The sequence below is a fragment of the Tardiphaga sp. 42S5 genome, assembly GCF_034044155.1.
Classification (GTDB): Bacteria; Pseudomonadota; Alphaproteobacteria; order Rhizobiales; family Xanthobacteraceae; genus Tardiphaga; species Tardiphaga robiniae.
The window spans coordinates 5702124-5928377 of the sequence record NZ_CP139027.1 but is presented as its reverse complement, the minus strand read 5'-3'; the positions used below and the strand labels follow the sequence as shown (position 1 = coordinate 5928377).

The window sequence follows — 226254 nt, the reverse complement described above, 5'->3', positions numbered from 1 at the left end:
GGGCGGCGATGACTATCTGACCAAGCCTTTTGCGATAGTCGAACTGGTGGCGAGGATCGAGGCCCTGTTGCGCCGTCCGATCGAAACGCGGGAAACCATGTTGCGGGTGGGACCGCTCGAACTCGACCTGATCGAACGCACAGCGCGGCGTGGCGAGCGGGAGATCGAATTGCTGCCGCGGGAATTCCGCCTTCTCGAATACATGATGCAGCGTAACGAGCAGCTGCTGACGCGGGCGATGTTGCTGGAGGAGGTCTGGAACTATAAATTCGTCCCGGACACCAATCTTGTCGATGTTCATATGGGGCGGCTGCGGCACAAGGTGGACACGCCGGGCGATCCGCCGATGATCCACAATGTCCGCGGCGCAGGATTTATTCTTCGTGCGCCTTCCTGATTTCGTCCGCACAACGACGTTCCGGTGGACGTCCATCGCGATCGCGCTCTGCATTCTTTTGTTCTCGGCCTTCGTGTACTGGGAGGCTGGCAGTTCGATGCGGGCTGACATGGACGCTTCGATCGCGGAGGCAAGCGAGGCGATCGCCTCGGATGTGCCGGAGCGCAGGATCATCGCCATCGAGGACCGCCTGGCGTCCGATCCGCGCCGGACCCGGTTGGCCGGTCTGTTCACAGCTGACGGAAAACGGATCGCCGGCAATCTGCGCGATATCCCGCCGCAATTGGCGATCGACGCCCGGATTCATGCGACGCAGGTGGTCAGGATCGATCCGCGCAAACCGGAGTCGATGTCCGTGCGCGCCATCGGTCGTCGCTTGCCTGACGGCCAAGTGTTGGTCATCGCGCGCCATAGCGGCGAACTCAAGGAACTGGCGGCAGCGATCGGCCGCGCCCTGCTGCTCGGTCTGCCGGTGGCGGGCGCCCTCAGCCTGGCGATCGGTGGCGTGCTCAGCCTGCGGGTGCAGCGTCGTGTCGATGAACTCCATGCGCAGGTCAGGCGTATCATTGATGCCGACCTGCGCGAGCGACTTCCTACGGCCAACCTCGACCACCCCTTCGACAAGCTGGCGATCATCGCCAACGGTATGCTCGACGAGATCGAGCTGCTGGTCACCGAAATGGCGGGGACCGGCAACGAGATCGCGCATGATCTGCGCACGCCGCTGACCCGTGTCCGCGTTGGTCTCGAGCGCGGCCGCGCCAATGCCACGACAGTCGCGGACCTGCAGGCGGTCGCCGACCGTGCGATCGCTGGCGTGGACAAAGTGCTAACCATTATCACCAGCCTGCTGCGTATCCAGGAGATCGAACATTATGGCGACCGCAGGGGGGTCGGCGATGTGGTGCTGGCGGGTTTGCTGCGTGAGGCCTGCGACCTCTACGAACCGATCGCCGAAGACAAGCAGGTCGGCCTACGCGTCGATGTCGACGACGATGCCATTGTTCGATGCGACCGCGATCTGCTGCAGGAGGCCGTCATCAACCTGGTCGATAACGCGGTCAAGTTCACGCCGCCCCACGGATGCGTCCGGCTGGCTCTCGTGCGAGGGCCCAGCGATGTCATTATCAGAATATCGGACACCGGACCGGGCATTGGAGAAGACGAGCGCGAAGCGGTGCTGCGGAGGTTCTATCGCTCCGATAAGAGCCGCAGGACCGTTGGCACTGGTCTTGGCCTCAGCCTGGTTTCCGCGATCGTCAAGCTGCACGGATTCCGGCTGACGTTGTCAACCGGTCCCGGCTGCGTCGCGGAGATCGCCTGTCCATTGCCGAAGAGATGATTTGTCTAAAGCGCATTTTAATCGCCTCGCCGTACCCGCTCACCATGTTTCGTAGATCGCGCTGTTGCTTAGACGCCGGATGGATATTCACGGCAACAGCGGCATCGATGGAAAGGATGAGATCATGAAAGGACGTACATTCAAGGTATTCGCAACGGCTGCGCTGGCATTGAGTCTACTGGCCACCGCCGCTGACGCGCGCGGCGGCGGCGGAGGTGGTGGCCACGGTGGTGGTTTCGGCGGCGGTGGCGGCCATATGGGCAGCTTTGGCGGCGGCTTCGGTGGTGGTCACATGGGCGGCTTCGGACCCGGGGTCGGCGGCGGCCATATGGCAGGCATCGCCGCCGGTCATGTGGGTGGAATCGGCGGCGAGCATCTCGGCGGAATCGGCGGCCAGCGTTTCGCAGGAGGCGGATTCGGATCGCACGCTTTTGCCGGACATCACCTCGTTAGACATACCGGCCGTGGCTTCGGCTTCCCGGGCTACTACGATGATTACGGCTATAGCTGTCCGTATGTTTACGGCCCGCTGCATCCCAACCATTATCCTTGGGTTGCCGGCTGCAGCTGACGAACCGTCCTGTAAGGGATCGCCGGCGTGACGTTGCGGAAGCCACGTCACGCCGGCTTTGTTCGTGCCGCAAGCCGAAGCTGAATTCGAATTTATATCCTTAACCTGTAATTTAATGGTTCCCGCGACCGCCGCCGCTATCTTTTCAGGATCGTCTGCAAAGGCCGTGACGTCGGCCCCGGACATCGATCAGCAACAGATCAATCATAGCGGAGGGGCTGACATGAATACCGATGGAATGTCGACGGAGTACTCCACACCGGCGTCTGGCCTGGCGGCTCCGATCGGGCTTCGGTCGCCCGCGGCAACCGGCACCGCCCTGAATTACCGAACCGACATCCGGCGTTTTGCCATGCTCGAACGCGAGCAGGAATACGTGCTGGCGATACGCTGGCGCGATCACGGCGACCGTGCTGCAGCCGAGCAACTTGTCACCAGCCACTTGCGCCTCGCTGCCAAGATGGCCATGAACTATCGTGGTTACGGCCTGCCGCTGTCGGAGATCACGTCGGAGGCCAATCTCGGCCTGATGCAGGCCCTTGACGGGTTCGACCCGGACAAGGGATTCCGCTTCTCCACCTATGCGGTGTGGTGGATCCGTGCGGCAATCCAGGACTACATCCTGCGCTCATGGTCGTTGGTGAAGATCGGCACCACCGCGAGTCAGAAGAAATTGTTCTTCAAGCTACGTTCGGCCAAGAGCAGGATTTCGGCGTTGGGAGGCGGCGACTTGCGGCCCGACCAGGTGACCCTGATAGCCACCGATCTGGGCGTGCCCGAGAAGGACGTTGTCGACATGAACCGTCGGCTCGGCGGTGATACTTCGCTCAACGCGCTGGTGCACGATGACGAGGGCGCCGCCGAGTGGCAGGACTATCTGATCGACCAAGCGCCTACACCAGAACTGATCACGGTCGAGCAGGACGAAATCGATCATCGACGTCAGGTTCTGGTGCGCGCGATTGACGTACTCAATGCGCGCGAGCGGCACATCTTCGAGGCGCGTTATCTCGCCGACGAGCCCGATACGCTCGAAGACCTCGCGCAGCACTATGGGCTGTCGCGCGAGCGGATTCGCCAGATCGAGCAGCGGGCGTTCGAGAAGGTGCAGTCGGCGGCGCGCAAGCTTGCGCACGATCGACGTCATACCCGCGCCCCGGCGCTGGCAACGCACTGAATTGCGTCATTCCGGCGGACGATGACGAATCGCGCAAGCGCGGGAAATCCGTTATGCTGGCGGCCCAAATGTCCCTCACGGGCCGCTCACGCGATGAATCTGGCCGAGTTTGCGAGTAGTTCAACCTTCCGCGCCGCTACGGTCGCGGCTGTCGCGCTTTCTTTGTTCGTGCTGGTCCTGTTCGGCTTCATCTATTGGAAGACCGACCGTCTGCTGGTGACCCGCTCCGACCATGTCATCGCCTTGCAGCTGCAAACGGTGGCGGCCTTGCCGAATGAACGCAGGCTCGAGGCGCTTCATCTTCAACTCAGCGAGGATTCGCGCGACGTGCATTTCGTCGGCCTGTTCCGGGCGGATGGAAGCCGGGTCGCCGGCAATCTCGAGCGCCCGCCGGCGATGCTGCGGTTGGACGCCACGGTGCAGACCGTCGAGATCATAAGGCCGCGCCCCGCTGGCCCGGAGCAACTAACCGTTCAGGCCATCGGTCAGCAGTTGCCGGACGGCGAGATATTGGTGATCGGCCGCTATGTCGATGAGGCGATTCAGCTGTCGATGGTTGTCAGCCAGGCTCTGGCTCTCGGTCTGATCCCGGCTCTGCTGCTATGCCTCGCGCTGGGCGCACTGCTCAGTCTGCGTGCCGAACGTCGGATCGCCGGCGTTAATGAGCGCATTCAGCGCATCGTGGCGGGCAGTCTGCACGAACGGCTCCCGGTCAATCGCAGCCGCGGCCGCGATCCGTTCACTCAACTCGCCGGCATGGTCAACAGCATGCTGGACGAGATCGAAACGCTGATCCACACGATTGCCGGAGTCGGCAATGACATCGCGCACGACCTGCGGACACCATTGACCCGGGCGCGCCTGGTCTTGGAGCGTGGCCGAGACAACGCTAGGACGCTGCCCGAATTGCGATCTGTGGTCGACAAGGGTATCGCGAGCATGGACCAGTCGCTGGCGATTGCCGCGGCGCTGCTGAGGCTGGCCGAGATCGAGAACAGCCGTCGCTCCACCGGATTCGGTAAGGTCGCACTGGAGGAACTGCTGCACGAAGTCCGCGATCTCTATGCGCCGATCGCCGAAGACAAGGGCATCACGCTGCGCACCGATATCGTTCATGCCCCGGTCGTCGAGGGAGATCGTGACCTGCTGATGGAAGCGATCGCCAATCTGGTCGATAACGCCGTCAAGTTCACGCCGCGGGGTGGACAGGTGCAGATCACCACGGTGTCCGGCGACGGCGAGAGTATTCTGCGCATCACGGACACCGGCGCGGGGATAGGCGAACATGAGCGTAGCGCGGTGCTGCGGCGGTTCTATCGCTCCGATGCGTTTCGCAAGACACCAGGCCTTGGCCTCGGCCTCAATCTCGTTGCGACGATTGCCAAATTGCACGGCTTTCGTCTGACGATCTTTTCGGGGGCGGGGTGCGTGATCGAAATCGGATTCCCTGACGCTTCCGAGATGAAAATCTAGACCGCGATCACATCGCTGCGAGATCGCTGTCCGTTACCCGGTGCGCCGTTTCCTAAATCGTTATTTAGTTGGCCCACCGCATCGCATCATTATGTCTTCCGAAGACCCAACAGTCGCGCGCCGCTGGATTGCCAATCCGGTCGGGCGTCAAGGAAGGAATAATCCAATGCGTTCAAATCTCATGCCAGTAGCGTCAGCAGTCTTTATCGCGTTGATCGCCATCGCAGCAGCTCCGAATGCCGCGATGGCCCGTGAATCCATCGTCGCATCGAAACCCTTGCCGGCTCCGGTGGGGCATGCCCAGCCGACCCCGAATGGCTTTCTGTCAGACGAAGATGCGAATGCGGACGAACAGCAGCGACTTTCGAAGTTCGATGCGCAGCAGCATCTGCTGGACGAACAACTCGACAAATCACTGAACATCTGCCGCTGCTGAGTTTCTGCTTTCATGCGGCGCCCAGGGCGGTCGCAGAATTCTTCCACTGACGGACAATCTGGGAGCGAGCAATGGGCATCGTGCGGTTTGCACTGAGATTTCCGTACACCTATTACGTGGTGGCGGTGCTGATTCTGTTTCTCGGCGGCGTTGCCATCCGCTCGATGCCGACCGACATCTTCCCAGAGATTCGTATTCCCGTCGTAACGGTGATCTGGAGCTATACGGGTCTCTCGACACCTGAGATGGAAGATCGGGTCTCGACCTACAGCCAGTACTCCATCAGCGCCAACGTCAACGGCATCAAGAATATCGAAGCACAGACTCTGAACGGGCTCTCGATTCAGAAGATCTACTTCCAACCCGACGTCAATCTCGACCTCGCAATTTCGCAGATCGTTTCGGCTACAAATGCGATCCGTGCGCTGATGCCGCCCGGCATCCAGCCGCCAATCGTGGTGCAGTTCAATGCCTCCAGCGTTCCGGTGCTGCAGCTCAGCCTCAACTCCGATACGCTCAACGAACAGCAATTGTATGATTTCGGCATCTACAGAGTCCGGCAACAGCTGGCGCCAGTGCATGGCGTGACGCTACCTACCCCGGCTGGCGGCAAGTATCGCCAGATTATGGTTGATCTCGATCCTGACAAGCTGCTGTCGCGCGGACTGACGCCGCTCGATGTCGTCAACGCGGTCAACACTCAGAACCTGACGCTGCCAACCGGAACCGCCAAGATCGGCGACAAGCAGTATACGATGCGTACAAACGCGACGCCCGCCAGCATCGCTGACCTCAACATGATCCCGGTCAAGTTCGTCAACGGCGCGACGATCTTTCTGAAGGACGTTGCCCAGGTTCGCGACGGGTCGGCAGTGCAGCAGAATATCGTGCGCCAGGACGGCCGGCGTTCGGTGCTGTTGAGTATCATCAAGAATGGCAACGCTTCGACGCTGACCGTGGTCAACGCAGTCAAGGACGTGCTTAAACAGGCGCGGGCAGCAGCGCCCGCCGGCTTAAAGATCAACGAGTTGTTCGATCAGTCCGTATTCGTCAAGTCATCGGTGACGGGCGTGCTGCACGAAGGCGCGATCGCCGCCGGCCTGACGGCGCTGATGATCCTGCTCTTCCTGGGATCATGGCGCTCAACGCTTGTGGTGATGATCTCGATCCCGCTGGCGATCCTGTCGTCGCTCGTCGTGTTGTATTTCCTCGGCGAGACGCTCAACACGATGACGCTCGGCGGCCTCGCGCTCGCAGTCGGCATTCTGGTCGATGATTCCACGGTGACGATCGAGAACACGCATCGGCTGCTGACCGAGGAACACATGGCGCTGTCGGACGCGACCCTGCATGGCGCAGCCGGCATCGCGATCCCGACGCTGGTCTCGACGCTGGCTATAAGTTGCGTCTTCACCTCGGTAGTGTTCCTCGATGGCCCCGCGAAATATCTGTTCACGCCGCTTGGCCTGGCGGTCGTATTCGCCATGCTGGCATCCTACGGCCTGTCGCGGACGCTCACCCCGATCACCATCGGGCTGCTGCTGCGGTACGAAAAGCACGGCCCGGACGATGGCCATCCGAAGGGGCTGTTCGCGCGGCTGTCGGGTGCGTTCGAGCGCGGCTTCGAGCGGATGCGTACTGGCTACGTCGAGCTGCTGACCCAGTTGCTCAAGAATCGCGTCGCCGTGCCGGTGGCTGCGGTGCTGATCATCGGTCTCGGCGGCGTCATGCTGGTCTCGGTCGGCCGCGATTTCTTCCCGCTGATCGACGGCGGCGAGATCCAGCTCCACGTCCGTGCCCCTGCCGGCACGCGGATCGACGCCACCGAAAAAATCTTTCAGCAGGTGGAGGACAAGATCCGCCAGATCGTTCCGGAGAGCGAGCGTAGTCTGATCGTCGACAATATCGGCCTGCCTGCTCGACCCTATAATCTTGCCTTTACCGACGGCTCAACCATCGGTGTCAATGACGGCATTATTCAGGTGGAGCTCAAAGAAGGTCACAAGCCTACGGCGGATTATGCCCGCAGGCTGCGTGAAGTGCTGCCGGCCGCATTCCCTGAAGAGGTGTTCTACTTCCAGGCCGCCGATATCGTAACGCAGATTCTGAATTTCGGGCTGCCGGCGCAGATCGACGTCCGGACCGTCGGCTACGATCCTGGTGACCTTGCCATCGCGCAGAAGCTGCGGGAGCGCATCGCGGCGATCCCCGGCATTGTCGATGCGCATCTTCAGCAGGAAACTGACGCGCCGTCATTTTATACCGAGATCGACCGTACCCGCGCGGCGCAGCTGGGACTCAATGCCAGTACGATTGCGACGAATATCAATGTCAGCCTGAGTTCCTCGTCGCAGGTGTCGCCGAACTTCTGGACCGATCCGACATCTGGCATTCCCTATTATCTCGCCGTGCAGACACCCGAATACCGAGTCAATTCGCTCAACGCCTACGGCAATACGCCGGTGTCGAGCACGCTGACCGTCGGCGGCCAGCCGGTGCCGGGAATGCTCAGTAACGTCGCGACCTTCAAGCGCGAGCCGCTGCCCACCAACCTGAACCAGGCCAACGTGCAGCCGGTTTACGACGTCTATGCAAGCGCACAGGGCCGCGATCTCGGCGCGATCTCCGCCGACATCAACAAGGTAACGGCCGATTTGCAGAAGGAGATGAAGCCCGGAAACAGCATTGTCGTACTTGGGCAGATCCAGAGCATGAACGATGCCTTCGTCAATCTCGGCATCGGTTTGCTGTTCGCTGCTGTGTTCGTCTATCTCCTGATGGTGGTGAACTACCAGAACTTCAGCGATCCCTTCGTCGTGATGCTAGCGCTGCCGGCGACGCTGGCCGGCATCGTCAGCATGCTGTTCATCACGGGTACCACCCTGAACGTGCCGTCGATGATGGGCGCGATCATGGCGGTCGGCGTGGCGTCGGCGAATTCGATCCTGTTGGTTACCTTCGCGCGCGAGCAGCAACTCGCAGGCCATTCTGCGTTCGAGGCCGCAATCAGCGCCGGCCACACCCGGATCCGGCCGGTGCTGATGACCGCGGCGGCGATGATCGTCGGCATGATTCCGATGGCGATCGGCAGCGCCGGGGAGGAACAGAATGCAGCGCTCGCCCGCGCGGTGATCGGCGGATTGCTGTTTGCGACGCCGACTACGCTTTTGATCGTGCCGTACTTGTTTTCGCTGTTGCGCAAACGCGTCGACGGCCAGCCGCAACACGGCGTCTTTGAGGAGGCTAGTTCATGACCGGGATTCAAAGGTTGCATGAGGCGCGGACGCAGGAGGGGCCGTCCGTGGTGAATCGGCAGGCGGAGCCGCCGCCGGTGCGGCCTCGCTCCAAGGCCCGGCTGATGCTGGTTCTGGCGGTCCTGCTGTTACTCGGCGGCGGTCTCGGCTTCGGCTTCCGGCGGCATGAGCAGGCGCAGCAGGCCGTTGCGGACACAGCAAAGGAACTCCGCGATCTAGTCCCGGACGTGAAGGTCGCGGTTATCAGCGACAGCACCGGCAGCAACGACATCTCGCTGCCGGCCACCACCACGGCGTTCGAAGCGGCGAATATCTTTGCCCGCACCAGCGGCTATGTTGAAAAACGCTATGCTGACATTGGCGATCGGGTCAAGGCCGGCGACCTTTTGGCTGAAATCACCGCGCCGGAACTCGATCACCAGATCACTCAGGCCCAGGCCACGCTGAAGCAGAACCAGGCCGCGTTGCAGCAGACACAGGCCAGCCGCGATCTGGCGGACGCCACCAACGGCCGGGACAGCAGGCTTGTGAAGCAGGGTTGGCTGACGCTGCAGCAGGGCGACAACGACCGGCTGACACTGGCGGCCCAGCAGGCGGCGGTCGGAGTTGCGCAGTCCAACATCGCCGCGCAAGAGGCGCAGATCCGGATTCTCACGCAGGAGAAGGCTTATCAGCGCGTGGTCGCGCCGTTTGACGGCGTCATCACCCAGCGCAATATCGATAACGGCAGCCTGGTTCAGTCCGGATCCACGTTCATGTATACGCTGATGCACAGCAATGTCGTCCGCGTTCAGCTATTCGTGCCGCAGGACGCGGCGTTCGGTGTGACTCCCGGCGTGAAGGCGAGCGTCCACATTCCGGAAATTCCCAATCGGGTGTTTGACGGCACGGTCACGCGGATCGCCTCTGCGTTGCAGCCCGGTAGCCGGACGTTGTTGACCGAAGTTGACATCCCCAATCCGGATGGGGCGCTCAGCCCGGGCATCTATTGCACCGTGGATCTGCACGTTCCGCGCAAGACGCCCGCCTTTATCGTGCCGGCAGATGCTGTGATCTTCAACGCCGAGGGCACGCAAGTGGCCGTTGCGCAGAATGGCATCGTCCATATGCACAAGATCACCATCGCGCGCGATTTCGGCACCTCCGTCGAAGTGCGCAATGGCATCAAGGCGGGCGACCAGGTGGTGCTGAATCCGATGGTGAATCTGGCCGAAGGTCAGAAGGTGAGGGCCCACAAGCAGGCTGTGTGAGCAGGAAAGGAAACGTAGCCATGGTGCGACTGTTAAGCGTTTTGATGCTATCGCTGTTGGGCTGCGATGCGGTTCTGGCGCAGGTCTCGACCATGGGCACGACGTCGATGGGGCTTCCGACCACTCCTGGTACGATGGTTTCCTCGCCGCTCAACGGCCCGAGTCCGTTCTCCGCGGCGACGCTTCCGGGGGCGGCAGATACCAGCCTGGCTCCGGTGCCGCTGGCGTCGGATCCGACAACGCCGGGCACCGTTATCAATTGCGCGCCAACCACGGCGCCAAGTGCGGCGACGCCCGCCGCCGCACTGGGAACGATCTCGACGACGAATCTCGGTAGCGCGACCGGTACGGCCACCCCGACCACGCCGGTTGGTAGCCCGCTGGACTCCAGCAGCTGTATCCTGAACGGGAATACCAGCCCAAGCGACCCCTCATCGTTGCCGCTCACGACTCCGCTGATTTCCAGCGTCCTGCCCGGCACGCTTGAGGCGCCGACTGCCATCCTCGGCGACACCAGTATCGCCCCGTCGGCGACGATGCCTACACCGAACGCGACGGCCTGCAACGAGACCGTCTCGATGAACCTTGCCGCCCCCGGCATGATGGCGGCTGCCAATGCCACGGGTGCCACAGCGACGCCAGGGGTAACCACGCTTTCGGGCTGCTGACTTAAGGTGCAGAGCTGTGCCTATGATTTCTTCTGGCACAAAGCGGACATTGCCTATCGTTATCTTGGAGTGAGACGATTAATCAGTTTTTCTTCGCGATCATGAAGTCGAAATCGCAGCCTTCGTTGGCTTGGGTCACCGTCTGCTGAAACAGGCGAGCGTAGCCACGTTCAGGCAGATCCGCATGAACCGTTGACTGTGCCGCGCGGCGCCTGTCGAGTTCGGCTTCATCGACCAGGAGTCTGATGGACCGCCCATCGACGTCTAGCTTGATCTGATCACCGTCGCGGACCAGCCCGAGCGGGCCGCCCACCGCGGATTCGGGCGTGATATGTAGCACGATGGTGCCAAATGCAGTGCCGCTCATGCGGGCATCTGAAATGCGCACCATGTCCTTCACACCCTGTCGGCCGAGCTTTTTTGGGATCGGCAGGTAGCCCGCTTCCGGCATGCCCGGTGCGCCTTTGGGTCCGGTGTTCAGCAGCACCAGAACGTCGTCGGCCGTTACGTCGAGATCGGGATCGTCGATCCGCAGTGCCATGTCCTCGACAGAAGTAAACACCACGGCGCGGCCGGTATGCTGCAACAGTCGCGGCGTCGCAGCCGAGCGCTTGATGATCGCGCCGCCGGGCGCGAGGTTGCCATACAGCACGGCCATGGAGCCTTCGGCCTTGATCGGATTGCTGCGCGGCCGGATGACGTCCTGACCAGGGACGATCTCAGCTTCGGCCGCGATCTCGCCGAGCGATTTGCCTGCGATCGTCGGCGCACTGCCATCGATGAGATCGCCGAGCTCAGCGAGCAGTTTCGGTACGCCGCCGGCATGATGGAAATGTTCCATGTAGTGAGCGCCCGAGGGTTTCAGATCGATCAGTACAGGTGCAATGCGACCGATCTCGTCGAGCATGTCGAGATCGTAACCATAGGGCGTTCGGTTGGCGATCGCGGTGAGATGAATGATGCCGTTGGTGGAGCCGCCGATCGCTTGCATGACAACGGTGGCATTACGGAAAGCTGCAGGTGTCAGCAATTCCGAGGGACGTGGTCCGCCGCTTACCGCCATTTCGGCGGCACGCTTGCCGCTTGCTTCGGCGAGACGGAAACGTTCGGCGTGCGGGGCAGGGATGGTCGCGCTCATCGGCAGCGACAGGCCCAGCACTTCCGTAACGCAGGCCATCGTGCTGGCGGTGCCCATCACCATGCAGGTGCCGACGGACGGCGCGAGACGTTCGTTGACTATTTCGATTTCCTCGGCGTCGATCTCGCCGGCGCGGTGCGCGCTCCAGAGGCGGCGACAATCGGTACAGGCGCCGAGCACCTCACCCTTGTGATGACCGACGACCATGGGGCCGACAGGGATCACCACCGTCGGCAGATTGACGGATGCCGCGGCCATGATCTGGGCCGGCAGCGTCTTGTCACAGCCGCCGATGACCACGATGGCGTCCATCGGCTGCGCGCGGATCATCTCCTCGGTGTCCATGGCCATCAGGTTGCGCAGGAACATCGAGGTGGGGTGCGCAAAACTTTCGTGGATCGAGATGGTCGGGAACACCATGGGCATCGCGCCGGCCAGCATCACGCCGCGCTTCACCGCCTCGATGATGGCAGGGACGTTACCGTGGCACGGATTGTAGTCGCTGTAGGTGTTGGTGATTCCGACGATCGGGCGCTCCAGCGCATCGTCGGAATAGCCCATCGCCTTGATGAACGCCTTGCGCAGAAATAGCGCAAATCCCGCGTCGCCATAGTTTGTCAGCCCTTTGCGAAGCCCTTTGGACATGTCGTTTCCCCTGCGGCCACCAAAGCCGATTTTCTTCGTTACATCGCCGGCGTCGTTGGTATTGTCAATAATCTGATTGGATACTGCGGATATAATCGCTAATATCGCTCAATTGGATATTTATTATTGACAATATAGCTGAACCTGTTCCAGGGTCCGGCCCAATAAAAAACAGACATCCGGAGGAGATCACCATGACGGCACGGAGAATTGGACTGGCTGCGGTTGTCGCGGCGGCCACCATCGCGAGCGCTGCTCCCGCTTTTGCGCAGGCCACGCAGATCACGATGTGGAGCAACTGGCCCGACGAGCCCGCCAAGAAGGATTGGGTGACGACGCGGGTGAAGGACTTCGAGGCTGCGAACAAGCAGTGCTCGGTCAAGCTCAGCTTCATCCCGAAAGCGGATCTCTACACCCAGGCCAAATCAGCGGTGCGGACCGGGCAGGCGCCTGACATCTTCTACATGGAGCCGGATCAGCCGGAATTTCTCGCCGGAGGCTTCCTCGAACCGCTGGATAGCTATGTCGATCTGGCGCAATACGAAGACTGGTCGAAACCAGCCTGGACATCGAAGGGCAAAGTCTACGGCCTGCCGGTCGAGGCCTATACGGTCGAGCTCTACTACAACAAGGACGCGGTCAAGAAGGTCGGCGTGGATGTACCGGCGTCGTTCCAGCTAACGCAGGAGCAGTTCACCGATCTGGTGAAGAAGGGCGTTGCCGCCGGCATCACCCCGGTGTCGCAGGGCGTCGGCGATCGTCCGTTCCCGGGTGGCTTGCTTCTGTTCGAGTCGCTGCTGCGCAAGCTCGGTATCGAGGACTATGGCAAGCTGCTCAATGGTGGGCTGTCGTTCAAGGATCCGCGCGTCGTTGAAGTCATGACCTGGATGAAGGGGCTGGTCGATGCCGGTGCCTATCCGAAGAGTTTTTCCACGCTGAAGCTCGGTGAGTCCCACTTCTATTTCTACAACACGCCGGGCGCGCTGACCTTCCCGGATCCGAGCTGGTTCACCGGTCGCGCCTTTGCGCCACCGGAAGGTGGTGGCATGCCGGCCAATTTCCCGCTCGGCATCATGCAATTTCCGGCAATGGACAAGGGCGCTTGTCCGGACTGCAAGACGCTCGCCGTCGCCGGCAGCTTCGTGATGTATTCAAAGAGCAAGAACAAGGATTGCGCCGGTGCGCTGATGAAATCCATGGCCACCGTCGAGAATGGCACCAAGTGGATGGAGCAGGTCTCGCTGCAGACCGGTCTGAAATCCGACCCGGCCAAGATCAACAGCCCGCGCAAGGACTACTTTGCGGAGCTCAACGCACGCAACAAGAACGTCAAATACTTCTTCGGCACGCCTCTGCTGTATTACCGCGCCAAGTGTGCGGAGACCTACACCCAGGTGATGAACAACGCTTTTCCGGCTGGCCTCCTGAGCGTTCAGGAAGCCGCGGAGAAGATGGACAGCGCCTGCTTCAAGAGCTGAGTACTAACAATGACATCGATCAGCATTCCATCCGCTGCCGAGGAGGGGGCTCAGCACGCAGCCCCCTCGCTGGCCGATCCGCGCCGGGCGAGCTGGTGGGTGCTGACCGTCTTTCTGGCGCCGGCTTTGGCGGTGTATATCGGACTGACCGCCTATCCGGCGTTTCGAACCTTCTATGACAGCTTCTTCACCATCGAAGGTCTCGATGCGACCTTCGTTGGCCTGGATAATTATCGCGCGCTGATGTCCGACGAGACGTTCTGGGTGTCGGTGCGGAACACATTCATCTGGTCGTTCATCGCGCCCGTGCTCGATGTTGTGACAGGCCTGCTGCTCGCACTGGCGCTATATGCGGGCGTTCCTGCCGCGCGCTTCCTGCGGGTCGCGTGGTTCACTCCGGTCCTTCTATCCTATGTCGTTGTCGCGATCCTCTGGATGTGGATATTCAACTACGACTGGGGAATCCTCAACGCCATGCTGCGCGCCGTCGGGCTTGGGGTACTGGCGTCGTCCTGGCTCGGTGATCCAAATTTGGCGCTCGGCGCCCTCATCGTGACCCATGCCTGGAAATGGGCAGGCTTCAACATGGTCGTTTGCCTCGCGGCGATTCATTCGTTGCCGCGCGAGGTACTAGAAGCCTCCGAACTCGACAATTGCGGCTGGGGCGCCAAGCTGCGCTACGTCATTGTGCCGATGCTGCGGCCGACCTTGCTGAACCTCTATATTCTTGCCTTCATCGGCAAGATGAAGATCTTCGACCTGGTCTGGATCATGACCCAGGGCGGTCCGCTATGGGCGACCGAAACCGTGTCCACCTACGTCTATAAGCGCGCTTTCAACTGGAACACCTTTGATCTCGGATATCCTTCCGCCATCGCGTCGGTGTGGTTCGTGGTGGTCTGCGCCGCTGTCATTATCCTCAATCGCCTTCTGGCGACCCGCGAACGTCTGGAGTACTGATCGTGGCTGCCATGCTTGCGGAGCGCGCGCCATTGCCGCGCTTCTTCAGCCGCGGAGCGCTTGCTCTCGTGCTGGGCCTCTACACCATCTACACGCTGGGCCCGTTCTTATGGCTGGCAACGATGTCGGTACGGACCACCGCCGAAATCAGCGCCGACCACTATGCGTGGCCCAAAGTGTTCCACTGGGAGCAGTTCCGGATCGCCTGGGTCGATTCCGATTTTGCGACCTATTTCTGGAATTCGACGATCGTCGTGGTGGGCGCCGTCGCCGTTGTGACGCTGCTTGGCGCCGCAGCAGCGCATGCGCTGGCGCGCTATCGTTTCCGTGGCAACCGGCTGGTCTACGGAATCCTGTTCTCGTCGATCATCTTCCCGCCGCAGATCACCTTGATCTCGCTGTACCAGATCCTGGTCGATTACAATCTCTACAACAGCCTGCTCGGGTTGGCGCTGGTCTATGTGTCGCTGCAGCTACCGTTGACGGTCTATCTGCTGGAAGGATTCTTTGCGCGCATTCCACAGGATCTGTTTGACGCCGCCAAGATCGACGGCTACGGCGATCTCGAAATCTTCCGGCGCATCGTGCTGCCCATCGGCATGCCGGCGATTGCCACCACGCTGATCCTGAACTTCATCCAGCTCTGGAACGAGTTTCTGTTTGCCGTCGTGCTGATCACCGATCCTGACAAGCGCACGCTGCCGGTCGGCATCCGTGCCTTCATGGGCGATCACTTCCAGGACATTGGCATGATCGCCACCGGCGTCATGATCTCCGTCATTCCGGTGATCATCGTCTACGTCTTCTTCTCAGAGAAACTCATTCGCGGCATGACTGCCGGCGCAATCAAATAAGAGGCAGCCATGGCCGTTGTCACCCTCGACAAACTCTCCAAACAATATGGGCCGACCGGTCCGGTGGTCGTCGACAAGGTCGATCTTCATATCGGCGACGGCGAATTCATGGTTCTGCTCGGGCCCTCAGGCTGCGGCAAGTCGACGACACTGCGCATGATCGCGGGCCTGGAAGAGATCAGCTCCGGCAAGCTCTCGATTGGCGATCGCGTGGTCAATCAGGTGCCGGCCAAGGATCGCGACATCGCGATGGTGTTTCAGTCCTATGCGCTCTATCCGCATATGAGCGTTGCGGACAATCTCGCCTTCGGCCTGCGCCGGCGCAATTTCGCCGCTGCCGAGATCGAACGCCGGGTGCAGGATGCGGCGAATATTCTTGGTCTGACGCCGCTGCTAACGCGTAAGCCCAGCGCGCTGTCCGGCGGCCAGCGCCAGCGTGTCGCACTTGGGCGCGCCATGGTGCGCGAGCCGATGGTGTTCCTATTCGACGAACCGCTGTCCAACCTCGACGCTGCGCTACGCGTCAACACCCGCAGCGAGATCATCAAGCAGCACAAGCGGCTGGGATCGACGATGATCTATGTGACCCACGACCAGGTCGAGGCCATGACCATGGGAACGCGGATCTGCGTCATGAATGCCGGTCGCGTTGCTCAGATCGGCGCGCCGCTCGACGTCTATTGGGAGCCGGCGGACACGTTCGTCGCCCGATTCCTGGGATCGCCACCGATGAATCTGGCGACGGCGGTTGTCGCTTCGGCCAATGAAAGCTCTGTGGCACGAAGCCAGAGCCTTGTGACAGTGCTGACGCGCTGGTCGCCTCAGTTATTGGGAAAGCTGGTAGACCAGAAGGTGACAATCGGCGTGCGCGCCGAGGATTTGCATATCAACAAGGCGGCGTTGGGCAGCGAGCCTGCGGGCCATGTGCGGGGGCGTACGATCGCGGTGGAGCCGCTGGGCGCGGAAACCTTGCTGTTGGTCGAAATCGAGCCCGGCGTGGAGTGGACGGCGCGATTGCCGCGTCATGTGCCTGTCGCCATCGACGAGACCGTCGATCTGTATTTCCCGGCCAATGCAGTCTTCGTGTTTGACGCAACGACGGGCCGGGCCGTCATCGGCGAGAAGCGTCGGGATATCAGGCAATGAGCAAGCCGTTGCGGATCGGATTGATTGGTGCGGGGTGGGTCACGCAATATCATCTGCTGGCATGGCAGAAGCTCGCAGGGCGTGCCGCGGTGGTCGCGATCGCCGATCCCTCGTCGGAGAATGCTACCGCGCGCGCTCGGCAGTTCGAGATCGGGCAATGCTTTTCGCGCGCGGAAGACATGCTGGCCGAATGTGAACTCGATGCGGTCGATATTGCTGCGCCGCGAGCCTTCCATGCGCCTTTGGTACGCCTCGTCGCCGATCGTGGTCTGCCGGTGCTTTGCCAGAAGCCGCTCGCCCCGACACTCGCAGAAGCCGAGGCGCTGGCTCGTGATGTCGAGGGTCGCATCCGGTTGATGGTGCATGAGAACTGGCGCTTTCGTGCATACTATCGCGATGTCGCATCCTGGATCAGGGACGGTCGTATCGGGGCGGTGACAGCTGCCCGTCTGACGCTGCTGACATCGGGCACGATTCCCGATGCAAACGGCCAATATCCTGCGATCGAGCGCCAGCCGTTCATGCGCGGCGAGTCCCGCATGCTGGTGGCTGAAGTGCTAATTCACCATCTCGATACTTTGCGCATGCTGCTAGGCCCGCTGGATGTGATCGCGGCGGCGCTGACCCAAACATGTCCGGATATTGCGGGTGAAGACGGTGCCGTGATCCAGATGCGATCCCGCGCCGGCGCCGGTGTGTCGTTGTTCGCGAGCTTTGCAGCTCATGGCGCGCCGATATCGCAGGCCGATCAACTCGAAATCCTTGGCACGATTGGCTCAATTCGGCTCGAAGGTACGCAGCTGAAGCTGACGGGCGCGCAAAGCGAGATCCGCGCCTACGATCTCGCTGCGACCTATCAGGGTTCCTACGATGCGACCATCGCGCATTTCATCGATGCGCTGCAAAGCAGCGCGCCTTTCGAGACCTCTCCCGCGGACAATCTGCAAACCCTGCGCCTTGTCGAGGATTGCTACCGGTTGTCAGGGCGCGAAGCATCTGGAGGCAATGCCAGATGACTGTCACCAAAATTGCGTCACGCGCCGATGAACAGGCCGAGATCATCCGGCGGGTCGAAGAGGATATCATCTTCGGCCGATTACCGCCCGGCGCGCGGCTGATCGAAGACAACCTGATGGAACGCTATGGCGCCTCGCGGCACTTCGTGCGTCAGGCACTGGTGCATCTCGAGCATACGGGCATCGTCCAGCGGGAGAAGAATGTAGGCGCGACGGTGCGTTCCTATTCGACGGCCGAGGTGAAGCAGATCTATGAAGTGCGCGAGATGCTCACGCGCCAGGCCGCACTGATGATCCCGTTGCCAGCCAAGGCGTCGCTGATCATGGAGCTCGAAGCCATTCAGGCAGAATATGTGCGGTATGCCGAGCGCGGCGATTTGCGCGGCATTCACGACACCAATGATGCGTTCCACATCGCTCTGTTTGCGGCGTGCGGAAACCCGTACCTGGTGCGATCGCTGCAGGATTACATGGGCCTGACACTGCCCATGCGTGCCAAGAACCTTGCCGATCACAACGGGCTGCAGGTGTCGATCCAGCAACACGATATGATGATTTCACTGCTGCGTGGCAACGACAATTGGGCGCTGTCGCAGCTCTGCGTCGAGCACATGCACTCCAGCAAGGCCGATTACCTGCAACGCGTGGCCGTGCCCGGCCCAAATCTAGGGCCGGACTGACAGGCCAACACGCATATCGATTCCGCATTTCGACAAAGGACAGGACATGGATCTCGGACTTCAGGGCAAGGTCGCGCTGGTGCTTGGCGCCAGTGGCGGCCTTGGAAGCGCTATCGCGAAGACGCTGGCGAGTGAAGGCGCACGTGTCGCGCTTGCCGACATCGACGCGGCCGGGCTCGATCGTGTCGTCGCGGAGATCAAGCAGGGTGGAGGCGACGCAATGGCCGCCGCTTTCGATCTGGCCGATCGTGCCGCGATGGATGCGCGCGTCAGTGCCATCGAGGCAGCGTTCGGCCCCATCGACATCCTTGTCAACAATACCGGTGGGCCGCCGCCGACGCCTGCTGCCGGGCAGGACCCGGCACTGTGGAGCAGGAGCTTCGAGCAGATGGTGCTGTCGGTCATCACGCTGACCGATCGCGTATTGCCCGGCATGCGCGCCCGCAAATGGGGACGTATCGTGACATCGACATCGTCTGGCGTGGTGTCGCCGATTCCCAATCTCGGCATTTCGAATGCACTGCGATTGTCGCTCGTGGGCTGGTCGAAGACGCTGGCCCGCGAAGTTGGGTGTGACGGCATCACAGCCAATATCGTGCTTCCAGGCCGGGTTGCCACCAGTCGCATCCGTTTCCTGGACGAGCAGAAGGCAAAGCGTGAAAGCCGCTCCGTCGAGGATGTGTCTGCGGAGAGCACCGCCAGTATTCCTGCCGGCCGTTATGGCGAGCCACAAGAATATGCTGATGTGGTCGCCTTTCTCGCCAGCACCCGCGCATCTTACGTCAACGGCTCGGTCATCCGCGTCGATGGTGGTCTCATTACTAGCATCTGAAGGATCAAATCATGGCTCTCGACGCAACCGCCTCTGGCGTCTTCCCAATCGCCCCCACCCCGTTTCATCCCGATGGTCGTCTTGATGAGGCCTCGCTCGGCACATTGATCGACGGATACCTCAAGGCTGGCTCAACCGGCGTCACGGTGCTTGGCATCATGGGTGAGGCGCCGAAGCTCGAGCCCGAGGAATCGATTGCGATTGCCAAGCATTTCGTGAAGGGCTTCGGAAAACTGCCGGTGATCGTCGGCGTTTCGGCGCCTGGTTTCGCAGCGATGCGCGCGCTGTCGCGAACCGTGATGGAGAATGGCGCGGCGGGTGTGATGATTGCTCCTGTGCCGAGCCTGCGTACCGACGATCAAATCACCGGCTATTACCGTCAGGCGATCGAAGCGATCGGATCCGACATTCCGTTCGTGATCCAGGACTATCCTTTGACACTGTCGGTACAGATGACGCCGAAAGTCATCCGTCAGATCGTGCAGGAGAATCCTTCCTGCGTTATGCTCAAGCATGAAGACTGGCCCGGTCTTGAAAAGATATCGACGCTGCGTGCGTTCCAGGCCGAAGGGTCGTTGCGACCGATCTCGATTTTGACCGGTAATGGCGGACTGTTCCTCGACTTCGAAATGGAGCGTGGTGCAGACGGCGCAATGACTGGCTACGCCTTTCCGGACATGTTGGTCGAGCTGGTCAGGCTGCAGAAGGCCGGCAAGCGCGACGAGGCGCATGATCTGTTCGATGCGCACTTGCCGCTCTTGCGATACGAACAGCAGCAGGGCGTTGGCCTCGCCGTGCGGAAATATGTGATGATGAAGCGTGGGTTCCTGGCATCGGATGCCCAGCGCAAGCCCGGCTCGGTTCTCTCGGTGAGGGCGCGCGAGGAGGTCGACTACATGCTGTCGCGTTTGGAGCGGGCTGTGAGGTAGTGGCAAGCCTCAAAGGCGGAGTTTTTTAACACGGCGCAAAGCGGACAGAGGCAGTCGTCAGCCTTGCCCCTCCCGAAAATCCGCGATCTGTGCCTTCAGAAATGCCTTTCTGGAGACTGTTCTCCTGCCGGAAATAGTAGAGCAAATGGACGCCACTTTCGGATGGAGTAGCTACGCCCAAGAAACCTGTTGCGCTCATCCGCCGCGCAGTGCGCAGCGGAAAACCCCAAAATCGGTCCATTGCGTTTGGAGACTGGCGAGAAGCCCACTCTGGGGCTGGCCATCCAGCGAAGATCGAACCAAGTCTCCGCGCGCAGTCTCCCGAAAACGGGGATTTCTGCGGTGTTAGCCGGAGATTTTTGGGAATTGGGCGGGTTATGGGGCCGATTTTGCCACCCGGAGACTTTCCCGATCGCCTGAAAAGCCGCCCAATACGGGCCTTTCTCGACAAATTGGGGCAATCGGCCGTTTGGCCGGACTGCTTGGCTGGGGCGGGAGGATTCGAACCTCCGCATGGGGGAATCAAAATCCCCTGCCTTACCACTTGGCGACGCCCCAAAGGCCAAGGCAATAAAGGGTGGGCTGGGCCCGCGGATCGCTTTGGCTCCGTCGGTCTATAGAGAGAGCTCCGCAATTTCAACCACCTACCAGCGGTGTTCCCGCTTCCGGATGCGACTGACTTTTGTGCAATTGGGGTGTCGGCTTCTGCCGGTGCGCGTGAGCCCTTGACGCACTGAATTTTCCGATTTTCGCGGTCGCATATTGGGCGATAGGGCCTGTGAGCTGGCGCGAAGCGAAGTTCCCAAAGCTTGTCCGCGGGCGGGCTCTCGCCCAACACGCCATAGAATGTGTTCGGAACGACCGTTCTAGAGTTGTATATGCGGGATGTGCTTGAGCGAGACCTCGTCGATGGCCTCGCCATACCCCGCATCCGCGTAGCGGATGACGCCGAGGCCCGTGTCGTTGTCGAGGCTCATGGCGAGTCGTTCTGCCGCGGCGGCCGTGCCGTCGGCGATCAGGGTGACCCCGGCGCTGGTCATGTAGCCGGCATAGCCGCCGCCGCCGGAGTGGATGGCGACGAGGTCGGCCTGGGACGAACACAGCGCCATCGCGTCGAGCAGCGGCCAGTCGGCGATGGCGTCGGAGCCGTCGCGCATGTTCTCGGTCATGATGTTTGGATGCGCCATGCCGGCGGCGTCGAGATGATCGCGCGAGAAGGCGACCGGTCCCTTGAGCGTGCCATTGGCGACGAGTTCATTCACGCCCAGCGCCAATTCGCTGCGCTCGCCATGACCGAGCCAGGCGATGCGGGCCGGCAAGCCTTCGAAAGGTACGTACTGGCGAGCGAGCTTGATCCAGTTCGAAACGATCTGGTTATCGCCGAACAGGCTCAGGACGAGATCGTCGATGGCACGGATATCGTCGGGATCGCCCGACAGCGCCATCCAGCGGAACGGACCGATGGCGCGCGCAAAGAGCGGGCGCAGATAGGCTTCCGTGAAAATGGGGATATCAAAGGCATTTGCGACGCCGCCTTCCTTGGCGTGAGTGCGAATGAGATTGCCGTTGTCGAACACTTCCGCGCCGCGCGCCTGAAAGGTCAGCATGGCGCGCACATGGTCGACAATCGACGCGCGGCTCTCCGCCATCAACTGTTCTGGCGCGGTCTTGCGCATGGCACGCGCCTCGTCGAGCGATCGGGTCCGAGGTACATAGCCGAACACAAGATCGTGGGCCGCGGTCTGGTCGGTCACCACATCGGGAACGATGCCGCGCCGGGCGATTTCCGGATAGATATCGGCGGCATTGCCGACGAGGCCGACCGACAACGCGCGACGCTCGGCCTTTGCAGCGCCGATCATATCCAGCGCAGAATCAAGATCCGGGGCGATCTCTTCGAGATAGCCGATCTCCTTGCGTTTGCGCGCGCGTTCCGGATCGATGTCGACGGTGAGGATCGCCGCACCGGCCATGCGCCCGGCGAGCGGCTGCGAGCCGCCCATGCCGCCGAGCCCGGCGGTGAGGACGAAACGCCCGGCGAGGGTGCCGCCGAAGCGCCGCTCGGCAATGCGCATGAAGATCTCGTAGGTGCCCTGGATGACGCCCTGCGAGCCGATATACTGCCAGGCGCCGGCCGTGAGTCCGCCCCAGCAGATCAGGCCCTTGCGTTCGAGTTCGTAGAAGATCTCGGCCTTGGCCCATTGTCCCACGATGTTGCAATTCGCCATGATGACCAGCGGCGCCTTGGCGTGGGTACGCAGCAGGCCGACCGGCTTGCCGGATTGAATGACCAGAGTCTGGTCTTCCTCCATCGTCGTCAGCGCTTGCACGATGGCCTTGTGCGCCGGCCAGTTACGGGCCGCGCGCCCCAGCGCCGCATAGACGACGAGGCTCGACGGATCCTCGCCGACCGCGAGCACGTTTTCCAGAAGGCGCAACAGACCTTCCTGCCGCCAGCCCTTGGCGCGCAGCTTTGGGCCGCCAGGAATCGGAAAATCGGGGTGCCGTGGATTCGCTGATGTCATGACGGACTCCTGTCGTGTCTCAGGCCAGTGCGTAGCGCGCGATCTCGATGCCCATGGCGCGCTCGACGGATGGATAGACCGCCGGGTCCTTGACGCTGGAGGCGAGCGGAATGATCGTCTTCGGCACATGGAACAGATGCACGTTCATGCCGACTTCGAGATGGCCCACGCTCATCGGCTCGGCCTCGTCGGACAGTGTGGCGATGATGTCCGGGAAGGTCGCGAGGCGTTTACCATTTGCGTCGACGATGGCCATGTATTCATTCATCACGTGCAGTGTGATGGCCTTGTCGCCGCTACCGACGGTGAGCGTGCCGATATCGAAGGCCTCCGGTGTATAGACGACATTCTTCGCAGTAATCTTCCCGCTGCCAAGGATGGAGCCGCCGGTGTCTTTGCAGATCGCGTCGATCACGGCAGTTGGTCCTTTTGGCTCGGCGGCGAGGATGGCTTCACCGAGGCGCAGCGCGAGCGAAATGCCGCCCAGAGCGGCGTTGTCGCGCACATAGGAGGCGCGGACCGGATTGCGGCAGGAGGCGATGAACCCACCAGACATGTCGCCTGCCGTACGCAGGATCGGCGACACCTTGGCGGTGGCGCCGCGCACGGTGAGTTCGATGTAGCGGTTCTCGGCGCGGTTGCCGCCGGCGGCGGTCTGGATCATCGGCTCGGGCGAGCCGGCAAGGCCGATCGACCCCATGTCGCCGGTCGGATGCGCGCGCATATCGCCGACGGCATCGACCACCTTGGTGCCGAGCAGCGCCGAAGGCAGCCAGGCATTCATGGTGGAGGACTTGCCGTTCTGACCGATGATGAGGCCTTTCAGCGGTTCACCCAACGCGTCCTGCAGCAGTTGTACCGCACGAACGTAATCCTTGCCCTGCATCTCCCAAGCGGTGGTCGACGCTGGCGCGCCGATCGCAGCGGCTGTGGCCACCCAGTCGTCATCGTCGAGTTCGTCGATCGACACGAGTTCGGGCTTGCCGACGAGAATCGCGGCGCGGCCGAGCATGCGCCCGTGATCTGCCCAGCCGCCGCCACCGGCAGCGTAGACACCGCCGCCGCGCACGGCGGCTTCAATATCGCGTTCGGTCAGAATACGTCCCATCGGAATGTCTCCTCGGCAAATGTTCTTGTGTTCGATACGTGGTCGGTGATCGGAACGGCGGGCGTCACGCCACCGGCAGTCGCTCTGAGAGAAGCAGCGGTGGCCGCACGAATTGTCCGCTGCCAGGTTCGGCGAGAACCTTGCTGCCATCGAAAGCAAGCTGGCCGCGCACGTAGGTCGCAGCCACGGTCCACGGCAGCGTGATGCCGTTATAGGGGGACCAGCCGACCACGTTGTTGCCGCTTGCGGCACCGTCATAGACGATGGGCTTGTCCACCAGCACGGTGATGTCGGCGTCGAGGCCAGGCGCCAGCGCGCCCTTGCGATCGTCGATGCGGAAGTGCCGCGCCGGATTGAACGACATCAGCTTCGCGGCATGGGTCAGCGGCAGCTTGCGTTCGACGAGGCCCTTTACCAGCAGCGGCACCATGGCTTCGAGGCCGGGGACGCCAGACGCATTGGCAAGCATGTCCGGATTGATCTTGCGATCTTCCGACCAACTGACGTGATCGGTCGAGACCAGCGAGACGCGTCCGGCTGCAAGCTCTGCCCACAGCGCTTCGACATCGGCACGCGGGCGCACGGGCGGATTGATCTTGGCCTTGCCGCCGAGGCGGGAGACGTCGTTCTCCTCGTCGAGCACGAGATAGTGGATGCAGCATTCCACCGTGGCGTGATGACCCTCGGAGCGATACCACGCCGCAATGTCATAACCGCGTGCGACAGAACAATGCACCACATGAGCGGGACAACCGGTCTCGGCGCCGGTCTCATAGATCTGCAGCATCGCCAGGATTTCGGCGAGCGGCGGGCGCGACATCACATGCGCGCGCCAGTTGGTGACGCCCTTGGCCTTCACCTTGGCGACGGCATCGCGGATGAATTCGTCGTCCTCGTTGTGGACGCCGGCTGCGAGGCCGGTCGGCGCAATGGCGGCGAAACAATCGGCGAGCAGCGGCGCGGGGATGCGCGGAAAGCGCTTGGGGTCGGTGCCGAAGGTGGAGAACTTGAAGGCGGCGACGCCGGCCTTGGCCTGTTCGGCGATACGTGCCGGACCCTCTTCGGGGTCGATGGTGCCATAGAGCGCGAAATCGACGCGCGCCTGCTTGCTCGCATGGGCGATCTTGCGCTCGACCGCAGCAGCCGAGCAGACCAGATCGCCTTCATCATAGGGCATGTCGACGATGGTGGTCACGCCGCCGGCTGCGGCGGAGCGCGTCGACCAGATGAAGTCTTCCTGATTGCGCTGCGACAGCGAATGCACCTGTGCGTCGATGGCGCCCGGCAGGATCATGCCTGACTTGAAATCCTGCCGTTCGCGTGCGGCAGGCGGCGTACCTTCACCGACGGCGCCGACGCGCCCGTCGCGGACCGCGACCCAGCCGTTCTCGATGATGCTGTCGTGACCGATCACCTTGCCGGTGAGAACCAGATCGAAATCCATGTGCAAAGTCTCCTAGAGCCTGTGCTCCAGCCGCGCGATCAGCCGCACGACTGGCAACAGCAACAGCAGATAGATGATGGCCGCGAGGATCAGCGGCGATGAGTTGTAAGTGAGCGAGCGCGCCAGATTGGCGGAATGCAGCAGCTCCGGCACCGAGATGACGCTGGCCAGCGTCGTGAGCTTCACCAGCTCGACCGTGTTCGAGAGCAAATCGGGTAGCACGTTGCGGATCGCCTGCGGCAGCGTCACGTAAAGCAATGTCTGTGTGGCGGAGAGTCCAGTCGACCGCGCGGCCTCGCGCTGGCCCTTCGGCACGCTAACCATGCCGGCGCGATAGATCTCGCCGTAGTAACTTGCCGAATTGATCAGGAAGGCGACGGCCACAGCCACCAGCGCGGGCACGCGCAGCCCGATAAAGGGCAGGCCCGCATAGACGAAGACCAGCAGCACGAGCGGCGGAAAGGCGCGGAAGAAATCGACGGCGGCGATCGCCGGCCAGCGCAGCAGGCGATAGGGGCTGGTGGTCAGCAACATCACGAGGATACCGCTGACGAGGCCGATCGGGATCAGGAACGAGCATAGCAGAAGCGTCTGCTGCAAGCCCTGCAGCAGGAACGGTGCGACCTTCGCCATGACGTCGAGATTGAAGAATTCCTGCGTGAACTGCTCCATCAGTGCTCACCCCACCGATAGTTGCGTTCGAGCGTACGGGAGGCGATCACCAGTGGAATGAAGACCAGCACGTAAAGTAGCGCGCCCATGGTGAGCGGCGTCGCATTGGCGGACATCGACAGCGCGGAATTGGCGCGGCCCAGAATCTCGTTGACGCCGATGGCGCTGCCGAGCGCGAGGTTCTTGGTGATGGAGATCGCGCGGTTGGTCAGCGGCGGAATGCCAAGGCGAACGGCCTGCGGCAGGATCACGTAATGCAGGGTCTGCGCGAAAGTGAGGCCCGTGGAGCGCGCGGCCAGCCATTGGCCCTTGGGCACCGAGGTGATGCCAGCCCAGAAGATTTCCTCGGCGAAGGCGGCGAGCACGGCACCAAGCGACATCCACAGCACGACCAGACTAGGCAGCACGATGCCGATATTGGGAAAGCCGAAGAACAGGACGAGGATGATCGCCAATGGCGGCAGCGAGCGGAAGATATCGACGAACACGATGATGAGGAAATTGACCGGCTTCCAGCCGATAGCGCGCAGCGCGGCGAGGCCGAAGCCGGCGCCGATACCGGTGATGACCACTGCGAGACCGGCAAGAATGGTAACGCCGGTGCCCTGCAAAATCTCCCAGCCATACTTCATCGCGATATCCGCATTGAAGAAGGTGAAGACGAAGCGGTCCCAGTTGCTCATCGCGTCGGCGGCGGTCATGACCTAGTGCCTGATCTGCGCGAGGAAACGTTTGGTGCGATCTTCCTGCGGCCGGAGGAAAACGTCTTCGGCACTGCCTTGTTCGATGACGAGACCGCCATCGAGGAACACGACCTTGTCGGCGGCTTCGCGGGCGAAATTCATCTCGTGGCTGGCGATCACCATGGTGATGCCGCGCGCACGCAGATCCTTGACGACAGCGAGCACGCTGCCGACGAGTTCAGGGTCGAGTGCCGAGGTCGGCTCATCCATCAGGATGATCTTGGGATTGAGCGCGAGCGAGCGCGCAATGCCGATGCGTTGCTGTTGGCCACCGGAGAGCTGCGCGGGATAGGACGCGGCCTTGTCGGGTAGACCCACCAGCGCCAGCATCTCCGCGGCACGAGTGTTGGCGTCAGCGGTGCTCATGCCGGCGACCTTGCGCAGGGCCAGCGTGATGTTCTGCTGTACAGTGAGGTGCGGATAGAGGTTGAAGCTCTGGAACACCATGCCGATCTGTCGCCGTGCGGCGTTGATATCGGTGCGCGGCGACAGAAGGTCGACATTGTCGATGATGATGGAGCCGCCATCCGGCTCCTCCAGACGATTGCAGCAGCGCAGCAAGGTACTCTTGCCCGAGCCGGATGGGCCGATCAGAAAGACCAGCTTACCCGGCTCGACCAGAAGATCGACGCCCTTCAGGACTTCGGTTGGGCCGAAGCTCTTCCGGACGCCGCGTGCTTCGAGCAGATAACGGGGCACAGGCGCTGCTGCTGCCGAACTCATGAACAGGTCGGCTTCTGCTCGGTCGCGTCATAGCCGGCAACGCCTGGTGCGCCATAGCCGGGATAGATGGTGGTGGTCGCCGAACCGGCCTCCGGCTCGACACCGAACCATTTCACGTAGAGTTTCTTCAGCGTGCCATCCTGCTTCATGCAGACCAGTGCGTCTTCGAGCTTGTTGCGCAGTTCGGTATTACCGTTGCGCAGCGGCATGCTCCAGACGAGACCCGTCTTGTAGAGGTAGGCATTCTTCAGCCGCGGATTGTTCTTCACGATCCAGGCGACGACGGTGGCGGCCGAGATGTTGGCATCGGCACGGCCGGCGAGCACCGCTTGCGCCGCGTCGGTGCTGGTGGCGAAGGATTCCGACTTCCAGCCATATTTGGCGGCATTGTCGTTGACCCATTTCTCGTAGATCGCGCCCTTCTGCACGGCGATGGTCTTGCCAGAGAGATCTTCGAGCTTGGTGATCGGCGGTGCGGAGGCCAAGGTCATGAAGCGATAGTCGGCGTCGACGAAGCCTTCCATGAACAGCAACTGCTGCGCGCGCTCGGGCGTGACAGTGACCACAGCGGCGAGGAAGTCATAGGTGCCGGCCTGAAGCGCTGGAAGGAGACCGGCGAATTGCGCGCCTTCCACCGTGATCGGGCGCTTGATGCGCTTCGACATCTCATCGACGACGTCGATATTGAAGCCTTCGAGGCCGCCCGACAGTTTGGGCATCGCATGCGGCGCGAAGGTCGAGTCGATCGCAGACTTCAGCGGTTCCTGCGACTGCGCGAATGCGGGGCTGGCCAAAGCCAGAAGCCCGGCGGCAACGATCATTGCTTTCATCGAACACCTCCATTGGTGCGGCCAGGCCAAGCCGGCATCTGGCTCCGCAGTCCCTATTATGAAGGCTAACGCAATTGTGTATCGGGGGGATATCCCATTTGATGGACATCCTATACGCTCTCGCTGCAGCGCGAAAAATTCGACTACAGAGCCGGATGATAATGGAATGGACATTGCGACCCTGGTGATGACAGCCGTGGTACTTCGTTGCGGCAATGTGCGCGAAGCAGCGCGCCAGCTCGGCCGGGCGCCAAGTACGATCTCGGCGGCGGTGAAACGGTTCGAACGCTCCATCGCAGCGCCATTGCTGAACCGGGCGGGCGCGGCAAGCTTTCTGACGCTTGAGGCGCGGCGCATGCTGAATGATATCGAGGCTGCATCGGATATTGCGCGGGCAATGATCGCGCCGCGTCTGGGTGTGGATGCGGCGCACGCCTTTTGTGCTTCACGCGACATCAGCCTCACGGCCCTACAACGTGTCGCGCTGGTGGCCGAGACCGGTAGCGTACGCCGTGCCGCACGCATCATTCGTCTCGGTCAGCCGCAGCTCGCGCGGCAGATTGCGCGGGTGGAAGACGAGCTCGGCCGTGTGCTGTTCGATCGTTCGCGGGTCGGCGTCACGCCGACGACTGCATGCCAGCTGCTGATTGCATCGCTCGGCGAGCTCGAAAAAACCATGCAGCGCCTGTCGCGGCGTGCGCGCGAACGTTTCCGTTCGACCAATGCCACGATCAGGCTCGGGGCGGTGATGCCGCTCGGCCATGAAAGCAATGTCGCGCGACTGCTGGCCTTTCTCGTCGCAGCCTGGCACCGGGATCGGCCGACGCAGCCACTATTTGTCACCAATGGTACGGCAGAGGATCTGCTCACCGGCCTGAAGGACAAGCGCTGCGACGTCGCGTTGATCGACAGCGATACGATCCCCGCCGATGTGTCGTCGCGTGCTCTGGTGCGCTCGAAGCTTGTGGTCGTCGGCGCGCGCGAGGTGCTGGGCGACCAACCCGATGTCATGCGGGTACTTCGCCAGCAACCGCTTGCGCTACCCAGCCGACGCACTGGCCTCGGGCAGGCCGCCCACAGACTGCTCGCGCAATTGCTGCCTCAGGCAGATATCGACGCGCTGACAATCACGGAAATCGACTCGATCCCGATCATCGCCAACCTGATGCTGGATTTCGGCTTCGTGTCAGTACTCCCTGAAAGCGCGCTTGTCTCGTTCGATACACGCCTCGTCGCGCTGCCGGTCGATCCCGGGCTTGAACTTATCCTGTCGCTGGTCTGGGTACAGACCGAAGGCGCGCGGCGCGGCGCCCGCTCCATTCTTGCTGCCCTGCACAACTATGCGCCGGCAACGCCAGCAGCCGCCATGATGGTGAACAGCGATTGATTTGAATGAGCGTGGCTACCCACTGCCGCTGACTATGAATTATAATTCTTGATCTTTTCCAATTTCGTGCATTATGCTGCAGAGATGCGAGCGCGGGTGGAGGGCAATGCTCCCACCTGGCGTCAATCTGCATTGGTAGGCCGGATCAACCGGTCATCAATTATTCCGAGGGGAGACGAGCCGATGACCACCAAGGGGTTTCTGCGTCCGTTGACGCGGCGCGCCATGCTGTCCGGGACCGCCGGTGCAGCAACATTCATTGCGACGTCACCGCTTCATAGCCCGGCCATCGCGCAGAACGCGCCGTTGAAGGTGGGGATGATGCTTCCCTACACCGGGACTTATGCGAAGCTTGGCCAGTTCATTGATGACGGCTTCCGCCTCTATGTCGAACAGAAGGGCGGCAAGCTCGGCGGGCGCGACATTGCATTCGTGCAGGTGGACGATGAATCGAAACCGGAAGCAGCCACCGACAACATGAACCGGCTGGTTGGCCGCGAGAAAGCGGACGTCGTTATCGGTACCGTGCATTCCGGCGTGGCCATGGCGATGGTCAAGGTCGCGCGTGACACGAAGACGCTGCTGATCATTCCGAATGCCGGCGCCAATGACGCGACCGGTCCGGCCTGCGCGCCGAACATCTTCCGCACATCGTTCTCGAACTGGCAGAGTACCTACCCAATGGGCAAGGTGATGGCCGATGCCGGTATCAAGAACGTGGTCACGATCACATGGCGTTACACGGCCGGGGCCGAGATGATCGGCGCCTTCGCTGAAAACTTCACCAAGAACGGCGGCAAGATCGTGGCTGACCTGACGGTGCCATTTCCGGAGGTGGAATTCCAGGCACTGATTACGCAGATCGCGCAGTTGAAGCCCGATGCTGTGTTCAGCTTCTTTGCAGGCGGTGGCGCGGTGAAGTTCGTCAAGGACTATGCAGCGGCGGGCCTGAACAAGACCATTCCGCTTTATGGCGCAGGCTTTCTGACCGACGGCACCATCGAAGCGCAGGGCGAAGCCGCCAAGGGCATCAGGACGACGCTGCACTACGCGGACAATCTCGACAATCCCGCCAATCTCGCCTTCCTCAAAGCCTTCAAGGCCAAGACGGGCAAGGACGGCGATATCTATGCTGTACAGGGCTACGATGGTGCGGCGCTGCTGGATATCGGGCTGACCGCCGTCGGCGGCGATTTCAATGCGCGCGACAAGATGATCGCGGCGATGGGGGCTGCGAAGATCGATAGCCCGCGTGGGCCGCTGTCCTTCAACAAGGCGCATAACCCGATCCAGAACATCTATCTGCGCGAGGTCCGCAACGGGCGTAACGAGATGATCTCGGTCGCCCAGGCCGCTGTCGACGATCCCGCGCGCGGCTGCAAGATGACCTGAAGCATCGTTGCGCGGTCCGTTGATGGAGATCGAAGCGCGCCTGCTGCGCGTGACGCCTTCCGTGAGGGAGGTGCCGCAGCACAATCAGGCATGGCCTGCTTGATTGTGCTGGCGATTGAAGGTGGCCCTCCGTGGTTGGATTGATCTGATGGACTTCATCACACTAGGCGTTCAGTTGCTGAATGCGGTTCAGTATGGCGCGGTCCTGTTCCTTGTCGCGAGCGGTCTGACACTGGTGTTCGGTATCCTGGGGGTCATCAATCTCGCCCATGGCGCGTTCTACATGCTCGGCGCCTATCTGGCTTACTGGATCACGTTGGTGACCGGCAGTTTTGTCGTCGCCTTGCTTGGCGGTGTGCTGGTTGCCTTCATCGCCGGCATTCTGCTTGAGACCGTCTTCGTTCGTCTTCTCTATGGCCGGGATCACTTAGCGCAGGTGCTGCTCAGCTTCGGCCTCATCCTGGTCATCGATGAAATCAGGCAGTTGCTGTTCGGCAAGGACGTGCACGCGGTCGCCCCGCCGGCGTGGCTGTCGGGGTCGATCCAGCTGACCGACAACCTGTCCTATCCGGTCTACCGGCTGGCGATCTGCGTGTTCTGCCTGGTGGCGGCACTCGTCATCTTCTTCGTGATCGCGCGTACTAAAATCGGCATGATCGTGCGGGCAGGTTCGGAAAATCGCGAGATGGCGCGCGTACTCGGCATCAAGTTCGACCGGGTCAATCGCTACGTCTTCGCCGCCGGCATCGCGCTGGCGGCGCTCGGCGGCATCCTGATCGCGCCGATCTCGACGGTGTTTCCCGGCATGGGCGACGGCATGCTGATTCTGTCCTTTGTCGTGGTCGTGCTCGGCGGCATCGGTTCGGTCGCTGGTGCTGCCGTGGGCGCACTGCTGATCGGCCTCACGGATACGTTCGGAAAAGTGTTCTTTCCCAGCGTGTCCAGCATTCTGATCTATGTGGTGATGGCAGCCGTGTTGCTGTGGCGGCCCAGTGGAATTCTCGGACGCCAGGATGCTTGATATGAGCATACCCAATCTGCGGGTCCGATTGTTCGGCATCGCCTGTCTGGCTTTGGCGATTGCGCTGCCATTCTATGTATCGACCTATTACACGCAATTCTTTGCCAAGGCGCTCATCATGGGCATGCTGGCCATGTCACTGAATCTCGTGGTCGGTCATGGCGGTTTGGTGAGCCTGTGTCATGCGGCCTTTTTCGGCCTCGCCGGATATGTGCTGGCGCTGTTGTCGCCGCGTTACGATGCGGCGTCGCTGCTAACGACACTTCCGATTGCTATCCTTTGCTCCGGCACCGCGGCCCTGCTGATCGGTGCGCTGGTGCTGCGCACCCGCGGCGTCTATTTCATCATGGTGACGCTCGCCTTTGGCGAGATGCTGTTCTTCTTCTTCCACGATACCAAATTTGCGGGCGGATCGGATGGCATCTCCATCAACATCCGGCCCGAGATCGCCATTGCCGGCCGCCAATTGCTCGATCTCGACAAGCCCACGACTTTCTACTTTGTCGTGCTGGGCTTCCTGGTGGGTGTGATCGCTCTGCTCACGATGGTGGTCCGCTCACCTTTCGGGCGGGCGCTGGCGGCAGCCCGCGACAATGAGCGCCGGGCGCGATCGCTCGGCTTTCCGATCTTTCGCCTCCGCCTGACGGCGTTCACCCTGTCCGGCGCGCTGGCCGGCATTGCCGGTTATCTGTCCGCAGCCCAGTTCGGCTTCGTCGCGCCGCAGATGCTGGGATGGCATCAATCGGCGACGATCCTGGTGATGGTGCTGATCGGTGGCCTGCGCTCGGTCACCGGGCCGCTGGTCGGTGCGCTGGTTCTGATCGGCATGGAAGAAGTGCTGAAGGCGCATCTCGACAACTGGAAGCTTGTCGAAGGCTTGATCATCATCGGCATCGTTATCCTGTTGCCCAATGGTGTCCGGCAGATCTGGTCGATGGTGTTCGGGGCGTCGCCGCAACGCGCAGCCGAGATCAAGCCTGCAGCTGTGGAAGCTCGTCATGCGTAACATTGCGCTGCGTGCCGCTGGATTGCAGAAGCGCTTCGGAGGTCTGCTGGCCGTTTCCGACGTGTCGATCGACATTTGCGCCGGCGAGATCCACGCGGTGATCGGCCCGAACGGTGCCGGAAAATCCACACTGATCAATCTGCTGGCCGGCGAACTTCTGCCAACGTCGGGTGAGGTCCTGCTGAATGGCGCGGATATCACCTTCTTGTCGCCGGATTGCCGCGCGCGTGCCGGTCTCGGCCGGGCCTATCAGAAGACAACGCTGTTCGCGCAATTTAGCGTGCATGAGAATGTGCGTCTTGCAGCGCAGGCCCGTTCAACCACGCCGCTGCGGATGTTTGGCGGCACGCGGTGCGACCGGCCATATCTCCAGTTGGTCACCGATGCGATTGACCGGGTCGGATTATCCGCGCGGTCGCAGATCATTGCCGATAGACTCAGTCACGGCGAACAGCGCCAGCTGGAAATCGCGATGGTGCTGGCGACCAATCCGCAGGTCATTCTGCTCGACGAGCCACTGGCCGGCATGGGGCCATCGGAAGCGCGGGGCATCATTGGATTGATCGCGTCGCTCAAGGCCGACCGTGCGCTGCTGGTAGTGGAGCACGATATGGACGCGGTATTCGAGCTGGCAGACCGATTGACGGTGATGCAGGACGGCCGTGTCATTGCCACAGGTTTGCCGCAGGACGTGCGCGTGGATCCCGGCGTGCGCGCCGCCTATCTCGGTGCTGGTGGAGGCATCGCATGACGGCCTTGCTGGAGGTGGAAAAGTTAGATGCGTTCTACGGCGCCAGCCAGATTCTGCATGGCATCGATCTGACCTTCGCGCCGGGCGAGCAGGTGGCGCTGATCGGCCGCAATGGCATGGGCAAGACCACGCTGTTGCGTTCGCTGATGGGATTGATGCCCCGTTGCCATGGCAGTTTGCGCTTCCGTGGCCGCGATATCCGCAATGCAGCGCCCGAAACGATCGCGCGATGCGGCATGGCACTGGTGCCGGAGGGCCGAGGCATTTTCGGCTCGCTGTCGGTCACCGAAAATCTGGTGATGGCTGCGCGACCAGGCAATCACGGGCGTCAGTCCTGGACCCTGCCGAAAATCTTCGAGCTGTTTCCGCGTCTGCATGAACGCCGCAACAATGGCGGGCACCAATTGTCGGGCGGCGAGCAGCAGATGCTGACCGTCGGTCGCGCGCTGATGACCAATCCCGATATGATCATGATCGATGAGGCCACGGAAGGTCTGGCGCCGCTGGTGGCGCAATCTATCTGGCAGACGCTGGCGATCGTCCGGGGCGAGGGCATCGCGACCATCGTCGTCGACAAGGATTTCCGGAGTCTGGCGAAAGTCGCCGACCGAATGGTGATCCTGTCAAAGGGCTGCGTGGTGTTTGATGGCACGCCCGCGGCATTGGCTGCGCAGCCAGACGTGCTGGAACGCCATCTCGGGGTTTGAGCGATCAGGCCACGACGACGGTCAACGCATCGTCATTGGCCGCAAGAATATTGTCGGAAAGCGGCTCCGGCCATTGCACCACCAGGCGGCCGAACAGCTCGTTGAGCTCTTCCCGTTCAATGGCGTCGTAAAAACAGGGCGTCGCGGCGCGCGCGATGAAGCTGTGCAGCAGGTGCGCGGCATCGTAGTCATAGACGATATCGCCGGGAACGCTTCCCGGCTTGCGCAGCAGGAAGGTTCGCAGGCTTGTCAGGCGTGCCTGCCCGCCGTCTGTTGCGGCAAAGGAGAGCACGGCTGTCCGATGCGCAATGCGCGGGCCGTCCTGCATGCGGTCATACATCGGCAGCGCATTGGCGCTGATGACATCGGCGAGATCGCGGAAATCGTTTGAGGCGTCTTCGGCATGCAGGGTATTACGGATCGCCATGACACCGGTGGGATCGAAGCCGCGTGCTTGCAGAAGCTCGCCCAGTGTCATGACGCAGCGCTTCTCAGCCCGAAAGCCTGGGCATTGGTGTTCAACACGCGCGACACCGCGCCGACCAGTTGCGCGGCAGCCTTGTCCTTGCTGAGGCCGGCCGTATCGACAATGGCGGATGCGCGGGAGTAAAGCGGTTCGCGGCTCAGCAGGATTGTGCGCAATTCCTGCATGGCGGAGCGGTCGTCGGCCATCGGGCGCAAGTCACCTTGGCGGCGGACGCGCGCCATATGTTCTTCGGGCTTGGCCTTGAGCCAGATTGTGTAGAACGACGACAATACCCGATCGAAGGTCACGGGTTCCGAGACGATGCCGCCGCCGGTCGCAAGGACGATGGGCTCCTTGCGTCCCAGCAGGCCGTTCAGCGCCGCCTGTTCCATGCGGCGAAAGCCCTCCTGTCCATAGAGGGCGATGATCTCGGCGACCGATAGTCCGTTGTGCTGCTCGATCTCCTTGTTGAGTTCGACGAAGCTCCAGCCGATCTTGTCCGCCAGCAATTTGCCGAGGGTCGATTTTCCGGCGCCGCGCAGCCCGATCAGGGCGATGCCGCTGAATGACATATAATTCTGGAACTGACCGTTCCCCCGTCCGGCGAGAACGTCCTTGGCCTGGGCGATCTGGTTCGGTGTCGCGTTACGAACGAGGTCGCGAATGATCGGCCATTCCGTTGTCGGTTCGTCCGCTGGAATCAGATCTTCGAGATGGGCGCCCATGGCGCCGGACACCCGGCGCAGCAGCACGATAGACACGTTGCCCTTGCCGCTTTCCAGTTGCGCGATGTAGCGCTCCGAAATCCCTGACACTTTTGCCAGCACCTTTCGCGACATGCCGCGCAGGCCGCGCATGGTGCGGACACGCTGACCGAGCTGTTCAAGAAAGGCGGTTTCGGGATCGGCCTGGTCGGTCATTTGACGTGCGTACTCGCAGAGGATTTCAGGAAAGATAATTCCGGATGCGATTGACAGCAACCGGAGTTGGTGACTTTATATGAATTATAATTCAAAAAAGACGATAGGGAGAGCACCGTGAGCAACGGTTGTGGAATCGCCCAAGGTGCAAACGCATCATGAGTGGGCCGTCCAGTTCTTACAATGCGGTGACCTGGCTTCTCGACCGGAACATCGATGAGGGGCGCGGCAGCAAGCTCGCCTTCACCGATACCGTGACCGAACTGACCTATGGCGACCTGCAGACAAAAAGCTGCCAACTGGCCAATTTGCTGAGGCGGCTCGGCGTCCGGCGTGAAGAACGCGTCGCGATGATCATGCTCGACACCGTCGACTTTCCGGTGGTGTTCCTTGGCGCGATCCGGGCCGGCATCGTCCCGGTGCCGCTCAATACCCTGTTGACCTCGGAGCAATACGCCTATGTGCTGGCCGATTGCCGGGCACGCGTGTTGTTCGTTTCCGCGGCGCTTTTGCCGGCAGTCGACGACATGCTTGGTCGTTTGCCGGATCTTGAGCATGTGATTGTGGTCGGTGGCGCTGGCAATGGCCGCAAGTGTCTGGCCGATGAAGTCAGGGATGAGAGCTCAAGCTTCACCACGGTCGCGACCCATGCGGACGAGCCTGCCTTCTGGTTGTACTCGTCCGGATCCACGGGCATGCCGAAAGGCGTTCGCCATCTGCACGCCAGTCTGGAAGCAACGGCGACCACCTATGGCAAGCAGGTTCTCGGCATTCGCGAGGACGATGTCGGACTGTCTGCGGCCAAATTGTTCTTCGCCTACGGCCTCGGCAACGCCCTGACATTTCCCATGTCGGTTGGCGCCACGACGGTGCTCAATCCGGAGCGACCCACGCCGGCCACCATGTTCGGCCTGATGCGCCGATATCAGCCGAGCATCTTTTTCGGGGTGCCGACATTGTTCGCGGCAATGTTGAACGATGAGGGATTCAAAACGGAAGTTCGCCTTCCGCGCCTGCGCATCTGCACCTCAGCAGGCGAGGCACTTCCGGAGTCGGTGGGGAACGGCTGGAAGAGCCGCTTCGGCGTCGATATTCTCGATGGTGTCGGCTCAACCGAGCTGCTGCATATCTTTCTCTCGAATGCTCCCGGCGACATCAAATACGGCACGTCCGGCCGGCCGGTGCCAGGCTATCGTGTGCGGCTCGTCGATGATGCGGGCCTCGATATCGCCGATGGAGAAATCGGCGAATTGCTCGTCGATGCGCCTTCTGCCGGCGAGGGATACTGGAACCAGCGCAGCAAGAGTCGTCGCACCTTCGAAGGTCATTGGACGCGCACCGGTGACAAATATGTCCGCGACGCCGACGGCCGCTATACGTTCTGCGGACGTGCCGATGACATGTTCAAGGTGTCCGGCATCTGGGTGTCCCCATTCGAGGTCGAGAGCGCGCTAATCGCACATCCCGCCGTATCCGAAGCGGCGGTCGTGCCGGAGGCCGACGCCGAGGGACTGTTGAAGCCGAAAGCCTTCGTGGTCCTCAAGCCGGATGCCGTGCTGGAGGGTCTGCGCGACTCCCTCAAGGATCACGTCAAGCAACGGATCGGTCCATGGAAATATCCACGCTGGATCGAGGTTGTCGATTCCCTTCCCAAAACAGCCACCGGAAAAATCCAGCGCTTCAAGTTGCGCGATGGAGCCGCGGCCTGAAACCGAGCGATGGATGACAAGATGAGTGCATTGCAATCCGCGGGACGGCTGACCATCGGTGCGTCCGAACTCGAATACCGCATGATCGGTCCGCAACCGGATGTGGCGCCGACCATCGTGCTGCTGCATGAAGGGCTGGGCTCGGTCGCGCTGTGGGGCGACTTCCCGGACAGGCTTCAGGCGGCGACCGGGGCCGGCGTCTTCGTCTATTCGCGCGCCGGCTACGGTGCATCGACGCCGGTCGCGCTGCCGCGGCCGCTGGACTACATGCATGTCGAAGCACTTGAGGTGCTGCCGCAGCTGCTCGATGCCATCGGCTTTCGCCGCGGCTTGCTGGTCGGTCATTCCGATGGCGGATCCATCGCCGCAATCTATGCCGGCGGCATTCAGGATCATCGCATCCGCGGCGTCTCGATGATCGCGCCGCATTTCGTCGTTGAGGATATTTCCGTAGCGTCCATCGCCGACATCAAGAGGGCGTATGAAGAGGACGACCTGAAAGCCAAGCTCGCGCGCTGGCATGATGACGTCGACAACGCGTTTTATGGCTGGAACGGCGCATGGCTCGACCCGCAGTTCCGCGACTGGGATATTTCCGACTATCTCGCTTATGTGCGCGTGCCCGTGCAGATTTTGCAGGGAGCCGACGATCAGTACGGCACCATGAAGCAGATCGAGATCGCCGAGACCGAATGCTATTGCCCGGTGGATGTCGAGATCATTCCGGGCGCTGCGCATTCGCCCCATCGCGAAGCCCCCGAGGCAACCTTGCGGGCCGTGGCGGATTTTGCCAATCGTCTGCTGCATTTTCACGGCGAGGGCGAATTACGCGCTGCGTAAGCGGGCACGATCGTGACTGTCACTCCTTCTCTCGCGATGCCGCGCTGGCCCTATCGGCTCGGCAAGCAGACGAAGGCTGATCACGACGCGCTGGCGCAGGCCAAGGAGCTGGTCCCGCTGCGCTATGCCCGGTTTGTCCCGGCGGATGATCCGGCGTTGCGCTACGGGCTCGCGCTCAACGATGCCAGCTTCTTCTGGGAGGCTCACGAAATTCTCGAGGCTGTTTGGAAGGTAGCGCCGCAAAGAGGGCGCGACCGGATTCTGCTTCGCGCCTGTATTCAGGTTGCCAATGCCAATCTGAAACTCAGTCTGCAGCGGCCGCGCGCGGCACATCGATTGCTACAGGACGCACTATCCGAACTCGATGAACTCGCCATGCGCCCGCCAGCGGGTATTGCCGGAAGCTTTTCCGAGCACTTTCCGGTCGCGATGCTGGCGTCTGCGCTCGCGCATCAACTGGCGATCGACGAGGCCGAGCGGGGTCCGGTCAAGATCACTGGAGCATGAAAGAAAATGCATAATTCTATCGAATTTTCCTAGACGCCCTCAATATCATGAATTATTGTGCATATAACCAAGGCGCACGGCGCATAAATCAAGACTGTCAAAGGGTGAAGCATGGCCGCAGAGCAACGCGTTCTCTCGAACGGCGCCAAATTTATCGACTTCCAAACCGATCCGTCGCGCTACCGCCACTGGAAGCTCAGTGTTGATAACGACGTGGCGACGCTCACCATGGATGTCGATGAGAATGGCGGTCTGTTCGAGGGCTATCAGCTCAAACTGAACTCCTACGATCTTGGCGTCGATATCGAACTGGCGGATGCCGTGCAGCGGCTTCGTTTTGAATATCCCGAGGTCAAGGTCGTGCTGCTGCGCTCCGGGAAGAACCGCGTGTTCTGCGCTGGCGCCAATATCCGCATGCTGGCCGGCGCTACCCATGCTCACAAGGTCAATTTTTGCAAATTCACCAATGAGACTCGCAACGGCTTTGAAGACTCGAGCGAAAATTCCGGCCAGCGCTTCATTTCGGTAATCAACGGCACCGCTGCGGGTGGTGGCTATGAACTGGCGCTGGCCACCGATCACATTATCATGGCGGACGATGGTTCGGCGGCGGTGGCGCTGCCGGAAGTGCCGTTGCTGGCGGTGCTGCCGGGCACTGGCGGTCTGACGCGCGTGGTCGACAAGCGCAAGGTGCGCCGCGATCACGCAGATTACTTCTGCACGATCGAGGAAGGCATCAAAGGCAAGCGCGCAGTGGCGTGGCGGCTGGTCGATGACATCATTCCGAACAGCAAGCTTGAAGCCAAGGTCGCGGAGCGGGCCAAAGAGTTTCTGGCGACGTCGAAACGTAGTGGCGCGGGCGAGGGTCTCAAGCTGGCACCGCTGAATCGCCGCTTCGATGACAGCGGTATTCGTTACGGTCTGGTCAATGTCGATATCAATCGCGCAGAGCGAATTGCTACTATCTCGATTAAAGCGCCTGACGCTGCGGCGCCGTCGGATGTCGAGGGCATGATGGCGCAGGGCGCTTCCTTCTGGCCGCTGCAGGTGGCGCGCGAGCTGGACGACGCCATTCTGCATCTGCGGATCAATGAACTTGAGACCGCCATGCTGGTGTTCAAGTCGCATGGCGAAGGCGCCAATGTGCTGGCTCATGACGCCTTCCTCGAAACGCACAAGGCGCATTGGCTGGTCAATGAGATACGGCAATACTGGAAGCGGGTGCTGAAGCGCATCGATGTGACCTCGCGCACGCTGGTGACGCTGGTCGAGCCGGGCTCGTGCTTTGTCGGAACGCTGGCCGAACTCGTCTTCGCTGCGGACCGCTCCTACATGCTGGTCGGCCAAAAGCAGGGCGACAACCGCGCGCCGCCAGCTATCGTGCTGAGCGCGATGAATTTCGGACCTTACCCGATGAGCCACGGGCTGACGCGGCTGCAGTCGCGCTTCCAGGCCGATGCGGAGGATGTCACCCGCGCGGAAGCGAGGATTGGTGAGCCGCTGGATGCGGAAACCGCCGAGCAGCTCGGGCTCGTCACCTTCGCGCTCGATGACATCGACTGGGATGACGAGGTGCGTGTGTTCTTCGAAGAACGCTGCAGCTTCTCACCCGATAGCCTCACGGGCATGGAAGCCAATCTGCGATTTGTCGGGCCGGAGACGATGGAATCGAAAATCTTCTCGCGGCTGACCGCCTGGCAGAACTGGATCTTCCAGCGGCCCAATGCGGTCGGTGAGAACGGCGCGCTTGGACGTTACGGCACCGGCCAGAAGGCGCAGTTCGACATGACGCGCGTGTAAGCCTCCGCAACTGGAACAGCGCGGCCATGTGTCACTCTTTGGGTAAATGCAAGTCGGTGGCTTGCCCAATTCGAACGATCAGAAATACAGCGGGAGATCCCAGTCATGAACATCATGAATGTCGACTACAGCACCAAGATTCCGAACAACGTGAATCTGGCCGAGGATCGCCAGGTGCTCAAGGCGCTGGAGGGATGGCATCCCGGCTATCTCGATTGGTGGAACGACATGGGGCCTGAAGGTTTTCAGGAATCCCTCGTCTATTTGCGCACCGCTATATCGGTCGATCCCAAAGGCTGGGCCAAGTTCGACTATGTGAAGATGCCTGAATATCGCTGGGGCGTGTTGCTGGCGCCGCAGGACACCGAGCGCAAGGTGAATTTCGGACGACACATGGGCGAACCCGCCTGGCAGGAAGTGCCCGGCGAATATCGCGCGATGCTCCGCCGTCTCGTGGTGATCCAGGGCGACACCGAGCCGGCCTCGGTCGAGCAGCAGCGTCATCTTGGCCAGACCGCGCCGTCGCTCTACGACTTGCGCAACCTGTTCCAGGTCAATGTGGAGGAGGGCCGCCATCTCTGGGCGATGGTCTATCTGCTGCAGAAATATTTCGGCCGCGATGGCCGCGAGGAGGCCGACGATCTTCTTCGTCGTCGCTCGGGCGACGCCGATGCGCCGCGCATGCTCGGTGCGTTCAATGAGGCCACGCCGGACTGGTTGTCCTTTTTCATGTTCACCTTCTTCACCGACCGCGACGGCAAGATGCAGTTGGAGAGTCTGGCGCAATCCGGCTTCGACCCGCTGTCGCGGACCTGCCGCTTCATGCTGACGGAGGAGGCGCATCATATGTTCGTCGGCGAGACCGGCGTCGGCCGCGTGCTGCAGCGAACCTGCGAAGCGATGAAGGCGGCGGGGATCGAGGATCCCAACGCTATCGAAAAAATTCGTGCGCTCGGCGTGATCGACTTGCCGACCATGCAGAAGAAGATCAACCTGCACTATTCGCTGTCGCTCGATCTGTTCGGCTCGGAAGTCTCGACCAATGCCGCGAATTTCTACAATTCCGGACTGAAGGGAAGATTCCAGGAGACCAAGATCGAGGACGATCACCAGCTCACCAACGACATCTATCAGGTCCTGAAATTCGTCGATGGCGAAATCAAGCTGGTCGACGAGCCGGCGCTGACCGCGCTCAATATGCGCCTGCGCGACGACTACACCGCAGATTGTGCCAAGGGCGTCGAGCGCTGGAACAAGATCATCGAGAAGGCCGGCGTCAATTTCCGCTTCGATCTGCCTCACACCGCGTTCCATCGCCAGATCGGTGAATTCCGCGATGTGAACGCTTCGCCGAAGGGCATCATCATGAGCGATGCTGCGTGGGCGAAAGCCAGGAACGACTATCTGCCGTCCGTTGACGACGGTGATTTCATCGCGTCGTTGATGACGGCGGTCAGCGAGCCCGGCAAGTTCGCCAGCTGGATATCGGCACCCAAGGTCGGGATCGACAACAAGCCCGGCGATTTCGAATATGTGAAGATTGCGGCCTGAAACGAGCGCACACGGCGGAAGGACTTCCAGCTTCCTTCCGCCGCTGTCAGTCCTCGATGGCACGCGCGGGATTTGCCATGAACGCTCCTTTCAAACAGCATTTGATCGATCCGGAAATCTGCATCAGGTGTAACACCTGCGAGGAGAGCTGCCCGGTCGATGCGGTGACGCATGACGACAACAACTATGTCGTCAACGCAGAGATCTGCAATTACTGCATGGATTGCATTTCGCCATGCCCGACCGGCGCGATCGACAACTGGCGCGTCGTCGCGGCGCCGTATTCGCTCGACGAGCAGTTCTCCTGGAGCGACCTGCCGGCGCAGGAGGAGATCGCGGACAATAGTGCCGGCGCGGGCGCCATCGAGGCACTCGAGGATGAGATCGGCGCGTTGCTCGAAGAAGCACGCAAGGGGCTGGGCGGAAAGCCCGTCGCGCCGCTGTCATCGAGCAAGGCGTCGGTCAATCTTTATAACCGCGGCAAGCCCGCACTGGCCACAGTGACCGGCAATTTCCGGCTAACCCACGCGACGGCCGACTCCGACGTGCGCCATATCATCCTGGATTTCGGCGAGCAGCCGTTTCCCATCCTCGAAGGCCAGAGCATCGGCATCGTCGTACCGGGCCTGGGCGCGGACGGCAAGCCGCATCAGGTGCGGCTCTATTCGATCGCTAGTTCGCGCGATGGCGAGAAGCCGAATACCAACAATCTGGCGCTGACCGTGAAGCGTGAAGTCGGTGGGCTTTGCTCGAACTATCTCTGTGATCTGCCGCGTGGCGCAAAGGTCGAAGTCACCGGGCCATTCGGTGCCACCTTCCTGCTGCCGAACGATCCGTCGGCGAATGTTCTCATGGTCTGTACCGGCACAGGCTCTGCGCCATTCCGTGGCTTCACGGAGCGCCGCCGGCGCGCGATGCCCGGCGCGCCCGGGCGGCTGCTCCTGTTCTTCGGTGCGCGCCGTCCTGAGGAACTGCCCTATTTCGGTCCGCTGCAAAAGGTTCCGGAGGAGTTGCTGGGCAAGCACTTCTGCTACTCGCGCGTGCCTGGCGAACCACGGATCTATGTGCAGGATCGCATCCGCAGCGAAGCTGCTGCGATCACGTCGCTGCTGCGCGACGTGCAGACCCACGTCTATATCTGCGGGTTGAAAGGCATGGAAAGCGGCGTCGAAGAGGCTTTCGCCGATATTTGCCGCGCCGCGTCGATGGATTGGTCGGATCTGAAAGCGGCGATGCGCGGCGGTGGAAGATATCACGTCGAGACTTACTGATCGATGTTGCATCCGAACTGGCAACGACCGGTTCGACTGAAAAGCCCGAATAAGAACAGAGACGGCTACGTTATGGGGGAGAGAAGCGATGGTTCTGGACCGCGACAATGCGGCTGGCTCGGGCAGTCCATTTTTTCTGACGCCGTCGGTTGACGCAGAACAGCGATCCGACGGTACGATCCTTCTTCGATCCGACACAGGGCTGCGTCCCTATGCGCGTTGTGTCGGGGACTGGCTCGAACATTGGGCACAACGGGCGCCGGAGCAGATCTTTTTGGCGGAGCGGTCCAGTCCGGATTTGCCTTGGGTGACGCTGAGCTATGCTGAGACGCTTCGGCGGGTGCGCGGCGCGGCTAGCTGGATTCTTGCACAAGAGATGAGTGCGCAGCGGCCCCTCGCGGTGCTATCGGACAACGGCATCGAGCATGCGGTTCTCGCCCTGGCAGCGATGCATGTCGGTGTGCCCGTTGCTGCGATTTCGCCGGCCTATTCGCTGATGTCGCAGGACTTCGAAAAGCTGCGTGGCGCAATTCAGCTTCTCGATCCCGGTGCCATCTACGTCTCGGACTTGTATCGGTTCGGTCAGGCCCTCGCTGCGATCGCCCCGTTTCACACTGCTGCCATCATCGGTGGTGGCGCGACCGCCGGAAAGGCGTGGTCATATGCTGATGTGGTCACGACGCCGGTGAGCGCAGCCATCTATCGTGCCTTCGCGGCGATCGATGCCGACACGATCGCCAAATTCCTGTTCACGTCGGGATCGACCGGCGCGCCGAAGGCGGTCATCAATACCCAGCGCATGCTGACCTCGAGCCAGCAGGCCAAGGCACAGACCTGGCCGTTTCTCGAAGCGCCGCAGAGCGAACTCGTCCTTCTCGACTGGCTGCCCTGGAGCCATACGTTCGGGGGAAATCACAACTTCAATATGGTGCTTCGCAACGGCGGAACGCTTTATATCGATAGTGGCAAGCCCGCGCCCGGATTGTTCGCGAGGTCGATCGCCAATCTGCGCAGCATCATGCCGACGGTCTATTTCAACGTGCCGCGTGGCTTCGACATGCTTATTGCATCCCTGCGGAAGGACGATGGGTTGCGAGAGCGATTCTTCAGCGAGGTGAAGTTCGTCTTCTATGCCGGTGCGGCCCTGCCGCAGAGCACGTGGTCGGCGCTGGAGACACTTTCCATCGAGACAATCGGGCGTCCGTTGCCGATGGTTTCCGCCTGGGGATCGACGGAAACATCGCCACTCGCGACCGATTGTCATTTTCAGGCGCCGAGATCAGGCAATATAGGCGTGCCGATTCCCGGTACGGAGCTAAAGCTCGTGCCATCGGACGGCAAGTTCGAGGTGCGGGTGCGTGGGCCCAATGTGACGCCGGGCTACTGGAAGGCGCCGGACCTCACCGCGAAAGCTTTTGATGCAGACGGCTTCTATCTGATCGGCGATGCCGTTGCATTTGCAGATCCGGCTGATCCGGCGCAAGGCTTGCTGTTCGACGGGCGCATCGCCGAGGATTTCAAGCTGACATCAGGCACATGGGTCAACGTCGGAACGTTGCGCGTGGCGGGAATCTCCGCGTTGGCGCCGCTGGTTCAAGATATTGTCGTGGCCGGCCATGGCGGCGAGGATGTGCGATTCCTTCTCGTTCCCAATCTGGCTGCCTGTCGCGCGGTGTCCGGCCTGCCGGAATCAGCGAGCATCAATGCCGTGCTTGACTGTGAAAATGTGCGTTCGTCCATAGGGGAAGGGCTCGCAAGACTGAAGGCGGCAGGCGGGGGGTCTTCCACCCATGCAACTTGCGCGCTGTTGCTGGCAGAGCCGCTATCTGTCGATGGCGGCGAGATTACTGACAAGGGCTACGTCAACCAGCGCGCCGTTCTGGCGCGCCGTGCAGTCGACGTCGAAGATCTGAACAGAGGGGTCTCAGGTCGTCTGATAATCTGCGCGAGTGTCGAGCAATACACCCGTCATGCCTAGGACGTTCAGAATCCGAACGATGCTTCGGGATTAAAAATATTGCGTTGATGGAAGGCATCAGGTCGAGCGGCCACACGCAAGAATCTGCCGATGCGATCAACTGTCACAGGCGGTGTCATGCTGTCGTCACACCCCAGCGCGGCCGCCGTGGTCAAATATGGCGCTCTTCCCCAGAGCACATGGACCGGCGCGAGGGCATTCGCGCGCTCCACGAGGTCGCCTTTCCCTCCAGGAGGCGACCTCGTTTGTTTTCGATGAACGGCTCATGCGGAGTGTTCGCGGAACGTGTCTGATCCGCATGCGTGTTAAGTTGCACTGAGTTCTACTCCCGGTGCAGACCGAACTCCGGCATTCTTCTCACACAGTGAGATTTCACGCGACACACACGGCAACTCCCGGCGCTGCACGTCGTTGCATCATTCTGGTCTGTCAGGGCCGAGCGAAGAAACGTTGATGCGACGGATCGGAAAATTTGAAATCCTATTCCGCCGATCGCTCGAACTATGAAGTTTCTTCTCAGGCAAACTGAGTATGATGACCGCGATCCGCAATCGGATTGCGCGGTGCCGATGCTATCGTTCCGTCAAGCACATCGACTGGACAGAGCGAGCAATAGTAATGCGGACGATTGGTTTGATTGGTGGAATGAGCTGGGAAAGTACTGCTGTTTACTATCGCCGGCTGAATGAGCAAGTCCGCGCCGAACTCGGTGGGCTCCACTCCGCGGATATTCTGATGCGCTCGATCAACTTCGACGCGATTGTCAGCTTGCAGAAACAAGGGCGTTGGGACGAGGCCTGTCAGGTTCTCGCTGACATCGCGCGCGATCTGGAAGGAGGCGGTGCTGGTTGCATTCTGATCTGCACGAATACAATGCACAAGCTTGCCGACGAAGTGCAGCAAGCAGTGTCGATCCCGCTTCTTCACATTGCCGACGTTACCGGCGCTGCCGTGAAGGCTGCAGGGCTGCAGCGGCCGCTACTTCTGGCAACGCGCTACACGATGGAACAGGACTTCTATGTGACGCGATTGCGCGAGGGGTTCGGGCTAGATCCCGTTATTCCCGCTGAGGCCGATCGTGTGTTCATTCACGACATCATCTTCGATGAACTATGCCAGGGCGTTGTTCGCGAGGATTCGCGCCGTCTCTATCTCGATGCGATTGCACGGGGAAAAGAGCGTGGCGCTGACGGCGTAATTCTTGGTTGTACCGAGATCTGTCTCCTGGTCGGCCCCGAGCACATCGATCTTCCAGTCTTCGATTCAACGATTCTTCATGCGGATGCGGCGCTCGCCTTTTCCATGGCGAAGGAAGAACCGCGACCACGTGCTGCATGACATCGGCGTGATTGTTCTTTGGATTGGCATCGATCTTGCTGGTCTCCCTAACCTGGAAGGCAATGAGGCTTTCGTATGAGTGATATGCGTACTGCGCAACGTAAGATCTCGCCGGTCCTCGATCACGTGGTCATCAACGTGATGGGCCAGCTTGATGAGGCTGCTGCGCAATATATGCGCCTCGGCTTTCAGTTGACGGAGCGCGGTCACCATACGCTCGGCTCCAGTAATAACTTGGCAATCTTCGGCACGAACTATCTCGAATTGCTTGGCTACCTGCCGGGGCGCGAAACGATGCGTGCTGATCTCTGGGCGCATCCGCCGGGATTAAGCGGGCTTGTTTTCAAATCCGTCGATGCCGATCTGGTCTATGCGACGTTGAAGGACAATGCGGTTCCCGTCATGGAGCCAATGAGCTTTGCGCGGCCGGTCGAATTGCCGGGCGGCGCCCAAGACGCGCGTTTCAAGGTCATCCGCGTGGCGGGCGACGAAGTGCAAAACGGCCGCACGTTCTTCTGCCATCATGATACGCCGGAACTGGTGTGGCGCCCCGAATGGCAGACGCATGCCAATGGCGCCACTGAAATCGTCGAATTTGTCATCGCCTCGCAGCAGCCGGCACGAACTGCAGCGCTCTATGAACGCATGTTCGGCGCACCGCTCCTGACGCCGATGGGTGGCGGCTTTTCGTTCAGCGCCGGTGCGGCGACGATCTTCGTGCTCGATCCGGCAGCGGTCGCGGATCGCTATGCCGGTGCGGCGCTTGCCAGCGAGGATGGCACTGATCGCATGGTCGCGCTGGTGTTCAAGGTCGCGTTGCTCGACACGCCGCGCGCCGTATTCGATGCGGCCGGCGTTTCCTTCAAGCCCTATGCGGACGGCATCATCGTGTCGCATACCGACGCAGCCAACGTCGCTCTGGGGTTCACGGCGTGATGGTAGCGCTCCCTAATGATTTCACTCGGAGTTTTGCGCTCGACTATGACGGCGCGCGCGTGAAGTTTCGCAACGCTGCGAATGACGTCGGCGCCGCGTTGACCACCTACACCCATCCGGCGCTCAAGGGCCCGAATGGCCAGGATCTGTGCATCGATGTGGCGCGGCTCGGCGATCCGCGCGCAGCGTCGCAACTGGTGATCCTTAGCGGTACTCACGGCCTCGAAGGCCTCAGTGGTTCGGCGGCGCAGATCGGCTGGATGCAGAGCAATTTTGCACGCGCCCTTCCGCGTGGCGTGTCGATTCTCTTTGTTCACGCGATCAATCCCTACGGCTTTGCCTGGGGCACGCGGACCACCGAGAACAATGTCGATCTCAATCGCAATTTCATCGATTTTTCCACGCCCCGTCCGGGCAATCCGGGTTATGCGAAGCTTTATCCGCATCTCCTTCCGGAGGACTGGACGCCGGCAGCCCTGCAGATCTACGCCGACGCCGTGGAAGCCTTCAAGGACGCGCATGGCGATGACGGTCTGTTCGACACGCTGGCGCGCGGGCAGTACGACTTCCCGGATGGTTCCAACTATGGCGGCTCCGGGCGCGAGTGGTCCAATCTGACTCTGGAGACCATCATCGCCGATCATCTCGGCGCGGCCGAGCGTATCGGCTTCATCGATTGGCATACCGGCATCGGTGATTTCGGCGAGTCCTTCTTCCTGTGCTTCAACCCCGAAGGCGGCGCGCTTCATGCGGAAGCCGTGCGCTGGTGGGGGCGTGACCGCATCTTCGGCCAGAAGCCGAACAATTTTGCGCGGCCCAATTATCAGGGACTGGTGTTTCACGGCATGACCAGGTTCCTCGGCGTGCGACCGATGGTCGGCGCAGTGATCGAATTCGGTACGCGCGGTACCAAGGTTCGTCGCGCCTTGCAGCTCGATCTCTGGCTGAAGTTCAAGGCCGAGAAAGACAGCGAGCGCGTTCGCATGCTGCGCGCAGACCTGCACGATTGCTTCGTGCCCGTGTCGTCGCACTGGCGTGAAGAGACCACAGAACAAGCCATTTCCATCACTCAACAGGCGGTGGAGGGGCTGGCAAGCTGGTCCCTCTCTGCCGCAGCCTGAACCAACGGAGCGAGATAGATCATGCGAGCAGTTGTCCTTTACGAACACGGCGATAACGATAAGCTGCAATTCACGGCGGATTATCCGACGCCGAAGGCCGGCGAGGGCGACGTTGTTATCCGCGTGCGGGCATCGTCGATCAACTATCACGACGTTTTCACCCGCCGCGGTATGCCCGGCATCAAGGTGCCGCTGCCTGTCATCATTGGCCTCGACGTGGTCGGTGAGATCACCGAGCTTGGCGCGGGCGTTACTGGCTGGAACGTCGGTGATCGCGTGCTGATCGATCCGGTCAACCGCGTCGAAGGTGGCCTGATGGGCGAGACCCAGGACGGCGGACTCGCCGAATTCTGTCGCGCCAAGGCGCATCAGCTCGTCAAGATTCCGGAAGGTGTCAGCTTTGAGCAGGCGGCCGCGCTGCCGGTCGCCTATGGCACCGCAATCCGCATGATGAACACCATCGGCCAGATCAAGGCCGGCGAGAAGGTTCTGATTCTTGGCGCCAGTGGTGGCGTCGGCGTATGTTGCGTTCAGCTCGCCAAGCTAGCAGGTGCTTATGTGATCGCCTGCGCCGGCAGCGAGGAGAAGGGCAAGAGGCTCACGGAGCTCGGCGCGGACGAGATCATCCTCTACACCCAGTCCGATTTCATGAAGACGATCTATGAGCGCCACGGCAAGCCGCATCGTCGTCGCTTCGTCGAAGGTGGCGGTGTCGATGTGGTCGTCAATTTCACCGGCGGTGATACCTGGGTCAAATCGCTGCGCTGTCTGAAGCTCGGAGGCCGCATTCTGACTTGCGGTGCGACTGCCGGCTACTCGCCTACTGAAGATCTTCGCTTCATCTGGACCTTCGAACTGGAGATCAAGGGCTCCAACGGCTGGGAACGTGACGATATCACAAAACTGTTCGATCTCGTCACCGCCAAGAAGCTGCAGGTACTGATCGACAAGACCTATCCGCTGGAGGAAGCGAAGGAGGCTGTGCGCATCATTGAGGATCGTGCGGTATTCGGCAAAGTCGTGGTGACGCCGTGAGCAAGCCCGACGTCAAGACGCTGACGGCCCCTGAGATTCAGCAAATGCTGGATGTGTCGCCGTTCAACCTGTTCCTCGGCCTTGAGGTGATCAAGGCCGATCCGGTAACGCAGGAAGTGACGATGCGGTCGCCGATGCGGCCGGAATTCGAACGCCGCCCGGGCTCCAAGCAATGGCATGGCGGTGTCATTGCCTCGGTCATCGACACCGTCGGCGATTTCGCCGTCGGCATGATGGTCGGGCGCGGCCTTCCGACCGTGAACTTCCGGGTCGATTACCTGAAGCCGGCTGTCGATACCGCCTTGGTAGCCGTGTCGCGGGTGCGCCGTGCCGGCAAGAGCGTCGGCGTCGCCGACGTCGATGTGTTTGACGAGAAGGGGGCGCTGCTCGCCATCGGTCGCGGCACCTATTCGACGCTTTAAGCAAATAATAGCAGGAACGCGCGACGGGGCCGTCTCCTGTTTGCAACAAAGGAAGAACAATGAGCGGTTTTAGCAGACGTGATTTTCTGATGACGACAGCCGGCGCCGTTCTGGCGTCCGGCTTCGCCGGCTCTTCCAGTGCTGCAACGGCCACGCCGAAGCGCGGCGGCACGCTGGTCGGCACGTGGGGCGGATTTGAGCCGCAATCGCTGTTCGTTCCAGCGGGTGGCGGCTCCAGCCCGTATTTCACGTCGACCAAGGTGTTCGAGCGGCTGATCCGCCTGACCGCCGATCTCAAATTCGAACCGGTGCTGGCTCTCGGGATCGAACCGGCAGAGGATTTTCGCAGCTACACGATCAAGCTACGTCCGAACGTCATCTGGCATGATGGCAAGCCGCTGACCTCGGACGATCTGGTCTTCAATGCGATCCAGTATTGGAAGCCGATCTCCGCTGGCGTCACGCTCGATGCTCTGCTGACCGCGGAGGCCGTGGATCCGCTGACCGTGGTGCTGAAATTCAAAGTGCCGGTGCCAGAATTCTTCCTAAAGTCCGTGCTGGCCGGCAAGGCCGGCCTCGTCATTCCCAAGCATATCTATGACGGGTCGAACATCATTACCAATCCGATCAACAACACGCCGATCGGCACCGGTCCTTTCAAGGTCAAGGAGTGGGTGCGCGGCAGCCATGTCGAATATGCCCGCAATGACACCTATTGGAATGCTGGCAAGCCTTATCTCGACAAGCTGGTGATCCGCTGGTGGCGAGATCCGGCGTCGCGGTCGGCTGCGTTCGAGGCTGGCCAGCTTGATATAGGCACATTCAATCCGATTCCTGCGCCGGACATCGCGCGCCTGACGGCCACCAAGAAGTTCGTTGCCGAGACCAAGGGCTATTCGAATTCGGCGTGGATCACGAGTGTCGAGTTCAACCAGCGTCGCGAGATCTTCAAGAAGCGCGAGGTGCGTCAGGCCCTGCTTCATGCGATCGACCGCAGCTTCATCGCGGATACGGTTTTCTTCGGTCGCGCGCGTCCCTCGCTTGGTGCTCTCCACTTCTCGAATTCGATCTTCTTCACCAAGGACGTTCAGGATTATCCGTTCGACGTTAAAAAGGCGGCCGCGTTGCTCGATGCTGCCGGCTATCCGGTGAAGGCCGGTTCGCGCTTCAAGATGAGCCTGGTATCGGCCGGGTGGTTCGAGGAAAACGTCAAGATCGGTCAGTATCTGAAGCAGGCCTTCGAGGACGTCGACATCACCGTCGATCTGGCGATCCCCGATCGCGCGACCTCGCTGAAACGCATCTATACCGACTATGACTATGACGTCGCGGTGTCGAACAATTCAGCCAGCATCGAGCCGATCCCGCAGACAACGCAATACTACACCACCGACGGTATCGTGAGGGGGGCGGCCTTCCGCAACGCCACGGGCTATTCCAATCCGAAGATGGACGAAACCGTCAGCAAGATGGCGATCGAGACCGATGAGAAGAAGCGCGTATCGCTGGTGCACGAGTTCGACAAGCTCGCAGCGAGCGACGCGCCGGTCCTTCCGATGGTCGACCTTGAACCCGTGACGATCGCTCGTTCTGATGTCCGCGATCATTCGCTGACAGCGGACTTCATGGGCGAAAGCTGGGCCGAGGTCTGGCTGGACCGCTGAGAGCGGAGGCAAACGTGCGTCGCATCATCATCCGCAGGCTCGTGCAAATCATTCCGCTGATCTTCGCGGTCATTGTGATGAATTTTGTTCTGATCCATCTGGCGCCGGGGACTCTGTTCGACGTAATGACGTCCGAACAGCAGATCACCGACCCGAAGATGCTGGATCAGCTGCGTCACACCTACGGCGTCGATCAGCCGGTGTCGGTGCAGCTCGCCAAATATATCTGGTCGGTAATGCGGCTCGACCTCGGCTATTCGTACCGGCAGAACGCCCCGGTGTTTGATGTGATCATGCAGCAGCTTCCGGCGACGTTGATCCTGATGCTGGCGGCAATCGGAATTGCTTTGCTCGTTGGCGTCACGGCCGGCGTGCTGGCGTCGATCAAGGTCAACACAATCTGGGATAATCTGATCTCGCTCGGTGCGGTATTCTTCTTCGCTGCACCGAGCTTCTGGCTTGGCATTATGATGACGGTGATGTTTGCGGTGAAGCTCGGCTGGTTTCCGGTGGGCGGCATGCGCACCATCGGCGTCGACGAAAGTGCCTTCGGTGCCGTTCTGGATGTGATGCATCATCTCGTCCTTCCCGCAACGGCACTAGGACTGTTCTACGCTGCGACCTTCGCCCGCGTGATGCGAGCCTCAATGTTGGAGGTGGCCCGGCTGGATTTCGTGCGGACGGCGCGTGCCAAAGGCCTGTCGGGCGGTCGTGTGGTCCTGGCACATGTGATGCGCAACGCGATGTTGCCGATCGTCACGCTGCTCGGATTGCAGCTTGGCACCATGCTTGGCGGCAGCGTCGTTATCGAAGCGGTATTTAGCTGGCCCGGCATCGGCAGCCTGCTGTTCGACAGCGTGATGAGTCGCAATTTTCCCATGGTGCTCGGTGTGCTCGTCCTCGGTTCGCTGCTGGTCGCGGTCTGCAACGCGACCGTCGATCTATTGTATCTGCGGCTCGATCCCCGGATCAAGGCGAGGTAGATCATGCTGACATTGTTCATCGACTTCGCCCGGCGCTTCGCCCGCAACCGCGCGGCGCTGGTTGGTCTGTTTCTCGTCCTGGTCGTCGTCGGTGTTGCTATTGCCGCGCCATGGTGGTTCCCACGCAACCCGCTTCGTATTGTCGGGCGGCCGGAGATCTGGCCCTTCATGTCGTCGCGTTATCCGCTTGGCACGGATTCTCTGGGTCGTGACATTGCAGCGATGATTGCCCACGGCGCCCGCACCACGCTTCTGATCGGCCTCTGCGCCAGCCTGACCGCCACCATCATCGGCATCACTGTTGGCGCCACCGCGGCCTATGTCGGCGGTTGGGTCGACGAGCTGTTGATGCGTCTGACCGAATTGTTCCAGACCATCCCCAACCTGATCTTCGTGCTGACCATCGTATCGATCCTCGGGCAGAAGATCGAATATGTCACCATCGCCGTGGGTGTGGTGACCTGGACGCCGATCGCGCGGCTGACGCGTGCAGAGTTCATGTCGCTGCGCGACCGCGAATTTGTGCAGGCCTGCCGGGCCATGGGGATGGGCAGTCTGCGGATCATGTTCGGCGAGATACTGCCGAATGCACTGCCGCCGGTAATCGTGCTGTCATCACTGGTCGTTGCCGGAGCCGTTCTGTTCGAGTCCGCTGTGGCATTCCTCGGGCTCGGCGATCCCAATGTCACCAGTTGGGGACAGCTGATCGGGGACGGCCGGACGCTCATTCGCTCGTCCTGGTACATCTGTGCGGTGCCAGGTCTTGCGATCATGCTCACCGTGCTGGCGCTCAATCTCGTGGGCGATGGCCTCAACGATGCGCTTAACCCCAAGCTGCGAGATCGCTGACATGATCATGGGCATGGGCAACAAGGCCGGTCCAACGCCAATCCTCTCCATTGAGAACCTGCAGGTGTCGTTGTTCACGCGCCGTGGCGTGTTGCCTGCGGTCGATGGTCTGTCGCTGACAGTCTCGGCCGGCGAGACTCTGGCCATCGTCGGTGAATCCGGCTGTGGCAAGTCGTTGACGGCGCTGGCGATCATGCGGTTGTTGCCGAACCCGCCGGCAAAGATCGTCGGTGGCGCCGTCCGCTTCATGGGGCGTGATCTCGCTGCCTTGTCCGAGCGCGAGATGCAGCGGGTCCGCGGCAAGGACATCTCGATGATCTTCCAGGATCCGATGACGTCGCTGAACCCCGTGGTCGCGGTCGGGGATCAGCTGATCGAGGCAATCAGGCGCCACAATGAAGTGTCGCGTCACGAGGCAAGAGACCGCGCGGTCGAGTTGTTACGGCGGGTGCGTATCCCGGATGCGGAACGCCGCTTCAATGATTATCCGCACCAGATGTCTGGTGGCATGAGCCAGCGTGTCATGATCGCCATGGCGATTGCTTGTGGGCCAAAGCTCCTGATCGCCGACGAGCCGACCACTGCGCTCGACGTTACTATCCAGGCGCAGATCATCGAACTGATGAAGGAGTTGCAGTCCTCATCCGATATGGGTCTCATCATCATCACCCACGATCTCGGCGTGGTTGCCGAAGTCGCCGACCGGGTGGCCGTGATGTATGCCGGCCGCAAGGTCGAGGAAGCGCCTGTGGAGGCATTGTTCGAGCGGCCGCTGCATCGCTACACGCGGGGTTTGCTGGGGGCGACGCCGTCGGCACAGCGCCGACGTGGCAGTCGTCTCGTCGAAATTACGGGCAACGTGCCGGCGCTGTCCGATTTGCCGCAGGGCTGCGCCTTCCAGAACCGTTGTCCCGATGTATTCGATCGCTGCCGTGCCGAGCGACCACAGCTGGCGCCGTTGCTACCGCACCGTTCCGCCGCCTGTTTTGCTGCCGAGAAGGAGTTATCGCGCGATGCCGCTGCTATCGGTGCTTAGTCTCTGTGTCCAATACCAGAGCGCGCAGGGTGTCGTGCGGGCGGTCGACGATGTGAGTTTCGACCTCGAACCCGGAGAGACCGTAGGTCTGGTCGGGGAATCCGGCTGCGGCAAGTCCACGCTCGGCAAGGCGATCATGCGTCTGGTGCCGACGTCCGACGGACGCGTCTTCCTCGATGGTCACGATGTCACGCGGATGCAGGCCGGCGCGTTGAAGGCCTCGCGGAAGTCGATGCAGATGATCTTCCAGGATCCCTATGGCTCTCTCAATCCACGTCACGACGTCGGCACCATCGTCGGGCAACCGCTCAGCGTCGCCGGCTGGTCGCGCCGTGATATCAAGGATCGTGTCATTGAGCTGATGGGACAGGTGGGCCTGCCGGCCGATGCGATGCGGCGCTATCCGCATGAGTTCTCCGGCGGCCAGCGCCAGCGTCTCGGCATTGCGCGTGCACTTGCGCTCAAGCCCAAGGTCATTATCTGCGACGAGCCGGTATCTGCGCTGGACGTTTCGGTGCGCGCGCAGGTCATCAATCTGCTCGAGGACCTGCAGCAGGCAACGGGCGTGTCGTATCTGTTCATCTCGCACGATCTTTCGGTTGTCGAGCATATTTCGGACCGGCTGATCGTGATGTATCTCGGTCGGATCGTCGAAACAGGCCAAAGCGAGGACGTCTGGGATAGACCGGCGCATCCTTATACGGAGGCATTGCTTGCCGCCGCGCCGGTCGCCGATCCGCGCATTGCACGCAGCCGCACCCGCAGCGTGCTGCAGGGTGAGTTGCCCAGCCCGCTCAATCCGCCGCCAGGCTGCAGCTTCAATACGCGCTGCCCCTACGCTCAGGCGCTTTGCCGCGAGGAGCGACCGATGCTGCGCGATGTCTCCGATGGCCGCAAGGTGGCCTGTCACTACGATCTGCTTGAACAACCCGCGGCGCTGCCGCGTGTCGCGCGAGTGGCCAATTGAGTTCTCAGAAGTGGAGCATTGCCAATGCGGTGGAATAATCTCGGTGACCTGATCGATCGCAGCGGTGACCTTGATCGGGAGGCGGTCATCGATCTGATCGATCCCGCGCATCCCAGGCGCTACACGCACCGTCAGATCGACGAGATGGCAAACGGGGTCGCCCAGTATCTTGTCGATAGTGGTTACAAGCGCGGCACGCATGTCGCGATCCTGTCGTTTAACCGCGCCGAGTACATCATCTGCTATTTCGGCATCATGCGCGCCGGATGCATCGCTGTTCCGGTCAATATCAAGGCTGCGCGCGACACGGTCGATTTTGTGATGGACGATGCGAAGATCGCGCTGGCATTCGTCGACAATGCCAATCGGTCGATGGTGCGCGACGGCATTCCCATCATCAATTTCGACGACAGCGGCCCAAGCGGCTTTACTGCGACCATCCAGCCCACAGCGTTCACCGCCGTCGAGACGACGCGGGAAGAGATCGGGCAAATGCTCTACACCTCCGGCTCCACCGGCCGGCCCAAAGGCGTGCCGCTATCGCATTACGGACAACTCTGGGCGATCTCGACACGGACCAGCGGTGCGCTCAATCAGGATGATCGCTACATCATCGCGCAGCCGCTGTTTCACATGAATGGCCTGTTCGCCATCAAGACGATTTTCGCTCAGAATGCGTCTGTGGTGGTGCTGCCGTCGTTCGAGACCCGCAGTTATATTGAGGCCATCGCCAAGTACAAGGTGACCGCTGCCACGGCCGTTCCCACCATGTGGGCCCGTGTCATCAAGGAAACGGAACTGCTGGCGAAGAATGATATCACCTCGGTTCGTCGCCTGATGCTTGGATCGGCACCGATGACCATGGGTCTGTGGGACAGGATCAAGCAGGCCCTGCCCAACGTGGTGATGACGATGGGCTATGGTACCACGGAAGCCGGACCGGCTGTGTTTGGCCCGCATCCCGACAAGATACCGACGCCGCCGTTGGGCTTGGGCTATCCGATCCGTCTGGAGGATGTTCGGCTCGTCAACGGCACCGAGAATGAAGGCGTGTTGTTGATGCGAAATCCAGCAGTGCTGGATCACTATCACAATCTGCCGCAGCAGACCGCCAAGGTGCTGACCGACGGCTGGTACTACAGTGGCGACGTGATGCGCCGCGATGCCAACGGCTTCTATTTCTTCGTAGGCCGTGCCGATGACATGTTCGTCTGCTCCGGCGAAAACATCTATCCGGGCGAAGTCGAAAAGCTTCTGGAACGTCACCCGCAGGTCCAGCAGGCGGCGGTGGTGCCGTTGCCCGACGAGGAACGGAGCCAGGTGCCGGTCGCCTTTATCGTCACGCGCGCCCAGCCGATTCCGAGCTTCGATGATATCCGTCAGTTCGCCATCGCCAATGGTCCGGCATATCAGCACCCGCGCCGCGTTGAATTCGTCCACGAATTGCCGTGGGCGGGCACCAACAAGATCGATCGCAAGGCGCTGATCGACAGGGCGCGGAGCCTGGAAGCCAGTCACGGCTGGTCCGCATGAGCGGGCTGGCAGGAAAAATCGCGCTGGTCACTGGCGCGAGTCGGGGGATCGGTCAGGCTATCGCGCTTCGCCTGGCGAAGGACGGCGCAACCGTTGCGGTTCATTACAACGCCTCGGTCGATGCCGCGAACGCGACTGTGGCGGCCATCGCCGCTGCTGGGGGCGATGCCTTTGCCATCAAGGCCGATCTCTCGGAACGCGGTGGCGCAGCCGCCTTGGCCGCGGATTTTGATGCCGAACTGACCGAGCGCCATGGCAACCCTGCATTCGACATTCTCGTTAACAACGCCGGCGTCGGAAAACGCGCGGTCATCGAGGACATTTCCGAGGACGACTTCGATCTTCTGCTGCAGACCAATCTGAAATCGCCGTTCTTTCTGATCAAGGCACTGATGCCGCATCTGCGCGATGGTGGCCGTATCATCAATATCTCGTCGATGGGGACGCGTTCGGCCTATCCGACCATGGCCGCCTATGCGCCGGCCAAAGCGGGTCTGGAAGCGCTGGGCCGATTGCTGGCCGTTCAACTCGGTGGTCGACAGATCACGGTGAATTCCGTGATGCCCGGTGCGACCGCGACCGACATGAACATCGTCGCGCGCGATCCGGTAGCCAGTCGCGCAGTGGCTGAGACAGTCGCGCTCGGCCGGGTCGGGCAACCCGACGATATCGCAAGGGTCGTCGTTTTTCTCGCGTCGGACGAAGCGGGCTGGGTCACTGGCCAGCAGATCGATGCCAGCGGTGGCCAGCGACTGTAAGAGGCCACGCGTTCAATCAACGAGCCAATATCGCGACACACGGTGGCGAATTCATATTAGCGCTGCGTCAGCGGGGGCGTCGCTTTTGACGCCAGGCTGCTGCTCGAATGCGCAGCGATGATAATTGTTTATGCTCGCGAACTTCCAAATCTCGCAATAGCATTGCGTCACGATGGCAATGAACGGCAGAAATATTCTGCGTACACCTTTCATCGGAGGCAACTATGCTCGACGAGCTCGACCGCAAAATTCTCGCGGCACTCCAGGTAGACAGCAGCCTTTCAATGCAGGACCTGGCTGATCGCGTAGGTCTGAGTTCCACGCCGTGTTGGCGTCGCATTCAGAAGCTCGAAAGCTCTGGCTACATCAAGCGACGCGTCGCACTTCTCGATGCAGACAAGCTGAATTTGGGCGTCAGCGTTTTCATCGCCGTGCGAACGAACCAGCATAACGCGGAGTGGGTTCAGCGTTTCCGGAAGATCGTCGTCAGCTTCCCCGAGGTGGTTGATTTCTATCGCCTGAGCGGTGACGTGGACTATCTGATCCGGGCTGTGGTCTCGGATATCCGGGCCTACGATGATCTTTATCAGCGGCTGATCGCGAAGATTGATCTGCATGATGTGTCGTCGATGTTCACCATGGAGCAGATCAAGTCGACGACCGAATTGCCACTCATGAATGCTTTGGTGAAGCAGGGGCGGGGCGATACATCTTCGGCGGCGCATTCCCTGTCACATTGAGATGCCGCGGCTCCGAAGCTGCCGCATTGAGTGTAATCGTTCGTGTGCTGCGGGCAGCACCGTTCCACGATTTCCGGCTAGAGCGGTACGTGCCGGCCGATAGCATCTGCGTCTTCTACGGTTCGACGGGGGTCGGCAGAGGCATTATGTGCGCCAAACGAAAAAACCGCCGGTTAGGGCGGGGTTGCGGCGGTCGTCTCGATTTGGTCCATCATTCAAAGCCACAAGCGTACCGCCCCCGCAAAGGGGGCTGTTTCAAGTTCGTTTGAGTCCGGTGATACGTCTGCTTATGCCGGGCGATTGGAACAGGCAGGGAACAGAGCTCCGGATATTCCCGTATTGAACCGCGATTTCGCGTTCTGTTCTGCCGCGAGCTGCCTGATTGTCAGGTGCCTCGGTCGGGAGAACTTATTGATTTAACTGGGGAAAATGGTGCTGCCAGACAGGATTGAACTGTCGACCTCTCCATTACCAATGGAGTGCTCTACCACTGAGCTACGGCAGCATGCTGGGTGCAGGAATCAGCCTCGAGGGCGCCTACCAAGCGGGGCGATCCTTGCCACAAGGTCACGGGCGGCGCAAGCGCGGGTGGCACTTAGAATGCATCATTATAACAGGGGTGTGGTGGCCTGTTGCGGTTGCAGCCGCCTTGCGCTTCGCCATTGGCGAGTCGATCGGGTTCCCCATGGCCTCGATAACCGCCGGCAGAGCCTTCATTGGCCGGATCATCACCTCGAAGTCGATCATCTCGCCTGACGCGTTGAAGGCGGTTATGTATGGGTTACAGGATCCAATCGGGCGCATCTGTGCACGCCATTCGATCGACCATGACAGCCATGACCGATAAGCCGAGCAAACCCGCCAAGGAAAGTGCAACTGCCCGTCAGGACAGGCTGCGCCAGGCGCTGCGTGAAAATCTCAAGCGCCGGAAGGTGCAAATGCGCGGGCGCGCCAGTCAGGCCAGCGATGCCGTCGCAGTCGAGGCGTCATCGGACGCCGATAAGATACAGGACTTCTGTTCAAGACCCGTCGATCCCGATCGGGATTGATGGCACCCGTCCGCCGCGTGAGCATGCGAGTTTAAATGTCATCAGAATCCCAGGCATCATCCAGCGCCGAGCTGCCGGCCTACGCGCCGCGGGCGGCGCTGCCGCGTCACGATCAGACTTTTCCCGTGCTGACGGCGGCGGAGATCGAGCGGATGCGCCGCTTCGGTGAGATCCGGCACTACAAGGATGGCGATTGCCTGTTCGAGACCGGCAAGCCCGGTCCCGGCATGTTCGTGGTGTTGTCCGGACATGTGACGATCACCCAGCGCGACGGTTTTGGCCGTATCACGCCGGTGGCCGATCAGTGCACCGGACAGTTCGTCGCCGAGATCGCGCAACTGTCGGGCCGCGTCGCGCTGGTTGACGGTCATGCTGAAGGCGATGTCGAGACGCTGCTGATTCCGCCGGAACGGCTGCGCGCGCTGCTGATCGCGGAAGCGGATCTGGGCGAGCGCATCATGCGTGCGCTGATCCTGCGTCGGGTGAACCTCCTGCAGGGCAGCGCTGGCGGTCCGGCTTTCATCGGCGCGGCCAATTCCAGCGATGTCATTCGCCTGCAGGGTTTTCTCAGCCGCAACGGTTATCCGCATCATCTGCTCGACCCCGCAACGGACAAGGACGCCGCCGATCTGATCGCGCGCTATACGCCGTCGCCGGAGGATCTGCCGCTGGTGGTGGTGGCCGACGGCACGGTGCTGCGCAATCCGTCATTCTCCGAACTCGCCCGCGCGATGGGCATGATCAGCCATATCGCCAAGGGCAAGACCTATGACGTCGCCATCGTCGGCAGCGGACCCGCGGGCCTGTCCACTGCGGTGTATGGCGCGTCCGAAGGCTTGTCGATCGCGGTGTGCGATGCCAAGTCATTCGGAGGACAGGCCGGCGCCAGTGCGCGGATCGAGAACTATCTCGGTTTCCCCACCGGCATCTCCGGCATGGCACTGACGGCACGGGCCTTCAATCAGGCACAGAAATTCGGCGCCGATATCATGATCCCGGCCGCCGTGAAGTCGCTGGACTGTTCACGCAAGGACGGATTGTTCGCTCTTGAACTCGACGATGGCGATGTCATGCGTGCCAAGGCCATTGTGGTGGCATCGGGCGCACGCTATCGCCGGCCGGATATCGAGCGGCTCGCCGATTTCGAAGGTCGCGGCGTCTGGTACTGGGCATCTCCGATCGAGGCGCGGCTCTGCAGGGAGCAGGAAATCTACCTGGTCGGCGGTGGCAATTCGGCAGGTCAGGCGGCGGTGTTTCTCGCGAGCCAGGCCAACAAGGTGCATATGGTGATCCGCGGCGGAGGTCTCGGCGCCAGCATGTCGCGCTATCTGATCGAGCGCATCGAGGCGACACCGAATATCGAGCTGGTCTTCAACACCGAAGTCGTGGCGCTGGAGGGGACGCAGGAAGTGGGGCTCGAACGGATCTGTACCCGTAGTCGGCTGTCCGGCGAGGAGTCCTGCGCCGACATCCGCAATCTGTTCCTGTTTGTCGGCGCCGACCCCGCCACCGAATGGCTGGCGGATTGCGGCGTCACCCTTGATCGTCATGGCTTCATCATCACCGGCATTCCCGCCAATGGCCGCAGCGTGCAGGCGCTGGAGACGTCGGTGTCCGGTGTCTTTGCGGTCGGTGATGTGCGCTCGGGTTCGGTGAAGCGTGTCGGTGGCGCGATCGGCGAGGGCGCCCAAGTGGTGGCAGCGCTGCATGGTTTTCTCGGCGATACGGCCACGCCGACCCTTTGAGTTCATAACGGGAGATCATCATGCCCAAAGGTTGCACGCATATTTCCGGCATTCGCGATGTGACACCCAGCGCACTCGGCTGCGAGGAATGCCTGAAAACGGGCAGCATATGGCTACACTTGCGGATCTGCCGGACCTGCGGTCATGTCGGCTGTTGCGACGATTCCCCGAACAAGCACGCGACCAAGCATTTCCACACTACGAAGCATCCGATCATCGAAGGCTACGATCCGCCTGAAGGTTGGGGCTGGTGCTATGTCGATGAAGTGATGTTCGATTTGTCGGATCGAAAGACTCCGCACAACGGGCCGATCCCGCGCTACTACTGAGACAATCGTCCCGACACGGCTCTATTGATCGAACGCGAAAGTCTTGAACGAAACGGCGCCTTGCACGCAAATCTATATGATGACTATCAGCCAAAAACTATTGGCAAGTTCCCGCGCTGCACCCTAAGATTTGAAAAGTTCTAAAGCAGGGGTGCATCATGGTCCTAGGAATGAGCTTGGCAACGTTCACGTTGCTTCATGTGGTGGTCAGCCTGATCGGCATCGTCGCGGGCCTTGTCGCAATGGTCGGGTTGTTGAAGTCAAAGCCGATGCCCGGCTGGACCGGTCTGTTTCTGCTGACGACGATCCTGACCAGCGTGACTGGCTTCTTTTTCCCGGTCGAAAAATTGCTGCCGTCGCATGTCATCGGCATTATTTCGCTGGTGCTGCTGGCGGTCGCCTGTTTGGCGCTGTACGGCCAGAAGCTGGCGGGGCCATGGCGCTGGATTTACGTGCTGACTGCGATGATCTCGCTTTATCTCAATGTGTTCGTGCTGGTGATCCAGAGCTTCCTGAAGGTCCCGCCGCTTCATGCGCTGGCACCGAGTGTGCCGCCGAGTGAGCCGCCTTTTGCGATTGTTCAGGGCATCGTGCTGGTGTTCTTCGTCGTCACGACCTTCCTTGCGATCAGGAAGTTTCGCCCAATGCCCGGCGGCTTCGCCTGATCGCCGGGCGGCGATCTCCCGCCGATAGCCGCTAGGCTTTGCCTTTTCGGGCGGGCGATTCCCGGAGGATCGCCCGTATTTCGCCGAAGGTGCGCTTCACAAGCGCCTCGGGTCTTTCGCCTGCGTCCTGCGCCAGCCAGATCTCGCCGCCGATCCGCATCGCGCCCGTCGTGATCATGGCGACCAGCCGCGCCTGCAATTGCCCGGGTTTGTCTTTGGCGCGGTTGCCGAGCGCGGCGGCAATGGCGCGCTCCATCTTCTCGTATTTCACATGGTCACGCGCGCGCAGAGCGGGATTGCCGTGCTTCAATCGTGCGATGGCGATCGCCTCAGAGCTCTCGAGCTGCTGTGCCATCGAGAGCAAAGCATTTTCCGCGGCCAGCAGCATCGGCTCGTCCGCGGGCCTTGCGGTGATCGCGGCCACAAGGAAATCCGTGCTGGCATCCTGCCACGCCAGCACGAGGTCTTCCTTCGACGCGAAATAATGGAAGAAGCTGCGGCGCGAGATCTCTGCGGCAGCAGCGATGTCGTCCAGCGTCGTTTCCTCGAAACCGCGCTTGAGAAACAGCTCCATCGCGACCTTGGTCAGCCGCTCTCGCGTCTGCTGGCGCTTCCTTTCGCGCAGGCCGGTCGGCGGCGCAGCAGGTGCCGCAACCGATTTCGCGTCTGTTTTCATCGGCTTAGCCGGCATCTTGGCGGTCACAACAATCCTCGATCTGCACTTATTGCAAGTTTGCACTGAGTGCACATTTATGTCCGGCGGCCGCGCCGCAACGATTCTCGATCCTGGGGAGATATAAGCATGACGGACTGGAGCATCGACCATATTCCGCCCATGACCGGCAAACTGGCCGTGGTGACCGGGGCGACAGGCGGCCTCGGCTTCGAGACGGCAATGGCGCTTGCGGGAGCCGGCGCCGAAGTGGTGCTGACCGGCCGTAGCGACGCCAAGGGGAGCGCTGCGATCGAGCGCATCTGCGAGCGACATCCCGACGCGATCATCAGCTATGAGCACCTCAATCTCGCCAGTCTGGACGCCGTCGCTACTTTCGCACGCCGTTTCGATGCGATGTACGCGTCGCTTGATCTGCTGATTAATAATGCCGGCGTGATGGCGCTGCCGACGCGCCAGACCACCGCCGACGGCTTCGAGATGCAGCTCGGTACCAATTATCTCGGCCACTATGCGCTCACGGCGCGTCTGCTCCCGGTGCTTCGCCGCAACAAGGCGCCGCGTGTGGTCAATCTCAGCAGTCTTGCGCATCGTTCGGGCCTCATCGATTTCGACGATCTTCAGGGCGCGACATTCTACAAGCCGTGGAAAGCCTATCAGCAGTCGAAGCTCGCGATGCTGATCTTCGCGATCGAGTTGCAGCGGCGCAGCGATGCCGCGGGCTGGGGTCTGATGAGCAATGCCGCGCATCCCGGTTTCGCGCTCACCGATCTCATTCCGAACGGTCCCGGCAGCGGTGGCTTGATGGGGCTCGGAAGCCGGTTGCTGCGTCCGCTGAGCCATTCAGCCGCCGCCGGTGCCTTGCCGACATTGTTTGCAGCCACCTCACCCGATGCGAAGCCAGCTGGCTATTACGGCCCGAACGGCGTCTACGAAATGAAGGGGCCGCCGGCTCCCGCGAAGATCATGCCGCGAGCTCAGGATGCCGCCGTCGGCGCGCGGCTGTGGGAGGTCTCAGCTGCGCTCACCGGCATGTCGTTTGATCAGGTCGCAATTGCCGCCTGATTGCGTCGCGCGATCGACTGTCAGTCATCCAAAGGAAGTCTCATGAAAGTCATTCTGTTCGGTGCGACCGGCATGGTCGGGCAAGGCGCGCTGCGCGAATGCCTGCTCGATCCCGATGTCGAAGCCGTGCTCGTGGTCGGCCGCAGTCCTACCGGGCAATGCGATGCCAAGTTGCGTGAGATCACGCATACGGATTTTTTCGATCTGTCGGCCATCGCGCCCGACTTGACGGGCTATGGCGCCTGCCTGTTCTGCCTTGGCGTCTCGTCGCTGGGCATGAGCGAGCCGGACTATCGTCGGATCACCTACGACATCACCCTCGCGGTGGCGAACACGCTGGCGCGGCTCAATCCCGCGATGACCTTTATTTACGTCACCGGCCAGAGCACCGACAGCACCGAGCAGGGCAGCGTCATGTGGGCGCGGGTCAAGGGCAAGACCGAGAACGACCTGCTCAAGCTGCCGTTCAAGGCCGCCTATATGTTTCGCCCCGGTGGCATCCAGCCGCTGCATGGTGTGAGGTCCAAGACCGTCTGGGTGCAGGCGATCTATACCGCGACCGCGCCCCTCTGGGCGCTGCTGGTCCGGATCGCGCCAAAATACGTCACCACGACAGAGAAAGTCGGCCGCGCCATGATCCGGGTGGTTCGTAACGGTTATTCCAAGCCAATCCTGGAAACCCCGGATATCAATCAGGTCGGAGCGTAAACGGGCCGATTCGGCCCTTTTCCAGATTTGCTGCCGGCCTCATCGAAAAACCGCAAATTTCGACGCTTTTGCTTTAAAGAGGCCATCCGCCCTATAGTCGGGGCACAGCAATCAGCGGGAATCGGTATGGATCGCATTCGCATCGTCGGCGGCAGCAAACTCAATGGCACGATCCCGATTTCGGGCGCCAAAAACGCGGCGCTGCCATTGATGATCGCCGGTCTGCTGACTGACGAGACGCTGATTCTCGACAACGTGCCGCGTCTGGCCGACGTCGCGCAGTTGCAGCGCATTCTCGGCAATCACGGCGTGGACATCATGTCGGCCGGCAAGCGCCCGGGCGACCATGAATATCAGGGCCAGACCCTACATATCTCCGCCGCCAATATCATCGATACGACAGCGCCCTACGAGCTGGTGTCGAAGATGCGCGCCTCCTTCTGGGTGATCGCGCCGCTGCTGGCGCGCATGCATGAAGCCAAGGTGTCGCTGCCCGGTGGCTGCGCAATCGGCACCCGTCCAGTGGATCTGCTGATCATGGCGCTGGAGAAGCTCGGCGCCGAGCTGACTATCGACGGCGGCTACGTGATCGCCAAAGCCCCCGGCGGCCTGAAAGGCGCCGAGATCGACTTCGCCAAGGTCACCGTGTCCGGCACCCATGTCGCGCTGATGGCCGCGACGCTGGCCAAGGGCACGACCATTATCAACAACGCGGCGTGCGAGCCGGAAATCGTCGACGTCGCCGACTGCCTGAACAAGATGGGCGCGCGCATCTCCGGCGCTGGCACGACGACGATCACGATCGAGGGCGTGGCCAAGCTGAATGGCACGCGCCACACCGTGCTGCCGGATCGCATCGAGACTGGTACCTATGCCATGGCCGTGGCCATGACCGGCGGCGATGTGCAACTTTCAGGCGCACGGCCTGAATTGCTACAGTCGGCGCTCGACGTACTGGTCGAGGCCGGCGCGACGGTGACGCCGAACAACGACGGCATCCGCATCTCGCGCAACGGCGCGGGCATCAAGCCGGTGAACGTGTCGACGGCGCCATTCCCCGGCTTTCCGACCGATCTGCAGGCGCAACTCATGGCGCTGATGACGACAGCCACGGGCTCCTCGCATATCACCGAAACGATCTTCGAAAACCGCTTCATGCATGTGCAGGAGCTGGCACGCTTCGGCGCGCGAATTCATCTCGACGGCGAGACCGCGACCATCGACGGTACGGCCAAGCTGCGCGGCGCGCCCGTGATGGCGACCGATTTACGCGCCTCGGTCTCTTTGGTGATCGCCGGCCTCGTCGCGGAAGGCGAGACCATGGTCAACCGCATCTATCATCTCGACCGCGGCTTCGAACGGCTCGAGGAAAAGCTGTCCGCCTGCGGCGCCACCATCGAGCGCATCAGCGGATAGGTTCTCACATGAGGTCGTCGTGACGGGTCAACGCAAGCTGATTGCACTGGATGCCGACGACCTCGCGGTGATTTCCGCGCATGTTCAGGATGCGGCTGTCAATGTCGGCGACATTATCTGGCGGCAGGGCGAGAAGCGGCTCGTGGTCGGCATGAGCCGGCTCGACTGGGATCAGACGATTTCAGGGGAAGTCACGCCGCGCCGGCTAGTCTCGGCGCTGCGGTTCGACCGCGTGCTGGCCTGCAAGTCCCGCGATATCGATCTCGAAACGCCCGACATCGCGCTGGAACTGTTCGGCATCGAATTCCATGCCGCCGAGCCTCCTGGCGGTAGCGTCGTCCTGATCTTCGCCGGTGGGGGCGCACTCCGGCTGGACGTCGAGTGTCTCGAGGTCGAACTGGCCGATCTCGGCCCGGACGATCTGACCAGCGATGCCGGCACCGAGGCCTCCGGTCTGGACGCCTGATCCGCTATTCATCCTTTCCATGGCAGCACAGGGTTGACGGCCCTTTGCCGCCGCGCCATTGAGCAGGGGGCCTTGGCCGGCAAGGCCCCGCCGGAACACCAGAATGCCAATTCGTATCGATACCGCCAGCGCCGATTTCACCCAGCGCTTCAATGCCTTCCTGACCATGAAGCGTGAAGTCGCGGCCGATATCGAGGCTGCCACGCGCGCCATTGTCGATGACGTCGCCGCTCGCGGCGACGCAGCGCTGCTGGAGGCCACCCGCAAGTTCGACCGACTCGACCTCAAGGCCTCGGCTCTGCGCGTGACCCCTGCCGAGATCGATGCCGCCGTGGCCGCCTGCGACGCCGAGACCGTCGAGGCCCTGACATTCGCCCGCGACCGCATCGAGCTGTTTCACAAGCGCCAGCTCCCCAAGGACGATCGCTTCACCGATGCGCTGGGCGTCGAGCTCGGCTGGCGCTGGAGTGCCATCGAGGCTGTCGGTCTCTATGTGCCCGGCGGGACTGCGGCCTATCCATCGTCGGTGCTGATGAATGCCGTGCCGGCCTGGGTCGCAGGCGTCGAGCGCGTGGTGATGGTGGTGCCGTCGCCGGACGGCAAGCTCAACCCACTGGTGCTGGCCGCGGCGAAGCTCGGCGGCGTGTCCGAGATCTATCGCGTCGGTGGCGCGCAGGCCGTGGCCGCTTTGGCCTATGGCACCGCGACCATCGCGCCGGTGGCCAAGATCGTCGGTCCCGGCAATGCCTATGTGGCCGCTGCCAAGCGCCAAGTGTTCGGCAAGGTCGGCATCGACATGATCGCAGGTCCGTCGGAAGTGCTTGTTGTCGCCGACGACACCGCCAATGCCGACTGGATTGCCGCCGATCTGCTGGCGCAGGCGGAGCACGACGCCAATGCGCAGTCGATCCTGATCACCGACAGCGAGCGCCTTGCGGACGATGTTATCCTTGCCGTCGAGGCCCAGCTCACCACACTGCCGCGCGCCGAGATCGCGCGTGCGTCGTGGGAGAGTTTCGGCGCGGTCATTCTGGTCGATAAGCTCGATGACGCCGTGCCGCTCGCCAACGCCATCGCCGCCGAGCATCTCGAAATCATGACGGCCGATCCTGAGGCGTTCTCGCTCAAGATTCGCAATGCCGGCGCCATCTTCCTCGGCGGCCATACGCCGGAAGCGATCGGCGATTATGTCGGCGGCTCGAACCACGTGCTGCCGACCGCACGCTCGGCGCGGTTCTCGTCGGGTCTCGGCGTACTTGACTTCATGAAGCGAACATCGATCCTGAAGTGCGGGCCGGATCAGCTGCGGGCGCTGGGACCGGCTGCGATGACGCTGGGCAAGGCCGAAGGCCTCGATGCTCACGCACGTTCAGTCGGATTGCGCCTCAATTTGCGATGAGTAATGCCCCTCCACCAGAGGATGACAGCAACAACCGCATCGTCGCGGTGACGCTCGATGAGGAATCGATCGGCCGTTCCGGGCCGGATATCGAGCATGAGCGCGCGATCGCGATCTACGACCTGATCGAGCAGAATCTGTTCGCGCCGGAAGGCGCACACGTCGGCCCGTTTACGCTGCATATCGGCATCACCGGCAGCCGGCTGATGTTCGATATCCGCCGCGAGGACGGCACGCCAGTCGTCGCGCACCTTCTGTCGCTGGGGCCGTTCCGCCGCATTGTGAAGGACTACTTCATGATCTGCGACAGCTACTATCAGGCGATTCGCACCGCTACGCCCGACAAGATCGAGGCCATCGACATGGGCCGCCGCGGCATCCATGACGAAGGCTCGCGGACGCTGCAGGAACGATTGGCCGGCAAGGTGCGCGTCGATTTCGAAACGTCGCGGCGGCTTTTTACGTTGATCTCTGTCCTTCATTGGAAAGGCTAGTCGCTGATGGCCGCGCCGCCACGCGCGCGTACGCCGCAGGCGGTGTTGTTTGCCTGCGGCCAGAATAGCGTGCGCTCGCCGATGGCCGCCAGCCTGTTGCAGCAGATGTTTCCGCAGGCGCTGTATGTGAAATCTGCCGGGGTGAAGAAGGGCGAGCTCGATCCCTTCGCAGTGGCCGTGATGGCCGAACTCGGCCAGGACATCTCCAGACACAAGCCCATGACCTTCGAGGAACTCGAGGACTGGGAAGGGCTCAATTTCGATCTCATCATCACGCTGTCGCCGGAGGCGCATCACAAGGCGCTGGACCTGACGCGCACCGATGCCGCCGAGGTCGAATACTGGCCGACGGTGGATCCCACGGGAACCGAAGGTAACCGCGACCAGAAACTGGCGGCCTATCGCGAGGTCTGCGATGGACTGCTGCTGCGAATCCGCAAGCGTTTCGCCAAAGGCGGCGCGGCGAGCGGTTAAATAACCGCACCGCGGTTGTCGAAGCAGAGCCCTTCCGATAGGTTCCGGCCGCATTTCCAGGATCATCGCCCCGCATGCTCGGCCGTCCCAAATTCGTTCTCGCCTCCGGTTCGCCCCGCCGCCTCAGCCTGCTCAACCAGGCCGGCATTGAGCCCGATGCGCTGCGTCCCGCCGATGTCGACGAGACCCCGAAGCGGGGCGAGCTGCCGCGCGCCTGCGCCAATCGGCTGGCGCGCGCCAAGGCGGAAGCGGCGCTGAAGTCGGTCCAGCTCGACGACGAACTCCGCGGCGCGTTCATTCTTGCTGCCGATACCGTGGTGGCCGTCGGCCGCCGTATCCTGCCCAAGGCGGAATTGGTCGATGAAGCCTCGCAGTGTCTGCGGCTGCTGTCGGGCCGCAACCACCGTGTCTATACGGCGGTCTGCATCGTCACCCCCAAGGAAAGCTTTCGGCAGCGGCTGATCGAGACCAAGGTGCGCTTCAAGCGCCTCAATGAAGAAGACATCTCGACCTATATCGGCTCCGGCGAGTGGCGCGGCAAAGCCGGTGGTTATGCCGTGCAGGGCATTGCCGGCTCCTTCGTGGTCAAGATGGTCGGCTCCTACACCAATATCGTCGGCCTGCCGCTCTATGAGACCGTCTCTCTGCTGGGCGGCGAAGGTTTCCCGATCCGTTTCGGTTGGTTGAATGCAAGCTAAGGTGTCCAAATCCGGCGAAAAACCGTGCCCGATCTGCGGCAAGCCCGTGGTGGAGGCCTCCAAGCCGTTCTGCTCCGAGCGTTGCCGCGACGTCGATCTCAATCGCTGGCTGTCGGGTTCCTATGCGATTCCCGGCAAACCAACGGATGACGAGGACGCCGAATAGGCTTGACGGGCATTCGCGCTGTCCAAGCCGGTCCGAAGCGGTCATTTCCCATTGTTTTGACGGGAAAATCTTCGTTCACAGAAATGCCATCGGGCGGGTGGACAGGGCCGATTTGCCTGACTATAAACCGGCGCTCCCTGGACCTGATCCGGGGCGGCGCCCAGGTAGCTCAGTTGGTAGAGCATGCGACTGAAAATCGCAGTGTCGGTGGTTCGATCCCGCCCCTGGGCACCATTTGTTTGTCCCCCAGCTTCCTCCTCTGTCCGCTGATGTGCTAAAAGTGCTTGAATTCAAGCGCTTTCTAGTTCGCGGACATTCGCGAGCGTCCGCCGGCAGCCGGTGTTTTTGTTGGTATCGCTGTTGGTATTCCGTCGATCGGGTGTTGGTAGATTGACCGCGGGGACCAAATCGATGCCGCTTTCGGATGCCGCCTGCCGTGCCGCCAAATCCGCCACGAAGCCCTACAAAATCAGTGACGGAGGTGGGCTGCATTTGCTTGTTGAAAAGAACGGGTCGCGGCTTTGGCGGCAGGCGTATCGGTTCGACGGAAAGCAGAAGTTGATCGCGCTGGGCGCCTAGCCGGGGAAACGTTCGCCGTGATCCTTGGCCGCATGACAGATGCAGAAATCCGCATCAGCGGAAACAAGCGGAAACCGAAAATCGAGGACGCGGTTGCGCTCTACGAGGGCGGATTCGCGTACGAAGGCGCAATGATCGTCGCTACACTTGCTGACTTGGCAGAAGGTATGCACGATACAATCGTTGACGCTTTTAAGTTCCTTCAACGCCAAATGAAGGCAGGCCTTGCGACAGGGCAGGCGCTCGGCATGTACGAAGTCGGATTTGGCGACCGCGAAATCGCGAAAGATCTTGCGACAACGTTTACGCAGGTGACGAATTTTGCTGATTCCCGGCTTGGGTCCGGGCTAACGGTGAACTGACGCGAAGCCTAATAGCGCCATATCCGGCTTATTTTGGAACTGTACTTGATGAACTGCTGGCGTAAATCGCTAATCTGTGCCCGTTCCGTTGGCTAACGCCGCCGCGGATGTGAACATGTATGCGACAGCTGACGGCGTCGAGGCACAATGGCACCGGCAAGATTAGTCCTGCAAAGTCCATCCTGCCGACCCGATGTTTGAAGTGCTCCCCAAAACTAGGCCAGCGCGTGCCGGAATTTTCCGGGGTTAGGGCTCATATCGGCGGAGGCGCCGATGAGCCATTCAAGTCTCTCCGCCAACCCTCCATTTTCTGCTGTGCGTTGTCGAGGCTCAGGAACCAGTGCGTGTTCAAGCATTCGCTTCTGAACTTGCCGTTGAAAAATTCGAGGGCTGTTGTCGTTGATTGCGTTCGGTCAAGGAGGGATCAGCATAGGACCCGGGTTAAAGCCAGCAATGCAGAAGTGCGCATTTCTTCGCAGAGCAGCTTTTGCCGAGCATCCATTAGGCCACTTGAATCCGTCATCTCACGTTTATGTGTCCCGGCAGATCCACCCGCCAATTGAATTACGATCGTAATTTAATATTATAACCGTAATGGCATGAGGCCTTCTTTAGGGCGATAGCATGCCGCAAACAGCGCTTTGCGAGGATATATGAACGTCACCCCCGCCCCTTCACGCATTCCGCAAGAGACCGTGGATCTATCCTCGCTCGGGGTAGCAGCCGCAGCAGCGGCGATCCGTAACGGCGATATCACGTCGGAAGCCTACACTTCGACGCTTCTGCGGCGCGCCCGCGCGCTTGCCGAGCTCAATGCCTTCATTACCATCGACGAGGCTGCCGTACTGTCGGCCGCAAGGGATGCGGACAAAGCGCGTGCGGCCGGATCGACGGCGTTATTACTGGGCGTGCCTCTGGGGGTGAAGGACAGCTATTTGACGAAAGGGCTGCCTACCAGCTTGGGTCTCGGTAACCTGGCTCACTTCATTCCGCAGGAAGATGCCGACGCGGTCCGTGCAATCAAGGACGCGGGCGCTCTCGTCTTCGGCAAGAACAATCTGGTGGAGATGTCCTATGGGCTGACCGGCCACAATGAGCGCTACGGCCAAGTTAAGAACCCGCACGCCCGCGATCGCGTAACAGGCGGCTCCTCAAGCGGCTCTGCCGCATCCGTCTCCGCCGGGATCGTACCGGCTTCCTTGGGTGGGGATACGGTAGGCTCGATCCGGGTGCCAGCATCGTTTTGTGGCGTGGTGGGATTCAAGCCAACCACCGGGCGTTGGCCGCGCAACGGCGTTGCGCCGATTTCCCATACGCTAGACACGACGGGCACATTTGCCAGGAGCGTCGAGGACTGCATGTTGGTGGATCAGGCCGTGACTGGTGAACAGGCTCCGGAGTTCTCCAACAGTGGGCACGGCCTGAAAGGAACTCGACTGGCCTTCGCGCCTCGGCAGTTTCTGGATCTGGTGGACTCGGAAGTCGAGACCCGCTTCCGCGAGGTGGTTCGGCAGCTACGAGCTGCCGGTGCCGAAGTCGTTGAGGTCGACCTTGGCGAGGATTTCAATGCCCTCATCCAAACCGCGACGTGGGGCATATTCGCTCACGAGACGATGGGCGCAATTTCGGAATTCCTTCGGCGCCACGACATTCCGACCACGTTCGAAGCGATCTACGAGAGTCTCAAGCCCCAGCTTCGGCAGGCGTGGGGGCACATCGTCCTACCGGGCGGCGCGGGTGCCACCTCGGCAGAGGCCTATCAGACGGCACTCAGCGTGGGCCGGCCGGAAATCCAGCGCCGCTTGAACACCGCGTTTGTCTCTCATGGAGCGCTGGCCATTCTGCAGCCGACTACGCCCTGCACTGCGCCTTTGATCGAGGAGCAGGCCACCGTCCATATCGCGGGGCAGGAAGTCAGCTACCTCGCTTTGGCGAACCACACCGTGTCGGCGAGCAGCGTGGGACTGCCGGGTATCAGCCTTCCTGCGGGTCTGTCTCACGTGGGCCTTCCGATCGGCCTCGAGCTGGACGCCCCGTTAGGAAGCGACCGGGCGCTTTTGGACGTTGCGTGCCGGATCGAGGGCGTCTTGGGCGCCACGTCGAGAGCGATCTAACGCTGTGGTCCCCTTCGCATGGCGAAGGGGCCACAAACACGACAACCGATAAAGGATCAACGGATGACCAATGCACTGTACTCCACGCGAGCCATTACGGTCGAACACGTGACCATTAGCTCAAAAAAGCCGTTCGAGGAGGTTCAAGCCAAGCTGGCGACCTTGGCCCCCCGCATCGACGACGGAATCTTCACTCTCCTACGATACGGTGAAAGCTCGCGCGCGCTTCGAGAGTTGGAGGCAAGTCCGCCACTCACCATTTTCGGCCAGCGTGACCACGGGGCGCTGCTGGCGATTGCTGGGCAGACGAGCCGCTCAATCCAGTACGATATCGGAAATCCGCTCACCGCATCCAAGATGACCCGCCACCGGTTGTCGGCTGGGCTCTATGCGCCGATCCGCGTTCTGCTGCGCGAGGACGGCGGTGTTGGGTTTGAGTATGATCGACCAGCATCGATTTTTGGCCAGTTTGGCAACGATGAGGTCAATGCCGTGGCCCAGCAGCTTGATCGCGATCTCCAAGCCTTGTTGGAAGCGGCTGCAGCGTAAAGGCTGCGGACTATTAGAAGGGTCGAAAGAAGATGCGTTTCGAGAAAGGTCATAAGGCAGCGACGCGACGGCACATCGTCGATGTCGCGTCGAAGTGCGTGCGCCGAGACGGCATTTCCGCCGCCGGGATCGCCGGGATCATGGGCGAGGCCGGCTTGACCAAAGGGGCATTCTCTCCGCATTTCGAGTCCAAGGAAGCGCTCGTTCGCGAGGCGATAGCGAGCGCGCTCGGCGACCAGCAACTCCGCCTCGACGAAGATCAGCGGAAAGGGCTAGACCTTGAGGGAGCGATCCGGAGATACCTCAACCGCGCTCACCTCGACGACAAGGCGGCCGGTTGCCCTTCGGCGGCGTTGCTCCCAGAAATCGCCCGCCAGCCGCTATCCACTCGGCAAGACTACGAGAAAGCGCTGCAACGCTACGTGTCCACTCTCGCCGCATTGCTTCCTGACGCCGGATCTGCAGCGAGCCGCCGCCGCGCGACCGCCATCTTCGGCCTCATGGTAGGCACTCTCCAGCTCGCGCGGGCCGTGCCCGACACTCTCCAAGCGGAGCAGATCTTGGAGGGCGGCGTGGAGGCCGCGCTGCGCTTGGCAGGAACTATATCTTCCTCGATTAGTAGGGACGGAAACGGCTACTAGACATCGCTTGGAGTCACCGAGTTCATCTTACGGCCAATTGCATTCAGGTCCTTCTTCCTAAACTTGGGAGCAGGGCGACTATGCCGGACATTCTATCCCCGCTCATATGCGCAAGATCCCTCGAGCTTCGGACGACCCAATTGCCAAAGACAGGCTACATCGATGTGTTTGAGTGTTACGGATAGAAGCCATTCTCTTAAGCGCCACTGCCTGGCCACTTCGCAAATTCCATAACATTCGATCGACGAATGTCGCGTGTTGCAGCAAAGCTAGAATGTCAGCACTGAGCAAGAGGACTGCTCATGGTTTGTGTTGAATTGGTCAACTCGAACGTTCTCCTGCGATAAGCCTTTGAAGCAGTGCGTTTGGTCTTGAGCGATGAGAAGAAGCTCTCCATCGACGCATTGCTCGCCGCCACACCGCCATCAGTCGGACGTCCGCAACCAGTTGCGGTATCATGCTCGCGCTCACCGACCAGCCAACTACCCGGCGCGAGAACAGATCGATGACCGCCGCCACGCAAAGCCAGCCTTCACCCGTTGCCATAGCATCGTCGATACAGGATTTCGCGCAGGGCGATCGGTTCAGCCCAGCATGGAAGCCCGAGCGGGACACTTCCAATGCATCGCATATAGGGCTTCAAGGGGATCGAGGCTCGCTCCGCTGCCCCCCAGCCCCTTTGCGCCGATGCACCCGCCGCGCCAGCCCGATTCAGCGCGAGCGACGCGACGGGAAAGATCATCACCGGCACGGGGAAGTCCGCTGCTGACGCAGCGCGCCTTCCGGAAGGAAAAAGGCGCTCGCTCGGGGAAAGAACTTGGCTCGTGGTCCGCAGTCAAGCGCGCCGGATCGAACCATCTTGGGCTTTCAGCCCGCCCCAACCTTCCCCCGTGAGCGAGAGGAGAGCCGGTCCTAGCCATCGATCGCCGCGGCGAATGACCCTTCCCCCTGCCAATGGCTTTACGTCAGGTTGTGGCCCTATTAATACTCGCATTGAGCGTGGAAGCTTGGGGATCTACGGGGTGCACCTGCCTTATCGGGAAGACATTGACGGGCTTCGCGCTGTAGCGGTCATTCTTGTTGTTATCTTCCACGCATTTCCGGCCGCCTTGACCGGCGGGTACGTGGGCGTTGACGTGTTCTTCGTCATCAGTGGGTACGTGATCACCCGAAAATACTTCCCTCAAATGACGGAAGGCACCTTCAGTTTCGGGAAGTTCTACCAGGCGAGAGCTAGGAGGCTTTTGCCAGCGCTCTCAATAGTAATCGGAGCAACAGTTATCCTTGGCGGCTTCATCCTGCTGCCAATCAGATATGAGAATCTGGGCCTCCAAGGCATCGCCGGATCATTGTTCTTCCCGAATTTCTTGGCGTGGACGGAAGTCGGGTACTTCGATGCCGCGGCCGAAACGAAACCCCTTCTCCACCTATGGTCGTTAGGGATTGAAGAGCAATTCTACCTTCTCTGGCCGCTCCTACTGATCCTCTTTGCGAGAACCCAAAAGAGAGCGATCCCGTTTCTAACTGTGATCATAGTTGCGTCATTCATCTACTGCATCATTGACACACATCTCAACCAAGCGACGGCATATTACAACCCGCTCGCTCGCCTTTGGGAACTCGGAACCGGCGGACTTATCGCGGTCGCAATCCGGAGTCCTAAGCGTGGGAACATCGTTTCTTTTTTCGGCCTTGTACTCATCTTATGCAGCGCCGCCCTTCTCACCAAATCTAGCGAATTCCCCGGCTGGCGTGCTGCAGCCCCTGTCGTCGGATCCGCCCTGATCCTCGCTTACGGCGCGAGTTTCTTGGAGCGCCGGTTACTCGTAGAGATCGGAAAGATCAGCTACCCCGCTTACCTGTGGCACTGGCCCCTGATAACCTTTGCGACGATTTCAGGTCTTACATCTGCGTGGATCATGGGATCCATCGTCATCGCCAGTTTTGTTCTGGCTTGGCTAACTGCTGCACTAATAGAAACCCCAATTCGCTTCGGACGTCTCAGCCAGCGGGCGCCTGCTATCGCATCGTCGATGGCCGCTCTCGTCCTTTTGATGAGCGCCGCGGTATGGTTCAGCAGCGGCCTCCCACAGCGCTACCCTGCGGAGATTCGATCGGTAATCGATACAATGCGATATGACCCAGCCGCAGGCGCTCGCGCGCAGACGTGCTGGATTGCGAACACTGCGACAAGCGAGTTCGGCAGTGAGTGCAGTGCTGGGCAAACATTGATCTGGGGCGATTCGCACGCTGGTCGCCTTTACACCGGCTTTTCCGAAGATCGCGACGGACAGGTCGCTCAATTTACACGAGACGCATGCCTACCCTCATTCGGTACAAACTCGACGGTATGCGAAAGGAGCAACAACGATATTGTTAACAGGATCGCTGAGCTAAAGCCGAATAAGCTGATTATATTCGCCTTCTGGGCATATTTGGTAAACAGCGAAGAATTGAAACGCTCCCAGATGAGCAGTCTCGCGCGCGCTGTGGTCGAACTGCGAAAATCAGTGAAGCAAATCGTGATCCTCGGTCCCGCGCCGCATTGGTCACCCGACTTGCCCACACGGGTTTATGAGAACTGGAAATCCTCGGGCAGAATTCTGGATCGCATCCGACCAAGCAACGTGGACTATAAGAAATTGGACAGCGATCTCGCCGCCGTAGCGAGGAGCTCCGGTGCTCAGTTCATTTCAATATACAACGCCATGTGCAACGAGGCGGGATGCATCACACACGGAAGCTCGCCGAGAGGCGAATTGATCTCATGGGATTATGGCCACCTGACAAAAGCTGGAGCCAATTTTGTGGCTGACCTAATCCGAACCGAAACGCATACTTCACTTGAACGATCGGACCTGAAGTGAGGCACCATGCCGACCGAGATTGATCAAACACGCAGCTGGCAGCGATGCCAGTCTCCCTTCCTTCGTCGCCCGACGATTGATGGAGGAAAAACGTCACACTTCGGCCAGACTTGGCGGCGGCGATCATCGAACGGTTCGTGGGAGTACAACAAGAGGCCGAGTCAGATCAGCAATACGAGGACCGCCAATATTGAGTAGCGGTCACTGCGTCCAAGTCATTCCCTGCTGTTATTCCAGCCGTAGCATTGACCATGGCATAGGGACCTCCTCTCGACTAATCGGAGGATCCGACTCTATCGACTGACCATCCAGTGGGTGGGAATACCCATGTCGGCAGAAGGCGCAGTCAGATGGACAGCCGCTAGGTTGGCCTCCCCCCCTGAGAAGTGGTCCGGTTTGAGAGTTAGAGTTTCGGCTATTTTGGGCTTTGAAAGGAGCACGGAATGGCACGGAAACACTACACGGCAGAGCAGATCATCGGGATGTTGCGCGAAGCTGAGGTTCGGCTTTCACAGGGTGAGAAGACCGGTGCGATCTGCCGCAGCCTCGGGATATCGGAGCAGAGTTACTACCGCTGGCGTCGTGAGTATGGCGGTCTGAAGATGACCCAGGCAGCACGGCTGAAAGCGTTGGAGAAGGAGAACGCGCGGCTCAGGAAAGCGGTCTCCAATCTGACGCTGGACGCGCTGATCCTGAAGGAAGTCGTCGAGGGAAAGTACTGAGCCCTTCCCGACGTCGTGCTGGCGTAGCCCATGTCTGTGCGGCGCTCGGTGTGTCCGAGCGTCGTGCATGTCGTGTGACTGGCCAGCACCGCTCGACCCCGCGCCGGCGTTTGCAGCCACGATCCGATGAGAAGCGCCTGACGGCGGATATCGTCCGGCTGGCTTCGAACTATGGTCGCTATGGCTATCGCCGCATCACAGCCCTGCTTCGTCAGGAAGGCTGGACGGTAAATGCCAAGCGGGTGGAGCGCATCTGGCGTCGAGAGGGGCTGAAAGTGCCGCACCGACAGCCGAAACGTGGCCGTCTATGGCTGAACGATGGATCGTGTGTTCGACTGCGTCCACGCTATCGCGGTCACGTCTGGAGCTATGACTTCGTGGCTGACCGCACCCACGACGGCAAGGCCTTCCGCATGCTGACGGTGATCGATGAGTTCAGCCGTGAGTGCTTGGCGATCCACGTCCAGCGTCAGATCCGAAGCGACGACGTGCTGGCGGTGTTGACCGATCTGTTCGCTCGGCATGGTCCGCCGGCGCATATCCGGTCAGACAATGGCGCCGAATTTACCGCCATTACTGTTCGCGAATGGCTGGGCCGCATCGGCGTCAAGACGCTCTACATCGAGCCAGGATCACCTTGGGAGAATGGATACTGCGAGAGCTTCAACGGCAAGCTTCGCGACGAACTGCTCAACGGGGAAATCTTCTACACACTGAAGGAGGCTCAGATCCTGATCGAGAACTGGCGGCAGCACTACAACACGATCAGGCCGCACAGCTCACTCGGCTATGTACCGCCGACACCGCAAGCCATCTTGCCTCGTGCGGCCAGCATCCTCTACGCTCCACCACGCTCAGCCAATCTCGGCGACTACAACCGCCGGAGCGGACCTCCCTAATGGGGCAGGCCACCACTGCGAACTTAGTTTTGCAGTGTCGTCGATTGGCTTCATCGAGTCTTGGGCATCGACGGCTAGCCTAGCATTTGGGTGTCGCCGCAGATCGAAATAGCCTGGCCCGAGATCGTACGTCCGCGTGGGCTGGCCAGGAACAGGATCTGGTCGGCGATCTGTTCCGGTGTGACGTAGTCCTTGATTGACGTATAGGAGAACGCCGTTTTCTCCATCTCCGCAAAGGAGATGCCGCGCTGCTGCGCCTTGGCTTCCAGCACGCGGCGCTGGCGATCGCCGGCGACGAGGCCGGGCAGGATCGCGTTGACGCGGATGTTGTCGGGGCCGAGCTCGATGGAGAGCGATTTCGTGAAGCCGATGACGCCCCATTTCGCTGCGGCATAGGGCGAGCGCATCGCGAAGCCCACGCGGCCAGCCGCCGAGGACAGGTTGACGATGGAGCCATTGCTGCTCTGGCGTAGCAGCGGCACGGCGAGGCGCGTGCAGTTGAATTGCCCGGTCAGGCAGATGTTCAGGCAACGATCCCAGTCATCGGGGTGCATCTCTTCGACCTTGGCGGTCGGGCCTGCAATGCCGGCATTGTTGATGAGGACATCGAGGCCGCCGAGTTTGGCTGTTGCCTCATCGAACAGCCTTTGAACTGACGCGCGATCAGCAACGTCGCACTGTGTCTGTGTGATTGCGGGGGCACTCGCTGTGAGTGCGGCAAGGGCGGCTTGATCCACATCGCAGACATGAACGCGTGCGCCTTCGCCGGCAAAGGCGCGTGCGATGGCGAGGCCAATTCCGTTGGCGCCGGCAGTAACGATGACGCGCAAACCCTTGATGTTGAGATCCATGGTGGCTCCGGGGACTTTGTGAGAACTAGGCGGAGAGGCCGCCGCGCGACAGGATGAAATTGGCAGCGCTGGTGATATCGGCAGCGATCCCGACTTTGGCAGCTTCGGCATCACCGATCTCGATTGCCTTGCGAACGTCCGCATGAAACCGGATGGCTTCACCCTTGGCCAGGCGATCGGGATTGCCGCGCAGATCGAGATTGATGACGGGGCCAGCCTTGAGCCAGAGCGCTCGGATGATCTCGACCAGGATCGGCGATTGCGCGGCCTCGTAGACGGCAAAGTGAAACGTCTTGTTGAGTTCGACGGCGCGCGGCAGATCGGGTGCCTTCAATTCACTTTCCGCGCGCATCGCGGCTTCGGCGATCGCGATCGATGCAAGATTGCGGTCTCCACGTAGTCGCGCTGCCTCTGCTGCGGCATGACCCTCGATAGCGATACGCACCTTCGTCAGATCGCGAAACTGCGTGGCCGACATCACGGGCACGCGCACGGCACGGTTTGCCGCGACTTCCAATGCCTTGTCGGCGACGAGGCGGGATACCGCTTCGCGCACCGGCATAATCGACACGCCGAGCACCTCGGCGGCGGTGCGCAATGACAGCTTTTCTCCCGGTGCGAGTCTGCCCGAGATGAGCAGATCCGCCAGTTGCGCGTAAGCGCGCTCGCCAAGCGTCTGGCGGTCGAGCGGCTCCACAAGGGTCAGCGCAGTCGGCAGGTTCAACGCGGTCTCCGGGTATCGTCGCGAAATTACAGGGAGGGACTCGACAAAGTCCCTGTCTTTTGCAACTCTAACTGTGATCACAGATCACGGCAAGCGGACAAAGCCCTCTCAACAGAAGAGTGCGGCGCCTGCCGGAGGGGAAACAGCCGCGCCGCGCGGCCGTATCAGGGAGACGAATCTGATGTCGAACACCAATCAATTCACGCGCCGCAGTCTGCTGAAGACCGCGGGTGGTCTCGCACTTGCTTCCGGTCTCTCTGCGCCATCGGTTCTGAGCGCGCAGACCTCCGACGTCATCCGCATCGGCCATCTCACGCCGCGTACCGGCTTTCTCGGCCCGCTCGGCGAATATGGTGTGATGGCCATCGATCTCGCTGTTGAGGAGATCAATGCCGCTGGCGGCCTGATGGGGCGCAAGGTTGAACTGCTCAAGGAGGACTCGATCAATCCTCAGACGGCCTCGACCAAGGCGGAGCGCATGATCGAGCGCGACAAGGTCGCCTGTATCATCGGCGAAATTTCTTCGGCATCGTGTCTGACCATCGCGCAGGTCGCCACGCGCAACAAGACGCTGTTCATCAACACCGGCGGAAATTCCGATGCGCTACGCGGCAAGGACTGCCAGCGCTATATGTTCCACGTCGAGTCGCAGAACTCGATGTATGTAAAGACCGTCGGCCGCTCGTTCCTGCGCGATGGTCTCGTGAAGGGCAAGAAGTGGTACTCGCTCACGGCGGACTACGCTTTCGGCCATGACCTTCTAAGCGTGTCGAAGCGCTTCATGCAGGCCAATGGCGGTAATTTCGCGGGCGACGACCTGGTGCCCACCGACGCCACGGACTTTTCTGCCTATCTCCTCAAGATCCGCGAGGCCAAGCCTGATCTCGTGGTGATCAATCTTGCTGGCAACCAGATCACCAACTTCCTCAAGCAATATGCCGAATTCGGTCTGACTTTCCCGGTCGGCGGTTTCGGCTTCGATACGGCTCTGGCCTGGGCTGCAGGCAAGGGCAATTTCGTCGGCACCTGGCCTGTGGTCTGGCATCATTTGCTGGACACGCCCGGCAGCAAGGCCTTCGTCGCGGCCTTCACCAAGAAGTACAACAAGCCGCCGGAGAACCAGGCCTGGGGCGACTACATCGCCACCAAGATCGTGGCGCAGAGCATCAATGAGCTGAAATCGGCCGATTCGCCGAAGATCATCGAGCATTTCGAGAAGGGCGCGAAGTTCGATCTGCTGAAGACACGTCCCGGCTACTTCCGCGCATCGGATCATCAGCTGATGCACGAAATGTATGCGGTGACGGCGCTGCCTGCGGACAAGATCAAGAACCAGTGGGACATCTTCTCATCGAGCCCGGCCGTCCCGGGGCCGGATGAACCGCTCGAAGTCATTGCGTCCACCGCGGAAGAGAACGTCTGCAAATTCCCGAGTTAGCAACAATGTCGGCGTCTCGCCTTCGGGCGAGACGCCGACATTCTGCTCGCGAAGTTGCTTCGGTCTCGTCCTTCCGACCCCTGTCAGATGCGCATCAGCGCGCGACTGCGGAGCCCATATCATGTCCGCCATGTTGCTCACCCAGCAGATCCTCAACGGACTGCTTGATGGTGTCTATTATCTTCTGATTGCGCTCGGCCTGTCGCTGATCTTTTCGCTCGGCGGCATCGTGAATCTCGCGCATGGCGCGTTCTATGCGATCGGCGCCTATCTTACCCTTGTCATCTCGCCCTATCTCGGCTTCGGTGGTGCATTCGTCGTGGCCCCCGTTGTCGTTGCGCTGCTCGGTGTTGTCATCGAGCGGACGTTGTTCCGGCGCTTCTATCGGTCAGATCCCATTCTCTCGCTGCTGCTGACTTTCGGGCTCGCGATGGTCGCCGAGCAGGCCTTGCGCATGATCTTCGGCGCGCCGCCTTTGTCCTATTCGATCCCGCCAGCGCTGCGAGGTCAGGTCGCGATCGGAAGCTTCATCTATTCGTTCTATCGCGTGGTGCTGCTCGGCATTGCCGTGGCCTGTGTGGTCGGGCTCTGGGTGCTGCTGCAGAAGACCTCATTCGGCCGTGTAGTCCGGGCCGGCGTGCAAAATCCGGACATGGTCGGAGCGCTCGGCATCTCGCTACAACCTTACATGTCGGTGGTGGCTGCGCTGGGTATTGGTCTGGCGGGACTCGCGGGCGTGTTGCTGGCGCCGATCTATTCGATCCATCCGGCGATGGGACAGGAGATCATCACGCCCGCCTTCGTGGTGGTCGTGATCGGTGGCCTCGGCTCGTTCTGGGGCGTGGTGATCGCTGCGCTGCTGGTCGGATTGGTCAAGGGCGTCATGGTCGGCATCGGCTATTCGGCGGCGTCCACGGCGGCGATCTATTTGTTGATGCTTCTGGTGCTGCTGTTCCGGCCGCGCGGCTTGTTCGGCGAACGCATCATGCGGTTCGAGTAAGGCGATGCCAATGTTGAATCGTCTTCCCGTTCCATTGCTAATCGCGGGCGTCGGCTTGCTCATCCTGCCGCCGATCTTGCTGGCGCTCGGATTGACCGTGACGTCGGCGACGGAGATCGTCGTCTTCGCACTGGCCTGCATGGCCCTGAATATCCTGGTGGGGCACACCGGTCTCGTCTCGTTCGGTCATGGCGCCTGGTTCGGCCTTGCGGCCTATGCTGCAGCGCTGATCCAGCGCAACTGGATGCCGAATTCATTCGTCGGGCCGACGCTGCTTGCGCTTGTCGTGGTGGTCATCACGGCGGCTGCCTTTGGCTACCTGATCCTGCGCCGCCGTGGCGTGTATTTCTCGCTGCTGACGCTAGCGCTCGCGGCCATGCTCTACAGCGTCTCGTTCCGCTGGACTGACGTCACCGGTGGCGAGAACGGCCTTGGCGGCATCACCCGGCCGATGCTGCTCGGCTTCGACCTCGATGCGGGTGCGACCTATTATTGGTTCGTGGCGCTGATCGCGTTTCTCGTGCTGATCCTGCTGTGGCGCTTCCACAATTCCACGGTCGGTTCGGTGCTGGTGGCGATCCGCGAGAACGAACAGCGCGCGCGCTTCCTCGGCTATCCCACCAATCGCTACAAGCTCGCCGCCTTCGTGCTGTCGGCTACCATCACCGGGCTGGCCGGCATTCTGCTGCTCTACAAGAACCGTATGACGTCGGCGGATCCCATTTCGGTGGCGTTCTCTGGCGAGCTTCTGGCCATGGTCGTGATCGGCGGCATGCGCAGTTTCCTCGGGCCGGCGCTCGGTGCGCTGTTTTTCATTCTGTTTCGTGAGTTTCTCGGCATCTATTCCGAGAACTGGTTGTTCTGGTTCGGTCTCGTTTTCGTTGGCTTCATCATCTTCTCGCCTACCGGCCTAATCGGTATGGGCGAGCGGCTGATCGCGCCATTCCGCAGGAAAGTGGAAGAAGACGCGGCAATGTCGGCGCGGCGCATCGAAGTGCTACCACTGCCGGAGTTTTTGCGACCGAAGTCGTCAGTCGACGGAGCGGTACTCGCTGCCAGCCATATCGTGAAAAATTTCGGTGGCATCAAGGCCGTGCAGGGCGTCGATATCGCCATCGCCGATCGCACGCTGCATGCGCTGATCGGCCCGAACGGTGCCGGCAAGACCACGGCGTTCAATTTGCTGTCGGGTATGTACAAGCCGGATCAGGGAAGCGTGTCGCTGATGGGCATGCCTATCGCCGGCCATACACCGGAAGATATTGCAAGGGCCGGCATTGGGCGTTCGTTCCAGATTACCAACCTGTTTCCCGCGCTCAGTGTTGGCGAAAATATCCGCCTCGCGGTGCAAGCACGGCATCCGCGGCGCTTCGATCCCGTGACCAACGCGCTATCGATTAGCGCAATCAACGCGGAGACCGATGCGGTGATCCGCTATCTCGGCCTCGCTGGAATCGAGAAGGCAGAGGCAGGCATGCTGTCTTACGGCGGCCAACGCCTGCTCGACATGGGCGTCGCGCTGGCCACGGCGCCGCGGGTGCTGCTGCTCGATGAACCGCTGGCCGGACTTGCTGCTGCCGAACGTGAACGTATCGGCGCGATTATCAAGCGCATCTCGACCGATTTGCCGGTTCTGCTGGTCGAGCATGACATCGATCGGGTGTTCCAGCTGGCCGACCACGTCACCGTTATGAATGAGGGGCGCGTATTGCTGGATGGCTCCGTCGAAGAGGCGCGGTCCAGCCCGAAGGTGCAGGAAGTCTATATCGGGTCGGGTACGACGGCTGTGGCTGCGCGCCCCCGCGAGACCGCGGCGGGGGCGAAGCCGCTGTTGACGGTGAAGAATGTCGATACGTTCTATGGCAAGAGCCATATTCTCAACGACGTCAATTTTACCCTGCACGAGAACGAGATCATCGCACTGCTCGGGCGCAATGGCGCGGGTAAATCGACCCTGCTCAAGTCGTTGATCGGGATCGCGCCGGCATCGAATGGCTCTATTCAACTGGCAGGCAGCGAGTTGATCGGCTTGTCGTCTGCGGAAGCTGCGCGGCTCGGCATCGGTTACGTACCGCAGGGGCGCGCCCTGTTCGCAGGCATGACCGTCGAGCAGAATCTCGAACTTGGTGGTCTCAAGCGACAGACTGGCAATGGCGTGCATTGGACCCGCGAGCGCATCTACGATTATTTCCCGCGTATTCGTGAGCGTCTCGACAGCCCCGCCGATTATCTGTCAGGCGGCGAGCAGCAGATGGTGGCCGTGGCGCGTGCACTGTCGGGCGACGTCCGCGTCTTGTTGCTGGATGAGCCATTCGAAGGATTGGCGCCCGCGGTCGTGGAGCAGTTGTTTGAAACCTTTGACCGACTCCGCAAGGAAATTGCCATCATCATCGTCGACCATAATCTCGATCTGGCTTTGGCTTTGTCCGATTCGACGGTGGCGCTGGAACGGGGCAAGGTCATTCATCAGGGGCCGTCGAAGGCCCTGCGTGACGATCTCGATCTGCGCCGCAAGGTGCTGTGGCTGTGAGAACATCAATGACACTGAACAATCGACATGTAGCGATCGTCGGCGTTGGCTTGATCGGACGCGCCTGGGCCGCGATTTTCGCGCGCGCTGGATGGACCGTGCGGCTGACAGATCCGCATCGCCCGACGCTGGATGCTGCGCCCGGGCTTATTCGCGATGAACTGCATGCGCTCGCCCGCCACGGACTTGCCAATGACCCCGACGGCGCCGCCGCGCGCATCTCGATAGCGGAAAGTCTGGCCCATGCGGTGAAGAACGTTTCCTTCGTACAGGAGAATGGCCCGGAGAACGTCGATCAGAAGATCGCCATCTTTTCCGAGCTGGATCGCTTTGCGCCTCCGGATGCACTGCTCGCATCATCCACCTCGGCAATCGTCGCCTCTCGCTTCACGGAAGCGCTTCCGGGGCGCGCGCGCTGCCTCGTCGGTCATCCCGTCAACCCGCCGCATCTGGTGCCGCTGGTCGAACTATGCGGCGCATCCTGGACCTCGCAGGAGACTATCGACCGCGCGCGTGAGATCTATCGCGAGATTGGGCAGGTCCCCGTGACCGTCAACCGCGAGATCAACGGTTTTATCCTCAATCGGCTGCAGGGCGCGCTGCTGGCGGAAGCGTTCCGTCTGGTCGGCGAAGGCTATGTCTCCGCGGAGGATCTCGATCACACCGTGAAGGACGGCCTCGGTCTGCGCTGGTCGTTTCTGGGCCCGCTGGAGACCATCGAGCTCAATGCGCCCGGCGGCATTCCGGATTACTGCGCGCGCTACACCGGTTTCTACAAAGAGCTGGCCGCTGCATCGGCAGGACCCGAGGTTTATCAAAGCCCGAATGTCGACCGGGTGATAGCGGCCTGGCCGCATCAGCCGTCGCCCGACCGGATTGCGGCGCTCACACAGCAACGAAACGAACGCCTCGCTGCGCTGGCGGCCCACAAGGCCGCGCAGGGCGGAAAATCCTGACTACACTATCTCTTAACAGCAAGACGGAGACTGACATGAGCCGCAAAGTCATCATCACCTGCGCCGTGACGGGCGCTATTCATACGCCCTCGATGTCCAAGGCATTGCCGGTGACGCCGCAGGAAATCGCCGACGCTGCCGTGGATGCGGCGGAAGCCGGCGCTGCCATCGTGCATCTGCATGCGCGCAACCCGAAGACCGGGCAACCCGATCAAAGTCCCGAAGCCTTTGCGCCGTTTCTGAAGATCATCAAGCAGCGCACCAATGCGGTGATCAATCTGACCACCGGCGGTGCGCCCACCATGACGGTGGATGAACGCGTACGGCCTGCCGCGGTCTACAAGCCGGAGGTGGCGTCGCTCAACATGGGCTCAATGAATTTCGGGTTCTTCGGGATGCTGAACCGCTTCAAGAAGTTCGAACATGATTGGGAATTGAAGCACCTGCAGAACAAGGACATCGTGTTCCGCAATACATTCCAGGACATTGAGTATGTGCTGAAGACGCTGGCGGAGACGGGCACGCGCTTCGAGTTCGAATGTTACGACACTGCGCATCTCTATAATCTGGCCTACTTCCTCGAACAGGGGCTGGTGAAGCCGCCGCTGTTCATCCAGACGGTGTTCGGTTTGCAGGGCGGTACAGGTGCACATCCCGAAGATGTGCTGCACATGAAGCGCACGGCGGATCGGTTGTTCGGCGACAAGTATGTCTGGTCGGTGCTCGGCGCCGGTCGCAATCAGCTGCCGATCGCGGCGATGGCCGCGGCCATGGGTGGCAATATCCGCGTCGGTCTGGAAGATTCGCTGTGGGCGGCGCCAGGTCGCATGGCCTCCTCGAATGCCGAGCAGGTCACGCTCGCGCGCAAGATCGTCGAAGGCTTGGGTCTTGAGATCGCGACCCCGGATGAAGCGCGCCAGATGCTTGATCTGAAGGGTGGAGACAAGCTGGAGGTCTAAGCTATCCCTGGAGGAGGCGGACAGTGCAAGAGATGTCCGCCTGCTCTGCTTTGGGGGAACCCTGCTGGCGAATGCCCGCTTCTGACACAAAGTCGACGTGATGCGTTACCGCTCCTGGCGCAAGGCGGACATTTGGCGCGCTGGACGTTGCGGGGATCGCATACTTTATCGTTCATGAATTTGGCATTTCTCAACCAAATCTCTCCGTATGATTCTGTTCACCATCCGCTTTAGGGAAGCGAAGAGCCGCATAAGAGATGCTGTGCCATGTTCGAAGATCAACTTCGACAAGGAGGCGTCAATGGCCCTTATCATTATGCCGTTTTTGGTGACCGCAGCGGCTGTCGGTATGTTTGTCCTGGCGACTGAGCGCACCGATGACAAACAATGCAGTTAGGCGCGCGGCTGGTCAGATTTAGAAACTTCCGGCTGATCGGAGAGCAGCTGAACAGCTTGCGAGATCAACAAGGCTACATCGCTTAGATCCAGGCGTTGGGCCCGGCCTCGCATGATGTGCAGATCGTTTTTCAACAGAATAAGTTGAGCGCGGCGAGAAACATCATGCATCTTGGGTTCCCTAGCGTGGGAACCGCCCAGCTTCATTATATGGAATGTGGAATAGCGCCGAATTACTGCACATGAATGTTCAATGCATCCCACATGACGTCAGATCTGTCATGCAACTCGCTCCGGTCTGATCACTCGCTTGTTATCTTTTGGGCGTAGTCGCTTCTGGATTTGGCCGAATTGATAAGGAACGTCGGGGGCGTTTGCCGGTATGTGAGTCCGCCCTTGTTCAAAGCGAAGGGGCGCAAACCAGAATCACGCTGGCTCAATTAATCAGATCCAACGCTGGCTTATCGCGAGATCCTTGGTGGCTGTGTCGAGCGGCGCACGACGAGCAGGGGCGCTGTGACGACATAAGGCGCATCGCCGCGGACGCCTTCGATCAGGTCGAGCAGGAGTTGGCCGGTCTGTTCACCCATCTCGCGGTGGCTGATGCGGATCGTGGACAGCGGCGGATCCACCAGATCCACCAGCGGCATGTCGTTGTGACCGATCACTGACAGATCTTCCGGACATCGCCGGCCCGTTTCGCGCAACGCTTCATAGATGCCGAGCGCGAGGAGATCGTTGGCTGCGACGATGGCGGTGGCCTCAGGCTGTCGTGCGAGCAGTCTGAGTGCGGCAGCGCGCCCTGCCTCGCGCGTGAATGCTTCAGCCTCTTCGATATCATTGTCGGCTGGCGCGAAACCGGCTTCGTGCATTGCCTCCAAGAAACCGCGGCGGCGAAGCGATCCGGTCGATAGCATTTGCGGGCCGGCGAGGTGGAGGATGTGGCGATGTCCAAGTTCGAGAAGATGCGCAACCGCGAGCCGCATGCCGGCTACATCGTCCGAGACCACCGAAGGCACACGCGCCTCAGCCTCCGCGCGATTGACAAGCACGACAGGGACTTTCCAACTCAGACAACGCTCGATCGAATTATCCTTGAGCGCGACATTCGCCAGCACGAGGCCATCCACGCGGCGCGCCACGAGCCGTTGAACGATGTCGTCGGTGCCCGTCCGTTGCGGTTGCGGGTCGGCGACAATCAGCGCGTAGCCGCGCGCCGATAGCACGTCTTCGAGGCCGCCGATGATCGGCGAGAAGACGGGGTTCGCGATGTCCGGGACGATGATGCCGACCATGTTCGAACGGCCGCTGCGCAGACTCGCGGCCACCGTGTCCGGGCGGTAACCCAGCCGCTCCGCTGCTTCCAGAATCCGGCGCACGACCGGCTCACCGATCCGTCCGCGGCGGGCAGGGTCGAGCGCGCGCGACACGGTGGAGGGGTGCACTCCCACCTCGCGCGCCACGTCTTTGATTGTCGTCATCCCTGCCACGATCTCCAAACTAGCTGGTGCGGTTGACTTGCGCAATCGATTGCACTACATGTGCAATCGATTGCGCAGCGTGGACAGCCAAAAATTCGCAATGTGAGGGAGTGTCGATGATCATCACGCGTCAGGAGGATGTGACCGACGTTGTGCTTGCCGCGATGAGCGGTGCGCCGAACGAGCGGTTGCGCACGGTCATGGCCGCTTTCGTTCGTCATCTGCACGAATTTGCCCGCGAGGTTCGGCTGACCGAGGCGGAATTCGAGTTTGCTATCGATTTCCTGAACCGCATCGGCCAGGCGACAAACGACGCCCATAACGAGGGCGTGTTGTTCAGCGATGCAGTCGGGCTCTCGACATTGGTCTGCCTGTTGAACAACGGCCAGGATGGCGCGAGCGAGACCGCCGCAGCGTTGCTCGGGCCGTTCTGGCGGGCGAACGCTCCGCGCGTGGAGAATGGTGCCTCGATCTTGCGTTCGCCGACGCCCGGTGCACCGCTGTTCGTCGATTGCCGCATCACCGACGCGCTGGGAGCGCCGCTCTCGGGTGTCAGCGTTGATGTCTGGCAGGCCTCGCCATCCGGAATGTACGAAAACCAGGACGCCGGTCAGGCTGACATGAATTTGCGCGGCGTGTTTGAGACCGATGCGAACGGCCGCTTCGCGTTCCGCTCGGTCAAGCCTGCTGGCTATCCGGTGCCGACCCATGGTCCGACCGGGGAGATGCTGGCCGCGCAGCGCCGGCATCCGTTCCGGCCGGCGCATCTGCATGTGCTTGCCTTCAAGCCAGGCTTCAAGACGCTGATCACGCAGATCTTTGTCGATGACGACGAACATCTGGAGAGCGACGTCGTATTCGGCGTGACGCGCGCGCTGATCGGCGATTTCCGCAAGGGCGAAGGCGCGCCGCCAGCGCCAGATGTCGCTGGCGAATGGTTCAGCCTCAACTACACATTCGTCATGGAGCCCGGCGAAGCCGTGCTCCCGCATCCTCCCATCAAGTGAGCTGTCGATGTCGGATATTCTCGCTAACAAGGTAGCCGTGGTGATCGGCGGTTCGGGCAGCATCGGCGCCGCAGCCGCGCAAGCTTTGGCAGCCGAAGGTGCCCGTGTCGTCGTGACCTGGCGCTCTGGCGAAGCAGCCGCCAACGCGTTGCTGGCCGGCCTTCCGGGCGAGGGCCATCTCGCCAGACGCGCGGTAATCGAAGATAGCGCAACGCTGACGGCGCTCGCCGGCGAAGTGGAGCGAGCGTTCGGTCGCTGCGATATTCTCGTCAATACCGCGGGCTACACCAAGCCGATCCCGATCGGCGATCTCGACGCGCTGACCGACGAGTTCATCGACGACATGTTCAAGGTGAACTGGCGCGGCCAGTTCGCGGCCATCCGCGCTTTCGCACCGCTGCTCAAGGCGAGCGGCGATGGGCTTATCGTCAACGTTTCCTCGATTGCGGGGCTGAATGGCGTCGGCTCCAATCTGGCTTACGCTGCGATCAAGGCGGGCATCGACACCATGACCAAGTCGCTCGCGCGGGCGTTGGCGCCGGCAGTGCGCGTGATGGCGGTGTCGCCGGGCGTGGTGGCCACTGACTTTGTGCCGGGCCGCGATGCGGCCGCGCTTGAAAAGGTCGCGGGGACCATTCCGCTCAAGCGTGTTGCGACGGCCGAGGATGTCGGCCGCGCAATCGCGGCCTGCGCCACCCACCTGACCTATTCCACCGGCTCGCTGATCGTCGTTGACGGCGGCCGAGCGTTGTAAGGAGAGATTGATGCGCCCGATGCTCGACAAGATCGTCATCACTTGCGCCGTCACCGGCAATCTGACGCGGCCGGACCAGACCCCGCATCTGCCAATCACGCCGGAAGAAATCGCCGACGCCTGTCTCGGTGCAGCTGAGGCCGGCGCGGCAGTCGCGCATATCCATGTGCGCGAGCCCGGCACCGGCGCGCCGTCAATGAAGCTCGAATATTATCAGGACGTCGTGGCGCGCATTCGCGCGCGCAATCGCAACCTGATCCTGAACATCACCACCGGTCCCGGCGGTCGCTTCGTGCCTTCGCAGGACGATCCCAAGGTCGCCGCCGCCGGTACTACGCTGATGAACCCGGAAGAACGCGTTGCCCATATCACGGCGCTGAAGCCTGACATCTGCACGCTCGATCTCAACACCATGAATTCCGGCGGGCAGGTGGTGATCAACACGCCCGGCAATGTGCGCCGCATGGCCAAGGTCATCCGCGAGGCCGGCGTGAAACCCGAGATCGAACTGTTCGATTCCGGCGATATCGCGCTGCTGCACGATCTCCTCGCCGACGGTACGCTCAGCGGCCCGGCGCTCACCTCCTTCGTGATGGGGGTGAAATACGGCTTCCAGCCGTCGCCGGAAACGGTGCTGTATGCGCGCGGTCTGCTGCCGCGAGATGCGCATTTCACGGCCATTGGCATTGGCCGGTCCACATTTCCCATGGTGGCGCAATCGGTCCTCGCCGGCGGCCATGCCCGCACCGGTCTGGAAGATGCGGTGATGCTCGGCCGCGGCGTCCTGGCGCCGTCGAACGCCGTGATGGTGGACAAGGCACGCCGCATCATCGAAGAACTCGGCGCGCAGATCGCGACGCCTGCTGAAGCACGCGCGCTGTTCGATTTGCCGGGCGCCGCATAACACAGCATTCGAGGACTGAAATGACTGCAGCCGCCAAGACTTCCTCCAGCGTCACCGCAACATGCCTGCGGGTCGCCGCCAAGGCTGATCGCATCGAGAATGTGGCGCTCGGCATCGAGCAACGCACACTCGCCTGCGCCAGGTCAGGCGATGCGCTGGTCGAGATAAGGGCCGCCGCGATCAATCCGTCGGACGCCAAGGCGACGCTCGGTCTGATGCCGCATGCGGTCTTCCCCCGCACGCCCGGCCGTGACTTCGCCGGAGTCGTGATCGATGGGCCGACCGACCTGATCGGCAAGGAAGTATTCGGCTCGTCCGGCCAACTCGGGATCGGCCGCGACGGCACCCATGCCACGCATCTGGTGGTGGAAGCGTCTGCGCTGGTCGAGAAGCCGATCAATATCAGCCTCGCGGAGGCGGCCGGCATCGGCGTGCCCTTTGTCACCGCGCAAGAAGGCTTTCGCCGCAGCGGCATGCCGAAGCCCGGCGAGACGGTGTTGATCCTCGGCCTGAACGGCAAGGTCGGTCAGGCGGCGACGCAGATCGCATCATGGCAGGGCGCTCGCGTGATCGGCGTCGTCCGCAAGGACGAGCTATATGCTGGCCATGCCCATGGCGAGGTGACCGTCATCGATTCCAGTCGCAATGATGTCGCCGCGACGGTGCGCGAAATTACCGGCGGCAAGGGCGCGGACATCGTCTACAATACTGTCGGCGAGCCCTATTACGACGCGGGCACGAAATCGCTCGCGCATCTCGGCCGCCAGATCTTTATTGCCTCCACCAAGGCCACCGTGCCGTTCGATATCTTCGCCTTCTATCGCGGCAAGCACACCTTCTTCGGTGTCGACTCGCTGTCGCTGTCATCGCCGGAAGCCGGCGAGATCCTGCGTGAATTGGTGCCGGGTTTCGCCAGCGGCGCGTTGAAGCCGTTTCCGATCAAGCCGGACGCGATCTACCCGTTGGAGCGCTCTGCAGAGGCCTATGTCGCCGTGCTCGGCTCCTCGCGCGATCGTCTTGTTTTTCAGCCTAACGGGTGAAGCCATGCATGTTGTCCGCCTGAACGATGCCCCGCGCTACGAAGCACCTGGCCACAATGACATGCGGATGTTCCGCCTGCAGGGCCGCGACGCCGGGCCGGGCGATGTGATGTGGCTCGGCATGAGCCAGATCCTGCCGGGCGGCGGCATTACGCCCTCGGCCTCGCCGGAGGAGAAGTTCTATGTCGTCCTCGAAGGCGAAGTAACCTTCGAGACGCCGGATGGCATCGCCACCCTCGGCATCTGGGATTCCTGCCGCATCGCGCCCAACGAGACGCGCGCGCTGCGCAACGAGACGAAACGACCGGCGGTGGTGTTGCTTGCAATGCCGCTGCCCAACACCGCCAGAGGCTGAAAGCCCGGCACTTGGTTCTTTAAGGGAGAAAATGATGGATCGCCGACACTTTATGATCGGCTCTGGCCTCGCCGCGACTGCGGCGCTGATGGGCAGCGGAGCCATTGCACAGACTTATCCGAACCAGCTCGTGCGTATTATCGTGCCGTTTTCGGGTGGCAGCCTCACCGACATCCTTGCCCGTTCGGTGGCCGAGAAGCTTGCTGCGAAGTGGAAGCAGCAGGTCATCGTCGAGAACAGGCCCGGCATCGCCGGTGTCAGCAGCGTCGCCAAAGGCCCGACCGATGGCTCGCAGATCATGCTGACCTCGAACGGCCACAGCGTGATCGGCGTGGTCAACAAGAACCTCAACTTCGATCCGATCAAGGATTTCGCTGCGATCAGCCGCGTCGGATCGACGCCGTCCATTCTGATCGTGCCGCCGGATGCGCCGTTCAAGACGCTGGCCGAACTGATCGCTGCGGCAAAGGCCAAGCCGGATTCGCTGAGCTACAGCTCTGCCGGCGTCGGTAGTTCCACCGGTATCGCCGCCGAACTGTTCAGGCATCTCACGCAGACCAAGATGGTGCTGATTCCGCATCGCGGACTGCCGGAATCCCAGATCAGCATCATGCGCGGCGACACCTCGGTTGCCTTCACTTTCTTCGGCGTCGGTGGCGACCTGATCCAGTCGGGAAAGTTGCGCGCACTGGCAGTCACCGGCAAGAGCCGCATGGCGCAACTGCCTGATGTACCAACCTTCGCCGAGGCAGGGCTCCCCGAATTCACCTACGATAGCTGGTTCGGCATGCTCGCCGCCGCGGCGGTGCCGAAGCCCATCGTCAGCCAGATCGCGCGCGATCTCGCCGAGGCGCTCAGCGATCCGGCCCTGATCAAGCAGTTCGCCGCGCAGGGCGCCGACATCGCCAGCTCGACGCCGGAAGCGTTCGAGGCCGAATTGCGCAGCGATGCGGAGCGTTATGGCAAGCTCATCGCGATGTCGACGGACGGGGCGGCCAAGTAGGAAGGCAGGCCTGCAGCACGCGACGCGTCTGCAGGCCCGTTAGCGCTACTTCGCGATATACGCGTCCGGCGTCGGGCAAGTCCGGTCCTTGTAGGGGATGAGCCAGGGCGCATAATTGGCCTTGGTGATGATCGCACCGGGGATCGTGATCTGCTTCGGCGCACTCTGGCCGCGAATGGCATTCAGGCCGACAGCGGTGGCGACGCAGCCGATCTTGAAGCCGTCGAACTCCGCGATTGCCAGCAGGCTGCCGGCCTTCACGGCTTCGACAGCCTCCGGCACGCCATTGATCGAGACTACCGCGACGTTCTTGCGGCCGGCTGCATTGAGCGCCTCGATCGCGCCGAGCGCGGACGCGTCGGCAGCGGCGATCACGCCGTCGATGGTGCTGAACTGCTGGATCAGGTTCTCCATCGTCTGCATGCCGAGCAGGCGCTGGAAGTTGGCGGGCTGCGAGGCCAGTACTTTGATATTCGGATAGTCCTTGGCCGCAGCGTCGAAGCCGCGCTTGCGCTCGTCGCCCGTGGTCGAGCCCTTGACGCCTTCGAGGATCACCACATTGCCCTTGCCGCCGAGGTGGTCGAACAGCGTCTTGGCAATGTCATAGCCGAGCTTGTAATCGTCCTGGCCGACAAAGGAGAGATAGGGGGCGTCGCCGCCGCGGTCATTGTAGTTGATGATCGGCAGGCCGGATTCGATCAGGCGCTTGATCGTCGGCAATTGCGCCTTGGCGTCGATTGGCATGAACAGCATCAGATTGGGCTTGGTCACGCCGACGTCTTCGAGCTGCGACATGCCTTCGGTGATATTGTTCGGCTTGGTCGGCGTGTAATATTTGACAGTCGCGCGCATTTTCTCCGCCATCTGCGCGACGCCGGCGCGCACACCCTCGAAATGCGGGTCCACCTGGTTCTTCGTGAAAGCTGCAATCACTTCGCCATCGGCGCGCGCCGCCGAATTGAACAGGGTGCCGCAAATGACGGCGGCAAGAACGCATCGGATAGATCTGGTGGTTCGCATGATGGCCCCTCTGGTTGTGAATGACGAGACTGTGGTGAACTGGTGATGCCGGGTCTATCCGCTCCCTGATCGGCGTCGGCTGATGACGAGATCCGCAATGATGGCGACCAGGACGACGGCGCCGTTGACGAAGGGATGCCAGGTCGCTGCAACATTCAGCAGATTGAGGCCGTTGACGATGATGGTGAGCAGGATGGCGCCAAGCACGGTGCCGACGATGTTGCCGTTGCCACCGAACAGGGATGTGCCGCCGACCAGAACTGCGGCGATAGCAGGAAGCAGCAACGGCTCGCCGATTCCGGGCTCGGCGGCATTGAGGCGTGCGAGATAGACGAGAGACGCGATGCCCGCCGTCAAGCCGCTGAGCACATAGAGCAGCAGCCGACGACGCTCGACCGGGACGCCGGACAGCAGCGCGGCGGTCTGGTTGGCGCCCATGAAATACGCCTCGCGGCCGAAGGTCGTGCGGTGCAGGAGGATGCTGCAGGCGAGACAGACCACAAGCGTGATCCAGATCGGCAGCGGAACGCCGAGGAAGAAGCCGGTGCCGAAATAGCGAAACGACATCGGCATGCCGTAGATCGTCTGCCCGGCCATGAACCAGTAGGCGATGCCCTGCGCCACCCACAGCATGCCGAAAGTCGCAAGGAAAGGCGGCAACTGCAGGCGGTTGATCATCAGCCCGTTAGCGTAACCGATCAGTGTGCCGGCGCCGATGGCGACCGCAACGCCGTACCACGGATTGCCGGTGGTCTTGATCGCGGCTGCGGCGAGGCAGGCCGACAGCGTCAGATTGGCGCCCACCGACAGATCGAGCCCACCGCCGATGATGACGAGTGTGAGGCCGGACGCGACGAGAAACAGCAGGCTCGCCTGCCGCAGCATGTTCAGCAGATTGCTCACCGACGCGAATCCCGGATCGACCGCGGTCAATGCGCCGGCGATCAGAACGATCAGCACGAACCGGCCGAGCAGGGCCGCAGCGTCGGGCGACAGGGACGATGGGCGGATATCGAGCGTTGCCGGGATCGTCATGCCGTACGTCTCACGAATTGCTTGCGCGCCTGGTCGATCAGCAACGCGAGGATGAGCAGGATGCCGATGCACACGACCTGCAGCGATGAGTCGATGGACAGAATGTTGAGTCCATTGCGCAGTACGGTGATGGCAAGCGCGCCGAGCACGGCACCGAACAACCAGCCCTGTCCTTTTTCGAAGGAGGTGCCGCCGAGCACGACTGCGGCGATCGCCTCGAACTCCATGCCGATGCCGACGGTCGGATGCGCTGAATTGGTGCGTCCGATCAGCAACACCGCCGAAAGGCCGATGATCGCGCTGCCGAGCACATAGACGGCGAGGTGGACGAGATTGGCGCGAATGCCGGCGAGACGCAGCGCGTCCTTGTTGCCGCCGATGGCGATCACGTAGTTGCCGAGCCGAGTGCGATAGAGCAGTAGCCACAGCGCGGCATAAAGGGCAGCCGCGATCGCGATCGGCGTCGGAATGAACCAAAGCTGGGAGCGATAGAAGGTTTCGATGGCAGGCGTGAAACCGCCGACCGGATCTCCATTGGTGAGCACCAGCGCAATCCCCTGCATCAGCCCCATGGTGCCGAGGGTGACGACAAAAGCAGGGAGCGACAGATAGGCGATCAGGATGCCGTTGAGGGCCCCGAAGGCAATGCTCACCGCCAGCGTCGCCGTACAAGCGGCGAGCACGCCCCATCCGGCAAGAAGCGCCTCGGCGACGATGACGCCGCTCAGCCCGAGCAGAGCTCCGGCTGACAGGTCGAGGCCCTCGGTCATAATGATGAGCGTCATCGGCAGGGCGAGCATCAGCAGTAGCGAGGTCTGCAAGCCGACATTGACGAGGTTGGTCTGGGACACGAATCTCGGATTGATGATCGTGAACAGCACCAGCATCAGGATCAGCAGGAGGCCGGCGCCGGGGATTGCGCTGAGGAACTGGCCCATGCCGGACCTGCGCTGCAGCTGGATCGTCACGCTCATTGATGCACCGCCAGTTCGAGGATGGCCCGCTCGGTTAGCTGGTCGCCGGCGAGATGCCCGACGATGCGATGGTCGCGCATGACATAGGCGCGGTCGCAGAGCTGAACGAGCTCCGGCAGTTCCGAGCTGATGACGACGACACCGGCCCCGCCATCGACCAGTTGATCGATCAGGCGATAGATCTCCGCCTTGGCGCCGACATCGACACCGCGCGTCGGTTCGTCCAGCAGAAACAGTTTGGCTCCCGCGGCCAGCCATTTGGCCAGCACGACCTTCTGCTGATTGCCGCCGCTGAGGGTGTGGACGCTCTGGCGCGTGCCATGGGCGGCAATGCCGAGCTGTGCGATCAGCCCGCGTGTGTCCCGCTCGGCTTTGGCCGGTGAGAACCAGCCGGAGGCGAAGCTGCGCCACAACGAGGCGACCGTCGCATTGTCGCGGACATCGAGTGGCAGCGCCAATCCCTCCCGTTTGCGATCTTCCGGGAGCAGGGCCATGCCCGCACGCACCCGTCTGTCCAGTGTGGCCGGCGTGCGCGATCCGAACAGAGCGATCTCGCCGCTGGCGATTGGATCCGCGCCGAACAAGGCGCGGACCACTTCGGTCCGGCCGGACCCAACGAGGCCGGCAAGCCCCACCACCTCGCCGGCGAGAATTTCGATGGAGATGTCCGACAGTTTGGCCGTGTTCACATCCCTGGCGAGCAGGACAGGCTCGCCGGGCGGGCGCGGCGTCCGTGCGAGTTGCGATCCCGATGGTCGCCCGATCATCGCGCCGACCATCTCGGCCTGGCTTTTCTGATCGCGCAGCACGCTGGTCACGACGGCGCCGTCGCGCAGGATGGTGATGCGATCGCCGAGCATCTGCACCTCCTTCATGCGGTGGGAGATGTAGACGATGGCGACGCGCTTTTCCGTCAATCGCGCGATGGTTTGAAACAGGCGATCTGATTCACGCTCGGAGATCGCCGCCGTCGGCTCGTCCATCACGAGCACCCGCGCGTTCTGCGAAAGCGCCTTGGCGATCTCCACCATCTGCTGCTGGGCTACGCCGAGATCGGCGGCGTATGCGTGGGTGTCGTAGTCGAGGCCGAGATCGTCGAGGATGGTGCGTGCGGCTGCATGCATGGCCGCGGAATCGACGAGGCCGAAGCGACTGAATGCGGCTTCGCGACCGAGAAAGATGTTCTGCGCGATGTCCAGATACGGGATCAGCGAGAATTCCTGGAAGATGACGGCGATACCAAGCGCGCTGGCATCGGCGGGGCGGGCGACGGCGACTCGCCGGCCCTCGATCTCGATATAGCCGCGATCGGCCGCATAGGCGCCATACAGCGTCTTGATCAGCGTCGACTTTCCCGCACCATTCTGGCCGAGGATGACATGGACCTCACCGGCATAGACGTCGAGCGATACGTTCTTGAGCGCATGCACGCCGGGAAAGGATTTGTCGATACCGACCAGACGCAGGAGCGGCGCATCGGCTTCGCTTCCGGTCGCCCGCGGCGCAGACCCCTTTGGGGCGTGCAGCGGGCGGTCCCCTTGCTCATTTTGATTTTCAGTGCCGTGCATCATTGTCGGCCTCGTTCGGCCCGATGACCCGGGGCCGGCGGGAGGTCACATCCGGTCTATTTTTGCACGGGAATGGCGGCGATCATGTCCAGCTCGACACGGGCGCCCTGGGTCGAGAGCTGGTTGATGCAGATGGTGGTGCTGGCCGGCGTCCAGTCGCCGAAATATTCCTTCATCACCTTCACCATACCGTCCTGGTCCCGGATGTCGGTCAGGTACTTCGTCACCTTGACGATGTCGGTCCAGGTCAGCCCTTCGTGATCCAGGATCGACTGGATCGTCTGCATGGCGCGGTGGGTCTGGTCCTCGATCGAATTCGGATGATCGTGCTCCTCCAGAACATGGGGATGTTTGTGATAGAGCGGCGAGGGTGTTGCTCCGGAAATGAAAAGCATGCCGCAGGGCACTTCGACCCGGATCGCTGGCGCATAAGGCATGTCCGGCTTCCGTTCCGGCATCGTCTGGATTTCCTTGACGTGCGGATTGGATGGCGAGGTCGCAAAGGCCGGCTTGGCTGTCATGATCATTTCCTCGATGGCGGGCGTTGATAACCTCGTGACCTTCTCGCGAGGGGCATCCGATCAACCCGTCACGAAGCGTGAGGTCAAACTATCTTTGAGTCAAGATAAAATATCTTTGCAGAAAGATAGATGAATTTGCATATATTCGGTGCCCCGTGCCTATATGCTGATCAGCATGACTACCGATTCGATTGATGAGATCATTGCCGGCTGGAGCCGGCGGCGGCCCGACCTCGACGCCGGTCACCTCGACGTCGTCGGCCGGATTGTCCGGCTGTCCGTGCATATGCGCAGCGCCATCGAGCCCGCACTCGAGGAGCAGGGCTTCAATTGGGAATTGTTCGACCTGCTCCTGACGATCTACCGCCGCGAGGCCGATAGCAGTATCGGTGTTCGACCGACTGACCTCTATGCGGAGTGCCTGCTGTCGTCGGGCGGGCTCACCGCGCGGCTGCGGCGTGCCGAGCAGGACGGCTTCATCGTCAGGCGCCAGGATCCTGAAGATGGCCGCGGCGCGCGGATCACGCTTACGGCCAAGGGGCGCAATTCCGTCGACAAGGCGATTGCCCAGCACTTCAAGCTGTCCCGGTCGGTCGACGAGGTGCTGACAGCCAACGAACGTCAAACGCTCACGCGGCTGCTGCGGAAACTTCTGATTTCGGTCGAGAAGCCAGATCTGTAACGGATCGCTTTGAACGCCCCGCTGTCAGCAAATTCGGATCAGTCGCCGACACTTTTCCATGCCACCGCCGCAGCGTGCGTCAGGTTTGGCTTAGCTTTGTCGGTGCCGTATTCTGACTTCTCTTTTGGTGGTGTCAGAAAGATCTGATGAACGTGTCCTGGTCGGCAGCTTGATCGCGGCGACAGAATCGCGCGCAAGCAAAACCGGCTTCAGTACGATCCGATCGTTTTGAACCGGCGTTCCCTTGATCATCGCAATAAGGATGTGAGACGCCTGCGTTCCCAGTTCCGCAGTCGGTGTACTGATGGTCGTCAGCGCCGGTGCTATCGCATCCATGAACAGCATGTCGTTCATGCCGACCAGCGAGATGTTGCCGGGACATGAAATGCCTTTGTTTCTCAGGTGTCGAAGGCAGCCTACGGCCAGCATGTCGTTGCCAGCCACAATCGCCGTAATATTGGGGTTCTCCGTCAGCAAACGCTCGCAAGCGAACTCGCCTTCCTCGACCGTAAAGGCCTCACCGAAGACGGCAGTGGGCGCAACTCCGTCTTGAGCCAGGGCTTTGCAAGCGCGCCGGAAGCCGCGATAGCGGTGGTAACCCGTCGACACATTTTGCGGGCCGCCGACATGAGCAATTTGCCTGTGCCCACACTCGGCGAGATGATGAACCGCCAGTTCCATTGCCTTCGCGTCGTCGACCCGGACGCTCGGAATGAATTCGCTTTCAGGATCGCGAAACACCGCGACGACCGGAATATTCGCCTCGACGCAGGCTGCGATGCCGGGATCGTTTCGCTCGAAGGTCGCGACGATCAGCCCCTCGACGCCTTGCTGGATGAAACGATCGATCAGCGCGGCCTGCCTGAGCGGATGGTTGTCGGTGTTGCCGACAATGGTGACGTATCCAATCTCGGCGAAACTGTCTTCGATCGCGCGGACAATCGGCGGATGCACGGGGTCACCCAGATTTGAAACGATGACGCCGACGGTGCGAGATCGCTGGGTCCGAAGCGCCGATGCCATGGCGTTGGCCCGATATCCCAGCTTCTTTGCGCAAGCTTCGACGCGCTCGATCATTTCTGGGGAGATCAGGTGGCGCTTCTCGGGATTGAGCCCGCGCGACACCGTTGACCAATGGACGCCAGCACACTTCGCGACATCAATGATTGTCTTACGCGACGACCGCTCCTGAAGCGCGGGTGACGTCTTCTTGGTGTTCTTGGTTTTTTTGGGCATCGCCATCCAGCCTGCTCGCGCGCGTCGTCGTATCCGCTAACGATCACGTGAGAATGCCTCATCTTGCACAAATTGACAAACGTGTGCAGAGTTTCTTGACAAACGTGTGCACGGGAATGATGGTAGCGAAAATCCGCTGCATGCCTTGGTGCAATGCAGCAGAAGCGCCCTAACGGCGTCGACGATCAGGGATGGAATGATGGAGAGCTTCGTCTATCAGGCGGCGCCCATGCGGGTCGTCTTCGGCTCGGGACGGCTGGCAGATCTGGCCGCCGAGCTCGACCGACTCGGCGTTAAGCGCGCACTCGTTCTGACGACAGACCAGCAGAAATCTCACGGCGAGCAGATTGCCGCCCTGATCGGTGACAGAGCGGCGGGCGTCTATGCCGGAGCGGTGATGCATACGCCGGTTGATGTGACCGAACTTGCGATGCAGCAGTTCAAGGCTCTGCAGGCCGACGGCATCGTCGCGGTGGGCGGTGGTTCGACCATCGGGCTAGGCAAGGCGATCGCGCTACGGACCGACCTGCCGCAAATCGTCGTACCGACCAGCTATGCCGGGTCCGAAATGACGCCGATCCTGGGTGAGACCCGCGAGGGACTGAAGACCACGCAATCGAGCCCGAAGATACTCCCCGAAACGGTCATCTACGACGTCGACCTGACACGCACCTTGCCGCCTGCATTTGCCGTGACATCGGGCGTCAATGCAATCGCTCATGCTGTCGAAGCGCTCTATGCGCGCGATGCCAATCCGGTCGTGTCGTTGATGGCGGAAGAGGGCATTCGCCTGTTCGCCGGCGCGCTGCCGAAGCTTGCGGCTGGGGAGGACAACGCGGCGGCACGCGATGATGCCCTGCGCGCTGCCTGGTTGTGCGGCGCCTGTCTCGGCTCCGTCGGCATGGGGCTGCACCACAAGCTCTGCCATACGCTGGGCGGCACGTTCAATTTGCCACATGCCGAAACCCACACGGTGATCCTGCCGCATGCGATGGCCTATAATGCTCCCGCCGTGCCGGTTGCGGCGGCTCGCGTCGCGCGCGCGCTTGGCGCCGGACAGGCCGCGCAGGGACTGTTCGATCTTACGCAGGGACTTGGCGCCAAAGTCGCGCTGCGCGATCTGGGAATGCCGAAGGACGGCATAGAACGTGCCGCCGACCTTGCCGTCAGCAATGCCTACTGGAACCCGCGGCCGCTGGAACGCGATGCCATCCGCGATCTGATCGCGCAGGCCTGGGCGGGCGAACCTCCGGTCGTAGCGGAGGCGTTGCGATGACGGCGACACGCACGCTCATCAAGTCCGCCACGATCCTGACAATGGACGACACGATCGGCGATCTCGCGCAAGCCGACCTGCTGGTTGATGGCGATCGCATCGTCGACATCCGGCCGGGCCTCGATGCCGGTGATGCGGAGATCGTCGATGGTCGTGGCCGCATCGTCATTCCGGGCCTTGTCAACGCGCATATGCATACGTGGCAGACCGCCTTGCGCGGCTTCTCCGCGAACTGGACGCTTCCTGAATATTTCCGCCGGATGCATGCGGGACTGGCCACGGTCTTTCGTCCCGAGGATATCCATATCGGCACGCTGATGGGCGCGCTGAACCAGATCAATTGCGGCACCACCACGCTGGTTGACTGGTGTCACAACAACCCAACGCCTGCGCATAGTGATAGCGCCGTCGCGGCGCTGAAAGAGAGCGGCATCCGTGCCGCCTTCTTTCACGGCTCGCCGAAACCGGAGGCGGCGCCGGGGCAGCCGCACTTCTCCGAGGTTCCGCATCCGCGCCATGAGGTCGAGCGCTTCCTGGCAGGGGCACTGTCTAACCGCAGCGACCGCGTCACCCTCGGGCTTGCGATTCTTGGTCCTCATTATTCGACCATGGATGTTGCCATCCATGATTTCGAATTGGCGCGTGAGTTCGATCTGATTGCCTCGATGCATCAGGGCGGAGGCCCGGCCAAGACGCCGGGTGGCTGGGCGAGGCTGATTGCGGCCGGTCTGGTCGGTCCCGGCATCAACATCGTGCACGGCAACGATCTTCCCGACGATCTGCTGCGTCAGCTTGTCGATCTCGGCGTGTCGTTCTCGGTTACGCCGGAAAATGAAATGAATCAGGGCCACGGCTACCCGATCACCGGGCGGCTGTTGAAACTGGGATCGCGGCCATCGCTTGGGGTCGATCTGGAATCGGTGCTGCCGGGCGACATGTTCAACGTGGGCCGCATCGCACTGTCGATGCAGCGCGCGCTGGACAATGCCGAGAGCCGGCAGGTCATGGGCGCCATTCCGGCTGCCACGACGATCACGACACGTGAGGCCTTGCGCTGGATCACCATCGAGGGCGCCCGCATGCTCGGGCGTGAAGACACCATCGGCTCGCTCACACCGGGCAAGAAGGCGGATCTGGTCGTCATCAATGCCACCGACCTTAACCTCTGGCCGGTCCATGACCCGGTTTCTACGGTTCTGATGCAGTCCAGCATCGCCAATATCGAGGCGGTCATGATCGACGGCATCTGGCGCAAGCGAGGCGGACGCCTGCTGGCCGAGAACCTCGACCACAAAAAGAATGAACTCGAGCGATCAGGCATGCGCATCGTCTCCGAGATCGAACGTCAGGAGAAAGCGGCATGACAACTCCGTCCAAAGATCAAGCACAGACCGTGGCCTGGATCGGTGTTGGCAAGATGGGCTTGCCGATTGCCGGGCGTATGGTAGAGGCCGGTATCCGCGTCACCGGCTACGACCCGGGCCAGCAGCGCATGGTGTTGGCACAGCAGCTTGGGCTTCAGGCGGCCAACTCGGCCGCAGACGCCGCTGCAAACCACTCCATCATCTTCACATCGCTGCCCGACGATGCGGCGTTGCGTGCGGTATTGCTCGGGCCTGACGGCCTGCTGAACAAGCTGGCACATGGTGCGGTTCTGATCGAAACCAGCACGGTCAGCGCCGAAATATCGGCGGAGGTCGGCGTCGCGGCGGACGCAACGGGTGTTGCCTATCTGCGCGCGCCGGTGTCCGGCAATGCAGCGATCGCGCATACCGGCGCGCTGACCTGCTTCGTGTCGGGGCCGCGCGACGCGTTCGATGCGGTTCAGCCGGTGCTGGCGACGTTCACACGCGCGCAAACCTATCTCGGCGTGGCTGAAGAGGCGCGATTTGCCAAGCTCGCGGTCAATCTAATGATCGCGGTGTCCGCGGGAATGATGGCCGAAAGCCTCGCGCTGGCGCGCAAGGGCGGAATCTCCTGGCCGGATATCCTCAAGGTCCTGGATGATAGTGCGGTCGCCTCGCCGATGGTCAAGTACAAGACGCCGCCGCTTGCCACGCGCAACTTCGAGTCCACTTTCTCGTGCCGGCAGATGGCCAAGGATCTCGACCTCATCATCGGGGCTGGCCATCACGTCGGCGTGCCACTGCAACTCGCAGCGCAGGTGCGGGAAATCTATGGATCACTTATCGCACAGGGCGATGGCGAATCCGACTTCATCGCCACCGTGCGTCACGTCGAGCGACTGTCGGGTCTTGGCGAGCCGAAGCTTGGGTGAGGAGAGGCCATGCGGAATTTCAACGAGAACACCATCACCGACGCCGTGCTGGATCGCATCACGGATGCCGGCCAGCCGCGGATCAGGCAGATCAGCGAGGCGCTGGTGCGCCATCTGCACGCCTTCATTCGCGAGGTGCGGCCAACCCAGAGGGAATGGGAGCAGGGCATCGAATTCCTGACGCGTACCGGTCACATGTGCGACGATAAGCGCCAGGAGTTCATCCTGCTTTCGGATACGCTCGGGGTGTCGATGCTGGTCGATGCGATCAATCATGGTGCCGAAAAAGGTGTGACGGACACGACCGTGCTCGGGCCGTTCTTCGTCCAGGCAGCCCCAGAGAAGAAGCTTGGCGAAGACATCTCCGGCGGCATGGAGGGCGATCCGATGATCGTGACGGGATCGGTCTCCACGCCGGACGGCAAGCCGATCGCAAATGCCACAATCGACGTCTGGCACTCTGACGACGACGGGTATTACGATGTTCAGCAGCTCGATAAGATCGGCGATCTGGCGATGCGCGCGCGGTTTCATGCCGATACCGAGGGCCGTTTCCGGTTCTGGTCGATCAAGCCAGCGGCCTATCCGATCCCGCATGACGGACCGGTCGGCGATATGCTTACGGCTCAGGGGCGTCATCCGTGGCGGCCTGCCCATGTTCACTTCATGATCTCGGCGCCTGGCTTCGAGCAACTGGTGACCCATGTATTCGTCGCTGGCGACAAGTATCTCGACTCCGACGTCGTCTTCGGTGTCAAAGATACGCTCATTCGCGAATTCGCCCGGAAAGATGCCGGCGAGGCCCCCGACGGGCGCATGCAGAACACGCCTTACTATCATTTGAATTACGATTTCGGTTTGAAGCCAGACGCCAATAGGGCGCATGCTGTCTAGCTAACAATGCGCATCACGGGCCGCAGAGCCTGAGCGCTGATATGGAAGGGGAGGATGCTATGGGAGCGCCAGTGAGCGCCGAGACGGCCGTGGTCCGTCTGAATGAGATCATTGGGGCGCGCGCGACGATCGCGCGCGGCGTGCTCGATGATCACGGCCGCAGCGAGGCCTATCATGCCAGCCGTCCGCCGGACGTCGTGGTGTTTCCGGAGACCACCCAGGAAGTCGCTGAGATCGTGAAGCTCTGCGGCGAACTCGGCATGCCGGTCGTTCCATTCGGCGCGGGCACCTCGCTCGAAGGCAATGCGGCATCGGTGGCTGGCGGCGTCTGTATCGATTTTGCGCGGATGAACCGCGTGCTCCAGGTGCATGACAAAGACCTCGATGTCGTCGTGCAGCCTGGCATCACGCGCAAGCAACTCAACGCGCATCTGCGCGACACCGGATTGTTCTTTCCGATCGATCCCGGCGCCGATGCATCGATCGGCGGCATGACTTCGACGCGCGCGTCAGGGACCATGGCCGTCCGCTACGGCACCATGAAGGACAATGTGCTGGCGCTCGAAGTCGTGCTGCCGGATGGACGGGTGATCCGCACCAGCCAGCGTGCGCGCAAGTCGTCAGCGGGTTACGATCTCACCCGGCTGTTCGTCGGCTCCGAAGGTACCCTCGGCGTGATCACCGAAATTACCCTGAAATTGCATCCATGGCCGCAGGCGATCTCGTCCGCTGTCTGCAGTTTTGGGCGGCTCGATCAAGCGATCGATGCTGCGATTGAAGTGATCCAGTCGGGCATTCCGGTCGCGCGGATGGAACTGCTGGATGAAGTCATGATGCGCGGCATCAATGGTTATTCCAAACTTGGCTATCGCGAGGCGCCGACGCTGTTCTTTGAATTCCACGGCACCGAGGCGAGTGTCGCGGAGCAGGCCGAACTGGCGGAGGCGATCGCCGCCGAACATGACGGCCAAGGCTTCCAATGGGCGCGTGCGGCGGAAGACCGGACGAAGCTGTGGCATGCCCGCGACAACACGCTCTATGCGGGTCTCGGCCTGAAGCCGGGCGCCAAGGCCATGATCACGGATGTCTGCGTGCCGATCTCGCGGTTGACGGAATGTCTCACCGAAACCCGCCGCGATATCGATGCCAATGGACTGATCGCCCCCGTGGTGGGCCATGTCGGCGACGGGAATTTCCATCTGCTGATCCTGATCGATCAGGACAATGCCGACGAGGTCGCGCGTGCCAAGGCGCTGCACGCGCGGTTGGTGGCGCGGGCGATCGCGATGGAGGGCACCTGCACCGGCGAACACGGCATCGGTACCGGCAAGATTGGATTCCTCCAGGACGAGCTCGGCGACGCCGTTGATATCATGCGTGGCATCAAAGCGTCGATCGATCCGAAAGGCATGATGAACCCCGGCAAGATCTTCTTGCCCAATGCACCGGTGCTGGCATGACGCAACTTGCGCAGTCCAAGGCTGCCGTGTCGATCGTTCAAGCGGCGCCGCCGCTGTTCGAACTGCGCGGCATCTCCAAGGAATTCCCGGGAGTGAAGGCGCTCGACGATGTGTCGTTCTCGGTCTGGCCAGGCGAGGTGCATATGCTGGTCGGTGAGAACGGAGCAGGCAAATCGAGTCTGATGAAAGTGCTGTGCGGGGCCTATCGCGCCGATAGCGGCTCGTTCCACTACAACGGCGAGACAGTCGAGATCGCGTCCCCAGCCGATGCGCAGAAGCTCGGCATCGCCGTCATCTTCCAGGAATTTTCTCTGGTCCCCTATCTCGACATCGCGCAGAACATCTTCCTCGGACGCGAGCCGACGGGACGTGTTCCCGGCACGATAGATCGCAAGAAAATTCTGGCTGATGCCAGGCGTGTGCTGGCTTCGATCGGATTCGACATCGATCCGTCGATCCGGATCGAGAAGCTGGGCGTCGCCCAGCAGCAGATGGTGGAGATTGCGAAGGCCATCAGCCAGAACGCGCGAATTCTCGTGATGGATGAGCCGACGGCGGCGTTGTCCGATCGCGAGACGGAATTGCTGTTTGCGCTGATCGCGCGGCTCAAGGCGGATGGCGTTGCCATCATCTACATCTCGCATCGCATGGCAGAAGTATTCTCGCTCGGTGACCGCATCACGGTGCTGCGCGATGGGCGTCGTATCGATGAAGTGAAACCCGGTGCCGTGTCATCGGACGATCTGGTCCGGATGATGGTCGGTCGCAGCGTCGATATGAGCTATCCACGGACCTTCGCTCAGGCCCCCGGCAAGGTCATGCTTGAGGTGAAGGGTCTCGCCTCTGCCTCGGGCATTGCGGGCATCGACCTGGTGGTGCGGCAAGGTGAGATCGTCGGGTTGTGCGGGCTGGTCGGCTCGGGGCGCACCGAAGTGGTGCGGGCCATTTTCGGGGCCGACCGGGCGACCGCGGGACAGATCCTGTTCGACGGTCAGGAGAAATCCGGTGGTCCGGACGAAGCTGCCAGACTGGGGCTCGCGCTGATTCCGGAAAGCCGCAAGGCCGAAGGTCTGGCTCTGATCCGCTCCGTCGGAGACAACCTGATCGTTTCCGCGCTACGCAAGATCTTTCCGCGTGGCTTCTTCGATCAGGGGAAATCCAGGCAGGTTGCCAATGATCTGATCCGGCAGTTGAGGATCGTGACCCCATCGGACAAGCAGGCCGTCGGTCTTCTGTCCGGCGGCAACCAGCAGAAAGTCGTCATCGGCAAATGGCTGGCCGCCGGTGCCAAGCTGTTCATCTTCGACGAACCGACACGGGGCATCGATGTCGGAGCCAAAGCCGAGATCTTCGCGCTCATCGACCGACTGGTCGCGGAGGGTGCCGCTGCGCTGATGATCTCGTCGGAGCAGGCAGAAATCTGCCACGTCTGTGATCGCGCCTATGTCATGTGCGACGGACGGATTGCGGGTGAACTGGCTCGCCACGAACTGAGTGAGGAAAACATCGTGAAGTTGGGGATGCATCATGCGTGAACAAGCGATGGTATTGAACACCAATCCGCTTCAGCGGATTCCCGGCGTTGCCGTCATGCTGGTGCTGCTGTGTGTTGTCTTCAGCCTGATGACGCCCGGCTTCCTGACGGTGCCGAATATTTCCAACGTGCTCGTCCAATCGACGATCCTGCTGATGCTGGCGCTGCCGATGACGCTGATCATCATGACCGAAGGTCTTGACCTGTCGATGGGCGCCGTCTTGACACTGACCTCGCTGATCGTCGCCATCGTTGCCTTGGCCACTGGCTCGTTGCTGCTCGGCCTGCTGGCGGCTCTGGCCGTCGGAATCGTGTTCGGGACGATCAACGGCTGGCTGGTGGCCGTTGTCGGTATTCCGCCCTTTGTCGCAACGCTGGGAACGCTTGGCATGGCGCAGGGACTCTCGCTGATCGTCAGCGATGGCCAGAGCGTCGTTGGCATGCCGGCCGCCGTTCGCGGCGTGTATTCCGGAACGCTCGGCGGGGTTCCGCTTCCGATCGTGTTGGGACTGGGAAGCTACCTTGCCTTCCATGGATTGCTCTACCACACGCGTTTCGGGACTTACATTTTCGCGCTCGGCGGCAACCGTGAAGCGCTGAAATTCGCCGGTATCTCGGCGCGTCGCTTGCTGATCCTCGTCTACGCGCTCGGCGGCGCCATGGTCGGTCTGGCCGGTCTTCTGATGACGGCGCGGATGAACTCCGGGCATCCGACCGCTGGCCTCGGTCTTGAGTTCGATGCCATTGCCGCGGTTGCCGTCGGCGGCACGTCGTTCGAACGCGGCAATGGTTGGCTGCTCGGCACCTTGCTCGGGGTGGTCACCGTGGGTGTGTTGCGCAACGGATTGAATCTGCTGGCGCTGCCGTCTTCGATCCAGGTGGCAAGCGTCGGCTTGCTGGTGATTGCAGCACTGTTCGTCGATGGATTGCGGAGCCGATCATGACCGATATCTCAAAGCCGATCACGGGCGGGCGAATGTTGCTTTCCGACGAGATGATCCAGGTGTTCTATCGCCTGCTCGCCGCGTTTCTGATCTGTGCGGCGCTGACCATCCTGACCAACTCGTTCTTCAGTCTCGGTAACATCCTCAACGTCTTGCGCCAGGCGAGTCTGCTGTTCTTCATTGCGTCGGGCCTGACGCTGGTGGTGCTGACAGGTGGCCTCGACCTTTCGATTGGTGCCAATGTCGCCATTTCCGCCTGTATTGCCGGAACGGTGATTCATCAGACGGGCTCGCCGACCTTGGGGGTACTGACAGGCATCGGCGTCGGTGGCGCGGTGGGGATGCTGAACGGCGTGATGGTCACGGCGCTTCGAATCCCATCTTTCATTGCGACCTACGGGATGCTGTGGGTGCTGCACGGCATCACTTACTGGTACATGGGCGGAGAGACCATGCACGGCTTCCCGGCTGGCTTTCGCCAGATCGGCAGTGGCTATTTTCTCGGTCTTCCAATCCCGGTCTATCTGTTGCTGGTTTTCCTCGCCATCGGAACCATTTTCGCGCAGCGCACCACGTGGGGACAAGAAATCTATGCCATCGGCGCCAACCCGGTCGCCGCGCGATTGTCGGGCATTCCCGTCGCTCGCCGACTCCTGCTGGTCTACACAGTGTCGGGCGCAATGGCGGGGCTCGCCTCGATCATCTTTCTTGCGCGACTGAACTCTGCCGAAGCCGACATCGGAGAAAGCCTGACACTGCCGGCGATCGCGGCGGTTTTGATCGGCGGCACCTCGCTGTTCGGCGGTCTCGGAACGGTGTTCGGCACGTTCGTCGGCGCACTCATTTTGACCCTGGTCCTCAATGGCATGAACCTGTTGTCGGTCAACGCGAGTTGGCAGCCATTGGTGACCGGCGTCATCGTCATTCTGGCAGTCTGGCTGGATATGAAAACACGGCGCCGTGCGGCGTAAGTGTTCGATCTTAAAAAAAACGGAGGGAACGACTATGAAGAAAGCCTATGGCGCGCTTGCTGCACTGCTTCTGACGACATCACTCTCATCCCACGCGTTCGCCGACGGCGAGACGATCGCGGTGTTTACAAAAAACCAGACCAATCCGTACTTCCAGACAGTACGAGTCGGGTCCGACGCAGCCGCCAAAGCGATGAAGGCAAAGACGCTGCATTACATCCCGACCAAGCCGGACAGCATTCCGGAGCAGCTCAGCCAGATTGAGGACGTGGTGGTGAAGAAGCCGTCGGCGATTGTCTTCATTCCGGTCGACTACAAGGCGATGGTCCCCGGTGTCGAGAAAATCAATGACGCAAAGATCCCGGTGGTCAACGTGACCGATCGTTCCGCCGGTGGCAAGTTTGTCGCCTTTGTCGGCGCCGATGACTACAGTCTGGGTCTGGAGACCGGGCGCTATCTGCTGAAGACGCTGGGCGGCAAGGGCAACTTTGTGATCATTGAGGGCGTCAAAGGATCCTTGACGAGCATCGACCGCGTCCGCGGCTTCAACGATGCCTTGAAGGAAAACCCGGGGGCCAAGCTGCTTGCGTCGCAGCCGGGCAACTATCAGCGGCTGCAGGCGCTTCAGGTCATGGAGAATCTCATGCAGTCGAATACTCAGATCGACGGTGTGTTGGCTGCCAATGATGCGATGGCGATCGGTGCGATCGAGGCGCTCGATGGTGCCAATCGCAAAGCCCAGGTCATCGGCGTCAATGGCACCAAGGAGGCAATCGACGCGATCAAGTCCGGGAAATTGCTGGCGAGCGGCGACTACAATGGCTTCATGCAGGGATGCCTCGGCATGATGATCGCCATTCGTTCGCTGCGTAACGAGCCGGTGATCACCGAGATCGTTCTCAAGCCCACGGTGATCGGCAAGGAGAACTATCAGCCCTACGACGTGCCGCTAGAATCGCGGACCTGCCCGAGTTGGGACGAGGCTGCTAAGCTCGGCACCAAGTAATATCTTCGACACTTCAGGCGGTCGTCGCAGGTCGGCGGCCGTCTTCTGTCTTTCAGGAGCTACGCATGCTGTTTGCCATCCATGCCGTCGATCATGCCGGGGCGCTCGACAAACGCTTGTCTCACTACGAGGCTCACAAGGCCTTTTTGTCCGACACCTCGGCCTATGACGTGACGATCGTCATGTCCGGTCCGCTGACAGCCGATGACGGCCAGACCATGATTGGCAGTCTGTTTCTCGTCGAGGCCGCCGACCGCGCGGCGGTCGAAAGATTTCATCACGCCGATCCGTTCTTTGCCGTCGGCATCTGGCAGACCGTCACGATTACCGGCTTCCTGCGCCGACAGGGATAAGCGCAACGCCCTCCGGGGCTTTCATGGCGGCCCGCATCCGGATAGCCTGTTGGTGAGACAGTCGTTCGGCGTTTGAACGCCGACAACGAAATCAGCCTGGGATCTGACAAGATCCCAGGCTGATTTTATGATGAGCTGAACCGTAACGATTAGCCGAACTGGTTCATCGTGTTGTGCGCGCCGCCCGCCTTCAGGGCCGCCTCACCGGCGAAGTATTCCTTGTGCTCGTCACCGATGTCCGAACCCGCCATGTTCTGATGCTTCGCGCAGGCGATGCCTTGACGGATTTCCGCGCGCTGGACGTTCTTGACGTAGCCCAGCATGCCCTGTTCGCCGAAATATTCCTTGGCGAGGTTGTCGGTGGACAGCGCAGCCGTGTGATAGGTCGGCAGCGTGATCAGGTGATGGAAGATGCCGGCACGCTTGGCCGAATCCGCCTGGAAGGTGCGGATCAGCTCGTCGGCTTCGACCGCCAGCGGCGTGCTGTCGTACTCCACCTTCATCAGCTCGGCCCGGTTGTACTTGCTGACATCCTTGCCGGCTTCCTTCATCGCGTCATAGACCTGCCAACGGAAGTTGAGCGTCCAGTTAAACGACGGCGAGTTGTTGTAGGCCAGCTTCGCATTCGGGATCACCTCACGAACGCGATCGACCATCTTGGCGATCTGCTCGATGTTCGGCTTCTCGGTTTCGATCCACAAAAGGTCGGCACCGTTCTGTAGCGAGGTGATGCAGTCGAGCACGCAGCGGTCCTGACCCGTGCCTTCGCGGAACTGGTACAGGTTGCTGGCCAGACGCTTCGGGCGCATCAGCTTTCCATTACGCGTAATGACGACGTCGCCGTTGCCGATCTTTGAAGCATCGATTTCTTCGCAATCAAGGAAGCTGTTGTACTGGTCGCCGAGGTCGCCCGGCTTGTGGCTGACGGCGATCTGCTGCGTGAGGCCAGCGCCGAGCGAGTCGGTGCGGGTGACGATGATGCCGTCTTCGACGCCCATTTCGAGGAAGGCGTGACGGCAGGCGCGGATCTTCGCGAGGAAGACCTCGTGCGGCACGGTGACCTTGCCGTCCTGATGGCCGCACTGCTTCTCGTCCGAGACCTGGTTCTCGATCTGCAGCGCACAGGCGCCGGCTTCGATCATCTTCTTGGCGAGCAGATAGGTCGCTTCCGCGTTGCCGAAGCCGGCATCGATATCGGCGATGACGGGAACGACGTGGGTCTGGAAGTTGTCGATCTTGTTGATCAGTTCTTCTTCCTTTGCCTTGTCGCCAGCCTTACGAGCGGCGTCGAGGCTGCGGAAGATGTCGTTGAGCTCGCGCGAGTCAGCCTGACGAAGGAAGGTGTAGAGCTCCTCGATCAGAGCCGGGACCGAAGTCTTCTCGTGCATCGACTGATCCGGCAGCGGGCCGAATTCCGAGCGCAGCGCCGCGATCATCCAGCCCGAGAGGTACAGGTAGGTGCGGTCGGTGGTGCCGAAATGCTTCTTGACCGAGATCAGCTTCTGCTGCGCGATAAAGCCGTGCCAGCAGCCGAGCGACTGGGTGTACTTGGTGGTGTCTGCATCATAGGCGGCCATGTCGGCACGCATCAGCGATGCCGTGTAGCGTGCAACGTCGAGACCGGTCTTGAAGCGGTTCTGCAGGCGCATGCGTGCGACCGCTTCGGCGGTCACGCCGTTCCAGGTGTCCTTGGTCTTGAGCAGCGCCGACGCCGCCTCGACTTCGCTCCGATAGGAGCCGGTGCCGAGGATGGTCTGGTTGCTGATCCCGCGTGGCTGGAAGTTCATTGTCTCGATCCCTTTGGCTGACGAAAACCTGTCCTTGGTTGTAATCGCGGGATCGCCAGCCGCTAGACGGAACGCAGATAACTTGTCATGCTTTACAAACTTAACGTGTAAGGCTGTAAAGTAGTTACAAGGTATTGGAGTGTGCGATGGCCGCCTCGGCAGGTCGTTCGGTGTTCATGGGGCCGCGAATCCGGCGGCTTCGGCGCGATCTGGGCCTGACCCAGGCCGATATGGCGGCCGATCTGGAAATTTCGGCCCCTTATGTCGCTTTGCTGGAGCGCAACCAGCGGCCGATGACGGCCGACATGCTGCTTCGGTTGGCGCGCACCTACACGATCGATCTCGCCGATCTGGCTGGCGATGGCGGTGCCGACAATACGGCGCGGATGCAGTCGATCCTGAAAGAGCCGATGTTCTCGGACATCGATATCCCCGCGCTCGAAATCAGCGATCTCGCGGTGAGCTATCCCGGCATGGCCGAGGCGTTCCTGCGCCTCTACACCGCCTATCGCGAGGAGCAGCTTGCGCTGGCGGATCGGCGCGCACCGGCGCTCACCGGTGGCGCGTCGTCTTCGGATAGCGAGGGCTATGATGCCAACGATCCCGTGGCCGAGGTCAGGCGGTTTCTGGCAGCTCGCCGCAACAATTTCGCTGTGATCGACGACGTGGCCGAACGTCTTGTGCAGGCGACGTCGGGGCCGAGCGGTTTCGTCGAGCGCCTCAAGACCCGGCATAAGCTGCAAGTGCGCTATCTACCGCCGGACGTCATGCTCGGCTCGGTCAGGCGACTGGATCTGCATCGCAAGCAATTGCTACTTGAGGATTCGCTCGATACCGCAAGCCTCCATTTCCAGTTGGCGCAGCAACTCGCCTATCTCGAAATGGAAAACGAGATCGGCACCGCGCTCGAAGACGGCCAGTTCACCACCAAGAGCGCTGAACTGCTGGCGCGCCGGGCGCTCGCGGGCTACGCCGCGGCTGCGCTCATCATGCCCTATGCAGCCTTCGCGCGTGCAGCGGAGACGCGGCGCTACGATCTTGAAGCGCTGGCGCGCCAATTCGGTGCCAGCTTCGAACAGACCGCGCATCGCATCACGACCTTGCAGCGGCCGGGCGCCGAAAAAGTCCCGTTCTTTCTCATCCGCGTCGATCCCGCCGGCAATATTTCCAAACTGCTCGACGGCGCAGGCTTTCCGTTCGCGAAGCACGGCGGTGCGTGCCCGCTGTGGTCGGTGCACGACGTTTTCAAAACGCCGCGCCAGATCGTCACGCAGTGGCTGGAATTGCCGGACGGTCAGCGCTTCTTTTCGATTGCCCGCACCGTTACCGCCGGCGGTGGCGCTTACGGCGCACAACGCGTCGAGCGCGCCATCGCGATCGGTTGCGCAGCCGAATATGCGGGCCAGTTGATCTATACGCGCGACGCGGCGGCGCCGCGCGCCGATGCGCCCACGCCGATCGGCGTCGCATGCCGTGTCTGTCACCGTCCGCGCTGCGCCGCGCGTTCGGCGCTTCCGATCGGGCGCGAGTTGTTGCCCGATGATTTCAGGACGCTGAACGTTCCGTTCGGCTTCTCGGCGGACTGAAACGGCTCAGGCCTGCTCGGCCGCAGCTTCCTCGGCATTGGGATCGCCGGGCGCCGTAGCCCACGCCAGTTCGACCAGCGTCACGATGCGCCGACCGGCGCCATCAAGCTGGCACACGATGAGGCCCTGCTCCTCGATATAGTTCAGCAGGCGCTGTGCACGGCGCAGCGAATGCGAGCCGTAGGCGCGGGCGATCGCGGCATTGCTCGGGCAGGGCCAGCCTTCCTTGGCGGCGCGGGCGATCATCATGAAGACACCCTGCATATCCTCCGGCAGAATCGAGGCGCGGACCGAGACGTCTTGCCAGCCGTCATCGTTGGTCATGTCGGAGCCGAGCCCGGCGCGGGCGCGTGTCAGCATGCGGCGGAAGTCGTCAAGGTCCGGCACGGCGGCACCGAGACCCTCGATGCGGCAGCGGACCACGAATTCCTGATAGAGCACGCCGACCACCCGGAAGCCTGCATCGGGCTCCGCCATCAGGGCCTGCAACACGCGGTCGACGCGCATGCGCCGCTCCGCCAGTTCCTCGGCGCTGATCGGCGTCTCCGCCACGTCCGGCCGAATTTCCAGCGCTGCGGATTTCGCCGCCATGAGCTGGCCAAGCAGATCCGGCGATGACGGTGCGCGGCGCTGCGGCCGGACCGGCTCCGGCGGGGGCGCTGCGAGAATCGTCGCGCGCACGTCGTCGAGTGTCGCTTCCGGCAGCGGCATCAGGCGTGGGGTCGCATTGCGCGGACTTGTTTCGGTGACACCGATGCGCAGGCCCAGCGGACGACGGGAGAGGGCGGGACCCAGCGCCATGAACTGGCCGCGCTCGAGGTCGCGGAAGGATTCGGCCTGCCGTCGCTCCATGCCGAGAAGATCGGCGGCGCGTGCCATATCGATATCGAGGAAGGTGCGGCCCATCAGGAAATTCGATGCTTCGGCCGCGACGTTCTTGGCGAGCTTCGCCAGTCGCTGTGTCGCGATGACGCCGGCAAGGCCGCGTTTGCGGCCACGGCACATCAGGTTGGTCATGGCGCCGAGCGAGAGCTTGCGGGCTTCGTCGGACACCTCGCCGGCAACGGCCGGGGCGAACAGCTGTGCCTCGTCCACCACCACGAGCATCGGATACCAATGGTCGCGGGGCGCGTCGAACAGCCCGCCCAGAAAGGCGGCGGCGCGGCGCATTTGATTCTCGGCATCCAGCCCTTCGAGATTGAGCACGGTGGAGACGCGGTGCATGCGCGCGCGCTCGCCGGCGACCTGCAACCCGCGTTCGGTATGCGCCTCGGCATCGATCACCAGATGACCGAATCGCTCCGCCAGCGAGACGAAATCGCCTTCAGGGTCGATGATGGTTTGTTGCACCCATGGGGCGCTCTGTTCGAGCAGCCGGCGCAGCAGATGCGATTTTCCGGAACCCGAATTGCCCTGTACGAGCAGACGCGTCGCCAGCAGTTCCTCAAGGTCCAGAGCCGCCGGGGCGCCTGACGTCGTATGCCCCATCTCGATCGCAACGGTCATGTCTCGACTCAGGTCTCCTTGTAGAGAGGGCTTACCAACCCGGCCACAGCGCGTCGAGCGGCGCACGGCTATCATCCCGTGTTCCGCGCAACTCTCACCAAGTAAATCGCGACAGCGAATCGGCGATGTTCTGCACACGGCGGTGCCCGGTTTTGCCAATGGCAATCTCAGGCGGTTTCCTTGCATGATCGCGTTGTGTTCGACCCGCGGTGATAGAGCGTCAGCAAACAGAAAATCCCGCGTGACGTAACTGTGACGTCAGCAAGGCAGGGACATCGCTGGAATCTTCGGGCGCCGCAGTCACCAAACATTTGATTTGGAATTCTTCCAGTTTCAGGGGAGGTTGCTGCAACGGCGATATGCGCCACGACCCGGGGAAATGCGATGGCAAGCCTCACGATCAATGGACGAACCTACGAGATCGATGCAGAACCGGACACGCCATTGCTATGGGCGATCCGCGAAAATGCCGGGCTGACAGGGACAAAATACGGATGTGGCGTCGCCCAATGCGGCGCCTGCACCGTTCATGTCGATGGCCAGCAGGTCCGTTCCTGCAGCATGGCGCTCAGTGAGGCGATCGGAAAGCAGATCACGACGATCGAGGGCCTTGCGTCCGAGGGGGCCGTGCACAAGGTGCAGCAGGCCTGGATCGATCATGATGTGCCGCAATGTGGTTACTGCCAGAGCGGCATGATCATGGCAGTTGCAGCGCTGCTGGAGACAGTGCCGCAGCCGACCGATGAGGATATCGACCTCGCCATCACCAATATCTGCCGTTGCGGCACGTTCCAGCAGGTCCGTGAAGCGATTCACGCCGCTGCAAGCGCTTGAGGAAGATGGTCATGGGTCATGCTCCGCAACTCAATCGCCGTTCGTTTGTCCTGGGAACTGCTGCTATCGGCAGTGGCCTCGCGCTCGGTATTCCCTTTGGCGGGCCGACCGCAGTCTATGCGGCCGATGGTACGCCTGAGGTCAATGCCTGGGTGGTGATCCGGCCTGATGAGACCGTTGTCGTGCGTATCGCGCGGTCCGAGATGGGGCAGGGAACGCTCACGGGTCTGGCGCAATTGGTCGCTGAAGAACTTGAATGCGACTGGTCCAAGGTGACGACGGAATATCCTACGCCCGGGCAAAGTGTCGCACGCAAGCGCATCTGGGGGGACTTTTCCACCGGCGGCAGCCGCGGAGTTCGCACTTCGCATGAATACGTCCGCAAAGGCGGCGCGGCTGCGCGCCTGATGCTGATTCAGGCTGCTGCCAATGAGTGGGGCGCGCCCGTGTCGGAATGTGCCACCAGCAAGGGCGTCATCACCCATGTCCCGTCGGGGCGCACCATCACTTACGGCAAGGTCGCGGAAGCGGCCGCTAAGCTGCAGCCGCCGGCCGACGTCAAGCTGAAGGATCCCAAGGACTGGACCATCGCCGGCAAACCGCTGAAGCGGCTCGATACGGTCGAGAAAACCAACGGCAAGATGGTCTACGGCGCCGATATCAAGCTGCCGGGAATGCTGAATGCCGCGATCAAGGATTGCCCGGTGTTCGGCGGCACGCTGAAGAGCTTCGACGACAGCAAGATCCTGGGCATGAAAGGCGTCAAGAAGGTCGTGCGCGTCGGCGACAGCGCCGTCGCTGTGGTCGCTGATACGTGGTGGCACGCCAAGTCGGCGCTGGAAGCGATGCCGGTCGTCTGGGACGATGGCAAGAACGCCAGCGTGTCCAGCGAGTCCATCGGCAAGTGGCTGCAGGAAGGCCTGGACGCTGCGCAGCCCGCTTTTGTCGGCAACAAGGCTGGCGATGTCAAAGCAGCGTTTGCGGGTGCTGCGAAGACGGTGGAAGCGGTCTACGCCTATCCCTATCAGAACCACGCCACCATGGAGCCGATGAACGCGACGGTGCTCTATACGGCGGAGAAGTGCGAGGTCTGGACCGGGACGCAGAACGGCGAAGCCGTGTTTGCGGCCGCAGTCGAAGCGTCAGGCCTGCCGAGCGACAAATGCGAGGTCTACAAGATCATGCCGGGCGGCGGCTTCGGTCGACGCGGCATGACCGATTACGTCCGTCAGGCGGTGGCCATCGCCAAGCAGATGCCCGGCACGCCGATCAAGCTGATGTGGTCGCGCGAAGAAGACATGCTGCACGGCCGCTATCATCCGATTACGCAAAGCAAGCTGGTCGGCGCCTTCGATGCCGATAACAATCTGATCGGTTTGCACATGCGGATCTCAGGCCAGTCGATCCTGGCCAGTGTGCGTCCCGAGGGTATGCAGAACGGGATGGATCCCGTCACTTTCCAGGGTCTGAATGCCAGCGGTGAGGCAGCGATCGGTTACACCGTTCCGAATTTGCTGATCGACCATTCCATGCGCAATCCGCATGTGCCGCCGGGCTTCTGGCGCGGCGTCAACGTCAACCAGAATGCGATCTATCTTGAGAGCTTCATGGATGAGCTCGCGCATTCGGTCGGTCAGGATCCGCTCGAATTCCGCCGCAAGCTGATGACCAAGCATCCGAAGCATCTCGCGGTGCTCAATGCCGTCGCAGAGAGGATCGGCTGGACGACGCCGGCGCCGCAAGGCGTGTTCCGCGGCATCTGCCAGCACATGGGCTTCGGCAGCTATGTCGCGGCCGCGACGGAAATTTCGGTGACGGGCGGCAACAAGATCAAGATCCATCGCATCGTTGCCGCCACGGATCCCGGTTACGCGGTGAATCCCTGGCAGATCGATCGACAGATCGCCGGCTCGTTCGTCTATGGCCTCTCGGCACTGTTCTATGGCGAATGCACTGTGAAGGGTGGTCGCATCGAGCAGGAAAACTTCGACACCTATCAGTCGATGACCATGAAGGAGATGCCGAAGGTCGAGTCGATCCTGATGCCATCGGGCGGCTTCTGGGGCGGCGTCGGCGAACCGACGATCTGCGTGGCAGCGCCAGCCGTGCTGAATGCCTATTTTGCTGCGACCGGCAAACGGATCCGTTCCGTGCCGCTGAAGAACCACGACATCATCTTTGCGTAACCGACGCGTCGCCATGCTTGCTGCCCATCACTGGATTTCGCTCATGAAGACGTTGCGTACCTCACTTGCGATCGGGCTGATCGTCGCCTCGGCGGCGCCGGTCCGGGCGGCATCGGCGCCGCCGCCTGGCGCCGCGTCGTGCTCCGGCTGCCATGCGGCGACATCGCAGGCCATCCCGAACATCTATGGGCGCGATGCCGATGCGACGCGCTCTACATTGCTGGCCTTTCGCAATGGGTCGATGCCGGCCACAGTGATGACGCGGATCGCCAAGGGCTTCTCCGAAGACGAAATCGGGTCGATTGCGGCCTGGCTGGCAACGCAGAAATAGCATGACCCACAAAAATCATACCTCACGACGGGAATTTCTTCGCGCTGCCGCTGCCGCGACGGCATCCCTTGCGCTGGCATCGCCAAGCCTCGCGCAATCGCCTGCGCGGGTCGTTGTAATCGGCGGCGGCTTCGGCGGCGCCAGTTGCGCCCGCGCGCTTCGGCAGCTCGATCCGTCGCTGGATGTCACGCTGGTGACGGCCGATCGCCAATATGTCGCGTGCCCGTTCAGCAATGAGGTCATCGCCGGCGATCGCGCCATCGAGGCCCAGCAATTCACCTACGAGAAAATCGCGGCCGGTGGCATCAAGCTCGTTGCGCAAATGGCGCAGACGATCGACCCGCAGGCGCGCACGATCGGTCTCGCCGATGGATCGACGCTGCGCTACGACCGGTTGGTTCTGTCGCCCGGAATCGATCTGCGCTTCGACGCGCTTGCCGGCTATGACGAGGCTGCAGCGTCGCGCATGCCGCATGCCTGGAAGGCCGGTGAGCAGACGCTGCTGCTGCGACGCCAGTTGGAAGCGATGGACGATGGCGGCGTGGTTGCCATCGTCGTTCCCGCCAACCCCTTCAGGTGTCCTCCGGGCCCCTATGAGCGCGCGAGCCTGATCGCGCACTACCTCAAGACCCGAAAGCCGCGGTCGAAGCTCATCATTCTCGACTCGAAAGACGCTTTCTCGAAGCAGCGGCTGTTTCAGGCCGCGTGGCAGGAGCTGTATCCGGGACTGATCGAATGGGTCGCGCTATCGCAGGGCGGCAAGGTCACGTCGGTCGATCCGGCGACCAATACGCTGGTGACCGATTTCGCGACGCATCACGTTCAGGTGGCCAATGTCATTCCACCGCAGCGCGCCGGACGCATCGCGGAGATTGCCGGCGTCACCGATAAATCCGGCTGGTGCCCGATCAATCCCGTCAGCCTTGAATCAACCCAGGTGCCGAACATCCATGTGATCGGCGATGCCTGCATTGCCGGCGCCATGCCCAAATCCGCATTCTCGGCGAATGCGCAGGCGAAGACCTGTGCCGGCGCGATCGTGGCCTTGCTTGCGGGGGCGACGCCGACGTCTCCGAAGCTGATCAATACCTGTTACAGTCTGGTCGCGCCCGACTACGGCATTTCCATCGCGGGTGTCTACCAGCCCCGCAATGGCCTGTTTGCGGATATCGAAGGCGCCGGCGGTACGAGTCCGCTGGATGCGCCGCGTGATGTTCGGGCCCGCGAAGCGATCTATGCACGGTCCTGGTTCGAGACGATCGGAGCAGAGGTCTTTGGTTAGTCGTCGCCGCGCATCGATGCTGTTATCGGCGGGCGTGGCGACGCTGCTGCTGACTGCTCCGGTCCGTGCGAGTGAACTTGTCCCTTATGCGGTGGTTGGCGATGCGATTCCGCTGCCCCTGGCGGGCGCGGTTGGCGACGCGTCGGCGGGCAGGGCGATCGTCGTCAACCGCACATATACGTGTCTGCTCTGCCACAGCGGGCCATTTACCGAACAGAGATTCCAGGGCGATCTTGCGCCAAGCCTTGCCGGCGCCGGCAGCCGCTGGTCGGAAGGCCAGTTGCGGCTGCGGCTGGTGGATGCCTCCCGCCTCAATGCCGCGACCATCATGCCGTCCTATTATCGTGCAGATGGGTTACAGCGTGTCGGGGATGCATGGCTTGGCAAGCCGATCCTGTCGGCGCAACAAATCGAGGACGTCGTCGCTTACCTGACAACGCTGCAGAACCCATCATGACGAAAGCAATCCATGGCTGAGCTTGATCGATCGACACGCCGCCAGTTTCTGGCGACGGCCGGTGGCACTGCGCTCGGCGCGGTGTCACTCGTGCATATCCGCCCGGCCCATGCGACGCCGGAGACCATGAAGGTAGCCATCCGCGATGTCGTCAACGGCGCCGCTGTGCGCCCCGGCAAAGTGAAGCTCGACGTCCCGCCGCTGGTCGAGAATGGCAACACGGTGCCACTCACCGTCACGGTGACGAGCCCGATGAGTGATGCGGATCACGTGGTCAGTATCTACATTTTCAACGAGAAGAATCCGCAGCCCAATGTCGGCAACTTCTATATCTCCCGGCGCGCAGGCCGAGCGCAGATATCGACGCGCATCCGGCTCGCCGATACGCAGACACTGACGGCCATCGCGAAACTCTCCGATGGCTCATTCTGGTCGGCGACCGCCGATGTCGTCGTCACGCTCGCCGCATGTACCGAGGAGGCAACCTGATGGCATCCGCGCTGATCAACGTTCCGTCTACGGCCAGGCGTGGCGATATCATCGAGATCAAGACGCTGATGTCCCACATCATGGAGACGGGCTTTCGCCATACCGTGACCGGCGAAGCCATCCCGCGCAACATCATCACCAATTTCACCTGCCGTTATAATGGCGATGAAGTGTTCCGGGCCGATCTGTTTCCCGCGTTCTCCGCCAATCCCTTCATCTCCTTCTTTACGGTCGCCACCGAGAGCGGAAAATTCGAATTCCAGTGGATCGGCGATAACGGCTTCCAAGAAACCGCGTCGGCCAGCATCACGGTCACATGAATCGACTGCGCAATATCAGCCTGTCGTTGCTGGCAGCCGTCGCCTTCACGTCGCTCATCGAGGCGGCGGAGATCGCGCCGGGCGAGCGACGCTCCGGTGCCAGTTTCATGTCCGTCGAAACCCAGGCCATGCAGAACGACGCCACGGCCAATCCCGGCATGCTGGGGGTGCTGGATGGCGAGGCGCTATGGACCCGAAAGCCCGTTGCCGGCCGTGCTTGCGCGGATTGCCACGGTGATGCCAGCAGCATGCGCGGCGTCGCCGTGCGGTACCCGGCATTCGACGACAAGCTCAATCGCCCGGTCGATCTCGAACAGCGCGTCAATCTCTGCCGTGTCGATCATCAGCAGTTGCCGCCGCTCGCCGATGAAAGCCGCGATCTGCTGGCGCTGACCGCATTGATCGGCCGGCAATCCCGGGGGATGCCGATCGAGACGGGCGCCGATTCACGCCTGCAGGCGTTCATCGACAAAGGCCGCGATGCCTTCATGCGGCGTCAGGGTCAGTTGAATCTCGCATGCACGAACTGCCATGATGACAACTGGGACAAACGTCTCGCCGGCTCCGCGATCACGCAGGCGCATCCGACGGGCTATCCCGTCTATCGGCTGGAATGGCAGGGGCTTGGCTCTCTGAAGCGACGGCTGCGCAACTGCATGATCGGCGTGCGCGCTCAGCCTTATAGCGCCGATGCGCCTGAGATGGTCGAGCTTGAGCTCTATCTGATGTCGCGCGCGCGGGGCATGGCGAGCGAAACTCCCGCCGTCAGGCCGTGACGTATCGAATGTCTGTGCGCGTGCCCGCGGGCTCCAAGTCAGGTCGTTTCCTTCGGTATCTCGAATACATGGTGTGCACGGCGAGGCCCATCGCCGAATCCAGCAGGATCGCCGCGTAGCCGCCATGTACCGAGCCGATCGGATTGTAGTGGCGGAAACCGGGGACGCTGTGAAACACCACAACACCGGGGTCTGCGGTCGAGTCGAACGGCTCGACATTCTCCATGATCGGCGGTTGCGGCAACTCGCCGGAGAAGATCTTGCGTACGAAATCGAGCCCGGGCATCGAGGCCATCAGGCTGGTGGGCACGACGTCGTAACGGGGTGTGGGTGCGTCGGTCATGGATCATTCCCGGCAATTTTGATGATGATCATCATACAAAAGGTGGCGCCGTGTGTTATCTTCTCTGCGTCCAGAACGAAAATGGCCGGGGTGATCCCGGCCATGACGTCTTAATTCCGCAAAGTGAAACGAAGGCTACGACGCCTTCTTCGCGCGCATCAGATCCGCAAACCGCTTGAACAGGTAATGCGAATCCCGCGGGCCGGGTGAGGCTTCCGGGTGATACTGCACCGAGAATACCGGTTTTCCGTCGAGCTGGATGCCGCAATTGGATCCGTCGAACAGCGAGATGTGGGTCTGCGTTGCGCCCTTCGGCAGCGTCGCCTCATCCACCGCGAAGCCGTGGTTCATCGAGGTGATCTCCACCTTGCCGGTGGTCTCGTCCTTGACCGGATGATTGGCGCCGTGATGGCCCTGATGCATCTTCTTGGTCTTGGCGCCCACCGCAAGGCCGAGCATCTGGTGACCGAGGCAGATGCCAAATGTGGGAACGCCGGAATCGATCACCTGCTTGATGACAGGCACAGCATATTTGCCGGTCTCGGCCGGATCGCCGGGGCCATTCGACAGGAACACGCCGTCCGGCTTCAGCGCCATGATCTCTTCTGCCGAGGTCGTGGCCGGAACGACCGTAACCTTGCAGCCTTCGCCGGCGAGCAGGCGCAGGATGTTGCGCTTGATGCCGTAATCGATGGCGACGACGTTGAATTCAGGATTGGTCTGGCGGCCGAAGCCCTTTTCCCATTCCCAGGGAGTCTCGTCCCAAGTGAAGCGCTGGGCAGATGTCACCATCGGCACCAGGTCCATGCCTTCGAGGCCGGGCCATTCGCGTGCTTCTTCCTTCAGGCCATGCAGGTCGAATTGGCCGTCCTTCGCGTGCACAAGCACCGCATTGGGCATGCCCTTGTTGCGGATCAGCGCGGTCAAGGCGCGGGTGTCGATGCCGGAAATGCCGATGATGCCGCGCGCCTTCAGCCAGGCATCGAGATGCCGGGAAGAGCGGTAATTCGACGGGTCGGTGATCGCCGAGCGCAGGATCACGCCGCGGGCGCCTGGCGTCGCCGCCATGTTCACCGTCTCGATATCCTCGTCGTTGGTGCCGACATTGCCGATATGCGGGAAGGTGAAGGTGATCAGCTGCCCGGCATAGGATGGATCGGTGAGGATTTCCTCATAACCGGTCATCGCCGTGTTGAAGCAGACTTCGCCCACGGCCTGGCCTTCCGCGCCGAGGCCGAAGCCCTCCAGCACGGTGCCATCGGCGAGCACGAGGAGCGCGGTCGGTTTGTGGTCCGGCCAGGCTGAAGATGTTTCTGAGGGGGTCATGAGGGGACTACATAGTCCGCGCATCCGCCGCCGTCAAAGCCGGAACGGCCGGATTCACACGTCTGCGACGGTCAGCAGGACCGGCGCCCGGATCGGGAATGCCCAGCAGGGCACCGGATGGCTCTGGCGAAGGAAAAATGTCTCAATCGGGCAAAATTGTGTTATGCTGTTGTCGCATGAAACCGGTACGTCGACAGCGGCGAAACCTGCAGAATGAGACGTAGAATCAACCAATTATAAAACCGGGCGCTTGCCGGAGCTCACTTTCGCCGCTAGCAAGCTACAACTTCGCCGCATTTCCGGATATTTCAGTGAGATTGGATTACTTCGCCGCGATGGCCGCGCGCTCGGCCATTGCGCCAGCGCGATGGCGCAGGCCGCTTCTGACCTGGCTCGATGGGATCGAGAAGGGCTGGGCGATTCCTGCGCTGATTGTCGGTTTCGCTGCCGTCTGGTTGCTGTTTCTCGTCATCGCCTATCAGAGCGGCGATCTCCATGCCGATGCACTGGAAACCTGGACGCTCGGCCGCGAATTCGCCTGGGGGTATCCCAAACATCCGCCCTTGATGGGCTGGGTCGCTCGGCTGTGGACGTTGGTCTTCCCGCCCACCGACTGGTCGTTCCAGCTGCTGTCGATGACCAATGCCGCGGTGGCGCTGTGGGCCGTCGATCTGATTGCGCGCCGCTTTGTGCGTGGTGACTCGCGCGCCGTCGTGCTGCTGCTGCTGATGCTGCTGCCGGCCTATCAATTCCATGCCCAGCGCTTCAACGCGAATACCGTGCTTCTTCCGATCTGGCCGCTGGCGACTTATTGCTTCTTGCGCTCCTATGAGACGCGGGCCATCGGTTGGGCTGCTGCCGCCGGCGTCCTGTCTGCGCTGGCGATGCTCGGAAAATATTACTCGATCTTTCTGATCGGGAGTTTTGCCCTGGCCGCGGTCCTGCATCCGCAGCGGGCGGTCTATTTCAAGTCCTGGGCACCGTGGGTTTCGACACTGGCCGGGCTCATTGCCCTCGGACCACACCTTCATTGGCTTGCCGTCACGGGCGCCGCGCCATTCACCTATGCCATGGAGGCTCACGGCGGAAGCGACTTTGTTCAGTCGCTGCAGGAGGCGGGCATGTTCTTGCTCGGCCTCGCGGCGACGATGGCGCTGCCGGCGATTGTCTGGGTCTCGTCGGCCGAGCTGCGCCTGAAGTACTTTTCGGCCGATTTCCGCGCGATGGGTCCCGGTTTGCTGCTGCTGTTCCTGGTGTTCGTCGGCACCGTGCTGCTGCCGGTCGTGACTACCGTCACGCTTGGCACCGACATGCCTTCGCTATGGGCGCTTCAGGGGCTCTTCCTGCCTGCCGTTTTGATTGTCTGCGGCGCCCGGTTCACGCTCGAGCGCCTGTATGTGGTCAATATGATCGTGTTCGTCGCCGGCATTGCCATCATCGCAACCGTCGTGGTGGCGCCCATCCATGCGATCTATCGCAACAGCATCAATCCCAATGAGCGGACTTACTATCGGTTGGCCGCTCAAGAGCTGACCGACCGTTGGCACCAGATGACGGGCAGGCCGATGCCACGGATAAGCGGCGACGACGGGCTGGCATTCGCGACAGCCTTTTATAGCCCGGACCATCCCGTCTACAGCCGACCGTTCCAGTTCCAGTATACGTGGGGCGTGCCGCGCCCGAGGACGTTGCAGAAAGGCTGGGCCGCAATGTGTTTCGCGACGGACATCGACTGCGTGGCGTGGATGAGCCGCGTCGCGGCGCTCGAGCCGCAGCACGTCAGGTTCGATTTCGAGGTTCAGCCCCGGCTCTGGGGCCAGGCGGGTATCCCGGCCACCGTGTCGGCGCTGATGGTTCTGCCGCGCGCCGCCGGAGCCACCGCGCCCGGGCCGCTGTCCGAAGGCGTCGAGGATTTCAGCTCCAGCCACCGGCAGTAGTTCGGGCAATAGCGCCGGGCGGCACCCCCGAGAATCTGCGGGTGCAGTTGTGCATACCCCTTAAAACGCTTAGATCGGGGCCAACCAAGTTCCGGCGCTGCGATAGGCGGCCGCAAGAGGAGACGCAGATGCTGCGCGATGACATCAACAACGCCGTCAAGGACGCCATGCGGGCCAAGGACGAGCGCAAGCTTTCGACGCTTCGCATGGTCAATTCGACCATCAAGAATGCCGATATCGAGGCGCGGGGCCAGAGCAAGCCGCCGCTGTCGGACAGCGATCTGCTGAGCCTGCTGCAGAAGATGATCAAGCAGCGCCAGGAGTCGGTCGAACTCTACGACAAGGGCGGTCGCGCGGAACTCGCGACCCAGGAGCGCGAGGAGATCGCGATCATCTCCGCCTATCTGCCGCAGCAGATGTCGGAGGACGAGACCAGGTCCGCCATCGCAGCCGAGATTGCAGCGACGGGTGCTGCCGGCATGAAAGACATGGGCAAGGTGATCGCCGCGCTGAAAGCGAAATATGCCGGCCAGATGGACTTCGGCAAGGCCAGCGGTCTGGTCAAGGCCGCACTGAACGGCTGAGGCTTTCGGAGCCCCACAAGTTCAAACCTCTCCTCGCAATGCGAGGAGAGGTTTTTTCTTTGACTACGCCGCCGCCGTCGGCAGGCTATACGTCTTGAACTGATCGCGCAGCGCGGTCTTCAGGATCTTGCCAGTGGCCGTGTGCGGGATAGCATCGACGAACACCACGTCATCCGGCATCCACCACTTGGCGATCTTGCCATCCATGTATTTCAGGATGTCCTCGCGCGTGGCGGTCTGGTCCTGCTTGAGTTGGACGATCAGCAGCGGGCGTTCGTCCCACTTCGGATGATAGACGCCGATGACGGCGGCTTCCGCCACCTGCGGATGACCGACGGCAAGGTTTTCCAGATCGATCGACGAGATCCATTCGCCGCCGGACTTGATGACGTCCTTGGAGCGGTCGGTGATCCGCATATAGCCATGGGCGTCGATGGTCGCGACGTCGCCGGTGTCGAAATAGCCTTCATCGTCGAGGATCTCGTCCTCGACGCGGAAATAAGCGCGCGACACTGACGGGCCGCGCACCTTGAGACGGCCGAAGGTCTTGCCGTCCCAGGGCAGGTTCTTGCCGGCGTCGTTGGTGATCTTCATCTGGACGCCGAACGGCGGATAGCCCTGGGTCTGCAGGATATCCAGCCGCTCGTCGCCTTCGAGCTGGTCGAACGGCGGCTTCAACGCGGCCAGCGTGCCGATCGGGCTCATTTCGGTCATGCCCCAGGCATGACGTGCACCGATGCCCATATCGACGAACGCCTTGATCATCGAGCGCGGCATCGCCGATCCGCCGCATACCACCATGCGCAGGTCGGGCAGTTTCAGATTGTTCTGCGACATGTAGTTGAGCAGCATCAGCCATACCGTTGGCACGCCGGCGGTATGGGTGACCTTTTCGGTCGAGAGCAATTCGTAGATCGAGGCGCCGTCCATCTTGGCGCCAGGCAGTACGAGCTTGGTGCCCATCGAAGGCGCGGAAAACGCGATGCCCCAGCTATTGGCATGGAACAGCGGGACCACCGGCAGCATGGTGTCTGCGGCATTGGCACCGAGCGAGTCACCGGTATTGGCCATCAGCGCATGCATCACGTTGGAGCGGTGAGAATACAGCACGCCCTTCGGATCGCCTGTTGTTCCCGATGTGTAGCACATCGCCGCTGCGGTGTTTTCGTCAAACTCCTTCCATTTGAAGTTGCCGTCGACTTCCGCGATCCAGTCCTCATAGGCGACCGCGTTTTTCAGCGTGGTCTGCGGCATGTGCGCCTTGTCGGTGTAGACGATGTAGCGCTCGACGCTCGGCAACTGGTCGGCGAGTTTCTCGAGGATCGGGATGAAGGTCAGGTCGGTCATCACGATGCGATCTTGCGCATGGTTGATGATCCACGCGATTTGATCGGGGAATAGACGTGGATTGACGGTGTGGCAGATGGCGCCGATGCCCATGATGCCGTACCACGTTTCCAGGTGCCGCCACGTGTTCCACGCGATGGTGGCGACGCGGTCGCCCATCTTGATGCCCTCGCGGTCGAGACGCTGTGCGACCTTCAGGGCACGGGTACGAATTTCGGCGTAATTGGTACGGTGGATGGGACCTTCGACTGATCTGGTCACGACCTCGCGCTCGCCGTGGACCTGGGCCGCATGATCGATGATCCGATGACACAGCAAAGGCCAGTCTTGCATCAAGCCACGCATTTGATCGTTCCTCCGTCTTGTGATTGGCGTGCCGGCTCCCCGATCGTTGCCGGGGAACTTCGACCGTGTTCTTGCTTTAGGTCTTGGCATGAAGTTTAGCGCGGGGAAAGCCGCCCGGAAATGGACTTTTGGCCTATCCGGCTGCGACCAAAGGACAATTGGAGCGGTTCTGGCACTGCTGCTGATTGCCGTGCCGGCGCAGGCCTATCTGACGACATCGCGTGTGCCGCTGCCAAAGCCCCGCCCGGCAGAAGCGCCGGCGATCGAGCCGGCGCAAAAGCCCGGTGAGGAGCCTGCGAGATCGGAGCAACCCGCTGAGCCTGAGAAGCCTGCTGCGGAAGCGCGTCCGCCGGAGCCGCCGCCGCCTTCAGCCTGCCGCTTGGCGCTCACGGATGCCATCGCTGTTGCGCCGAGTATTCCCGACATCAACGGGCCGGGCGCCTGCGGCGGACCCGACATGGTGCGGCTGGAAGCGGTTGTGCTGCCGGACAAGACGCGCGTGCCGCTGAAGCCGGCCGGAACGATGCGCTGCGCCATGGCAACGGCGGTGGCCGAATGGATACGCGCCGACATGGCACCGCTCGCGACCAACCTCGGCACCAAGCTTCTTGAGCTCGATAATTTCGACTCCTTCGATTGCCGTGGTCGCAACCGTGTCGTCGGGGCGAAACTGTCAGAGCATGGCCGCGCCAATGCGCTGGATGTGCGCGGGCTGAAACTCGCCAATGGCCGCTCGATCGCACTGACCGAGCGCAACACGCCGCGCGAGCAGCGCGAGGCCGTGCTGCATTCGGTCTGTACGCGGTTCACCACCGTGCTGGGGCCGGGCTCCGACGGCTATCACGAGGATCATATCCATCTCGATATCGCCGAGCGCCGCGGCAATTACCGCATCTGCCAGTGGGATGTCTGGGATGAGTGGCCGCGCATTGCGCCGCTGATGCCGGCCGTGCGCCCGGACGAAGCACCGCCGCGCGAAGTGGCCGAGGGCAAACCGGGGGAGAAGACGCCGGTGGCGGCGAAGCCCGCAGAGCCTGTTGCGGCTCAGCCAGCCGCTGAGCCCGAAGCGGAAGCTGCTGAAGCGGAGCCTGCGCCGGAACAGCCCAAGCCGAAACCAAAGCCCAAGCCGAAGAAACGCCGCGCAGTGCCGCCATCGCCGTTCAGCTTTTTGCGGTGACGTTCTGATTGCGTATTTGTGGCCACGTCCGGGCGGGTGCGTTCTTTTCCCTCCCCCTTGCGGGGAGGGTAGCCGGCCGTAGGCCGGTCGGGTGGGGGTGCCACAGGTGACGGCGCTTGTAGCACCCCCCACCCCGGCCTCCGCTTCGTCGATGCTGCGCATCGCTTCGCTCGGCCGACTACAGCGGACGACTTCGTCCGCCAGACCCCGCAAGGGGGAGGGAGACCATCAGCCGCAGCGCGAAACATTTGCACTCAACAGAGAATCTATCCACCCGACAAAAAAAGCGCCGGATCACCGGCGCTTTTTCTAATCGGATAAAACCCTGTCAGCTCAGTACGGCGTTCCGCCGCCGCCCTGCAGAGCGAGCTTCGAGTTATACGGCGAGTCGCCGGCCTTCGGCTCAAGCACGACGACCACAGCGCCTGGCTTGACGCGGCTGTAGAGGTCGATGACGTCTTCGTTGGTCATGCGGATGCAGCCCGACGAGATCGATGCGCCGATATATTCCGGCTGGTTGGTGCCGTGGATGCGGAACAACGTGTCCTTGTTGCCTTGATAGAGATAGAGGGCGCGGGCACCGAGCGGATTGTCGACGCCGCCGGGCACCTGGGCCGGCAGGCCTTCGATGCGGGCGTGAATGTCCTTGGTCGGGGTCCACTTCGGCCATTCGGCCATGTTGCCGACGCGCGCGACGCCCGAGAAGGCCAGCGCTTCTTCGCCGACGGTCACGCCATAGCGGATCGCCTTGCCGCCGTCCTGGACGAAATAGAGATAGTGGTTGTCGGAATCGACCACGATCGAGCCCGGCGCTTCCTTGCGGTGGAAGTCGACGATGGCGCGGCGGAACGGCTCGGCGACGGCAACCTTGGCGTAACGTGCCTTGGCGAGCTGTGCCTTGTCATTCGGCTTGAGGCTGGCTTCCGGGGCGGCCTGGAATTGCGTTGCGGTCTGCATGCAGCCCGACAGCATCAGGCCGGCGGCGACAATCAATCCAAGCTTAATCTTGAGCGGCGACATGTCATTGTTCCAATTGCGTGAGGTCCGAATTCAGACAGGCTGGTGCAAGGAAACGCACCCAAAATAGCCTGCGAACGCCACGATTCCGTTAAAGCTACTATCGCTGAAATCCGCTGCAATTCCAGCGGTTAGATGCGCTGCGCATCATGCAGCGCACAACCTGTGTCATATTTGCCGCAGAATTTTCGACCCTCCGGCCAAATCCTTTGCAGAACCGCAACGCCTCGCGAAGCCGTGATGCGCGCGTGACAATTTTGTCAGATCGAGACCATGGAACGCGCGATCTTGCGGGAAAAATTCCCCGGGTTCGGGTGGGGTTGGCGCGCCGCACAAAGGCTGTCATGACGGCTGCATCCGCATCGGTCATGGTCGGTGGCCCCTGCCGATTCTGTCCGGATCGTCCGTATTGCAGTGTCCCGCCTTTTCAATGTCCCGGAGTTGCCATGCTCGCTGTCTTCACCCCTGCCGACCACGCCTTGAGAAAATCCGAGCCAACCGATCTCGAAGCGTTGCCGGACAATGCGGTGTGGATCGACATGGTGAAGCCGTCGCCAGCCGAAGACAAGGCGGTGGAGAAACTGGCGGGGGTGGAAATTCCGACCCGCGAAGACATGCAGGAGATCGAAATCTCCAGCCGTCTCTATATCGAGAACGGCGCCCGCTATATGACCGCGAGCTTGATGTGCGGCTCCGACACGGAGTCGCCGCGGATCACGGCGGTAACTTTCATCCTCACCCGGCAACGGCTGGTGACGGTGCGCTACGACACACCGCGTCCGTTCGCGTCCGTCGAACTGAAGCTTGGCCGCAACGCGCCGCCCGGCGCCAATGGTGAAACCATTCTGCTCGAACTGCTCGACGCGGTGATCGATCGGTGCGCCGACATTCTCGAACGCGTCGGCGCCGACGTCGATCAGGTCAGCCACGACATCTTCGAGCCGGATGAGTCGCTGCGGACCGGCCATGCCAAGCGTTATTCCGAAATTCTGATCACCATCGGTCGCAAGGGCGACCTGACCTCGAAAGTACGTGAAAGCCTCGTCTCGATCGGCCGCGTCGTCACCTTCATCACGGCGGAAGCCGAAGGCGTGAAGTGGTCGAAGGACATGCGCGCGCAGCTCAAGACCATGCAGCGCGACGTGGTGTCCCTGACCGATCACGCCTCCTATCTGTCGAACAAGATCACCTTCACGCTCGATGCGATGCTCGGTGTCGTCAATCTCGAACAGAACAACATCATCAAGCTGTTCTCGGTCATGGCCGTCGTGCTGATGCCGCCGACATTGATCGCCTCGGTCTATGGCATGAATTTCAAGGCGATGCCGGAACTGCAATGGGATGTCGGTTACCCCATGGCGCTGATCATGATGCTGTTCGCCGCGGTGCTGCCTTACATGTTCTTCAAGTGGAAGAAGTGGCTGTAGGGCACGTAGGGCGGCACTAACCTCTCATTTGTCATTCCGGGATGCGTCACGCCGGCGAAGCCGGTGGGGTGCAGGCCCGGAATCCATAAGTTCGATCGTGGTTATGGATTCCGGGTTCGCGCAAGGGCGCGCCCCGGAATGACAAATGAGGGATAGCAGCGCCCAAACATTTTTCCTGCATCTCTTGACAATATGCCTATAAGGATTATCCTCCGCTCATCCGGTTCGCGAGGGGCGCTTCATGAGGCGTCTTGAAGTGGGACAGGGATGCGGCGCCTGCGGGTGTGGGGTGACGTACCCCGCGCACTCGGGAGGCCTTGGGTCACCGTCCGACCCCACTACGGGGGTCTGCCACTCATGCTGGCTGGACGTGGCATTGGTGAACGGCGGGAAATCGTCGGGATCAGCGGAGCGCGGAGCTCTGCGCCTTTGCCCGGAAGAACGGTCCCGGGGACAGAAATCGCCGCGGTGGCGCGCCGGATGGCGTTGCGCGGTTGCAGCTTGCCGGCGCTCCGGCGGAGCGGATCGCGAAAATTACCACCATTTCGCGTCGTCAGGCGCGCTGCCACCCCTCATGTTTCAGGAGGGGACACCGCTTAGACAACCCCGAGCATGCGCTCGCGGGATCATAAAGGCGCGGGTGTCTGAATCTTTTTCCAACTATCAAAACGCATTCATGATGCGTGTTCGAAAAGCCCAATGATCATAGGCTTCGCGCGATTCCCGCCACAATTTATCCGGTAAAATTCGAGCGTTCCGCTGAACGGTTGCGCTAATGGTTGCTGTCATAACGCTGTCAGAAGCGATGAGGACAGCAATGGTTGACAAAACAGAAACATCGGGACGGAACGTCGTCGATCTCAGGTCCTATCAACAGGCGCGCATGGCCAACGGTCGGGCGCAGGCGATGTCTGCGCGTACCTGCCGGCATTGTGGTGCCGGGTTGATGGACGGCGAATCCGAAGACGATTGTTCCAGCGCGGGGATCAGCGCGGCTGCGCCGATGCCGCGGAAATTTTACGCGGACTAGAAAATCCCGCGCTTTTCGAGGAGCGCCAGAATGGCGCGGTCCTCAGCATGACTATTCCCCACCCGTTACCGCTGATCAGACGTGCTGGCCGCCATTGATGTGGATCTCGGCGCCGTTCACGTATGAACTCGTTTCCGTACACAGCACATAGATGATCTTGGCGACTTCGTCGGGCGTGCCGAGCCGATGCAGCGGGATCTGCTGATCGACGATGGTCTGCGTGCCCGGCGAGAGGATCGAGGTGTCGATCTCGCCCGGCGCGATGGCGTTGACGCGGATGCCGAGGCGGCCGAAATCCGACGCCATTTCGCGGGTCAGCGACGCCAGCGCCGCTTTCGATGTGGCATAGGCCGCACCGGCAAACGGATGCACGCGCGAGCCGGCGATCGAGGTGACATTCACCACTGAGCCCTTCGCAGCCTTCAACTGCTCGATCAGTCCGCGGGCCATCATGATCGGTGCGAAGAAGTTGACGTTGAAGACATGGCTCCAGGTCGCGACGTCAGTATCGATCGAGCCCATGCGCGCGCCACCTTCGGCCTTCGGCGAGATGGCGGCATTGTTCACCAGCGCATGCAGCGCGCCGCCGTTCAGCCGTTCCTTGATGTCGTCGATGGCGCGGACGGTGTCGTCATGGTCGGCGAGGTCGACCTGGATGTGATCTTCGGGGCCGGCATCCCATGGGCAGACTTCCGGAAACGGATGCCGCGAACAGGTCAGCACACGCCAGCCGGCGCTTGAAAAGCGCATCACGGTGGCATGACCGATGCCGCGGCTTGCGCCGGTGAGCAGCATGGTGCGCTTGGGCGCGTTCGATCCTGGATGGCTCACGGGTCTGGTTCTCGTCTCGTTGTCGGCGTTCACGGATACAGTCTCACCTTGGTCCAGGACGTATCTGGTGCCGCGGTGTCGCGGCGGAATTCGATGCGGTCGTGCAGGCGATACGGGCGGTCGTGCCAGAATTCGAACCGCTGTGGCGTGATGCGCCATCCGCTCCAGCCTGGCGGACGCGGAACGGCGCCGATCAGGTGCTTTGCGCCTTCCTTGGCGATGGCCTGTTCGAAGGCAAAGCGGCTTTCCAGCGGCTGCGACTGCTTGCTCGCCCAGGCGCCGATCTGGGCCTGTTTCGGGCGGGTCGAGAAATACTCGTCGGCCTCGGCATCGGTCACGCGGGTGACGGGACCGCGAATGCGGACCTGCCGGCGCAGCGACTTCCAGTGAAACAGTAGCGCTGCCTTGGGATTGGCGGCGAGCTCCTGACCCTTCTGGCTGGCGATGTGGCTGTAGAACACGAAGCCGTCGGTGTCGTAGCCCTTCATCAGCACCATGCGGACATCCGGCAGGCCGTCGGCGTCGACGGTGGCCAGCGCCATCGCGTTCGGATCGTTGGGCTCGGACGCCTTCGCCTCGGTAAACCACTCGGAAAACAGCGCAAATGGTTCCGCAGCGGCCGTAAAATCACCTGACGTTAACGGAGTTGAGTCTTTGATGGGGGAGGTCGTGTCGGTCATGTCCGGAGTTCCGCTTGCGTTGGCCTGTTGTAGAGAGCTCGCTGCTGCCCCTGCATAGGCAAGACCTATATAGGATACGGCAACGCATTGGCCTATCGGCCATCTGCCCGCTCGGTGCGGCTTTGACAGCAATTCTTATCGGCAGCACCCTCGGTGGTTGCAGTATGGGCCGAAACGAGTCCGCGCTGGCCAGGATGGAGGGCGGCGATGTCACCGGTTCGATTTCGCCGGCATCCGTCCAGGCCACCAATTACGAGCCCACCGAAGCCGATCTTGTCCTGACGCGCACTGCGGCCTCCGATGTCCTCACCAAGGGCAGCAAGGATTCCAGCCAACCGTGGGAAAACCCGTCGACCGGCGCGCGCGGATCGGTGACGCCTCTGTCCAGTGCCTATGTCGCGGAAGGTCGCACCTGCAGGGATTTTCTGGCCAGCTATGTCAACGGCACTAGCGAAAGCTGGATGCAAGGTGCGGCCTGTAAGGGTGACCGCGGCAGCTGGGACGTGCATACGCTGAAGCCGTGGAAACGGAGCTAGTTTTCACCGGCGGGCCGCTTGCGGCCGAGTTGCAAAAATGACACGAAGTCACCAGATGAAGAAGCAGGCGGGCCCTGGCCCGCAAACCCAACATGCGGGCCGATTGCCCGCCTTTTAGTTACCTGAAGGAGAGACGACGGATGCGCGACCCCTATGAGGTCTTGGGGGTGCAGCGGGGCGCCAGCGCTGCGGCGATCAAGAGTGCCTATCGCAAGCTCGCCAAGAAGCATCATCCCGACAGCAACAAGGACGATCCGAAAGCCGCCGACCGGTTTTCGGAATTGAATGCGGCCAACGAGATCATCGGCGACGAGGACAAGCGCAAGCAGTTCGACCGCGGCGAGATCGATGCCGAGGGTAAAGCACGTTTCCAGGGATTTCCGGGCGGCGGCCGCGCCGGCGCGTCGCAGCGCGGCTTCGAGCATGCTTTCCGCGGCGGTCCCGGTGCGCAGCAGGGCTTTCCCGGCGGTGCCGGTGGCGGTTTCGAGGATATCCTCAACAGCATGTTCGGCGGCGCCAGCCCGCGCGGCGCGCGTCCCGGTGCGCAGGGCTTTGAGTTCGACACCGGCGGCTATGCCGGCGGGATGCCCGATCTGGATCTGAACGTCGCCATGACGGTGACGCTGGAAGAATCTGTGAAGGGCGCCGAGAAGCGCGTACGTCTGCCATCCGGCAAGGAATTGAACGTCAAGATACCGGCCGGCGTCACGTCGGGCCAGCAGATCCGGCTCCGCGGGCAGGGTGAAAGCGCGCCAGGACATCGTCCCGGCGATCTGATGATCACCGTCACCATCGCTCCCCACGCTCACTTCAAGGTGGATGGCAACGACCTGCGCGTCGATCTGCCGATCACGCTGTACGAAGCCGTGCTGGGGGCCAAGGTGCGCGCGCCGACACTCACCGGTGCCGTGGAGCTTTCAATTCCGAAGAACACGTCGAGCGGACGGGTGTTTCGCCTGAAGGGCAAGGGCCTGCCGCTGGCCGGAGGCGCCGCGGGCGATCTCTACTTCACCACCAGGATTATGCTGCCCGACGGCAACGATGCCGAGCTGGAAGCCCTGATGGAAAAGTGGCGAGACGGGCATCCGTATCATCCGCGGAGTGATCTGGGGTGAGGCGAGCAGCGATCAGCTCGCTGTCCTCATCCCCCGATCTTCTCCGTCTGGTCATAGATCTGGCGCGCGACCTGGTTGAGCCGGTCCTTGTCGGTGGGGCCTGACACGACATAGCCGACGCCCTTGTCGGCCCAGAACATGGCGCCGTCCTTGTCCTGCGCGGCATAGCGCATCTGGGTGGCGTCGGCTTTCGCCGCACGCGAAGTGTAGAGCGTGTAGCGCTCGCCCGACGGGCTCTCATACATGAAGAAGGCCGCAGGCGCTTCGGGGCCGGGCAGCAAGCGTCCGCCGACCAGCTTCAATCCGGCCGCATCGAGTTCGGGCGCCTTGATCTCGTAGCCGACGCGCTTCGACAGCCACTGCTGCAGGTGTGCACGTTCATTGGCTGCGACTTCGACCGGATGACGGACTTCGACCACATAGGTCCGGTGCGCACCGAGCGCGTCCACCGTGAAACTCCGGAATATCGACGGCGTGGTCGCTGCGCCGCGTGCGACCCAGCCCGCGCTGCCACCTGCAACGAAGGCGACGAGCGTTGCGGCGACGGCGCCGTAGATCCAGCGCCGCGGCTGCTGAACCAGTCGCTCGATTTCCAGCCGCTGCGGCACGGCTTCGTCGGCAATCGCATCGTAGCGGGCATGCAGCAACTCGGCCATCGCGCGCCATGATGCGACGCGCTCGGCATCGTCAGGATGTGCCGCGAGCCAGGCCTCGACATCGGTGCGGCGCTCGGCCGGCAATTCATTATCGACGAAAGCGTGCAATTCGTCTTCGGTCACGGGAATGTTCGGTCCGGTCATTATCATCTTCCCTTTAAATCATTTGACCGCGCGCAGCGCCGGGCGCTCGCCGTCGAGATAGGCTTTGACATGGGCGCGGGCGCGGGCGAGGCGCGACATCACGGTGCCGATCGGCACGCCCTGAATGTCGGCGACTTCGCGGTAGCTCAGGCCCTCGAGCATCACGAGCAGCAGCACCGAGCGCTGCTCTTCGACGAGGGCGGCAAGGGCGCGCGAGATGTCGCGCCCTTCGGCTTCGGTCCCGCTGGCATCCGGATTGTTGTCGAACAGCTCGGTGAAGACTGGTTTGCGTGCCAGCGACCGGCGGCGGTTGCGGTTCAGATTGGTTAGGATCGTATAGAGCCAGCTTCTGAGATCGCCGCCGATGAACAACTTCTCTGAGCGCAGCGCGCGCACCAGCGTGTCCTGAACCAGGTCGTCTGCGATGTCGGTGTCACGCGCCAGCGCCCGCGCATAACGGCGCAGCGCCGGAATCATGCTCTCAACGCTCTCGCGAAAGGCGCTCATGGGGCTCGTGCCATCCGTTGCAATCCTGACGGTATCTTGGGCGGTCCGCAATTGCGCCGCATCTATCATAACACCTTGGCGGACCGTCTATTCCGGCGTTAAGCCCGGACGGTAAACAGCCACATAACCGGGCTTTTGGGCTGTACCGGACGCAAGTGCTGGTGTACCCCCAAGGCCAGATCGGCATGGACTGCCAAGTTATCAGCCAAGCAAATAGGATGTGATATGAGTGAAGTTTCAGGCCTGATGAAGGGCAAGCGCGGCGTTATTCTCGGCGTCGCCAACAACCGCTCCATCGCCTGGGGCATTGCCAAGGCGTGCCAGGCGCAGGGCGCCGAGATCGCGCTGACCTATCAGGGCGATGCGCTGAAGAAGCGCGTGGAGCCGCTGGCGGCGGAACTGGGCGCGCTCGTGCTTGGTCATTGCGACGTCACGGATGCCGCGACCATCGATGCGGTGTTCGACGAGCTCAAGGCGAAGTGGGGCAAGATCGACTTCGTCGTCCATGCCATTGCGTTTTCCGACAAGAACGAGCTCGAGGGCCGCTATGTCGACACCACGGCGGAGAACTTCAGCAAGAGCATGCTCATCTCCTGCTATTCGCTGACCGCGGTTGCGCAGCGCGCCGAGAAACTAATGACCGACGGTGGTTCGATCATCACGCTGACTTATTACGGCGCCGAGAAGTGGATGCCGAACTACAATGTGATGGGCGTCGCCAAGGCCGCGCTCGAAGCCAGCGTGCGCTATCTGGCGGCTGACCTGGGCGAGAAGGGCATCCGCGTCAATGCGATCTCCGCCGGCCCGATCAAGACGCTGGCCTTCGCAGGGATTGCCGACTCCCGCTACCTGCTGAAATACAACGAGGTCAATGCGCCGCTGCGCAAGAACGTCTCGATCGACGAAGTCGGCCAGAGCTCGATGTATTTCCTGTCTGACCTGTCCTCTGGCGTCACCGGCGAAGTGCATCACGTCGATGCTGGCTATCACGTGCTCGGCACCAAGGTGCCGGATGCGCCGGATATCTCGATGGGCGGCAAGGACTGATCGCTTAGTCCATGCCGAAACCAACCATCTATTATATTCGCCACGGTCAGACCGAATGGAATGCCGCCGGTCGCTTTCAGGGCTCGAAGGACATTCCGCTCAACGATCTCGGTCGTGAGCAGGCGGCGCATGCCGGTGGTGTCCTTAAAGATCTGCTGGCGCGCGACGGGCGCACCAACGGCGATGTCGCATTCGTCTCCAGTCCGCTCGGCCGCGCGCGCAACACCATGGAACTGGTGCGCGGCAGGCTCGATCTGCCGCATGACGACTACGGCCTCGACGATCGTCTGCGTGAGATCGGCTTCGGCCACTGGGAAGGCTTTACGCTGGCCGAGCAGGAAGCCGCACATCCCGAGATCTTTGCGGCGCGCTTGCGCGACAAATGGAGCCTGCCGGCGCCGGGCGGCGAGAGCTACGCTGAGGTGCAACTCCGGATGCGCGAATGGGTTGACGGCCTGACGGGCGATACCGTTGCCGTTGCCCATGGCGGTACGGCGCGGGCGCTAATGGTGGCGCTGGGCTTTGAGACGCCGGACGGAGTCAGTGAGCTGCCGATCCAGCAGGGCGCGGTCTACGTGTTCAACGCCGACGGGATGGACAAGTTTAGTTAAGCATTGCGGCTGACCGGGCGATTTGACCCCTCGGACGGCCCGCGTTACGACATCTGCTCAAGCAGCGAGCGCCCCATGTCCCACAACACCTTCGGCCACATGTTCCGCGTCACGACCTTTGGCGAGAGCCACGGGGTGGCGATCGGCTGCGTGGTCGATGGCTGTCCGCCGCTGATTCCGCTGGATGTTGCCGAGATCCAGGCCGATCTCGATCGCCGCCGTCCCGGCCAGTCGCGCTTTACCACGCAGCGGCAGGAAGCTGACGCGGTCAAAATTCTGTCCGGGGTCATGGCGCATCCGGAAACCGGCGTGCAGGTCACGACGGGGACGCCGATCGCGCTGCTGATCGAGAACACCGACCAGCGCTCGAAGGACTATTCGGACATCAAAGACAAGTTTCGGCCGGGTCACGCCGACTTCACCTATGAGGCCAAATACGGGTTGCGCGATTATCGCGGCGGCGGTCGCTCGTCGGCCCGCGAGACCGCAACGCGCGTCGCCGCTGGCGCCATTGCGCGCAAGATCGTACCGGGCATGACGGTGCGTGCGGCGCTGGTGCAGATGGGACCGCACAAGATCGACCGCGGCAATTGGGATTGGGACGAGGTCGCCCGCAATCCATTCTTCTGTCCGGACAAGGACAAGGCTGCCTTCTTCGAAAGCTATCTCGACGGCATCCGGAAATCCGGCTCGTCGATCGGCGCGGTGATCGAGGTGGTCGCCGACGGCGTGCCCGCAGGTTTGGGCGCGCCCATTTACGCCAAGCTCGATGGCGATCTGGCAGCGGCGCTGATGAGCATCAATGCGGTGAAGGGTGTCGAGATCGGCGACGGTTTCGGTGCTGCGGAATTGTCCGGCGAGGACAATGCCGACGAGATGCGCATGACCAATCACGGCCCGTCCTTCCTGTCGAACCATGCCGGCGGCATCCTCGGCGGCATTTCCACAGGCCAGCCGGTCGTGGCACGTTTTGCCGTGAAGCCGACTTCGTCGATCCTGTCGCCGCGCAAGACCGTCGATCGCAATGGCGCCGATACGGACATCCTGACCAAGGGCCGCCACGATCCCTGCGTCGGCATCCGCGCCGTGCCGGTGGCGGAAGCCATGGCCGCTTGTGTGCTCGCCGATCATTTCATTCGGCATCGCGGACAGGTCGGCTAGAGTAAGTGACTGACCGAAGCCCGCGTTCGCGCGAGTTTGAAAGTGCCAGCCGTGTTGCCCGACAAGCTCAGAGAGATCATCGACTGGCTCAGTGACGGTGCGCGATCCGCGCCGACGCCATCGCGCATGATGGCGGAATGTTGCGAACGGCTTGTCGCTGCGGGGCTGCCGCTATACCGCGTCGGCATCTTCATCCGCACCCTGCACCCGGAAATCTTCGGCCGCAATTTCATCTGGCGTCCGGAGACCGGGGTCGTCCTCAGCTCGGTTGATTTCGACATTCAGGAGGCGCCTGAATTCCTCAGCAGTCCGCTTGCGCTGGTCTTCCGTGAAGGTGTCGAGGTTCGCAGCCGACTTCATGAGCCATCAACCACACCCTTTCCTTTTTTCGACGACATGCGCGCCGAAGGCGTCACCGACTATATCGCGATCCCGCTCACCTTCGTCGACAACATGCTCCACGCATCAAGCTGGACCACGAAGCAGCCTGGCGGTTTTACGGACGAGCAGCTTGCTGCCTTGAAAGCGGTGTTGCCGACATTGGCGCGGTTGATCGAGGTCATCGGCATACGACGAGTGACAGTGACACTGCTCGATACCTATGTGGGCAATCGCGCTGGCGGACGTATTCTCGGTGGTCAGATCCGACGCGGCCACACCGAGACCATGCGCGCAGCGATCTGGTTGTCGGATCTGCGCGGCTTTACGGCGTTGTCGGACCGATTGCCGCCGGAAAGCGTCGTCGAGATTCTCAACCACTACTTCGATTGTCAGGTGCCTGCGATCCTCAAGCATGGCGGCGAAGTGCTTAAATTCATGGGCGATGGCCTGCTGGCCGTGTTTCCCATTGCCGAGGATGATGCGGATCGTTCGACGGTTTGCGGCCATGCGTTGGAGGCCGCGCGTGAAGCCAGCGCTGCCGTTGAAGCGCTGCGCTGGTCGGATGCGGCAGGTGCCGAAGAGCGCTTTCGCTTCGGTCTGGCACTGCATGTCGGCAAGGTACTTTACGGCAATATCGGTGGCGGCAACCGGCTCGACTTCACCTGTATCGGCCCGGCGGTGAACCTCGCCGCACGTCTGGAGAAGATCGCGGGCAGGCTGCATCGTACAGTGGTCGCGTCGACCGCTTTTGCTGGTGCGACAGACGCCGACTGGGCCGATCTCGGTGAATTTCCCATCGCTGGCTTCGCCAAGGCCGAGCAGGTCTATGGATTGGGCGATGAAACCGCGGTCGCCGGCTGAGGTCAGTCGCCGCGCAGATGGGATTGCTTGAGGGCCGCGGTCAGGATCATCAGGGTCACCCAAAGCCGCAGCATCGCGAAGCTGAAGATAAAGACGAAGAAGATCAGGTTTCGGATGAAGGTGTTCGTCGTTGGCGCCTGCCCGTAGATCGCAATCGCGTTGCGAACGAGACCCTGGACAAAACCGAGGCCGAAATAGGCGGCGGTCAGGACCAGAAGGCCCACGCCGAGCCACGCGCTTCGCCTGGCGAATTCACGGCAAGCCGCGAAGAAACGAACCCTGTTGTCATGGCGTTCGACGCCGACGATCATCAGCAAGATCAGCGTGGCGATGGAGGCATTCCAGATCTTTCCGGCCGCCGTCGGCTGATCGAACGCCATGCCATCGATGCCGCCCATGAAGTTCAGGTCCAGCGGCGAGATCCCGAGCGATACAGAGATCATGCTTGCTACAAGCATCAGCGCGCCGATACGCGCCAGAATGCGCAGCGATAGTCGGAATTCATCTTCGAACGTCATCGCTCCGAGATGGGTCTCGCCGTCGGCAAGCTCGATCGACCGCCGTGCGGTCACCAGAAACGCGAGAAGAACGGCAACCGTGGCGACGAAGATGGCCGGCAAGGCGATAACGCCACCGCTGAACGCGATCACGCGCATTCCCGCTGCCAGCGCGAGCCAAGGCAGGCATTCGATGAAGCGCAAAGGCCCGAACGACAATTCCGGCCGGGATACATATTGCTTGCGGAGTGCAATCGACATCTGGCGAGCTTGCCACATGCCGCCCAACCTCGGATTGAGCCGATCGTTAAATTTTTATCGTCTTGGTGACCAAGGCAGAAGCGCCACGTCCTATTCTTCCGGCTCGGTCGTGAACAGAAGCGGATAGCCCTTGGCGCGGCCGGCATCTGTCGCGCGGGCCGCCTTGGTCTCGGCGACGTCTCGGGTGAACACGGCGACGACGCAGACGCCGCGTTGATGCGCCGTCATCATTACCTTGGCGGCTTGATCCTCGGACATGCGAAATTCCGCCTTCAGCACCCGCACGACGAACTCCCGCGGCGTGAAGTCATCATTGACGAGGATAACCTTGTACAATTTCGGCCGCTCGACCTTCGGCTTGGTCTTAGTCTTGGTCTGCGGGGCGGTGACACTCTCGGGCATGCACACTCATCCGGACGATCGCGCTCTGTGGCGGCGACGCGACGATGATCACTCGGCCGGGCAATCCTTGAGGCGTTGCACGGCATCCTGGTCGCCGCGCTGCACGGCCATTGGTTTCAGTTTACAGGCTCCGGGGACGTCGCGAAACTGCGGGTTCTGCGATAGTTTGAGATCGACCAATGCGGCAAGTGCGTCAGGCTCGCCAAGTTCCGCAGCCTGAATTGCCTCATACAGAACGATATTGAGCGAGGAAATCTGAACCTGCGGATGGCTGGCCAGCAACCGCAGGGCCTTCAGTCGGGAGTCGTAATCCCAGACCCCGGCAGTGATCAGCAAGTCGATCCCCTTTGACACGTCGCGTGGCACCAGCTTTCCATCGAGATAAAGCTGGCCGAGCAGGCCACTCGCGCTCGCCTGATGGCGCTGGCTTTGCAAGATCGATAATGCGCGCTTCGGATCGGCCGGGCCGCCTTCGCCATCGAGCAGCATCTGCGCCAGTTCGGTATCCCCTCCCAGACGATCGCGCGCGGCCTCTTCAAATAGTTTGCGGGCGCGCACCGGATCGTTGAGACGGGTGGCTTCAGCCAGCGCCGCCTTGGCGCCAAACGAGCCGCCTTGGGCGAGACGTTCGAGTAAATCCCGGCCGAGGGTCTGCTCGTCCGGCTGCGGGGATCGCGCGAGAAGCCGGGCAAGCCTGATCTGCTGGTCCGTGCGGGTGACGTTCTCCGGCAGCGGCAACCGAAGCGCGCGCTCGGTCCAGTATCGTTCGGCCGAGGGGTCCCGCTTTACGATGCCGCCACGGCCATAGAGGATGGCGAGCCTGTTTACCGCTGACGGGTTGTCCAGTTCGGCTGCCTTGATCAGCGCGTGCTGTGCCTCGTCGCGCGCAATCAGTTGCGGGCGATCAAGATGATAGTCCCATGAATTGTGCGACTCATAGATTGCGTAATTTGCCTCGCTATCGTTCCGGGCTGCGGCCTCGCGCAACAGTGCGATCGCCTCGGTGCGCCGTTCATGCGGCAGCGATTGAGCGAAGGCCACCTTGTTGCGGACATCGTCCGGAGCTGCAGCGAATGCTTCGCTGCAGGCGGCTTGGCGCATCCGGTAACGCAGCTTCTCTTGTTGCTCGGGGAGGTATTCGGTGGCGTTCCGCAAAAGACGGCGGCATTCGTTGGCTGCGTTGGCGCCGAACGGCTGAATAGGTTCGTCCTGTTCGGCGGCCCCTGTCTTGCGCTGTTCGGCAGGTGCTGAAACGAACAAAGCGATCGCTGCGCCGATGCAAGTGAGCAGTACGGCCCACACGATTGTGTGCCGCGCTGCGGGCTGGCGGCCACCGTTCATCGGTGCATTCAAGGCGGCACTCATGTCGGCCATTCCGGTCGGCAATGGTGGATGTGGCGTTGGCGACATCCTGCGCTAGCTTTGTCGCGCGAACGTGCAAACCGTTCAAATCCGGGGGCAGGCGCCCGTTAACTCTGCCGCAGCGGCAGAGCCGCCATGACCGGATTGTGAACATGCCTGCAGGTTCCTGCTTTGCGGCTCGTCATTTGCATGTCACCATTCGATTCTCAACGGGAGGGCCGCTATGCGCTGGTGTGTCTCGATTGGAGCGGTACTCGTCGCGGGAGCGATGGCCGGCGGCGATGTCGCGAGCATGGCTGCGACAGGCCCGAAAGCGCAGTTTGCCCAGAGCAAGCAGGACCCCGTGGTCGATGTCGAACTGGTGCTGGCGGTCGACGTTTCCTATTCGATGGATATGGACGAACTGGCGATCCAGCGCGAAGGCTATGCCCAGGCCATCGTCTCCAAGGAATTCCTTACCGCGCTCAAGAGTGGCCCGACAGGCAAGATTGCAGTCACTTATTTCGAATGGGCGGCATCGTCGGACCAGAAGCTGATTATTCCCTGGCGTGTTATCGACGGTCCTGAATCTGCCGACGCGGTGGCATCCGAAATCATGAAGACGCCGATCCGCCGGGCATCGCGTACCTCGATCTCGGGCGCGATCTATTATGCCATGCCGCTGTTCGATGAAAATGCGCTGCACGGCCTGCGCCGCGTCATCGATATTTCGGGCGATGGGCCGAACAACAATGGGGGACCGGTGACGGTCGCACGCGACGAGGCGGTCGCGAAAGGCATTGTTATCAACGGCCTGCCGATCATGGCCAAGGAACTGTCCTATTCGACCATGGATATCGAAAATCTCGATCTCTATTACGAGGATTGCGTGATCGGCGGCGCGGGCTCCTTCGTGGTGCCGATCAAGGAGCGCGACAAGTTCAAGGAAGCGATCCGCACCAAACTGGTGTTGGAAGTCGCAGGATTGATGCCCGAGCCGCGCGCAATTCCTGTCGCCAACACGACGAAGGAGCCGCGCGTGAATTGCCTGATCGGCGAGAAGATCTGGCAGGATCGCTGGGGGCGTTAGTTCCCGTTAGCCATCGACCCGCGCAATCGCGTGGAAAAACGTGCCGGTGACATGGCCGCGCCGTCCGCCGCGCTCTGCCATGGGTTCGACCTGCGCGTTGCGGAGATCGACCAGCGGGTCGTCGCTGCCCGGATCAATCAGCGAGGCATAGTGGAATTCGTGGCCACGGATGAGCGATCCCTTTGGTCCGATAGGGCTGTCGGATAGCAATTGCGCCTCGCGATAGCCGAGATGCAAGCGCCGCTTGTGGAAACTCGTCGTGTGGCTGAGCAGCCCCGTCATCGCATGCCGGTTGCCGTCGGCATCCTCCAGGCCTTCACCGAGCACCATATAGCCGCCGCACTCGCCATGGACCAAACGTGTCTGTGCGAAGCGCACCAGCCCGTCGTGGAATTTTTGCGCCGAGGCAAGCGTTGCCACGTGAAGTTCGGGATAGCCGCCTGGCAACCAGCATGCATCACAATCATCCGGCGGAGCTTCATTGGCCAGCGGTGAGAAGCGGACGACCTCCGCGCCGGCATTGCGCCAGCCGTCGATCAGGTGCGGATAGATGAAGGTGAAGGCAGCATCAGCGGCCAATGCAATGCGCTGACCCGGCGGCGGTAAGGCCGGCGCGGCATTGCGGGCCGGCTGTCCGTCGATCGGCGCAGCCAGCGCGATGATGGTATCGAGATCGAGGTGCTTCTCCGCCATGTCGGCGAGTACGTCCATCCGCGTGGCAAGGTCGCCGTGTTCGCCAGCCTGGATCAGGCCGAGATGACGCTCTGGCAGCGCCAGTGCGGCATCCCGCGGAATGGCGCCGACGACGGGGATGCCGAGCGGCGCGATGGCGTCCGTGATAAGGCGGCGGTGGCGATCGCTGCCGACGCGGTTCAGGATCACGCCGGCGACGTGCACGTCAGGACGATGACCGGCAAAGCCGCGCACCATAGCGGCGGCGGATTGCGATTGCGCGGTCACGTCGAGCACCAGCAGCACCGGTAGATTGAAGCGCGCAGCGATACTGGCGCTGCTGCCGTCGCGATCAGCGACGCCAGGTACGCCGTCGAACAGGCCCATGACGCCTTCGACCACAAGCATGTCGGCTGCAGTTGTGGCATCGGCCATCAGCGCCTGCAGCAGGGGCGGCGGCATGGTCCAGCTGTCGAGATTGATGCAAGGCGCGCCAGTCGCGACCGCGTGAAAGGCAGGGTCGATATAATCGGGCCCGGCCTTGGCCGCGCGCAGTACCATGCCGCGCCGGGCTAGTGCCGCGAGCAGGCCGAGCGTGACCGTGGTCTTGCCCGCGCCGGATCGCGCTGCGGAGACCAGCAGGCCGGCGGTCATGATGGATGAACTTGCGACATCGCGGCGGATTACCGCGGCGACTGCGATGCCGCAAGGGCGAGGTTTAGGCCGACGCCTTTTCGCTCTTCGGCCAGTACTTGTCGCGCAGATGGCGCTTCACCAGCTTGCCGGTGGGGGTGCGTGGCAGTTCGGCCTCGAAATCGATGCTCTTCGGGCATTTGATCGGCGACAGGTGTTTGCGGCAGAACACGATCAGTTCGGCCTCCAGCGCCTTGCCGGCGCGGCTCATGTCGTGCGGCTGGACCACGGCCTTGACCTCTTCGCCCATCTCCTCGTTCGGCACGCCGAACACCGCGACGTCGGCGATATCCGGATGGGTGATGAGGACGTCTTCGGTCTCCTGCGGGTAGATGTTCACACCGCCGGAAATGATCATGTAGGACTTGCGGTCGGTGAGGTACAGGAAGCCTTCGTCATCGAGATAGCCGACATCGCCGAGGGTGGACCAGCCGCGCGCGTTATAGGCGCGCTTCGTCTTCTCGGGATCGTTGTGATAGCTGAACTGCGGCGTGTCGGCGAAATACACCGTGCCGATTTCGCCGGTCGGCGCTTCTTGGTCTTCTTCATTGACGATCTTGACGCTACCGACCACAGCCTTGCCGACGGTGCCGCGATGCGACAGCCACTGCTGCGAGTTCGAGACGGTGACGCCGTTGCCTTCGGAGCCGGCGTAATATTCGATCAGGATCGGTCCCCACCAGTCGATCATGCGCGCCTTGACGTCGACGGGGCAGGGGGCTGCGGCATGGATCGCGCCGTTCAATGAAGAGACATTGTATTTCAAACGGACTTCATCCGGCAGCTTCAGCATGCGCACGAACATGGTCGGCACCAGCTGCGACTGGGTGATCTTGTACTTTTCGACAAGCTTGAGGAATTCCTCGGCGTCGAAATGCTCCATGATCACCGACGTGCCGCCGAGCGTGATCGCCATCATGTTGAAGCGCAGCGGAGCTGCGTGATACAGCGGCGCCGGCGATAGATAGATCGAGTCCGATGTCATGCCGCACATGTTCGCGCAGAGCAGCTTCAGGAACGGATTCGGCACGTCGATCGGATTGTTCTCCGAGGCGCGCTTGATGCCCTTGGGGCGGCCCGTCGTGCCCGACGAATACAGCATGTCGTAGCCGGCAACCTCGTCGGCAATCGGCGTGGCGGGCTGAGTGGCGAGGGTGGTATTCCAGTCGCGGAAACCGGGGCGCGAACCGTCGACGATATAGAACATTGGCTCCGCGGCGTTGGTAATCAGCGGCGCAACCACATCGGCACATTTCTCGGAAGTGATGACGACCCGTGCACCGCAGTCTTTCACGATATAGGCGATTTCGTCCTGCGTGAGGTAGCGGCTGATCGCCGTGTAATAGAGCCCGGCGCGCTGTGCGGCCCAGCAGATCTCCATGAAGTCGAGGCGATTCTCCATCAAGAGCGCGATGTGATCGCCGGCCTTCAAGCCCAGCGAGCGGAACAACTGCGCGCCGCGGTTCGAGCGTTCGTCGAGTTCGCGATAGGTGAGCGCCTGGCCGGAGCCGGCCATGCGGTAGGCAATCTTGTCGGGATTGGTCTTCGCGTGAATCGACGGATGCGTCATGGGTGTTTCCTCTGGAGGCCGGCGGATTTTTCCGCTCGTGGTGTCTTTTCCCCTCGCCCCCGGACGCGGCGCAGCCGCGGCTGGTGGGAGAGGGTGGATCGAACCGCGGAGTGGTTCGAGACGGGAGAGGGGGCTCTTCGTACGGAAGCACGAGCCCTCTCCCGCCTTCGCTTCGCTCAGGCACCCTCTCCCACGTCGCGCTGCTACGCAGCGCTGGGGGAGAGGGGAAGAAAATTACAACCTCTCCACGATCGTCACATTCGCCATGCCGCCGCCTTCGCACATGGTCTGCAGCCCGTAGCGCTTGTTGCTCTGTTGAAGCGCATGCACCAGCGTGGTCATCAGCTTGGTGCCGGAGCCGCCGAGCGGATGGCCGAGCGCGATGGCGCCGCCATTGACGTTGAGGCGCTTTGGATCGGCGCCGGTGGCCTTCAGCCAGGCGGTCGGAATCGAGGCGAAGGCTTCGTTGACTTCGAACAGGTCGATGTCGTCGATTGTCATGCCGGCCTTTTCCAGCGCACGCTTGGTGGCGGGCAGCGGCGCTTCCAGCATGATCACGGGATCACCGCCCATCATGGTCATGTGGTGGATGCGCGCCAACGGCTTGACGCCGAGCTGCTTCAGGCCCTTCTCGTTGACGACCATCACGCCCGACGCGCCGTCGCAGATCTGGCTGGCGGATGCTGCGGTGAGCTTGCCGTTCTCGGCGATCAGCTTGACGCCCCTGATGCCGTCGAGTGTGGCGTCGAAGCGGATGCCCTCGTCGATGTGATGGGTGTCCGTGGTGCCATCGGCGCGGGTGATCTGCAGCGGGATGATTTCGTCCTTGAACCGGCCGGCTTCGGTTGCTGCGATGGCGCGCCGGTGGCTCTCGAAGGCGTATGTGTCGAGGTCATCCTTCGACAGTCCGTATTTCTCGGCGACCATCTCGGCGCCGGTGAACTGGCTGAACTGGATGTTGGGATAACGCGCTTCCATGCCCGGGCTCTTGTAGTGGCCCATGCCGGCCTTGGACGCGAGAATGCTTGGCGAGCCCATTGGCACGCGGGTCATGCTCTCGACGCCGGCGGCGATCACGATGTCCATAGAGCCAGCCATCACGGCCTGGGCGGCGAAATGCAGCGCCTGCTGCGATGAACCGCACTGGCGGTCGATGGAGGTGCCCGGCACGCTTTCCGGAAGCTTCGAGGCCAGCACCGCGTTGCGCGCGACGTTGACGGCCTGCTCGCCGCCCTGGCCGACGCAGCCCATGATGACATCTTCAACCGACGCGGGATCGGCGCCGGTGCGTTCAACCAGGGTGTTCAAAACCGAGGCTGCGAGGTCGGCCGGGTGCCAGCCGGCTAAACGCCCGCCCTTGCGGCCACCAGCGGTGCGTGCAGCGGCGACGATATAGGCCTCGGCCATGCGTGATCTCCCTTTTTTGCCTTGTTTGGCGGCGTTTTTCGTGGCGTTGAATGCGCGGGATTTAAGTGTCCGCGGAGAGTTTAGTCAATCAGTCAATTAATTCTTGAGTGCGGCCGATTGTTCGTATTATCTGCGCTCCGAATGGCACCGACTTTGAACCCCAGCACCTCTGTGAAAACCGCCGCTGCCCGTAATCCGACGGCCGACAAGCTGTTGCTCGCGGCGAGCGAGCTCATGATCGCCAGCAACTCCATCGAGGTGTCGCTGAGCGAGATTGCGCAGCAGTCCGGGGTCAATGCGGCGCTGGTGAAATATCATTTCGGCAATAAGGACGGCCTGCTGCTGGCGCTGCTTGCGCGCGACGCCGCCACCGAGATGACCAATCTGGAATATCTGCTGGCGCAGCCGATCTCGGCCACCGCAAAATTGCGGCTGCACATCGCCGGCATCATCAAGGCCTATTACCAGTTTCCCTACATGAACCGGCTGATCCACTACTTGCTGCATGAGAGCAGCAACGAGGCAGCCGATGAAGTCTCGAAGTTCTTCGTGGGGCCGCTGCTCGGCTTCCATCGCCGCCTGCTGGCGGAGGGACTTGAATCCGGCGAATTTCGCAAGGTCGATCCGGTGTTGTTCTACACCAGCCTGATCGGCGCCTGCGACAACCTGTTCTTCAGCCGCCATGCCATGTCGCGCGCCATCGGCGTCGGCCCGGTGACCGATGAAGTCTGCCGCGACTACGTCGCCCATATGGAAGCGATGCTGCTCGGCGGAATCCTCACAAACAAGAAGGCCGCCAAGGCCTGACATCACGAACTCAGAAGAAACGGCCCAAGGAAAACTGCCAAGAAAATTCAAAAACGTCGGGAAACGCCCAAGGAACTAAATTCAAGAACCAAAAATAAGAAACGCCCAAGGACCAGTTCCAAGAACAACAACCAAGAAAACGCCCAAGGACCACTTCTTCTTTTTCTTCTTCGTCGCGACCCAAGAATTCAAGAAACGATCAGAAACGCCCAAGGAAAGGCATTATCGATGCAGTTGAAAGACGTAGCCGTATTCATCACCGGCGGTGGCTCGGGACTGGGCGCCGCGACTGCGCGCGCGATGGCCGCCAAGGGCGCCAAGGTCGCCGTGTTCGATCGTGCGGCGGAGAATGCCGAGAAAGTCGCTGCCGAAGTGAAGGGCATCGCTACCGTCGGCGACGTCACCAGCGAAAATGACGTCAAGGCGGCGCTCGCCAAGGCAGCAGCTGCGCATGGCACCGCGCGCGTACTGATGAACTGCGCCGGTATCGGCGGTTCGCAGCGCATCGTCGGCAAGCAGGGCGTCTATCCGCTTGAGAAGTTCACCAATGTCATCATGGTGAACTTGATCGGTACCTTCAACTGCCTGCGCCTGTTCGCCGAGCAGCTCGCCACCGCCGAACCGATCGGCGAGGAGCGCGGCGTCATCATCAACACCGCCAGCGTCGCGGCCTATGAAGGCCAGATCGGCCAGATCGCCTACTCCGCCTCGAAGGGGGGCGTTGTCGGCCTCACGCTGCCGGCTGCCCGCGATCTCGCCTCCAGCAAGATCCGCGTCAATACGATTGCGCCGGGCCTGTTCCTGACGCCCCTTTTGATGGGCCTCAACGAGGAAGCCCGCGCCAGCCTCGGCGCCCAGGTCCCGCATCCAGCTCGCCTCGGCGACGCGTCGGAATACGGCAATCTCGCGGTCCACATCGTCGAGAACCCGATGCTGAACGGCGAAACCATCCGCCTCGACGGCGCCATCCGTATGGCTCCGCGGTAGTAGTTTTCCTTCCCCTCTCCCCCTGCGCGGCGTAGCCGCGCGCCGTGGGAGAGGGTGGATGCGCGCCGCAGGCGCGCAGATGGGAGAGGGGTAGCCACAGACTCCTTAGTCTGCGGCTACCCCTCTCCCGAGCGAGTTTGTTTCTACTGCAGTGCTGCCCTCTCCCACCTAGCGAAGCTTCGCTTCGCACGGGGGAGAGGGCGCAATAACGAGCGCTAAAGGTGCCGTAACGGGAGTAATAAGTGACCTCACCGCTGCTGATCGAACATGACGACGGCGTGGACCGGGTGACACTGAATCGTCCGGACAGTCTCAACGCGCTCGATCCTGCTCTGATCGACGCACTAAACGACTATTTCGAAAGCCTGCAGCGCAATCGCAAGACACGCGTGGTCGTCCTCAAGGGTGCCGGCGCCAATTTCTGCGCCGGGCTCGATCTCAAACACGCAATGGCCGTGCGCTCCGGGCAGAATGCGCCGCGCACCGTCACCGAGTCGCTCGATTCCCAGCGCCGCATCGCGGATATCGTGATGCTGATGCGCCGCTGTCCGCAGCCGATCATCGCGCTGGTGCAGGGTGCTGCCGCCGGCGGCGGTTTCGCGCTGGCGCTCGCCGCAGATATCCGCATCGCCGCCAAGTCGGCGCGCATGAACTGCGCCTTCATCAAGCTCGGCCTCGGCGGCTGCGACATCGGCTCAAGCTATTTCCTGCCGCGTCTCGTCGGTGTCTCCGTCGCCTCTGAACTGATCCTCACCGGCCGCTTCATCCATGCCGATCGCGCGCTGGCTGTTGGGTTGGTGTCGGAAGTTGTCGACGACGGTCAACTCGAAGCCGCCGCTGCGCCCTATGTCGATGCGATGATGACCGCGTCGCCGGTAGGGCTGCGGCTGTCGAAGGAATGCATCAACATGTCCGTCGATGCCGGCTCGATCGAGGCCGTCATCGCCATGGAAGATCGCAATCAGGTGCTGTGCAGCCGCTCGGAAGATTTCGAGGAAGGCATTCGCGCATTCATCGTGAAACGAAAGCCGGTTTACGTCACACGTTGAAGCGTGATCTCACGCACCGAATACAAGGTCCGACAAACGAGACCATGGTTCGACAAGAACGGTTTTGGGAGAAACCACATGAACGCCCAGGCTGCCGCGGTGCTGACAAAGCCCGCCTTCCGCAAGATCCACTGGATGGAGCGCGACATCGATGTCGAGCGCCGGCCGGACGGCGTCATCGTCATGAAGTCGCTGATACCGTTGATGCCCTATGAGACGCATCTGCCGGCGTCTCTGGCGAAGTGGGCCAAGGAGCGTCCCGATCACACCTGGCTGGCCCAGCGCGCCGGCGATGACCGGCAATGGCGTCGGCTCAGCTATGGCGAGGCGAAGCGGACCGCCGATGCGCTGACCCAGGCGCTACTCGACATGAAGCTCGCGGCCGATGGACCGGTTGCGATCCTTTCGGGCAATTCCATCGAGCATGCACTAATGACCATGGCGGCGATGCAGGCGCGGCATCCGGCAGCGCCGGTGTCGCCGGCCTATTCGCTGATGAGCCAGGATCACGCCAAGCTCAAATATCTGTTCGACCTGATCAAGCCTGTCGCGGTCATGGTGCAGGACGGGCCGACCTTCCAGAAGGCGTTGGATGCGCTCGATCTCACCGACATCAAGATCATCCATGTGGCGCGCCCGCCGGCGGGGATCGCCAGCACCGCCTATGCCGACATGGTCGCGACCATGGTTACGCCCACGGTCGACGCATCGCTCGCCCAGATCATGCCCGATACGGTAGGCAAGCTGCTGTTCACCTCGGGCTCCACCGGCATGCCCAAGGCGGTCATCAACACGCAGCGGATGATGACGGCGAATGCCGCGATGATGATGCAGACGCGCCCGCGCGATCCGAACGCGCAGCCGCCGGTCTATCTCGACTGGATGCCGTGGAATCACACCATGGGCGGCAACGCTTTGTTCAACCCGCTGCTGATCGATGGCGGAACGCTCTATATCGACGATGGCCGTCCAATGCCGGGCATGATCGACGAGACATTACGCAATCTGCGCGAAATCTCGCCGACCTATTACGCCAATGTTCCCGCCGGCTATGCTGCCATCGCCAGCGCGATGGAGAAGGACGATGCGCTGGCGCGCTCGTTCTTCAAGAACCTGAATCTGATGGCCTATGGCGGCGCGCGTCTCCCTGACGATCTCTATGATCGTATGCAGGCGCTGGCCGTGCGCGCCACCGGCGAGCGCATCGTGTTCTATACCGGTTGGGGCTGCACCGAGACCTCGCCGACCTCGACCGGCACCTATTGGGACACCGAGCGCGTCGGCCTGATCGGCCTGCCGTTCCCCGGCGTCGAACTCAAGATGGTGCCGGTGGATTCGAAATACGAATTGCGCTTGCGCGGCGTCAACGTGATGCCGGGCTACTATCGCCAGCCGGACCTCACCAAAGCGGCCTTCGACGAGGAAGGCTTCTACAAGATCGGCGACGCTGGCATTTTCGTCGACGACAATGACCCCGTGCAGGGCCTGATCTTCTCCGGCCGCGTGGTGGAGGACTTCAAGCTGACGACCGGCACCTTCGTGCATGTCGGCTCACTGCGCACCGATGTGATCGCTGCGGCGACGCCGGTGGTGCAGGACGCGCTGATCACGGGACAGGATCGCCCCTATATCGGCGTGCTCGCCTGGCCCAACCTGCCGGCCTGCCGCATCATGATCGGCGAGCCCGAGGCGACATTTGCCGATGTGGTGAAACATCCTGCGGTTCTTGCCTGTCTGAAGAAGGGGCTGCAGGCACATAATGCGTCGTGCGAAGGCGCCAGCAGCAGGCGCATTGCGCGCGCGATGTTCATGGTCGAGCCGGCGTCCATCGACGGCAACGAACTCACTGACAAGGGCTACATCAACCAGCGCGCTGGCCTCGAACGCCGCGCGGCACTGGTCGCCCAGCTTTACGCCGAGCACCCCGGCGAAGACGTCATCATCCTCAACTAGACTTTCCATCGATCAGAACAGAGTACACCGCCATGAACTTCGATTTCTCCGACGACCAGAAGCAGCTCCGCGACGAGGCCCGGCGTTTTCTCACCGAGAAGTGCCCGCCGAAAGCTGTGCGCGCCGTGATCGACGGCAAGGCGCCCTATGATCGCGAGCTCTGGAAGGGCTTGGCTGACATGGGCTTCCTCGGCGTCGCCATCCCGGAAGCCTTTGGCGGCTCGGGTGCCGGTCATCTCGAACTCTGCGTGATCGCCGAGGAAATGGGCCGCGCGCTGGCGCCGGTGCCGTTCTCGTCCACCGTGTATCTTGCCGCCGAAGCGCTGCTTCTGGCCGGCTCCGATGCGCAGAAGCAGAAGTGGCTGCCGGCGATTGCGCAGGGCAATGCCATCGGTACGCTGGCCCTGTTCGAAGGCTCTGGTAATCCGTCGCCAAAAGCGATCAAGCTCACCGCGGCCAACGGCGTACTGAACGGCACCAAGAAGCCGGTGGCCGATGGTGCCATCGCCGATTTCGCCATCGTCGCCGCACGTACCGGTTCGACCGGCCGCGACAGCGACATTGCACTGTATCTCGTGGATCTCACCAGCGAAGGTGTCGAGGCCAAGGCGCTGACCTCCATAGATCCGTCGCGCAACCAGGCCGAGATTACCTTCAAGAACGTCAAGGCCGAGCTGCTCGGCGTTGCCAATGAAGGCTGGAGCATTCTCTCGCAGGTGCTCGATCGTGCCGCCGTGCTGATCGGCTTCGAACAGGTCGGCGGTTCCGACCGTGCGCTGGAAATGGGCCGCGACTACGCGCTGGATCGTATCGCCTTCGGTCGCCAGATCGGTTCGTTCCAAGCGGTCAAGCACATGCTCGCTGACATGTATGTCTCGGCGACGCTGGCGCGCTCGAATTGCTATTACGGCGCATGGGCGCTTTCGACCAACGCTTCCGAACTGCCGGAAGCCGCCGCTGCAGCACGCATCAGCGCGACGCAGGCGTTCCAGCACTGCTCCAAGAACAACATCCAGGTTCATGGCGGCATGGGCTTCACCTGGGAGTTCGACTGCCACCTCTACTACCGCCGCTCCAACGCGGTGGCGGTCGGGCTCGGCTCACTGTCTTATTGGGAAGACCAGTTGATCGAGCGCATGCGCCAGAAGAATGCGGCGTAAGGATCAATCGAGATGAATTTCGATGACACCCCGCAGGAGGCCGCGTTTCGCGCCGAGGCGAAAGCCTGGATCGCGGCCAATGCGCCGAAGCAATATGAAGACGAGCTGAAAAAGGCCGCGCTCGGCCGCATTCAGCTCAAGAGTGCGAATATTCTGGAAGTCGCGAAAGCCTGGCAGAAGAAGAAGGCCGATGCCGGCTGGGCCGTACCGCACTGGCCGAAGGACTATGGCGGCCGCGGCGCATCGCCCATCGAGCGGGTGATCTGGCAGCAGGAAGAGGGCGTGTTCGGCAAGCTCGGCGCGCTCTTCATCATCGGCCACGGCATGTGCGGCCCGACCATGATGGCCTATGCCGCCGAGGAGCATAAACGGCAGTATCTGCCGCCGCTGGCGTCCGGCGAGAAGATCTGGTGCCAGTTGTTCTCCGAACCCGCCGGCGGATCCGACGTCGCGGGTCTCCGCACCCGCGCGGAAAAGGACGGTGACGACTGGGTCATCAACGGTCAGAAGATCTGGACCTCCGGCGCGCACTACTCGGATTACGGCATCCTGATCACCCGCACCGACCCGACTGTGCCGAAGCACAAGGGTCTCACCATGTTCTTCCTGGACATGAAGAGCCCGGGCGTGGAGGTAAAGCCGATCAAGCAGGCCAACGGTCAGGCCGAGTTCAACGAGGTGTATTTCACCGACGTCCGGATTCCCGATGCGCAGCGCCTCGGCGCTGTGGGCGACGGCTGGAACGTGTCGCTGACCACGCTGATGAACGAACGCATGGCGATCGGCGCCAATGTCGCCACCGGCTTCCCGGAACTGTTTGAGTTCTGCAACAGCCTGATGCTCGACGCCGGTCCGGCCATCGACGATCCCGCGGTGCGCTCCAGGCTCGCCCACTGGGCGGTGCGCGCCAGCGGCCTCCGTTACACCAGCTTCCGCGCCATCTCGGCGCTGTCGCGCGGCGAACGGCCGGGCCCGGAAAACTCCATCGGCAAACTCGTCGCCGGCGCGATGCTGCAAGATGTCGCGACCTATGCGCTCGATCTGCAGGGGGCGACCGGCGTGCTGAACGGGCCGGAGGATGCGGAGGTCGCCGGCAAGTTCCAGGCGATGCTGCTGCGCTCGCCTGCGACGCGCGTCGAGGGCGGCACCGACGAGATTCTGCGCAACATCATCGCGGAACGTGTGCTCGGCCTGCCGGGCGACATCCGCGTCGACAAGGACGTGCCATTCAACAAGATCCCGACCAAGGGACGATAACTGGCGGCCAGGGTGGCTCGCTGCCCTGGTCGCAGTTTTCTTTTTCGTAGAGGACGACTGCCATGAATTTCGATGACACGCCGCAGGAAGCCGAATTCCGCGCTGTCGCGCGCAAGTGGATCGATGCGAACGCACCGAAGGAGCTGGAAGCTGAGCTGACCAAGCCGTCGGCCAAGCGCGCCTCTGAGAAGCGTGACGCGATGCTCGATGTCGCCAAGGCGTGGCAGAAGAAGAAGGCCGATGCCGGCTGGGCCTGTCTGCATTGGCCGAAGGAATATGGCGGCCGCGGCTCGACGCCGATCGAGCGCGTGATCTGGCAGCAGGAAGAGGGCGTCTATGACAAGCTCGCGCGGCCCTTCGCCATCGGGCAGGGCATGTGCGGCCCAACCGTGATGGCCTATGCCTCCGAAGACCAGAAGCGCAAATATCTGCCGCCGCTGGCGTCCGGCGAGAAGGTCTGGTGTCAGCTGTTCTCCGAACCCGCCGGCGGTTCCGACGTCGCAGGTCTGCGCACCCGCGCGGAGAAGGATGGCGACGACTGGATCGTCAACGGCCAGAAGATCTGGACCTCCGGCGCGCACTATTCTGACTACGGCATTCTCATTACCCGCACCGATCCGAATGTGCCCAAGCACAAGGGTCTCACCATGTTCTTCCTCGACATGAAGAGCGAAGGCGTCGAGGTAAAGCCGATCAAGCAGGCCAATGGTATGCAGGAATTCAACGAGGTGTTCTTCACCAATGTAAGGATCCCGGATAGCCAGCGGCTCGGCGCCGTCGGTGACGGCTGGAACGTGTCGCTGACCACGCTGATGAATGAGCGTATGTCGATCGGCTCCCGCGTCGCCACGGGTTTCCCGGAGCTGTTCGAGTTCTGCAGCAACCTGATGCTGGAAGACGGTCTCGCCATCGACGATCCCAATGTGCGCTCCAAGCTCGCAAGCTGGGCGGTGAAGAATTCCGGCCTGAAATACACCAGCTACCGCTCGATCTCGGCGCTGTCGAAGGGCGAGCGTCCGGGTCCGGAAAACTCCATCGGCAAGCTGGTCTCGGGCATGATGATGCAGGACATCGCGATGTTCGCGGCCGACCTGCAGGGCGCTTCCGGCGCGCTGGTCGGAGCCGATGCGGAAGCAGCCGGCGAATTCCAGGCGACCATTCTGGGCTCGCCGTCCATGCGTATCGCCGGCGGCACCGACGAGATCCTGCGCAACATCATCGCCGAGCGCGTGCTGGGTCTGCCCGGTGATATCCGCGTCGACAAGGACGTGCCGTTCAACAAGGTCCCGACCAAGGGACGGTGATATCTCTGCCCTCATCCTGAGGAGCGTGCCACTTGGCACGCGTCTCGAAGGATGGCAACAAACTCAAGAGCCAAGCCAGCTCATGGTTCGAGACGGCGCCAATTGGCGCCTCCTCACCATGAGGGACCGAGCCAGGATGTTTCCATGACTGACGCCATCTCCACTCTCGAAACCCTTCTGGCGTCACGCTACTCCTGTCGCGCCTACAAGACCGAGCAGGTGCCGCGCGCCATCATCGACCGCATTCTCAATGCCGCGCAGAAGACCGCGTCGTGGTGCAACAGCCAGCCGTGGCAGGTCACGATCACGTCGGGTGAAGCCACCAAGAAGTTTCGCGACGTGCTCTATCCTGTCGCGGCCGCGGGCACGCCGAATTCGGGCGACTTCCCGTTTCCGCGCGAATATCGCGGGGTCTATCTGGACCGCCGTCGCGAAAGCGGCTTCCAGCTTTACAACACACTGGGTATCGCGCGCGGCGACAAGACGGCCTATGCCGAGCAGGCGTTGCAGAACTTCAACTTCTTCGGCGCGCCGCATGTGGCGATCATCACGTCGGATGAAGCGCTCGGGGTCTATGGCGCAGTGGACTGCGGCGGCTATGTAAACAATTTCATGCTGGCTGCGCAGGCGCTCGGCCTCGCGACCGTGCCGCAGGCGGCGCTGGCGTTTCACTCGGCCGTGGTGCGCCAGCATTTCGGCATGAGCGACGACCGCCGCGTCGTTTGCGGCATTTCGTTCGGCTATCCGGACCGCGAGCACAAGGTCAACAGCTACCGAACGAACCGCGCGCAGTTAGGCGATGTGGCGACGTTTGTGGAGTGACTCTGCTCACTTCCCTCTCCCCCAGCGTAGCGAAGCTGCGCGCCGTGGGAGAGGGTGGATCGAACGCGAAGCGGTCGAGACGGGAGAGGGGCTGCCACGAGCTCCGAGCTTGGCTACCCCTCTCCCGCCGTCGCTTCGCTCAGGTACCCTCTCCCGCAAGGGGAGAGGGGAAGAAAAGTGCCACGGGCTTAACGTTTAAAACCGCGGTGCCCGTTTCTCCGCGAACGCCTTCGTGCCTTCCTTGATCTCATCGCCCCGCATGCTGTCCCGCGCGCGCTGATCGGCGGCAGCCTCGTCCAGTTCACCGCGGGCGAATTCGTTGATCGCCTGCTTCATGCCGCGCATGGCGATCGGGGCGTTGCCGGCCAGAATCATGGCGAGCTTGTCGACTTCCTCGTCCAGCGCCTCGGTCGGCACCATGGCGGTGAGGTAGCCGATCCGCAGCAGTTCGCTGGCTTCCAGCTTCTGCGCGGTGAGAAACAATCGCTTGGCGTTGTCGACCCCGAGCCGGCTCACATAGCGTTTGATGCCGCCCTTGTAATAATGCAGCCCGAGCCGGGCGGCCGGCATGAACATCTCGCAGGTGTCGACGCCGATGCGGAAGTCGCAGGCCAGTGCCAGGTCGGTGGAGCCGCCATAGACGCCGCCATTGAGCCGGCAGATCGTCGGGAGCGCCAGGTCCTCCAGCCGGTTTGCCACGGACTCAAAGGCCGATCCGGACGAACCTTCGGCCACGGGCTTGGGCGCGCTGGCAGCCCGTTCGGAGATCGCATTGAGATCGAAGCCGGCGCTGAAAGCGCGGCCGGTGCCGGTGAGCACTAGCACCCGGACGGCGCGATTCGCCTCTACGCGATCGAACAGCTGTACCAAGGTGTCCAGGTCGAGCTGGGACAGCCGGTTCAGCTTCTGGGGGCGGTTCAGGCGGATGGTGGCGCGGGGGCCGTCGATGGTCAGAATGGGGGGCGAGGACTGGTCAGATGCGGTTTCCGTCGTTTCCGACATGTTGTTCTCCTTTGGGATGCGAGCGACGGTGCCCGCACCGGCGGATCGCGTCAATCTGCGCACGACTCCGTGATTTTTGCGGGTCGCAACACGGGCTATTTTAACCAGATGGGCTATATTGCGGCTGCAAAGGCCCGGTCATTCGCGCTTCATAGTCGCGGAGGACGGTGCGGCCGTTCCTGGAAACCCGGTTTGCTCCCATGGATATGTCCTATCTCCATCACTTTGGCAGCGCCGCCGCCACGATCTTCGTGGTCGCGACCGCCACGATGCGGACGATGATTCCGCTGCGGGTGTTTGGCATCATGGCCAATGTCCTGCTAATCGCGATCTCGATCCCGACCCACAACTATCCGACCATGGCATTGCATGCGGTACTGCTGCCGCTCAACATCTACCGCCTGCGCCAGATGCTGCAATTGGTCCAGGATGTGAAAAAGTCGGTGAACTCGGACCTGTCGATGGAATGGCTGAAGCCGTTCATGACCAAGCGTCCCTGTAAGGCCGGTGAGGTGTTGTTTTACAAGGACGAGAAGGCCGAAGACATGTTCTACATCGTCAGTGGCCGTTATCGTCTCGTCGAATCCGGGATCGAATTGCCGGTCGGCGCCATTGTCGGTGAACTCGGCATGCTGTCGCCCTTGAACGAACGCACCCAGACGCTGGAATGTATCGAGCCCGGCATGGTGCTCAGCGTCAGCTACAGCCAGGTCGAAGAGCTCTACGTGCAGAATCCGGAATTCGGTTTCTTCTTCCTGCGTCTCGCCAGCGCGCGATTGTTCGAGAATATCGACAAGCTGGAAGCGCGTCTGATGAAGCAGGACGCGCCCGCATTGCCCATGGCGCCGCAGCACGCATAAGCATCAGGACGTCCCGTGGCAGGTTTCATCAACGTCATCCGCTCCACGCTCGCCGAGCTGGCGAACAGGAGCGAACCTGCAGCGCCGGTTTTGCCGGTGGGGCTGCCGGCTGCGGTGCGTCCTGTGGCGGAAGATGGCGTGGCCCTGTTGATCAACTATCAGAGCGCAGTCTACGCGCAGCTCTACAGCGACCGGCTGCGTCGCTTTGTCGGACGGCGCAACGTCAGCGACGAACTGTTTAGCGAGATTGCGCGGCTGCTCACGATGCGCATGAGCTATCACGATCCGATCCGCATCGCGCAGCTCAAGCTGCAGGAACCCGTGACGCCCGGCCGGCCGCCCGTCGTCGACAGGCGGCGTTTTCGCCTCGACGAGTTGGTGTCGGCATTGCCGGAGATCGTCGGCGATCCCCTGATGTGGGCGCTCGAGCGCATCTATTGTGCGCATCGCACGGTGCCGATCCGTTTCAGCAAGGCGAGCATCTGGGGCATCAAGCGCCTTGAGTTCGAATCCTGGCTGCGACGTTGGCGCCTGTTGTCGACGCGTTATGAAACCGAGCGCGTCTGGGTCGAACGCTGGCTGCACATGATTGATCGGGCACTGACCAAGCAGCCGGACGCGGCAATGGCCATCGTGCAGACGGCAACCATGATCGAAGGTTACGGCACGGGCTATCGGCAGGGCATGGCCGCCTGGCATCAGATCATCGACGGACTAGCCAAGCCGGCTTTCGATGGGACGCTGGTTATCACCGACTTGGCGGACGCGATCACGCGTGCTCGTGCGGTGCCGCGCGATCCGAAAGGTGACCAATTACGCAAGGCGATCGGCGAGCTCCGGGCGCATGCCGTTCTGAACTAGCGAGAAAGTGGAGCGTGCGCAGTGTTTTCCCGTCCAGGCTGGCTCTGCAGGAAGCGGTGGGTTTTCGGTTCCGCGGCGTGCATTCCCGGTTTCGGAGTGTCATAAATAGGGCGAGTGATCGGGCCGGCTAAGCGGGCCAGCCTGTCGTGACCGGTGAGAGGGACGTCAGCTTGTTGTTTCCTGCAATGTCGTCGTCGATTGCTCTGGGCGGGCTCGTCGGGTGGATGCTCGTCCTCACCGTCAAGCACGTGATCGCTGATTTCCTGCTGCAAAACGCCTGGATGGCGATAGGCAAGGATCAACGGACCGGATGGGCGCTGCCGCTGCTGGCGCATTGCGCGATCCATGGCGTGCTGACGACGCTGTTCATTGCCGTTGTACAACCCAAGCTCTGGTTCCTGGGACTGGTCGACTTCGCAATCCACATCACCATCGATCGGCTCAAGGGCATCTGCGTATCGCATTTCGGTGTGACGCAGGGCCATCGCTGGTTCTGGTGGCTGATCGGCATCGATCAGGCGCTGCATCACCTGACCGACTTCTTCCTGGCCATCTTCATCGTCGCCAACAGCTGATGCGCGTTTGAACGCATCGAGTTCCAATGTGGCGGTAGCAGGGCACGGCTGCCACATTTCAAACTGTTACTCAAGAGTCGCACGCGGCCATTAAGGCTGTTGGTTAACCCTGCGTTAGGAAATTCAACCGCATCCTCATTAACGAGGAGAAACCCCATGCGGTCCAGCCGTCAAGCTTTTGAGAACGATTTTTGCCCCGTCGAGGAAGATCTGCTCGGTGCAATGTATCGTGCAAATGAAAATGGCCTGCCCCATCTCGTGGCCAGCGTTTCATCCGATGTCCGCGCGATGCTGGCTCTGTTTTGCTATCGCCGCAGTCATCTCCACGCTTTGGCAATCTCGATCGCATCGAGCTGCAGCGAGCGCGAACTGATCGAATTCGGTGGCCGCGTTGGTTCCACGCTCTACGCGCTGTCGCACGACACCGCTGTGGCGCGTCCTTCGGTGTCGGCCTATCACAACCGCAAGGCCATCACGCTGTCGACCAAGCCGCTCTCGACACTGGCGCCGATGGATGATGATCTCGACGACGAGCTGGATGACAAGGAGCTCGCTTACACCGTCACGGCGTGAGCTGACATCAACTACTCTGCGGCTGCCAAAATTGGCAGCCCGTGCCGGCGTCGCGCCATAGCGCATTCGGGATCGCCGGGCATGCAGGTTCGGCACACGTCCGGCCTCACAGCATAAATCCCGCAGGCCGTTGCCTCTCCAACCTTTCCGGTCAGCGCGCTGCAGCGGTCTCCGTCGCAGCGCATTCCCGATTCGCGGGCGTTGACATATTTGGCCGGGATCAGATCGAGATCGGCATCGTCCTCGATGGTGAAACGCGGCCAGTTGCTGGAATACGAACAGCACGCACCACAGGCCTGGCACGGGCTGGCTTCGCTGATCGTGGTGGCATCGCTTATCATGCCGCGGTTTATCCCGATCGGACCGGTTTCGCCAGCCGTGCAGATGCAGGCTCGGCTGTTTCAGGTATCCTGTGGCCGCTCCCAGCTCAGCGTCTTGCGCCATTTGCTGCGCAGCGTTTCGCGCCGTTCCGGATACTTCTCATCGAGGAAATGTGCCTCGATCGCGCGGTCGGTTCGAAAACTGCGGAAATCCTTGCGAAGCTCGCACCACGCCGCCAGCAGCCGCACGGCTTCCAGATAGCCCACCGCGATCGGCCAGACGATGCGCTCGCTGTCGCGACCGGCTTCGTCCCGGTAAAGCAGCCGGACCTTCTTGCCCGCATGAATATGCGCGCGCATCTGCACCATATCCATACTGTCGGCGGTGCCGCGGAAATGCGGCCGCGCGCGGCTCGCGGGTTCCAGCACGAAGGGGCGCAAGCGCTCGGGCACGGTGTCCGCGATCTTCGCAATGAGATCCTGTGCCGCCTTGGCCAATGCCGGATCGGCGTGCCCCATCACCCATTGCGCGCCGAGCACGGCGGCTTCGATCTCGTCGGGTGTCAGCATCAGCGGCGGCATGTCGAAGCCGCGTTCGAGGATATAGCCCATGCCGGCTTCGCCGCGGATCGGGACGCGTTGCGCCATCAGTGTCGCGATGTCGCGATAGATCGTCCGCTTGGACGTCTCCAGTTCGGCTGCAATGGCATCCGCCGTCAGCGGCTTCCGCGTGCGCCGAAGCACCTGGATGATCTGAAACAGGCGGTCGGCGCGTCTCATGGTCGTCCCTCTATCTTTGTTGGCAGATGTCGATGCTGACAGCATGTTGGCAGCAGGGGGCAGTCATACAGGGTCCAGGTTCAAACGAACGAAGGATTCTGCAATGACCGCTTTCGATAGCCTCGCCGTCTTTTCCCATGATGACCGGCTCTGGCGCATCCGGGCATGGCTGCTGGAACGCGCCATTCTCGCCCTGTCGGGAGACCTCCGCTGGGCCTTGATCGGGCTCGGCTGGCGCATGGTCTCCACCGCGGCGGTCCAGGCGCGCGCTTGGGTCGCCGGCGTCATCCGGCGTGACGGCTGCTGACACCACGGTGGCAGCAGCAACTGCCTAATCTCTTGTCCTTATCACTTGGAGAAACCACATGATCGTCCTTCACGGCGCAGGTGCAGGCTTTGGCCTGCCGGAAATCAGCCCTTTCGTCACCAAGACGGAAGTCCAGCTCAAGATGGCCGGCTTGCCCTATGAGAAGCAACCGGCACGGCCGCAGGATTCGCCGAAGGGGCAGATGCCCTATATCGATGACGGGGCTGAGTGCATTGCCGACTCCACCTTTATCCGCGCCTATATCGAACGCAAATATGACGTCGATTTCGATAGGGGTCTCGATCTCGCCCAGCGCGCTCAGGCCTGGGCGATCGAGCGGATGATCGAGCATCACCTCTATTGGTCGCTGGTCGGCGTGCGCTGGGTCGATGCCGATAATTTCGCCAAGGGACCGTCGCATTTCTTCGACGGCATTCCCGAAGCGCAGCGCGACGAGATTCGTGCATCCGCGCGCAAATCCGTCATTCAGAACCATCTGGCGAATGGCCTCGGCCGGCATCCTGCCGACGAGGCGCTGCAACTCGCGGATCGTTCGCTGATGGCGCTGTCGGTGCTGCTGGCCGGGAAGTCTCACTTGATGAGCAACCGCCCGGCGGGTGTCGATGCGACCGCATTCGGCGTTCTGGCCGGGATCATGTCGCCGTTGTTTCCGTCACCCCTGCAGCATCAGTTGCACCGCTACGGCAACCTCGTCACCTACGTGGATCGGATGATGGCAGAGTATTATCCCGAGCACGTCTGGCAGTGCAGCGTCGCTGCCTGAGGCTGTGTCGCCTTCAATGCGGCGACGCTGCCCCCTTCAGCGTCGCCAGTTCTGCTTCCAACTCCGCAATCCGCGCATCGCGCGCTGCCAGTACTGCTGCAACATCGGCGGCATCGAACTTCTGCGGGATATGCTGCGGGCAATTGGTGTCCCAGGCGGCGATCGTGAACAGGATCACCTGTTCCGGCTTGGCACGATAACCCTGTGGCATCAGCGAGGCCAGCAGCGCCGGATCGTCCTCGACCACCCGCGCGATGCCCCAGAGCTTGACGCGTCGGCGATGTGCATAATCCATCATGAAGATGTTGGCCTTGGGATTCTCGGCGAGATTGCCCTGGGTGATGTATTGCCGATTGCCGCTATAATCCGCGAAGGCCAGCGTCTGTTTGTCGAGGACCTTCACGAACCCCTTCGGTCCGCCGCGATGTTGCATATAAGGCTGGCCGTCAGCGCTGGCGGTAGCCAGAAAGAAGCTGTTCGCCTCGGCGAGAAACGCTGCGAGATTGTCGTCGATCTCGGTGCGCCAGCCGCCATTTTCCTCGACATGCGCATAGCCGGAACGCGACCCCTTGCGGGTCTGGATCGCCTTGACGGTCGGCGTGAAGGCAATGTCGCTGGAATAGGTGTGGATGTCTGACATGACTTACTCCCTGATTGGAGCTCGGAACGGGATACGTCCCCATTAGCCCCAAGGTGGCTCTTTCCTCGCACAAGAACAATCATCGGAATTGACACTTCATTATTGCTGGATATGAAATGGTTCGATGGATCGCATCGAAGCCATGACCGTCTTCGTCGCCGTGGCGGACCTGCAGGGGTTCGCGCCCGCGGCCCGCAAGCTCGGACTCTCTGCGTCGGCGGTCACCCGCATGGTGGCGGCGCTGGAGGAGCGCCTTGGCGCCCGCCTGCTGCAGCGGACCACGCGCTCGGTGATGCTGACCGATGTCGGCGTGCGCTATCTGCAACGAGCGCGCCAGATTCTCGCGGATATCGAGGAAGCCGAGGGCTCCGCGCAGGCCGAACGCGCCAGGCCGACCGGGCGTCTGGTCGTCTCGGCGCCAGTCGGCTTCGGGCGGCTGCATGTGACGCCGCTGATCTCGGCCTATCTGCAGCGCTATCCCGATGTCTCGGGTGAATTGCGGCTGACCGATCGCATGGTCAGTCTGGTCGAGGACGGAATCGATGTTGCCGTCCGGATCGGTCATCTCCCCGATTCGAGTCTGGTGGCGCGCCACGTCGGCAGCATGCCGCGCATCGTCGTTGCGTCGCCGGATTATCTGGTGCGGCGCGGCCAGCCGGAGACGCCGGACGATATCGCGAAGCACGATACGATCCAGTTCGGTGTCATTGCATCAGCGCCGGAATGGCGCTTCGTGCAGGATGGCGATGACATTCGCATCACGCATGCGCCGCGCTTTACCACCGATGTCGCCGATGCTGCCATCTGGCATGCCGAGCATGGTGGCGGCCTGACCCGCGTGCTGGCCTATCAGGCGGCAGACGCGCTGGTGGCCGGCCGCCTCAAACGTGTGCTCACGCAGTTCGAGCCGCCGGCGGTGCCGATCCACATCGTCTATCCGACCTCGCGCTTGCTGTCGGCGAAAGTGCGCGTCTTCATCGATCTCGCCGCCGATACCTGCCAGTGGGATTTCGGCAAGCGATAGTCATCGCTACGACTTTGGCGGTGCCACGCTGAATGTGCCATTGGCCCGGGCGCACGGCTCGCCGTCTGCCGTGATTAGTGCCTGCGCAAAGCAGAGACGCTTGCCGGTCTTGATGACCTCGGTGTCGATCTGCAGCCATTGTCCGACCTGTGCCGAGCCGAGAAAATCGGCGGAGAGATTGACGGTGAGCAGCCGTGTGCCGCCGCCGAGCACATGGCCGCAACTCAGGCCCATAGCATTGTCGGCCAGCGCCGTGATCAGCCCGCCATGCGCCATGCCGCGCGAATTGGTATGCGCTTCGGCGATGCGGAGACCGAGGATGACATTGGTCTCTGTCACCTTTGAATAGATCGGTTCCCACGGTGCGGTGAGGGGGCTCTTGCGATAGTGTGGCGCGAAGCCGTGGGGGATAGCGGTGTCGGTCATGGCGCATCCATCTGGATTGTGTGCGCCATAGAAGCGAAAGCACAAGCAAAGGACAGACCAACAAAGTTTGAAACGGCTTTATCCGGCCGTTTAAAACAAGGTGCGTCCACGATCCTAATACGGCAGCCCGACGTAATTCTCCGCCAGTGATGCCGTCGCTGCGTCCGAATGCACGACGTAATCGAGCTCGGCCTGCTGCAGTTTGGTGCCGAAACCGTCATTGTCGGGGAAGCGATGCATCATCGATGTCATCCACCAAGAAAAGCGCACGGCCTTCCACACGCGCTTCAGCGCGATGGCCGAATAGAAGTCGAGACCGCTCAAGGATTTCTCGTCATAGAATTCGCGCAGCGCAATCGACAGGTAATGGACGTCGGAGGCCGCGAGGTTGAGACCCTTTGCGCCGGTCGGCGGCACGATGTGGGCGGCGTCGCCGGCGAGGAACAGCCTGCCGAAACGCATCGGTTCCGCGACAAAACTACGCAGCGGCGCGATACTCTTCTCCAGCGATGGGCCGGTGATGAGGCTTTCGGCGGCCTCCGTGTCGAGGCGACGGCGCAACTCGTCCCAGAACATGTCGTCGGTCCAGTTCTCGACTTTTTCGTCGAGGGAGCACTGGACGTAATATCGGCTGCGCGTCATCGAGCGCATCGAGCACAGCGCGAAGCCGCGTTGGTGATTGGTGTAGATCAGCTCATGCGACACTGGCGGCGTATCCGAGAGCAGGCCGAGCCAGCCGAACGGATAGACGCGCTCGAAGGTCTGTACGGCGGAGGCCGGAACGCTCTGGCGCGAGACGCCGTGGAACCCATCACAGCCGGCGATGAAATCGCAGGCGATCTCGTGGCTTACGCCGTCCTTGACGTAGCGGACGCGGGGGCTTGTGCCGTCGAAATCATGCAGCGAGACATTGTCGGCGTCATAGACCGTGGTCAGCCCTGCCTTGTCGCGGGCATCCATCAGGTCGCGGGTGACCTCCGTCTGGCCGTAGACGGTAACGACCTTACCGCCGGATGCCTTCTTCAGGTCGAGGCGGTGGCGAATTCCGCCGAACAGAAGTTCGATCCCGTCATGGATCAGGCCTTCGTGATGCAGGCGCTCGGTAATCCCCAGCTTTTCCAGCAGGCCAACGGTGCCCTGTTCGAGCACGCCGGCGCGGATGCGGGCGAGGACATAGTCGCGATCCTTGCGCTCGAGAATGACGTTATCGATCCCATAGGCATGCAATAGTTGCCCTAGCAACATTCCAGCCGGACCAGCTCCAATGATGGCAACTTTCGTTCGCAACGCTTGCTCCCGCGGTTGATATAGGCTCTGTCGTCCGACTGAGTTGACAAGTCAAGCGGGGTCGCGACACTGGCTCCGCAACGCGTGCGATCGCACCGCTTGCAAGGATGATTATAACATATAACAATATTCGCAAAGGGCCATTCAAGGTCCGGTGAACAGGTTCGAGAGAACACGTCCAAACGGGCGTAGAGGGAGAGACGTCGATGAAAAGGGCAATCTTTGCATTGCTGGCGGCTGGCTGTCTGACGACTGCAGTGAGCCCGGCGCAGGCGCAAGACAAAACCGTCAATATGAAAGTATCGCTGTGGGTGCCGCCGGCGCATCCACTGGTGCCGGCCACGCAGGCCTGGGCGGCCGATATCGAGAAAGCCTCGGGCGGCAGCATCAAGATGTCGGTATTCCCTTCGGAACAGCTAGGCAAGGCGTTCGACCATTACGACATGGCGCGCGATGGTATCGCCGATATTACCTATGTGAATCCCGGCTATCAGCCCGGCCGTTTCCCCATCGTGGCCGCGGGTCAGCTGCCCTTCGTGTTCTCGGACGGCAAGAAGGGCACCCTCGCGCTCAACGAGTGGTATCAGAAATACGCCAAGACCGAGATGAAGGATACCAAGCTGTGCTTCGCTTTCATCCACGATCCCGGATCGATCCACGGCAAGAAGAAGATCGTCGTGCCGTCAGACCTCAACGGCGTGAAGGTCCGCCCGGCGCAGAGCACCATCGGCGAAATGGTCAAGCTGTTCGGCGGCACCAATGTGCAGGCCTCGGCGCCGGAATCGCGCGATGCGATCGAACGCGGCGTTGCCGACGAGATCGCGTTCCCGTGGGGCTCGATCTTCCTGTTCGGCATCGACAAGGTGGTGAAGTATCACATCGACGTGCCGCTCTATTCGACGGTGTTCACCTACAACATCAACCTCGCCAAGTATAATTCCATGTCCGCGGCACAGAAGAAGATCATCGACGATCACTGCACGCCGGAATGGGCCTCCAAGGTCACCGATCCCTGGGTCGACTTCGAAGCCAATGGCCGCACCAAGATGAAGGCGCTTCCGGATCACGAAGTCTACAAGCTAACGCCCGAGCAGCTCGCCGAGTGGAAGAAGGGCGTTCAACCGCTCAACGCCGCCTGGGCTGCGGCCGTGAAGAAGGCCGGCGGCGACGCCGATGCCATCGACGCCGACCTCAAGGCGATGCTGAAGAAGCACGACGCGGGGCTGTAGCTTTCCGCCGAGTCCGTTGATGGCACGGACCTCTCACCACGTCATGGCCGGGCTTGACCCGGCCATCCACTTTCCTTCGCACCCAGAAGATGAATGCCCGGGTCATCTAGTGAAGTTCGCTTCGCGCTGCCCGGGCATGACGATCGAGAGGGCGGAGGCTGGCTTCTCCTCTTGAGCATTGTGACATCGACGATGACCGCCACGTCCGAAATCTCCCAATCCAGCGCCCTCGGCATTCCGCCGGATCCGCCCCGCAAGAACGTGATGGATCGCTTCATCGATTCCATCGAGTGGATCGCCGCGTTCTTCGTCGGCATCGTTGCACTGAACACCTTCGTCGCGGTGTTCATGCGAAAATTCTTTGCGGTCACGATCCCCGATTATTACAATATCGGCCAGTTCATGCTTGGCGTGCTGATCTTCTGGGGCATCGCAGCGACGTCCTATCGCGGCTCGCACATCACCGTCGATCTGGTCTGGGCCAATGCCACGCCAAAGTATCAGCGCTGGATCGACGTGTTCGCAACCTTGGTGCTGCTGTTCGTCGTGACCGTGCAGACCTACACGCTGTTCGACAAGGTCGTAGACACTTATTCGAGCCACATCGTCACCATGGATCTGCAACTGCCGGTCTGGCCGTTCTTCCTCCTGTCATGGATCGGCGACGTTTCGGCGGTGCTGTTGATCGCGATCCGCACTTACAGGCTGATCTTCCATCCGGAAGAGATGCATGAACCCGAAATCAAGACGGCAGAGTAAGTCGCATGGACCTCAGTAACGAAGCGGTTGCCGTCATCGGCTTTGTCAGCCTGTTCGTGTTGATGCTGTTGCGCGTGCCGGTGGGTATGGCAATGGGGCTCGTGGGCATCACGGGCTTCGGCTATCTCACTGGTTTTGCGCCAGCGCTGAAACTGGTCGGCCAGACTACCATGCGGACGGTGACGGACTATTCCTTTGGCGTGATCCCGATGTTCCTCCTGATGGGCGCCTTCGTCTCGGTGTCGGGTATCAGCCGTGAACTGTTTCGCGCGGCCAACACCTTTGTTGGCCACTGGAAGGGCGGATTGGGCATCGCAACCATCGCCGCCTGCGGCGGCTTCGCCGCGATCTCCGGCTCGTCGGTGGCGACGGCTGCGACATTCTCCGCCGTTGCCTATCCGGAAATGCGGCGCTTCAATTATCCGCAGAGCTTCGCCACGGGTGTCATCGCCGTGGGCGGCACGCTTGGTGCGATGCTGCCGCCGTCCACGGTGCTGGCGGTTTACGGCATCATTACCCAGCAGGACATCGGCAAGCTGTTCATCGCCGGCATCGTGCCGGGCCTGCTTGCTATCGTTATGCACATGATCACCATTGCGATCATCGGCGTGGTCAAGCCGGGCTTCTTGCCGGCTGGCCCGAAAGCCTCGTGGCGCGAGCGCGCGGCGGCGATCCGCGACGTCTGGTCGCCGTTGCTGCTGTTCATCTTCGTGATCGGCGGCCTCTATGGCGGCTTCTTCATTCCGACCGAAGCCGGTGCAGTCGGCGCGGTCGGTGCCTTTATCATCGGCGTGTTGCGCGGCAAACTGAACAAGGACGGCATCCTGCAGTCACTACTGCAAGCGACGCGGACCGCGGCCGCCGTGTTCACCGTGCTCATCGGTGCGCTGTGCTTTGGCTATTTTCTCACCATTACCCAGACCCCGCAGCACGTCACCGAGTTCCTCACCGGCCTCGGCATCGGCCCCTACGGCGTGCTGGCGCTGATCCTCCTGATGTATCTGGTGCTGGGCTGCCTGATGGATGCCATGGCCATGGTGATCCTCACCGTGCCGATCGTGTTTCCGGTGATTATGGCGCTTGGTTTCGATCCGATCTGGTTCGGCATCGTCATCGTCATGACCGTCGAGCTCGGCCTGATTCATCCGCCGGTCGGCATGAACGTGTTCGTCATCAAGAGTGTGATCAAGGACGTCAGCATGTCGACGATATTCAAAGGCGTGCTGCCATTCGTGGTTACCGACCTGATCCGTCTCGTGCTGCTGATCCTGTTCCCGCTGATTGCCACCTGGCTGCCGATGCGGATGATTGGATGACATCATGACGACACCGCAGCTTGCGACGAAGTATGTCTTCAGCCTGTCGATCAAGGTCGGCACGCCGATCGTGGCCGGCGATCTCGGATATGGCATCCGCCGGGTCATCCCGGTCCTTGGCGGCACTGTGCAGGGCGAGGGCATCAAGGGTACGATCCATTCGGGCGGCGCCGATTTTCAGATTATCCGTCCGGATGGCTTCACCGAGCTGGAAGCGAAATACACGTTCGAACTCGATGACGGCGCTGTTGTCTATATCGAGAATATCGGCGTCCGCTTTGGCCCGAAGGAGGCGCTTGATCGCATCGCTCGGGGCGAGACCGTCGATCCCGCTCTGATCTATTTCCGCTCGGTGCCGAAATTCGAGACAGGGCATCCCAAGTATCGCTGGCTAATGCAGAACCTGTTCATCGGCGTCGGCGCACGACATCCCGACCGTGTCGAGCTTGCGGTGCATCAGGTGCTGTGACAGCGCTGTGGCAATTCCATGAACGCGGGCGGCGGCGTCCTGACGCGTAGTTTCGCATACGCAACATGATCTTTGTGTAGTTAACTTCCGATCGACCGGCAAAAAGCCGGCCAACATAGGGAGGCGACGATGCTGAGAGCGTATCTGCTTGGGACTGCCATTTCGCTTGTCATGGTTGTTTCGTTGATGGCGCAGGACTGGACCAAATCGAAATGGGGGCCGAACGACGAAATCGGTGCCGCCAACTACATGAAGCCCGATCTGGTGAAGTCGGCCGCGCAACTGGTGAAGACCGGGAAGACATATGCGCTCGGCATTCCGGTGGGCGCGGACACGCCGGCCTATCCGCCCCGCGGTTTCAAGATCACCGTGGTGCAGCCCGGTCAGGCTGGCAATCCCGGGCTCGGTCCCAATCACGCGACCTATAATGACGACATGCTCAACGGCTGGGTCGGCGTCGGCAGCCAGATGGACGGGCTCGGCCATCTCGGCGTCAATCACATCTACTATAACGGCAACAAAATTGCAGACTTCGGTGACCCTACTGGCCTGAAGAAACTCGGCATCGACAAGGTGCCGCCGCTGGTCACCCGTGGTGTGCTGCTGGATATGGCGGCTTACTACAAGACTGATGTGGTCAAGGAAGGCACGGCTTTCAACGTCAAGGAAATCGAGGAAGTCGCCAAGGCGCAGGGCGTCGAGATCAGGCAAGGCGATGTCGTGCTGTTCCACACGGGATGGCTCAGCCTGCTCGGCAAGGACGATAAACGCTACAATGCCGGCGAGCCCGGCCTTGGCGCCGAGGGCGCCAAGTATCTGACCAGCAAGGGTGTCGTGGCGGTCGGCGCCGATACCTGGGGCGTCGAGGTGCTGCCGTTCGAAACCGGCAATGTATTTGAAATCCACCAGATACTGCTGGCGATGAACGGGACCTACATCCTCGAAAACATGGACACGTCCGAACTGGCCAGGGACAAAGGCTACGAGTTCCTGTTCGTGCTCGGTCAGCCCCGCTTCAAGGGTGGTGTACAGAGCATGATCAACCCGGTGGCGATCCGCTAGCCGTCGTAGGGGAGGCGATCCGGTCTGCTCTGCCCTGCGGGTCAGGCGAGGCCGGATCGCTGTCGCACCGGAATACCTGACTTTATGCAGGACGAGATCAGCCTATTGCACCGCAAGATTGACTCATGCGCTATTCGTTATAAGATATAATTATTCTAGCTAGGACCTAATCGCGCTCATGAACCAAGCCGTCGCCGCTACCGCTGCCATGCTCCAGATCGAAACCCAAGGCCGCGTGCTGATCGTGGGCCTGAACCGTCCTGCCAAGCGCAACGCGCTGAACGATGGACTGATCCTGGACATCGAGCGTTGCTTCGCGTCGCTGCCCGAGGAAATCGGTGCCGTCGTCGTCCACGGCATCGGCGGGCATTTTTCCGCGGGTCTCGATCTGTCCGAACTCACCGAGCGCGACGCGACAGCCGGCTTGATGCATTCGCGGATGTGGCACCGGGTGTTCGATATCATCCAGCATTGCCGCGTCCCAGTGATCGCCGCACTACAGGGCGCAGTGATCGGCGGCGGCCTTGAACTGGCTTGCTCCGCGCATATTCGCGTTGCCGATCCCTCGGCCTATTACGCACTGCCGGAAGGCAGCCGCGGCATCTTCGTTGGCGGCGGCGGTTCGATGCGCCTGCCGCGTCTGATCGGCGTGCACCGGATGGCCGATATGATGCTCACGGGCCGCGTCTACAAGGCGGAGGAGGGCATGGCGCTCGGCTTCGCGCAGTATCTGACGGAAGCCGGCGGCGCCTTACCCAAGGCCATAGAGCTTGCCGAGCGTGTCGCGCAGAACGCACCGTTGACAAATTTTGCCGTGCTGCAGGCCTTGCCGCTGATCGCCGAAGCCAGTCCGCAGACAGGCCTGATGCTCGAAGCGCTGATGGCCTCGGTGGCGCAGAGCGATCAGGAGGCGAAAAATCGCATCAGGGATTTTCTGGAGCGCAAGGCCGGCAAGGTGAAGCCCGGCTAATCTGGCAAGACGGCAACGAACAAAAATAAAAGCAACAATCGGGACGAATACACAGGGCGGAAACAATGTCTGCAAGTGCCGACAAAATCGATCAGACAAAGCGAGCGATAACCGCGCATCCGCTGCGGCCGATTTCCTATGGCGATCCCGCGGTCACCATCGAGCGCCACGACGACGGCACCATCTATCTGCGTCCGACCAATGCCATCGGCGACTATCCGGACCGTGTCACCGACTATCTGCATCACTGGGCCAGGGAAGCGCCGGATCGCGTCTTCATGGCTGAGCGCGCGGAAGGCGGCGGCTGGCGTGAAGTCACTTACGCGCAGATGCTGGATGCGGTGCGCCACATCGCCTCGGCGCTGCTGTCGCGCGAGCTGTCCGCCGACAAGCCCATTGTCATTCTCTCGGGCAATTCCGTCGATCACGCACTGATCGCTTTCGGCGCGCTCTATGCCGGCATTCCCTACGCTCCGGTGTCGCCGGCCTATTCGCTGGTGTCGAAGGACTACGGCAAGCTCGGCTATCTCATGAAGCTGCTGACGCCGGGGCTGGTCTTCGTCGATGACGCCAATGCGTTTACGAACGCCATTCACTTCAATGTGCCCGAAGGCACTGAAGTCGTCGTAAGTACCGGCTCCCTGCCGGACCGGCCCGTGACCAAGCTCTCCGATCTGCTCGTGACGCCGGACGCCGCTAATCTTGACGCTGCGAACGCAGCCATCGGTCCCGATACCATCGCGAAGTTTTTGCTGACCTCAGGCTCCACCGGCAATCCGAAGGCTGTGATCAACACCCAGCGCATGATGTGCGCCAACCAGATCATGCTGCGCGATACACTGGCCTTCCTGAAGGACGAGCCGCCGGTGATCATCGACTGGCTGCCATGGAATCACACCTTTGGCGGTAATCATAATATCGGGCTGACGCTGTTCAATGGCGGTTCGATGTATCTCGACGACGGCAAGCCGACGCCCGCGGGTATCGAACAGACAATTCGTAATCTCCGCGAGATCTCGCCGACGGTCTATTTCAACGTCCCCAAAGGGTATGAATCGTTGTTGCCGTATTTGCGTGAAGATGCTGCGTTGCGCGAAAAATTCTTCGCGCGGCTGCACGCAATGTTCTTTTCCGGCGCAGCGCTGTCGGCCTATGTCTGGGACAGCCTCGATGAGCTGTCGGTGCAGACAACGGGTGTGCGTGTGCCCATGCTCACCGGCCTCGGCGCTACCGAGACATCCCCTTTCTTCATGTGCGTCAACCCGGTGACCAGTCGCTCAGGCCATGTCGGCCTTCCGGTGCCCGGCAACGACGCCAAGCTGGTGCCGAACAATGGCAAGATGGAAGTCCGCGCCAAGGGGCCGAACATCACACCGGGCTATTGGCGCGAGCCGGAACTGACCGCGAAGGCGTTCGACGAGGAAGGCTATTACATCTTCGGCGATGCGCTGAAGGCCGTCGATCCCGATGATCTCTCCGCCGGTTTTGATTTCGACGGCCGCATCTCCGAGGATTTCAAGCTCGGCAGCGGCACCTGGGTCAGTGTTGGCCCGCTGCGCGCGCGCTTCGTCGGCACCTGCGCGCCGCTGGTGCGCGATGTCGTCATCGCCGGCATCAACCGCGACGAACTCGCAGCTCTCGTTATTCTCGATCTCGATGGCTGCCGTGTGATCAATCCCGATCTTCCTGTGGGCGACCTCGCTGCGGCAGCCAATGATCCGATCGTCCGCGACGCGTTCCGTGAGCGCCTCGCACGTTTCATGGCTGGCGCGACGGGGTCCTCCACGCGGATTGCCAAGGTGGTGCTGCTCGACACACCACTGTCCATCGATCGCGGCGAGGTCACGGACAAGGGCTCGGTCAATCAGCGCGCGGTGCTGGAGCATCGCGCCAGGTTGATCGACGATATCTATGGGAATCCGGAAGTCGCGAAAGTGATCGCGATCTAGTTGAAAGCCGCCAATGAACGGCAGAGAAATCGAACAGGGGAGGACATCATGCAATTGAAGAACCAGGCCGCTATCGTCACGGGTGGCGCTTCCGGTCTCGGCGCTGCGACCGCCCGCAGGCTCGCCGCGCAGGGCGCGAAAGTCGCGCTGCTCGATCTCAACATCGCCCTCGCCGAAGCCGTCGCCAAGGAAATCGGCGGTGTTGCCATTTCCTGCGACGTGTCCGACGCCGCCTCCGCTGAAGCCGCGGTCGCCGCCGCCGCCAATGCGCACGGCCCGGCGCGTGTGCTGGTGAACTGCGCTGGCATCGGCGTCGCCAAGCGCGTGATCGGCCGCGATGGTCCGATGGCGCTCGGCGATTTCGACAAGGTCATTCGCGTCAACCTGATTGGCTCGTTCAATATGATCCGCCTGGCAACGGACCCGATGTCCAAGCTGGAGCCGCTGGAGACCGGCGAGCGCGGCGTGGTGATCTCGACAGCCTCGGTGGCGGCCTATGACGGCCAGATCGGCCAGTCCGCCTATTCGGCGTCCAAGGGCGGCATCGTCGGCATGACGCTGCCCATTGCCCGCGAGATGGCCCAGTTCGGCATCCGCGTGCTGACCATCGCGCCGGGCCTGTTCATGACGCCGCTTTTGGCGGGCCTGCCGCAGGAGGCGCAGGACAGTCTCGCCGCAGCGATCCCGTTCCCACGCCGGCTCGGCCATGCCGACGAATTCGCGTCTCTCGCACTGCACATGATCGATAATCCGTATCTGAACGGCGAGGTGGTCCGGCTCGACGCCTCGCTGCGCATGGCGCCACGTTAAGCCTGCGGCAAAGCATCAGTGCGCCAGCCCTTTACCGGTAAGGGCGCACTGACCTAAAGAAGGGGCTGATAAGCCAGCCGAACTTTGATTTAGCTGACGACATAAAAAATGACCTTAGGGAGAGACCCATGACCAAGCATCACTTGGCGATCGCGGCTGTTGCCGCCTCGCTGGCACTCGCCGCACCGGCTTTTGCGCAGACGTCCGACATCACCATCGGCATCACCACGTCGACCACGGGTCCCGCGGCCGCGCTGGGCATTCCCGAACGCAATGCGCTCGAATTCGTGCCGAAGGAAATCGGCGGCGTGCCGCTCAAGATCATCGTGCTCGACGATGGCGGCGATCCGACCACCGCGACCACCAATGCCCGCCGTTTCATGACCGAATCCAAGGCCGACATCATCATGGGCTCGGCGGTGACGCCAACCAGCATTGCGGTGTCCAATGTGGCCAACGAAGCCGGGATCCCGCATTTCGCCCTGTCGCCGCTGCCGATCACGCCGGAACGCGCCAAGTGGTCGGTGGCCATGCCCCAGCCCGTGCCGATCGTCGGCAAGGTGATGTACGACCACATGAAGTCCAAGGGCATCAAGACCATCGGCTATATCGGCTATTCCGATAGCTATGGCGATCTGTGGTTCAACGATCTCAAGACCCAGGCAGTGCCGATGGGCATCAACATCGCGGCGGAAGAGCGTTTTGCCCGTCCGGATACGTCGGTCACCGGTCAGGTGCTGAAACTGATCGCGGCCAATCCGGACGCGATCCTGGTTGGCGCCTCGGGCACCGCGGCAGCGCTTCCGCAGACCGAACTGCGCGACAAGGGCTACAAGGGCCTGATCTATCAGACCCACGGCGCCGCCTCGATGGACTTTATCCGCATCGCCGGCAAGGCTGCCGAGGGCGTGCTGATGGCCTCCGGCCCGGTGATGTATCCGGAAGGCCAGGCCGACACCGCGCTGACCAAGAAGCCCGGCATGACGCTCAACACCGCCTATGAGGCCAAATATGGCCCGAACAGCCGCAGCCAGTTCGCGGGCCACTCCTATGACGCCTTCGAGGTGCTTAAGCGGGTGATCCCGACGGCGCTGAAGACCGCAAAGCCGGGCACCCCCGAGTTCCGCGAGGCGATCCGGCAGGCGTTGCTCACAGAGCGTGAGATTGCCGCCACCCAGGGCGTCTACAACTTCACGGAAAAGGATCGGTATGGTCTGGATGAGCGTTCGCGCATCTTGCTGACGGTGAAAGACGGCAAATACGTTCTCGCCCAGTAATGCAGATCTGACGGAGGGCAGGGGCGCGAAGCGCCTTTGCTTCGCCGGCATTTTTCGATAACAAGGCCGGCCCTCGCCAGAGGGTCGGCTTTTTGCTGCGCGCGAGGCTTCGCGCGGTCACAACCAGCGCCACGTCTGCCGGTATCGCTGCCGCTTTCGGCGCTCTCCGCTTCCACACGAGAAAGATAAGACATGTCTAAGCTTCATCTGGCGATCGCGGCCGTTGCCGTCTCGCTGGCGATTGCCACCCCTGCCGAACCCCAGACCGCCGACATCACCGTCGGCATCAGCATTTCCACCACGGGCCCTGCGGCGGCGCTGGGCGTGCCCGAGCGCAATGCACTTGAATTCGTGCCCAAGGACATCGGCGGCGTGCCGTTGAAGCTGATTGTGCTCGACGACGGCGGCGATCCGTCCATCGCCACCACCAATGCGCGCCGTTTCGTGTCGGAATCCAAGGCCGACATCATGGTCGGCTCGTCGATCGTACCGTCCTCGGTCGCCATGTCGGCGGTCGCCAATGAAGCCGGTGTGCCGCATTTCAGCCTATCGCCGATGCCGTTTACGCCAGCGCGTGTGAAGTGGTCGGTGGACATGCCGCAGCCAGTCGAGATCGTCGGCAAGGTCATGTACGATCACATGAAGGCACATGGGGTGAAGACCATCGGCTATGTCGGTTACTCAGACAGCTATGGCGACCTGTGGTTCAATGACCTCAAGGCCCAGACATCAGTGATGGGCATGACCATCGTCGATGACGAGCGTTTCGCACGTCCGGATACGTCGATCACCGGTCAGGCGCTGAAGCTGATTGCTGCCAATCCCGATGCGATCCTGATCGGCGCCGCCGGTACTGGCGCCGGCATGCCGCAGTCCGAGCTGCGTGACCGCGGCTACAAGGGACTGATCTATCAGACCCACGGCGCCGCCTCATCAGACTTCATCCGCATCGCCGGCAAGTCCGCCGAAGGCGTGCTGATGGCTGCGGGCCCGGTGATGTATCCGGAAGGCCAGCCGGACTCGGCGCTGACCAAGAAGCCCGGCCTCGAACTCAATGCGGCCTACGAGGCCAAATATGGCGCCAATAGCCGCAGCCAGTTCGCCGGTCATGCCTATGATGTGTTCGAAGTGCTGAAGCGCGTCGTGCCCGTGGCGTTGAAGACCGCCAAGCCCGGCACGCCGGAATTCCGCGAAGCCATCCGCCAGGCGCTGATGAGCGAAAAGGAAATCGCCGCGACGCAGGGCGTCTACAACTACACCGAAAAGGACCGCAACGGCGTCGACGATCGCTCGCGGATCCTGCTGACGGTGAAAGATGGCAAATACGTTCCGGCCAAGTAAACCGGAGCACAGTTCAAACAAAAGCCGGCTGTCGCGAGGCAGCCGGCTTTTGTTGGTGCGTAACGAGCTGTCAGTCCAGCGGACGCCATTTTCGTACATCTGCATCGGATGGCTGGAGTGCTGCACCATCCTTGTAGACCATGTCGGTCATCACGCCCTTGCCGTCCTTGACCCCGGTGTGTCCGACATAGAGGCCGAGCGTCGCCTGATGATCGATGCCGCGGAAGGCGATCGGTCCGGCGGGGGTGTCGAATGTCAGGTCGGCGAATGCCGTGATCAGCTTCTCGGACTCTGTGGACCCGGCTTTCACGATGCCTGCAGCCAGCGCCTTGCCGGTCACATAGCCGACCAGCGACGCCATTCGCGGATAGTCCTTGTACTTGGCCTGGTAGTCTTTCACGAAGGTCTCATGTGCGGGCGTTTTGATCAGGTACCAGGGATAACCTGTGACGATCCAGTTCTTGGGTGCGTCGTCTTTCAGTGGATCGAGATATTCGGGCTCGCCGGTCAGCAGGCTGACCACGTCCCGCTTCTCGAATATGCCGCGCGTATTGCCTTCGCGGACGAACTTGGCGAGATCCGGCCCGAACAGTACGTTGAAGATCGCATCAGGCTTGGCATCGTCGAGCGCTTGCGCAACTGCACCAGCCTCGATCTTGCCGAGCGGCGGCGCCAGATCGGCGACGAATTCAACGTCGGGCTGCTGCTGTTTCAGCAGGGTCTTGAAGGTCGCGACGGCAGACTGGCCGTATTCGTAATTGGGATAGACCATTGCCCAGCGCTTCTTCTTGAGCTTCACCGCGTCCGGAACCAGCGCGGCGGCGTGCGTGTAGGTCGAAGGCCGCAGTCGGTAAGTATAGCGGTTGCCATTTTCCCAGATCAGCTTGTCGGTGAGCGGTGCCGAGGCAAGGAAGAACATCTTGCGCTGCTTGGCGAAGTCGGCGACGGCAAGGCCGACATGGCTGAGGATGGTGCCGGTCAGGATATCGACATTCTCACGCAGGATCAGTTCGTCAGCCGCCCGCACAGCCTCATTGGGATTGGCGCCATCGTCGCGATAAACCATTTCCAGCTTCTTGCCGAGCACGCCGCCGGCGGCATTGGCTTCTGCGATCGCAAGGTCGAGACCGTTGCGATAGGGCTGCGTATTGGCGACCATCGCCTTGTAGCTGTTGAGGTCGCCGATCTTGATCGTATCGCCTGCCTGCGTAGCCGTGGATGCTGATCCCAGCAACAGGAGCGTCAGTAACGTTTTTACCCGAAAGGCCATTTCTGTCTCCTTGTGTTGATCTGGAAGAGTGGGGCGGGTATCCGCCGCGCGGTACGGCGTCGATTCAGGCGATGGCGGCTATCGCAACATCCTTGCGCTCGGCTTCGATCATGCGCTCGACCATTTGACGCACGCGGATCGGTGCGCCATCGATGGCGATCCGTAGCGGGCGCCGCGTACGCGGTTCGCGCTCGTTCTGGTGGATCGCTTCGAGGATGTCCTTGTCCTCCTGGAATGCGATGCGGAATTGGTCCGACAGACGCTTGTTGGCGTCGTCGTCGGCCTTGAAGTTTTTCACGTGTAGCCAGTGGTCGATACAGTTGTTCTCATCGACTGGCGTGATGAAGTGGCATGCGAAGATCTGGATGCAGTCGTCGCGCTTGCCTTCGGGCGCGCCCGTGCCGGTGGCGGCACTGCCGAAGTCGATCACCGCGATGCTTGGCGCGTGATAGTGGTAATAGTGCCAGCGATCGACATGGCCGGTGAAGCTGCCGAATTTCTGGAACAGCGGGATGGCCGGTGCATCGATGATCCAGCGCCAGGTGACGAGATAATCGTCGCCGCGCTTCTCCGTTTCGACCGGCACTTCCTCGCCGGCTGAATTACCCAGCGTTGAGAGGTGCACGAAGCTGACATGGGCAGGGTCGCACAGATTGTCGGCGAGATTGAGATAGTTGCAGCTGATGTGCAGTGCATCGCCTTCCACCGCACTCCATTCAGGGTCGGTAAACTGTGGCAGGTCATAGATTGTTGCGGGATCTGCCAGCGTCGCATCGCCCATCCAGATCCAGATCAGGCCCATTTTCTCGAAGACAGGGAAGCTACGCACCTGAGCGTTAGCGGGGATGTTGTTCTGGCCAGGGATACGCACGCAGCGGCCGGTCGTGCCATCAAAGGTGAGGCCATGATAGCCGCACTCCAGCATGGAGCCCCTGATCCGCCCCATCGACAGCGGTGCCAGTCGATGCGGGCAGGCGTCTTCCAATGCGTGGATATTGCCGTCTTCGCCGCGATATAGCGCGACGAGTTCACCGAGGATACGTCGCTGCACCGGCTTGTCGGTGACGTCGCGCGACCATGTCGCGGGATACCAGGTGTCGCGGACATGGGAGGCTGGCTGCTGCTGGTCTCGTTCGATCATCGCCATTACTCCGGTAAGGGAAGAACGTTGTCCGATTTATTGAAGTAAATACTTAACGAATATAGATCCGATCTAAATCAGACGTCCAGCTTAAGATTTATTCGAAGCTGCGCAGGCTTGTGGCAGCTGTTGCGGCGGCGCATAGAATGTGCCGATGAGAGCAAGGGAATCGCTTTAAATGGCTGAAAAACGTGCCGTGGCCGCGCGAACCGCCACGCGCGGCGCACCAACGACGACGGCCCGGTCAGTCAGTCAGCCGGACGATGGGATGCCAGGGCGCAAGGCAGCCGTGCCCAAACGCGCGCCACGGGGGCGGCCGAAACTCGTTGATGGCGGGATCATTCGCAAGAATATCCTGGACGCCGCGATCCGGATTTTCGCCGAACGCGGACTCAGTGGGGCGCGCATCGCGACGATCTCGAAGCTCGCGAAATCCAACGACCGGATGATCTATTACTACTTCGGCAGCAAGGAGAAGCTGTATATCGCGGTGCTGGAAACACTGTACGTCAACATGACGGATGCGGAGCGCGAACTGGCGCTCGATCTGACTGATCCGATGGATGCGCTACGCCGGCTCGCGGTTTTCACCATGCGACACTATATCGAACATCCCGAGATGATCACGGTACTCAACAACGAGAACCTGCATCGCGGCCGGTACGTCTCGAAAGCCAAGAGCCTTAAGCGGCTTTCATCGCCGGCACTGGAAATGGTCGAGAAGATCGTCAGCCGCGGTATCTCCGAGCGTGTGTTCCGCGCCGATGTCGAGCCGCTGCAGCTCTACATCGCGATCATGTCGCTGAATTATTTCTACGTCTCTAATCGCTGGACGCTGACGGCGTTTCTCGGCCGCGACCTGATGGACGCCGGCGAGCTCTCGCGCTGGCAGGACTGGGTCTGGAAGATGCTAGAGCGGTCCGTCGCACGCTAGAAGGCGCGCGCATCCCGACTAGATCGCGCTCTCGCCTTCGTGCTGGAAACCCAGATAGCTCGCCACCACGCGCTGGTTGCTGGCGATATCGCTGGCGGCGCCATCCAGGATGAACTCGCCGAGCTCCATCACATAAGCGCGGTCGGCGATCTTCAGTGCCGCCTGCGCATTCTGCTCGACCAGCAGCACTGAGACGCCGGCAGCCTTCAGCTCGCTGACGATGCGGAAAATGTCGGCGACGATGATCGGGGCGAGGCCGAGGCTTGGTTCGTCGAGCATCAGCAGCTTCGGTGCGCCCATCAGTGCGCGGCCCATGGCCAGCATCTGCTGTTCGCCGCCCGACAATGTGCCGGCGAGCTGCTTGCGGCGCTCCTTCAGGCGCGGAAACAAATTGTAGACGTGCTCGAACGAGCGGGCGGCGGTGGCCTTGTCGATGCGGAAGGCGCCGAGAAGCAGATTGTCTTCCACATTCATCGTGGCGAACAATTCGCGATGTTCGGGCACGAGGCTGAGGCCGGCAGCGACGCGGTCCTCGATGTCGATCTTGGAGACGTCTTGCCCTGCGAATGTCACACCGCCTTTCAGCGGCAGGATGCCCATCACCGCATTGAGTAGCGTGGTCTTGCCGGCGCCGTTGGCGCCAATGATCGTGACGATCTCGTCGGCGCGAACCTCGAGATTGACCGCACGCACAGCCTCGACCTTGCCATAGGCGACATGCGCATCAGAGACTTGTAGCAACGCGCTCATGCGACCGCTCCCAGATAGGCCTTGATGACGTCGGGATTGGTCTTGATGTCAGCCGGTGTGCCCTCGGCGATCTTGGTGCCGAAATCGAGTACCACGATGCGATTGGCGAGATTCATGACGAAGCCCATGTCGTGTTCGACCAGCAGCACCGACATGCCGCCATCGCGCAGCTGCCGCAGCAGCGATGCCAGTTGCTGCTTCTCCATGTGGCGCAGACCGGCGGCGGGCTCATCCAGCAGCAGCAGCATCGGATCGACGCACAGCGCCCGGGCGATCTCGACGATGCGCTGCTGGCCGAGTGACAGGGATCCTGCGAGCTGGTTCATCTGGTCACCGAGGCCGACGCGTTCGATCTGCTTGGCAGCTTCCGCGAGCAGCTTCGCTTCGTCGGCGCGGTCAAGCCTCAGCATGCTGGCGATGGCGCCCGAACGTCCGCGCAGATGCGCACCGAGGGCGACGTTTTCCAGCACGGTCATGTCGGGCACAAGCTTCACATGCTGGAAGGTACGGGCAATGCCGAGCTTGACGATCTCCTGCGGCGGCGCGCCGGACACACTCTTGCCGAGTACGGCGACCTTGCCGGCGGTCGCGGCCAGTACGCCGGTGATGAGATTGAAGGTCGTACTCTTGCCGGCGCCGTTGGGGCCGATCAAAGCGACGATCTCGCGTGCCTGCACATTGAACGACACGTCGTTGACGGCGACCACACCGCCAAACTGCTTGCGCGCCTTGTCGACCTGCAGCAAGACGCCGGTATCCGGACGGTGGTCGTTGCGGGCGGGCAGTGCATCGGCTGGCGCGGGGCGCTTGCGGCTGTCGCCGGCCGGCAGCCACGCGGTCAGCCACGGCCACATGCCAGTTGGCGCGAGTTGCAGCAGCGCGACGAGCAGGATGCCGAACACGATGGTTTCGAGCTGGCCTCCGCCGCCGCCGAAGATCAGCGGCAGATAGCTCTGCAGGACTTCCTTGAGGATCACGACCACGGCGGCACCGAGCACACCGCCCCAGACATAGCCGGCGCCGCCGACCACCGCGATGAACAGATATTCGATGCCGAGATGCGGTCCGAACGGCGTCGGATTCGCAGCGCGCTGGAAGTGCGCATAGAGCCAGCCGGACAGGCCGGCGAGAACTGCTGCGTAGATGAAGACCAGGAGCTTCGCGCGCGCCGTCTGCACGCCGAAGGCTTCGGCTGCGATATGGCCACGGCGCAGCGCGCGGATGGCACGGCCGGTCCGCGAGTCTAGAAGGTTCATGGACAGCAGCGCGCATATGATGACTGCGATCCAGATCGGGAAATAGATCGAGCCGGGATCCAGCATCTTCCACGTGCCGATCGACAGTGGCGGGATGCCCGAAATGCCATCGTTACGGCCGAGGAATTCCAGCTTGCTGAACAGATAGAACAGGCTGATGCCCCAGGCGATGGTGCCGAGCGGAAGATAGTGGCCCGACAGACGCATGGTGATGATGCCGAGCAGCACCGCGGCGAGGCCCGAGACGATCAGTGACATCGGCAGCGTCAGCCACGGCGACATTCCATAGGCGGTAGTGAGATAGGCCGTTGTATAGGCGCCGAAACCGCAGAACGCCGCCTGGCCGAATGACGTCAGGCCGCCGACGCCGGTGAGCAGCACGAGGCCCATGGCGACGAGCGCGGCGAGGCCGATATTGTCGAGCAGCACGATCCAGAATGGCGGCACGCCCGGCACGAACGGGATCGCAGCCATCACCAGCGCGAAGACGAGAATGGGAAGGAGACGCTGTTGCATGGCGCTTAATCCTTCTCTTCTTCGACTTCGGGTGCGGCGAGCGAGCGCAGCACCAGAACCGGAAGGATCAGCGTGAAGACGATGACTTCTTTGTAGTTGCTCGCATAGAAGGACGAGAACGCCTCGACACAGCCGACCAGGATCGCGGCGGCAGCCGTCAGCGGATAGCTGACGAGGCCGCCGATGATCGCGGCAACGAAGCCCTTCAGGCCGATCAGGAAGCCGGTGTCGTAATAGAGCGTGGTGATCGGCACTATCAGAATGCCTGAGATGGCGCCGATGACCGAGGCCAGCAGGAATGCGATCTGACCCGACAGTGAGGTGCGGATGCCGGCGAGGCGAGCACCGAGGCGGTTTACCGCCGTGGCGCGCAGCGCTTTGCCATAAAGCGTGTAGCCGAAGAACAGCCACAACCCGACGATCAGAGCGATGGTGATGCCATAGACGGCGATGCTCTGGCCGGTGAAGCGCAGCGCGCCGATGGTGATGGCGTCAGACGAGATCGCAGGGCCGCGCTGGCCTTCGGCGCCGAAGAAGACGAGGCCGAAGCCCTGTAGCGCGAGGTGGCAGCCCACCGAGGCGATCAGCAGTACCAGAACCGATGTGTGGGCGATCGGCTGGAACGCGATGCGATAGAGATAAAGGCCGATGGCGGCGACGATCAGCAGCGACAGCGCGATGTTGAGGGCGATATTCCCCGGCCGTCCACCCAGCACCCACATCACGCCCCAGATCGCCAGCGGGAACACGATATTGACCGCAATCGAGCGCAGTACGCGCCTGGCATGGAGCGCCTTGCGGAAGGTGAAGAGATCGAAGGCAAAGGCCACGACGCCCATGGCGACGGCGAGCTTGATGGTGCCCGGCATCTGGCCGGCCGAGAGGCTGGCATAGGTCAGCGCACCAAAAGTGATGAATTCGCCCTGGGGGATCAGGATGATGCGTGTAACCGCAAAGACCAGCACCAGGGCCAGCCCGAGCAGCGCATAAATCGCGCCATTGGTGATGCCGTCCTGCAAAAGGAACAGCAAAATCGTCGTATTCAAAGCCGCGCGCTCCCCCACACTGTCTGGCGCGCCGGATACCACAGGCGCGGGACGATCAACAATGGCGGTTGAAACCCGCCGTCTATTTGATATACTTCATAACGATTATTGAACATAATCTCAAGGCCCGTCGCGCGTCGACCGGGTGTTTCATTCAAGCCGCCGGGTATCGCGGAAAGCGAGCGATGACTGTTTCAAAGATGACGTCCCAGGATCAAGCCAAGCAGGTTGCGCCCGTCGGGTTCGACGAGGAGGGCGGTGCGCTGCAGCTCGGCGAACTGTCCGAACTGCTGGGCTATTCGCTGAAACGTGCGCAGTTGAAGGTGTTTGAAGACTTCCTGCGCTGCATGGCGCCGCTGCAGCTGACGCCGGCGCAGTTCTCGGTGCTGCTGCTGCTGGACAAGAACCCGGGCCGCAACCAGACCGAAATCGCCAATACGCTCGGCATTCTCCGTCCGAATTTCGTTTCGCTGCTTGACGCTCTGGAGAGCCGCGACTTGCTGACGCGGATGCGCTCGCCGAGCGACCGCCGCTCCCATGTGCTGATGCTCACCGATAAGGGGCGTGCCACGCTGGCCCGTGCCAAGAAGCTGGTGGCGACCCGGCATGAAGCGCGGCTGATCGAGGTGCTGGGGCCGGCCGAGCACAAGGCGCTGCTGGGCATGATGGCGAAGATTGCTCGGGAGTTCTAATTGTCATTCCGGGGTGCGATCTCGGCGTAGCCGAGAGTGCGAGCCCGGAATCTCGACATGTTCATCACTCCTGGATTCCCCGCTACTCCAAGTTGAGTGGCTGAGGTTCGCGAGCGCCAAGTGGTGCCCGCGCCCGGAATGACAGTGTGTGGTTAGTCCACTAAAATTACCCTGACATCATTCACGTTGGTCAGCGTCGGCCCGGTCTGCAGCAGATCGCCTGTCGCGGTGAAGAACGTCGTCGCGTCGTTATTCGCCAGCGTTGCTTTCGCATCGAGCTTCTGCGCGCGCATTGCCTCGAACGTACGTGCATCGATGACCGCGCCGGCGGGATCGCTGGCGCTGCCGGCGCCGCCATCGGCGCCGTCGGTGTCACCGGCGAGCGCGACGATGCCGGTGGTATCCTTGAAAGCATCCGCGAGCGCCAGCGCGTATTCCTGGTTCGGGCCGCCGCGGCCGTTGCCCGTGACGGTCACAGTGAGTTCGCCGCCGGAGAGGATCGCGAGCTTTTTGCCGTCTGCCTTGGCCTTAAGCGCCAGCTTCGCATGGTCAGCGGCAATCTCGCGCGCTTCGCCTTCGAGATCGGCACCGAGATCGATGATCTCATAGCCGGCATCACTGGCCACCTTGATTGCGGCATCGAGTGACTCGCGCGGACGTGCGATCAGCTCAAAACGCGCACGTGCGAATGCGACGTCGTTCGGCTTCACGCTTTCATTGGCCTCTTCGCTGAGCGCCGCGCGCACGGCATCGTCGATGGTGAGATTGAACTTCGCGATGATCGCACGGGCATCGGCCAATGTGGTCGTATCCGGCACCGTCGGTCCCGATGCGATCACGGCGGGATCGTCATGCGGCACGTCGGAAATCGCCAGCGACACGATCTCGGCCTTCTGCCCGGCACGGGCGAGGCGGCCGCCCTTGATACGCGACAGATGCTTGCGCACGGTGTTGATCTCGCCGATCACCGCACCGGAGCGAAGTAGCGCGCGGTTGAGCTGCTGCTTCTGCTGGAAGGTGATGCCCGCCACTGGCGCGGTCCAGTTGGCGGAGCCGCCGCCAGATATCAGCACCAGCAGAAGATCGTCAGCGGTGGCTTCGGCGGCCAACTTCAAAGAATCGTCGGCGCCCTTGAGCCCCGCCTCGTCAGGCACGGGATGGCCGGCCTCGACCACGCGGATGCGCCGTGTCGGCACCCCATGGCCATGGCGCGTGGTGGCGATGCCGGTGAGGCGCGCGGGATCGAGCTTTAGCGTGTCGAGATAATGCGCCTCGGCGGCAGCCGCCATGGCGGCAGCGCCCTTGCCGGCGGCGAGGCAGATGATACGGCCCTTCGGCGGCGCCGGCAGGTGGGCGCTGAGGATGACATCGGGATGGGCCGCAGCAACTGCGGCATCGAAAATTGCGCGGAGCAGGGGGCGTTTATCGGTCATGCCTGGGGTTATGCCGCTCATTGGCGGAGGCGGCAAGCGCTTCCCCTCGCCCCCGGACGCGGCGCAGCCGCGACTGGTGGGAGAGGGTGGATCGAACCGCGGAGCGGTTCGAGACGGGAGAGGGGGGCTTCGCTTAAGAAGCAAGGAGCTCTCTCCCGCCTTCGCTTCGCTCAGGCACCCTCTCCCGCGGCGCACAGCTTCGCTGCGCTGGGGGAGAGGGGAAGTAAGAGCTAACCGCCCTTGCCACTTTCGCCGAGTTCACCGGTCAGCACGTCGCCGAATAGCTTCCAGTTCTCGCCCTCGAACCGCATCAGCTGCATCTGCTCAATGGGCGAAAAGTCGGTTGGCGAGGTGTTGACCTTGACGCCCGGCAGCAGCGTCGACTGCTGGACGTCTTTCAGGTTCGCCGCCTGCTTCATCACATTGGCGCGGGTGAGATCGTCGCCACACTGCTTGAGCAGGATCGCCATGGTCTCGGCGATGTTGTAACCGGACATCAGCGAGCTGTCCGACGGATTGCCGTCCGGCACATACTTGGCCAAGAACTCACGGTAGGCCCTGATGCCCGGGTCGTCCTTCCACTGCGGGTCGGTGGCGTCCTTGGAATAATGTGCCGACAACAGGCCCTGCGCGTTCTCGAAGCCAGCCGGACGCAGTACCTGGCCGATGGAGACGCTGACGCCCGGCACGATCATGGTCGGCTTCCAGCCGAGTTCGGCGATCTTCTTGATTGTCTGCGCGGCAAACTTCGGCGTCGCGAAGATGATGACAACGTCGGGATTGACCGACTTCATCTTGACGATGTGGGAATCCACGGTCGGCTCGGTGAGCTCATAGCTCTCCTCGATGACGATGGACGAGGCCTTGTCGCCAAGGCCGTCCTTGACGCCCTTGAGATAATCCTTACCGAAGTCGTCATTCTGAAAGAGCACGCCGATCTTCGCGCCGGCCTTTTCCTTAAGCAGGTACTTGGCGTAGATGCGGCCTTCGCTCTGGTAGCTGGGCAGCCAGCCCATGGTCCAGGGGAAGTTCTTCGGATCGGCCCATTTGGTTGCGCCGGTGGCGAGGAACAGCTGCGGCACTTTCTTGGCGTTGAGATATTTCTGGATCGCCGTATTGGACGGCGTGCCGAGCGCCGAGAACATCAAGAGCACTTCGTCGGACTCGACCAGTTTGCGGGTCTGCTCAACAGCCTTCGGCGGCGAATAGGCATCGTCATAGCTGATGTAGTTGATCTTGCGGCCGTTGATGCCGCCCTGATCGTTGATCATCTTGAAATAGCCTGCCTGCGCCTTGCCCACCGCGCCATAGGCCGAAGCGGGACCGCTATAGGGCACGATATTGCCGAGCTTGATTTCGGTGTCGCTGGCGCCGGTGTCGTATTTCTTCTGGGCCAGGACGTGGGTCGAGGAAATGGCGAGCAACATGGTGGCGGCCGAGAGCGACAATAGCCGCGCGGACGTGGCAGACATTTGAGTTCCTTCCCTTGCTTGCAAGGCGAGATTTTCTTGTTCTGCAGGCTCTTTTGCGCCTGCGAGATAGTCATACCGCGATTGCACAATGGCTCAAATGGAAAGCGACCAAAACGCAATAAGGCCCGCGCTGTTTTTGACGCGGGCCTTACGTATTTTCCGTTATGTGGAATGAGGGCGATCAGCCGCCTACATCAGCGCTAATGACCTCGCCGAACAGCTCCCATTTATCGCCTTTGAAACGCATCAGCTGAAGCTGGCTGATCGGCGCAAAGTCGGTCGAAGATGTGTTGATCTTGATGCCGGGTAGCAGCACCTCGGTTCGGAAGTCCTTCAGGCTGGCCGCCTGCTTCATGACGTTTTCGCGGGTCAGGTTGTCACCGCACTTCTTGAGAACCTCAACCAGCGTCTGGGCGACCCCGTAACCGGTGACGATCAATCCATCGAGCTTGTTGCCTTCCGGAAAATCCTTATCGAGGAAGGCGAGAAATTCCTTCATGCCGGGGTCGTTGTTCCACTGGGTATCCGCGACGTCCTTCAGATACGCAGCGGAAATAATGTCCTGCGAGTTTTCGAAGCCGGCCGGCTTCATCACGCTGCCGATCGAGTTGGACACGTTGTTGAGGAAGTGCATCGGTTTCCAGCCGATCTCGGCGGCCTTCTTGATAGCCTGTGCCGCAAATTTCGGCGTCGTGATGTTGACGAACACGTCGGCGTTCAACGACTTTAGCTTGACGATGTGATTGTCGATGGTCGGCTCGGAGGTCTCGTAGCTCTCCTCCACCACGATCATCGAAGCGGCCTTTGCGCCAAGGCCGTCCTTCAGACCTTTGAGGTAGTCCTTGCCGTAATCATCGTTCTGGTAAAGGACGGCAATCTTCGCGCCGGGCTTTTCCTTCAGAAGATATTTCGCATAGATCTGCGTCTCGCTCTGGTAGTTGGGCTGCCAGCCCATGGTCCAGGGGAAGTCCTTCGGGTCGTTCCACTTCGTGGCGCCGGTGGCCACGAACAGTTGCGGCACCTTCTTGCTGTTCATGTATTTCTGGATCGCCGAGTTCGGCGGTGTGCCGAGCGAGTTGAACACCAGCAGAACTTCGTCCGATTCCACCAGCTTGCGCGCCTGCTCGACGGTTTTTGGCGGCGAATAGGCATCGTCATAACTGATGAAGTTGATCTTGCGGCCGTTGATGCCGCCAGCAGCATTGATCTTCTTGAAGTAGGCTTCCTCGGTTTTTCCGATCACGCCATAGGCGGAGGCGGGTCCGCTATAGGGCATGATGTTGCCGATCTTGATTTCGGTATCTGAGGCGCCGGTGTCATATTTTTTCTGGGCGAGCGCGCCGGTGGCAGATGCGGCGAGCAAAGCCAAGCCAGCCAAAGAAGCAGCCGGAAGTGCGGCCAGGCGCAGACGAATTACGGGCATTTCTGATCTCCCTGATCAATTGTGATGTGTCACGTTTCTTGACAAGGAGCTCTGCGGCTCCTGAGAGCATTCAACACCCGCCTGCATTTCGCAGCAAGAAAAAGCCCCCGCGACGATGTCGCGGGGGCGGTATAATTCGTGTTCGCTGATGCAGCAGAACTGCTGCCGCAACTGAGCTATTGCGTCGCGACGTCGGCGCTGAAGATCTCGCCGAAGCGCTCCCACTTGTCGCCCTTGAAGCGCTGCATCTGCAATTGCGAGATAGGCGCGAAATCGGTGGGCGAGGTATTGATGGTGATGCCCGGCAGCAGCGTGTCGGGGGTAAAGTCCTTCAGGCTGGCGGCTTGTTTCATGACATTCGCCCGAGTCAGGTCGTCGCCGCACATCTGCAGCACCTTGACCAGCGTCTGCGCAGCACCATAGCCATAGACCGTGCTCGAATCCGCCTTGTTGGCGTCCGGCATGTATTTGTCGAGGAACGCGTTCCACTTCTTCATGCCCGGATCGTCCCTCCACTGGGAGTCGGTGCCGTCCTTGGTGTAGGAGGCCGACAGCACGCCTTGCGCATTGTCGAAGCCGGCGGGCTGCATCACCGCTCCCACGGAGACGCTGACATTGGCGAGGATCTGCAACGGCTTCCAGCCAAGCTCGGCGGTCTTCTTGATAGTCTGTGCCGCGAATTTTGGCGTCGTGAAGATCATTAGCACGTCGGGGTTCGCAGCTTTCAGCTTCACTACATGAGTGTCAATGGTCGGCTCGGCGATCTCGTAGCTGTCCTCGATGGTGATCATCGATGCTGCCTTGTCGCCGAGGCCGTCCTTGAAGCCCTTCAGATAGTCCTTGCCGAAATCGTCGTTCTGGTAAAGCACGCCGATTTTCGCGTTCGGCTTCTCCTTCAGAAGATACTTCGCATAGATCTGCGCTTCGCTCTGATAGGAGGGCTGCCAGCCGATCGTCCACGGGAAGTTCTTCGGATCGTTCCACTTGGTGGCGCCGGTGGCAACGAAAAGCTGCGGCACTTTCTTGCCGTTCAGATATTTCTGGATCGCGGTGTTCGAGGGCGTACCCAGTGGATTGAACACCACCAGCACCTCGTCGGATTCGACCAGCCTTCGCACCTGCTCCACGGCTTTCGGCGGCGAATAGGCGTCGTCGTAACTGATGAAATTGATCTTGCGTCCGTTGATGCCGCCCTGTGTGTTGATCATATTGAAATAGGCGGTCTCGGTTTTGCCGATCGTTCCATAGGCAGATGCGGGGCCGCTGTAAGGAATGATGTTGCCGATCTTGATTTCCGTATCGGTGGCGCCGGTGTCGTATTTCTTCTGCGCGAGCGCGCCGGATACACTGGCGGCCAGAAGCGCCATAGCAGCAGGCAGTGCTGCAAGGCGCATGGATCGTGCGAGCATCATGGATCTCCGTGATCATTTCTTCCCAGGTCTTTGGTGGAGTTCTGCGACTCCTGTCCGCATTGAATACCCCTGATGCGCCGGTCACAAGAATAAGCCCCTGCGACCAAATCGCAGGGGCTCCGTTATTCTAGTGGTGCAGTGCAAAGTGCTGCGGTACTAGTCCGGCGAAGTCGTGTCGGCATTGATCACGTCGCCGAACAGCTCCCACTTGTCGCCCTTGAAGCGCATCATCCGCAACTGCGCGATCGGTGCATAGTCGGTGGCCGAGGTGGATATGGTGATGCCCGGCAGCAGCGTGTCTGGCGCGAAGTCTTTCAGGCTTGCCGCCTGCTTCATGACATTCTCGCGGGACAGGTTGTCGCCGCACATCTCCAGCACCTTCACCAGCGTCTGCGCGGCGCCATAACCATAGACGAGGCTGTTGTCGGTGCGGTCGGCACCCGGCATGTATTTGTCGATGAAAGCCGACCATTTCTTCATGCCCGGGTCGTCCTTCCACTGAGAGTCAGCGCCGTCCTTGCGGTAGTCGGCCGACAGCACGCCTTGCGCATTGTCGAAGCCGGCGGGCTGCATCACTGCGCCGACGGAGACGCTGACATTGGTGACGAGCTGTAGCGGCTTCCAGCCGAGTTCACCGATCTTCCTGATGCCCTGGGCTGCGAATTTCGGCGTCACGAAATGGACGACGACATCGGGATTGAGCGACTTCACCTTCACGATGTGGGAATCGATGGTCGGCTCGGAAATCTCATAGCTCTCTTCGGTGACCAGCATCGTGGCAGCCTTGGCACCCAGCGCTTCTTTGAACGCCTTCTGGTAGTCCTTGCCGAAATCGTCGTTCTGATAGATCACCGCCACCTTGGCGTCGGGCTTCTCCTTCATCAGATACTTCGCATAGATCTGTGCTTCCACCGCGTAGCTTGGCTGCCAGCCCATCGTCCACGGGAAGTGTTTCGGATCGTTCCACTTGCTGGCGCCGGTGGCGACGAAGAGTTGTGGCACCTTCTTGGCATTCATGTATTTCTGGAACGCGGTATTCGACGGCGTGCCGAGGGAATTGAAGATGAACAGTGCCTCGTCGCTTTCGACCAGCTTGCGGGCCTGCTCGACCGCCTTGGGCGGCGAATAGGCGTCGTCGTAGCTGATGAAATTGATCTTGCGGCCGTTGATGCCGCCCTGGTCGTTGACCATCTTGAAATAGGCGGTTTCAGTCTTGCCGATCAGTCCGTAGGACGAGGCAGGGCCGCTATACGGCATAATGTTGCCGATCGTGATTTCGGTGTCAGTGGCGCCGGTGTCGTATTTCTTCTGGGCCAGCGCGCTGCCGCTGGCTGCGGCGCTGAAGGCCGCGGCAACCGACAAAGCCAGTGCGCGCGATCGGATCGAAGGCATTTCAGAACTCCCTGATTTTTATTCGTCTTGTTTTGCGGGCCTTTGCGGCTCCGGCCGGATTGAACACCGTTCGCGTGTATGCGGCAACAAAAAGCCCCTCGCGATGACACCGCGAAGGGCTGCTTTATTGGGCAATGGATATGCCGTCCCCCGGTATAATTCAGCGGCTGATCTCGCCCGAGATCACAGGGCCAAATAACTCCCATTTGTCGCCCTTGAAGCGCATCATCTGCAACTGTTCGATCGGGTAGAAATCAGTCGCGGACGTGTTGAGCTTGACGCCCGGCAGCATCGTGTCCGGCGCGAAGTCCTTCAGGCTGGCGGCCTGCTTCATCACATTGGCGCGGGTGAGATCGTCGCCGGCCTGCTTCAGCACCTGAACCATGGTCTGAGCTGCGCCGTAGCCATAGACCACGGAGATGTCGTTGCGGCGGGCGTCCGGCGCGTATTTTGCGAGGAAGGCGTAGAAACGTTGCATGCCGGGGTCATTGTCCCATTGCGGGTCGGAGCCGTCCTTGGCGTAATAGGCCGACAGGATGCCTTGGGCGATGTCCTGTCCGGCCGGCTTCAGCACGGAGCTGATCGAGGCGCTGGCATAGCCCTGGATGTAGAGCGGCTTCCAGCCGAGTTCGGAGACCTTGCGGATACTCTGGACCGCCGACTTCGGTGTCGTGACGCTGATGAAGGTATCGGCGCCGGAGGCTTTCAGATTGATGATGTGGCTATCGATGGTCGGCTCGGTGACCTCATAGCTTTCGGCGGCGATCAGCATGCCCCCAGCTTTGTCGCCGAGATCCTCTTTCAGGCCCTTCAGCACGTCCTTGCCGAGGTCGTCGTTCTGATAGAGCACCGCGATCTTCGCGTCGGGCTTTTCGTTCAGCAGATATTTCGCATAGATGCGGCCCTCGCTCTCATAGGGCGGCTGCCACGCCATCGTCCACGGGAAAGCCTTGTGATTGCCGAAATAGGTTGCGCCGGCGGCGACGAACAGTTGCGGCACTTTCTTGATGTTGAGATATTTTTGGATCGCCGCATTGGACGGTGTGCCTAGTGGGTTAAACACCACGAGCACCTCGTCCGATTCCACCAGCTTGCGGGCCTGCTCGACGGCCTTGGCCGGATTGTAGGCATCGTCATAGCTGATGAAATTGATCTTGCGGCCGTTGATGCCGCCCTGATCGTTGATCATCCGGAAATAAGCGGCCTCGATGATGCCCGCGATGCCATAGGCCGAAGCCGGCCCGCTATAGGGCATGATGTTGCCGATCTTGATCTCGGTGTCGGATGCGCCGGGATCGTATCGCTTCTGCGCGAGGGCATGGCCGGCGCAGGCGATGCTCAGTGCGGCGGCAAGCGAGATTGTTCGTGGTCGAAAGGCAGGCATCCCGGGTTGGTCCTCGTACAGCAGTCGCGAGGCGTTAATGGCATGTGCATCAACAAAAATCCCCGGCGATGTGAGCGCGAGGGGCACTTTCTGTGTGGCGGAAAGATGGTGGCGGTTCCTTCGCCCCGATTGCGGAAGAAGTCGGTGCGCTGCTGATACACTCATACCAACTCGCACAAAAAAAGCGGCCACCGAAGTGACCGCTTGTCTTGCCTCAATTGCGGATCGAACTAACCGCCCGATCCGCCGATCACTGCGCGGACGGTATCGTCCGGGCCGAAGTCTTCCGCGCCATCCACGTAGAGAAGAGCGCTGAGCTTCGAACGCGCGCGGTTGACGCGGCTCTTGATGGTGCCGACGGCGCAGCCGCAGATCGTGGCCGCGTCCTCATAGGAGAAGCCCGATGCGCCGACGAGAATAAGCGCTTCGCGCTGATCCTGCGGAAGCTTCTCAAGCGCCGCGCGAAACTCCTCAAATTCCAGATGGGCGTTTTGTGCCGGCTGGGTCTTCAGAGTCTTGGCATAGCTACCGTCCGCATCCTCAACTTCCCGTCGCCGCTTGCGATAGTCCGACCGGAACAGGTTGCGCAGAATGGTGAACAACCACGCAGGGAGATTCGAGCCGACCTGGAAGGAGTCGATATTGGCGAGAGCGCGCAACAGCGTTTCCTGAACGAGGTCATCGGCCCTGTCACCGTTGCCGGAGAGCGAGATCGCGAAGGCGCGCAGGCTAGGCACCGACGCCAGAATGTCGTCGCGGAGTGAGTCTGTGAGAGGCATTATTCCCCTCCTTCATTTTTGCCGGGATCGCCAGCGATCTGGGCTTGAGCCTCAGCCCCGTCCAGCTTGCGGATCAGCTCCGCAAATCGGTCTGGCACGCCCTGTCGCACGACATCGTCGTACATAGCGCGCAACTGATGCCCGATCCGTGACTGGATTTCGGCGTTTAATCCGCCCTTTGGCTTCACATCTTTCATGACCCGTTCCACATTCCCCAGAAGACATGTCCCTGGAATTTGAGAAATTTTCTTGATTTTTGAAGCCTTTGCGGCGTCTGTCGGCGATCTAATGCGGAGCGTGGCCGAAAGTTCCGACCCGATGGAACTTTTGTCTGGCTGGGGCGTAAACAAGCACAACGAGGGAGCCGGATTGTATCCGAATACCCCTTCGACTTTGACGTAGAGTCGTCTTTGACCAGACAGGATGGAGTGGGGATGTCCCGATCACAGCTCGTAGCTGAACACTTGCCGCTGTTGCGGCGCTATGCCCGCGCCCTCACAGGTAACCAGGCCTCAGGCGATGCCTATGTAGGCGCCATGCTGGAAGCGTTGCTGCAGGACCAGTCGTTGCTCGACGAGCAACACGGAGCCCGTGCCGGCTTGTTTCGCCTGTTCACCCAGATTTGGAACTCTGTCGCCTTGAACGACAATCCGGACGTCGCGCCGCTGCAGGCCGCGTCCGAGAAGCGCATTTCCAACATCACCCCGCTGCCACGACAGGCCTTCCTGTTGCTGTCGCTCGAAGGCTTCTCGGAAGAGGAAGTCGCCTTCGTACTCGATGCTGATGTGGCGGAAGTGCGTACACTGGCCGATACGGCCGGCCGAGAAATGGCCGCCGAAATCGCCACCGACGTTCTCATCATCGAGGACGAGACCTTCATCGCGATGGATCTCGAAAGCCTCGTGAAGAATCTCGGTCATAACGTCATCGGCGTTGCACGCACTCATGCAGATGCGGTTGCGCTCGCAAAGAACAAGAAGCCCGGCCTGATCCTCGCCGATATCCAGCTCGCCGATGGCAGCTCGGGTCTTGATGCGGTGAACGAGTTGCTGCGTATCTTCGAAGTGCCGGTAGTCTTCATCACCGCCTATCCGGAGCGTTTCCTGACTGGCGAACGTCCGGAGCCGGCCTTCCTGATCTCGAAGCCGTTCCAGCCCGCGATGGTCTCGGCCGTCGCCAGCCAGGCGCTGTTCTTCCAGCGCAACTCAAAGAACAAGACAGCCAAGGCATCCTGATTTCAAGGCGCCCTAACTTCGGGCGTCCTGATCTCGCTGGTATTGATTGACATCGAAGCGGCTAGGCCATGTGCCCGGCCGCTTTCGTTTGGCCAGAAGCCATCCAGAGCGCGCCGGATGATACCTGCTCAATAAGTCCTCTTCGCTTGCGCAAACTATCAGCGGGCAGAAGGAGGGGGCTGACAGTATTGTGTTGATGCAGCGATCAATGCCGATATCATCCCTCGATAAGCGGCAAATTGCCACGTCCCGCAGGGCTCATAGGCTTTGACGGGGTGGCGGGGCTGCGTGACCCTTCTGGTCGAACCGGTGCGCATGAACTCAACTGCCGACGCTGAACCTCATATCTATCAATCCACAGTGACACGCCCCGTTGCGGTCGATGTCAGCAAGGTGTCGCTCACTTTCGATACGGCCGACGGCAAGGTCGAAGCGCTATCCAATGTCGATCTGCAAATCAGTGGCGGGGAGTTCGTCTCCTTCATCGGTCCCTCCGGCTGCGGCAAGACCACGCTGCTGCGTGTGATCGCGGATCTGCAGCAGCCAAGCTCTGGGAGCGTCACTGTCAATGGCATGAGCGCGGAGCAGGCGCGGCTCGGGCGCAATTACGGTTATGTATTTCAGGCGCCGGCGCTGTTTCCCTGGCGCAGCATCGAGGCCAATCTCAAGCTGCCGCTGGAGCTGATGGGCTTTTCGCCGACCGAACAAAAGCAGCGCGCCGCGCGCTACCTCGACCTCGTCAATCTCACCGGCTTCGAGCGGAAATTTCCCTGGCAGCTCTCCGGCGGCATGCAGCAGCGGGTTTCCATCGCACGGGCGCTGTCGTTCGATCCCGAATTGCTGCTGATGGACGAGCCGTTCGGAGCACTGGATGAGATCGTGCGCGATCATCTCAACGAACAGCTCCTGCAGCTCTGGGCCAAGACCCGCAAGACCGTGTTGTTCGTGACGCATTCGATTCCCGAAGCGGTGTTTCTTTCCACCAAGATCGTGGTGATGTCGCCGCGGCCGGGCCGTATCACTGATATCATCGACTGCAATTTCCGGCGCGACCGCACGCTGGAAATTCGCGAGACGCCGGAATTCATGGCGATCGCGCAGCGCGTGCGCACCGGGCTGCGCGCCGGACATTCCTATGACGAGTAGCACGGTGGATACGATGCCGGTCGCGCGTGCGGCATGGCGCACGCATCCGCTGGTCAAGGGTAGCGCGCCGGTGGTGACCATTGTCGCGGTGCTGATCGTCGTCTGGTACATCGGCGCCGTGCTGATGAACCTGTCGCTTGTGCGCGGCGGCTTCGAGCGCGAGGAAGCGCCTTACACGACGATGGAATTGCTGGAAGGCACCATGAGCGCGGAACGGCCGCTGCTGCCGGCGCCGCATCAGGTGGTCGGTGCTTTCATCGACGGCGTGTTCGGCTATGCGCCGACGGCGCCGCGTAGCCTCGTCTATCATTCCATGGTGACGCTGTCGGCGACGCTGCTCGGCTTCGCGCTGGGCGCGCTGCTCGGCATCGTGCTGGCGCTCGCCATCGTGCACAGCCGCGTGCTGGAGCGTAGCCTGATGCCGTGGATCATCTGCTCGCAGATGGTGCCCATATTGGCGCTGGCGCCGATCTTCATTGTGGTGCTCGGTGCCGTCGGCCTACAGGGCCTGCTGCCGAAATCGATCATCTCGGCCTATCTGAGCTTCTTTCCCATCACCATCGGCATGGTGAAAGGCTTTACCTCGCCCGATCCGATGCAGATGGACCTGATGCGCACATGGTCGGCGACATCTAGACAGGTGCTGTCGAAACTGCGCTGGCCATCGGCCGTGCCGTATCTCTTTGCCAGCCTCAAGGTCGCCATCACCATCTCGCTGATCGGCGCCATCGTCGCTGAACTGCCGACCGGTGCCGAGGCCGGCATCGGCGCGCGCTTGCTGGCCGGCTCGTACTACGGCCAGACCATCCAGATCTGGTCGGCGCTGGTTGCCGCAGCCGTTTTGGCTTCTGGTTTGATCGCCATCGTCAGCTATGCCGAACGCAAGGTGGCGCAGCGGATGGGGGCGCGTGCATGAATCGTCGCCAGATCCGCCTGGGCTTCATCATGTCGGCGGTGTGCGTGCTGATCACACTGATGCTGCCATTGCCGCTCTCGGGTGTGCCTGTCGCCGCGCTGATGGCGCGCCCGCTGACGTTTCTGCTGACCGGCGTCATTGTGCTTGTGTTCGCTTTCGCTGCCGGCTTCCGTGGCCTGCCTGCCATCGTGATCGGGCTTGTCGGCGCAGGCATCACTGCGGATATGACACTGATGCTGCTCCGCGATCCCTTGATCGTCGGCGATGCGGCATCAGGCTTCTGGATGGTGGTGATCGGCGTCTGGCTGGCGTCGTGGATCTGCGTTGTTGCGCTGGCCGGGCTGAGGCCGCGCAGCAGTGTATTCCGCAAGGCTATCGATCTGGCCATCCCGCTGCTGTTCGGTGCGGCCGTGTTCTATCTCTGGGAAGTTGTGGTGCGCGGGGCGGGCGTGCCGCCGGTGCTGCTGCCGTCGCCGAGCGCTGCCGCTACGAAATTCATGGCGTCGCTGCCGATATTGGGCGCGGATTTCGTGCAGACCTTCATCCGTGGTGTGCTGATCGGCTATGCCATCGGCTGTGGCGCCGGGCTTCTAGTGGCGATCCTCGCGCATCGCTTTGAATTTCTCGGCCGCGGGCTGCTACCCTTGGGTAACTTCTTCTCGGCACTGCCACTGGTTGGCGTCGCGCCGATCATGGTCATGTGGTTCGGCTTCGACTGGCCGTCGAAGGCCGCGGTCGTGGCGCTGGTGACATTCTTCCCGATGCTGGTGAATGCGTTGGCCGGTCTGCAAGCTGCCGGCGATATCGAGCGTGACCTGATGCGCTCTTACGGCGCGAGCTATGCCCAGACTCTCATCAAGTTGTATCTTCCCGCTGCTCTACCTTTCATCTTCAATGCACTGAAGATCAATGCCACACTGGCCCTGATCGGTGCCATCGTCGCGGAATTCTTCGGCACGCCGACGCAAGGCATCGGCTTTCGAATTTCCACCGAAGCCGGGCGCATGGCGCTCGATATGGTGTGGGCGGAGATCGCGCTGGCCGCGATCGCGGGAATGGCATTTTATGGACTTGTTGCGCTCGCCGAGCGCGTGACGACGTTTTGGCATCCATCGATGCGGACCTAGTTCGGCAGGTTCGCCAATTCTGGAGTTGAGCATGAAGAAGATCATGGCATTCGGCGCAGCGATGGCTCTCTCGCTCGGCTCCGCGCAAGCGGCGGACAAGGTCACCATCCAGCTCAAATGGGTCGCACAGGCCCAGTTCGCCGGCTACTTCGTCGCCAAGGAGAAGGGCTTCTACAAGGACGCCGGGCTCGACGTGACGATCAAGCCGGGCGGTCCCGATGTCGCCCCACCGCAAGTGATCGCGGGCGGCGGTGCCGATGTGGTGGTGGACTGGATGCCGTCGGCGCTGGCCTCGCGCGAGAAGGGCGTGCCGCTGGTGAATATTTCGCAGACCTTCAAGAAGTCCGGGCTCGAACTCACCTGCCGCGCCGAGACCGGCATCAAGAAGCCGACCGATCTGAAGGGCAAGGTCACCGGCGTCTGGTATGGCGGCAACGAATATCCGTTCCTGTCCTGGATGTCGAAGCTGGGCTACAAGACCGATGGCTCCCCGACGGGCGTCAAGATCATCAAGCAGGGCTTCAATGTCGATCCGCTGCTGCAGAAGCAGGCCGATTGCGTGTCGACCATGGCCTATAACGAATACTGGCAGGTGATCGACGGCGGCTACAAGCCGAGCCAGCTCACCGTGTTCAAATATGAGGACGAAGGCGTCGCGACGCTGGAAGACGGTCTCTGGGTGCTCGACAAGAACCTCAAGGACCCCGCCTTCGTCGCCAAGATGGCGAAGTTCGTAAAGGCGTCGATGAAGGGCTGGGACTATGCCAAGGCCAATCCCGACGAAGCCGTGAAGATCATCCTGGCTGGCGACTCCACGGGCGCCAAGACTGCCAAAGACCAGAAGCGCATGATGACCGAGGTCAGCAAGTTGCTCGGCGATGCCAATGGCAAGCTCGACGTCAAGGACTATGATCGCACGGTCGCGACGCTGATGTCTGGCGGTTCGGATCCCGTGATAACCAAGAAGCCGGAAGGTGCCTACAGCTTCGCAGTCTATGACGCGATGAAGTAATCGCGGGTATCAGCGGCGCGCAAATAACGGCTGCGCGCCGATTGACTTGGCGAGGTGATCGCCAAAGGCTTCACTGATCGGCGGCAGCGTGCGGCCGGCTTTCTTGATGATGGTGATGGCCCGCGAGAAATCCGCGACGTCGATCTGCCGCGAGCGCAGGTCCGGCTCCGCGCCGATCTCGCGAGCGGAGCCGGGCAGGATGGTGATGCCCAGGCCGGCGCGGACCATGGCGATAGCCGTCATCATATAGGTCGCTTCGCAGGTCGGCTGCGCGATGTGTCCCGCGATCAGGAAGGCGCTGTCGACGACCGCGCGGACGCTGGTCGCGGGATCCATCAGCACCAGCGGATATTTCATCAGATCCTCGATGGTGACCTTGCGGATGCCGCCGATCGGGTGCTTCGCCGGAAACACCACATGCATGCGGTCGCGCACTTCGAGCAGCACGTCCACGTCGTGACCGGTGACGCTGCCGCCCATGATGCCGAGATCGACCTCTTCTGAGCGGACGAGGTCAAGGACGCGGTTGGCGATCACGTCCTTCAGGACGAAAGATGCGCCGGGCTGCAACTCGCGAAACGACTTGATGGCCTCGGGCAGGGCACCTGCGGCGACCGAGGGAAGCGCCGCGATCCGGACGACGCCCCGGCGCTTGGCCGCGATATCGCGAGTATCCACGACGACGGCATCGAGATCGCGGATCATGCGCTGAAACACCGGCAGCAGTTCGCGGCCGACCCGCGTTAGTTCGACGGAGCGGGTGTTGCGATCGAACAGTTTCACCTCGAGGGTTTCTTCGAGGCGCCTGATCTGAACCGTCAGCGTCGGCTGCGCCAGATGCAGCAACTCCGCGGCGCGGGTGAAGCTGCCGGCTTGGGCGACGACGACGAAAGACCGGATCTGCCGGAGATTCACATCCATAGAGAATTTCTATCAATGGGATAGAATTAATTCAATTGAATAGAGGGAAGCTTCTGGCTTCAATGCCCGAAAGCGACATGCGCGTGATCGCCTGCTCGGGCCTGTGGCGTGTCCGTCAAAAAGCGATCGGGAGATGGGCATGCGGCGATCGCGTTATTCGCGATGTGACTGCAGGCAAGTTTGATCCAGGGAGAACTGCTCGTGCGCACCATCAGGATCGGATCTGGTGCGGGCTATTCGGGTGACCGGATCGAACCGGCAATCGAACTCGCCGAAAGCGGCGACCTCGATTATCTCGTCTTCGAGTGCCTTGCCGAACGCACCATCGCGCTGGCCCAACAGGACCGCTTGAAGGATCCGCAGGGCGGCTTCGATCCGCTGCTCGCCGACCGCATGAAGGCGGTGCTCCCGATCTGTCGAAAGAATGGCGTCAAGATCGTCACCAATATGGGCGCGGCGAATCCCGTCGCGGCGGCGCAGGCGACGCGTGACATCGCCAGGGCGCTCGGTCTGCCCGGTCTTAAGGTTGCGGCAGTAACGGGCGACGATGTGCTGGAACAGGCGCGCGCGTCCGATGTCGCGCTGGACGAAGGTGGCTCCGTGAAAGCGCTGGGCAACCGCGTGATCTCGGCCAATGCCTATACCGGCGCAGCGCCTATCGCCGAAGCGCTCGCCGGTGGCGCTGATGTCGTCATCACCGGCCGTGCGGCCGATCCGGCGCTGTTTCTCGGGCCGCTGGTGCATGAATTCGGCTGGGCGATGGATGACTGGGACCTGCTTGGCAAAGGCACCATGGTCGGCCATCTCCTGGAATGTGCTGGCCAGATCACCGGCGGCTATTTCGCCGATCCCGGCGTGAAGGATGTGCAGGGCCTCGCGCGGCTTGGCTTTCCCATCGGCGAGGTGCGTGAGGACGGCGATCTCGTCGTCACCAAGGTCGCGGGCTCGGGCGGCCAGATCACGCGCGCGACGGTGACCGAACAACTGCTCTACGAAATTCATGATCCGACCCGCTATTACCAGCCGGATGTGGTTGCCGATTTTTCGCAGGTGCGTGTCGAGGAGGTCGGACCGGATCGCATCCATGTCACAGGTGGAAGCGGAGCGCCGAAGACGGGCTTGCTGAAAACATCCGTCGGCTATCTCGACAGCTATATCGGCGAGGGCGAGATCTCCTATGCAGGTGCCAATGCCGTGGCGCGCGGGCGTCTGGCGCTTGAGATTGTGCGCGAACGCCTTGCGATCACCGGCGTGAAGATGACGGAGAGCCGGTTCGACCTGATCGGTGTCAATGCGCTGCATGGTGACGCCCTGGCCGAAGGCCGTGACCCCTATGAAGTCCGCATCCGCGTCGCGGGGCGCACAGACTCGCTCGCAGAGGCCGTGAAGATCGGCAATGAGGTCGAGACGCTCTACACCAACGGGCCTGCCGGTGGCGGCGGGGCCTGGAAATCGGCGCGCGAAATCGTCGGCGTCGCTTCGGCTTTACTGCCCGAAACTGTCGTGACGTCATCAGTCACATTCATGGAGGCCTGACCATGAAACTCCGTGAGATCGCGCATTCACGCAGCGGCGACAAGGGCGACAGGTCCAACATTTCTGTCATCGCTTTCGATATGGGGGACTTCGCGTTTCTGGCCGAGCATGTGACCGCCGATTGCGTCGCGGACCATTTCGGCGACACCATCACCGGCACCGTCACGCGCTATGAATTGCCGGCGCTCGGCGCGCTGAACTTCGTGCTGACGGGCGCGCTCGGTGGCGGTGTTGTGCGATCGCTCGCGCTGGATACGCACGGGAAGTCATTCAGCTCTGCGCTGCTTGAATTCGAGCTGCCGGACAAAGGAGCGTCATCCGGCTCACCATGATCTTCGTCACAGCAGGGCGACGATACTTTCATACCAAAAAACCAAAAACGGGAGGACTATTGATGAAGCGACGTACATTCCTGGCTGGCCTCGGTGCAACTGGCGTCAGCGCTGCAGTTTTTTCGCCGGCGATCGTTCGTGCTGCTGCGGATACTCCACTGAAGTTCGGTGTGCTGTCCGACATGACAGGCCTGTTCGCTGACAACGGCGGGCAGGGCTCGGTGGCGGCAGCGCAGCTCGCGATCGACGAATGCGGTGGCAAGGTACTCGGTAAGACGATCGAGCTGATCCAGGCCGACCATCTCAACAAGCCCGATGTCGGCGGCAATATTGCGCGCCAGTGGTATGATCAGGAAGGCGTTGACGTCATTCTCGACGTGCCGGTGTCGTCTGTTTGCATCGCCGTGCAGACCTTCGCCAAGGACCGCAACAAGATGTTCATCACGTCGGCCGGCGGTTCGGCGGATCTCAGCGGCAAGTTCTGCTCGCCGAACTTCATTCAGTGGACCTACAATACTTACGCGCTGGCCAATGTCGCCGGCAAGGCGATGCTTCAGCGCGGTGGCGACACATGGTTCTTCGTTGTTGCGGATTATGCCTTTGGTCAGGCGCTCGAGCGTGACGTAACGGAAGTTGCCGTGAAGGGCGGCGGCAAGGCGCTTGGCCGTGCGCCGCATCCAATCAACACGGCGGATTTCTCCTCGCAGCTTCTGACGGCCAAGTCGTCGGGCGCCAAGGTCATCGCCATCGCCAATGCCGGCAGCGACACGCAGAATGCCATCAAGCAGGCAGAAGAGTTCGGTTTGATGGGCGGCGATCAGAAGATGATTGCGCTCTTGATCGACGTGAATGACATCCGAAGCGTCGGATTGAAGAGCGCGCAAGGCCTGCTGGTGACGTCCGGCTTCTACTGGAATATGGACGACCGCACGCGTGCATTTTCCAAGCGTTACGCTGCCAAGATGGGCAAGCCGCCGAGCATGATGCAGGCCGGTGTCTATTCCTCGACGCTGAACTACATCAAGTCGGTGGAGGCCGCGAATACCAAGGATCCTGCCGCTGTGGTCAAGGATCTGCAGGGGCGCACCTTTGACGATGCCTTTCTGCGCAACGGCAAGCTGCGTCCGGACAATCTGATGGTCCACGACATGTATCTCGCCGAGGTCAAGAAGCCTTCCGAGGTCACCGATAGCTATGACGTGTTCAGAATCCTCGCCACGGTGAAGGGCGAAGACGCGTTCTCGCCGCTCTCGGCGAGTGCATGCCCAATGGTGATGAGCAAGAAGTAAGCCGAACAGATAACTCTATGAACCGAGCGTCGCGGGCAGAGAAATACCTTCACCCGCGATTCTTTCGAAGGGTGAGAGAGCCTTACCTATTCCTCAAAAGAATGCGGGGTGCAGCTGGCATCACCACAGCTCCACCCCGCGTCGCCGGTCAATTGGGGCAGGGGACGACCGGCTTCCGGGAAGACGCGCGAGGGTGAAAAGCGTTCCCGCGGGCGTCAAATTATTTAACACACGGTTAAGTGATCGCCGTTCTTGAACCCTAGAGCCTTGACGCACGTTCCTATTATGAGCGCCACGCAACGACGCGGCGCAGGGCAGGCGAGGCTCACATGTCAAAGGTATCCAGCTTGGTCTTGGGAATGGTCGCCGGAGCGACCATGTTCGGCGCCATCCAGTATGCTTCCGGCAATGATCTGCGGGGCACGCTGACCGATTCAGACAAGGCTGCGTCCAGCGGCGTCAACCGGGCTGCCAAGGGCGACCGGGCATCACTAATTACCACACAGAACGAGCAGAGCCAGACTCTCTCGTTCCGCGTTCAGGGGCTGTCGGATACGTCCGTCCTTCTGCGGATGGGCGTCGCGCCCGTGGTGGCTCCAACCAAGAATGAAGCCGTCAATATCCGGCCCCTCCCCATGAATGCCAAACCGCAGCGTGCGGCGGTGGGCTGCGAACCGCCTGTGAGTGTGCTCAGCGAGATGGCAAAGATGCTGCAGCCGGGTCGCTGTGTGACCTGATCTTCACGCTGACAATTTAAATCAATCGTCGGCGACCTCATCGGGGTCGCCGGTTTCATTCGTACCATCATCTGCCGCAGTGCTGCTGCGATTGGCCATATAGCCAAGTGCGACGCCGACCAGCGCTAGCAGCGGAATAACCTTCTTGAGGCCGAGCGTGCGCGCGATCTGAATGCCGGTCGCCACCAGCATCGGATCGATCAGCGGCGCATTCGCAGCAGCTCTGGCCGCTGCGCGCGCCGCGGCTGCTGCGTGCTCGCGGGCCTGCTTCTGCTTGGTCGCATAGATCTGTGCGAAGATCGCCGCGATGACCAAAAAGATGCCGGCGATGGTGAGGCAGGCCTCAATGACGCCGTAGCGCTGCATCACCGCGATGAAAGCCGCAATACACAGGAAGCAGAGCGCCACGAACCCAGCAAAGCCCGCCAGTGCCATGAGCGATGTCATGCGCAAGCTGTTGCCTGTGCTGTTCTTTAGATCGTCGATGATACCCTTCAGCATGGAAGCCCCCGAACCCGAACTCTAAAATACAAAGAAAACTGACGGCACCCTCGGGCGCCGCCAGTCATCACATTCCAATCCTGCGCATATGAATCAGCGGCGCCAAGCCATCCCGATCAGCACGCCGAGGCCGAGCGCCAGGCCGACTGCAGCCAATGGGCGCTGGGTGATGCTGTCTTCCAGCGTTTCCTCCAGTGAATAGGCTGCGTCATGCGCAGCATCGTAGGCCGCGCTGCCGCGCTCCCGCATGTCGGACATCATGTCTTCGGCGTCCGCACGGGCTTGCTTGACGCCGCGGCGGGCTTGTTTAGTAGCTTGGCCGGTAAAGGCATTAAGCGCGTCGGTGATCTGTTCGGTCAGGGCTGCAACATCGTTTTTCACGGCGGTGAGATCCTTCTGAAGGCGGCTATAGGTTGCTTTGTCGGTCAGTTTCTTGAGTTCATCCAGGCCATCGATATCCGCCATGCGAAGCTCCCCTGATACTGAAAATCCAATGCAGAAACGCCCGGTTAGACCGTAGGTTCCATCAGTAGAGCTGGATTAATCCGGCGGCAACTGCGGCGAATTGATCGGCATCAAATGCTCTTTCAGGATCAGCCCGACGATCAGGATCGGCGCCGCCAGGAAGCCGCCCATCGGGCCCCAAAGCCAGGTCCAGAACGCCAGCCCGATGAACACCGCCAGCGCGTTGAGTTGCAATTTGCGTCCAATGATCGTGGGCGTGATGAAGTGGCCTTCCATGAAGGTGAGGCCGACGAACAGCAGCGGCGCGATCATGCCCGCTGCAATCGTTTCCGACGAAATGATGCCCACCGCGACCAGGATGACGAACATGGCTACGGGGCCGATGATCGGGAAGAAGTTGAGCGTGGCTGCCAGCGCGCCGAGTCCGGCCGGGTTGGGCATGCCGGTGGCCGCGCAGATCACGCCGGTGGCAATGCCGACTCCGAAATTGATCATAGTGACCATCAACAGATATTCGCCAAGGCTGGTCTCTATCGCATTGAGAATGCGCAGGGTCCGCAGCCGCCATTCGTGATCGGCGAAGTTCATCACCAGCGCGCGGCGCAGGTCTTTCCAGCTTGCGATGAACAGCACCAGCGTGGCGAAGAACAGCAGGAATTCGGTGAAGGTTGGCGACAGGAATTCGACGGTTGGCTGCACCCAGTCGATCTTGGGCAATTCGAACTTTGTTGTCGCAAGCGTTTCGGCGCTGCTGAACATGCTCTGTATCTGGTGCCAGAGCGCCAGCGGTCGGTCAAAGACATGCAGCTTGTTCTTGAGCAGCGAACCTAGTTCGGGGAGCCGCGTCGTCCATTCCATCAGCGGGGATGAAATAAGCCCCACGATGAAGGCGAGCCCGGCGCAGACCAAGATAACGATCAGGACTGCCGAGACTGATCGCGGAATGCGACGCTTTTCGAGAAAGCTGGCTGCAGGCGACAACATGGTGCCAATGATGAAGGCTGTCACGATTGGCAGGAAGAATGCCTTGGCGACATAGAGCACTGTAATCACGGTGATCACCAGCAGCGATACCAGCGTGAAAGCAACCACCTCGGCACGGCGGAACACCGGCGGCTGCTCGATCTTGCTCTCGGGCACCGGCGTGCCGGCGGGCTTTTCGGGGAGAGCGCGTACTTCACTCATGAGCTGTCCCGACATGCCGCCACTTGTTCGCGCAGACCGCGTTCGCGCGTCAGATCGCCGACATGCGATCGGGCTCTACAACACGACCATACCGCAAAAGTTCCGTCGCAATTTCGTGATGGTTCCTTGGTTGACAAATCATTCGACGAAAGCCCGCGGGGTGGGAACCGTGAGGCTTCGACGCAGTTGGTTGCGGTCATCACGACGATGACGCGTCGCCAAACGGGGCAGTCACATGTCACAGGCATCATCTGGAAACCGCAAGCTGTCGCTGCGTCTCACAAGTGCGCTCGTTGTTGCAGCCGCTCTGATCGTTGCTCCGCCGTTCATCTCCAGCGCATCGGCGCAGGTGATGAACTATGCACCGGCTGCGCAAAGTGCGTTTCCACCGGACGACGATGTGATGGCTGCACCGCGGGTGCGGGAAAATATGGATGCCGCTCTCCCCGAGCGCCTGCGCCGCGCTGAAGTCAACTATATGACCCGCGAAGCGCCGGGCACAGTGATCATCGATACTGGCAATACCCAGCTTTATTATGTGCTCGGCAACAACCGCGCGATCCGCTACGGCGTCGGTGTTGGCCGCGAAGGATTCACCTGGTCCGGAACGCAGACTGTCACGCGCAAGGCGGAATGGCCGGATTGGCATCCGCCGCAGGAAATGATTGCGCGCCAGCCCTATCTGCCGCGCTTCATGGCTGGCGGCCCCGGCAACCCGCTCGGTGCCCGCGCGATGTATCTCGGCTCCAGCGCCTATCGCATCCATGGCACCAATGATCCGTCAACCATCGGCAAGTTCGTGTCGTCGGGTTGTATCCGCCTGACCAATGAAGATGTGCAGGACCTTTTCAGTCGCGTCAGCGTTGGGACCAGGGTTGTGGTGCTGCCGAAGTCGGTTGCCCCACACTATGAGGCGCGCACGGCTCCGGCGCCGCGCAGCGTCACATCGATCTCGGTTCGCCCTGCCGGCGTGCAGCAGGCTCCGGGCCGTCAGGCGATGAACCTTTCCGCTTCGTCGCTCTACTGAGAGTCGATCATTCTGCTTTGATGCCGCGTTGGAGGCCCCATGACCCGATTTCCAGGACAACGGATGGCCCTTGGCGCGGTCGCGGCGATTGTCATGCTCGGTGCCGCCCCAGCGCAGGCACAGGATTTCTTCTCGGCATTGTTCGGCGGGATAGCACGTGGTCGTGGCCCGGATATCTCGCTGCCGTTCGTCAATGAAGGTCCGCCGGCGCAGGAGCAGCGCCCTCGCGCAGCAAGCGGCGGGCGTCAGGCTTTTTGCGTGCGCACGTGCGATGGGCGTTACTTCCCGATTTCAGCCACCGACAGTCAGAGCCGTGCGGCGTCGTGCAATAATTTCTGTCCGGCGAGCGATACCAAGGTTGTTTACGGCAGCAGTATCGACACGGCTGCGACCGAGAGCGGCAAGCCCTATTCCGAGCTGCCGAATGCATTCAAGTACCGCACCGAACTGGTGGCCGGTTGCACCTGTAACGGTAAGGACCAGATCGGTCTGGCGCCGGTGAAACTCGAGAACGATCCAACACTGCGCAAGGGTGATATCGTCGCCGGTGCCGATGGGCTGATGGTCACTGGCCGCGGCGCTGACAAGCGCGGCGCGTCGCTGCAGATGTCGCCAGTCTCGCCATCGGTGCAGGCGAAGTATGAGCGCATGCCGGTCGTGGCGCGGGAATAATCCGCGCCACGTCATAGATTGCGCTTAAGCCGCGCGGATCTTGCCGAGGAAGTCCGTCACCTGAGTGCCGAGTTGGCGTGTCTGCGTCGCCAGGGTCTCTGATGCCACCTTCACATCCTGAGCGGCTGCACCGGCGGCGTCGGCATCAGCACTGACTCCGCTGATATTGTCGGACACGTTGCGGGTGCCATCGGCCGCCTGTTGGGTGCTGCGGGTAATTTCCTGCGTCGCTGCGCCCTGTTCTTCGACTGCAGCCGCAATCGCGGTGGCAACTTCATTCACTTCGCCGATAATGCCGCCGATCGACTTGATGGCTTCGATGGCCTCATTGGCGACCTTCTGGATATCCGCGATCTGTTCGGAAATATCCTCGGTCGCCTTGGCCGTCTGGCTGGCCAGCGACTTCACTTCGGACGCAACGACCGCAAAGCCCCGTCCGGCTTCGCCGGCGCGCGCAGCTTCGATGGTGGCATTGAGTGCTAGCAGGTTGGTCTGCGAGGCGATGTCGTTGATCAGCCCGACGACTTCGCCGATCCGGTTCGCTGTCTGGGCGAGGCCCTGAACGGTATTGTCGGTCTGCTGTGCCTGGCTGACGGCGCGGCTGGCGATGCCGGCCGCATGCGATGCCTGACGGCTGATGTCGTTGATCGAGGCACTCAGCTCCTCCGCCGCAGCGGCAACGTTCTGCACATTCGCTGAGGCTTCGCCGGAGGCGCGCGCGGCATCTTGCACGCGGGCATTGGTCTGGCTGGACACAGTGGCCATGCCGTCAGATGTCGTATTCATTTGGTCAGAGGCGCTGCCAAGGGCGCCCAGCGTGTCGCGCATCTGGATCTCGAACATGCCGATATACTGCTCGACGGCCTGCTGGCGCTGGCTCGCATTGGCATTGCGATGGCGTTCTTGCGCCTCGATCTCGGCTTTTTCCATCGCCTGCTTTTTGAAGGTCTCCAGCGCACCGGCCAGCCCGCCGATTTCATCCTGGCGATCGGCATAGCCGGCATCGACGGTGAGATCGCCGCCCGCCACTTTCAGCATCGCGTCGCGGATGGTGAGCAGCGGCGTGGTGACACGGCGCGTGATAGTGACTATGGCGCCAACGACGAGCATGATGGCGGCCCCCAGTAGCACCAGTTGCAGGATCAATGAGCCTTGCGCAGCAGACCACTGCACAAGGCTGTGGTTCTTGGCCTCGTCCAGCGCGCGTTCGGCTACGACCACGGCTGTGCTCATCTTGTCGACGGTGAGCGGTGTCCAGGCCGTCGCCGGCATTTCGGGCTTCTCGCCGGTTGCGACAGCTTGAATCAGGCGGTCGCGCAGTGCCAAGTATTGAGGATCGAAATAGGATGCTTTCGCTGCGGCAAGGGCCGTGATGAGACCTTGCGGCAGTTCAGTTCCCGACGATGCGATGTCCAGCGCATTCCATCCAGTTTCGATGCCGCCCGTCAGCTTCACATAGCTTCGCTGCAGCTCCGGCGAGATCTTGTTGACCGCGAGCGCGTTCGACACAATGACGGAGGCGTCGCCCGATGTGTTGCGCATCAGCCAGGCCATCTGCTTGATCGACAGCAACTGATCGATCACCGGATCGTTGTGGGTTACGGCGGCGGTGAGGGCTGACGAGACTTTTTCGAGCATGGCCAGAACGGAATCGACATTGTCCTGGAATTCCTTGGCAAGGCCGGCGCGGCGCGAGGCCTTCGGCTTGCTCATCTGGTCCCAGGATTCTGTCTGCAGCGCGATCAAGGCCTGCATCAGCCGGTTAAACTCGGGCACCAGCGTTGCCTTGCCGGGGAAGTCGGCGGTGACCAGCAATTCTCCTGCTGCTTTCATTGCTGGCATTTCAGCGCCGCGGATACGGCGCAGATAGGCCTCGGTATCGGGCTGGATCACGACATCGACGTTCAACGTGCGGAACGTCGTGGACCGGTCGGTGCGCAGATTGTGCATTGCCTTGAACACATGGCCGGATGCCTCGGCGATCGTCGACATGCGCCCCGCGACGTTGAGGCGCCCATATGATTCCCATGCGCTGAGAACAAGGAATGTGACGACACAGACCGCCATGATGGCAATCACGGACTTGAGCAATGCGGAAACGGTCAATCGATGAAGCACAATGAATCCCCCAAAAAATATTTCGATATTTAAGGCTGCAATTGGTAAATATTCACGTGCGTGCTCGTTTTGATAAATTCGTTTCTAATATCGCCACTTAAGGTAGAAGATTGTCGTGCCCGGCGACGCTTCAAAGAAAAAAGCCCCGACGATGCCGGGGCTTTTGATGCTTGTCAGCGCTCGATGACGTGACTGATCAGGCCCTGCCTAGGCAGCCCGTATCTTGCCGAGGAAGTCCGTCACCTGTGCGCCAAGCTGGCGCGTCTGCGTGGCCAGCGTTTCCGAAGCTACCTTCACATCCTGCGCGGCAGCGCCAGCTGCGTCCGCATCGGCGCTGACGCCGGCGATATTGTCCGACACATTGCGGGTGCCATCGGCAGCCTGCTGCGTGCTCCGGGTGATCTCTTGTGTCGCGGCGCCCTGTTCTTCGACGGCCGCGGCGATGGCAGTTGCTACTTCATTGACTTCGCCGATGATGCCGCCGATCGATTTGATCGCCTCGATCGCCTCATTGGCGACCTTCTGGATATCTGCGATCTGCTCGGAAATATCGTCGGTTGCCTTGGCGGTCTGGCTGGCCAGCGACTTCACTTCCGATGCGACGACCGCAAAGCCACGTCCGGCCTCGCCAGCGCGCGCGGCTTCGATAGTGGCGTTGAGCGCCAGCAGGTTGGTCTGCGAGGCGATATCGTTGATCAACCCGACCACCTCGCCGATCCGGTTGGCGGTCTTGGCGAGGCCTTGGACGGTGCCGTCGGTTTCCTGCGCCTGATTGACGGCGCGACTGGCGATACCCGCGGCATGCGCAGCCTGCCGGCTGATATCGTTGATCGACGAGCTCAGCTGTTCAGCGGCGGAGGCGACATTCTGCACGTTCAGGGAGGCTTCGCCGGAGGCTTTTGCTGCGACCTGCACGCGGGCATTGGTCTGGCTGGACACGACCGCCATGCCATCCGATGTGGCGTTCATCTGATCGGACGCGTTGCCGAGCGCGTTGAGCGCATCGCGCATCTGGACCTCGAAGGTCCCGATGTGCTGTTCAATGGCCTGCTGCCGCTGGGTCGCGTCGGCGTTGCGATTGCGCTCCTGCTGTTCGATCTGTGCTTTCTCCTTGGCCTGTTGCTTGAAGGTCTCCAGAGCGCCGGCGAGCGCGCCGATTTCGTCCTTCCGTTCGGAATAGCCGGCATCGACGACGAGATCGCCTGCGGCGACTTTCATCATCGCATCGCGGATGGTGTGCAGCGGGGTGATGACGCGGCGGGTGACGGCAACCATGCTGCCGAATGCTACGCCGAGCGCGGCAGCGAGCAGCGCCAGTTGCAGGATCAACGCGTGCTGCGCGGCAGTCCACCGCATCAAGGTGTGGCTTTTTGCTTCATTCAGCGCTCGTTCGGCGACTGTAACCGCACTGGCCATGCGATCAACGGTGATTGGAGTCCATTCGCTTGCAGTAATTTCGGGCTTTTCGCCGCTCGCCAATGCATTCATGACACGGTCACGGAGAGCCATATATTGCGGGTCGAAGTAAGCCACCTTCGCCGCAGCTATGGTTGCAGCCAGGTTGGGCGGCAGCTGCATTCCAGACGCAGACAATTCCAGCGCATTCCAGGCGACATCGATGCCGCCAACAAACTTGGTGTAGGCGAGCTTATTCTCAGGTGTAGCGCGCCCGACAGCGAGGCCGTTCGCGACGAGGAGGGATCCTTCGCCGGCGGTGTTGCGCAACAGCCAGGCTGCCTGTTTGATCGACAGTAATTGATCGATCATGGGATCGTTGTGGTTCACCGCAGCGGCGAGCTGGGCCGACACTTTCTCCAGTGTTTCAAGCAGCGCCTGCGTGGTCTCCATATACTCCTTGCCGAGGGCTGCGCGGCGCGACGCCTTCGGCTTGCTCATCGCGTCCCAGGACTCGGTTTGCAGAGCGGTCAGCTTGTCGACCAGCTGGACCAGCGTCGGGTGCAGCATCTTTTGATCGGCGAATTCGATGGTGGCAATGAGGTCAGCCGCTGCTCGCATCGCCGGCATCTCGGAATCGCGAATGGAGCGGAGATATTTTTCTCCGTCCGGCTGAATGACTGTCTCGTTGTTCAGGTTCCGGTTCGTCGATGCACGGTCGGTGCGCAGATTATGCATCGCCTTGAAGGCATTCGCGGAGGCGTCCGCAATTACCGAGATGCGGCTGGCTGAACGTAGCCGCCCGTAGGAGTCCCAAGCTGTTGTTGCCAGAACGGCGACCACGCAGAGCGCCATGGCGACGATGACAGATTGAAGCAATGCGGAAACGGTCAATCGATTGAACATCATGAATCCCCCAAATATTTGATTTAGTAAGGCTTCAAATGGTAAATATTTCCGATTGCACCCGTACCGTGAAACAGGCTTGAATACGGCTACTTTAAGTAGTTGGAGCGTAAGCGTTCTTACGGCACGGCAAAGGATGAGGCCCGGCGATTGACCGGAGCTTTTTCATCTGCCGCTCTCTGCGCGGTTTCGGCCGCTCTGCTCAGGGGGCCGGATTTTACGGGACCATCGGTGACCGGAGAGCCCAGCTTGGGTGCCTGGTTCGGTGAGGTAAATACTTACTTCTGCCTTTGGAGGCACGGATTCTTCCAAAGTACATCTCTTCGTACCGGCTCCGCAGGGTTCTTTTGTTCCGATCCGGGAACCCAATGCTCTCGCCCACGTTGGATCACTGTTGAGCAGCTATGGCGATGGCCGGGGCTGCTATTCATTTATATTGAGTCTGGGGGGATACGCACATGCTCGTCGGCGTCTTGATCACTTTTCTCGTCGTTATTCTCATTCTGTACTTGATCAATCTGTTGCCGATCGACGGCCGCGCGAAGCAGATTTGCCGCGTTGTCGTGATCATTCTCGGTGTGATCTCGCTGCTGAAATACATCGCGGTTTTCTAGCGAGATGAACTAACAAAAAGCCCCGGTGGTTTGCCGGGGCTTTTTTGCTTGCAGCCGATGCGATCGATACTCTCTCATTCGTCATGGCCGGGCTTGTCCCGGCCATAACGACAGAGACAGAGAGTGTATCAAGCCAGCGCCTTCGCTTCGCGGCGGCGCGCGGTGAGGATGTACTCAGTGTAGCCGTTCGGCTGCGTGCGTCCCTCGAAGATCAGATCGCAGGCAGCCTTGAAGGCGACGCCGTCGAACGAGGGCGCCATGTTCTGGTACAGCGCGTCGCCCTTGTTCTGTTCGTCGACCACGACGGCCATGCGTTTCAGCGACTCCATCACCTGATCCTTGGTGATGACGCCCTGATGCAGCCAGTTGGCGAGGTGCTGCGCGGAGATGCGCAAGGTCGCGCGGTCTTCCATAAGGCCGACGCCGTGGATGTCCGGCACCTTTGAGCAGCCGACGCCCTGGTCGATCCAGCGCACAACATAGCCGAGGATTCCCTGGCAGTTGTTGTCGATCTCCTGCTTCACATCATCCGGCGCCCAGTTCGACTGCGACACCGGAATGGTGAGGATGTCGGTGAGCTTGCCGCGGGGACCGCCCTTGGCGAGATCCTTCTGGCGCGTGGCGACATCGATCTGATGATAGTGCAATGCGTGCAGCGTCGCGGCGGTGGGTGAGGGCACCCATGCGGTGGTGGCGCCGGCCTGCGGATGGCCGAGCTTCTGCGTGAGCATGTCCGCCATCTTGTCGGGCGCGGCCCACATGCCCTTGCCGATCTGGGCATGGCCCGGCAGGCCATCGATCAGGCCGACATCCACGTTCCACTCTTCATAAGCCTTGATCCACGGCGTCGCCTTCATGTCGTTCTTGCGGATCATCGGACCCGCTTCCATCGACGTGTGGATCTCGTCGCCGGTGCGGTCGAGGAAGCCTGTGTTGATGAACATGATGCGCTTGGATGCATTCTGGATACAGGCCTTGAGGTTCACCGTGGTGCGGCGTTCCTCATCCATGATGCCGACCTTCATGGTGTTCTCGGGCAGCGACAGCAGTTTCTCAACGTGCGCAAAGATTTCGCAGGTCAGCGCCACTTCATCGGGGCCGTGCATCTTCGGCTTGACGATATAGATCGAGCCGGTGCGGCTGTTGCGGATCGGACCCTTGCTCTTGAGGTCGTGGATTGCGATCAGGCCGGCAACGGCGGCATCGAGCAGGCCTTCCGGAATTTCCTCGCCGGCGCTGTCGAGCACCGCATCCGTAAACATGTGATGGCCGACATTGCGCATCAGCATCAGGCTGCGGCCATGCAGGGTCAGGTTCTTGCCGTCGATCGTCTTGTAGACACGGTCTTCATTGAGTGCGCGCTTCAGCGTCTTGCCGCCCTTTTCGAAATCGGCCGAGAGCGTCCCGTTCATCAGGCCGAGCGTGTTGCGATAGACCAGCACCTTGTCGTCGGCGTCGACGGTGGCGACGCTGTCTTCCATGTCGAGAATGGTCGAGACGGCCGACTCCATGATCATGTCGGCAACACCAGCGGAGTCGTCCTTGCCAATGGTGTTGGTTCGATCGATCTTCACTTCGATATGCAGGCCGTTATTGACCAGCAGGATCGAGGTCGGGGTGGCGAGCTCGCCGAGATAGCCAGCGAGCTGGGACTCGTTCTTCAGTGCGGTCAGGTTGCCGCTCTTGAGCTTGGCCGAGAGCTGGCCCGCAATGATGCTGTAGGCCGTGACATCGGTGTGGCTGCCGGTGGCGAGCGGCGCGGCCTGATCGAGGAAGGCTTTTGCCTTAGCGATGACTTTGTCGCCGCGTGCTTTGTTGTAGCCTTTGCCACCTTCAGACGGATCATGCGGGATTGCGTCGGTGCCGTAGAAGGCATCATAGAGGCTGCCCCAGCGCGCATTCGCGGCATTCAGCGCATAGCGCGCATTGGTGAGCGGCACCACGAGCTGCGGGCCGCAGATCTGGCCGATCTCGATATCGACATTGGCAGTCTCGACCTGCTTGGTCGCGGGCTCCGGGAGGAGGTAGCCGATTTCCTTGAGGAACGCCGTATAGGCGTTCATGTCGAAGGCGCCCTTGTTGGCCAGATGCCAGGCATCGATCTTGGCCTGCAGCGTATCGCGCACCTTGAGCAGTTCGCGGTTCTTCGGGCCTAGGTCCTTGATGAGAGCGGCGACGCCGGCCCAGAACGCATCCGGCTGGATGCCGGTCCCGGGGGCGGCTTCCTTGGCGATGAAGTCGAACAGGACGGGGGCGATCTGCAGTCCGTGGGCGTCGATGCGTTTCATGGTGTCTTTCTCGCGAGAAGCGGCAATTCTGCTCTAATTTCAGGGAGTATAAGCATAAACGGCGCCAAACCGCGGCGCCCATGGGACCTTTTAACGCCAAACGCTACCCGGTGAGAAGTCCCCTAAAGGGATCAGTGGCCGGGCGGCCGGGCCGGGGCCTGCGCGTGATCCGGCGAGATCCGCTCCAGCGCCACCTTGATCACGATGGTGAGCAGTGCCACGGCCGTCAGCACTGTTGCCGCTGCGAAGGCGCCGGCGACATTGTAGTCCTGATACAGAAGTTCGATCTGCAACGGCAACGTCGTGGTCTGGCCGCGGATGTTGCCGGAGACGACGGACACGGCGCCAAATTCGCCCATCACGCGGGCATTGCACAGGATCGCGCCATAGAGCACGGCCCAGCGCACATTCGGCAGCGTGACCCGCATGAAGGTCGCAAAGCCGGAGGCGCCGAGCGTCACTGCTGCTTCCTCTTCATCGGTGCCCTGCACCTGCATGAGCGGGATCAATTCGCGCGCCACGAACGGCGCGGTCACGAACATGCTGGCGAGCACGATCGCCGGCAGTGCGAACATCACCTTGATGCCCATGGCTTCGATCAGGGGGCCGAACAGGCCCTGCGAGCCATAGACGAAGATATAGGCGACTCCGGCGACGATCGGCGAGATAGAATAGGGCAGTTCGATCAGCGAAATGAGGAGCGTGCGGCCTGGGAAGACGAACTTGGTCACCGTCCACGCCGCGGCGAGGCCGAACACGATGTTGATCGGCACAGCAATCAGCGCGGTGGTGACTGTCAACAGAATGGCATGCTGCGTGCCGGGCTCGGCGAGGCTGTTGAAAAACGTGCCGATGCCTTGCGACAGCGCTGAACTGAAGATCAAAGCCAGCGGTGCGATCAGGAACAGCAATGTGAGGATCGCGACGATGCCAAGTACCACGCGGCGCGTCACCGGGCCGGCACCGACGGGCGTCACCATCCATTCGGTATGGGCGCGTTCACTCGTCGGATGCGACATCACACATCTCCCCGGCCGAGATAACGCAGGTTCCAGGCCTGCACCGCGTTGGTGACAATCAGCATGGCGAAAGCCATCGCCAGCATTACCACGGCAATCGCGGCGGCAGCCTGGTAGTTGTATTCCTCAAGCCGAATATAGGTCAGCAGGGCAACGATCTCGGTCTTCATCGGCTGGTTTCCGGCGATGAAAATCACCGCGCCGAATTCGCCGAGGCTGCGTGCGAAGGACAGCGAGCAGCCGGCGAGGAAGGCCGGAAAGATCGCCGGGAAGATTACGCGCCAGAGAATCTGCAGATCATTGGCGCCGAGCGAGCGGCCGGCTTCCTCGACATCGGAGCCGAGATCCTCGATCACCGGCTGCACTGTGCGCACCACAAAGGGAATGCTGGTAAAGGCCATCGCGATGGCGATGCCGAGCGGTGCGTAGGCGACCTGGATGCCAAGTGCATCGAGCGGTGCGCCGAACCAGCCTTTCTTGGAAAACAGCGCCGTCAGCGCGAGGCCGGCCACGGCGGTCGGCAGTGCGAAGGGCACGTCGACCAGCGCGTCGAGAATGCGCTTGCCGGGAAATTGATAGCGCGCCAGCACCCAGGCGAGCAGCAGGCCGTAGATGGCGTTGAATGCGGTGGCCGCCAGCGCCATCGTCACGGTGACGCGGATGGCCGACAGTGTCCGCGGCGACGACAGGATGCCCCACAATTGCGCAAGTCCGACGTCCGAGGCTTTCAGGATCAGCGCGCAGAGCGGCAGCAGCACGATCGCTCCGAGATAGAGGAGCGTAATGCCGAGCGAGAGCCCGAAACCTGGAATGACGCTACGTCGCAAGGGAAGGTCCGTGTGTGAAGCCGTTGGGCCTCTCTTAGACGATTTGCGCGGAAAGGGAATGCGGCGAGGTCGTCTAATGTAGGCGCCCGTCCTCTCCCATGATCATGGCCGGGCAAAGCGCGAAGCGCCGCTTCGCTAGATGTTCCCGGCCATCCACGTCTTTAGTCCATTTGCAGCCAAGACGTGGATGCCCGGGTCAAGCCCGGGCATGACGGAATTTGTGGTTCACTTCCCGCCGAACAGCGTGTCCAGCTTCGCGCCGGGATTGAGGTGTTCGGCATTCAGCTTGTCCCAGCCGCCGAATTCGTCCTCGACGCGGTACAGCTTCACTTCCGGGAATTTGTCTTTGTATTTTGCCATCACGCTCTTGTCGGTGACGCGGTTATAGCCCTTGGCCTCGATGTCCTGCCCTTCCGGCGAATACAGGAATTCAAGATAGGCGGTCGCGAGGGCCTTCGTGCCGTGCTTGTCGGCATATTTGTCGACGATGGTCACCGGGAATTCGGCGAGCACGCTGGTCGGCGGCACCACCACTTCATACTTGTCCTTGCCGCCGGCATCTTTGCCCGCGAGGTCGCGGATCGACGAGGTCTCGGCCTCGAAGGTGATCAGCACATCGCCGGTACCGCGCTCGACGAAGGTCGTGGTGGCGGCGCGGCCGCCTGTGTCGAACACCGGGACATTGGCGAACAGCTTCTTGATGAAGTCATCAGCCTTGTCAGCACCATACTTGTTCTTCGCGAAGGCATATGCGGCCAGATAGGTGTAGCGCGCATTGCCTGAGGTCTTCGGATTCGGGAAAATCACCTGCACGCCCGGCTTCACCAGATCGTCCCAGTCCTTGATGCCTTTCGGATTGCCCGCACGCACGAGGAAGGCCGGCAGTGAGTAATAAGGCGAAGAATTGTTCGGCAGCCGCTTGGCCCAGTCGGCCGGAATGAGCTTGCCGCGATCATACAGTACCTGCACATCGGTGACCTGGTTGAAGGTCACCACATCGGCCTCGAGGCCTTCGAGGATCGAGCGCGCCTGGCGCGACGAGCCGTTATGCGACTGGTTGATGGTAACGTCCTGGCCGGTTTTGGCCTTCCACTGCTTGGCGAAAGCAACGTTGATCTCGGCATAGAGCTCGCGCGAGATGTCATAGGAGACATTGAGCAGCGTGTTCGGCGTCTGCGCCTGGGCGGGTGCAGTCGCGAGAATGCCGAGTCCGGCGGCGAGAGCGATAATGAAGCGGTTCACGTGTAGTCCCCTGTGAGTGAGAGCGATCGGATGGCCGGGAGCGGCGGCTGCGGCGTTTTGCCCGGCAAACGGTCCGGAATTTGCTGCGCAACGGGGGGCGGGCACGGGTGCGATTTCGCGCAACTCCTGCATCGGCCGACCGTTATTGAGAAGAAGCATCTACGACGCTTGGTGTTTGAGGACAAAAATTCTATAGTTAGAACGCCTCGAAGAAGATAAAATCTTCTCTTTGCGCCTCGTTATCGAGAGATATATAGAATATAATTCCAGTCAACCCCCGAATTTCGGGGCAGCGGAGTATGTATGCGGTTTCTGCCTGTCTTCCTCGATTTGCAGACCGGGCCGGTCATTCTTGTCGGCCAGGGCGAACTCGTGCGCGCCAAGCTGAGGCTGCTGCTGGCGGCCGGTGCGCGGATTCGCTGGTACGCAACGGACGGCAATCGTGACACGTCCGGGCTCGATGCCGATGGCGTGGCGCGCATTGAACATGTCGAGGGCGATCCGGTGACCGCCGATTTTTCGGGGATCACCGCGGTGCTCTGCGCCGGCGCCGGTGAACTCGGCCATGCGGTGGCTGCGCGCGCCAAAGCGAGCGGCGTGCCCGTCAATGTGATGGATGAGCTGGCGCACTCCACTTTCATCTTTCCGGCCATCGTCGATCGCGGCGATGTGGTCGTCGCCGTCGGAACCGGCGGTGCGTCGCCGGTGGTGGCGCGGCGTGTACGCGAAAAGATTGAGGCGATGCTGCCTGCGCGGATCGGCGATCTCGCGGGCTTCATCGGGCGCTGGCGCAAACCGATCAACGACAAGATCGCCGAGGCTCCGTTGCGTCGCAGGTTCTGGGAGCGCATCGTCGATGGTCCGATCGGCGCGTTGGTGCTGGCGGGGCGCGGTACCGAGGCCGAGAAGGCGCTGACGGAAATCGCCGATCTCTCGATCTATGCGGGTGCAGCACAGGCCGGCGTTGTCGAAGGTCACGTCACGTTGGTGGGAGCAGGACCGGGCGATCCGGATCTCCTGACCATCAAGGCGTTGCGCGCGCTGCAGGACGCCGACGTTGTATTTTACGACGAACTGGTGTCCCCCGAAGTCCTCGACCGCATCCGCCGGGATGCATCGCGCATTCCCGTGGGTCGCCGGGTTGGCAAGCCCGGTATCGGTCAGGATGCGATCCACAAATTGCTGATCGAAGCCGCGAAAGCCGGGCAACGCGCCGTGCGCTTGAAGGGCGGCGATCCCTTCATTTTCGGGCGCGGTGGCGAGGAGATCGAAGCGCTGCGCGAAGCGGGTGTTGCTTACTCAGTTATTCCCGGCATCACCGCAGGCCTTGGCGCTGCAGCTATGTTCGAGGCGCCGCTGACCTATCGCCGCGAAGCGCTGCGCATCACCTTCCTGACGGCTCACAAGGAAAAGGACGCCGACAAGGTCGACTGGTCGACGCTCACCGACGAGAAGATGACCGTCGTTGTTTATATGGGTATGACCGCTGCCCCCACGATCCGCGCTGGATTGCTCGCTGCCGGGCGCTCGCCACAAACGCCGGTTGGCGTGTTTGCGCGCGTGACGCGTCCGGACGCGCAAGCGGCGGTGGGTATGCTCGACGATCTCCCGGCGCTGGTCGACCAGATCGATGGCGGTCCGGCGGTTCTCATCATTGGCGATGTCGTGGCGCATTCCGCGCCGTGGCGGGCCGCTCAGATCAACAAGCTCGTTTCAGATTTATTGGTGGCTGCCGAATGACCTCTCCGCTGCAACAGAAAATCAAGATCACCGGCCCGTCGGTGGTGACTGCCAACCGTACCTGGGACGGCGTGGTGATTTATCGCGATGCCCATAAAGGCTGGACCACCGACCTCGCAGAGGCTGCCATCGTGCGCACTGCCGATGATGCGCGTGCGCTGCTTGCTGAATCCACAGCCGATGACGTTGGCGCCATCGGTCCCTATATCGCGCCGGTCGCCGTGAACGACAACGGCACCGTCGAGCCCGGCAATCTCCGTGAACAGATTCGCCGCAAGGGCGTCACCATTGACCTTCCGGCTTCGGCTTAAGGCACCTGAATTATGTATGCTTATGATGAAATCGATCGCACGCTGATCAACGAGCGTGTCTCGGAATTCCGCGATCAGGTGAAGCGCCGCCTCGCAGGTGAACTCACCGAAGACGAGTTCAAGATGCTGCGGTTGATGAACGGCGTTTATCTTCAGCTTCACGCCTATATGTTCCGCGTCGCCATTCCCTATGGCACGCTGTCATCGCCGCAACTGCGCAAGATGGCGCATGTGGCGCGACGCTATGACCGCGGCTATGGCCACTTCACCACACGGCAGAACATCCAGTTCAATTGGATCAAGCTCGCCGATCTGCCGGATGCGCTGGAAGATCTCGCTTCGGTCGGCATCCATGCGATGCAGACATCGGGCAATTGCACGCGCAATGTCACCACCGATCAATGGGCAGGTGTCGCGCCGGGCGAGGTCGAGGATCCACGCATCTGGGCGGAATTGCTGCGGCAGTATTCGACCATGCATCCGGAATTCTCGTTCCTGCCACGCAAGTTCAAGATTGCGATCACTGCGTCGGCCCATGATCGCGCGGCGATCAAGGTGCATGACATCGGTCTGCGAATTCACAAGAACGAGGCCGGCGAAACTGGCTTCGAAGTGCTGGTCGGCGGTGGCCTCGGTCGCACGCCATTCATCGGCAAGGTGATCAAGCCGTTCGTGCACGGCCGCGACATTCTGAGCTACGTCGAGTCCATCCTGCGCGTCTACAACCAGTATGGCCGCCGCGACAATATCTACAAGGCGCGCATCAAGATTCTGGTTCATGAGCTGGGCATCGAGAAATTCGCCGCCGAAGTTGAGGATGAGTGGCTGGCGACGCGCGAGAGTGCGCTGACGCTGGACAACGAGGTTGTCGAGGATATCCGCTCGCGCTTCAGCTATCCGCACTATCAGAAGCTCTCCGACACGCCGGACGAGTTGGCGGCCGCGTCGGCCGATCCGCATTTTGCGCGCTGGCTCAAGAACTCGGTCGCGCCGCATCAGCGGACCGGCTACGCCATCGTGACATTGTCGTTGAAGCCGGTGGGCGGCCCGCCCGGCGATGCCACGGCCGACCAGATGGATGCGGTTGCCGATCTTGCCGACAAATACTCGTTCGGCGAAATCCGCGTGGGCCATGAGCAAAATCTAGCGCTGCCGAGCGTGGCCAGGCGTGATCTGCCCGCACTGTGGCGGCAGCTCGACAAGCTCGGCCTCGCCACGCCGAACGTCAATCTGGTCACCGACATCATCGCATGCCCTGGCCTGGACTACTGCTCGCTGGCTAATACGCGTTCGATCCCGATCGCGCAGGAACTAACGCGGCGTTTCGCCAATAACGATCTCGCGGAGCTGATCGGTCGGCTGCATATCAACATCTCCGGCTGCATCAATGCCTGCGGCCATCACCATGTCGGCCATATCGGTATTCTCGGCGTCGAGAAGAACGGCGAGGAATTCTTCCAGATCACAATCGGTGGCCGTGCCGACGAGCATGCCGTGGTCGGCACCCTGATCGGACCGGCGGTGCCTTTTGCCGAGGTAGCCGACGTCATCGAGGATATCGTCGAAGCCTATTTGGCACTGCGTGCCCGGCCGGACGAATTGTTTGTCCAGACTGTCGAACGCCTCGGCGTCGAGCCGTTCAAGGAGCGCGTTTATGCCACTCGTTAAGCAAGGCAAGATCGTTGCCGACGGCTATATTCACGTGGCCGACGATGCGGAGATTCCGGTCGACGGAGCGGCGTTGGTTCCGGCTGCGCGTTTTCTCGCCGATCCGGAGGCGCTGCTGAAGCGCAGCAGCCCGACCGGTGTGATCTGGCCGAATAACCGCGATCCGGAAGAGCTGGTGCCTTATCTCGACAGGCTCGCGGTGGTCGCGCTGGTCTTCCCGTCGTTCCGCGACGGCCGAGCCTACAGCCAGGCGCGCCTGCTGCGTGAACGCTACAAATACAAGGGCGAATTAAGGGCAACCGGCCAAGTGTTACGCGATCAGTTCGTCATCATGCTGCGCGCCGGTTTTGATTCATTCGAAGTGAAGAAGGATGCCGATGCGGAAGCGTTCGCGGCTACGGTGAAA

General features: G+C 61.5%; 212 protein-coding genes, 3 tRNA genes and 4 pseudogenes (2 of these 219 running past the window's edge). 149 read left to right on the top strand and 70 right to left on the bottom strand.

All coding sequences use genetic code 11. The annotated features are described in order from the left end of the window. The 9 genes from SFY93_RS27665 to SFY93_RS27625 all read left to right on the top strand — a co-directional run. Positions 1-397 carry the 3' portion of a response regulator transcription factor gene (locus SFY93_RS27665; protein WP_089267551.1) on the top strand. The gene continues 281 nt to the left of window position 1, outside the view, so 397 of the gene's 678 nt are visible here — the last part of the coding sequence; its start codon lies off the left edge, out of view; the stop codon is at positions 395-397. Next, on the top strand, positions 357-1739 hold the full coding sequence (locus SFY93_RS27660; RefSeq protein ID WP_320445344.1) for a sensor histidine kinase: 1383 nt from the start codon (positions 357-359) through the stop codon (positions 1737-1739). Before SFY93_RS27665 ends, SFY93_RS27660 begins: the two co-directional genes overlap by 41 nt. A 124-nt stretch (positions 1740-1863) precedes the next feature. Further along, complete coding sequence (locus tag SFY93_RS27655) at positions 1864-2310, top strand: hypothetical protein (RefSeq protein ID WP_320445343.1); 447 nt, start codon at positions 1864-1866, stop codon at positions 2308-2310. 64 nt (positions 2311-2374) lie between these two features. Beyond that, positions 2375-3487, top strand: a complete 1113-nt coding sequence (gene rpoH, locus SFY93_RS27650) for an RNA polymerase sigma factor RpoH (protein ID WP_320445342.1) — start codon at positions 2375-2377, stop codon at positions 3485-3487. A gap of 93 nt (positions 3488-3580) precedes the next feature. Continuing rightward, entirely contained in the window at positions 3581-4960 is a 1380-nt protein-coding gene (locus tag SFY93_RS27645; protein WP_320445341.1) for a sensor histidine kinase, read from the top strand. 91 nt (positions 4961-5051) lie between these two features. Further along, positions 5052-5396, top strand: a complete 345-nt coding sequence (locus SFY93_RS27640; RefSeq protein ID WP_320445340.1) for a hypothetical protein — start codon at positions 5052-5054, stop codon at positions 5394-5396. 71 nt (positions 5397-5467) lie between these two features. Continuing rightward, positions 5468-8650 (top strand): efflux RND transporter permease subunit, encoded by a 3183-nt coding sequence (locus SFY93_RS27635; protein WP_320445339.1) that lies wholly within the window; start codon positions 5468-5470, stop codon positions 8648-8650. Next, positions 8647-9900, top strand: coding sequence for an efflux RND transporter periplasmic adaptor subunit (locus SFY93_RS27630; RefSeq protein WP_320445338.1), 1254 nt, complete (start codon positions 8647-8649; stop codon positions 9898-9900). The genes SFY93_RS27635 and SFY93_RS27630 overlap by 4 nt, the downstream gene beginning before the upstream one ends. Positions 9901-9920: 20 nt before the next feature. Further along, positions 9921-10568 carry a hypothetical protein gene (locus SFY93_RS27625; protein WP_320445337.1) on the top strand — a complete coding sequence of 216 codons (648 nt, stop codon included), beginning with the start codon at positions 9921-9923 and terminating at the stop codon, positions 10566-10568. A gap of 82 nt (positions 10569-10650) precedes the next feature. On the opposite strand, the gene SFY93_RS27620 is transcribed toward SFY93_RS27625, so the two are convergent. Continuing rightward, entirely contained in the window at positions 10651-12351 is a 1701-nt protein-coding gene (locus SFY93_RS27620) for an IlvD/Edd family dehydratase (RefSeq protein ID WP_320445336.1), read from the bottom strand. Positions 12352-12545: 194 nt separating this feature from the next. Here SFY93_RS27620 and SFY93_RS27615 point away from each other — a divergent pair, with 194 nt between their 5' ends. From SFY93_RS27615 to SFY93_RS27580, 8 genes are read left to right on the top strand one after another with little or no spacing between them, the layout of a single operon-like run. After that, positions 12546-13829, top strand: coding sequence for an ABC transporter substrate-binding protein (locus SFY93_RS27615; RefSeq protein ID WP_120288873.1), 1284 nt, complete (start codon positions 12546-12548; stop codon positions 13827-13829). A gap of 9 nt (positions 13830-13838) precedes the next feature. Beyond that, a complete protein-coding gene (locus SFY93_RS27610; RefSeq protein ID WP_320445335.1) occupies positions 13839-14789 on the top strand; it encodes a carbohydrate ABC transporter permease in 951 nt (316 codons plus the stop codon). 11 nt (positions 14790-14800) lie between these two features. Further along, positions 14801-15643 carry a carbohydrate ABC transporter permease gene (locus tag SFY93_RS27605; protein WP_320447868.1) on the top strand — a complete coding sequence of 281 codons (843 nt, stop codon included), beginning with the start codon at positions 14801-14803 and terminating at the stop codon, positions 15641-15643. Between the two features lie 9 nt (positions 15644-15652). Then, on the top strand, positions 15653-16789 hold the full coding sequence (locus SFY93_RS27600; RefSeq protein WP_320445334.1) for an ABC transporter ATP-binding protein: 1137 nt from the start codon (positions 15653-15655) through the stop codon (positions 16787-16789). Then, complete coding sequence (locus tag SFY93_RS27595; RefSeq protein ID WP_320445333.1) at positions 16786-17805, top strand: Gfo/Idh/MocA family protein; 1020 nt, start codon at positions 16786-16788, stop codon at positions 17803-17805. Before SFY93_RS27600 ends, SFY93_RS27595 begins: the two co-directional genes overlap by 4 nt. Beyond that, complete coding sequence (locus SFY93_RS27590) at positions 17802-18485, top strand: GntR family transcriptional regulator (protein WP_093760894.1); 684 nt, start codon at positions 17802-17804, stop codon at positions 18483-18485. The genes SFY93_RS27595 and SFY93_RS27590 overlap by 4 nt, the downstream gene beginning before the upstream one ends. Positions 18486-18531: 46 nt before the next feature. Next, positions 18532-19317, top strand: a complete 786-nt coding sequence (locus tag SFY93_RS27585; protein WP_320445332.1) for an SDR family oxidoreductase — start codon at positions 18532-18534, stop codon at positions 19315-19317. An 11-nt stretch (positions 19318-19328) separates the two neighbouring features. After that, positions 19329-20246, top strand: a complete 918-nt coding sequence (locus tag SFY93_RS27580; RefSeq protein WP_320445331.1) for a dihydrodipicolinate synthase family protein — start codon at positions 19329-19331, stop codon at positions 20244-20246. Between the two features lie 483 nt (positions 20247-20729). Here the strand turns inward: SFY93_RS27580 and SFY93_RS27575 are convergent. The 8 genes from SFY93_RS27575 to SFY93_RS27540 form a co-directional block, all read right to left on the bottom strand. Further along, positions 20730-20804 (bottom strand) — tRNA-Gln (locus SFY93_RS27575). Between the two features lie 308 nt (positions 20805-21112). Further along, entirely contained in the window at positions 21113-22771 is a 1659-nt protein-coding gene (locus SFY93_RS27570) for a thiourocanate hydratase (RefSeq protein ID WP_320445330.1), read from the bottom strand. Positions 22772-22790: 19 nt separating this feature from the next. Continuing rightward, positions 22791-23879 carry a thiohydantoin desulfurase gene (locus tag SFY93_RS27565; RefSeq protein ID WP_320445329.1) on the bottom strand — a complete coding sequence of 363 codons (1089 nt, stop codon included), beginning with the start codon at positions 23877-23879 and terminating at the stop codon, positions 22791-22793. 64 nt (positions 23880-23943) lie between these two features. Then, positions 23944-25323, bottom strand: a complete 1380-nt coding sequence (locus SFY93_RS27560) for a hydantoin-5-propionate amidohydrolase (protein WP_320445328.1) — start codon at positions 25321-25323, stop codon at positions 23944-23946. Between the two features lie 12 nt (positions 25324-25335). Beyond that, positions 25336-25995, bottom strand: coding sequence for an amino acid ABC transporter permease (locus SFY93_RS27555; protein WP_320445327.1), 660 nt, complete (start codon positions 25993-25995; stop codon positions 25336-25338). Beyond that, entirely contained in the window at positions 25995-26696 is a 702-nt protein-coding gene (locus SFY93_RS27550; RefSeq protein WP_320445326.1) for an amino acid ABC transporter permease, read from the bottom strand. The genes SFY93_RS27555 and SFY93_RS27550 overlap by 1 nt, the downstream gene beginning before the upstream one ends. Before the next feature lie 3 nt (positions 26697-26699). Then, positions 26700-27461, bottom strand: coding sequence for an amino acid ABC transporter ATP-binding protein (locus tag SFY93_RS27545; protein ID WP_320445325.1), 762 nt, complete (start codon positions 27459-27461; stop codon positions 26700-26702). Beyond that, positions 27458-28291 carry a transporter substrate-binding domain-containing protein gene (locus tag SFY93_RS27540; RefSeq protein ID WP_199488681.1) on the bottom strand — a complete coding sequence of 278 codons (834 nt, stop codon included), beginning with the start codon at positions 28289-28291 and terminating at the stop codon, positions 27458-27460. Before SFY93_RS27540 ends, SFY93_RS27545 begins: the two co-directional genes overlap by 4 nt. Before the next feature lie 166 nt (positions 28292-28457). On the opposite strand from SFY93_RS27540, the gene SFY93_RS27535 reads away from it, so the two are divergent. The 6 genes from SFY93_RS27535 to SFY93_RS27510 all read left to right on the top strand — a co-directional run bounded on the left by SFY93_RS27535 (position 28458) and on the right by SFY93_RS27510 (position 34555). Continuing rightward, positions 28458-29678 (top strand): LysR family transcriptional regulator, encoded by a 1221-nt coding sequence (locus SFY93_RS27535; RefSeq protein WP_320445324.1) that lies wholly within the window; start codon positions 28458-28460, stop codon positions 29676-29678. A gap of 183 nt (positions 29679-29861) precedes the next feature. After that, entirely contained in the window at positions 29862-31070 is a 1209-nt protein-coding gene (locus tag SFY93_RS27530) for an ABC transporter substrate-binding protein (protein ID WP_320445323.1), read from the top strand. Positions 31071-31218: 148 nt separating this feature from the next. Beyond that, positions 31219-32091: a branched-chain amino acid ABC transporter permease gene (locus SFY93_RS27525; protein WP_320445322.1), complete on the top strand. Its 873-nt coding sequence runs from the start codon at positions 31219-31221 to the stop codon at positions 32089-32091. Between the two features lies 1 nt (position 32092). After that, on the top strand, positions 32093-33097 hold the full coding sequence (locus tag SFY93_RS27520) for a branched-chain amino acid ABC transporter permease (protein WP_320445321.1): 1005 nt from the start codon (positions 32093-32095) through the stop codon (positions 33095-33097). Beyond that, positions 33090-33848: an ABC transporter ATP-binding protein gene (locus SFY93_RS27515; RefSeq protein WP_320445320.1), complete on the top strand. Its 759-nt coding sequence runs from the start codon at positions 33090-33092 to the stop codon at positions 33846-33848. Before SFY93_RS27520 ends, SFY93_RS27515 begins: the two co-directional genes overlap by 8 nt. Further along, the gene (locus SFY93_RS27510; RefSeq protein WP_320445319.1) at positions 33845-34555 is read left to right on the top strand and encodes an ABC transporter ATP-binding protein; all 711 of its coding nucleotides are present in this window, start codon (positions 33845-33847) and stop codon (positions 34553-34555) included. The genes SFY93_RS27515 and SFY93_RS27510 overlap by 4 nt, the downstream gene beginning before the upstream one ends. 4 nt (positions 34556-34559) lie before the next feature. On the opposite strand, the gene SFY93_RS27505 is transcribed toward SFY93_RS27510, so the two are convergent. Then, complete coding sequence (locus SFY93_RS27505) at positions 34560-35033, bottom strand: hypothetical protein (RefSeq protein WP_320445318.1); 474 nt, start codon at positions 35031-35033, stop codon at positions 34560-34562. Further along, the gene (locus tag SFY93_RS27500) at positions 35030-35941 is read right to left on the bottom strand and encodes a helix-turn-helix transcriptional regulator (protein ID WP_309943636.1); all 912 of its coding nucleotides are present in this window, start codon (positions 35939-35941) and stop codon (positions 35030-35032) included. The genes SFY93_RS27505 and SFY93_RS27500 overlap by 4 nt, the downstream gene beginning before the upstream one ends. Positions 35942-36099: 158 nt before the next feature. On the opposite strand from SFY93_RS27500, the gene SFY93_RS27495 reads away from it, so the two are divergent. The 20 genes from SFY93_RS27495 to SFY93_RS27400 all read left to right on the top strand — a co-directional run bounded on the left by SFY93_RS27495 (position 36100) and on the right by SFY93_RS27400 (position 58979). Continuing rightward, complete coding sequence (locus SFY93_RS27495) at positions 36100-37650, top strand: benzoate-CoA ligase family protein (RefSeq protein WP_320445317.1); 1551 nt, start codon at positions 36100-36102, stop codon at positions 37648-37650. Between the two features lie 21 nt (positions 37651-37671). Beyond that, a complete protein-coding gene (locus SFY93_RS27490) occupies positions 37672-38490 on the top strand; it encodes an alpha/beta fold hydrolase (RefSeq protein WP_320445316.1) in 819 nt (272 codons plus the stop codon). Between the two features lie 12 nt (positions 38491-38502). After that, positions 38503-38997, top strand: coding sequence for a DUF309 domain-containing protein (locus SFY93_RS27485; protein WP_320445315.1), 495 nt, complete (start codon positions 38503-38505; stop codon positions 38995-38997). Positions 38998-39108: 111 nt separating this feature from the next. Next, complete coding sequence (gene boxC, locus SFY93_RS27480) at positions 39109-40797, top strand: 2,3-epoxybenzoyl-CoA dihydrolase (protein WP_320445314.1); 1689 nt, start codon at positions 39109-39111, stop codon at positions 40795-40797. 105 nt (positions 40798-40902) lie between these two features. After that, positions 40903-42348, top strand: a complete 1446-nt coding sequence (gene boxB, locus SFY93_RS27475) for a benzoyl-CoA 2,3-epoxidase subunit BoxB (protein ID WP_120286981.1) — start codon at positions 40903-40905, stop codon at positions 42346-42348. 77 nt (positions 42349-42425) lie between these two features. Continuing rightward, positions 42426-43619: a benzoyl-CoA 2,3-epoxidase subunit BoxA gene (gene boxA / locus SFY93_RS27470; RefSeq protein WP_320445313.1), complete on the top strand. Its 1194-nt coding sequence runs from the start codon at positions 42426-42428 to the stop codon at positions 43617-43619. A gap of 88 nt (positions 43620-43707) precedes the next feature. Continuing rightward, positions 43708-45597, top strand: a complete 1890-nt coding sequence (locus tag SFY93_RS27465; protein ID WP_320445312.1) for a feruloyl-CoA synthase — start codon at positions 43708-43710, stop codon at positions 45595-45597. A gap of 618 nt (positions 45598-46215) precedes the next feature. Then, positions 46216-46935: an aspartate/glutamate racemase family protein gene (locus SFY93_RS27460; RefSeq protein WP_320447867.1), complete on the top strand. Its 720-nt coding sequence runs from the start codon at positions 46216-46218 to the stop codon at positions 46933-46935. A gap of 75 nt (positions 46936-47010) precedes the next feature. Next, the gene (locus tag SFY93_RS27455; RefSeq protein WP_320445311.1) at positions 47011-47871 is read left to right on the top strand and encodes a VOC family protein; all 861 of its coding nucleotides are present in this window, start codon (positions 47011-47013) and stop codon (positions 47869-47871) included. Then, positions 47871-48992 (top strand): M14 family metallopeptidase, encoded by a 1122-nt coding sequence (locus SFY93_RS27450; RefSeq protein ID WP_320447866.1) that lies wholly within the window; start codon positions 47871-47873, stop codon positions 48990-48992. The genes SFY93_RS27455 and SFY93_RS27450 overlap by 1 nt, the downstream gene beginning before the upstream one ends. 21 nt (positions 48993-49013) lie before the next feature. Continuing rightward, positions 49014-50027 (top strand): quinone oxidoreductase family protein, encoded by a 1014-nt coding sequence (locus SFY93_RS27445; protein ID WP_320445310.1) that lies wholly within the window; start codon positions 49014-49016, stop codon positions 50025-50027. After that, positions 50024-50449 (top strand): PaaI family thioesterase, encoded by a 426-nt coding sequence (locus SFY93_RS27440; RefSeq protein ID WP_320445309.1) that lies wholly within the window; start codon positions 50024-50026, stop codon positions 50447-50449. Before SFY93_RS27445 ends, SFY93_RS27440 begins: the two co-directional genes overlap by 4 nt. A gap of 89 nt (positions 50450-50538) precedes the next feature. Further along, positions 50539-52113, top strand: a complete 1575-nt coding sequence (locus SFY93_RS27435; protein WP_320445308.1) for an ABC transporter substrate-binding protein — start codon at positions 50539-50541, stop codon at positions 52111-52113. Between the two features lie 14 nt (positions 52114-52127). Then, positions 52128-53096, top strand: a complete 969-nt coding sequence (locus SFY93_RS27430) for an ABC transporter permease (RefSeq protein WP_320445307.1) — start codon at positions 52128-52130, stop codon at positions 53094-53096. Between the two features lie 3 nt (positions 53097-53099). Next, the gene (locus SFY93_RS27425; RefSeq protein WP_320445306.1) at positions 53100-53945 is read left to right on the top strand and encodes an ABC transporter permease; all 846 of its coding nucleotides are present in this window, start codon (positions 53100-53102) and stop codon (positions 53943-53945) included. A gap of 7 nt (positions 53946-53952) precedes the next feature. After that, positions 53953-54981 (top strand): ABC transporter ATP-binding protein, encoded by a 1029-nt coding sequence (locus SFY93_RS27420; protein ID WP_414717161.1) that lies wholly within the window; start codon positions 53953-53955, stop codon positions 54979-54981. Beyond that, on the top strand, positions 54959-55948 hold the full coding sequence (locus SFY93_RS27415; RefSeq protein ID WP_320445305.1) for an ABC transporter ATP-binding protein: 990 nt from the start codon (positions 54959-54961) through the stop codon (positions 55946-55948). The genes SFY93_RS27420 and SFY93_RS27415 overlap by 23 nt, the downstream gene beginning before the upstream one ends. A 24-nt stretch (positions 55949-55972) precedes the next feature. After that, complete coding sequence (locus tag SFY93_RS27410) at positions 55973-57481, top strand: class I adenylate-forming enzyme family protein (protein WP_320445304.1); 1509 nt, start codon at positions 55973-55975, stop codon at positions 57479-57481. Then, positions 57478-58239 carry an SDR family NAD(P)-dependent oxidoreductase gene (locus tag SFY93_RS27405; RefSeq protein ID WP_320445303.1) on the top strand — a complete coding sequence of 254 codons (762 nt, stop codon included), beginning with the start codon at positions 57478-57480 and terminating at the stop codon, positions 58237-58239. Before SFY93_RS27410 ends, SFY93_RS27405 begins: the two co-directional genes overlap by 4 nt. A gap of 224 nt (positions 58240-58463) precedes the next feature. Then, positions 58464-58979 carry an Lrp/AsnC family transcriptional regulator gene (locus tag SFY93_RS27400; RefSeq protein WP_320445302.1) on the top strand — a complete coding sequence of 172 codons (516 nt, stop codon included), beginning with the start codon at positions 58464-58466 and terminating at the stop codon, positions 58977-58979. Between the two features lie 430 nt (positions 58980-59409). On the opposite strand, the gene SFY93_RS27395 is transcribed toward SFY93_RS27400, so the two are convergent. Then, a tRNA-Thr gene (locus tag SFY93_RS27395) sits at positions 59410-59484 on the bottom strand. A gap of 322 nt (positions 59485-59806) precedes the next feature. Here SFY93_RS27395 and SFY93_RS27390 point away from each other — a divergent pair. The 4 genes from SFY93_RS27390 to SFY93_RS27375 all read left to right on the top strand — a co-directional run bounded on the left by SFY93_RS27390 (position 59807) and on the right by SFY93_RS27375 (position 62767). After that, positions 59807-60028, top strand: coding sequence for a hypothetical protein (locus SFY93_RS27390; RefSeq protein WP_320445301.1), 222 nt, complete (start codon positions 59807-59809; stop codon positions 60026-60028). Positions 60029-60063: 35 nt separating this feature from the next. After that, entirely contained in the window at positions 60064-61773 is a 1710-nt protein-coding gene (locus SFY93_RS27385) for an FAD-dependent oxidoreductase (protein ID WP_320445300.1), read from the top strand. A 20-nt stretch (positions 61774-61793) separates the two neighbouring features. Beyond that, a complete protein-coding gene (locus SFY93_RS27380) occupies positions 61794-62102 on the top strand; it encodes a UBP-type zinc finger domain-containing protein (RefSeq protein WP_320445299.1) in 309 nt (102 codons plus the stop codon). A 158-nt stretch (positions 62103-62260) separates the two neighbouring features. After that, entirely contained in the window at positions 62261-62767 is a 507-nt protein-coding gene (locus tag SFY93_RS27375; RefSeq protein WP_320445298.1) for a hypothetical protein, read from the top strand. Between the two features lie 31 nt (positions 62768-62798). Here the strand turns inward: SFY93_RS27375 and SFY93_RS27370 are convergent, their stop codons facing one another. Next, entirely contained in the window at positions 62799-63593 is a 795-nt protein-coding gene (locus tag SFY93_RS27370; protein ID WP_320445297.1) for a TetR/AcrR family transcriptional regulator, read from the bottom strand. Between SFY93_RS27370 and SFY93_RS27365 the strand changes: the two genes are divergently transcribed. The 12 genes and pseudogenes from SFY93_RS27365 (at position 63570) to SFY93_RS27310 (ending at position 71267) form a co-directional block, all read left to right on the top strand. After that, complete coding sequence (locus SFY93_RS27365; protein WP_320445296.1) at positions 63570-64505, top strand: SDR family oxidoreductase; 936 nt, start codon at positions 63570-63572, stop codon at positions 64503-64505. The genes SFY93_RS27370 and SFY93_RS27365 overlap by 24 nt on opposite strands. A 42-nt stretch (positions 64506-64547) precedes the next feature. After that, complete coding sequence (locus SFY93_RS27360) at positions 64548-65213, top strand: Rossmann-fold NAD(P)-binding domain-containing protein (protein ID WP_320445295.1); 666 nt, start codon at positions 64548-64550, stop codon at positions 65211-65213. Between the two features lie 126 nt (positions 65214-65339). Continuing rightward, positions 65340-66629, top strand: a complete 1290-nt coding sequence (gene murA, locus SFY93_RS27355; RefSeq protein ID WP_093756957.1) for a UDP-N-acetylglucosamine 1-carboxyvinyltransferase — start codon at positions 65340-65342, stop codon at positions 66627-66629. A 19-nt stretch (positions 66630-66648) separates the two neighbouring features. Then, complete coding sequence (locus SFY93_RS27350) at positions 66649-67095, top strand: DUF2948 family protein (RefSeq protein ID WP_315843657.1); 447 nt, start codon at positions 66649-66651, stop codon at positions 67093-67095. Positions 67096-67198: 103 nt separating this feature from the next. After that, on the top strand, positions 67199-68494 hold the full coding sequence (gene hisD, locus SFY93_RS27345; RefSeq protein ID WP_320445294.1) for a histidinol dehydrogenase: 1296 nt from the start codon (positions 67199-67201) through the stop codon (positions 68492-68494). Beyond that, a complete protein-coding gene (locus SFY93_RS27340) occupies positions 68491-68988 on the top strand; it encodes a UPF0262 family protein (protein WP_089266102.1) in 498 nt (165 codons plus the stop codon). The genes hisD and SFY93_RS27340 overlap by 4 nt, the downstream gene beginning before the upstream one ends. Positions 68989-68994: 6 nt before the next feature. Next, a complete protein-coding gene (locus tag SFY93_RS27335; RefSeq protein WP_068734774.1) occupies positions 68995-69462 on the top strand; it encodes an arsenate-mycothiol transferase ArsC in 468 nt (155 codons plus the stop codon). A gap of 74 nt (positions 69463-69536) precedes the next feature. Beyond that, the gene (locus tag SFY93_RS27330; RefSeq protein WP_068734776.1) at positions 69537-70160 is read left to right on the top strand and encodes a Maf-like protein; all 624 of its coding nucleotides are present in this window, start codon (positions 69537-69539) and stop codon (positions 70158-70160) included. Between the two features lies 1 nt (position 70161). Further along, positions 70162-70326 (top strand): DNA gyrase inhibitor YacG, encoded by a 165-nt coding sequence (gene yacG / locus SFY93_RS27325; protein WP_414716994.1) that lies wholly within the window; start codon positions 70162-70164, stop codon positions 70324-70326. 158 nt (positions 70327-70484) lie between these two features. Next, a tRNA-Phe gene (locus SFY93_RS27320) sits at positions 70485-70560 on the top strand. A 177-nt stretch (positions 70561-70737) separates the two neighbouring features. Beyond that, a pseudogene (locus SFY93_RS27315) lies at positions 70738-70899 on the top strand (Arm DNA-binding domain-containing protein); the annotation flags it as partial. 23 nt (positions 70900-70922) lie between these two features. Further along, a complete protein-coding gene (locus tag SFY93_RS27310) occupies positions 70923-71267 on the top strand; it encodes a hypothetical protein (protein WP_320445293.1) in 345 nt (114 codons plus the stop codon). 280 nt (positions 71268-71547) lie between these two features. Here SFY93_RS27310 and SFY93_RS27305 read toward each other — a convergent pair. Continuing rightward, positions 71548-71655, bottom strand: a pseudogene (locus tag SFY93_RS27305) (integrase core domain-containing protein); the annotation flags it as partial. Between the two features lie 265 nt (positions 71656-71920). On the opposite strand from SFY93_RS27305, the gene SFY93_RS27300 reads away from it, so the two are divergent. From SFY93_RS27300 to SFY93_RS27290, 3 genes are all read left to right on the top strand, one after another. Beyond that, positions 71921-73381 (top strand): amidase family protein, encoded by a 1461-nt coding sequence (locus tag SFY93_RS27300; RefSeq protein WP_320445292.1) that lies wholly within the window; start codon positions 71921-71923, stop codon positions 73379-73381. Between the two features lie 63 nt (positions 73382-73444). Next, positions 73445-73930, top strand: a complete 486-nt coding sequence (locus SFY93_RS27295) for a DUF302 domain-containing protein (RefSeq protein ID WP_320445291.1) — start codon at positions 73445-73447, stop codon at positions 73928-73930. Between the two features lie 32 nt (positions 73931-73962). Then, positions 73963-74571: a TetR/AcrR family transcriptional regulator gene (locus SFY93_RS27290; RefSeq protein WP_320445290.1), complete on the top strand. Its 609-nt coding sequence runs from the start codon at positions 73963-73965 to the stop codon at positions 74569-74571. Positions 74572-74905: 334 nt separating this feature from the next. On the opposite strand, the pseudogene SFY93_RS27285 reads toward SFY93_RS27290, so the two are convergent. Further along, positions 74906-75111 (bottom strand): annotated as a pseudogene (locus tag SFY93_RS27285) (IS3 family transposase); the annotation flags it as partial. Positions 75112-75593: 482 nt separating this feature from the next. Here SFY93_RS27285 and SFY93_RS27280 point away from each other — a divergent pair. Both SFY93_RS27280 and SFY93_RS27275 read left to right on the top strand, forming a co-directional pair. After that, positions 75594-77438 (top strand): acyltransferase family protein, encoded by a 1845-nt coding sequence (locus SFY93_RS27280; RefSeq protein WP_320445289.1) that lies wholly within the window; start codon positions 75594-75596, stop codon positions 77436-77438. Positions 77439-77881: 443 nt separating this feature from the next. After that, positions 77882-79059, top strand: a protein-coding gene (locus SFY93_RS27275) for an IS3 family transposase (protein WP_320445288.1) whose coding sequence is annotated in 2 segments (ribosomal slippage) — positions 77882-78143 and positions 78143-79059 — 1179 coding nt in all. Because the reading frame shifts where the segments join, the coding sequence is not laid out codon by codon here. Between the two features lie 74 nt (positions 79060-79133). On the opposite strand, the gene SFY93_RS27270 is transcribed toward SFY93_RS27275, so the two are convergent. Beyond that, entirely contained in the window at positions 79134-79910 is a 777-nt protein-coding gene (locus SFY93_RS27270; RefSeq protein WP_320445287.1) for an SDR family oxidoreductase, read from the bottom strand. A gap of 25 nt (positions 79911-79935) precedes the next feature. Next, complete coding sequence (locus SFY93_RS27265) at positions 79936-80634, bottom strand: GntR family transcriptional regulator (protein WP_175366271.1); 699 nt, start codon at positions 80632-80634, stop codon at positions 79936-79938. A 181-nt stretch (positions 80635-80815) separates the two neighbouring features. Here SFY93_RS27265 and SFY93_RS27260 point away from each other — a divergent pair, with 181 nt between their 5' ends. From SFY93_RS27260 to SFY93_RS27240, 5 genes are all read left to right on the top strand, one after another. Beyond that, positions 80816-82072 carry an ABC transporter substrate-binding protein gene (locus SFY93_RS27260; protein ID WP_320445286.1) on the top strand — a complete coding sequence of 419 codons (1257 nt, stop codon included), beginning with the start codon at positions 80816-80818 and terminating at the stop codon, positions 82070-82072. 121 nt (positions 82073-82193) lie between these two features. After that, positions 82194-83072: a branched-chain amino acid ABC transporter permease gene (locus tag SFY93_RS27255; RefSeq protein ID WP_068734877.1), complete on the top strand. Its 879-nt coding sequence runs from the start codon at positions 82194-82196 to the stop codon at positions 83070-83072. 10 nt (positions 83073-83082) lie between these two features. Next, positions 83083-85602: a branched-chain amino acid ABC transporter ATP-binding protein/permease gene (locus tag SFY93_RS27250; RefSeq protein ID WP_320445285.1), complete on the top strand. Its 2520-nt coding sequence runs from the start codon at positions 83083-83085 to the stop codon at positions 85600-85602. Positions 85603-85610: 8 nt separating this feature from the next. Continuing rightward, on the top strand, positions 85611-86558 hold the full coding sequence (locus tag SFY93_RS27245; RefSeq protein ID WP_320445284.1) for a 3-hydroxyacyl-CoA dehydrogenase: 948 nt from the start codon (positions 85611-85613) through the stop codon (positions 86556-86558). A gap of 35 nt (positions 86559-86593) precedes the next feature. After that, entirely contained in the window at positions 86594-87517 is a 924-nt protein-coding gene (locus tag SFY93_RS27240; RefSeq protein WP_320445283.1) for a 3,5-dioxohexanoate:acetyl-CoA acetone transferase, read from the top strand. Positions 87518-87910: 393 nt separating this feature from the next. Here SFY93_RS27240 and SFY93_RS27235 read toward each other — a convergent pair whose 3' ends face one another. Together SFY93_RS27235 and SFY93_RS27230 are read right to left on the bottom strand one after the other, a co-directional pair. Then, positions 87911-88084: a hypothetical protein gene (locus tag SFY93_RS27235; RefSeq protein ID WP_158596890.1), complete on the bottom strand. Its 174-nt coding sequence runs from the start codon at positions 88082-88084 to the stop codon at positions 87911-87913. Between the two features lie 290 nt (positions 88085-88374). Then, positions 88375-89394, bottom strand: coding sequence for a LacI family DNA-binding transcriptional regulator (locus SFY93_RS27230; RefSeq protein ID WP_093756905.1), 1020 nt, complete (start codon positions 89392-89394; stop codon positions 88375-88377). Between the two features lie 116 nt (positions 89395-89510). On the opposite strand from SFY93_RS27230, the gene SFY93_RS27225 reads away from it, so the two are divergent. Genes SFY93_RS27225 through SFY93_RS27200 form a run of 6 tightly spaced genes read left to right on the top strand, consistent with a single transcriptional unit; the run spans position 89511 to position 94457 of the window. After that, entirely contained in the window at positions 89511-90401 is an 891-nt protein-coding gene (locus tag SFY93_RS27225) for a dioxygenase family protein (protein ID WP_320445282.1), read from the top strand. Positions 90402-90408: 7 nt separating this feature from the next. Next, complete coding sequence (locus SFY93_RS27220) at positions 90409-91155, top strand: SDR family NAD(P)-dependent oxidoreductase (protein ID WP_320445281.1); 747 nt, start codon at positions 90409-90411, stop codon at positions 91153-91155. 19 nt (positions 91156-91174) lie between these two features. Continuing rightward, a complete protein-coding gene (locus tag SFY93_RS27215; protein WP_320447864.1) occupies positions 91175-92059 on the top strand; it encodes a beta-keto acid cleavage family enzyme in 885 nt (294 codons plus the stop codon). 20 nt (positions 92060-92079) lie between these two features. Further along, complete coding sequence (locus tag SFY93_RS27210) at positions 92080-93099, top strand: quinone oxidoreductase family protein (protein ID WP_320445280.1); 1020 nt, start codon at positions 92080-92082, stop codon at positions 93097-93099. Positions 93100-93103: 4 nt separating this feature from the next. Further along, entirely contained in the window at positions 93104-93454 is a 351-nt protein-coding gene (locus SFY93_RS27205) for a cupin domain-containing protein (protein ID WP_089265520.1), read from the top strand. A gap of 34 nt (positions 93455-93488) precedes the next feature. Continuing rightward, complete coding sequence (locus tag SFY93_RS27200) at positions 93489-94457, top strand: Bug family tripartite tricarboxylate transporter substrate binding protein (protein ID WP_158596892.1); 969 nt, start codon at positions 93489-93491, stop codon at positions 94455-94457. A 45-nt stretch (positions 94458-94502) separates the two neighbouring features. Here SFY93_RS27200 and SFY93_RS27195 read toward each other — a convergent pair whose 3' ends face one another. The 5 genes from SFY93_RS27195 to SFY93_RS27175 are packed head-to-tail and all read right to left on the bottom strand — an operon-like array spanning position 94503 to position 99575. Beyond that, entirely contained in the window at positions 94503-95477 is a 975-nt protein-coding gene (locus SFY93_RS27195; RefSeq protein ID WP_320445279.1) for a sugar ABC transporter substrate-binding protein, read from the bottom strand. Between the two features lie 54 nt (positions 95478-95531). Continuing rightward, on the bottom strand, positions 95532-96512 hold the full coding sequence (locus tag SFY93_RS27190; protein WP_093756898.1) for an ABC transporter permease: 981 nt from the start codon (positions 96510-96512) through the stop codon (positions 95532-95534). Then, positions 96509-97486 (bottom strand): ABC transporter permease, encoded by a 978-nt coding sequence (locus tag SFY93_RS27185; protein WP_320445278.1) that lies wholly within the window; start codon positions 97484-97486, stop codon positions 96509-96511. Before SFY93_RS27185 ends, SFY93_RS27190 begins: the two co-directional genes overlap by 4 nt. Continuing rightward, entirely contained in the window at positions 97483-99054 is a 1572-nt protein-coding gene (locus SFY93_RS27180) for a sugar ABC transporter ATP-binding protein (RefSeq protein ID WP_414717160.1), read from the bottom strand. Before SFY93_RS27180 ends, SFY93_RS27185 begins: the two co-directional genes overlap by 4 nt. Before the next feature lie 56 nt (positions 99055-99110). Further along, positions 99111-99575: a RidA family protein gene (locus SFY93_RS27175; protein WP_158596893.1), complete on the bottom strand. Its 465-nt coding sequence runs from the start codon at positions 99573-99575 to the stop codon at positions 99111-99113. Between the two features lie 163 nt (positions 99576-99738). Here SFY93_RS27175 and SFY93_RS27170 point away from each other — a divergent pair, with 163 nt between their 5' ends. Beyond that, positions 99739-100257, top strand: a complete 519-nt coding sequence (locus SFY93_RS27170) for a MarR family winged helix-turn-helix transcriptional regulator (protein WP_093756896.1) — start codon at positions 99739-99741, stop codon at positions 100255-100257. 90 nt (positions 100258-100347) lie between these two features. Here the strand turns inward: SFY93_RS27170 and SFY93_RS27165 are convergent, their stop codons facing one another. Continuing rightward, positions 100348-101499, bottom strand: a complete 1152-nt coding sequence (locus SFY93_RS27165; protein ID WP_320445276.1) for a LacI family DNA-binding transcriptional regulator — start codon at positions 101497-101499, stop codon at positions 100348-100350. A gap of 190 nt (positions 101500-101689) precedes the next feature. On the opposite strand from SFY93_RS27165, the gene SFY93_RS27160 reads away from it, so the two are divergent. The 10 genes from SFY93_RS27160 to SFY93_RS27115 all read left to right on the top strand — a co-directional run bounded on the left by SFY93_RS27160 (position 101690) and on the right by SFY93_RS27115 (position 112209). Continuing rightward, the gene (locus SFY93_RS27160; protein ID WP_320445275.1) at positions 101690-102769 is read left to right on the top strand and encodes a maleylacetate reductase; all 1080 of its coding nucleotides are present in this window, start codon (positions 101690-101692) and stop codon (positions 102767-102769) included. Then, complete coding sequence (locus SFY93_RS27155; RefSeq protein WP_320445274.1) at positions 102766-104133, top strand: amidohydrolase family protein; 1368 nt, start codon at positions 102766-102768, stop codon at positions 104131-104133. Before SFY93_RS27160 ends, SFY93_RS27155 begins: the two co-directional genes overlap by 4 nt. Then, positions 104130-105047 (top strand): NAD(P)-dependent oxidoreductase, encoded by a 918-nt coding sequence (locus SFY93_RS27150; RefSeq protein WP_320445273.1) that lies wholly within the window; start codon positions 104130-104132, stop codon positions 105045-105047. Before SFY93_RS27155 ends, SFY93_RS27150 begins: the two co-directional genes overlap by 4 nt. A gap of 9 nt (positions 105048-105056) precedes the next feature. Then, entirely contained in the window at positions 105057-105941 is an 885-nt protein-coding gene (locus SFY93_RS27145; protein WP_320445272.1) for an intradiol ring-cleavage dioxygenase, read from the top strand. A 59-nt stretch (positions 105942-106000) separates the two neighbouring features. Continuing rightward, positions 106001-107401, top strand: coding sequence for an FAD-linked oxidase C-terminal domain-containing protein (locus SFY93_RS27140; protein WP_320445271.1), 1401 nt, complete (start codon positions 106001-106003; stop codon positions 107399-107401). Then, positions 107398-108936 (top strand): sugar ABC transporter ATP-binding protein, encoded by a 1539-nt coding sequence (locus tag SFY93_RS27135; protein ID WP_320445270.1) that lies wholly within the window; start codon positions 107398-107400, stop codon positions 108934-108936. The genes SFY93_RS27140 and SFY93_RS27135 overlap by 4 nt, the downstream gene beginning before the upstream one ends. Next, positions 108929-109879 (top strand): ABC transporter permease, encoded by a 951-nt coding sequence (locus SFY93_RS27130; protein ID WP_115030321.1) that lies wholly within the window; start codon positions 108929-108931, stop codon positions 109877-109879. Before SFY93_RS27135 ends, SFY93_RS27130 begins: the two co-directional genes overlap by 8 nt. After that, positions 109876-110850, top strand: a complete 975-nt coding sequence (locus SFY93_RS27125) for an ABC transporter permease (protein ID WP_089265507.1) — start codon at positions 109876-109878, stop codon at positions 110848-110850. The genes SFY93_RS27130 and SFY93_RS27125 overlap by 4 nt, the downstream gene beginning before the upstream one ends. Positions 110851-110884: 34 nt before the next feature. After that, entirely contained in the window at positions 110885-111856 is a 972-nt protein-coding gene (locus tag SFY93_RS27120) for a sugar ABC transporter substrate-binding protein (RefSeq protein WP_120293316.1), read from the top strand. A gap of 65 nt (positions 111857-111921) precedes the next feature. Further along, positions 111922-112209, top strand: a complete 288-nt coding sequence (locus SFY93_RS27115) for a YciI family protein (RefSeq protein ID WP_320445269.1) — start codon at positions 111922-111924, stop codon at positions 112207-112209. A 149-nt stretch (positions 112210-112358) separates the two neighbouring features. On the opposite strand, the gene SFY93_RS27110 is transcribed toward SFY93_RS27115, so the two are convergent. Then, on the bottom strand, positions 112359-113996 hold the full coding sequence (locus SFY93_RS27110; RefSeq protein ID WP_068734918.1) for an isocitrate lyase: 1638 nt from the start codon (positions 113994-113996) through the stop codon (positions 112359-112361). Between the two features lie 146 nt (positions 113997-114142). Here SFY93_RS27110 and SFY93_RS27105 point away from each other — a divergent pair, with 146 nt between their 5' ends. Continuing rightward, positions 114143-115582 carry a helix-turn-helix domain-containing protein gene (locus SFY93_RS27105; RefSeq protein ID WP_320445268.1) on the top strand — a complete coding sequence of 480 codons (1440 nt, stop codon included), beginning with the start codon at positions 114143-114145 and terminating at the stop codon, positions 115580-115582. Between the two features lie 6 nt (positions 115583-115588). Here SFY93_RS27105 and SFY93_RS27100 read toward each other — a convergent pair whose 3' ends face one another. Further along, on the bottom strand, positions 115589-117088 hold the full coding sequence (locus SFY93_RS27100) for a helicase HerA domain-containing protein (RefSeq protein WP_315843361.1): 1500 nt from the start codon (positions 117086-117088) through the stop codon (positions 115589-115591). A 384-nt stretch (positions 117089-117472) separates the two neighbouring features. On the opposite strand from SFY93_RS27100, the gene SFY93_RS27095 reads away from it, so the two are divergent. From SFY93_RS27095 to soxA, 8 genes are read left to right on the top strand one after another with little or no spacing between them, the layout of a single operon-like run. Further along, positions 117473-117922, top strand: a complete 450-nt coding sequence (locus SFY93_RS27095) for a (2Fe-2S)-binding protein (RefSeq protein ID WP_093756882.1) — start codon at positions 117473-117475, stop codon at positions 117920-117922. A gap of 11 nt (positions 117923-117933) precedes the next feature. Then, positions 117934-120108: a xanthine dehydrogenase family protein molybdopterin-binding subunit gene (locus SFY93_RS27090; RefSeq protein ID WP_320445267.1), complete on the top strand. Its 2175-nt coding sequence runs from the start codon at positions 117934-117936 to the stop codon at positions 120106-120108. A gap of 43 nt (positions 120109-120151) precedes the next feature. After that, complete coding sequence (locus tag SFY93_RS27085; RefSeq protein ID WP_089265733.1) at positions 120152-120439, top strand: c-type cytochrome; 288 nt, start codon at positions 120152-120154, stop codon at positions 120437-120439. A 1-nt stretch (position 120440) separates the two neighbouring features. Next, positions 120441-121721, top strand: coding sequence for an FCSD flavin-binding domain-containing protein (locus tag SFY93_RS27080; RefSeq protein WP_320445266.1), 1281 nt, complete (start codon positions 120441-120443; stop codon positions 121719-121721). 16 nt (positions 121722-121737) lie between these two features. Beyond that, the gene (gene soxX, locus SFY93_RS27075) at positions 121738-122178 is read left to right on the top strand and encodes a sulfur oxidation c-type cytochrome SoxX (RefSeq protein WP_320447863.1); all 441 of its coding nucleotides are present in this window, start codon (positions 121738-121740) and stop codon (positions 122176-122178) included. A 12-nt stretch (positions 122179-122190) separates the two neighbouring features. Further along, positions 122191-122667, top strand: a complete 477-nt coding sequence (locus SFY93_RS27070) for a SoxY-related AACIE arm protein (protein ID WP_320445265.1) — start codon at positions 122191-122193, stop codon at positions 122665-122667. Further along, complete coding sequence (gene soxZ / locus SFY93_RS27065; RefSeq protein ID WP_320445264.1) at positions 122667-122987, top strand: thiosulfate oxidation carrier complex protein SoxZ; 321 nt, start codon at positions 122667-122669, stop codon at positions 122985-122987. Before SFY93_RS27070 ends, soxZ begins: the two co-directional genes overlap by 1 nt. Further along, positions 122984-123763, top strand: a complete 780-nt coding sequence (soxA, locus tag SFY93_RS27060) for a sulfur oxidation c-type cytochrome SoxA (RefSeq protein ID WP_320445263.1) — start codon at positions 122984-122986, stop codon at positions 123761-123763. The genes soxZ and soxA overlap by 4 nt, the downstream gene beginning before the upstream one ends. A gap of 70 nt (positions 123764-123833) precedes the next feature. Here soxA and SFY93_RS27055 read toward each other — a convergent pair. Both SFY93_RS27055 and carA read right to left on the bottom strand, forming a co-directional pair. Continuing rightward, a pseudogene (locus SFY93_RS27055) lies at positions 123834-124106 on the bottom strand (PaaI family thioesterase); the annotation flags it as partial. 135 nt (positions 124107-124241) lie between these two features. Continuing rightward, on the bottom strand, positions 124242-125432 hold the full coding sequence (carA, locus tag SFY93_RS27050; RefSeq protein WP_175366242.1) for a glutamine-hydrolyzing carbamoyl-phosphate synthase small subunit: 1191 nt from the start codon (positions 125430-125432) through the stop codon (positions 124242-124244). A 311-nt stretch (positions 125433-125743) separates the two neighbouring features. Here carA and SFY93_RS27045 point away from each other — a divergent pair, with 311 nt between their 5' ends. Together SFY93_RS27045 and SFY93_RS27040 are read left to right on the top strand one after the other, a co-directional pair. Next, positions 125744-127369, top strand: a complete 1626-nt coding sequence (locus SFY93_RS27045) for a glycosyltransferase family 39 protein (protein ID WP_320445262.1) — start codon at positions 125744-125746, stop codon at positions 127367-127369. A 128-nt stretch (positions 127370-127497) separates the two neighbouring features. Further along, complete coding sequence (locus SFY93_RS27040; RefSeq protein ID WP_320445261.1) at positions 127498-127953, top strand: GatB/YqeY domain-containing protein; 456 nt, start codon at positions 127498-127500, stop codon at positions 127951-127953. Between the two features lie 63 nt (positions 127954-128016). Here SFY93_RS27040 and SFY93_RS27035 read toward each other — a convergent pair whose 3' ends face one another. Then, on the bottom strand, positions 128017-129645 hold the full coding sequence (locus SFY93_RS27035) for a fatty-acid--CoA ligase (protein WP_320445260.1): 1629 nt from the start codon (positions 129643-129645) through the stop codon (positions 128017-128019). 88 nt (positions 129646-129733) lie between these two features. On the opposite strand from SFY93_RS27035, the gene SFY93_RS27030 reads away from it, so the two are divergent. Further along, on the top strand, positions 129734-130822 hold the full coding sequence (locus tag SFY93_RS27030) for an extensin-like domain-containing protein (protein ID WP_320445259.1): 1089 nt from the start codon (positions 129734-129736) through the stop codon (positions 130820-130822). 333 nt (positions 130823-131155) lie between these two features. Here SFY93_RS27030 and SFY93_RS27025 read toward each other — a convergent pair whose 3' ends face one another. Further along, entirely contained in the window at positions 131156-131842 is a 687-nt protein-coding gene (locus tag SFY93_RS27025) for a L,D-transpeptidase (RefSeq protein WP_068734945.1), read from the bottom strand. A gap of 443 nt (positions 131843-132285) precedes the next feature. Between SFY93_RS27025 and SFY93_RS27020 the strand changes: the two genes are divergently transcribed. Next, entirely contained in the window at positions 132286-133266 is a 981-nt protein-coding gene (locus SFY93_RS27020) for a magnesium transporter CorA family protein (protein WP_089265493.1), read from the top strand. A gap of 1105 nt (positions 133267-134371) precedes the next feature. Here SFY93_RS27020 and SFY93_RS27015 read toward each other — a convergent pair. Continuing rightward, positions 134372-135091 carry an SDR family NAD(P)-dependent oxidoreductase gene (locus SFY93_RS27015; protein ID WP_089265492.1) on the bottom strand — a complete coding sequence of 240 codons (720 nt, stop codon included), beginning with the start codon at positions 135089-135091 and terminating at the stop codon, positions 134372-134374. A gap of 65 nt (positions 135092-135156) precedes the next feature. Continuing rightward, the gene (gene pdxH / locus SFY93_RS27010; protein ID WP_175368250.1) at positions 135157-135807 is read right to left on the bottom strand and encodes a pyridoxamine 5'-phosphate oxidase; all 651 of its coding nucleotides are present in this window, start codon (positions 135805-135807) and stop codon (positions 135157-135159) included. 122 nt (positions 135808-135929) lie between these two features. Between pdxH and SFY93_RS27005 the strand changes: the two genes are divergently transcribed. After that, positions 135930-136343, top strand: coding sequence for an RT0821/Lpp0805 family surface protein (locus tag SFY93_RS27005; RefSeq protein ID WP_089265490.1), 414 nt, complete (start codon positions 135930-135932; stop codon positions 136341-136343). A 140-nt stretch (positions 136344-136483) separates the two neighbouring features. Next, positions 136484-137458, top strand: a complete 975-nt coding sequence (locus tag SFY93_RS27000; RefSeq protein ID WP_093756869.1) for a DnaJ C-terminal domain-containing protein — start codon at positions 136484-136486, stop codon at positions 137456-137458. Between the two features lie 26 nt (positions 137459-137484). Here the strand turns inward: SFY93_RS27000 and SFY93_RS26995 are convergent, their stop codons facing one another. Continuing rightward, positions 137485-138258: an anti-sigma factor family protein gene (locus SFY93_RS26995; protein ID WP_320445258.1), complete on the bottom strand. Its 774-nt coding sequence runs from the start codon at positions 138256-138258 to the stop codon at positions 137485-137487. Between the two features lie 18 nt (positions 138259-138276). Continuing rightward, positions 138277-138765, bottom strand: a complete 489-nt coding sequence (locus SFY93_RS26990; RefSeq protein ID WP_089265487.1) for an RNA polymerase sigma factor — start codon at positions 138763-138765, stop codon at positions 138277-138279. A 225-nt stretch (positions 138766-138990) separates the two neighbouring features. On the opposite strand from SFY93_RS26990, the gene fabI reads away from it, so the two are divergent. The 4 genes from fabI to SFY93_RS26970 all read left to right on the top strand — a co-directional run bounded on the left by fabI (position 138991) and on the right by SFY93_RS26970 (position 142826). Continuing rightward, positions 138991-139812 (top strand): enoyl-ACP reductase FabI, encoded by an 822-nt coding sequence (gene fabI / locus SFY93_RS26985; RefSeq protein WP_093756866.1) that lies wholly within the window; start codon positions 138991-138993, stop codon positions 139810-139812. An 11-nt stretch (positions 139813-139823) separates the two neighbouring features. Next, positions 139824-140423 (top strand): histidine phosphatase family protein, encoded by a 600-nt coding sequence (locus SFY93_RS26980; RefSeq protein ID WP_320445257.1) that lies wholly within the window; start codon positions 139824-139826, stop codon positions 140421-140423. Between the two features lie 75 nt (positions 140424-140498). Continuing rightward, a complete protein-coding gene (gene aroC, locus SFY93_RS26975) occupies positions 140499-141584 on the top strand; it encodes a chorismate synthase (RefSeq protein WP_089265485.1) in 1086 nt (361 codons plus the stop codon). A gap of 51 nt (positions 141585-141635) precedes the next feature. Continuing rightward, positions 141636-142826, top strand: a complete 1191-nt coding sequence (locus SFY93_RS26970) for an adenylate/guanylate cyclase domain-containing protein (RefSeq protein ID WP_320447862.1) — start codon at positions 141636-141638, stop codon at positions 142824-142826. Between the two features lie 2 nt (positions 142827-142828). Here the strand turns inward: SFY93_RS26970 and SFY93_RS26965 are convergent, their stop codons facing one another. The 3 genes from SFY93_RS26965 to SFY93_RS26955 form a co-directional block, all read right to left on the bottom strand. Continuing rightward, positions 142829-143584 (bottom strand): hypothetical protein, encoded by a 756-nt coding sequence (locus tag SFY93_RS26965; protein WP_320445256.1) that lies wholly within the window; start codon positions 143582-143584, stop codon positions 142829-142831. A gap of 90 nt (positions 143585-143674) precedes the next feature. Further along, entirely contained in the window at positions 143675-143986 is a 312-nt protein-coding gene (gene clpS, locus SFY93_RS26960) for an ATP-dependent Clp protease adapter ClpS (RefSeq protein WP_320445255.1), read from the bottom strand. Positions 143987-144034: 48 nt separating this feature from the next. Continuing rightward, the gene (locus SFY93_RS26955; protein ID WP_320445254.1) at positions 144035-145351 is read right to left on the bottom strand and encodes a tetratricopeptide repeat protein; all 1317 of its coding nucleotides are present in this window, start codon (positions 145349-145351) and stop codon (positions 144035-144037) included. Positions 145352-145571: 220 nt separating this feature from the next. On the opposite strand from SFY93_RS26955, the gene SFY93_RS26950 reads away from it, so the two are divergent. Further along, positions 145572-146417 (top strand): DUF1194 domain-containing protein, encoded by an 846-nt coding sequence (locus SFY93_RS26950; RefSeq protein ID WP_092145074.1) that lies wholly within the window; start codon positions 145572-145574, stop codon positions 146415-146417. A 6-nt stretch (positions 146418-146423) separates the two neighbouring features. On the opposite strand, the gene SFY93_RS26945 is transcribed toward SFY93_RS26950, so the two are convergent. The 3 genes from SFY93_RS26945 to SFY93_RS26935 form a co-directional block, all read right to left on the bottom strand. Continuing rightward, positions 146424-147743 (bottom strand): cobyrinic acid a,c-diamide synthase CobB, encoded by a 1320-nt coding sequence (locus tag SFY93_RS26945; RefSeq protein WP_320445253.1) that lies wholly within the window; start codon positions 147741-147743, stop codon positions 146424-146426. 64 nt (positions 147744-147807) lie between these two features. Then, the gene (locus SFY93_RS26940; RefSeq protein WP_320445252.1) at positions 147808-149352 is read right to left on the bottom strand and encodes an acyl-CoA synthetase; all 1545 of its coding nucleotides are present in this window, start codon (positions 149350-149352) and stop codon (positions 147808-147810) included. 234 nt (positions 149353-149586) lie between these two features. Continuing rightward, positions 149587-150759, bottom strand: coding sequence for an acetyl-CoA C-acetyltransferase (locus SFY93_RS26935; RefSeq protein WP_320445251.1), 1173 nt, complete (start codon positions 150757-150759; stop codon positions 149587-149589). A 141-nt stretch (positions 150760-150900) separates the two neighbouring features. Here SFY93_RS26935 and SFY93_RS26930 point away from each other — a divergent pair, with 141 nt between their 5' ends. The 8 genes from SFY93_RS26930 to SFY93_RS26895 all read left to right on the top strand — a co-directional run bounded on the left by SFY93_RS26930 (position 150901) and on the right by SFY93_RS26895 (position 160098). Further along, positions 150901-151566 carry a TetR family transcriptional regulator gene (locus SFY93_RS26930; RefSeq protein ID WP_093756860.1) on the top strand — a complete coding sequence of 222 codons (666 nt, stop codon included), beginning with the start codon at positions 150901-150903 and terminating at the stop codon, positions 151564-151566. A 228-nt stretch (positions 151567-151794) separates the two neighbouring features. Beyond that, on the top strand, positions 151795-152553 hold the full coding sequence (locus SFY93_RS26925) for an SDR family NAD(P)-dependent oxidoreductase (protein ID WP_231079680.1): 759 nt from the start codon (positions 151795-151797) through the stop codon (positions 152551-152553). Positions 152554-152795: 242 nt separating this feature from the next. After that, on the top strand, positions 152796-153602 hold the full coding sequence (locus tag SFY93_RS26920) for an enoyl-CoA hydratase/isomerase family protein (RefSeq protein ID WP_320445250.1): 807 nt from the start codon (positions 152796-152798) through the stop codon (positions 153600-153602). A gap of 78 nt (positions 153603-153680) precedes the next feature. Next, on the top strand, positions 153681-155555 hold the full coding sequence (locus SFY93_RS26915) for an AMP-binding protein (RefSeq protein ID WP_320445249.1): 1875 nt from the start codon (positions 153681-153683) through the stop codon (positions 155553-155555). A gap of 32 nt (positions 155556-155587) precedes the next feature. Continuing rightward, complete coding sequence (locus SFY93_RS26910) at positions 155588-156715, top strand: acyl-CoA dehydrogenase family protein (protein WP_320445248.1); 1128 nt, start codon at positions 155588-155590, stop codon at positions 156713-156715. Between the two features lie 12 nt (positions 156716-156727). Further along, positions 156728-157972: an acyl-CoA dehydrogenase gene (locus SFY93_RS26905; RefSeq protein ID WP_320445247.1), complete on the top strand. Its 1245-nt coding sequence runs from the start codon at positions 156728-156730 to the stop codon at positions 157970-157972. 62 nt (positions 157973-158034) lie between these two features. Continuing rightward, entirely contained in the window at positions 158035-159276 is a 1242-nt protein-coding gene (locus SFY93_RS26900) for an acyl-CoA dehydrogenase (RefSeq protein WP_089265469.1), read from the top strand. A 144-nt stretch (positions 159277-159420) separates the two neighbouring features. Further along, positions 159421-160098, top strand: a complete 678-nt coding sequence (locus SFY93_RS26895) for a nitroreductase (protein WP_320445246.1) — start codon at positions 159421-159423, stop codon at positions 160096-160098. 195 nt (positions 160099-160293) lie between these two features. On the opposite strand, the gene SFY93_RS26890 is transcribed toward SFY93_RS26895, so the two are convergent. Continuing rightward, on the bottom strand, positions 160294-161100 hold the full coding sequence (locus tag SFY93_RS26890; RefSeq protein WP_320445245.1) for an enoyl-CoA hydratase/isomerase family protein: 807 nt from the start codon (positions 161098-161100) through the stop codon (positions 160294-160296). A 200-nt stretch (positions 161101-161300) separates the two neighbouring features. Between SFY93_RS26890 and SFY93_RS26885 the strand changes: the two genes are divergently transcribed. The 4 genes from SFY93_RS26885 (at position 161301) to SFY93_RS26870 (ending at position 163969) form a co-directional block, all read left to right on the top strand. Further along, positions 161301-161960, top strand: coding sequence for a Crp/Fnr family transcriptional regulator (locus SFY93_RS26885; protein WP_089265467.1), 660 nt, complete (start codon positions 161301-161303; stop codon positions 161958-161960). A 15-nt stretch (positions 161961-161975) separates the two neighbouring features. Continuing rightward, positions 161976-162821 (top strand): DUF6537 domain-containing protein, encoded by an 846-nt coding sequence (locus SFY93_RS26880; RefSeq protein ID WP_320445244.1) that lies wholly within the window; start codon positions 161976-161978, stop codon positions 162819-162821. Positions 162822-162991: 170 nt separating this feature from the next. Continuing rightward, complete coding sequence (locus tag SFY93_RS26875; RefSeq protein WP_068735395.1) at positions 162992-163396, top strand: DUF3307 domain-containing protein; 405 nt, start codon at positions 162992-162994, stop codon at positions 163394-163396. A gap of 156 nt (positions 163397-163552) precedes the next feature. After that, positions 163553-163969 carry a hypothetical protein gene (locus SFY93_RS26870; RefSeq protein ID WP_089265465.1) on the top strand — a complete coding sequence of 139 codons (417 nt, stop codon included), beginning with the start codon at positions 163553-163555 and terminating at the stop codon, positions 163967-163969. 11 nt (positions 163970-163980) lie between these two features. On the opposite strand, the gene SFY93_RS26865 is transcribed toward SFY93_RS26870, so the two are convergent. Together SFY93_RS26865 and SFY93_RS26860 are read right to left on the bottom strand one after the other, a co-directional pair. Continuing rightward, on the bottom strand, positions 163981-164310 hold the full coding sequence (locus tag SFY93_RS26865) for a YkgJ family cysteine cluster protein (RefSeq protein WP_320445243.1): 330 nt from the start codon (positions 164308-164310) through the stop codon (positions 163981-163983). A gap of 60 nt (positions 164311-164370) precedes the next feature. Continuing rightward, positions 164371-165069, bottom strand: coding sequence for a helix-turn-helix transcriptional regulator (locus tag SFY93_RS26860; protein ID WP_089265463.1), 699 nt, complete (start codon positions 165067-165069; stop codon positions 164371-164373). A 103-nt stretch (positions 165070-165172) separates the two neighbouring features. On the opposite strand from SFY93_RS26860, the gene SFY93_RS26855 reads away from it, so the two are divergent. Together SFY93_RS26855 and SFY93_RS26850 are read left to right on the top strand one after the other, a co-directional pair. Next, entirely contained in the window at positions 165173-165376 is a 204-nt protein-coding gene (locus SFY93_RS26855; protein ID WP_093756851.1) for a hypothetical protein, read from the top strand. A 58-nt stretch (positions 165377-165434) separates the two neighbouring features. Then, positions 165435-166160 (top strand): glutathione S-transferase family protein, encoded by a 726-nt coding sequence (locus tag SFY93_RS26850; protein WP_320445242.1) that lies wholly within the window; start codon positions 165435-165437, stop codon positions 166158-166160. A gap of 13 nt (positions 166161-166173) precedes the next feature. Here the strand turns inward: SFY93_RS26850 and SFY93_RS26845 are convergent, their stop codons facing one another. Further along, on the bottom strand, positions 166174-166800 hold the full coding sequence (locus SFY93_RS26845; RefSeq protein WP_320445241.1) for a pyridoxamine 5'-phosphate oxidase family protein: 627 nt from the start codon (positions 166798-166800) through the stop codon (positions 166174-166176). Between the two features lie 124 nt (positions 166801-166924). Between SFY93_RS26845 and SFY93_RS26840 the strand changes: the two genes are divergently transcribed. Continuing rightward, on the top strand, positions 166925-167824 hold the full coding sequence (locus tag SFY93_RS26840; RefSeq protein ID WP_320445240.1) for a LysR family transcriptional regulator: 900 nt from the start codon (positions 166925-166927) through the stop codon (positions 167822-167824). Between the two features lie 6 nt (positions 167825-167830). Here the strand turns inward: SFY93_RS26840 and SFY93_RS26835 are convergent, their stop codons facing one another. Then, complete coding sequence (locus SFY93_RS26835; RefSeq protein WP_320445239.1) at positions 167831-168250, bottom strand: PaaI family thioesterase; 420 nt, start codon at positions 168248-168250, stop codon at positions 167831-167833. A gap of 114 nt (positions 168251-168364) precedes the next feature. Then, entirely contained in the window at positions 168365-169537 is a 1173-nt protein-coding gene (gene pobA, locus SFY93_RS26830) for a 4-hydroxybenzoate 3-monooxygenase (protein WP_320445238.1), read from the bottom strand. 206 nt (positions 169538-169743) lie between these two features. On the opposite strand from pobA, the gene SFY93_RS26825 reads away from it, so the two are divergent. The 10 genes from SFY93_RS26825 (at position 169744) to SFY93_RS26780 (ending at position 180719) form a co-directional block, all read left to right on the top strand. Then, the gene (locus tag SFY93_RS26825) at positions 169744-170766 is read left to right on the top strand and encodes a TRAP transporter substrate-binding protein (protein ID WP_320445237.1); all 1023 of its coding nucleotides are present in this window, start codon (positions 169744-169746) and stop codon (positions 170764-170766) included. A 264-nt stretch (positions 170767-171030) separates the two neighbouring features. Further along, complete coding sequence (locus tag SFY93_RS26820) at positions 171031-171525, top strand: TRAP transporter small permease (RefSeq protein WP_244527997.1); 495 nt, start codon at positions 171031-171033, stop codon at positions 171523-171525. A gap of 5 nt (positions 171526-171530) precedes the next feature. Continuing rightward, positions 171531-172841: a TRAP transporter large permease gene (locus tag SFY93_RS26815; RefSeq protein ID WP_149531677.1), complete on the top strand. Its 1311-nt coding sequence runs from the start codon at positions 171531-171533 to the stop codon at positions 172839-172841. A gap of 4 nt (positions 172842-172845) precedes the next feature. Continuing rightward, complete coding sequence (locus SFY93_RS26810) at positions 172846-173310, top strand: DUF3237 domain-containing protein (RefSeq protein WP_320445236.1); 465 nt, start codon at positions 172846-172848, stop codon at positions 173308-173310. A gap of 129 nt (positions 173311-173439) precedes the next feature. Further along, the gene (locus SFY93_RS26805) at positions 173440-174372 is read left to right on the top strand and encodes a cyclase family protein (RefSeq protein ID WP_320445235.1); all 933 of its coding nucleotides are present in this window, start codon (positions 173440-173442) and stop codon (positions 174370-174372) included. A gap of 178 nt (positions 174373-174550) precedes the next feature. After that, positions 174551-175342: a crotonase/enoyl-CoA hydratase family protein gene (locus SFY93_RS26800; protein WP_184511528.1), complete on the top strand. Its 792-nt coding sequence runs from the start codon at positions 174551-174553 to the stop codon at positions 175340-175342. A gap of 65 nt (positions 175343-175407) precedes the next feature. Further along, the gene (locus tag SFY93_RS26795) at positions 175408-177291 is read left to right on the top strand and encodes a feruloyl-CoA synthase (RefSeq protein ID WP_320445234.1); all 1884 of its coding nucleotides are present in this window, start codon (positions 175408-175410) and stop codon (positions 177289-177291) included. A 48-nt stretch (positions 177292-177339) separates the two neighbouring features. Then, a complete protein-coding gene (locus SFY93_RS26790) occupies positions 177340-178101 on the top strand; it encodes an SDR family NAD(P)-dependent oxidoreductase (RefSeq protein ID WP_089265449.1) in 762 nt (253 codons plus the stop codon). A gap of 128 nt (positions 178102-178229) precedes the next feature. Beyond that, entirely contained in the window at positions 178230-179378 is a 1149-nt protein-coding gene (locus SFY93_RS26785; protein ID WP_320445233.1) for an ABC transporter substrate-binding protein, read from the top strand. A gap of 192 nt (positions 179379-179570) precedes the next feature. Continuing rightward, positions 179571-180719: an ABC transporter substrate-binding protein gene (locus tag SFY93_RS26780; protein WP_320445232.1), complete on the top strand. Its 1149-nt coding sequence runs from the start codon at positions 179571-179573 to the stop codon at positions 180717-180719. 70 nt (positions 180720-180789) lie between these two features. Here the strand turns inward: SFY93_RS26780 and SFY93_RS26775 are convergent, their stop codons facing one another. Together SFY93_RS26775 and SFY93_RS26770 are read right to left on the bottom strand one after the other, a co-directional pair. Beyond that, positions 180790-181989, bottom strand: coding sequence for an ABC transporter substrate-binding protein (locus SFY93_RS26775; protein ID WP_320445231.1), 1200 nt, complete (start codon positions 181987-181989; stop codon positions 180790-180792). Positions 181990-182053: 64 nt separating this feature from the next. Further along, complete coding sequence (locus SFY93_RS26770) at positions 182054-183130, bottom strand: aromatic ring-hydroxylating dioxygenase subunit alpha (RefSeq protein ID WP_320445230.1); 1077 nt, start codon at positions 183128-183130, stop codon at positions 182054-182056. A 178-nt stretch (positions 183131-183308) separates the two neighbouring features. Between SFY93_RS26770 and SFY93_RS26765 the strand changes: the two genes are divergently transcribed. Continuing rightward, positions 183309-184064 carry a TetR/AcrR family transcriptional regulator gene (locus SFY93_RS26765; protein ID WP_320445229.1) on the top strand — a complete coding sequence of 252 codons (756 nt, stop codon included), beginning with the start codon at positions 183309-183311 and terminating at the stop codon, positions 184062-184064. An 18-nt stretch (positions 184065-184082) separates the two neighbouring features. Here SFY93_RS26765 and SFY93_RS26760 read toward each other — a convergent pair whose 3' ends face one another. From SFY93_RS26760 to SFY93_RS26750, 3 genes are read right to left on the bottom strand one after another with little or no spacing between them, the layout of a single operon-like run. Beyond that, positions 184083-184814: an ABC transporter ATP-binding protein gene (locus SFY93_RS26760; RefSeq protein ID WP_320445228.1), complete on the bottom strand. Its 732-nt coding sequence runs from the start codon at positions 184812-184814 to the stop codon at positions 184083-184085. Then, positions 184811-186586, bottom strand: coding sequence for a branched-chain amino acid ABC transporter ATP-binding protein/permease (locus tag SFY93_RS26755; RefSeq protein WP_320445227.1), 1776 nt, complete (start codon positions 186584-186586; stop codon positions 184811-184813). The genes SFY93_RS26760 and SFY93_RS26755 overlap by 4 nt, the downstream gene beginning before the upstream one ends. 5 nt (positions 186587-186591) lie before the next feature. Beyond that, positions 186592-187632, bottom strand: a complete 1041-nt coding sequence (locus tag SFY93_RS26750; RefSeq protein WP_320445226.1) for a branched-chain amino acid ABC transporter permease — start codon at positions 187630-187632, stop codon at positions 186592-186594. Between the two features lie 185 nt (positions 187633-187817). Here SFY93_RS26750 and SFY93_RS26745 point away from each other — a divergent pair, with 185 nt between their 5' ends. Beyond that, positions 187818-188324 carry a MarR family winged helix-turn-helix transcriptional regulator gene (locus tag SFY93_RS26745; protein WP_081421958.1) on the top strand — a complete coding sequence of 169 codons (507 nt, stop codon included), beginning with the start codon at positions 187818-187820 and terminating at the stop codon, positions 188322-188324. 152 nt (positions 188325-188476) lie between these two features. On the opposite strand, the gene SFY93_RS26740 is transcribed toward SFY93_RS26745, so the two are convergent. From SFY93_RS26740 to SFY93_RS26705, 8 genes are all read right to left on the bottom strand, one after another. After that, the gene (locus SFY93_RS26740) at positions 188477-189757 is read right to left on the bottom strand and encodes a glycerate kinase type-2 family protein (protein ID WP_320445225.1); all 1281 of its coding nucleotides are present in this window, start codon (positions 189755-189757) and stop codon (positions 188477-188479) included. A gap of 230 nt (positions 189758-189987) precedes the next feature. Beyond that, the gene (locus tag SFY93_RS26735; protein WP_320445224.1) at positions 189988-191229 is read right to left on the bottom strand and encodes an ABC transporter substrate-binding protein; all 1242 of its coding nucleotides are present in this window, start codon (positions 191227-191229) and stop codon (positions 189988-189990) included. A 181-nt stretch (positions 191230-191410) separates the two neighbouring features. After that, complete coding sequence (locus SFY93_RS26730) at positions 191411-192652, bottom strand: ABC transporter substrate-binding protein (RefSeq protein ID WP_320445223.1); 1242 nt, start codon at positions 192650-192652, stop codon at positions 191411-191413. Between the two features lie 176 nt (positions 192653-192828). After that, positions 192829-194064, bottom strand: coding sequence for an ABC transporter substrate-binding protein (locus SFY93_RS26725; RefSeq protein WP_320445222.1), 1236 nt, complete (start codon positions 194062-194064; stop codon positions 192829-192831). Between the two features lie 156 nt (positions 194065-194220). Next, on the bottom strand, positions 194221-195456 hold the full coding sequence (locus tag SFY93_RS26720; RefSeq protein ID WP_320445221.1) for an ABC transporter substrate-binding protein: 1236 nt from the start codon (positions 195454-195456) through the stop codon (positions 194221-194223). A gap of 160 nt (positions 195457-195616) precedes the next feature. After that, entirely contained in the window at positions 195617-196840 is a 1224-nt protein-coding gene (locus tag SFY93_RS26715) for an ABC transporter substrate-binding protein (protein ID WP_320445220.1), read from the bottom strand. A gap of 230 nt (positions 196841-197070) precedes the next feature. Continuing rightward, on the bottom strand, positions 197071-197619 hold the full coding sequence (locus SFY93_RS26710) for a sigma-70 family RNA polymerase sigma factor (RefSeq protein WP_068735058.1): 549 nt from the start codon (positions 197617-197619) through the stop codon (positions 197071-197073). Beyond that, positions 197619-197816: a NepR family anti-sigma factor gene (locus tag SFY93_RS26705; protein ID WP_068735402.1), complete on the bottom strand. Its 198-nt coding sequence runs from the start codon at positions 197814-197816 to the stop codon at positions 197619-197621. Before SFY93_RS26705 ends, SFY93_RS26710 begins: the two co-directional genes overlap by 1 nt. Positions 197817-198053: 237 nt before the next feature. Here SFY93_RS26705 and SFY93_RS26700 point away from each other — a divergent pair, with 237 nt between their 5' ends. The 5 genes from SFY93_RS26700 (at position 198054) to SFY93_RS26680 (ending at position 203055) form a co-directional block, all read left to right on the top strand. Further along, positions 198054-198854, top strand: a complete 801-nt coding sequence (locus SFY93_RS26700) for a response regulator (RefSeq protein ID WP_068735059.1) — start codon at positions 198054-198056, stop codon at positions 198852-198854. Between the two features lie 315 nt (positions 198855-199169). After that, complete coding sequence (locus SFY93_RS26695; protein WP_120291931.1) at positions 199170-200000, top strand: ABC transporter ATP-binding protein; 831 nt, start codon at positions 199170-199172, stop codon at positions 199998-200000. 13 nt (positions 200001-200013) lie between these two features. Beyond that, positions 200014-200916, top strand: a complete 903-nt coding sequence (locus SFY93_RS26690) for an ABC transporter permease (protein ID WP_231081067.1) — start codon at positions 200014-200016, stop codon at positions 200914-200916. Then, complete coding sequence (locus tag SFY93_RS26685; RefSeq protein WP_414716989.1) at positions 200913-202043, top strand: ABC transporter permease; 1131 nt, start codon at positions 200913-200915, stop codon at positions 202041-202043. The genes SFY93_RS26690 and SFY93_RS26685 overlap by 4 nt, the downstream gene beginning before the upstream one ends. Before the next feature lie 31 nt (positions 202044-202074). Continuing rightward, positions 202075-203055: an ABC transporter substrate-binding protein gene (locus SFY93_RS26680; RefSeq protein ID WP_320445219.1), complete on the top strand. Its 981-nt coding sequence runs from the start codon at positions 202075-202077 to the stop codon at positions 203053-203055. 9 nt (positions 203056-203064) lie between these two features. Here SFY93_RS26680 and SFY93_RS26675 read toward each other — a convergent pair whose 3' ends face one another. Continuing rightward, positions 203065-203976: a LysR family transcriptional regulator gene (locus SFY93_RS26675; protein WP_120291763.1), complete on the bottom strand. Its 912-nt coding sequence runs from the start codon at positions 203974-203976 to the stop codon at positions 203065-203067. Positions 203977-204177: 201 nt separating this feature from the next. On the opposite strand from SFY93_RS26675, the gene SFY93_RS26670 reads away from it, so the two are divergent. The 4 genes from SFY93_RS26670 to SFY93_RS26655 all read left to right on the top strand — a co-directional run bounded on the left by SFY93_RS26670 (position 204178) and on the right by SFY93_RS26655 (position 207870). Beyond that, complete coding sequence (locus tag SFY93_RS26670; RefSeq protein ID WP_320445218.1) at positions 204178-205512, top strand: acyclic terpene utilization AtuA family protein; 1335 nt, start codon at positions 204178-204180, stop codon at positions 205510-205512. A 2-nt stretch (positions 205513-205514) separates the two neighbouring features. Then, positions 205515-205844, top strand: a complete 330-nt coding sequence (locus SFY93_RS26665) for an AtuA-related protein (protein ID WP_320445217.1) — start codon at positions 205515-205517, stop codon at positions 205842-205844. Positions 205845-205906: 62 nt separating this feature from the next. After that, complete coding sequence (locus tag SFY93_RS26660) at positions 205907-207133, top strand: ABC transporter substrate-binding protein (RefSeq protein ID WP_093756826.1); 1227 nt, start codon at positions 205907-205909, stop codon at positions 207131-207133. 329 nt (positions 207134-207462) lie between these two features. Further along, positions 207463-207870 (top strand): hypothetical protein, encoded by a 408-nt coding sequence (locus tag SFY93_RS26655; RefSeq protein WP_089265433.1) that lies wholly within the window; start codon positions 207463-207465, stop codon positions 207868-207870. A gap of 21 nt (positions 207871-207891) precedes the next feature. On the opposite strand, the gene SFY93_RS26650 is transcribed toward SFY93_RS26655, so the two are convergent. From SFY93_RS26650 to SFY93_RS26640, 3 genes are all read right to left on the bottom strand, one after another. Beyond that, positions 207892-208371, bottom strand: coding sequence for a hypothetical protein (locus SFY93_RS26650; protein WP_320445216.1), 480 nt, complete (start codon positions 208369-208371; stop codon positions 207892-207894). Between the two features lie 93 nt (positions 208372-208464). Next, on the bottom strand, positions 208465-208836 hold the full coding sequence (locus tag SFY93_RS26645; protein ID WP_175368300.1) for an ElaB/YgaM/YqjD family protein: 372 nt from the start codon (positions 208834-208836) through the stop codon (positions 208465-208467). A gap of 75 nt (positions 208837-208911) precedes the next feature. Further along, complete coding sequence (locus tag SFY93_RS26640) at positions 208912-210021, bottom strand: AI-2E family transporter (RefSeq protein ID WP_093757328.1); 1110 nt, start codon at positions 210019-210021, stop codon at positions 208912-208914. Positions 210022-210256: 235 nt separating this feature from the next. Here SFY93_RS26640 and SFY93_RS26635 point away from each other — a divergent pair, with 235 nt between their 5' ends. Both SFY93_RS26635 and SFY93_RS26630 read left to right on the top strand, forming a co-directional pair. After that, positions 210257-211048 carry a L,D-transpeptidase gene (locus SFY93_RS26635; RefSeq protein ID WP_320445215.1) on the top strand — a complete coding sequence of 264 codons (792 nt, stop codon included), beginning with the start codon at positions 210257-210259 and terminating at the stop codon, positions 211046-211048. A 39-nt stretch (positions 211049-211087) separates the two neighbouring features. Further along, positions 211088-211720, top strand: a complete 633-nt coding sequence (locus SFY93_RS26630; RefSeq protein ID WP_320445214.1) for a DUF2865 domain-containing protein — start codon at positions 211088-211090, stop codon at positions 211718-211720. 24 nt (positions 211721-211744) lie between these two features. On the opposite strand, the gene SFY93_RS26625 is transcribed toward SFY93_RS26630, so the two are convergent. Together SFY93_RS26625 and SFY93_RS26620 are read right to left on the bottom strand one after the other, a co-directional pair. Then, positions 211745-213838 carry a methyl-accepting chemotaxis protein gene (locus tag SFY93_RS26625; protein WP_320445213.1) on the bottom strand — a complete coding sequence of 698 codons (2094 nt, stop codon included), beginning with the start codon at positions 213836-213838 and terminating at the stop codon, positions 211745-211747. Positions 213839-214045: 207 nt separating this feature from the next. Further along, the gene (locus SFY93_RS26620; RefSeq protein ID WP_320445212.1) at positions 214046-216139 is read right to left on the bottom strand and encodes a methyl-accepting chemotaxis protein; all 2094 of its coding nucleotides are present in this window, start codon (positions 216137-216139) and stop codon (positions 214046-214048) included. Positions 216140-216597: 458 nt separating this feature from the next. Here SFY93_RS26620 and SFY93_RS26615 point away from each other — a divergent pair, with 458 nt between their 5' ends. Beyond that, positions 216598-216753 carry a Thivi_2564 family membrane protein gene (locus tag SFY93_RS26615; RefSeq protein ID WP_086937086.1) on the top strand — a complete coding sequence of 52 codons (156 nt, stop codon included), beginning with the start codon at positions 216598-216600 and terminating at the stop codon, positions 216751-216753. A gap of 128 nt (positions 216754-216881) precedes the next feature. Here SFY93_RS26615 and SFY93_RS26610 read toward each other — a convergent pair whose 3' ends face one another. The 4 genes from SFY93_RS26610 to cysP all read right to left on the bottom strand — a co-directional run bounded on the left by SFY93_RS26610 (position 216882) and on the right by cysP (position 222129). Beyond that, entirely contained in the window at positions 216882-219041 is a 2160-nt protein-coding gene (locus SFY93_RS26610) for a malate synthase G (protein WP_320445211.1), read from the bottom strand. Between the two features lie 131 nt (positions 219042-219172). Next, on the bottom strand, positions 219173-220060 hold the full coding sequence (gene cysW / locus SFY93_RS26605) for a sulfate ABC transporter permease subunit CysW (protein ID WP_320445210.1): 888 nt from the start codon (positions 220058-220060) through the stop codon (positions 219173-219175). Continuing rightward, a complete protein-coding gene (cysT, locus tag SFY93_RS26600; RefSeq protein ID WP_320445209.1) occupies positions 220060-220887 on the bottom strand; it encodes a sulfate ABC transporter permease subunit CysT in 828 nt (275 codons plus the stop codon). Before cysT ends, cysW begins: the two co-directional genes overlap by 1 nt. Before the next feature lie 225 nt (positions 220888-221112). Then, positions 221113-222129: a thiosulfate ABC transporter substrate-binding protein CysP gene (cysP, locus tag SFY93_RS26595; RefSeq protein ID WP_320445208.1), complete on the bottom strand. Its 1017-nt coding sequence runs from the start codon at positions 222127-222129 to the stop codon at positions 221113-221115. Between the two features lie 303 nt (positions 222130-222432). On the opposite strand from cysP, the gene cysG reads away from it, so the two are divergent. The 4 genes in view from cysG to SFY93_RS26575 are tightly spaced (at most 12 nt apart) and all read left to right on the top strand, a layout consistent with a single transcriptional unit that may run on beyond the window. Further along, entirely contained in the window at positions 222433-223869 is a 1437-nt protein-coding gene (cysG, locus tag SFY93_RS26590) for a siroheme synthase CysG (protein ID WP_320445207.1), read from the top strand. Then, the gene (locus tag SFY93_RS26585; protein WP_089265421.1) at positions 223866-224180 is read left to right on the top strand and encodes a DUF2849 domain-containing protein; all 315 of its coding nucleotides are present in this window, start codon (positions 223866-223868) and stop codon (positions 224178-224180) included. The genes cysG and SFY93_RS26585 overlap by 4 nt, the downstream gene beginning before the upstream one ends. Before the next feature lie 12 nt (positions 224181-224192). Beyond that, entirely contained in the window at positions 224193-225848 is a 1656-nt protein-coding gene (locus tag SFY93_RS26580; protein ID WP_120291739.1) for a nitrite/sulfite reductase, read from the top strand. After that, positions 225835-226254, top strand: the 5' portion of a protein-coding gene (locus SFY93_RS26575; protein ID WP_120291737.1) for a DUF934 domain-containing protein. 93 nt of this gene lie beyond the right edge of the window; only the first 420 of its 513 coding nucleotides appear in the window; its start codon is at positions 225835-225837; its stop codon lies off the right edge, out of view. The genes SFY93_RS26580 and SFY93_RS26575 overlap by 14 nt, the downstream gene beginning before the upstream one ends.

Excerpts from the sequence above, each read along its gene's own strand:
- SFY93_RS27660 (WP_320445344.1), top strand. The coding sequence starts at position 357 with ATGTCCGCGGCGCAGGATTTATTCTTCGTGCGCCTTCCTGATTTCGTC.
- SFY93_RS27655 (WP_320445343.1), top strand. The coding sequence starts at position 1,864 with ATGAAAGGACGTACATTCAAGGTATTCGCAACGGCTGCGCTGGCATTG.
- SFY93_RS27645 (WP_320445341.1), top strand. The coding sequence starts at position 3,581 with ATGAATCTGGCCGAGTTTGCGAGTAGTTCAACCTTCCGCGCCGCTACG.
- SFY93_RS27640 (WP_320445340.1), top strand. The coding sequence starts at position 5,052 with ATGTCTTCCGAAGACCCAACAGTCGCGCGCCGCTGGATTGCCAATCCG.
- SFY93_RS27635 (WP_320445339.1), top strand. The coding sequence starts at position 5,468 with ATGGGCATCGTGCGGTTTGCACTGAGATTTCCGTACACCTATTACGTG.
- SFY93_RS27630 (WP_320445338.1), top strand. The coding sequence starts at position 8,647 with ATGACCGGGATTCAAAGGTTGCATGAGGCGCGGACGCAGGAGGGGCCG.
- SFY93_RS27625 (WP_320445337.1), top strand. The coding sequence starts at position 9,921 with ATGGTGCGACTGTTAAGCGTTTTGATGCTATCGCTGTTGGGCTGCGAT.
- SFY93_RS27620 (WP_320445336.1), bottom strand. The coding sequence starts at position 12,351 with ATGTCCAAAGGGCTTCGCAAAGGGCTGACAAACTATGGCGACGCGGGA.
- SFY93_RS27615 (WP_120288873.1), top strand. The coding sequence starts at position 12,546 with ATGACGGCACGGAGAATTGGACTGGCTGCGGTTGTCGCGGCGGCCACC.
- SFY93_RS27610 (WP_320445335.1), top strand. The coding sequence starts at position 13,839 with ATGACATCGATCAGCATTCCATCCGCTGCCGAGGAGGGGGCTCAGCAC.
- SFY93_RS27605 (WP_320447868.1), top strand. The coding sequence starts at position 14,801 with ATGCTTGCGGAGCGCGCGCCATTGCCGCGCTTCTTCAGCCGCGGAGCG.
- SFY93_RS27600 (WP_320445334.1), top strand. The coding sequence starts at position 15,653 with ATGGCCGTTGTCACCCTCGACAAACTCTCCAAACAATATGGGCCGACC.
- SFY93_RS27595 (WP_320445333.1), top strand. The coding sequence starts at position 16,786 with ATGAGCAAGCCGTTGCGGATCGGATTGATTGGTGCGGGGTGGGTCACG.
- SFY93_RS27590 (WP_093760894.1), top strand. The coding sequence starts at position 17,802 with ATGACTGTCACCAAAATTGCGTCACGCGCCGATGAACAGGCCGAGATC.
- SFY93_RS27585 (WP_320445332.1), top strand. The coding sequence starts at position 18,532 with ATGGATCTCGGACTTCAGGGCAAGGTCGCGCTGGTGCTTGGCGCCAGT.
- SFY93_RS27580 (WP_320445331.1), top strand. The coding sequence starts at position 19,329 with ATGGCTCTCGACGCAACCGCCTCTGGCGTCTTCCCAATCGCCCCCACC.
- SFY93_RS27570 (WP_320445330.1), bottom strand. The coding sequence starts at position 22,771 with ATGACATCAGCGAATCCACGGCACCCCGATTTTCCGATTCCTGGCGGC.
- SFY93_RS27565 (WP_320445329.1), bottom strand. The coding sequence starts at position 23,879 with ATGGGACGTATTCTGACCGAACGCGATATTGAAGCCGCCGTGCGCGGC.
- SFY93_RS27560 (WP_320445328.1), bottom strand. The coding sequence starts at position 25,323 with ATGGATTTCGATCTGGTTCTCACCGGCAAGGTGATCGGTCACGACAGC.
- SFY93_RS27555 (WP_320445327.1), bottom strand. The coding sequence starts at position 25,995 with ATGGAGCAGTTCACGCAGGAATTCTTCAATCTCGACGTCATGGCGAAG.
- SFY93_RS27550 (WP_320445326.1), bottom strand. The coding sequence starts at position 26,696 with ATGACCGCCGCCGACGCGATGAGCAACTGGGACCGCTTCGTCTTCACC.
- SFY93_RS27545 (WP_320445325.1), bottom strand. The coding sequence starts at position 27,461 with ATGAGTTCGGCAGCAGCAGCGCCTGTGCCCCGTTATCTGCTCGAAGCA.
- SFY93_RS27540 (WP_199488681.1), bottom strand. The coding sequence starts at position 28,291 with ATGAAAGCAATGATCGTTGCCGCCGGGCTTCTGGCTTTGGCCAGCCCC.
- SFY93_RS27535 (WP_320445324.1), top strand. The coding sequence starts at position 28,458 with ATGGACATTGCGACCCTGGTGATGACAGCCGTGGTACTTCGTTGCGGC.
- SFY93_RS27530 (WP_320445323.1), top strand. The coding sequence starts at position 29,862 with ATGACCACCAAGGGGTTTCTGCGTCCGTTGACGCGGCGCGCCATGCTG.
- SFY93_RS27525 (WP_320445322.1), top strand. The coding sequence starts at position 31,219 with ATGGACTTCATCACACTAGGCGTTCAGTTGCTGAATGCGGTTCAGTAT.
- SFY93_RS27520 (WP_320445321.1), top strand. The coding sequence starts at position 32,093 with ATGAGCATACCCAATCTGCGGGTCCGATTGTTCGGCATCGCCTGTCTG.
- SFY93_RS27515 (WP_320445320.1), top strand. The coding sequence starts at position 33,090 with ATGCGTAACATTGCGCTGCGTGCCGCTGGATTGCAGAAGCGCTTCGGA.
- SFY93_RS27510 (WP_320445319.1), top strand. The coding sequence starts at position 33,845 with ATGACGGCCTTGCTGGAGGTGGAAAAGTTAGATGCGTTCTACGGCGCC.
- SFY93_RS27505 (WP_320445318.1), bottom strand. The coding sequence starts at position 35,033 with ATGACACTGGGCGAGCTTCTGCAAGCACGCGGCTTCGATCCCACCGGT.
- SFY93_RS27500 (WP_309943636.1), bottom strand. The coding sequence starts at position 35,941 with ATGACCGACCAGGCCGATCCCGAAACCGCCTTTCTTGAACAGCTCGGT.
- SFY93_RS27495 (WP_320445317.1), top strand. The coding sequence starts at position 36,100 with ATGAGTGGGCCGTCCAGTTCTTACAATGCGGTGACCTGGCTTCTCGAC.
- SFY93_RS27490 (WP_320445316.1), top strand. The coding sequence starts at position 37,672 with ATGAGTGCATTGCAATCCGCGGGACGGCTGACCATCGGTGCGTCCGAA.
- boxC (WP_320445314.1), top strand. The coding sequence starts at position 39,109 with ATGGCCGCAGAGCAACGCGTTCTCTCGAACGGCGCCAAATTTATCGAC.
- boxB (WP_120286981.1), top strand. The coding sequence starts at position 40,903 with ATGAACATCATGAATGTCGACTACAGCACCAAGATTCCGAACAACGTG.
- boxA (WP_320445313.1), top strand. The coding sequence starts at position 42,426 with ATGAACGCTCCTTTCAAACAGCATTTGATCGATCCGGAAATCTGCATC.
- SFY93_RS27465 (WP_320445312.1), top strand. The coding sequence starts at position 43,708 with ATGGTTCTGGACCGCGACAATGCGGCTGGCTCGGGCAGTCCATTTTTT.
- SFY93_RS27460 (WP_320447867.1), top strand. The coding sequence starts at position 46,216 with ATGCGGACGATTGGTTTGATTGGTGGAATGAGCTGGGAAAGTACTGCT.
- SFY93_RS27455 (WP_320445311.1), top strand. The coding sequence starts at position 47,011 with ATGAGTGATATGCGTACTGCGCAACGTAAGATCTCGCCGGTCCTCGAT.
- SFY93_RS27450 (WP_320447866.1), top strand. The coding sequence starts at position 47,871 with ATGGTAGCGCTCCCTAATGATTTCACTCGGAGTTTTGCGCTCGACTAT.
- SFY93_RS27445 (WP_320445310.1), top strand. The coding sequence starts at position 49,014 with ATGCGAGCAGTTGTCCTTTACGAACACGGCGATAACGATAAGCTGCAA.
- SFY93_RS27435 (WP_320445308.1), top strand. The coding sequence starts at position 50,539 with ATGACGACAGCCGGCGCCGTTCTGGCGTCCGGCTTCGCCGGCTCTTCC.
- SFY93_RS27425 (WP_320445306.1), top strand. The coding sequence starts at position 53,100 with ATGCTGACATTGTTCATCGACTTCGCCCGGCGCTTCGCCCGCAACCGC.
- SFY93_RS27420 (WP_414717161.1), top strand. The coding sequence starts at position 53,953 with ATGGGCATGGGCAACAAGGCCGGTCCAACGCCAATCCTCTCCATTGAG.
- SFY93_RS27415 (WP_320445305.1), top strand. The coding sequence starts at position 54,959 with ATGCCGCTGCTATCGGTGCTTAGTCTCTGTGTCCAATACCAGAGCGCG.
- SFY93_RS27410 (WP_320445304.1), top strand. The coding sequence starts at position 55,973 with ATGCGGTGGAATAATCTCGGTGACCTGATCGATCGCAGCGGTGACCTT.
- SFY93_RS27405 (WP_320445303.1), top strand. The coding sequence starts at position 57,478 with ATGAGCGGGCTGGCAGGAAAAATCGCGCTGGTCACTGGCGCGAGTCGG.
- SFY93_RS27400 (WP_320445302.1), top strand. The coding sequence starts at position 58,464 with ATGCTCGACGAGCTCGACCGCAAAATTCTCGCGGCACTCCAGGTAGAC.
- SFY93_RS27390 (WP_320445301.1), top strand. The coding sequence starts at position 59,807 with ATGACAGCCATGACCGATAAGCCGAGCAAACCCGCCAAGGAAAGTGCA.
- SFY93_RS27385 (WP_320445300.1), top strand. The coding sequence starts at position 60,064 with ATGTCATCAGAATCCCAGGCATCATCCAGCGCCGAGCTGCCGGCCTAC.
- SFY93_RS27380 (WP_320445299.1), top strand. The coding sequence starts at position 61,794 with ATGCCCAAAGGTTGCACGCATATTTCCGGCATTCGCGATGTGACACCC.
- SFY93_RS27375 (WP_320445298.1), top strand. The coding sequence starts at position 62,261 with ATGGTCCTAGGAATGAGCTTGGCAACGTTCACGTTGCTTCATGTGGTG.
- SFY93_RS27365 (WP_320445296.1), top strand. The coding sequence starts at position 63,570 with ATGACGGACTGGAGCATCGACCATATTCCGCCCATGACCGGCAAACTG.
- SFY93_RS27370 (WP_320445297.1), bottom strand. The coding sequence starts at position 63,593 with ATGGTCGATGCTCCAGTCCGTCATGCTTATATCTCCCCAGGATCGAGA.
- SFY93_RS27360 (WP_320445295.1), top strand. The coding sequence starts at position 64,548 with ATGAAAGTCATTCTGTTCGGTGCGACCGGCATGGTCGGGCAAGGCGCG.
- murA (WP_093756957.1), top strand. The coding sequence starts at position 65,340 with ATGGATCGCATTCGCATCGTCGGCGGCAGCAAACTCAATGGCACGATC.
- hisD (WP_320445294.1), top strand. The coding sequence starts at position 67,199 with ATGCCAATTCGTATCGATACCGCCAGCGCCGATTTCACCCAGCGCTTC.
- SFY93_RS27340 (WP_089266102.1), top strand. The coding sequence starts at position 68,491 with ATGAGTAATGCCCCTCCACCAGAGGATGACAGCAACAACCGCATCGTC.
- SFY93_RS27335 (WP_068734774.1), top strand. The coding sequence starts at position 68,995 with ATGGCCGCGCCGCCACGCGCGCGTACGCCGCAGGCGGTGTTGTTTGCC.
- SFY93_RS27330 (WP_068734776.1), top strand. The coding sequence starts at position 69,537 with ATGCTCGGCCGTCCCAAATTCGTTCTCGCCTCCGGTTCGCCCCGCCGC.
- SFY93_RS27300 (WP_320445292.1), top strand. The coding sequence starts at position 71,921 with ATGAACGTCACCCCCGCCCCTTCACGCATTCCGCAAGAGACCGTGGAT.
- SFY93_RS27295 (WP_320445291.1), top strand. The coding sequence starts at position 73,445 with ATGACCAATGCACTGTACTCCACGCGAGCCATTACGGTCGAACACGTG.
- SFY93_RS27290 (WP_320445290.1), top strand. The coding sequence starts at position 73,963 with ATGCGTTTCGAGAAAGGTCATAAGGCAGCGACGCGACGGCACATCGTC.
- SFY93_RS27270 (WP_320445287.1), bottom strand. The coding sequence starts at position 79,910 with ATGGATCTCAACATCAAGGGTTTGCGCGTCATCGTTACTGCCGGCGCC.
- SFY93_RS27260 (WP_320445286.1), top strand. The coding sequence starts at position 80,816 with ATGTCGAACACCAATCAATTCACGCGCCGCAGTCTGCTGAAGACCGCG.
- SFY93_RS27255 (WP_068734877.1), top strand. The coding sequence starts at position 82,194 with ATGTCCGCCATGTTGCTCACCCAGCAGATCCTCAACGGACTGCTTGAT.
- SFY93_RS27250 (WP_320445285.1), top strand. The coding sequence starts at position 83,083 with ATGTTGAATCGTCTTCCCGTTCCATTGCTAATCGCGGGCGTCGGCTTG.
- SFY93_RS27245 (WP_320445284.1), top strand. The coding sequence starts at position 85,611 with ATGACACTGAACAATCGACATGTAGCGATCGTCGGCGTTGGCTTGATC.
- SFY93_RS27240 (WP_320445283.1), top strand. The coding sequence starts at position 86,594 with ATGAGCCGCAAAGTCATCATCACCTGCGCCGTGACGGGCGCTATTCAT.
- SFY93_RS27235 (WP_158596890.1), bottom strand. The coding sequence starts at position 88,084 with ATGCATGATGTTTCTCGCCGCGCTCAACTTATTCTGTTGAAAAACGAT.
- SFY93_RS27230 (WP_093756905.1), bottom strand. The coding sequence starts at position 89,394 with ATGACGACAATCAAAGACGTGGCGCGCGAGGTGGGAGTGCACCCCTCC.
- SFY93_RS27225 (WP_320445282.1), top strand. The coding sequence starts at position 89,511 with ATGATCATCACGCGTCAGGAGGATGTGACCGACGTTGTGCTTGCCGCG.
- SFY93_RS27220 (WP_320445281.1), top strand. The coding sequence starts at position 90,409 with ATGTCGGATATTCTCGCTAACAAGGTAGCCGTGGTGATCGGCGGTTCG.
- SFY93_RS27215 (WP_320447864.1), top strand. The coding sequence starts at position 91,175 with ATGCTCGACAAGATCGTCATCACTTGCGCCGTCACCGGCAATCTGACG.
- SFY93_RS27210 (WP_320445280.1), top strand. The coding sequence starts at position 92,080 with ATGACTGCAGCCGCCAAGACTTCCTCCAGCGTCACCGCAACATGCCTG.
- SFY93_RS27205 (WP_089265520.1), top strand. The coding sequence starts at position 93,104 with ATGCATGTTGTCCGCCTGAACGATGCCCCGCGCTACGAAGCACCTGGC.
- SFY93_RS27200 (WP_158596892.1), top strand. The coding sequence starts at position 93,489 with ATGGATCGCCGACACTTTATGATCGGCTCTGGCCTCGCCGCGACTGCG.
- SFY93_RS27195 (WP_320445279.1), bottom strand. The coding sequence starts at position 95,477 with ATGCGAACCACCAGATCTATCCGATGCGTTCTTGCCGCCGTCATTTGC.
- SFY93_RS27190 (WP_093756898.1), bottom strand. The coding sequence starts at position 96,512 with ATGACGATCCCGGCAACGCTCGATATCCGCCCATCGTCCCTGTCGCCC.
- SFY93_RS27185 (WP_320445278.1), bottom strand. The coding sequence starts at position 97,486 with ATGAGCGTGACGATCCAGCTGCAGCGCAGGTCCGGCATGGGCCAGTTC.
- SFY93_RS27180 (WP_414717160.1), bottom strand. The coding sequence starts at position 99,054 with ATGCACGGCACTGAAAATCAAAATGAGCAAGGGGACCGCCCGCTGCAC.
- SFY93_RS27175 (WP_158596893.1), bottom strand. The coding sequence starts at position 99,575 with ATGACAGCCAAGCCGGCCTTTGCGACCTCGCCATCCAATCCGCACGTC.
- SFY93_RS27170 (WP_093756896.1), top strand. The coding sequence starts at position 99,739 with ATGCTGATCAGCATGACTACCGATTCGATTGATGAGATCATTGCCGGC.
- SFY93_RS27165 (WP_320445276.1), bottom strand. The coding sequence starts at position 101,499 with ATGGCGATGCCCAAAAAAACCAAGAACACCAAGAAGACGTCACCCGCG.
- SFY93_RS27160 (WP_320445275.1), top strand. The coding sequence starts at position 101,690 with ATGATGGAGAGCTTCGTCTATCAGGCGGCGCCCATGCGGGTCGTCTTC.
- SFY93_RS27155 (WP_320445274.1), top strand. The coding sequence starts at position 102,766 with ATGACGGCGACACGCACGCTCATCAAGTCCGCCACGATCCTGACAATG.
- SFY93_RS27150 (WP_320445273.1), top strand. The coding sequence starts at position 104,130 with ATGACAACTCCGTCCAAAGATCAAGCACAGACCGTGGCCTGGATCGGT.
- SFY93_RS27145 (WP_320445272.1), top strand. The coding sequence starts at position 105,057 with ATGCGGAATTTCAACGAGAACACCATCACCGACGCCGTGCTGGATCGC.
- SFY93_RS27140 (WP_320445271.1), top strand. The coding sequence starts at position 106,001 with ATGGGAGCGCCAGTGAGCGCCGAGACGGCCGTGGTCCGTCTGAATGAG.
- SFY93_RS27135 (WP_320445270.1), top strand. The coding sequence starts at position 107,398 with ATGACGCAACTTGCGCAGTCCAAGGCTGCCGTGTCGATCGTTCAAGCG.
- SFY93_RS27130 (WP_115030321.1), top strand. The coding sequence starts at position 108,929 with ATGCGTGAACAAGCGATGGTATTGAACACCAATCCGCTTCAGCGGATT.
- SFY93_RS27125 (WP_089265507.1), top strand. The coding sequence starts at position 109,876 with ATGACCGATATCTCAAAGCCGATCACGGGCGGGCGAATGTTGCTTTCC.
- SFY93_RS27120 (WP_120293316.1), top strand. The coding sequence starts at position 110,885 with ATGAAGAAAGCCTATGGCGCGCTTGCTGCACTGCTTCTGACGACATCA.
- SFY93_RS27115 (WP_320445269.1), top strand. The coding sequence starts at position 111,922 with ATGCTGTTTGCCATCCATGCCGTCGATCATGCCGGGGCGCTCGACAAA.
- SFY93_RS27110 (WP_068734918.1), bottom strand. The coding sequence starts at position 113,996 with ATGAACTTCCAGCCACGCGGGATCAGCAACCAGACCATCCTCGGCACC.
- SFY93_RS27105 (WP_320445268.1), top strand. The coding sequence starts at position 114,143 with ATGGCCGCCTCGGCAGGTCGTTCGGTGTTCATGGGGCCGCGAATCCGG.
- SFY93_RS27100 (WP_315843361.1), bottom strand. The coding sequence starts at position 117,088 with ATGACCGTTGCGATCGAGATGGGGCATACGACGTCAGGCGCCCCGGCG.
- SFY93_RS27095 (WP_093756882.1), top strand. The coding sequence starts at position 117,473 with ATGGCAAGCCTCACGATCAATGGACGAACCTACGAGATCGATGCAGAA.
- SFY93_RS27090 (WP_320445267.1), top strand. The coding sequence starts at position 117,934 with ATGGGTCATGCTCCGCAACTCAATCGCCGTTCGTTTGTCCTGGGAACT.
- SFY93_RS27085 (WP_089265733.1), top strand. The coding sequence starts at position 120,152 with ATGAAGACGTTGCGTACCTCACTTGCGATCGGGCTGATCGTCGCCTCG.
- SFY93_RS27080 (WP_320445266.1), top strand. The coding sequence starts at position 120,441 with ATGACCCACAAAAATCATACCTCACGACGGGAATTTCTTCGCGCTGCC.
- soxX (WP_320447863.1), top strand. The coding sequence starts at position 121,738 with ATGCTGTTATCGGCGGGCGTGGCGACGCTGCTGCTGACTGCTCCGGTC.
- SFY93_RS27070 (WP_320445265.1), top strand. The coding sequence starts at position 122,191 with ATGGCTGAGCTTGATCGATCGACACGCCGCCAGTTTCTGGCGACGGCC.
- soxZ (WP_320445264.1), top strand. The coding sequence starts at position 122,667 with ATGGCATCCGCGCTGATCAACGTTCCGTCTACGGCCAGGCGTGGCGAT.
- soxA (WP_320445263.1), top strand. The coding sequence starts at position 122,984 with ATGAATCGACTGCGCAATATCAGCCTGTCGTTGCTGGCAGCCGTCGCC.
- carA (WP_175366242.1), bottom strand. The coding sequence starts at position 125,432 with ATGACCCCCTCAGAAACATCTTCAGCCTGGCCGGACCACAAACCGACC.
- SFY93_RS27040 (WP_320445261.1), top strand. The coding sequence starts at position 127,498 with ATGCTGCGCGATGACATCAACAACGCCGTCAAGGACGCCATGCGGGCC.
- SFY93_RS27035 (WP_320445260.1), bottom strand. The coding sequence starts at position 129,645 with ATGCGTGGCTTGATGCAAGACTGGCCTTTGCTGTGTCATCGGATCATC.
- SFY93_RS27030 (WP_320445259.1), top strand. The coding sequence starts at position 129,734 with ATGAAGTTTAGCGCGGGGAAAGCCGCCCGGAAATGGACTTTTGGCCTA.
- SFY93_RS27025 (WP_068734945.1), bottom strand. The coding sequence starts at position 131,842 with ATGTCGCCGCTCAAGATTAAGCTTGGATTGATTGTCGCCGCCGGCCTG.
- SFY93_RS27020 (WP_089265493.1), top strand. The coding sequence starts at position 132,286 with ATGCTCGCTGTCTTCACCCCTGCCGACCACGCCTTGAGAAAATCCGAG.
- SFY93_RS27015 (WP_089265492.1), bottom strand. The coding sequence starts at position 135,091 with ATGCTGCTCACCGGCGCAAGCCGCGGCATCGGTCATGCCACCGTGATG.
- pdxH (WP_175368250.1), bottom strand. The coding sequence starts at position 135,807 with ATGACCGACACGACCTCCCCCATCAAAGACTCAACTCCGTTAACGTCA.
- SFY93_RS27000 (WP_093756869.1), top strand. The coding sequence starts at position 136,484 with ATGCGCGACCCCTATGAGGTCTTGGGGGTGCAGCGGGGCGCCAGCGCT.
- SFY93_RS26995 (WP_320445258.1), bottom strand. The coding sequence starts at position 138,258 with ATGACCGGACCGAACATTCCCGTGACCGAAGACGAATTGCACGCTTTC.
- SFY93_RS26990 (WP_089265487.1), bottom strand. The coding sequence starts at position 138,765 with ATGAGCGCCTTTCGCGAGAGCGTTGAGAGCATGATTCCGGCGCTGCGC.
- fabI (WP_093756866.1), top strand. The coding sequence starts at position 138,991 with ATGAGTGAAGTTTCAGGCCTGATGAAGGGCAAGCGCGGCGTTATTCTC.
- SFY93_RS26980 (WP_320445257.1), top strand. The coding sequence starts at position 139,824 with ATGCCGAAACCAACCATCTATTATATTCGCCACGGTCAGACCGAATGG.
- aroC (WP_089265485.1), top strand. The coding sequence starts at position 140,499 with ATGTCCCACAACACCTTCGGCCACATGTTCCGCGTCACGACCTTTGGC.
- SFY93_RS26965 (WP_320445256.1), bottom strand. The coding sequence starts at position 143,584 with ATGTCGATTGCACTCCGCAAGCAATATGTATCCCGGCCGGAATTGTCG.
- clpS (WP_320445255.1), bottom strand. The coding sequence starts at position 143,986 with ATGCCCGAGAGTGTCACCGCCCCGCAGACCAAGACTAAGACCAAGCCG.
- SFY93_RS26955 (WP_320445254.1), bottom strand. The coding sequence starts at position 145,351 with ATGAGTGCCGCCTTGAATGCACCGATGAACGGTGGCCGCCAGCCCGCA.
- SFY93_RS26950 (WP_092145074.1), top strand. The coding sequence starts at position 145,572 with ATGCGCTGGTGTGTCTCGATTGGAGCGGTACTCGTCGCGGGAGCGATG.
- SFY93_RS26945 (WP_320445253.1), bottom strand. The coding sequence starts at position 147,743 with ATGACCGCCGGCCTGCTGGTCTCCGCAGCGCGATCCGGCGCGGGCAAG.
- SFY93_RS26940 (WP_320445252.1), bottom strand. The coding sequence starts at position 149,352 with ATGACGCATCCGTCGATTCACGCGAAGACCAATCCCGACAAGATTGCC.
- SFY93_RS26935 (WP_320445251.1), bottom strand. The coding sequence starts at position 150,759 with ATGGCCGAGGCCTATATCGTCGCCGCTGCACGCACCGCTGGTGGCCGC.
- SFY93_RS26930 (WP_093756860.1), top strand. The coding sequence starts at position 150,901 with ATGGCACCGACTTTGAACCCCAGCACCTCTGTGAAAACCGCCGCTGCC.
- SFY93_RS26925 (WP_231079680.1), top strand. The coding sequence starts at position 151,795 with ATGCAGTTGAAAGACGTAGCCGTATTCATCACCGGCGGTGGCTCGGGA.
- SFY93_RS26915 (WP_320445249.1), top strand. The coding sequence starts at position 153,681 with ATGAACGCCCAGGCTGCCGCGGTGCTGACAAAGCCCGCCTTCCGCAAG.
- SFY93_RS26910 (WP_320445248.1), top strand. The coding sequence starts at position 155,588 with ATGAACTTCGATTTCTCCGACGACCAGAAGCAGCTCCGCGACGAGGCC.
- SFY93_RS26905 (WP_320445247.1), top strand. The coding sequence starts at position 156,728 with ATGAATTTCGATGACACCCCGCAGGAGGCCGCGTTTCGCGCCGAGGCG.
- SFY93_RS26900 (WP_089265469.1), top strand. The coding sequence starts at position 158,035 with ATGAATTTCGATGACACGCCGCAGGAAGCCGAATTCCGCGCTGTCGCG.
- SFY93_RS26895 (WP_320445246.1), top strand. The coding sequence starts at position 159,421 with ATGACTGACGCCATCTCCACTCTCGAAACCCTTCTGGCGTCACGCTAC.
- SFY93_RS26890 (WP_320445245.1), bottom strand. The coding sequence starts at position 161,100 with ATGTCGGAAACGACGGAAACCGCATCTGACCAGTCCTCGCCCCCCATT.
- SFY93_RS26885 (WP_089265467.1), top strand. The coding sequence starts at position 161,301 with ATGGATATGTCCTATCTCCATCACTTTGGCAGCGCCGCCGCCACGATC.
- SFY93_RS26870 (WP_089265465.1), top strand. The coding sequence starts at position 163,553 with ATGCGGTCCAGCCGTCAAGCTTTTGAGAACGATTTTTGCCCCGTCGAG.
- SFY93_RS26865 (WP_320445243.1), bottom strand. The coding sequence starts at position 164,310 with ATGATAAGCGATGCCACCACGATCAGCGAAGCCAGCCCGTGCCAGGCC.
- SFY93_RS26860 (WP_089265463.1), bottom strand. The coding sequence starts at position 165,069 with ATGAGACGCGCCGACCGCCTGTTTCAGATCATCCAGGTGCTTCGGCGC.
- SFY93_RS26855 (WP_093756851.1), top strand. The coding sequence starts at position 165,173 with ATGACCGCTTTCGATAGCCTCGCCGTCTTTTCCCATGATGACCGGCTC.
- SFY93_RS26850 (WP_320445242.1), top strand. The coding sequence starts at position 165,435 with ATGATCGTCCTTCACGGCGCAGGTGCAGGCTTTGGCCTGCCGGAAATC.
- SFY93_RS26845 (WP_320445241.1), bottom strand. The coding sequence starts at position 166,800 with ATGTCAGACATCCACACCTATTCCAGCGACATTGCCTTCACGCCGACC.
- SFY93_RS26840 (WP_320445240.1), top strand. The coding sequence starts at position 166,925 with ATGGATCGCATCGAAGCCATGACCGTCTTCGTCGCCGTGGCGGACCTG.
- SFY93_RS26835 (WP_320445239.1), bottom strand. The coding sequence starts at position 168,250 with ATGACCGACACCGCTATCCCCCACGGCTTCGCGCCACACTATCGCAAG.
- SFY93_RS26825 (WP_320445237.1), top strand. The coding sequence starts at position 169,744 with ATGAAAAGGGCAATCTTTGCATTGCTGGCGGCTGGCTGTCTGACGACT.
- SFY93_RS26820 (WP_244527997.1), top strand. The coding sequence starts at position 171,031 with ATGGATCGCTTCATCGATTCCATCGAGTGGATCGCCGCGTTCTTCGTC.
- SFY93_RS26815 (WP_149531677.1), top strand. The coding sequence starts at position 171,531 with ATGGACCTCAGTAACGAAGCGGTTGCCGTCATCGGCTTTGTCAGCCTG.
- SFY93_RS26810 (WP_320445236.1), top strand. The coding sequence starts at position 172,846 with ATGACGACACCGCAGCTTGCGACGAAGTATGTCTTCAGCCTGTCGATC.
- SFY93_RS26805 (WP_320445235.1), top strand. The coding sequence starts at position 173,440 with ATGCTGAGAGCGTATCTGCTTGGGACTGCCATTTCGCTTGTCATGGTT.
- SFY93_RS26800 (WP_184511528.1), top strand. The coding sequence starts at position 174,551 with ATGAACCAAGCCGTCGCCGCTACCGCTGCCATGCTCCAGATCGAAACC.
- SFY93_RS26795 (WP_320445234.1), top strand. The coding sequence starts at position 175,408 with ATGTCTGCAAGTGCCGACAAAATCGATCAGACAAAGCGAGCGATAACC.
- SFY93_RS26790 (WP_089265449.1), top strand. The coding sequence starts at position 177,340 with ATGCAATTGAAGAACCAGGCCGCTATCGTCACGGGTGGCGCTTCCGGT.
- SFY93_RS26785 (WP_320445233.1), top strand. The coding sequence starts at position 178,230 with ATGACCAAGCATCACTTGGCGATCGCGGCTGTTGCCGCCTCGCTGGCA.
- SFY93_RS26780 (WP_320445232.1), top strand. The coding sequence starts at position 179,571 with ATGTCTAAGCTTCATCTGGCGATCGCGGCCGTTGCCGTCTCGCTGGCG.
- SFY93_RS26775 (WP_320445231.1), bottom strand. The coding sequence starts at position 181,989 with ATGGCCTTTCGGGTAAAAACGTTACTGACGCTCCTGTTGCTGGGATCA.
- SFY93_RS26770 (WP_320445230.1), bottom strand. The coding sequence starts at position 183,130 with ATGATCGAACGAGACCAGCAGCAGCCAGCCTCCCATGTCCGCGACACC.
- SFY93_RS26765 (WP_320445229.1), top strand. The coding sequence starts at position 183,309 with ATGGCTGAAAAACGTGCCGTGGCCGCGCGAACCGCCACGCGCGGCGCA.
- SFY93_RS26760 (WP_320445228.1), bottom strand. The coding sequence starts at position 184,814 with ATGAGCGCGTTGCTACAAGTCTCTGATGCGCATGTCGCCTATGGCAAG.
- SFY93_RS26755 (WP_320445227.1), bottom strand. The coding sequence starts at position 186,586 with ATGCAACAGCGTCTCCTTCCCATTCTCGTCTTCGCGCTGGTGATGGCT.
- SFY93_RS26745 (WP_081421958.1), top strand. The coding sequence starts at position 187,818 with ATGACTGTTTCAAAGATGACGTCCCAGGATCAAGCCAAGCAGGTTGCG.
- SFY93_RS26740 (WP_320445225.1), bottom strand. The coding sequence starts at position 189,757 with ATGACCGATAAACGCCCCCTGCTCCGCGCAATTTTCGATGCCGCAGTT.
- SFY93_RS26735 (WP_320445224.1), bottom strand. The coding sequence starts at position 191,229 with ATGTCTGCCACGTCCGCGCGGCTATTGTCGCTCTCGGCCGCCACCATG.
- SFY93_RS26730 (WP_320445223.1), bottom strand. The coding sequence starts at position 192,652 with ATGCCCGTAATTCGTCTGCGCCTGGCCGCACTTCCGGCTGCTTCTTTG.
- SFY93_RS26725 (WP_320445222.1), bottom strand. The coding sequence starts at position 194,064 with ATGATGCTCGCACGATCCATGCGCCTTGCAGCACTGCCTGCTGCTATG.
- SFY93_RS26720 (WP_320445221.1), bottom strand. The coding sequence starts at position 195,456 with ATGCCTTCGATCCGATCGCGCGCACTGGCTTTGTCGGTTGCCGCGGCC.
- SFY93_RS26715 (WP_320445220.1), bottom strand. The coding sequence starts at position 196,840 with ATGCCTGCCTTTCGACCACGAACAATCTCGCTTGCCGCCGCACTGAGC.
- SFY93_RS26710 (WP_068735058.1), bottom strand. The coding sequence starts at position 197,619 with ATGCCTCTCACAGACTCACTCCGCGACGACATTCTGGCGTCGGTGCCT.
- SFY93_RS26705 (WP_068735402.1), bottom strand. The coding sequence starts at position 197,816 with ATGAAAGATGTGAAGCCAAAGGGCGGATTAAACGCCGAAATCCAGTCA.
- SFY93_RS26700 (WP_068735059.1), top strand. The coding sequence starts at position 198,054 with ATGTCCCGATCACAGCTCGTAGCTGAACACTTGCCGCTGTTGCGGCGC.
- SFY93_RS26695 (WP_120291931.1), top strand. The coding sequence starts at position 199,170 with ATGAACTCAACTGCCGACGCTGAACCTCATATCTATCAATCCACAGTG.
- SFY93_RS26690 (WP_231081067.1), top strand. The coding sequence starts at position 200,014 with ATGCCGGTCGCGCGTGCGGCATGGCGCACGCATCCGCTGGTCAAGGGT.
- SFY93_RS26685 (WP_414716989.1), top strand. The coding sequence starts at position 200,913 with ATGAATCGTCGCCAGATCCGCCTGGGCTTCATCATGTCGGCGGTGTGC.
- SFY93_RS26680 (WP_320445219.1), top strand. The coding sequence starts at position 202,075 with ATGAAGAAGATCATGGCATTCGGCGCAGCGATGGCTCTCTCGCTCGGC.
- SFY93_RS26675 (WP_120291763.1), bottom strand. The coding sequence starts at position 203,976 with ATGGATGTGAATCTCCGGCAGATCCGGTCTTTCGTCGTCGTCGCCCAA.
- SFY93_RS26665 (WP_320445217.1), top strand. The coding sequence starts at position 205,515 with ATGAAACTCCGTGAGATCGCGCATTCACGCAGCGGCGACAAGGGCGAC.
- SFY93_RS26660 (WP_093756826.1), top strand. The coding sequence starts at position 205,907 with ATGAAGCGACGTACATTCCTGGCTGGCCTCGGTGCAACTGGCGTCAGC.
- SFY93_RS26655 (WP_089265433.1), top strand. The coding sequence starts at position 207,463 with ATGTCAAAGGTATCCAGCTTGGTCTTGGGAATGGTCGCCGGAGCGACC.
- SFY93_RS26650 (WP_320445216.1), bottom strand. The coding sequence starts at position 208,371 with ATGCTGAAGGGTATCATCGACGATCTAAAGAACAGCACAGGCAACAGC.
- SFY93_RS26645 (WP_175368300.1), bottom strand. The coding sequence starts at position 208,836 with ATGGCGGATATCGATGGCCTGGATGAACTCAAGAAACTGACCGACAAA.
- SFY93_RS26640 (WP_093757328.1), bottom strand. The coding sequence starts at position 210,021 with ATGAGTGAAGTACGCGCTCTCCCCGAAAAGCCCGCCGGCACGCCGGTG.
- SFY93_RS26635 (WP_320445215.1), top strand. The coding sequence starts at position 210,257 with ATGTCACAGGCATCATCTGGAAACCGCAAGCTGTCGCTGCGTCTCACA.
- SFY93_RS26630 (WP_320445214.1), top strand. The coding sequence starts at position 211,088 with ATGACCCGATTTCCAGGACAACGGATGGCCCTTGGCGCGGTCGCGGCG.
- SFY93_RS26620 (WP_320445212.1), bottom strand. The coding sequence starts at position 216,139 with ATGTTCAATCGATTGACCGTTTCCGCATTGCTTCAATCTGTCATCGTC.
- SFY93_RS26615 (WP_086937086.1), top strand. The coding sequence starts at position 216,598 with ATGCTCGTCGGCGTCTTGATCACTTTTCTCGTCGTTATTCTCATTCTG.
- SFY93_RS26610 (WP_320445211.1), bottom strand. The coding sequence starts at position 219,041 with ATGAAACGCATCGACGCCCACGGACTGCAGATCGCCCCCGTCCTGTTC.
- cysW (WP_320445210.1), bottom strand. The coding sequence starts at position 220,060 with ATGTCGCATCCGACGAGTGAACGCGCCCATACCGAATGGATGGTGACG.
- cysG (WP_320445207.1), top strand. The coding sequence starts at position 222,433 with ATGCGGTTTCTGCCTGTCTTCCTCGATTTGCAGACCGGGCCGGTCATT.
- SFY93_RS26585 (WP_089265421.1), top strand. The coding sequence starts at position 223,866 with ATGACCTCTCCGCTGCAACAGAAAATCAAGATCACCGGCCCGTCGGTG.
- SFY93_RS26580 (WP_120291739.1), top strand. The coding sequence starts at position 224,193 with ATGTATGCTTATGATGAAATCGATCGCACGCTGATCAACGAGCGTGTC.